This window comes from Nocardia sp. NPDC051911, from assembly GCF_040681035.1.
Taxonomy (GTDB): Bacteria; Actinomycetota; Actinomycetes; order Mycobacteriales; family Mycobacteriaceae; genus Nocardia; species Nocardia sichangensis.
Window position 1 is genome coordinate 363,311 of record NZ_JBFAXY010000001.1, and the last position, 229,727, is coordinate 593,037.

210 protein-coding genes and 1 tRNA gene (1 of these 211 cut by a window edge) are annotated in these 229,727 nt (G+C 68.4%); 102 read left to right on the plus strand and 109 right to left on the minus strand.

What is annotated here, in order from left to right:
- Nucleotides 1-3,385: IniB N-terminal domain-containing protein (locus AB0L97_RS01940; protein WP_364424700.1), on the minus strand; the 3,385-nt coding region annotated here is incomplete at its 3' end.
- Nucleotides 3,386-3,683: 298 nt separating this feature from the next.
- Between AB0L97_RS01940 and AB0L97_RS01945 the strand changes: the two genes are divergently transcribed.
- From AB0L97_RS01945 to AB0L97_RS01970, 6 genes are all read left to right on the plus strand, one after another.
- Nucleotides 3,684-5,471: an Hsp70 family protein gene (locus tag AB0L97_RS01945; RefSeq protein ID WP_364424702.1), complete on the plus strand. Its 1,788-nt coding sequence runs from the start codon at nt 3,684-3,686 to the stop codon at nt 5,469-5,471.
- On the plus strand, nt 5,464-8,037 hold the full coding sequence (locus tag AB0L97_RS01950) for a LuxR C-terminal-related transcriptional regulator (RefSeq protein WP_364424704.1): 2,574 nt from the start codon (nt 5,464-5,466) through the stop codon (nt 8,035-8,037). The genes AB0L97_RS01945 and AB0L97_RS01950 overlap by 8 nt, the downstream gene beginning before the upstream one ends.
- A 47-nt stretch (nt 8,038-8,084) precedes the next feature.
- Nucleotides 8,085-9,194 carry a hypothetical protein gene (locus AB0L97_RS01955; RefSeq protein WP_364424706.1) on the plus strand — a complete coding sequence of 370 codons (1,110 nt, stop codon included), beginning with the start codon at nt 8,085-8,087 and terminating at the stop codon, nt 9,192-9,194.
- A gap of 163 nt (nt 9,195-9,357) precedes the next feature.
- On the plus strand, nt 9,358-10,716 hold the full coding sequence (locus tag AB0L97_RS01960) for a S1 family peptidase (protein ID WP_355071471.1): 1,359 nt from the start codon (nt 9,358-9,360) through the stop codon (nt 10,714-10,716).
- 175 nt (nt 10,717-10,891) lie between these two features.
- A complete protein-coding gene (locus tag AB0L97_RS01965) occupies nt 10,892-12,154 on the plus strand; it encodes a S1 family peptidase (RefSeq protein WP_355071469.1) in 1,263 nt (420 codons plus the stop codon).
- Nucleotides 12,155-12,290: 136 nt separating this feature from the next.
- Nucleotides 12,291-13,178 (plus strand): NRDE family protein, encoded by an 888-nt coding sequence (locus tag AB0L97_RS01970; RefSeq protein WP_364424709.1) that lies wholly within the window; start codon nt 12,291-12,293, stop codon nt 13,176-13,178.
- Between the two features lie 70 nt (nt 13,179-13,248).
- Here AB0L97_RS01970 and AB0L97_RS01975 read toward each other — a convergent pair whose 3' ends face one another.
- Nucleotides 13,249-13,965 (minus strand): hypothetical protein, encoded by a 717-nt coding sequence (locus tag AB0L97_RS01975; protein WP_355071465.1) that lies wholly within the window; start codon nt 13,963-13,965, stop codon nt 13,249-13,251.
- A 460-nt stretch (nt 13,966-14,425) separates the two neighbouring features.
- On the opposite strand from AB0L97_RS01975, the gene AB0L97_RS01980 reads away from it, so the two are divergent.
- Nucleotides 14,426-17,548, plus strand: a complete 3,123-nt coding sequence (locus tag AB0L97_RS01980; protein WP_364424868.1) for a (Fe-S)-binding protein — start codon at nt 14,426-14,428, stop codon at nt 17,546-17,548.
- 162 nt (nt 17,549-17,710) lie between these two features.
- Here the strand turns inward: AB0L97_RS01980 and AB0L97_RS01985 are convergent, their stop codons facing one another.
- The 3 genes from AB0L97_RS01985 to AB0L97_RS01995 form a co-directional block, all read right to left on the minus strand.
- Complete coding sequence (locus AB0L97_RS01985; protein ID WP_364424712.1) at nt 17,711-18,859, minus strand: acyl-CoA dehydrogenase family protein; 1,149 nt, start codon at nt 18,857-18,859, stop codon at nt 17,711-17,713.
- Complete coding sequence (locus AB0L97_RS01990) at nt 18,859-20,088, minus strand: acyl-CoA dehydrogenase family protein (protein ID WP_355071459.1); 1,230 nt, start codon at nt 20,086-20,088, stop codon at nt 18,859-18,861. Before AB0L97_RS01990 ends, AB0L97_RS01985 begins: the two co-directional genes overlap by 1 nt.
- A 149-nt stretch (nt 20,089-20,237) precedes the next feature.
- Nucleotides 20,238-20,774: a YdcF family protein gene (locus AB0L97_RS01995; protein WP_364424715.1), complete on the minus strand. Its 537-nt coding sequence runs from the start codon at nt 20,772-20,774 to the stop codon at nt 20,238-20,240.
- Nucleotides 20,775-20,919: 145 nt separating this feature from the next.
- Here AB0L97_RS01995 and AB0L97_RS02000 point away from each other — a divergent pair, with 145 nt between their 5' ends.
- Together AB0L97_RS02000 and AB0L97_RS02005 are read left to right on the plus strand one after the other, a co-directional pair.
- Nucleotides 20,920-22,242, plus strand: a complete 1,323-nt coding sequence (locus AB0L97_RS02000) for a UDP-glucose/GDP-mannose dehydrogenase family protein (RefSeq protein ID WP_364424717.1) — start codon at nt 20,920-20,922, stop codon at nt 22,240-22,242.
- 151 nt (nt 22,243-22,393) lie between these two features.
- Nucleotides 22,394-23,701, plus strand: coding sequence for an Hsp70 family protein (locus AB0L97_RS02005; RefSeq protein ID WP_364424719.1), 1,308 nt, complete (start codon nt 22,394-22,396; stop codon nt 23,699-23,701).
- Between the two features lie 51 nt (nt 23,702-23,752).
- Here AB0L97_RS02005 and AB0L97_RS02010 read toward each other — a convergent pair whose 3' ends face one another.
- From AB0L97_RS02010 to AB0L97_RS02020, 3 genes are all read right to left on the minus strand, one after another.
- Nucleotides 23,753-25,030 (minus strand): YibE/F family protein, encoded by a 1,278-nt coding sequence (locus tag AB0L97_RS02010; RefSeq protein ID WP_364424721.1) that lies wholly within the window; start codon nt 25,028-25,030, stop codon nt 23,753-23,755.
- Between the two features lie 392 nt (nt 25,031-25,422).
- A complete protein-coding gene (locus AB0L97_RS02015) occupies nt 25,423-26,676 on the minus strand; it encodes a pyridoxal phosphate-dependent aminotransferase (protein WP_355071449.1) in 1,254 nt (417 codons plus the stop codon).
- A gap of 100 nt (nt 26,677-26,776) precedes the next feature.
- The gene (locus AB0L97_RS02020) at nt 26,777-27,784 is read right to left on the minus strand and encodes an XRE family transcriptional regulator (protein WP_355071447.1); all 1,008 of its coding nucleotides are present in this window, start codon (nt 27,782-27,784) and stop codon (nt 26,777-26,779) included.
- Nucleotides 27,785-28,344: 560 nt separating this feature from the next.
- On the opposite strand from AB0L97_RS02020, the gene AB0L97_RS02025 reads away from it, so the two are divergent.
- Complete coding sequence (locus AB0L97_RS02025; RefSeq protein WP_063016495.1) at nt 28,345-28,794, plus strand: hypothetical protein; 450 nt, start codon at nt 28,345-28,347, stop codon at nt 28,792-28,794.
- An 80-nt stretch (nt 28,795-28,874) separates the two neighbouring features.
- On the opposite strand, the gene dcd is transcribed toward AB0L97_RS02025, so the two are convergent.
- The gene (gene dcd / locus AB0L97_RS02030) at nt 28,875-29,474 is read right to left on the minus strand and encodes a dCTP deaminase (RefSeq protein ID WP_355071445.1); all 600 of its coding nucleotides are present in this window, start codon (nt 29,472-29,474) and stop codon (nt 28,875-28,877) included.
- A 112-nt stretch (nt 29,475-29,586) separates the two neighbouring features.
- On the opposite strand from dcd, the gene AB0L97_RS02035 reads away from it, so the two are divergent.
- The 3 genes from AB0L97_RS02035 to AB0L97_RS02045 all read left to right on the plus strand — a co-directional run bounded on the left by AB0L97_RS02035 (nt 29,587) and on the right by AB0L97_RS02045 (nt 31,383).
- Nucleotides 29,587-30,360 (plus strand): SDR family oxidoreductase, encoded by a 774-nt coding sequence (locus AB0L97_RS02035; RefSeq protein WP_364424725.1) that lies wholly within the window; start codon nt 29,587-29,589, stop codon nt 30,358-30,360.
- A 113-nt stretch (nt 30,361-30,473) separates the two neighbouring features.
- Nucleotides 30,474-31,193, plus strand: coding sequence for a phosphatase PAP2 family protein (locus tag AB0L97_RS02040; protein ID WP_364424727.1), 720 nt, complete (start codon nt 30,474-30,476; stop codon nt 31,191-31,193).
- Between the two features lie 116 nt (nt 31,194-31,309).
- Nucleotides 31,310-31,383 (plus strand) — tRNA-Gly (locus tag AB0L97_RS02045).
- A 476-nt stretch (nt 31,384-31,859) separates the two neighbouring features.
- Here the strand turns inward: AB0L97_RS02045 and AB0L97_RS02050 are convergent.
- From AB0L97_RS02050 to AB0L97_RS02090, 9 genes are all read right to left on the minus strand, one after another.
- Nucleotides 31,860-32,672 carry a class I SAM-dependent methyltransferase gene (locus AB0L97_RS02050; protein ID WP_364424729.1) on the minus strand — a complete coding sequence of 271 codons (813 nt, stop codon included), beginning with the start codon at nt 32,670-32,672 and terminating at the stop codon, nt 31,860-31,862.
- A 10-nt stretch (nt 32,673-32,682) separates the two neighbouring features.
- A complete protein-coding gene (locus tag AB0L97_RS02055; protein WP_355071433.1) occupies nt 32,683-33,144 on the minus strand; it encodes a hypothetical protein in 462 nt (153 codons plus the stop codon).
- Between the two features lie 31 nt (nt 33,145-33,175).
- Nucleotides 33,176-34,117, minus strand: coding sequence for an alpha/beta fold hydrolase (locus AB0L97_RS02060; protein WP_364424732.1), 942 nt, complete (start codon nt 34,115-34,117; stop codon nt 33,176-33,178).
- 146 nt (nt 34,118-34,263) lie between these two features.
- Nucleotides 34,264-35,373 (minus strand): class I SAM-dependent methyltransferase, encoded by a 1,110-nt coding sequence (locus AB0L97_RS02065; protein WP_364424734.1) that lies wholly within the window; start codon nt 35,371-35,373, stop codon nt 34,264-34,266.
- Nucleotides 35,374-35,733: 360 nt separating this feature from the next.
- Nucleotides 35,734-36,249, minus strand: a complete 516-nt coding sequence (locus tag AB0L97_RS02070; RefSeq protein WP_355071427.1) for a flavin reductase family protein — start codon at nt 36,247-36,249, stop codon at nt 35,734-35,736.
- Nucleotides 36,242-36,757, minus strand: coding sequence for an NAD(P)H-dependent oxidoreductase (locus AB0L97_RS02075; RefSeq protein ID WP_355071426.1), 516 nt, complete (start codon nt 36,755-36,757; stop codon nt 36,242-36,244). Before AB0L97_RS02075 ends, AB0L97_RS02070 begins: the two co-directional genes overlap by 8 nt.
- Before the next feature lie 11 nt (nt 36,758-36,768).
- Nucleotides 36,769-37,986, minus strand: a complete 1,218-nt coding sequence (locus tag AB0L97_RS02080) for an SfnB family sulfur acquisition oxidoreductase (protein WP_364424737.1) — start codon at nt 37,984-37,986, stop codon at nt 36,769-36,771.
- On the minus strand, nt 37,986-39,101 hold the full coding sequence (sfnG, locus tag AB0L97_RS02085; RefSeq protein ID WP_355071422.1) for a dimethylsulfone monooxygenase SfnG: 1,116 nt from the start codon (nt 39,099-39,101) through the stop codon (nt 37,986-37,988). Before sfnG ends, AB0L97_RS02080 begins: the two co-directional genes overlap by 1 nt.
- 127 nt (nt 39,102-39,228) lie before the next feature.
- On the minus strand, nt 39,229-40,620 hold the full coding sequence (locus AB0L97_RS02090; protein WP_364424738.1) for a styrene monooxygenase/indole monooxygenase family protein: 1,392 nt from the start codon (nt 40,618-40,620) through the stop codon (nt 39,229-39,231).
- A 98-nt stretch (nt 40,621-40,718) separates the two neighbouring features.
- Between AB0L97_RS02090 and AB0L97_RS02095 the strand changes: the two genes are divergently transcribed.
- Nucleotides 40,719-41,201, plus strand: coding sequence for a GAF domain-containing protein (locus AB0L97_RS02095; RefSeq protein ID WP_364424869.1), 483 nt, complete (start codon nt 40,719-40,721; stop codon nt 41,199-41,201).
- Nucleotides 41,202-41,547: 346 nt separating this feature from the next.
- Here AB0L97_RS02095 and AB0L97_RS02100 read toward each other — a convergent pair whose 3' ends face one another.
- Nucleotides 41,548-42,981: an LLM class flavin-dependent oxidoreductase gene (locus AB0L97_RS02100; RefSeq protein ID WP_364424739.1), complete on the minus strand. Its 1,434-nt coding sequence runs from the start codon at nt 42,979-42,981 to the stop codon at nt 41,548-41,550.
- A complete protein-coding gene (locus tag AB0L97_RS02105; RefSeq protein WP_364424740.1) occupies nt 42,978-44,201 on the minus strand; it encodes an acyl-CoA dehydrogenase family protein in 1,224 nt (407 codons plus the stop codon). Before AB0L97_RS02105 ends, AB0L97_RS02100 begins: the two co-directional genes overlap by 4 nt.
- A 223-nt stretch (nt 44,202-44,424) precedes the next feature.
- Between AB0L97_RS02105 and AB0L97_RS02110 the strand changes: the two genes are divergently transcribed.
- Nucleotides 44,425-44,727: a DUF1905 domain-containing protein gene (locus AB0L97_RS02110; protein ID WP_364424742.1), complete on the plus strand. Its 303-nt coding sequence runs from the start codon at nt 44,425-44,427 to the stop codon at nt 44,725-44,727.
- 22 nt (nt 44,728-44,749) lie between these two features.
- On the opposite strand, the gene AB0L97_RS02115 is transcribed toward AB0L97_RS02110, so the two are convergent.
- From AB0L97_RS02115 to AB0L97_RS02140, 6 genes are all read right to left on the minus strand, one after another.
- Nucleotides 44,750-45,349, minus strand: a complete 600-nt coding sequence (locus tag AB0L97_RS02115; RefSeq protein ID WP_364424744.1) for a hypothetical protein — start codon at nt 45,347-45,349, stop codon at nt 44,750-44,752.
- Between the two features lie 144 nt (nt 45,350-45,493).
- Nucleotides 45,494-45,823 carry a hypothetical protein gene (locus AB0L97_RS02120; protein WP_245562771.1) on the minus strand — a complete coding sequence of 110 codons (330 nt, stop codon included), beginning with the start codon at nt 45,821-45,823 and terminating at the stop codon, nt 45,494-45,496.
- A 111-nt stretch (nt 45,824-45,934) separates the two neighbouring features.
- The gene (locus AB0L97_RS02125; protein ID WP_355071396.1) at nt 45,935-46,231 is read right to left on the minus strand and encodes a hypothetical protein; all 297 of its coding nucleotides are present in this window, start codon (nt 46,229-46,231) and stop codon (nt 45,935-45,937) included.
- Nucleotides 46,218-46,442 (minus strand): hypothetical protein, encoded by a 225-nt coding sequence (locus AB0L97_RS02130; protein ID WP_063016531.1) that lies wholly within the window; start codon nt 46,440-46,442, stop codon nt 46,218-46,220. The genes AB0L97_RS02125 and AB0L97_RS02130 overlap by 14 nt, the downstream gene beginning before the upstream one ends.
- A 153-nt stretch (nt 46,443-46,595) precedes the next feature.
- Nucleotides 46,596-47,480, minus strand: coding sequence for an RNA polymerase sigma-70 factor (locus tag AB0L97_RS02135; protein ID WP_364424747.1), 885 nt, complete (start codon nt 47,478-47,480; stop codon nt 46,596-46,598).
- A gap of 47 nt (nt 47,481-47,527) precedes the next feature.
- On the minus strand, nt 47,528-47,911 hold the full coding sequence (locus AB0L97_RS02140) for a DoxX family protein (protein WP_364424749.1): 384 nt from the start codon (nt 47,909-47,911) through the stop codon (nt 47,528-47,530).
- Nucleotides 47,912-48,114: 203 nt separating this feature from the next.
- Between AB0L97_RS02140 and AB0L97_RS02145 the strand changes: the two genes are divergently transcribed.
- Entirely contained in the window at nt 48,115-48,906 is a 792-nt protein-coding gene (locus tag AB0L97_RS02145) for an alpha/beta hydrolase (protein WP_356962942.1), read from the plus strand.
- A 12-nt stretch (nt 48,907-48,918) separates the two neighbouring features.
- Here AB0L97_RS02145 and AB0L97_RS02150 read toward each other — a convergent pair whose 3' ends face one another.
- Genes AB0L97_RS02150 through AB0L97_RS02160 form a run of 3 tightly spaced genes read right to left on the minus strand, consistent with a single transcriptional unit; the run spans nt 48,919 to nt 51,856 of the window.
- Nucleotides 48,919-49,515 (minus strand): TetR/AcrR family transcriptional regulator, encoded by a 597-nt coding sequence (locus AB0L97_RS02150; RefSeq protein ID WP_364424751.1) that lies wholly within the window; start codon nt 49,513-49,515, stop codon nt 48,919-48,921.
- 50 nt (nt 49,516-49,565) lie between these two features.
- On the minus strand, nt 49,566-50,330 hold the full coding sequence (locus tag AB0L97_RS02155; RefSeq protein ID WP_355071387.1) for a crotonase/enoyl-CoA hydratase family protein: 765 nt from the start codon (nt 50,328-50,330) through the stop codon (nt 49,566-49,568).
- The gene (locus AB0L97_RS02160) at nt 50,327-51,856 is read right to left on the minus strand and encodes an acetyl-CoA acetyltransferase (RefSeq protein WP_364424753.1); all 1,530 of its coding nucleotides are present in this window, start codon (nt 51,854-51,856) and stop codon (nt 50,327-50,329) included. Before AB0L97_RS02160 ends, AB0L97_RS02155 begins: the two co-directional genes overlap by 4 nt.
- 117 nt (nt 51,857-51,973) lie before the next feature.
- Here AB0L97_RS02160 and AB0L97_RS02165 point away from each other — a divergent pair, with 117 nt between their 5' ends.
- From AB0L97_RS02165 to AB0L97_RS02180, 4 genes are all read left to right on the plus strand, one after another.
- A complete protein-coding gene (locus AB0L97_RS02165) occupies nt 51,974-52,729 on the plus strand; it encodes a crotonase/enoyl-CoA hydratase family protein (RefSeq protein ID WP_356962948.1) in 756 nt (251 codons plus the stop codon).
- Between the two features lie 176 nt (nt 52,730-52,905).
- Nucleotides 52,906-54,012 carry a DUF4185 domain-containing protein gene (locus AB0L97_RS02170; protein ID WP_364424755.1) on the plus strand — a complete coding sequence of 369 codons (1,107 nt, stop codon included), beginning with the start codon at nt 52,906-52,908 and terminating at the stop codon, nt 54,010-54,012.
- 96 nt (nt 54,013-54,108) lie between these two features.
- Nucleotides 54,109-55,317, plus strand: a complete 1,209-nt coding sequence (locus tag AB0L97_RS02175) for an erythromycin esterase family protein (protein WP_364424757.1) — start codon at nt 54,109-54,111, stop codon at nt 55,315-55,317.
- 49 nt (nt 55,318-55,366) lie between these two features.
- A complete protein-coding gene (locus AB0L97_RS02180; RefSeq protein WP_355071379.1) occupies nt 55,367-56,041 on the plus strand; it encodes a class I SAM-dependent methyltransferase in 675 nt (224 codons plus the stop codon).
- A gap of 3 nt (nt 56,042-56,044) precedes the next feature.
- Here AB0L97_RS02180 and AB0L97_RS02185 read toward each other — a convergent pair whose 3' ends face one another.
- A complete protein-coding gene (locus tag AB0L97_RS02185; protein ID WP_355071377.1) occupies nt 56,045-56,635 on the minus strand; it encodes an alpha/beta family hydrolase in 591 nt (196 codons plus the stop codon).
- A gap of 350 nt (nt 56,636-56,985) precedes the next feature.
- Between AB0L97_RS02185 and AB0L97_RS02190 the strand changes: the two genes are divergently transcribed.
- From AB0L97_RS02190 to AB0L97_RS02200, 3 genes are all read left to right on the plus strand, one after another.
- A complete protein-coding gene (locus AB0L97_RS02190) occupies nt 56,986-58,821 on the plus strand; it encodes an acyl-CoA dehydrogenase (RefSeq protein ID WP_355071375.1) in 1,836 nt (611 codons plus the stop codon).
- Nucleotides 58,822-59,014: 193 nt separating this feature from the next.
- A complete protein-coding gene (locus tag AB0L97_RS02195) occupies nt 59,015-59,749 on the plus strand; it encodes a helix-turn-helix domain-containing protein (RefSeq protein ID WP_355071374.1) in 735 nt (244 codons plus the stop codon).
- An 86-nt stretch (nt 59,750-59,835) separates the two neighbouring features.
- Nucleotides 59,836-60,921 (plus strand): DUF4185 domain-containing protein, encoded by a 1,086-nt coding sequence (locus AB0L97_RS02200; RefSeq protein WP_356962956.1) that lies wholly within the window; start codon nt 59,836-59,838, stop codon nt 60,919-60,921.
- Between the two features lie 69 nt (nt 60,922-60,990).
- Here AB0L97_RS02200 and AB0L97_RS02205 read toward each other — a convergent pair whose 3' ends face one another.
- On the minus strand, nt 60,991-62,646 hold the full coding sequence (locus AB0L97_RS02205) for a VanW family protein (protein ID WP_364424760.1): 1,656 nt from the start codon (nt 62,644-62,646) through the stop codon (nt 60,991-60,993).
- Between the two features lie 554 nt (nt 62,647-63,200).
- Here AB0L97_RS02205 and gnd point away from each other — a divergent pair.
- Nucleotides 63,201-64,229, plus strand: a complete 1,029-nt coding sequence (gene gnd, locus AB0L97_RS02210; protein WP_355071369.1) for a phosphogluconate dehydrogenase (NAD(+)-dependent, decarboxylating) — start codon at nt 63,201-63,203, stop codon at nt 64,227-64,229.
- A 55-nt stretch (nt 64,230-64,284) separates the two neighbouring features.
- Here the strand turns inward: gnd and AB0L97_RS02215 are convergent, their stop codons facing one another.
- Complete coding sequence (locus AB0L97_RS02215; RefSeq protein WP_355071367.1) at nt 64,285-65,607, minus strand: acetyl-CoA C-acetyltransferase; 1,323 nt, start codon at nt 65,605-65,607, stop codon at nt 64,285-64,287.
- Nucleotides 65,608-65,819: 212 nt separating this feature from the next.
- On the opposite strand from AB0L97_RS02215, the gene AB0L97_RS02220 reads away from it, so the two are divergent.
- Together AB0L97_RS02220 and AB0L97_RS02225 are read left to right on the plus strand one after the other, a co-directional pair.
- A complete protein-coding gene (locus AB0L97_RS02220; protein WP_355071365.1) occupies nt 65,820-67,178 on the plus strand; it encodes a 3-oxoacyl-ACP reductase in 1,359 nt (452 codons plus the stop codon).
- Entirely contained in the window at nt 67,175-68,065 is an 891-nt protein-coding gene (locus AB0L97_RS02225; protein ID WP_355071364.1) for a MaoC/PaaZ C-terminal domain-containing protein, read from the plus strand. The genes AB0L97_RS02220 and AB0L97_RS02225 overlap by 4 nt, the downstream gene beginning before the upstream one ends.
- Before the next feature lie 115 nt (nt 68,066-68,180).
- Here the strand turns inward: AB0L97_RS02225 and AB0L97_RS02230 are convergent, their stop codons facing one another.
- From AB0L97_RS02230 to AB0L97_RS02240, 3 genes are all read right to left on the minus strand, one after another.
- Nucleotides 68,181-69,422 carry a DUF5685 family protein gene (locus AB0L97_RS02230; protein ID WP_364424763.1) on the minus strand — a complete coding sequence of 414 codons (1,242 nt, stop codon included), beginning with the start codon at nt 69,420-69,422 and terminating at the stop codon, nt 68,181-68,183.
- Nucleotides 69,423-69,532: 110 nt separating this feature from the next.
- Nucleotides 69,533-70,132 carry a TetR/AcrR family transcriptional regulator gene (locus AB0L97_RS02235; protein ID WP_040870930.1) on the minus strand — a complete coding sequence of 200 codons (600 nt, stop codon included), beginning with the start codon at nt 70,130-70,132 and terminating at the stop codon, nt 69,533-69,535.
- Between the two features lie 99 nt (nt 70,133-70,231).
- A complete protein-coding gene (locus AB0L97_RS02240; RefSeq protein ID WP_355071361.1) occupies nt 70,232-71,395 on the minus strand; it encodes a glycoside hydrolase family 3 N-terminal domain-containing protein in 1,164 nt (387 codons plus the stop codon).
- A 174-nt stretch (nt 71,396-71,569) separates the two neighbouring features.
- On the opposite strand from AB0L97_RS02240, the gene AB0L97_RS02245 reads away from it, so the two are divergent.
- From AB0L97_RS02245 to AB0L97_RS02265, 5 genes are all read left to right on the plus strand, one after another.
- Nucleotides 71,570-72,043 carry a universal stress protein gene (locus AB0L97_RS02245; RefSeq protein WP_364424870.1) on the plus strand — a complete coding sequence of 158 codons (474 nt, stop codon included), beginning with the start codon at nt 71,570-71,572 and terminating at the stop codon, nt 72,041-72,043.
- Nucleotides 72,044-72,110: 67 nt separating this feature from the next.
- On the plus strand, nt 72,111-73,205 hold the full coding sequence (locus AB0L97_RS02250; protein ID WP_364424764.1) for an isochorismate synthase: 1,095 nt from the start codon (nt 72,111-72,113) through the stop codon (nt 73,203-73,205).
- Nucleotides 73,206-73,354: 149 nt separating this feature from the next.
- Nucleotides 73,355-73,525 (plus strand): DUF2613 domain-containing protein, encoded by a 171-nt coding sequence (locus AB0L97_RS02255; protein ID WP_083880942.1) that lies wholly within the window; start codon nt 73,355-73,357, stop codon nt 73,523-73,525.
- Between the two features lie 73 nt (nt 73,526-73,598).
- On the plus strand, nt 73,599-77,888 hold the full coding sequence (locus AB0L97_RS02260; RefSeq protein WP_364424871.1) for an alpha-(1->3)-arabinofuranosyltransferase: 4,290 nt from the start codon (nt 73,599-73,601) through the stop codon (nt 77,886-77,888).
- Between the two features lie 171 nt (nt 77,889-78,059).
- A complete protein-coding gene (locus tag AB0L97_RS02265) occupies nt 78,060-78,506 on the plus strand; it encodes a DinB family protein (protein WP_364424872.1) in 447 nt (148 codons plus the stop codon).
- A gap of 37 nt (nt 78,507-78,543) precedes the next feature.
- Here AB0L97_RS02265 and AB0L97_RS02270 read toward each other — a convergent pair whose 3' ends face one another.
- On the minus strand, nt 78,544-79,728 hold the full coding sequence (locus AB0L97_RS02270) for an acyltransferase (protein ID WP_355071358.1): 1,185 nt from the start codon (nt 79,726-79,728) through the stop codon (nt 78,544-78,546).
- Between the two features lie 204 nt (nt 79,729-79,932).
- Here AB0L97_RS02270 and AB0L97_RS02275 point away from each other — a divergent pair, with 204 nt between their 5' ends.
- On the plus strand, nt 79,933-81,093 hold the full coding sequence (locus AB0L97_RS02275) for a DUF3068 domain-containing protein (RefSeq protein WP_355071356.1): 1,161 nt from the start codon (nt 79,933-79,935) through the stop codon (nt 81,091-81,093).
- Between the two features lie 63 nt (nt 81,094-81,156).
- Here the strand turns inward: AB0L97_RS02275 and AB0L97_RS02280 are convergent, their stop codons facing one another.
- The gene (locus AB0L97_RS02280) at nt 81,157-82,392 is read right to left on the minus strand and encodes a polysaccharide biosynthesis protein (protein ID WP_355071355.1); all 1,236 of its coding nucleotides are present in this window, start codon (nt 82,390-82,392) and stop codon (nt 81,157-81,159) included.
- Between the two features lie 316 nt (nt 82,393-82,708).
- Between AB0L97_RS02280 and AB0L97_RS02285 the strand changes: the two genes are divergently transcribed.
- Nucleotides 82,709-84,946: a hypothetical protein gene (locus AB0L97_RS02285; protein ID WP_364424765.1), complete on the plus strand. Its 2,238-nt coding sequence runs from the start codon at nt 82,709-82,711 to the stop codon at nt 84,944-84,946.
- A gap of 9 nt (nt 84,947-84,955) precedes the next feature.
- Here the strand turns inward: AB0L97_RS02285 and AB0L97_RS02290 are convergent, their stop codons facing one another.
- Entirely contained in the window at nt 84,956-86,128 is a 1,173-nt protein-coding gene (locus AB0L97_RS02290; RefSeq protein WP_364424766.1) for a glycosyltransferase family 4 protein, read from the minus strand.
- Nucleotides 86,129-86,243: 115 nt separating this feature from the next.
- On the opposite strand from AB0L97_RS02290, the gene AB0L97_RS02295 reads away from it, so the two are divergent.
- Nucleotides 86,244-87,029 (plus strand): class I SAM-dependent methyltransferase, encoded by a 786-nt coding sequence (locus AB0L97_RS02295; protein ID WP_355071349.1) that lies wholly within the window; start codon nt 86,244-86,246, stop codon nt 87,027-87,029.
- Here AB0L97_RS02295 and AB0L97_RS02300 read toward each other — a convergent pair.
- Nucleotides 87,026-87,337, minus strand: coding sequence for a hypothetical protein (locus tag AB0L97_RS02300; RefSeq protein ID WP_355071348.1), 312 nt, complete (start codon nt 87,335-87,337; stop codon nt 87,026-87,028). The genes AB0L97_RS02295 and AB0L97_RS02300 overlap by 4 nt on opposite strands.
- Before the next feature lie 209 nt (nt 87,338-87,546).
- Between AB0L97_RS02300 and AB0L97_RS02305 the strand changes: the two genes are divergently transcribed.
- Nucleotides 87,547-88,992 (plus strand): aldehyde dehydrogenase, encoded by a 1,446-nt coding sequence (locus tag AB0L97_RS02305; protein WP_355071346.1) that lies wholly within the window; start codon nt 87,547-87,549, stop codon nt 88,990-88,992.
- On the opposite strand, the gene AB0L97_RS02310 is transcribed toward AB0L97_RS02305, so the two are convergent.
- Both AB0L97_RS02310 and AB0L97_RS02315 read right to left on the minus strand, forming a co-directional pair.
- Nucleotides 88,993-89,196, minus strand: a complete 204-nt coding sequence (locus AB0L97_RS02310; protein ID WP_356962979.1) for a hypothetical protein — start codon at nt 89,194-89,196, stop codon at nt 88,993-88,995.
- Between the two features lie 344 nt (nt 89,197-89,540).
- Entirely contained in the window at nt 89,541-90,497 is a 957-nt protein-coding gene (locus AB0L97_RS02315) for a helix-turn-helix domain-containing protein (RefSeq protein WP_364424873.1), read from the minus strand.
- A gap of 103 nt (nt 90,498-90,600) precedes the next feature.
- Between AB0L97_RS02315 and AB0L97_RS02320 the strand changes: the two genes are divergently transcribed.
- Nucleotides 90,601-91,353: a phosphohydrolase gene (locus tag AB0L97_RS02320; RefSeq protein ID WP_356962981.1), complete on the plus strand. Its 753-nt coding sequence runs from the start codon at nt 90,601-90,603 to the stop codon at nt 91,351-91,353.
- A 39-nt stretch (nt 91,354-91,392) separates the two neighbouring features.
- A complete protein-coding gene (locus AB0L97_RS02325; RefSeq protein WP_355071340.1) occupies nt 91,393-92,157 on the plus strand; it encodes a hypothetical protein in 765 nt (254 codons plus the stop codon).
- A gap of 252 nt (nt 92,158-92,409) precedes the next feature.
- On the opposite strand, the gene AB0L97_RS02330 is transcribed toward AB0L97_RS02325, so the two are convergent.
- From AB0L97_RS02330 to AB0L97_RS02345, 4 genes are all read right to left on the minus strand, one after another.
- Nucleotides 92,410-94,242 carry a phosphoenolpyruvate carboxykinase (GTP) gene (locus AB0L97_RS02330; protein WP_355071338.1) on the minus strand — a complete coding sequence of 611 codons (1,833 nt, stop codon included), beginning with the start codon at nt 94,240-94,242 and terminating at the stop codon, nt 92,410-92,412.
- 218 nt (nt 94,243-94,460) lie between these two features.
- On the minus strand, nt 94,461-95,990 hold the full coding sequence (locus AB0L97_RS02335; RefSeq protein WP_364424767.1) for a hypothetical protein: 1,530 nt from the start codon (nt 95,988-95,990) through the stop codon (nt 94,461-94,463).
- 37 nt (nt 95,991-96,027) lie between these two features.
- A complete protein-coding gene (locus AB0L97_RS02340) occupies nt 96,028-97,161 on the minus strand; it encodes a hypothetical protein (protein ID WP_355071335.1) in 1,134 nt (377 codons plus the stop codon).
- Between the two features lie 69 nt (nt 97,162-97,230).
- Entirely contained in the window at nt 97,231-98,013 is a 783-nt protein-coding gene (locus tag AB0L97_RS02345) for an SDR family oxidoreductase (protein WP_355071333.1), read from the minus strand.
- A 151-nt stretch (nt 98,014-98,164) separates the two neighbouring features.
- Here AB0L97_RS02345 and AB0L97_RS02350 point away from each other — a divergent pair, with 151 nt between their 5' ends.
- Genes AB0L97_RS02350 through AB0L97_RS02365 form a run of 4 tightly spaced genes read left to right on the plus strand, consistent with a single transcriptional unit; the run spans nt 98,165 to nt 104,122 of the window.
- Nucleotides 98,165-99,511 carry a lipase family protein gene (locus AB0L97_RS02350; RefSeq protein WP_364424768.1) on the plus strand — a complete coding sequence of 449 codons (1,347 nt, stop codon included), beginning with the start codon at nt 98,165-98,167 and terminating at the stop codon, nt 99,509-99,511.
- Between the two features lie 59 nt (nt 99,512-99,570).
- A complete protein-coding gene (gene trmB / locus AB0L97_RS02355) occupies nt 99,571-100,383 on the plus strand; it encodes a tRNA (guanosine(46)-N7)-methyltransferase TrmB (protein WP_364424769.1) in 813 nt (270 codons plus the stop codon).
- Nucleotides 100,380-101,108 (plus strand): NYN domain-containing protein, encoded by a 729-nt coding sequence (locus AB0L97_RS02360; protein ID WP_195044044.1) that lies wholly within the window; start codon nt 100,380-100,382, stop codon nt 101,106-101,108. Before trmB ends, AB0L97_RS02360 begins: the two co-directional genes overlap by 4 nt.
- Nucleotides 101,108-104,122 (plus strand): MMPL family transporter, encoded by a 3,015-nt coding sequence (locus tag AB0L97_RS02365; protein WP_364424770.1) that lies wholly within the window; start codon nt 101,108-101,110, stop codon nt 104,120-104,122. Before AB0L97_RS02360 ends, AB0L97_RS02365 begins: the two co-directional genes overlap by 1 nt.
- A 632-nt stretch (nt 104,123-104,754) precedes the next feature.
- On the opposite strand, the gene AB0L97_RS02370 is transcribed toward AB0L97_RS02365, so the two are convergent.
- Nucleotides 104,755-106,308, minus strand: coding sequence for a DUF2339 domain-containing protein (locus tag AB0L97_RS02370; protein ID WP_364424771.1), 1,554 nt, complete (start codon nt 106,306-106,308; stop codon nt 104,755-104,757).
- Nucleotides 106,309-107,144: 836 nt separating this feature from the next.
- Complete coding sequence (locus tag AB0L97_RS02375; protein WP_355071326.1) at nt 107,145-107,612, minus strand: hypothetical protein; 468 nt, start codon at nt 107,610-107,612, stop codon at nt 107,145-107,147.
- Nucleotides 107,613-107,969: 357 nt separating this feature from the next.
- On the opposite strand from AB0L97_RS02375, the gene AB0L97_RS02380 reads away from it, so the two are divergent.
- Nucleotides 107,970-109,160 carry a helix-turn-helix transcriptional regulator gene (locus tag AB0L97_RS02380; RefSeq protein ID WP_355071325.1) on the plus strand — a complete coding sequence of 397 codons (1,191 nt, stop codon included), beginning with the start codon at nt 107,970-107,972 and terminating at the stop codon, nt 109,158-109,160.
- Here AB0L97_RS02380 and AB0L97_RS02385 read toward each other — a convergent pair.
- Nucleotides 109,157-109,525 (minus strand): MerR family transcriptional regulator, encoded by a 369-nt coding sequence (locus tag AB0L97_RS02385; RefSeq protein ID WP_355072089.1) that lies wholly within the window; start codon nt 109,523-109,525, stop codon nt 109,157-109,159. The genes AB0L97_RS02380 and AB0L97_RS02385 overlap by 4 nt on opposite strands.
- A gap of 64 nt (nt 109,526-109,589) precedes the next feature.
- On the opposite strand from AB0L97_RS02385, the gene AB0L97_RS02390 reads away from it, so the two are divergent.
- Entirely contained in the window at nt 109,590-110,702 is a 1,113-nt protein-coding gene (locus tag AB0L97_RS02390; protein WP_364424772.1) for an alkene reductase, read from the plus strand.
- Nucleotides 110,703-110,710: 8 nt separating this feature from the next.
- Here AB0L97_RS02390 and AB0L97_RS02395 read toward each other — a convergent pair whose 3' ends face one another.
- From AB0L97_RS02395 to AB0L97_RS02410, 4 genes are all read right to left on the minus strand, one after another.
- Nucleotides 110,711-111,346, minus strand: coding sequence for a DUF1707 domain-containing protein (locus AB0L97_RS02395; RefSeq protein WP_356963483.1), 636 nt, complete (start codon nt 111,344-111,346; stop codon nt 110,711-110,713).
- 119 nt (nt 111,347-111,465) lie between these two features.
- Nucleotides 111,466-112,131, minus strand: a complete 666-nt coding sequence (locus tag AB0L97_RS02400; protein WP_355071323.1) for a response regulator transcription factor — start codon at nt 112,129-112,131, stop codon at nt 111,466-111,468.
- Nucleotides 112,132-112,176: 45 nt separating this feature from the next.
- Nucleotides 112,177-113,370, minus strand: coding sequence for a DUF5931 domain-containing protein (locus tag AB0L97_RS02405; protein WP_356962996.1), 1,194 nt, complete (start codon nt 113,368-113,370; stop codon nt 112,177-112,179).
- Nucleotides 113,330-114,556 carry an AI-2E family transporter gene (locus AB0L97_RS02410; protein WP_364424874.1) on the minus strand — a complete coding sequence of 409 codons (1,227 nt, stop codon included), beginning with the start codon at nt 114,554-114,556 and terminating at the stop codon, nt 113,330-113,332. Before AB0L97_RS02410 ends, AB0L97_RS02405 begins: the two co-directional genes overlap by 41 nt.
- A 398-nt stretch (nt 114,557-114,954) precedes the next feature.
- On the opposite strand from AB0L97_RS02410, the gene AB0L97_RS02415 reads away from it, so the two are divergent.
- From AB0L97_RS02415 to AB0L97_RS02425, 3 genes are read left to right on the plus strand one after another with little or no spacing between them, the layout of a single operon-like run.
- On the plus strand, nt 114,955-116,475 hold the full coding sequence (locus AB0L97_RS02415; protein WP_355072083.1) for an adenylate/guanylate cyclase domain-containing protein: 1,521 nt from the start codon (nt 114,955-114,957) through the stop codon (nt 116,473-116,475).
- 4 nt (nt 116,476-116,479) lie between these two features.
- A complete protein-coding gene (locus AB0L97_RS02420; protein WP_355071319.1) occupies nt 116,480-117,568 on the plus strand; it encodes a YbhN family protein in 1,089 nt (362 codons plus the stop codon).
- Nucleotides 117,569-117,605: 37 nt separating this feature from the next.
- Nucleotides 117,606-117,974: a DUF3054 domain-containing protein gene (locus AB0L97_RS02425; RefSeq protein WP_356963000.1), complete on the plus strand. Its 369-nt coding sequence runs from the start codon at nt 117,606-117,608 to the stop codon at nt 117,972-117,974.
- On the opposite strand, the gene AB0L97_RS02430 is transcribed toward AB0L97_RS02425, so the two are convergent.
- Nucleotides 117,975-119,654 carry an NTF2-like N-terminal transpeptidase domain-containing protein gene (locus tag AB0L97_RS02430; protein ID WP_355071315.1) on the minus strand — a complete coding sequence of 560 codons (1,680 nt, stop codon included), beginning with the start codon at nt 119,652-119,654 and terminating at the stop codon, nt 117,975-117,977. It abuts the gene before it with no gap.
- Nucleotides 119,655-120,030: 376 nt separating this feature from the next.
- Here AB0L97_RS02430 and AB0L97_RS02435 point away from each other — a divergent pair, with 376 nt between their 5' ends.
- Nucleotides 120,031-120,630 (plus strand): hypothetical protein, encoded by a 600-nt coding sequence (locus AB0L97_RS02435; protein WP_355071314.1) that lies wholly within the window; start codon nt 120,031-120,033, stop codon nt 120,628-120,630.
- Nucleotides 120,631-120,680: 50 nt separating this feature from the next.
- Entirely contained in the window at nt 120,681-121,136 is a 456-nt protein-coding gene (gene aroQ / locus AB0L97_RS02440; RefSeq protein ID WP_355071312.1) for a type II 3-dehydroquinate dehydratase, read from the plus strand.
- Nucleotides 121,137-121,138: 2 nt separating this feature from the next.
- Here aroQ and AB0L97_RS02445 read toward each other — a convergent pair whose 3' ends face one another.
- From AB0L97_RS02445 to AB0L97_RS02455, 3 genes are all read right to left on the minus strand, one after another.
- A complete protein-coding gene (locus AB0L97_RS02445; protein WP_355071310.1) occupies nt 121,139-121,585 on the minus strand; it encodes a nitroreductase family deazaflavin-dependent oxidoreductase in 447 nt (148 codons plus the stop codon).
- A 99-nt stretch (nt 121,586-121,684) separates the two neighbouring features.
- The gene (locus AB0L97_RS02450; protein WP_355072081.1) at nt 121,685-122,473 is read right to left on the minus strand and encodes a metalloregulator ArsR/SmtB family transcription factor; all 789 of its coding nucleotides are present in this window, start codon (nt 122,471-122,473) and stop codon (nt 121,685-121,687) included.
- A 142-nt stretch (nt 122,474-122,615) separates the two neighbouring features.
- Nucleotides 122,616-123,494: an NAD(P)-binding domain-containing protein gene (locus AB0L97_RS02455; RefSeq protein ID WP_364424773.1), complete on the minus strand. Its 879-nt coding sequence runs from the start codon at nt 123,492-123,494 to the stop codon at nt 122,616-122,618.
- A gap of 138 nt (nt 123,495-123,632) precedes the next feature.
- Between AB0L97_RS02455 and AB0L97_RS02460 the strand changes: the two genes are divergently transcribed.
- Nucleotides 123,633-123,989 (plus strand): helix-turn-helix domain-containing protein, encoded by a 357-nt coding sequence (locus AB0L97_RS02460; RefSeq protein WP_355071306.1) that lies wholly within the window; start codon nt 123,633-123,635, stop codon nt 123,987-123,989.
- On the opposite strand, the gene AB0L97_RS02465 is transcribed toward AB0L97_RS02460, so the two are convergent.
- A complete protein-coding gene (locus AB0L97_RS02465) occupies nt 123,986-125,104 on the minus strand; it encodes a glycerate kinase (RefSeq protein WP_364424774.1) in 1,119 nt (372 codons plus the stop codon). The genes AB0L97_RS02460 and AB0L97_RS02465 overlap by 4 nt on opposite strands.
- A 347-nt stretch (nt 125,105-125,451) precedes the next feature.
- On the minus strand, nt 125,452-127,041 hold the full coding sequence (locus AB0L97_RS02470) for an alpha/beta hydrolase (protein WP_364424775.1): 1,590 nt from the start codon (nt 127,039-127,041) through the stop codon (nt 125,452-125,454).
- Nucleotides 127,042-127,200: 159 nt separating this feature from the next.
- Between AB0L97_RS02470 and AB0L97_RS02475 the strand changes: the two genes are divergently transcribed.
- Entirely contained in the window at nt 127,201-127,512 is a 312-nt protein-coding gene (locus AB0L97_RS02475) for a GNAT family N-acetyltransferase (RefSeq protein WP_355071301.1), read from the plus strand.
- Here AB0L97_RS02475 and AB0L97_RS02480 read toward each other — a convergent pair.
- Complete coding sequence (locus tag AB0L97_RS02480; RefSeq protein WP_364424776.1) at nt 127,506-128,267, minus strand: 1-acyl-sn-glycerol-3-phosphate acyltransferase; 762 nt, start codon at nt 128,265-128,267, stop codon at nt 127,506-127,508. The two genes, AB0L97_RS02475 and AB0L97_RS02480, sit on opposite strands and share 7 nt — an antisense overlap.
- A 137-nt stretch (nt 128,268-128,404) precedes the next feature.
- Here AB0L97_RS02480 and AB0L97_RS02485 point away from each other — a divergent pair, with 137 nt between their 5' ends.
- The 3 genes from AB0L97_RS02485 to AB0L97_RS02495 all read left to right on the plus strand — a co-directional run bounded on the left by AB0L97_RS02485 (nt 128,405) and on the right by AB0L97_RS02495 (nt 130,449).
- Nucleotides 128,405-129,049, plus strand: a complete 645-nt coding sequence (locus AB0L97_RS02485) for a YqgE/AlgH family protein (RefSeq protein ID WP_039803016.1) — start codon at nt 128,405-128,407, stop codon at nt 129,047-129,049.
- 132 nt (nt 129,050-129,181) lie between these two features.
- On the plus strand, nt 129,182-129,718 hold the full coding sequence (locus AB0L97_RS02490; RefSeq protein WP_355071297.1) for a sigma-70 family RNA polymerase sigma factor: 537 nt from the start codon (nt 129,182-129,184) through the stop codon (nt 129,716-129,718).
- The gene (locus tag AB0L97_RS02495) at nt 129,715-130,449 is read left to right on the plus strand and encodes a zf-HC2 domain-containing protein (RefSeq protein ID WP_364424777.1); all 735 of its coding nucleotides are present in this window, start codon (nt 129,715-129,717) and stop codon (nt 130,447-130,449) included. The genes AB0L97_RS02490 and AB0L97_RS02495 overlap by 4 nt, the downstream gene beginning before the upstream one ends.
- 59 nt (nt 130,450-130,508) lie before the next feature.
- On the opposite strand, the gene AB0L97_RS02500 is transcribed toward AB0L97_RS02495, so the two are convergent.
- The 3 genes from AB0L97_RS02500 to AB0L97_RS02510 all read right to left on the minus strand — a co-directional run bounded on the left by AB0L97_RS02500 (nt 130,509) and on the right by AB0L97_RS02510 (nt 132,878).
- Nucleotides 130,509-131,276 carry an ABC transporter permease gene (locus AB0L97_RS02500; RefSeq protein ID WP_364424778.1) on the minus strand — a complete coding sequence of 256 codons (768 nt, stop codon included), beginning with the start codon at nt 131,274-131,276 and terminating at the stop codon, nt 130,509-130,511.
- On the minus strand, nt 131,273-132,244 hold the full coding sequence (locus tag AB0L97_RS02505) for an ATP-binding cassette domain-containing protein (RefSeq protein ID WP_364424779.1): 972 nt from the start codon (nt 132,242-132,244) through the stop codon (nt 131,273-131,275). The genes AB0L97_RS02500 and AB0L97_RS02505 overlap by 4 nt, the downstream gene beginning before the upstream one ends.
- Nucleotides 132,245-132,347: 103 nt before the next feature.
- On the minus strand, nt 132,348-132,878 hold the full coding sequence (locus AB0L97_RS02510; protein ID WP_355071290.1) for an EXLDI protein: 531 nt from the start codon (nt 132,876-132,878) through the stop codon (nt 132,348-132,350).
- Nucleotides 132,879-133,015: 137 nt separating this feature from the next.
- Here AB0L97_RS02510 and AB0L97_RS02515 point away from each other — a divergent pair, with 137 nt between their 5' ends.
- The 5 genes from AB0L97_RS02515 to AB0L97_RS02535 all read left to right on the plus strand — a co-directional run bounded on the left by AB0L97_RS02515 (nt 133,016) and on the right by AB0L97_RS02535 (nt 138,075).
- The gene (locus tag AB0L97_RS02515; protein WP_364424780.1) at nt 133,016-134,704 is read left to right on the plus strand and encodes a thiamine pyrophosphate-binding protein; all 1,689 of its coding nucleotides are present in this window, start codon (nt 133,016-133,018) and stop codon (nt 134,702-134,704) included.
- A gap of 47 nt (nt 134,705-134,751) precedes the next feature.
- Complete coding sequence (locus AB0L97_RS02520; RefSeq protein WP_355071286.1) at nt 134,752-135,411, plus strand: SRPBCC family protein; 660 nt, start codon at nt 134,752-134,754, stop codon at nt 135,409-135,411.
- Between the two features lie 7 nt (nt 135,412-135,418).
- On the plus strand, nt 135,419-136,453 hold the full coding sequence (locus tag AB0L97_RS02525; RefSeq protein WP_356963014.1) for a 3-oxoacyl-[acyl-carrier-protein] synthase III C-terminal domain-containing protein: 1,035 nt from the start codon (nt 135,419-135,421) through the stop codon (nt 136,451-136,453).
- Nucleotides 136,450-137,499: an aminotransferase class I/II-fold pyridoxal phosphate-dependent enzyme gene (locus AB0L97_RS02530; RefSeq protein WP_364424781.1), complete on the plus strand. Its 1,050-nt coding sequence runs from the start codon at nt 136,450-136,452 to the stop codon at nt 137,497-137,499. The genes AB0L97_RS02525 and AB0L97_RS02530 overlap by 4 nt, the downstream gene beginning before the upstream one ends.
- A gap of 195 nt (nt 137,500-137,694) precedes the next feature.
- Entirely contained in the window at nt 137,695-138,075 is a 381-nt protein-coding gene (locus tag AB0L97_RS02535) for a hypothetical protein (RefSeq protein WP_355071280.1), read from the plus strand.
- A gap of 112 nt (nt 138,076-138,187) precedes the next feature.
- On the opposite strand, the gene AB0L97_RS02540 is transcribed toward AB0L97_RS02535, so the two are convergent.
- Nucleotides 138,188-138,595: an SdpI family protein gene (locus tag AB0L97_RS02540; RefSeq protein ID WP_356963019.1), complete on the minus strand. Its 408-nt coding sequence runs from the start codon at nt 138,593-138,595 to the stop codon at nt 138,188-138,190.
- A gap of 164 nt (nt 138,596-138,759) precedes the next feature.
- Between AB0L97_RS02540 and leuS the strand changes: the two genes are divergently transcribed.
- Nucleotides 138,760-141,606, plus strand: a complete 2,847-nt coding sequence (gene leuS / locus AB0L97_RS02545; protein ID WP_364424782.1) for a leucine--tRNA ligase — start codon at nt 138,760-138,762, stop codon at nt 141,604-141,606.
- A gap of 7 nt (nt 141,607-141,613) precedes the next feature.
- Here the strand turns inward: leuS and AB0L97_RS02550 are convergent, their stop codons facing one another.
- Nucleotides 141,614-142,387 (minus strand): polysaccharide deacetylase family protein, encoded by a 774-nt coding sequence (locus AB0L97_RS02550; protein WP_355072079.1) that lies wholly within the window; start codon nt 142,385-142,387, stop codon nt 141,614-141,616.
- Between the two features lie 394 nt (nt 142,388-142,781).
- Nucleotides 142,782-143,471 carry an SDR family oxidoreductase gene (locus AB0L97_RS02555; protein WP_355071275.1) on the minus strand — a complete coding sequence of 230 codons (690 nt, stop codon included), beginning with the start codon at nt 143,469-143,471 and terminating at the stop codon, nt 142,782-142,784.
- A gap of 228 nt (nt 143,472-143,699) precedes the next feature.
- Between AB0L97_RS02555 and AB0L97_RS02560 the strand changes: the two genes are divergently transcribed.
- Both AB0L97_RS02560 and AB0L97_RS02565 read left to right on the plus strand, forming a co-directional pair.
- Nucleotides 143,700-145,037 carry a glycogen debranching protein gene (locus AB0L97_RS02560; RefSeq protein ID WP_355071273.1) on the plus strand — a complete coding sequence of 446 codons (1,338 nt, stop codon included), beginning with the start codon at nt 143,700-143,702 and terminating at the stop codon, nt 145,035-145,037.
- Nucleotides 145,038-145,110: 73 nt separating this feature from the next.
- The gene (locus AB0L97_RS02565) at nt 145,111-145,848 is read left to right on the plus strand and encodes a glycoside hydrolase family 25 protein (RefSeq protein ID WP_364424783.1); all 738 of its coding nucleotides are present in this window, start codon (nt 145,111-145,113) and stop codon (nt 145,846-145,848) included.
- Nucleotides 145,849-145,886: 38 nt separating this feature from the next.
- Here AB0L97_RS02565 and AB0L97_RS02570 read toward each other — a convergent pair whose 3' ends face one another.
- A complete protein-coding gene (locus tag AB0L97_RS02570) occupies nt 145,887-146,480 on the minus strand; it encodes a TetR/AcrR family transcriptional regulator (protein ID WP_364424784.1) in 594 nt (197 codons plus the stop codon).
- An 83-nt stretch (nt 146,481-146,563) separates the two neighbouring features.
- Between AB0L97_RS02570 and AB0L97_RS02575 the strand changes: the two genes are divergently transcribed.
- The gene (locus tag AB0L97_RS02575; protein ID WP_355071267.1) at nt 146,564-147,151 is read left to right on the plus strand and encodes an alpha/beta fold hydrolase; all 588 of its coding nucleotides are present in this window, start codon (nt 146,564-146,566) and stop codon (nt 147,149-147,151) included.
- Nucleotides 147,148-147,375: a hypothetical protein gene (locus AB0L97_RS02580; protein WP_051021448.1), complete on the plus strand. Its 228-nt coding sequence runs from the start codon at nt 147,148-147,150 to the stop codon at nt 147,373-147,375. The genes AB0L97_RS02575 and AB0L97_RS02580 overlap by 4 nt, the downstream gene beginning before the upstream one ends.
- A 132-nt stretch (nt 147,376-147,507) precedes the next feature.
- Here the strand turns inward: AB0L97_RS02580 and AB0L97_RS02585 are convergent, their stop codons facing one another.
- From AB0L97_RS02585 to AB0L97_RS02595, 3 genes are all read right to left on the minus strand, one after another.
- Nucleotides 147,508-149,574 (minus strand): PhoX family phosphatase, encoded by a 2,067-nt coding sequence (locus AB0L97_RS02585; RefSeq protein WP_364424785.1) that lies wholly within the window; start codon nt 149,572-149,574, stop codon nt 147,508-147,510.
- A 202-nt stretch (nt 149,575-149,776) separates the two neighbouring features.
- Nucleotides 149,777-150,577, minus strand: a complete 801-nt coding sequence (locus AB0L97_RS02590) for a hypothetical protein (protein ID WP_364424786.1) — start codon at nt 150,575-150,577, stop codon at nt 149,777-149,779.
- A 93-nt stretch (nt 150,578-150,670) separates the two neighbouring features.
- Nucleotides 150,671-151,195 carry a lipoprotein LpqH gene (locus tag AB0L97_RS02595; RefSeq protein ID WP_364424787.1) on the minus strand — a complete coding sequence of 175 codons (525 nt, stop codon included), beginning with the start codon at nt 151,193-151,195 and terminating at the stop codon, nt 150,671-150,673.
- Between the two features lie 330 nt (nt 151,196-151,525).
- On the opposite strand from AB0L97_RS02595, the gene AB0L97_RS02600 reads away from it, so the two are divergent.
- Nucleotides 151,526-152,572 (plus strand): fused (3R)-hydroxyacyl-ACP dehydratase subunits HadA/HadB, encoded by a 1,047-nt coding sequence (locus AB0L97_RS02600; RefSeq protein ID WP_364424788.1) that lies wholly within the window; start codon nt 151,526-151,528, stop codon nt 152,570-152,572.
- Nucleotides 152,573-152,753: 181 nt separating this feature from the next.
- Here AB0L97_RS02600 and AB0L97_RS02605 read toward each other — a convergent pair whose 3' ends face one another.
- Nucleotides 152,754-152,957, minus strand: a complete 204-nt coding sequence (locus AB0L97_RS02605; RefSeq protein WP_364424789.1) for a DUF397 domain-containing protein — start codon at nt 152,955-152,957, stop codon at nt 152,754-152,756.
- Nucleotides 152,954-153,838, minus strand: a complete 885-nt coding sequence (locus AB0L97_RS02610) for a helix-turn-helix transcriptional regulator (RefSeq protein WP_364424790.1) — start codon at nt 153,836-153,838, stop codon at nt 152,954-152,956. Before AB0L97_RS02610 ends, AB0L97_RS02605 begins: the two co-directional genes overlap by 4 nt.
- 802 nt (nt 153,839-154,640) lie before the next feature.
- Here AB0L97_RS02610 and AB0L97_RS02615 point away from each other — a divergent pair.
- Complete coding sequence (locus AB0L97_RS02615) at nt 154,641-154,805, plus strand: hypothetical protein (RefSeq protein ID WP_364424791.1); 165 nt, start codon at nt 154,641-154,643, stop codon at nt 154,803-154,805.
- Between the two features lie 99 nt (nt 154,806-154,904).
- Complete coding sequence (locus AB0L97_RS02620; protein ID WP_364424792.1) at nt 154,905-155,453, plus strand: hypothetical protein; 549 nt, start codon at nt 154,905-154,907, stop codon at nt 155,451-155,453.
- 126 nt (nt 155,454-155,579) lie between these two features.
- Here the strand turns inward: AB0L97_RS02620 and AB0L97_RS02625 are convergent, their stop codons facing one another.
- Entirely contained in the window at nt 155,580-156,038 is a 459-nt protein-coding gene (locus tag AB0L97_RS02625; protein ID WP_364424793.1) for a hypothetical protein, read from the minus strand.
- 15 nt (nt 156,039-156,053) lie between these two features.
- The gene (locus AB0L97_RS02630; protein WP_364424794.1) at nt 156,054-156,374 is read right to left on the minus strand and encodes a helix-turn-helix domain-containing protein; all 321 of its coding nucleotides are present in this window, start codon (nt 156,372-156,374) and stop codon (nt 156,054-156,056) included.
- 342 nt (nt 156,375-156,716) lie between these two features.
- Here AB0L97_RS02630 and AB0L97_RS02635 point away from each other — a divergent pair, with 342 nt between their 5' ends.
- Nucleotides 156,717-157,376: a GAP family protein gene (locus AB0L97_RS02635; RefSeq protein ID WP_364424795.1), complete on the plus strand. Its 660-nt coding sequence runs from the start codon at nt 156,717-156,719 to the stop codon at nt 157,374-157,376.
- A gap of 18 nt (nt 157,377-157,394) precedes the next feature.
- Here AB0L97_RS02635 and AB0L97_RS02640 read toward each other — a convergent pair whose 3' ends face one another.
- From AB0L97_RS02640 to AB0L97_RS02685, 10 genes are all read right to left on the minus strand, one after another.
- Nucleotides 157,395-157,886: a hypothetical protein gene (locus AB0L97_RS02640; protein ID WP_364424796.1), complete on the minus strand. Its 492-nt coding sequence runs from the start codon at nt 157,884-157,886 to the stop codon at nt 157,395-157,397.
- A 117-nt stretch (nt 157,887-158,003) separates the two neighbouring features.
- On the minus strand, nt 158,004-158,705 hold the full coding sequence (locus AB0L97_RS02645) for a hypothetical protein (RefSeq protein WP_364424797.1): 702 nt from the start codon (nt 158,703-158,705) through the stop codon (nt 158,004-158,006).
- Nucleotides 158,706-159,075: 370 nt separating this feature from the next.
- Nucleotides 159,076-160,143, minus strand: a complete 1,068-nt coding sequence (locus tag AB0L97_RS02650) for an IS110 family transposase (RefSeq protein WP_364424798.1) — start codon at nt 160,141-160,143, stop codon at nt 159,076-159,078.
- 445 nt (nt 160,144-160,588) lie between these two features.
- The gene (locus AB0L97_RS02655) at nt 160,589-161,392 is read right to left on the minus strand and encodes a MerR family transcriptional regulator (protein ID WP_364424799.1); all 804 of its coding nucleotides are present in this window, start codon (nt 161,390-161,392) and stop codon (nt 160,589-160,591) included.
- Nucleotides 161,385-161,921 carry a VOC family protein gene (locus AB0L97_RS02660; protein ID WP_364424800.1) on the minus strand — a complete coding sequence of 179 codons (537 nt, stop codon included), beginning with the start codon at nt 161,919-161,921 and terminating at the stop codon, nt 161,385-161,387. The genes AB0L97_RS02655 and AB0L97_RS02660 overlap by 8 nt, the downstream gene beginning before the upstream one ends.
- A 242-nt stretch (nt 161,922-162,163) precedes the next feature.
- Nucleotides 162,164-162,562: a PPOX class F420-dependent oxidoreductase gene (locus AB0L97_RS02665; RefSeq protein ID WP_364424801.1), complete on the minus strand. Its 399-nt coding sequence runs from the start codon at nt 162,560-162,562 to the stop codon at nt 162,164-162,166.
- Nucleotides 162,563-162,667: 105 nt separating this feature from the next.
- Nucleotides 162,668-163,144, minus strand: coding sequence for a DUF1772 domain-containing protein (locus AB0L97_RS02670; protein ID WP_355071238.1), 477 nt, complete (start codon nt 163,142-163,144; stop codon nt 162,668-162,670).
- Between the two features lie 696 nt (nt 163,145-163,840).
- On the minus strand, nt 163,841-164,413 hold the full coding sequence (locus AB0L97_RS02675) for a TetR/AcrR family transcriptional regulator (protein WP_355071236.1): 573 nt from the start codon (nt 164,411-164,413) through the stop codon (nt 163,841-163,843).
- Between the two features lie 181 nt (nt 164,414-164,594).
- Nucleotides 164,595-165,200, minus strand: coding sequence for a hypothetical protein (locus tag AB0L97_RS02680; RefSeq protein ID WP_364424802.1), 606 nt, complete (start codon nt 165,198-165,200; stop codon nt 164,595-164,597).
- Between the two features lie 121 nt (nt 165,201-165,321).
- Nucleotides 165,322-165,684, minus strand: a complete 363-nt coding sequence (locus AB0L97_RS02685; RefSeq protein WP_355071230.1) for a hypothetical protein — start codon at nt 165,682-165,684, stop codon at nt 165,322-165,324.
- Nucleotides 165,685-165,984: 300 nt separating this feature from the next.
- Between AB0L97_RS02685 and AB0L97_RS02690 the strand changes: the two genes are divergently transcribed.
- The 5 genes from AB0L97_RS02690 (at nt 165,985) to AB0L97_RS02710 (ending at nt 171,584) form a co-directional block, all read left to right on the plus strand.
- Nucleotides 165,985-167,334, plus strand: a complete 1,350-nt coding sequence (locus AB0L97_RS02690; RefSeq protein ID WP_364424875.1) for a hypothetical protein — start codon at nt 165,985-165,987, stop codon at nt 167,332-167,334.
- Nucleotides 167,334-168,353: a hypothetical protein gene (locus tag AB0L97_RS02695; RefSeq protein ID WP_364424803.1), complete on the plus strand. Its 1,020-nt coding sequence runs from the start codon at nt 167,334-167,336 to the stop codon at nt 168,351-168,353. Before AB0L97_RS02690 ends, AB0L97_RS02695 begins: the two co-directional genes overlap by 1 nt.
- 1 nt (nt 168,354) lies before the next feature.
- Nucleotides 168,355-169,881, plus strand: coding sequence for a tetratricopeptide repeat protein (locus AB0L97_RS02700; protein WP_364424804.1), 1,527 nt, complete (start codon nt 168,355-168,357; stop codon nt 169,879-169,881).
- Nucleotides 169,878-171,134 (plus strand): CHAT domain-containing protein, encoded by a 1,257-nt coding sequence (locus AB0L97_RS02705; RefSeq protein ID WP_364424805.1) that lies wholly within the window; start codon nt 169,878-169,880, stop codon nt 171,132-171,134. The genes AB0L97_RS02700 and AB0L97_RS02705 overlap by 4 nt, the downstream gene beginning before the upstream one ends.
- Before the next feature lie 219 nt (nt 171,135-171,353).
- The gene (locus tag AB0L97_RS02710; RefSeq protein ID WP_355071223.1) at nt 171,354-171,584 is read left to right on the plus strand and encodes a hypothetical protein; all 231 of its coding nucleotides are present in this window, start codon (nt 171,354-171,356) and stop codon (nt 171,582-171,584) included.
- An 11-nt stretch (nt 171,585-171,595) separates the two neighbouring features.
- Here AB0L97_RS02710 and AB0L97_RS02715 read toward each other — a convergent pair whose 3' ends face one another.
- The 6 genes from AB0L97_RS02715 to AB0L97_RS02740 form a co-directional block, all read right to left on the minus strand.
- Nucleotides 171,596-172,000, minus strand: coding sequence for a nitroreductase family deazaflavin-dependent oxidoreductase (locus AB0L97_RS02715; protein WP_356963070.1), 405 nt, complete (start codon nt 171,998-172,000; stop codon nt 171,596-171,598).
- A 99-nt stretch (nt 172,001-172,099) separates the two neighbouring features.
- On the minus strand, nt 172,100-172,939 hold the full coding sequence (locus tag AB0L97_RS02720) for an alpha/beta hydrolase (RefSeq protein WP_364424806.1): 840 nt from the start codon (nt 172,937-172,939) through the stop codon (nt 172,100-172,102).
- A 33-nt stretch (nt 172,940-172,972) separates the two neighbouring features.
- Nucleotides 172,973-173,269 (minus strand): hypothetical protein, encoded by a 297-nt coding sequence (locus AB0L97_RS02725; RefSeq protein WP_355071217.1) that lies wholly within the window; start codon nt 173,267-173,269, stop codon nt 172,973-172,975.
- A 98-nt stretch (nt 173,270-173,367) separates the two neighbouring features.
- Nucleotides 173,368-174,093, minus strand: a complete 726-nt coding sequence (locus AB0L97_RS02730; RefSeq protein ID WP_355071216.1) for an amino acid ABC transporter ATP-binding protein — start codon at nt 174,091-174,093, stop codon at nt 173,368-173,370.
- Nucleotides 174,094-175,890: an ABC transporter substrate-binding protein/permease gene (locus AB0L97_RS02735; protein ID WP_355071214.1), complete on the minus strand. Its 1,797-nt coding sequence runs from the start codon at nt 175,888-175,890 to the stop codon at nt 174,094-174,096. It abuts the gene before it with no gap.
- A gap of 152 nt (nt 175,891-176,042) precedes the next feature.
- Nucleotides 176,043-176,837 (minus strand): LLM class F420-dependent oxidoreductase, encoded by a 795-nt coding sequence (locus tag AB0L97_RS02740; protein WP_364424807.1) that lies wholly within the window; start codon nt 176,835-176,837, stop codon nt 176,043-176,045.
- Between the two features lie 148 nt (nt 176,838-176,985).
- Here AB0L97_RS02740 and AB0L97_RS02745 point away from each other — a divergent pair, with 148 nt between their 5' ends.
- The 3 genes from AB0L97_RS02745 to ugpC all read left to right on the plus strand — a co-directional run bounded on the left by AB0L97_RS02745 (nt 176,986) and on the right by ugpC (nt 180,532).
- A complete protein-coding gene (locus tag AB0L97_RS02745) occupies nt 176,986-178,245 on the plus strand; it encodes a helix-turn-helix domain-containing protein (protein ID WP_364424808.1) in 1,260 nt (419 codons plus the stop codon).
- Nucleotides 178,246-178,371: 126 nt separating this feature from the next.
- Nucleotides 178,372-179,358 carry a phosphotriesterase-related protein gene (locus AB0L97_RS02750; protein ID WP_356963081.1) on the plus strand — a complete coding sequence of 329 codons (987 nt, stop codon included), beginning with the start codon at nt 178,372-178,374 and terminating at the stop codon, nt 179,356-179,358.
- 91 nt (nt 179,359-179,449) lie between these two features.
- The gene (gene ugpC / locus AB0L97_RS02755) at nt 179,450-180,532 is read left to right on the plus strand and encodes a sn-glycerol-3-phosphate ABC transporter ATP-binding protein UgpC (protein ID WP_364424809.1); all 1,083 of its coding nucleotides are present in this window, start codon (nt 179,450-179,452) and stop codon (nt 180,530-180,532) included.
- 141 nt (nt 180,533-180,673) lie between these two features.
- On the opposite strand, the gene AB0L97_RS02760 is transcribed toward ugpC, so the two are convergent.
- Nucleotides 180,674-181,192, minus strand: coding sequence for a helix-turn-helix domain-containing protein (locus AB0L97_RS02760; protein ID WP_364424810.1), 519 nt, complete (start codon nt 181,190-181,192; stop codon nt 180,674-180,676).
- A gap of 111 nt (nt 181,193-181,303) precedes the next feature.
- Here AB0L97_RS02760 and AB0L97_RS02765 point away from each other — a divergent pair, with 111 nt between their 5' ends.
- Nucleotides 181,304-182,476 (plus strand): thiolase family protein, encoded by a 1,173-nt coding sequence (locus AB0L97_RS02765; protein ID WP_364424811.1) that lies wholly within the window; start codon nt 181,304-181,306, stop codon nt 182,474-182,476.
- Between the two features lie 114 nt (nt 182,477-182,590).
- Here the strand turns inward: AB0L97_RS02765 and AB0L97_RS02770 are convergent, their stop codons facing one another.
- Together AB0L97_RS02770 and AB0L97_RS02775 are read right to left on the minus strand one after the other, a co-directional pair.
- On the minus strand, nt 182,591-182,929 hold the full coding sequence (locus tag AB0L97_RS02770) for a hypothetical protein (RefSeq protein WP_355071203.1): 339 nt from the start codon (nt 182,927-182,929) through the stop codon (nt 182,591-182,593).
- A gap of 36 nt (nt 182,930-182,965) precedes the next feature.
- Nucleotides 182,966-183,355 (minus strand): hypothetical protein, encoded by a 390-nt coding sequence (locus AB0L97_RS02775; RefSeq protein WP_355071201.1) that lies wholly within the window; start codon nt 183,353-183,355, stop codon nt 182,966-182,968.
- Nucleotides 183,356-183,461: 106 nt separating this feature from the next.
- Here AB0L97_RS02775 and AB0L97_RS02780 point away from each other — a divergent pair, with 106 nt between their 5' ends.
- Nucleotides 183,462-184,448 carry an o-succinylbenzoate synthase gene (locus tag AB0L97_RS02780; protein ID WP_355071200.1) on the plus strand — a complete coding sequence of 329 codons (987 nt, stop codon included), beginning with the start codon at nt 183,462-183,464 and terminating at the stop codon, nt 184,446-184,448.
- Nucleotides 184,449-184,831: 383 nt separating this feature from the next.
- Here the strand turns inward: AB0L97_RS02780 and AB0L97_RS02785 are convergent, their stop codons facing one another.
- On the minus strand, nt 184,832-185,344 hold the full coding sequence (locus tag AB0L97_RS02785) for a TIGR04338 family metallohydrolase (RefSeq protein WP_364424812.1): 513 nt from the start codon (nt 185,342-185,344) through the stop codon (nt 184,832-184,834).
- 103 nt (nt 185,345-185,447) lie between these two features.
- On the minus strand, nt 185,448-186,293 hold the full coding sequence (locus tag AB0L97_RS02790; RefSeq protein WP_355071196.1) for a DUF2786 domain-containing protein: 846 nt from the start codon (nt 186,291-186,293) through the stop codon (nt 185,448-185,450).
- Between the two features lie 122 nt (nt 186,294-186,415).
- On the opposite strand from AB0L97_RS02790, the gene AB0L97_RS02795 reads away from it, so the two are divergent.
- The 6 genes from AB0L97_RS02795 to AB0L97_RS02820 all read left to right on the plus strand — a co-directional run bounded on the left by AB0L97_RS02795 (nt 186,416) and on the right by AB0L97_RS02820 (nt 193,349).
- A complete protein-coding gene (locus AB0L97_RS02795; protein ID WP_356963088.1) occupies nt 186,416-187,717 on the plus strand; it encodes an ABC transporter substrate-binding protein in 1,302 nt (433 codons plus the stop codon).
- Nucleotides 187,718-187,839: 122 nt separating this feature from the next.
- Nucleotides 187,840-188,787 (plus strand): sugar ABC transporter permease, encoded by a 948-nt coding sequence (locus AB0L97_RS02800; protein WP_355072075.1) that lies wholly within the window; start codon nt 187,840-187,842, stop codon nt 188,785-188,787.
- Nucleotides 188,787-189,680: a carbohydrate ABC transporter permease gene (locus AB0L97_RS02805; protein ID WP_355071192.1), complete on the plus strand. Its 894-nt coding sequence runs from the start codon at nt 188,787-188,789 to the stop codon at nt 189,678-189,680. The genes AB0L97_RS02800 and AB0L97_RS02805 overlap by 1 nt, the downstream gene beginning before the upstream one ends.
- A 235-nt stretch (nt 189,681-189,915) precedes the next feature.
- Nucleotides 189,916-192,204 carry a transglycosylase domain-containing protein gene (locus AB0L97_RS02810; protein WP_364424813.1) on the plus strand — a complete coding sequence of 763 codons (2,289 nt, stop codon included), beginning with the start codon at nt 189,916-189,918 and terminating at the stop codon, nt 192,202-192,204.
- Nucleotides 192,205-192,455: 251 nt separating this feature from the next.
- Complete coding sequence (locus AB0L97_RS02815; RefSeq protein WP_364424814.1) at nt 192,456-192,914, plus strand: GyrI-like domain-containing protein; 459 nt, start codon at nt 192,456-192,458, stop codon at nt 192,912-192,914.
- 9 nt (nt 192,915-192,923) lie between these two features.
- The gene (locus tag AB0L97_RS02820) at nt 192,924-193,349 is read left to right on the plus strand and encodes a GyrI-like domain-containing protein (RefSeq protein WP_355071187.1); all 426 of its coding nucleotides are present in this window, start codon (nt 192,924-192,926) and stop codon (nt 193,347-193,349) included.
- Nucleotides 193,350-193,418: 69 nt separating this feature from the next.
- Here the strand turns inward: AB0L97_RS02820 and AB0L97_RS02825 are convergent, their stop codons facing one another.
- The 4 genes from AB0L97_RS02825 to AB0L97_RS02840 form a co-directional block, all read right to left on the minus strand.
- Nucleotides 193,419-194,519, minus strand: coding sequence for an inositol-3-phosphate synthase (locus AB0L97_RS02825; protein WP_355071185.1), 1,101 nt, complete (start codon nt 194,517-194,519; stop codon nt 193,419-193,421).
- A complete protein-coding gene (locus AB0L97_RS02830; RefSeq protein WP_039803160.1) occupies nt 194,512-195,069 on the minus strand; it encodes a PadR family transcriptional regulator in 558 nt (185 codons plus the stop codon). Before AB0L97_RS02830 ends, AB0L97_RS02825 begins: the two co-directional genes overlap by 8 nt.
- A gap of 113 nt (nt 195,070-195,182) precedes the next feature.
- Nucleotides 195,183-195,980 (minus strand): DUF1707 domain-containing protein, encoded by a 798-nt coding sequence (locus tag AB0L97_RS02835; protein ID WP_364424815.1) that lies wholly within the window; start codon nt 195,978-195,980, stop codon nt 195,183-195,185.
- Nucleotides 195,981-195,983: 3 nt separating this feature from the next.
- Nucleotides 195,984-197,087: a DUF1707 domain-containing protein gene (locus tag AB0L97_RS02840; RefSeq protein WP_364424816.1), complete on the minus strand. Its 1,104-nt coding sequence runs from the start codon at nt 197,085-197,087 to the stop codon at nt 195,984-195,986.
- Nucleotides 197,088-197,199: 112 nt separating this feature from the next.
- Between AB0L97_RS02840 and AB0L97_RS02845 the strand changes: the two genes are divergently transcribed.
- The 3 genes from AB0L97_RS02845 to AB0L97_RS02855 all read left to right on the plus strand — a co-directional run bounded on the left by AB0L97_RS02845 (nt 197,200) and on the right by AB0L97_RS02855 (nt 202,891).
- Nucleotides 197,200-197,619 carry a DUF5318 domain-containing protein gene (locus AB0L97_RS02845; protein WP_355071181.1) on the plus strand — a complete coding sequence of 140 codons (420 nt, stop codon included), beginning with the start codon at nt 197,200-197,202 and terminating at the stop codon, nt 197,617-197,619.
- Nucleotides 197,620-198,306: 687 nt separating this feature from the next.
- Entirely contained in the window at nt 198,307-200,499 is a 2,193-nt protein-coding gene (locus AB0L97_RS02850; protein WP_364424876.1) for a transglycosylase domain-containing protein, read from the plus strand.
- A 661-nt stretch (nt 200,500-201,160) separates the two neighbouring features.
- Nucleotides 201,161-202,891 carry a glycosyltransferase 87 family protein gene (locus tag AB0L97_RS02855; RefSeq protein WP_364424817.1) on the plus strand — a complete coding sequence of 577 codons (1,731 nt, stop codon included), beginning with the start codon at nt 201,161-201,163 and terminating at the stop codon, nt 202,889-202,891.
- Nucleotides 202,892-202,912: 21 nt separating this feature from the next.
- Here AB0L97_RS02855 and AB0L97_RS02860 read toward each other — a convergent pair whose 3' ends face one another.
- Both AB0L97_RS02860 and AB0L97_RS02865 read right to left on the minus strand, forming a co-directional pair.
- Nucleotides 202,913-204,484, minus strand: coding sequence for a TerD family protein (locus tag AB0L97_RS02860; protein ID WP_364424818.1), 1,572 nt, complete (start codon nt 204,482-204,484; stop codon nt 202,913-202,915).
- Nucleotides 204,485-204,512: 28 nt separating this feature from the next.
- A complete protein-coding gene (locus AB0L97_RS02865) occupies nt 204,513-205,934 on the minus strand; it encodes a TerD family protein (protein ID WP_364424819.1) in 1,422 nt (473 codons plus the stop codon).
- A 181-nt stretch (nt 205,935-206,115) separates the two neighbouring features.
- On the opposite strand from AB0L97_RS02865, the gene AB0L97_RS02870 reads away from it, so the two are divergent.
- The 5 genes from AB0L97_RS02870 (at nt 206,116) to AB0L97_RS02890 (ending at nt 210,797) form a co-directional block, all read left to right on the plus strand.
- Entirely contained in the window at nt 206,116-206,739 is a 624-nt protein-coding gene (locus AB0L97_RS02870; protein ID WP_364424877.1) for an AIM24 family protein, read from the plus strand.
- A 6-nt stretch (nt 206,740-206,745) separates the two neighbouring features.
- On the plus strand, nt 206,746-207,441 hold the full coding sequence (locus AB0L97_RS02875; protein WP_356963104.1) for an AIM24 family protein: 696 nt from the start codon (nt 206,746-206,748) through the stop codon (nt 207,439-207,441).
- A gap of 2 nt (nt 207,442-207,443) precedes the next feature.
- Complete coding sequence (locus AB0L97_RS02880) at nt 207,444-208,208, plus strand: AIM24 family protein (protein ID WP_355072070.1); 765 nt, start codon at nt 207,444-207,446, stop codon at nt 208,206-208,208.
- A gap of 103 nt (nt 208,209-208,311) precedes the next feature.
- Nucleotides 208,312-209,814: a hypothetical protein gene (locus AB0L97_RS02885; RefSeq protein WP_364424820.1), complete on the plus strand. Its 1,503-nt coding sequence runs from the start codon at nt 208,312-208,314 to the stop codon at nt 209,812-209,814.
- A gap of 137 nt (nt 209,815-209,951) precedes the next feature.
- On the plus strand, nt 209,952-210,797 hold the full coding sequence (locus tag AB0L97_RS02890; protein ID WP_364424821.1) for a hypothetical protein: 846 nt from the start codon (nt 209,952-209,954) through the stop codon (nt 210,795-210,797).
- A 3-nt stretch (nt 210,798-210,800) separates the two neighbouring features.
- Here AB0L97_RS02890 and AB0L97_RS02895 read toward each other — a convergent pair whose 3' ends face one another.
- Nucleotides 210,801-211,598: an MBL fold metallo-hydrolase gene (locus tag AB0L97_RS02895; RefSeq protein ID WP_364424822.1), complete on the minus strand. Its 798-nt coding sequence runs from the start codon at nt 211,596-211,598 to the stop codon at nt 210,801-210,803.
- Between the two features lie 47 nt (nt 211,599-211,645).
- Between AB0L97_RS02895 and AB0L97_RS02900 the strand changes: the two genes are divergently transcribed.
- Nucleotides 211,646-212,044, plus strand: coding sequence for a MerR family transcriptional regulator (locus AB0L97_RS02900; protein ID WP_364424823.1), 399 nt, complete (start codon nt 211,646-211,648; stop codon nt 212,042-212,044).
- A gap of 296 nt (nt 212,045-212,340) precedes the next feature.
- Nucleotides 212,341-212,910, plus strand: a complete 570-nt coding sequence (locus AB0L97_RS02905) for a class IV adenylate cyclase (protein WP_364424824.1) — start codon at nt 212,341-212,343, stop codon at nt 212,908-212,910.
- Here AB0L97_RS02905 and AB0L97_RS02910 read toward each other — a convergent pair.
- From AB0L97_RS02910 to AB0L97_RS02930, 5 genes are read right to left on the minus strand one after another with little or no spacing between them, the layout of a single operon-like run.
- Nucleotides 212,882-213,670 (minus strand): HAD family hydrolase, encoded by a 789-nt coding sequence (locus AB0L97_RS02910; protein WP_364424878.1) that lies wholly within the window; start codon nt 213,668-213,670, stop codon nt 212,882-212,884. The two genes, AB0L97_RS02905 and AB0L97_RS02910, sit on opposite strands and share 29 nt — an antisense overlap.
- A gap of 59 nt (nt 213,671-213,729) precedes the next feature.
- Nucleotides 213,730-214,869 (minus strand): cysteine protease StiP family protein, encoded by a 1,140-nt coding sequence (locus tag AB0L97_RS02915; protein ID WP_355071157.1) that lies wholly within the window; start codon nt 214,867-214,869, stop codon nt 213,730-213,732.
- On the minus strand, nt 214,866-216,326 hold the full coding sequence (locus tag AB0L97_RS02920; protein ID WP_364424825.1) for a phosphoribosyltransferase family protein: 1,461 nt from the start codon (nt 216,324-216,326) through the stop codon (nt 214,866-214,868). Before AB0L97_RS02920 ends, AB0L97_RS02915 begins: the two co-directional genes overlap by 4 nt.
- Nucleotides 216,323-217,537, minus strand: coding sequence for an HpcH/HpaI aldolase/citrate lyase family protein (locus tag AB0L97_RS02925; protein ID WP_355071153.1), 1,215 nt, complete (start codon nt 217,535-217,537; stop codon nt 216,323-216,325). Before AB0L97_RS02925 ends, AB0L97_RS02920 begins: the two co-directional genes overlap by 4 nt.
- A gap of 13 nt (nt 217,538-217,550) precedes the next feature.
- Nucleotides 217,551-218,768 (minus strand): hypothetical protein, encoded by a 1,218-nt coding sequence (locus tag AB0L97_RS02930; RefSeq protein WP_364424826.1) that lies wholly within the window; start codon nt 218,766-218,768, stop codon nt 217,551-217,553.
- A 144-nt stretch (nt 218,769-218,912) separates the two neighbouring features.
- Here AB0L97_RS02930 and AB0L97_RS02935 point away from each other — a divergent pair, with 144 nt between their 5' ends.
- The 3 genes from AB0L97_RS02935 (at nt 218,913) to AB0L97_RS02945 (ending at nt 221,464) form a co-directional block, all read left to right on the plus strand.
- The gene (locus AB0L97_RS02935) at nt 218,913-219,488 is read left to right on the plus strand and encodes a TerD family protein (RefSeq protein WP_355071149.1); all 576 of its coding nucleotides are present in this window, start codon (nt 218,913-218,915) and stop codon (nt 219,486-219,488) included.
- 159 nt (nt 219,489-219,647) lie between these two features.
- Nucleotides 219,648-220,745, plus strand: a complete 1,098-nt coding sequence (locus tag AB0L97_RS02940) for a DUF475 domain-containing protein (RefSeq protein WP_355071148.1) — start codon at nt 219,648-219,650, stop codon at nt 220,743-220,745.
- A gap of 95 nt (nt 220,746-220,840) precedes the next feature.
- Nucleotides 220,841-221,464, plus strand: coding sequence for a Tellurium resistance (locus AB0L97_RS02945; RefSeq protein WP_364424827.1), 624 nt, complete (start codon nt 220,841-220,843; stop codon nt 221,462-221,464).
- Between the two features lies 1 nt (nt 221,465).
- Here AB0L97_RS02945 and AB0L97_RS02950 read toward each other — a convergent pair whose 3' ends face one another.
- Entirely contained in the window at nt 221,466-222,362 is an 897-nt protein-coding gene (locus tag AB0L97_RS02950; protein ID WP_364424828.1) for a DMT family transporter, read from the minus strand.
- An 83-nt stretch (nt 222,363-222,445) separates the two neighbouring features.
- Here AB0L97_RS02950 and AB0L97_RS02955 point away from each other — a divergent pair, with 83 nt between their 5' ends.
- Entirely contained in the window at nt 222,446-222,979 is a 534-nt protein-coding gene (locus tag AB0L97_RS02955; protein WP_364424829.1) for a CGNR zinc finger domain-containing protein, read from the plus strand.
- On the opposite strand, the gene AB0L97_RS02960 is transcribed toward AB0L97_RS02955, so the two are convergent.
- Nucleotides 222,976-224,367, minus strand: a complete 1,392-nt coding sequence (locus AB0L97_RS02960) for a hypothetical protein (RefSeq protein WP_364424830.1) — start codon at nt 224,365-224,367, stop codon at nt 222,976-222,978. The genes AB0L97_RS02955 and AB0L97_RS02960 overlap by 4 nt on opposite strands.
- 214 nt (nt 224,368-224,581) lie before the next feature.
- On the opposite strand from AB0L97_RS02960, the gene rpsF reads away from it, so the two are divergent.
- The 5 genes from rpsF (at nt 224,582) to dnaB (ending at nt 229,498) form a co-directional block, all read left to right on the plus strand.
- Complete coding sequence (rpsF, locus tag AB0L97_RS02965; protein WP_364424831.1) at nt 224,582-224,869, plus strand: 30S ribosomal protein S6; 288 nt, start codon at nt 224,582-224,584, stop codon at nt 224,867-224,869.
- An 88-nt stretch (nt 224,870-224,957) separates the two neighbouring features.
- Complete coding sequence (locus AB0L97_RS02970; RefSeq protein WP_039803206.1) at nt 224,958-225,494, plus strand: single-stranded DNA-binding protein; 537 nt, start codon at nt 224,958-224,960, stop codon at nt 225,492-225,494.
- Nucleotides 225,495-225,552: 58 nt separating this feature from the next.
- Nucleotides 225,553-225,804 carry a 30S ribosomal protein S18 gene (rpsR, locus tag AB0L97_RS02975; protein WP_043700357.1) on the plus strand — a complete coding sequence of 84 codons (252 nt, stop codon included), beginning with the start codon at nt 225,553-225,555 and terminating at the stop codon, nt 225,802-225,804.
- A gap of 17 nt (nt 225,805-225,821) precedes the next feature.
- A complete protein-coding gene (gene rplI / locus AB0L97_RS02980; protein ID WP_364424832.1) occupies nt 225,822-226,274 on the plus strand; it encodes a 50S ribosomal protein L9 in 453 nt (150 codons plus the stop codon).
- A gap of 629 nt (nt 226,275-226,903) precedes the next feature.
- Complete coding sequence (gene dnaB / locus AB0L97_RS02985; protein WP_364424833.1) at nt 226,904-229,498, plus strand: replicative DNA helicase; 2,595 nt, start codon at nt 226,904-226,906, stop codon at nt 229,496-229,498.
- Nucleotides 229,499-229,516: 18 nt separating this feature from the next.
- Here the strand turns inward: dnaB and AB0L97_RS02990 are convergent, their stop codons facing one another.
- Nucleotides 229,517-229,727 carry the 3' portion of a MerR family transcriptional regulator gene (locus AB0L97_RS02990; protein WP_355071136.1) on the minus strand. The gene runs 203 nt beyond the window's last position, so only the last 211 of its 414 coding nucleotides appear in the window; its start codon lies beyond the right edge, outside the window; the stop codon is at nt 229,517-229,519.

The window sequence follows — 229,727 nt, forward strand, 5'->3', positions numbered from 1 at the left end:
GACCACTCGACAGACCCGCACCCGCGCTGCCCGCAGCGCCGAGACCGGTCGACAAGCCGGTCTCCAAGCCCGAACCAGCCGCACCCTCGAACCCGGTGGAAAGTCCGGAGCCGAGTCCCGCACCGGCTTCAGCGGCCGTGCCCAGTCCGGCCGACAAACCCGAAGCGAGTCCGGCACCAGCGTGAGTTCCCGCATCGAGCCCAGCCGAAAGCCCCGAAGCGAGTCCGGCACCAGCGTGAGTTCCCGCATCGAGCCCAGCCGAAAGCCCCGAACCCAGCCCCGCACCTGCCTGCGCACCGCCGTCGATGGCACCGGTCAGCCCGGCTCCAAGGCCGGTACCGGCGTGTGCCCCACCGCCCACGCCGGTGGACAGGGCCCCATCGAGGCCGGTGGACAAGCCCGTCTCCAGGCCGCTCGCCCCGTGGACTCCGGCGTCGAGCGCCCCGCCCAGACCGGTCCCGAGGCCCGCACCGGCCTGCCCGCCGGTGTGCAGGGAGCTGTCCAGTCCGCCGCCGAGCTCCGCTCCGGTGTTCACGGCCGCGCCGAGACCCGTCGCGAGTCCGGTCTCCAGGCCCGCCGTCGCCTGCGTTCCGAGGCTTCCGGCACCACCGATGGCGGAGGAGAAGTTGCTTCCGAGTCCGGCGGCCAGGTTGCCGGAACCCTGCGCGGCGGTGTCGATTCCGCCGGTGAGCCCGGTCGTCGCCTGCCCGGTGGCATCGAGCGCGCCTCCAAGCCCGGTCTCCAGACCCGACCCGATCTGCGCACCCGCGTCGGCCGCCCCGTGCAACCCGGTGGACACCCCGGCGCCGAGACCGGCACCCGCCTGCGCACCGCTGCCGAGAGCCGCGTCCAAACCGGTGGTCACCCCACCGGCTCCGTTCACCGCGCCCTCCAGACCCGCACCCGCGGCGCCCCCGAGATTCGCACCAAGACCGTTCGACGCATCGACAGCACCGTTCAGACCCGCACCAAGACCCGTCGCGGCGCCAGCGGAACCATCCACAGCGCCTCCAAGATTCGCGCCCAAGCCGGTCGTCGCATCAACAGCACCGCCGAGACCCGCACCAAGCCCCGTGGCGGCACCCGCAGCACCCTCCAGACCCGCACCGACACCAGCGGTCAAATCCGTAGCAGCGCCGGCGGAACCACCCACAGCACCGCCGAGACCCGCACCAAGCCCCGTGGCGGCACCCGCAGCACCCTCCAGACCCGCACCGACACCAGCGGTCAAATCCGTAGCAGCGCTGGCGGAACCATCCACAGCACCTCCCAGGCTCCCACCCAAGCCGGTCGTCGCATCGACAGCGCCGCCGAGACCCGCACCGACGCCCGCGGTCAAGTCCGTAGCAGCGCCGGCGGAACCATCCACAGCACCTCCGAGGTTCGCGCCGAAGCCGGTTGTCGCGTCGAGAACGCCCTCGAGACCCGCATCGAGATCCGTGGCGGCACCCGCAGCGCCCTCCAGACCCGCACCGAGCCCCGTCGTGGCATCGACCGCACCCCCAATGCCCGCACTGAGACCAGTCGTCGTATCAACGGCCCCTTCGAGGCCTGTACCCACGCCGGTACCGAGATCCGCCACCCCGCCGATCGCGCACTCGAGGCCTGCGGTCAGATCGGTCGCCGCACCCGCAGCTCCGCCGATGCCCGCCCCCAGACCCGTGCTGACATCAGCCACACCACCCAAGCCCGCGCCGAGGCCGGTCGTCGCATCGACAGCACCGTTCAGCCCAGCGCCCAGGCCTGCACCCGCCTCTGCGCCGGCACCCAGCGCCGCATCCACACCCGTAGCCAAGCCACCCGCCGCATCGACAGCTCCCCCCACACCCGCACCGAGACCGGTCGTCGCATCAACGGCACCCTCCAGGCCCGCGCCGACACCGGCACCGAGCCCCGTGGTCAGATCAGTTGCTGCACCCGCAGCTCCCTCGAGACCTGCGGCGACATCAGCCGCACCACCGACGGCGCCACCCAAGCCCGCGCCGAGACCGGTCGTCGCATCGACAGCTCCCCCGACACCCGCACCGAGCCCCGCGGTTACGTCGGTCGCCGCGCCCGGACCACCCTCCAGGCCCGCGCCCACACCGGTGGTGAGGTCCACCGCACCACCGACCGCGCTGTCCAGACCCGCGCCGAGGGCGGTCGTCGCGTCGACAGCCCCCCCAAGACCGGCACCCAGGCCCGAGGTCACATCGGTCGCCGCGCCCAGACCACCCTCCAGGCCCGCGTTCAATCCCGCGGAGATGTCCGTGGCACCCTGCACAGCGCCTTCCAGACCGGCGCCGACACCCGTCGTGATGTCCGCCGCGCCACCGATGGCGGTTTCCAGGCCCCCGGCGAGCCCGGTCGTCGCGTCGACAGCACCCCCGATACCCGCACCGAGATCAGCTCCCGTCTGCACACTGCCGCCGATACCCCCGGTCACGCCGGTTGCCGCGTCCACCGCGCCTCCCAGGCCCGCGCCGAGCCCGGTCGTCAAACCGGTCGTCGCGTCGATCACACCGCCGAGGCCCGCGCCCGCCTGCGCACCCGTGCCCAAAGCGGCGTCCAGGCCTGTGGTCAGACCGGCTGCGGCGTCCACCGCGCCTTGCAGCCCCGCGCCTAGTCCGGCACCCAGGTCCGCTGCCCCGTTCACCGCGCCTTCCAGCCCGGCGCCCAAGCCCGCTGCCCCGTTCACCGCGCCTTCCAGCCCGGCGCCCAAGCCCACCGCCGCGTCCGCCGCGCCTTCCAGGCCCGCGCCGAGGCCGGCGCCCGCGTCTATGCCGGTGGAGAGGCCGGTCTCCAGTCCGGCGGCGATGTCGCCCAGCCCTTGGGCGTCGGCGTTCAGGTCGAGGCCCGCGCCGATACCGCTGATCACCTGAGCGCCCGCGCCGAGCAGGCCGCCCACGGCGGCGGACAGGTCGGCGCCCGCGTTCACCACGGTCTCGAGGCCCGCCGCCAGCCCCGCGCCCAGACCTGCGCCGAGCTCCAGGCCGGTTTCGATCGCGGTGTTCAGTCCGGCACCCACGTCCACGCCCGTACCGACACCGAGGTCGACGTCGAGCCCGCCACCCGCACCGGCACCGGCACCCAGATCCACGCCGAGATCGGTGCCGAGGTCGACTCCGGCATCCGCCACCGCCGCCGCGCCCACGGTGCTCGCCGCACCGATCGCGGCGGCCGTGCCGGTCTGCGCGCCCGCGGCCACGATGGACTGCAACTGGGAACCGCCGGTGACCAGAGCCGACTCGGCGACCATCGGGGCGCAGAGGGCGATGTCCTCCGGCGTCACCGCGCTCAGGCCTGCGGCGGCCAGCGCCTGGGTCGGGTTGGCGCAGTAGGCGACCGCGGCCTCTTGGTTCCGCAGCAGACCGAGGATGAACTCCAGAATCGCGTTGGGTGTCATGAGAATCTTCTCCTGAGTCCCGGCGGACCTCGCTGATCCGCAGTCGTTGGAATGCAAATCACGCTAGGAGCGCATCGCGTTACGCCGAAACGGGGCGGACCCCTACGACCGGCCGGGGCCGCCGGATAGGGGTGGGAGCGGAATTAGGGGAATTTCCCTAAACGTCCCCCTAACGAAGTAACGGCGGATGGCCAGCAACCGACAGAACGGTTGCGTCGGCAACCACAACGCCCAGCGCACGATCTCGGACATGCAGCAGCGACACCGGAACAGACAGCTTCTCGAACGGGGTTCTCGAATGACACAGCGCCTGGCGCTCGGCATCACTGTCGGAGCGTCGAATTCGGTCGCCGTGGCGGCAACGGAGGATGGCGACGACGGCCTCGGCCGGTCCGGCGGCGGCTACCTACGCTCGCATCCGAGCGTGCTGCGGCTGTCGCCGGACATGGCGCCCATGCTCGGCGCGGGCGCCGGCTCCACCGGCCGCCATTCCAGCGACGTTCTGCTGGAGGGTTTCCTCGCCAGGGTCGGCGACCCGGTCGGCATCCTCGCCGAGGACGGCTCATCTTATTCCGCCCCCGACCTGGTGGCGACCTCGATCGGCTGCCTGGTCGACGAGATCGCCGCCGAGAGCGGCCCGAGCGGCGTTCAGGCGACGGTCGCCTGCCACCCGGCCTGGTGGTCGCGGCACACCGTCGACGTCCAGCGCGACGCCCTCGAGCGGGCCGGACTCGGCGAGGTGACGCTGGTGCCGGAGCCCACCGCCGCGATCCGCTGGCTCGACGCCGCGCACGGCAGGGCCGACGACGGGGCGGTGATCGTCTTCGATCTCGGCGCGACCGGCTCGACCGTCTCGGTGGTCCGTACCGGCGAGCACGCCAGCCTGCTCGGCACACCGTTGCGCAGCACCGACGTCGCCGGCGCGGAATTCGATCTGCTGACCATGCGCTATGTCCTGGCTAATGCGGTGCTCGCCGCGGATTTCGATCCGTTCGATCCAATGGTGGAACGCGGATTATCGGCATTGCGCGAGCACTGCAGGAAAGCGAAAGAAGAGCTTTCCATAAATACCGCGACCGTTGTTCCGGTGCGTGTGGACCCCGCGGATCCGCAGGGCAGCACCGTGCGTCTGGTGCGCGGTGAACTGGAAGACCTGCTGCGCGGACCGCTGCTGAGTGCGATGGACCTGATACGCGACGCCGTGCACCGCGCCGGGCTCGATATCGGCGACGTCGGCCGCGTCCTGCTCACCGGAGGAGGAGGCGCCATACCGTTGGTCGCCGAACTCGTCTCCTCCGAGTTCGGATTGCCGGTCGTGGCGGCCCCGGATCCCGAGCACACCACGGCACGCGGCGCGGCGCTGCTGGCCGCCGACCTGCTCGCCGCCGAGACCGACCAACTCCCCATGGTCGATCCGGTGGTCGAGGACGAGACCGTGCCGCAGCCCCGAGCGCTGCCCTCGGCGGGACTGGCGGCGCTGCCGGAGGAGCCGCCTGCGCGCAGGCGCGCACTGATCAGCAGGCAGCGCATCGCGGTGGTAGCCGGTATCGCGGCCGCCATCGGCCTGCTGGCGACCGGCACGCTCGCGATCGGCACCAGCATCCAGTCCGGCCAGGACAACCCCGCCTCGACCGAGCAGTCCGGCACCGGCGCCGTCCAGGTCGCCGCGACGACGGGCGCGCAGACGGGCACGGAATCCGCATCTTCCGGTGTCGCCGCCACGGACTCGGCGAGCGCCACCGGCCGACCGCGGGCAAGGAACGAAGCGCCGCAGGCCGGTTCGCCTTCGTCCGCAGCTCAGGGCACGACCGCGGCCGTGGTGAAGAGCGAACAGAATCCCGATCAACCTGCCCCCGCGCCCGCCGTGGACTCCCCGGCGCAGCAACCCGCGCCGCAGCCGCAATCCCAACAGCCGTCTCCTGCTCCCGCGCCCGCACCGGCGCCGACCATCCCACCCGCGCCGACCCAGCAACAGCCCCGGCCTACACCGCCGACCGCCCCGAGCCTGCCGACCGGCGGGCTGGGCGACACCCTCGGCACGGTGCTGCGCGCTCCCGGAGAGATCCTGGGAGGCTCCGGTGGCTGATACCGCCTTCGACACCCTCCCCTGCGCCCGCGACATCTTCCGCGATCTGGATTCCGCCGACGACCAACCGGTGATCTACCTGATCCGCGGCCGGTCCCAGACCGGCAAGTCGACGCTCCTCGCGGAGATCCGGGCTCGTCTGCGCGCCCGCGGCGTCCCGTTGCAGGACGACATCGCCGCGCTCCAGCACGCGCATGCGCGCAACGGCGCGCACCCCGTGCACCACACGACGAGCACCGCGGGCGTGACGACCGACATAGCCCGCCCCGCGCTGATCATCGACAATGCCCACACGCTTGGCCGACTCGATCTCGAATACCTCTGCGCCGCAGTGGAATCCGGGCATCGAACGATGGTGATCGCCGCGCAGCCGCGCCCGCACGACCCGCGGCTGCGGATGCTCGCCGACGCCGTCGCCCGGCGTGGTCGCGTGGTCGACCTGCGCCCACTGGGCGTCGCGGACATGGCGCCGTTCGCCCGAGAACTGGGCATGATGGTGCCGCGTCAGGTCGCGCAGCACATTCATGTGCAGACCGCGGGTATCCGCGGCGGCGTGGTGGCCGCGCTGACAGCCGCCTGCTCGGCGCGTCTGGACGCGAGCATCACCGCCGTCGACACGGCCGTCGCCGCGTGGGCGCGCGGGTTGCTGGACAACCTCGCGCCCGACCTGCTGGAGACCCTGGTTGTCGCCACGACGGGCACCGGCCTGGATTCCAGCGAGCTCACCGAGGTGCTCGACGTGGAGCAGGCCGTCGCGCAGGATCTCATCGACCGAGCCAGGGCCAGCGCCCTGGTGACCGACGCCGACCTGCTGTTGGAACCCGCCGTTGCCCCACTGCGCACGCTGCTCGGCGACCGCAGGTTCGTCGCGGTCGAGCGCCGGTTGCTCGGCGCCCGGCTGGAGGCGGGCCTGCTGCGCGACCGCACCGCCTTGCAATTGGCCGAGTCCGGCGTCCGCGATCCGCGGCTCGCCTCTTTCCTCGTCGACGCCGCCGAGCAAGCCGGTCGCGACGCGGTTCGCTATTACGCCGCGGCGGCGGCCGCGGGTGCGGAACTGGATCTGATCGCGCTGCGCTGGGCCGAGGCGGCCGCCAGGACCGGCGACGGTGAGACCGCCATGCGCCTGGCCGAGCCGATGCTGGCGCGGTCGGGCAGCACGGGCGCGGACCTCGCCACGGCGGTGCGGATCTGCGCGGCGGTGCTCACCCGCCGCGGCCTGGTCGGTCGCGCGGCGCAGCTGTACACCTGGCTCGGGGGGCACCGGGTCGGCCCGGACTGGGCCGTCGGCGCCACGGTGTTGTGCCTGGCGGGCGACGTGACAGGCGCGCGGGAGATGTCCTCCTCGGCGACGAAGTGGCCGCCTACCGAAGCGGGCGCGCACGCGCGGCTGATCGCGACCGCGCTCGCGGACACCATCGAACCGGGCAACAACACCGCCGCCGCGGTATCGGCGCTGGTCCAGGCCGCCCATGCGGACGCGGGCGTGGACCGCTTCCTGCCTTGCACGGCGGCCTCCATCGCCACGCTGCTCTCGCTCGGCACCGGCGAGCCCCGCCGCGCCCAGGACGCGTTGCGGCGAGCCACGGCGAGCGGCCTGCGCTGCCATCAACTCGACGTGCTCGCGGCTTGGACGGCGATGCTCGGCGGCGACGAGCGCGCCGCCGCGGCCACCGTGGCCGCGCTCGACCACGATCGGCTCGACGTCCGCGACCGCCTGCTCGCGCACGGCGTCGCGGTCGGTCTCGCCCGGCGCAGCGGCGACCACACCGCGCTGGCCCGTGCGTGGCAGGCGGCGTATCCGTTGTTCGACGACGTGCAGACCGACCTGCTGGCGCTGCTGCCGATCGGCGAACTATGGCTGGCCGCCATCCGGATGCGCGACGAACGACGGATCGCGCCCCTGGTGGACGCCGCGCTGGCGCTGCTGCGTCGCTTGGACGATCCGCCCGCGTGGTCCAACGCCTTCCACTGGTACGGCGTGCAGGCCGCGATCGCCCACGAGAGCCCCGAGGAGCTGCTGCCGCACGCGCGCGCGTTGAAAGCCGCGGCCGAGGCGGGTGACCGGCACGCCGCCGTACTCGCCGACGCGGGCCGTACCTGGGTGCTGGTGCTGCGCGGCCAGGTGGTCAGCGCGCCGGTCCACGCGGCGGTCGCCGCCCTCACCGAAATCGGCATGACCTGGGACGGCGCCCGGCTGGCCAGCGAGGCGGCGCTCGCGGCGCCCGACTCGGCGACGGCCACCGCGCTGCTCAAACTGGCCCGCACGGTTCGCGCCGACGCCCGTCCGCAGGAGCCGCAGGCTCGGCAGGCGACCCCGGCCGCGCACAACGGCGACACCCCGCCGCCCGTGCCGCCGCAGGCCGCGATTCTCAGCGAACGGGAACGCGAAGTGGCCGAGCTGGTTCTGCTCGGGCTCACCTATCGGGAGATCGGTGCGCGCCTGTACATTTCGGCGAAGACGGTCGAGCACCACGTCGCGCGCATCCGACGCCGGGTCGGTGCCCGTTCCCGTTCGGAGTTATTGTCGATGCTCCGCGCCATGGGACACGGTTCGCTTCTGGTGTGACCGGGTGCGGTTCCGTCAGCGGGAACGCCGAAGCGAGGTAGGTGAGGATGGCCACTGGGGTTGGCCTGCGCGTCGCCGACGACGAGTGCACGGCGGTCATCGTCACCGACGGTGACGAGCAGCCGGAGTACATCGTCCGGGAGTCGGTACTGCACATGTCCGAGGACGGAGACGCCGAATTGGGCGGTCCCCCGCCCACGGAGGAGTCCCACTCGATCAGCGGCTTCGTGGCCGCCGTCGGCGACCCGGCGGGTATCCCCGTCGACGACGGTGAGGCGTACCGCGCCGAAGACCTCGTCGCGACCGCCCTGTTCTGCCTGATCAACCTGGCCGCCGAACATCTCAGCGGAGCGGCCGAGTTCTACGCGACGCATCCGGCGGACTGGCCCGCCGAGCAGGTGCGTTCGCTGCGTGACGCGCTGGACTACCTCGGTCTGCGCTCGGTGCTGCTGGTCAGCGAGGGTGAATTGCCCAGCGCCCAAACCGGAGCCGACGGAAGATCGTTCGCCCACGACGCGGCCAGAGGGGCGCTGGCGGCGGTGCTCGCCACTCCGGCAGGGGCCACCCCGCCGGACCCGTCCACCGCGGAGAACTCGACGGTGGACACCATCGTCATCCCGGCCGTGCCCGCCGCCGACGCGCAGCCGCAGGCGTACTCGGCGGCCATGCCGATCGCCGAGCCGATCGCGGCCACCGAAACGAAGCAGGTCGAGCAACAACCACAGCCGGCGGTTCCAGCGCGGCAACCGAAACGCACGCCGCTGGTGATCGCGGGCGCCGCGGCGATCGGCCTGGTGCTCGGCGGCATCGTGGTGGCCATGCTGCTGCGCGACGGCAGCGAGACGCCGGTGCCGCCGCTGCCCGACGCCAAGTCCGAGCCGACGTCGGTGCTCCCGGCCCCGCCGCCGGTCGTGACCACCACGGCGACCACCACCACCGAGACGTCCGAGCCACCGGTGGTGACCGAGACCACGACGCCGGAACCGACCACGCCGACGCCGGAACCGACCACCACGACGCCGCCCACCACCACGCCGACCACCACCCCCACTCGGACTTCGACGACGCGGACCATCACGCCCACGACCAATCCGTTCGGTCAGCAGCTGCCGCAGATCCCGACCATCCCCGGAATGGGAATACCGGGTAGTCGGTGATTAGTAGCGTCCTTCTCGGGTTTGTGGCTTAGAGTGTTGCGCTGACCGGGTTGTCGGATGATTTTCCACACACCGGTCGATTGCTGGACGAAGACTGTGTGCCAACGGATTCTGCCCGTGGCCACGGATTTAGCTGGCACGTGCGTGCCGACGAAGGGACTTCATGCGCAAGTTGGTGGCGCGTCGCGCCGCGGTCAAAGCTGTCGCCATCGCATCGACCGTTCTCCTGACTCCCTTGTTCGGCACGACCACCGCCTCGGCGGTACCCGAAGCACCGGCGCAGCTGGCCGCGGACAATCTCCCTCCGGAACTCGTGCAGGCCATCGCGCGGGATCTGAAGATGACCCCGACGGAATACCTGGACCGCGCCGCGCGCGCCCAGCAGCTGCGTGACTACGCGCGCGGATTCCGTTCGGAGCGGCCGGATTCCTACGCGGGCGCCTGGATCGGCGCCGACGGCAAGCCCGTCATGGCGGTCACCTCGCTGGACGCCGCCAAGATCGCCGCGGCCGACGGATACCAGACCCGGCTGGCCCCCGTGTCGGCGGACAGCCTGGAAGGCTCGCTGGTGCAGCTCAACCAGTGGATCACCGGCCTGCCGCGCGAGATCTCGCAGGCGATCAACTCCGTGGCCATCGACTTCCTGAACAGTCAGCTGGTGCTCAGCGTCGCCAACACGCCCGCGGGTCACATGCTCAACCTGCCGACGCTCCTGGCCAACATCAAGGTCATCCTGTCGCCGAACAGCGGCGGACCGGTCGAGCGCAGGCCGATGGGCGGCGACACCTACATCAGTGCACCCGGTTCGCTCCAGGACTCATCGCTGCGCGCCGTCGACGTGTGCTCGTTCGGGTTCAACAGCGTCGACGCCTCCGGCAACGCGCTGAACATCAGTGCGGGCCACTGTGATCCGAACCTGGGCAAGGGCAACCAGGAGGCGGGCGTCTACCTGCCGAACGTCCGGGACATTCCGGCCAGCCCCGAACTGGGCACCTTCGTGCGCGCCTCGCTGGGCGGACAGTCCGCGCTGGACTACTCGGTGATCAAGCTGAACGAGCGCGCGGTGCGGGCGGGCATGGACCAGCCCTCGGTGCGCGGCGCCAACGGCACGACGCTGGCGATCACCGGCACCGCCGACCCGATCACCGGCGCCCCGGTCTGCAAGTCCGGTCAGTCGTCCACGTTCACCTGCGGCTTCGTCGTCGCCGACCGGGTGGAGACCCAGCTCTACACCGCCGAGGGAGAGAGCAAGACCGTGCGCGGCTTCGCCAGCTCGGCCTGCACGCTCGGCGGCGACAGCGGCGGCGCGATCGTGTCCGGCACGCTGGCGCTCGGCATCACCAGTGGCTCCAACGCCGCGGACGCGCCGAACTGCAACGAGGCCAACGTCGCGCTCGCGCAGTACGGCGGCACCGCGTCCCTCGGCATCCCGATCCGGGCGATCCTGGCCGACATCGACGCCTCCTCCGGCGGCGGAATCGGCAGCGGAATCAGCGTGCGCACCCGGCCGAACGCGAGCTGAGCGCGCACCCGCGTGGTGTGGCGATCGGCATACTCCCGGTCGGAGGGCTATGAGCGAGTCGGGAACCACAAGATGAGTAGGCATCCCGCGTCAAACCCCATATAGTCTGCTCATGCTCCTGCCACGTATAGGACCTCCCCGATCGACTGCGCGACAGACCGTAATCCGAAAGACAGTGATCGCCGCCTCGGCGGCGATACTGCTGTTCGGGCCCACGGCGGCAGTAGCGACGGCTCAACCCGACCATGCTCCCGGTCTGCCCGCCGAGCTGGTCGCCGCGGTGACCCGCGATTTGAAGATCTCGCCCGACGAGTACCTGCACCGCGCGGAGCTGGCGCAGCAGGTCGCCGCGTTCGCCACCACCGCCCAGCGGCAGTACCCGGCCGTGTTCGGCGGCTCCTGGCTGGATGACGCGGGCAAGGCGGTCGTGGCGCTGGCGCAGGGCCCCGGCGCCGACGAGGCGAAGAAGGCCGCGGAGTCGGCCGGTTTCGAGGTCCGTAACGTCGCCAAGAGCGAAGCGGCCCTGCGTGGCGAGAAGAGCGCGTTCGAGCGCTGGCTGGAGGGCCAGCCGGAGTCGGTGCGGTCGCTGGTGCGCGGCGCGGTGGTGGACACCGTGAACAACGCGATCGCGGTCCGCGTGGACCAGGTGGGTCTGCCGATGCCGAACTTCATCGACCCGGCGCGCGTCATCGTGATGGCCCCGCCGGTGGCGGGCGAGCAGGGCACTCTCCAGGCCGGTGACATCGCGGGCGACGCGCGCGGCGCGCTCGCGGGCGGCGACGGCTACGCCTCGGTCGCCGGACGCAGCTCGCTGCGCTGCTCGCTCGGCTTCAACGGCACCGACCGCAACGGCAACACGGTGAACATCACCGCGGGCCACTGCAATCCGGACATCCCGTCCGCGGGCAGCGGCAACGCCGCGGGCGTCTACGAGATGAACGGCGACCGCCTCGGCGCGCAGCTCGGCGTCTTCCAGAAGTCGGTGCTCGGCGAGCAGGACTACTCGATCATCCGGATCAACGACCAGGCCAAGGACCGCTTCGCCAACAACGGCGTTCGTGCGCCCGGCGCGGCTCCGATTCCGGTCGACGGCGTGGCGACCCCGGTGGTCGGCGCTCCGGTGTGCAAGTCCGGTGCGCGCACCGGCTTCAGCTGCGGCGTGGTCAACGCCGTCGACCAGACCGTGCAGGTCGGCGACCGGGAGCTCACCCAGAGCTTCTCGGCCAACATCTGCGCGCTGCCCGGCGACAGCGGCGGCCCGATCGTGACCGGCCGGTTGGCGCTCGGCATCTCCAGCGCGTCGTCGGTGGCCGACTACCCGATCTGCGAGATCCCGAACCTGATCGGCGCGCTCACCGGTAACGTGCCGCAGCTGTTCGCGCAGCCGGTGCACGTGGTGCTCTCCGACAACCCGGGACTGCGCGTACGCACCAACTGACCGCGGGAACGCGCGAAAGGCCGGCAGCGTCGAGCTGTCGGCCTTTCGCCGTCTCCGGGGCTTTCCACTGCCCTTACGCGGCCCGCAGGGGGAAACGCCGCATGGCATGCGGTAGCGGTCCGGCATCCTGGACCGCATGTGTTTGGTGTTGATCGGCTGGCGCGCGCACCCGGAATACCGGTTGATCGTGGCCGCCAACCGGGACGAGTTCTATACCCGGCCGACCGAGTCCATGCGTTGGTGGCCGGAAGCGCCCGGTCTGCTCGCCGGACGCGACACCGGGGCGATCGGCCGGGCGGAGGGCGAACCGCCCGGCACCTGGCTCGGCCTGAGCACCCATCCGCACGCCGACAATCGCTTCGCGGCCGTCACGAACGTGCGAAATCCCGCCGATCAACGTCTCGATGCCCGTTCCCGTGGCGCGCTGCTGATGGATTTTCTGCGCGGCGCGTCCGACCGCGGTCCGGCGGGCGAGTTCCCCGGGCCGGAGAAGTACGTGCTCGACGTCGCCGCGGGACCCGACGACTACAACGGCTACAACTTGGTGGTCTCCGACCTGCGCACGCTGTGGTGGCACTCCAATCGCAGCGCCGCGGAACCGCGCGAACTCGCCGCGGGCTTCCACGGGCTCTCCAACGGCACATTCGTCACGTCGGCTGGTCCGAGCCTGGCGGAAACCGATCTGATCGCTCCACAGCCCATCTGGCCCAAGATCCGGGCGGGTGTGCGCGGACTGCGCGAGGTCGTGCGCACCGAGCCCGGTGCGGTGGACCGCTACTTCGAAGTGCTGGCCGACCGCACCGAAGCCGCCGACGACGAACTTCCGCGCACCGGCGTCCCGTATGAGATGGAGCGGGCGCTGTCGGCCAGGTTCGTCGCGCACACCGTGCACGGGACAAGGGCGAGCACGGTGCTGGTCGTCCGCGAGGACGGGACGTTCGAAATGGTGGAGCGCTCGTTCGGCACGCTGGGCGAGGAACTGGGCGAGAACGTCGTCCGCGGCCTGCTGGATCTGACCGGGTAAACGACCGGCGGCCCGCCCCCCGAAGGAGAGCGGGCCGCCGAGAATCTGACGAGCGGGTGAGACCGAGGGCTTACTTCGGCTCGCTCGGCTTGTCCGCCCACTTGGTGGTGCCTTCCGGCGCCTGCAGCGTGTTGATCAGATCGATACCCGCGACAGCGAGCATCGGTCCGCCGACCGCAACGGTGCCGAGGATGCCGCCGATGCCCGCGCCCGCGATCGCGGCCGGGATGCAGCCGACGCCGAGGAACGGCAGGCCGAGGATGCAGCCGATCACCGCACCGCCGATGACGCCGACGGCGGTGCCGAGGAAGCCACCGACGGCGGTCGCGATGCCGAACTGGCTGGCGAACTCGTTCTGCGCGCGCTGGTTCTCGATCGGCGAGGCGATCGGCTGCGCCACGACGTTGACCGCGTTGGCCGGCTTGTCCTTGGGAACGGTGACACCCTGCTCAGGCGTCAGCTCGAGCACCGTGTTGTCTTCCTTCACGATCGGCTTCACCGGGACGACGGTGTCGGCGACCTTGAAGGCGATCGGCAGTGTGAGGACTGCGTTGCCCTGCGAATCCTTGATCCGGTAGACGTCGTCTTCCTTGACGTCCTCGGACGACTTGGCCAGCTCGAATGTTCCCCCCTTGAGCGTCGTCACGACGGTCTTCTCCACCAGCTTGACCGAGTACCGGATCGGGTCGGGCGTAGCAGCGGCCGGCTCGGCATGGGCGGTCCCCAGTCCGATGGTCATCGCACCGATGACCATCGCGGCCGCCGCGGTGGTTCTGCGGAGTTTCAATTCAGTTTCCAATCCATCATCAGGTCGTGCGTTACCGCTGGTCTTCAGCACGCGAGAGCTCTGTACAGCAAATCCGGGTGGTCGGCTCCGGATCCTCCCCGAGCGGTGTGAAGACGGTCGTGGCAATCAGAACGTCGTGAGCCTAATAGAACGCCGCGTTTTAAGCGAGATCCCTTATCAGGCATGGGGACTAAGCCAATCCTTACCGACTGGACGGAATGCTTCGCCGTTTACGGTGGTGGTCGACCACTCGCCAGCGTGATCTGGGCAATTTACTGTGACATTCATCACAGGTAAATAGAGGGTCAAGCCCCAGCATATGGGGCTATAGCCCAAAAGCCCGATCGTACGATGGACATGGTTGTTACTGGCGGGTAACTTGCTGCCGGTTAGGATACGAGCCAACCGAGGCGGTAGCAGAACCAGCCGCGCTCGTTGTGCCTCTAAAGAAAGGTCGCACATGAATGCCCTGACAGTGACGCTGGGCACGATTGGGGCGGCGCTCAGCCTCCTGTGTTGGGCGTCGTTCATCGGCGGCGTCCGCAATATCGCGCGCGCCATCATGATCGGACAGCCCGCGCCGGACCGTTGGCGGCCCTTCTTTCCGCGCTTCAAGCAGATGCTCGTGGAGTTCATCGCGCACACGCGGATGAACAAATTCCGCACCGTCGGCTGGGCGCACTGGCTGGTGATGATCGGCTTCATCGGTGGAGCCATGCTGTGGTTCGAGGCCTACGGGCAGACGTTCGACCCCGCGTTCCACTGGCCGATCATCGGCAACCTGGCGATCTACCACCTGTGGGACGAGATCCTGGGTATCGGCACCGTGGTCGGCATCCTCACGCTGATCATCCTGCGGCAGCTCAACCACCCGCGTCTGCCGGAGCGCCTTTCCCGGTTCAGCGGTTCCAAGTTCGGCCCGGCCTACGTCATCGAGGCGATCGTGCTGCTCGAGGGCCTCGGCATGATCTTCGTGAAGGCGGGCAAGATCGCCGCCTACGGCCACTCCGACCCGGCCACCGACTTCTTCACCATGCAGGTGGCGAAGCTGCTGCCCGCGAACACCACGATGGTGGCGCTGTTCGCTTTCGTGAAGCTGATGTCCGGCATGGCGTTCCTGTACTACGTCGGCCGCAACGTCACCTGGGGCGTGGCCTGGCACCGGTTCTCCGCGTTCTTCAACATCTACTTCAAGCGTGAGGACGACGGCGGCGTCGCGCTGGGCGCGGCCAAGCCGATGATGTCGAAGGGCAAGCCGGTCGACATGGAGACCGCCGACCCCGACACCGACACCTTCGGCGCGGGCCGGATCGAGGACTTCTCCTGGAAGGGCTGGCTGGACTTCACCACCTGCACCGAGTGCGGTCGCTGCCAGTCGCAGTGCCCCGCCTGGAACACCGGCAAGCCGCTGTCGCCGAAGCTGCTGATCATGTCGCTGCGCGACCACGGGTACGCCAAGGCCCCGTACCTGCTGGCCGGTGGCCGCAAGGACATGGGTGGCGACGAGGTCGGGCTGGTCGACGCCGAGGGCAACCCGAACGAAGCGAAGCTCGCCAAGATCTCGGAGGCCGCCAAGGCCGAGGCCGAGCGGCCGCTGGTCGGCGGCGAGGACGTGGGCGGCATCATCGATCCCGAGGTGCTGTGGAGCTGCACCACCTGCGGCGCGTGCGTCGAGCAGTGCCCGGTGGACATCGAGCACGTCGACCACATCATCGACATGCGCCGCTATCAGGTGCTGATCGAGTCCGAGTTCCCGTCCGAGCTCGCGGGCCTGTTCAAGAACCTGGAGAACAAGGGCAACCCCTGGGGCCAGAACGCCAAGGACCGGCTCAACTGGATCAACGAGCTCGATTTCCAGATCCCGGTCTTCGGCCAGGACGCCGACAGCTTCGACGGCTACGAGTACCTGTTCTGGGTCGGCTGCGCGGGCGCCTACGAGGACCGCGCCAAGAAGACCACCAAGGCGGTCGCCGAACTGCTGGCCACCGCGGGCGTGAAATTCATGGTGCTCGGCGCGGAGGAGACCTGCACCGGCGACTCCGCTCGCCGCGCGGGTAACGAGTTCCTGTTCCAGCAGCTGGCCCAGCAGAATATCGAGCTGCTGAACTCGGTGTTCGAGGGCGTCGAGGATCGCAAGAAGAAGATCGTCGTCACCTGTGCGCACTGCTTCAACGCGCTGAACAACGAGTACCCGCAGGTCGGCGGCAACTACGAGGTCGTGCACCACACGCAGCTGCTCAACCGCCTGGTGCGGCAGAAGCAGCTGGTCCCAGTGGCCTCGGTGTCGCAGAACGTCACCTACCACGACCCTTGCTACCTGGGTCGGCACAACAAGATCTACAACGCGCCGCGTGAGTTGATGGCCGCGTCCGGCTCCAACCTGGTCGAGATGCCCCGGCACGGCGAGCGATCCATGTGCTGTGGCGCCGGTGGCGCCCGGATGTGGATGGAGGAGCAGCTCGGCAAGCGCGTCAACATCGACCGCGTGGACGAGGCGCTGACCACCTCGCCCGCGAAGATCGCGACCGGCTGCCCGTTCTGCCGCGTGATGCTGACCGACGGCGTCACCGCGCGCCAGGAGAGGGGTGAGGGCGAAGGCGTCGAGGTGGTGGACGTCGCCCAGCTGATGCTGGACGCCATCGAGCGCGTCGAGCCCGCGGTGCTGACCGAGAACCTGACCGTCATCCAGGAGCCGAAGGCGCCCGAGGTGGAGCCCGAACCGGAGCCGGAGCCCGAACCCGCCCCCGCCGCCGAAGCTCCCGCCAAGGCCGCGCCGACCGGCGGCGGTCTGGCCATGAAGGGCCCGGCGAAAGCGCCCGGTGGCGGCGGTCTCGCCATGAAGGGCCCGGCCAAGGCACCCGGTGGCGGACTCGGCATGAAGGGTGCGGCCAAGGCGCCCGGCGCCAAGGCCCCCGCCGCGGAAACGGCGGAGGCCGAGGCCACGTTGGCGCCTGCCGCTCCGGTCAAGGGTCTTGCCATGAAGGGCCCCGCGAAGGCGCCCGGTGGTCTGGGGATGAAGGGCGGAGCCAAGGCACCCGGTGCCAAGGCCGCTGGGGCGCCCGCCGCCGAAGGCCCGGCCGAGGCCTCCGCGACCGAAGCCCCCGCGGCCAAGCCGGCCAAGGGATTGGGCATGAAGGGCGGCGCGAAGGCGCCCGGTGGTGGTCTCACCATGAAGGGCGCGGCCAAGGCTCCCGGCGCGAAGGCCCCGGCAGCCGAGGCAACGGCCGTCGAGACGGCTACGGAACCGGCCGAAGCCACGACCGCAGCCGCGCCGACCGAGACCAAGCCCACGGTGCCCGCCAAGGGTCTGGCCATGAAGTCGGGCTTCAAGCGGCCCGGCCCCAAGGCCCCGGGCAAGGCAACCCCGGCACCGGCCCCGAAGGATGCGGCTCCCACCGAGCCGGCTCCGGTGGAGCAGGCCCCCGCCGCGGAAGCCCCTGCGGCAAAGCCCGAACCCGCCGCCGAACCGGAGCAGACCAACGGTGCGAGCGGCAACGGCACACCCGAAGTCGCGCCGCCAAGCGCCAAGCCCGGCGGTCTCGGCTTCAAGGCCGGTGCGAAAGCGCCGGGCCGCAAGAGCTGAGCCCACAACAACTCCATACCGACATCGGCCGGGTCCGGGAACGGACCCGGCCGAGTCATATCAGGAGCAGGTAGGCGCTAGGAGCAAGCCACAGCGGTGAAACGGCCCAGAACCCGCCCGACCGGTCCGGCCGGGGTTGCGGGTCCCGGCCGGAGACTCGAACTACGGCCTGGTCAGTGCCGCGTAGCGAGCGAGATGTTCGTCGGTAGAGCCGAATTCGTGCTCGATCACGGTGAGGCGCTTGAAGTAGTGGCCGATGGCCAGCTCTTCGGTCATGCCCATCGCGCCGTGCAGTTGCACGGCGTTCTGCCCGATGAACCGCGCCGCCCTGGCGACGGTGACCTTCGCCGCCGAGACGGCGCGGGCCCGGTCGCCTGCGGAGGCGCGCAGGGAATGGACGACCAGGTGGACCGCCGCGATGGCCTGCTCGAGTTCGATGTACATGTCGACCATGCGATGTTGCAGCACCTGGAAGCTGCCGATCGGCTGGCCGAACTGCTCGCGCTGCTTGGCGTAGTCGATGGTGTCGGCGAGCACTTTGCGCATGCAGCCGACCGCCTCGGCGCAGATCGCCGCGGTCGCTTCCGCGATGGTCGGCTCGATGACCGTCCAGCCGTCGGACTCCGTGCCGAGCAGCGCGTCGGAGGGCAGACGCAAGCCGGTGAACACGAGATCGGCGGCGGTCCGGTCGTCGATGGTGCGGTAGGCGTGCACCTCGACTCCGGCGGGCGGAGCGCTCGCGTCGAATTCGAGCCGGAACAGCGAGATACCGGCCTCGTCGCGCCGTTCGCCGGATGTGCGCGCGGTGATCACCAGGTCGGTGGCCAGCGGTGCGCTGGTCACCACGGTCTTCGCGCCGTCGAGCACCCAGGTGTCGCCGTCGCGGCGGGCGGTGGTCGACACGTCGTGCAAAGCGTGTCCCGATGACGGTTCCAGCGCGGCGAACGCGATGCGCGCGTCACCGGACACGATCCGGCGCAGCACGGCGTCGGCCTGCTCGCCACCGGAACGCTCGAGCAGACCGGCGCCGAGCACGACCGTGTCCACGAACGGCTCGACCACCAGTGCACGGCCGAGTTCCTCGGCGATCACCATGAGTTCGACGGGGCCGCCGCCGGTGCCGTCCACCCGCTCGGGCAGGGTCGCGCCGAGGATGCCGAGTTCGTCGGCGAATCCGCGCCAGATCGCGGGCTGCCAGCCCGTCTCCGATTTCGCCGCCGCGCGGCTCTTCTCCAGGTCGTAGCGGGCGCCGAGATATCCGGCGATCGCGGAGCGGAGCATTTCCTGCTCGTCGGTAAGCGTGAAGTCCATCAGAGTCCCAATGCTGCTTTGGCGAGGATGTTTCGCTGAATCTCGTTGCTGCCCGCGTAGATCGAGCCCGCTCGGTCGTTGAAGTACTTCAGCGGCGCGACGGCCTGCCAGTCCGCGCCGCTGCGGTAGCCGTCGGCGGGTGGCGTGAACTGGGCGATCGGGCCACCCGGCTTGGTGGCGTGCGGCTGGTAGACGCGACCGCGCGGGCCCGCGGCCTCCAGCGCCAGCTCGGTGAGCTTCTGGCTGAGTTCGGTGCCGAGGATCTTCAGGATGGAGGACGCCGGGCCCGGGTTCTTCCCCTGGGCCATCGCGGAAATCGTGCGGTATTCCAGGATTTCGAGCACCTCGGTGCGGATCCGCAAATCCGCCAGCTTCGCCGCGAACGCGCGGTCGTCGATCAGCGGGTTGCCGTCCGGGCCGGGCTGCCGCGCCGCTTCGGCGGCGATGTCCTGGGCCATGACCTGCAGCCACGGCGCGGCCGCTCCGCCCCGCTCGTGCACCAGCAGGTACTTCGCGACGGTCCACCCGTCATCGATCCGGCCGAGCACATTGGTCTTCGGCACTCGCACGTTGTCGAAGAAGACCTGGTTCTGCACCTGCTCGCCCGAGGTCATCACCAGCGGCCGGATCTCGATGCCCGGCGCGGTCATGTCGATCAGCAGGAACGTGATGCCCTGTTGTTTCTTACCCGTGCGCGAGGTGCGCACGAGGCAGAAGATCCAGTTCGCCTCGGTGGCGTGGGTGGTCCAGATCTTGCTGCCGGTGCATACGAAGTCCTCGCCGTCGTCGACGGCGGCCATGGCCAGCGCGGCCAGGTCCGATCCGGCCTCGGGCTCGGAGTAGCCCTGGCAGAAGAAGACCTCGCCGGTGAGGATGCGCGGCAGATAGAACGCCTTCTGTTCCGGGGTGCCGAACGCGATGATGGCCGGGGCCACCATCCTGATGCCCATCGGCGACAGCGCGGGTGCGCCGGCCAGCGCCGATTCCCGCTGGAAGATGTAGTGCTGGGTCAGGCTCCAGTCGCATCCGCCGTGTTCCACCGGCCAGGCGGGCGCCGCCCAGCCGCGCTCGTGCAGGATGCGCTGCCATTCCGTGCTCGCCTCGTGGTCGGGATACACGCTCGTCGCCAAGCGCCCGGCCCGCCGCAACTCCGGCGTCAGCTTCGCGTCGAGGAATCCGCGCACCTCGTCCCGAAACGCCAGATCCTCCGCTGACCAGTCGTAATCCATCTGCCCTCCCGGAGGGTGTGCACCGTTGCTTCCCTGGCGACCATCCCGCCACCACGCGACAGAATGTACGGCTGCCTGTTTCACCGAGTCAAACTGAAGTCATATGCCAGCACATCCTTCACCTGGTGCGACCGGCACTCCCGAGTGCTTCAGCAGTCCTCGAAGAAGGCCTTTAGGTAGCCCACCGATTGGTAGACGTAGTCGTAGGCCCAGCGGGGGATGGAGAGGGCGGGTTCGGGGTCGATGAAGACGAGTTCTCCGTCCCAGCACCCTTGCAAGACGTAGCGGGCTCGAGAGACATGGGGGGTGAAGGTGACGACGATGACCCGGTGCCAATTGTGGGCGCGGGCGAGGCGGGCGAGTTCGCGGCCCTCGCCGCGGGTGGTGCGGGGAGACGGGTCGAAGCACTGCACCTCGAAGCTGTAGCCGCCGTGACAGATGCGGTTCAGCATGGCGCTGTTCTCATAGGGATTGGAGAACACCACCCGTGGCGCGAATCCCTCACGCGCCAAGCGCAGGCCCAGCTGTTCGCGTCCGTCGTGCGCACCGCCGAGCACGAGAACGGCGTCCGCCCGCGCGGGCGGGTCGATCCGCGGACGCACGTAGACCGGCCACAGCGCCACCGCGGCGACCACTACCACCAGACCGGCACAGAGCCCGGTCCAGGCCAACCGACGACGTCGCACAGGCCGATGCTAGCCGGGTGCCGCGCGAGCATCACGCCAGGTCACGGCGTCCGGATCAGCGATGTCGCCGCATGTACACCTGCTGTTGCCCGGACCCTTGCCTCGCTGACGTGGCGTGGCCATCGGCGGGGCTTACCAATCGATCATGCGATGCACAGTCTTCGGAACCGGGTATCTCGGGGCCACGCACGCGGCGTGCATGGCCGAACTCGGGCACGACGTCATCGGAGTGGACGTGGACCCGGGCAAGGTCGCGAAGCTGTCCGACGGAGTGGTGCCGTTCTACGAACCGGGCCTGGAGGATGTGCTTCGTCGCAACCTCGATGCGGGCCGACTGCGGTTCACCACCTCCTACGCCGAGGCGGCCGCACACGCCGATGTGCATTTCCTCGGTGTGGGCACGCCGCAGAAGAAGGGTGAGTACGCCGCCGACTTGAAATACGTGCACGCGGTGGTGGATACCCTCGCCCCGCTACTGGAACGTCCCTCGGTGATCATCGGCAAGTCGACGGTTCCGGTCGGCACGGCGGACGCGCTGGGAGCCCGCGCTCGCGCGCTGACTTCCACCGACGTCGAGGTGGCGTGGAATCCGGAATTCCTCCGAGAAGGCTTCGCGGTCAAGGACACCCTGCGGCCGGACCGATTGGTCCTCGGAGTCGACCGGGAGCGCGCCGCCGCCGGGTGGGTCGAGGATCTGGTGCGCGAGATCTACGCCGACCTCATCGCCGCCGAGGTCCCGTTCCTGCTCACCGACCTGGCCACAGCGGAATTGGTGAAGGTCTCGGCGAACGCCTTTCTGGCGACGAAGATCTCGTTCATCAACGCGGTGTCGGAGGTCTGCGAAGCGACCGGCGCCGACGTGACCATGCTGGCCGACGCCCTCGGCTACGACGCGCGCATCGGCCGTCGGTTCCTCAACGCCGGACTGGGTTTCGGCGGCGGATGTCTGCCGAAGGACATCCGGGCGTTCATGGCCCGCTCCGGCGAACTCGGCGCCGCCCACGCCGTCGCCTTCCTGCGCGAGGTGGACAACATCAATATGCGCCGACGGACCAAGGTGGTCGACATGGCCGCCCGCGCCTGCGGCGGCTCACTGCTCGGGGCCAACGTGGCGGTACTCGGCGCGGCTTTCAAACCGGAATCCGACGACGTCCGCGACTCGCCCGCGTTGAACGTGGCGGGCATGATCCAGCTGCACGGCGCCGTGGTGACCGTCTACGATCCCAAGGCGCTGGAGAATTCGCGCCGGGTGTTCCCCACCCTGAACTACGCGACCTCGGTCACCGAGGCGTGCGAACGCGCCGACGTGGTGCTCGTGCTCACCGAGTGGGACGAATTCACCGCGCTGCGCCCGCAAGACCTGGACCGGGTGGTGCGTGCCCGCTCGATCATCGACGGCCGGAACTGTCTCAATCGTGCCACCTGGAGAGCAGCCGGATGGGTGTACGCGGGACTCGGTACACCGTAGAGTTGCGGAGCGAGGCGGGCTACTGCCAGACAGACGACCAGTCCTGCCTTAAGCACAGCTGATCGCCGACGGTAGGGTCCGTCCAGCGGGTCTCCGCCGACGGACGGCGCAGGCTCGCATGTCGTGAAGTGTGAAACGAGATGGGCAGCTGATGAGTTCGGTACTGGGAGTTTCGGTGGGGGCCGGCGCTGTCCGTATGGCGCGACCACACGCCGGAAACCCCCACGGGCATGTCTCCCCGCATTCCTTCGATCTGCAGACCATTCCGGTCGTCGACCAAAGCATGGAAGAGTTGGCGGCAGAGGCCATCGGAGTCACCCTGGAGGCCACGCCGGGTATCGGCGCCACCGCCATCGCCTACCGCAGTGAGCAGCACGCCCGCGCCATTCGCGCCGCCATGGCGCGTCAGCAGCTGACCAATTACGAACTCGTGCCCGAGATCGCGGCCGCACTCGAGTTCGCCCAGGCCACCGGCGATATCCGGGGCATCTCCTCGCTGGTCGTCTACGACCTGGGCAGTTCGGGCCTGACGGTAAGCGTGGTCGACACGCAGACCCGTGAGGTCCGGCACAGCGAGCGCACCAGCGACATCAGCGGCGACTATCTCGACTCGTTGATCCGGGAGCAGCAGATCGCCTCGGGGCGGATCGCGCACCCGCCGAACGCCGCGGGCCTGGCCGCGCTGGACGCGCTGTGCCGCGAGGCCAAAGAGCAGCTCACCACCAACACCGCGGTGGCGCTGCCGAGCGAGCAGGGTTTGGTGCTGCTCGCGCAGGAGAACTTCGAATCGCTGATCATGCTGGCCATCGAGTCGTCGGCGCGCATGGCACGCGACGTGATCGTGCGCTCGGACCGCCCGGTGCACGGCGTGCTCGCCATCGGCGGTTGCGCCCGGATCCCGTTGGTGGCCAAGGTGCTCGAACGCTGGATGGGCGTGCCCGTCATCGTGCCGGACAGCCCGGAGACCGTGATGGCTCGCGGCGCCGCGCTGCTGGCCAGACCGGTCCGTAAGGAAACGCCGACGGCGGGCGCCACGCTGGACGACGAGCTGTCACCCGCATGGTTGTCGGCTCCGACCCAGCGCGGCAAACGTGAGATCAGCGGTGCGGTGCTGACCGTCAGCGCGCTGGCCGTGGTCGCCGCGATCGGGCTCGGCCTCGGTTACGGACCGCAGGTGCTGGAACGGGATTCACACACCAGCGAAGGATCACCGTCGCTGTCGCCCACCACCACACCGCGCACGACCAGCTTGGACCCGCAGATCGCGGTCGCGCCGGGCACCACGGAATCGCCCGCGCACGAGTCGCTCGCCGCGCCGCCGCCGAACCGGAGGCAGACCACCAGCGAGGCGCCGCCGACACCCGGCCCGAACACCATCGTCGTGCCGGGCCTTCCGCCGATCGTGGTTCCCACGATCCCGCCGGAGGTCTTCCCCTTCCCTCCGCCGCCGCAGCGCTGAGCCGGGCGGCCGCGCCGCACAACTCCTGACGAGACGGGAAACGGGGGGAGTTCAGACCCTCGCGTGCCGTGCGCGACGCGGGCGCGGCGCGGGGGTTGGTTCCTTGGTCGTGAACGGGCGGGCCAGCAGCACAGCGATGCCGGTGGTCAACGGCACCGAGAGCGCCAGCGCGATACCGCCGACCGCCGAGCGCGCGATCTCGATGGCAACGGCGTCACCGGTCAGCACGTCGCGGATGGACCGCCCCGCCACGCTGAACAGCAGCAACAGCGGCAGCGCCCCACCGGCGTAGGCGAGCACCAGCGTGTAGACGGTACTGGCGATGTGGTCGCGCCCCACGCGCATGGTGGCGGCGAAAACCTCGCGCCGGGAGGCCGACCGGTCGATGGCGGCCAGCTCGAACGCGGCGGACGCCTGGGTGATGGTGACGTCGTTGAGCACACCGAGCGAACCGATGATGAATCCGGCCAGCAGCAATCCGGTGATACTGACGTGCTCGATGTAGGTCGCGACGTTCGTGTTCTGCTCTTCGGAAAGGCCGGTGAGATGGGTCATCTCGATGGTGAGCCAGGACAACGCGGCGGCGAGCAGCATCGAGGTCAGCGTGCCGAGCAGCGCCGAACTGGTGCGCAGGTTCACCCCGTGCGCCAGATACAGCACCGCGTACAGGATCAGGGCGCCCGCGACCAAGGCGACCGGGATCGCCGGTTTGCCGTCCAGCAGGGCGGGCAGCAGGAACAGCACCAGGACGGCGAAGGCGAACACCAGGCCCAGCAGCGCGCGGACGCCACGCCAGCGCGCCACCGCGATGATCACCACGACGAAAGCCACCACGATCAGCGTGAGCGGCAGCCCGCGCGAGTAGTCCTCGAACGAGTACAGCGGCGTCCCGCTGGGATCGGTCTGGCGGACCAGCCGCAGTTCGTCACCGGCGTGCAGGTCGGGTTGCCCTGGGCCCGGTGCGATTTCCAGCAGCGTGCGGTTGCCCTTGTGCGGTCCGGATTCGATCGAGATCAGGCTGCGCTGGCAGGTGTAGGCGTTGTTGCGCGGCGGTTCGGGCTTGTCGACGAAGACCTTGCCCAGTGAAGAGCTGCCGCACGGCCCGATGTCCTGCAGCACTACGGTGCCCGCCTCGGTCTGTACCGCGCCGCCGCCCGCGTTCTGCATCGGCAGCGGGATATCGATGTGCTGCTTGCTCGGCCACAGCGCGATCGCGCCGATGACCACGACGATCCCGATGGCGGTGAGCAGCCCGATGACCACGCGCGCCGCGGTCGCGCCGATCGCGATCGGTCCCGAATGATCGTGGTGATGGTGGTGGTCGCTCACCGCGCTCCTCTGTCCGATGTGTTTGCGCCCGGAGCGAGCCTAAAGGATTTCATTTTCAAGACCGTCGCGGCGGTTACCTAACACAGCGGAGACGCGGTTGATGTGAACCGATAACGGGAAAAAAAGGAGTTAGAGGGGGGCGGCGGAGAGCAGGGGGATGTCTCCGCCGCCCGCAGGGCAGGCGGCCCAGGGGGGTAGGCGGCCTAACCCGAGGTCGGATATGCCCAGGGGGGGTAGGCAATCCGACCGGGCACTCTGAGTGCCGAGGACCACTGTACACAAAAGTACTTCTTTTGCGCTAGCTAGTCGCCAAATCCGACGGGTATCCGTACATCGAGTTTGTTTCCAGGCCAGAAGCGGGGCGATTATATTGTCCAGCTCCGGGCTTCCCGCTACTGGCGATAGCTGGACAGGAAGTTGCCGAAGCGTTCGATCGCGACCGCGAGATCGCGGGCCCAGGGCAGTGTGACGATCCGCAGGTGGTCGTGGCGCGGCCAGTTGAAGCCGGTGCCCTGCACCATCAGGATCTTCTCCTGCAGCAGCAGATCCAGGATCAGCTTGGAGTCGTCGTGGATCTCGTACACATTCGGATCCAGCTTCGGGAACGCGTAGAGCGCGCCCTTCGGCTTCACGCACGACACGCCGGGGATCATGTTCAACCGCTCCCAGGCGACGTCGCGCTGTTCGAGCAGCCGCCCGCCGGGCAGGATCAGGTCCTCGATGCTCTGATGACCGCCGAGCGCGACCTGAATCGCGTGCTGCGCGGGCACGTTCGGACACAACCGCGAGGAGGCGAGCAGGTCGATGCCCTCCAGGAACCCGGCCGCGTGCTCCTTCGGGCCCGTGATCGCCAACCAACCCGACCGGTAACCCGCGACCCGGTAGGCCTTGGACAGCCCGTTGAAGGTCAGGCACAGCAGGTCGGGCGCCACGGTGGCCAGCGAGATGTGCTTGGCGTCGTCGTAGAGGATCTTGTCGTAGATCTCGTCGGCGAGCAGCAACAGCTGATGCTTGCGAGCCAGGTCGGCGATCTGCTGGAGCACTTCGGCGGAGTACACCGCGCCGGTGGGGTTGTTCGGGTTGATCACCAGCAGCGCTTTGGTCTTGTCGGTGATCTTCGATTCGATGTCGGCGATATCGGGCTGCCAGCCGTTGGCCTCGTCACACAGGTAGTGCACCGGCGTGCCGCCCGCCAGGCTGGTCATGGCGGTCCACAGCGGGTAGTCCGGCGCCGGGATCAGCACCTCGTCGCCGTTGTCCAGCAGGGCCTGCATGGTGATGGTGATCAGCTCGGATACGCCGTTGCCGAGGTAGACGCCGTCCACGTCCAGCTCGGGGAAGCCGGGCACGAGTTCGTAGCGGGTCACGATCGCGCGCCGCGCGGAGAGGATGCCTTTGGATTCGGAGTAGCCCTGGGCATACGGCAGCGCCGCGATGATGTCGCGCATGATCACGTCGGGCGCCTCGAACCCGAACGGGGCGGGGTTGCCGATATTCAGTTTGAGGATGCGGTGGCCCTCGGCCTCCAGCCGTGCCGCGTGCGCGTGTACCGGTCCACGGATCTCGTAGACGACGTTCTGCAGCTTCGTGGACTGCTCCAGAACACGCGGGGGATGGTGCGGATGCTGAGGACTCACCCGTCCCATGGTGCCATCCGTCGCAACTGGATAAACCGCCTGTCCGAGCTCTCCACGGGCCGCCACGCCCACGACGGCGGCCGCGGCCCCGCCGGGTGTGACGCGTCACTCAATGGGCCGCGCCGGGCGGGATCCCCTTGGCCGCCGTCGACCCGCAGAATTCCTCGATCCGCTCGTCCAGCCTGCGCGCCTCGACCGAGTCGCGGAAAGCCGGAGCCGCGATCCGCCTGCGCACACCGGTCAACCGCTCCTCGAGCTGCGCGATGCGCTTGGCCTCGTCGAGGCCGAGCACCGGCTGCAGCGCCTCGGCCGCGCCGTCCAGGCTGCCGTTGATCAGGTGGGCAGCCGCGCAGTCGACCCTGGCAAGCGCCTCCGCGCCGTAGGAACGCTGTTCGGACGGGCCGTTCGAATAGAGTTCGATGGCCCGCTGGGTGGCGCCGAGCGCGGGCTCCGCCTGACCGAGGTGGATGTAGGTGGCGCCAGCGTAGTAGTTGGCCTTGGCCTCGTTGAACCCGAAGACGCCGCCCACCTCGTCGTGCAGCGTGTCGGTCGCGGCGATCTCGCGCGCGTCGTCGGCTGCCCGCACGCAGCGATCGGTGTCGGCGGCGCTGCCAAGCGCCGACCAGATGCGCGCCTCGATATTGAGCAGTCGCACCTGCGCGGTCGCGGATTCCGCGAACTCCTGCCCGCTCTGGGCGAGCTGGACCGCCCGGCGCGGCCGCTGCGACCAGTACTCGATCAGCGCGTGCATGCCGCGGGTCCAGGCCCGAAGCCCGTTGTGCCCGCACAACTCCGCGTAGGCCCACGCGGCCCGGACCTGCTCGCCCGCCGCGTCGTAGTAGCCGAGATCGGTGCTGGCGTTGGCGAGCAGGCCCGAGAGGGTGCCCGCCAAAAGATACAGATGACCGGTATCGGCGGGCCGCTGATGGCCTTCCAGCAACCGATACACCCGGCGCCGCACCCGCACCATTTCCACCATCATCGGCACCGGCGGAATGCGCACGTAGTCGTTCGCGATGCGCACGACATCCGCGTCGAGCTGGTCCAAAGTGCTCGCACCGACATTGGTGCTCTCGGCCTTGCCGGCGTGCTCGCTGGCCTCGTGGGCAGCCGCCATGATCAGATCCCTCTCCGAAATCGCTGCCAACGCAGCACCTCTCATCGCACCGGCGTCTATGAGAGCCAAAAGGTCCGCGTCGCTCGAATAATGAACGCGCGCCGAGGCGTCGGCACGCGCATCGAATCCCGGCGGGACGGTTCGATCGATCGCGGGCTTATCGATCAATGCCGCGAACCGCGCCCGCACCACATCGTCGGACCTGGCCAGTGAGGTATCCAGAGCGGCTTGGTTGATCGGTCGTGGATGAACCCGGACGCCCCCGGCTTCCCACTTCGACACCAAGCGTTCGTGCACACCCAAATGGGCGGCGAATTCCCTGATGCTCATCCGCTTGGCATCGCGAAGGGCACGGGCCTCTTTGCCTGACCAATGCGTGACCACGGTGTCATCCCTTCCGAACGAACTCCTTCCAGAGTACGAGCGGTTTGTGAGCGCGGCCACAGGTGAAATACGGCCCGTATCAAAGGCAGCGGAAGGGCAGCGCAAGGCGGGTGAGCGGGCGATGCCGAATCGCGCGGCGGGCCGGGACCATTGAGTCGGAAGGCAAGGAGTTCGCCGTGAATGTCGAGAAACTCAGGACCGTGGACGATTGGGTGGCGTTCTATCGGCACGAGTTCGGACTGCCGGTCACCGAGCGGGGCGGTTTCGCCATGCTGCCGATCACCGGACGCGTTTGCGTCGTCCACCTGCCGACCGCGCGTGCCGAGAAGGTGCGCGCCGCACTGGAACAGCAGGGAACGAGGGGTCCCATGTTGGCCAGGCAGATCCGATGGAGTTTCCTCGCCGAGCCCGACAGCCGACCGGGACCGCAGGTGCTCGAGGTGCTCAATCGGCTGGATATCGGCCTGCCCGCCGTCGGCAGCGCCGTGATGTTGCCGACCGGCCTCGGCCGCTGGACCCGGGAAGGGTGCTTCTGGGTCAGCCCGCCGAGCCGCGGTGACACGCTCCCACCGCTGTCCGTCATCCTCACAACGGCGCTCGCGGTGGGAGCGGGCGGCGGGGACTGATCACCTCCGCGGTCGGTTCCCCGCCGCCGTCCGCCGGGTCCGCTTCTCCCCCACAGTCGACGAAGCGGACTCGGCCCCGGTCAGCGAGCTTCGGCGGCGTCGATCGCGGCGGCCGGAATCGGGAAGTTCAGATAGGACCGCGACGGAGTCGGTCCGCGCTGGCCCTGGTACTTCGAGCCCGCCACGGCACTGCCGTACGGGTGCTCGGCCGGGCTGGTCAGCCTGAGCAGGCACAGCTGACCGATCTTCATGCCGGGCCACAGCGTGATCGGCAGATTCGCCACGTTGGACAGCTCCAGCGTGATGTGCCCGCTGAACCCGGGATCGATGAAGCCGGCGGTCGAGTGGGTCAGCAGACCCAATCGGCCCAGACTGGACTTGCCCTCCAAGCGTCCGGCCAGATCATCCGGCAGCGTGCACACCTCGAGGGTGGAGCCGAGCACGAATTCGCCGGGATGCAGCACGAACGGCTCGCCCTCGCCCGGCTCGACCAGGCTGGTGAGTTCGTCCTGCCGCTGCGCCGGATCGATGTGGGTGTAGCGGGTGTTGTTGAACACCCGGAACATCCGGTCCAGGCGCACGTCGATGCTCGACGGCTGGATCAGGTTCTCCAGCAGCGGCTCGACGCCGAGACGCCCAGCGGCGATCTCCGCGCGGATGTCACGATCGGAAAGCAGCACGCGACGAGCGTAGCGCCTGCTCGACGGGGCTCCTCAGCCGCACAGTGATATGGAGAGAACGATATCCTCGCATTCATTCGGGCGGCGTCGCCCGCGATCGAAGGGATGAACCATGTCCGAGGGCTCGCTGTTCGACCTGACCGGCCACGTCGCCGTCGTCACCGGAGGCAACTCCGGCATCGGTCTCGGATTCGCCCGGGGTCTCGCACGGGCCGGGGCCGATGTCTGCGTCGTCGGCCGCAACGCCGAACGCAACGAGGCTGCCGCCGCCGAATTGCGCGCGTTCGGCGGGCGCGTGCTCGCGCTGAGCTGCGACGTCGGCGAGGAGCAGCAGGTGATCGACACCATCGGCCACGCGGCCGCCGAACTCGGCCGCATCGACTCCTGCTTCGTGAACGCCGGTGTGAGCCAGGGGTTCATCCCGTTCGTGGAGACCGATCTCGCGGAATTCCGCCGGGTCACCTCGCTCAATCTCGACGCCGCGTTCGTGACGCTGCGTGAAGCGGCGAAGGCGATGCTCGCCCAGGGCGAAGGCGGCAGTCTGGTCGCCACCGCCAGCCTCGCCGCCCACCAGGGAGTTCCGCGCGGGCAGTCCTACGCGGCCAGCAAGGCGGGGTTGATCGCCATGGTCAACTCGATCGCGGTGGAGCTGGCCAAGCACGACATCCGTGCGAACTCCGTGCTGCCCGGCTGGGTCGAGACGCCGATGACCGAAGAGGCCTTCGCGTGGGACCGTTTCCGCGAACGCGTCCACCCGCGGATCCCGGTCCGCCGCTGGGGCCTGCCGAGCGATTTCGAATCCGTCGCCGTCTACCTCGCCAGCCCCACCAGCGCGTACCACACCGGCGACACTCTGCTGATCGACGGCGGCTACAGCAAGTTCTGAGTCGGCGGCCGTTCACCACCCTGCCAGCGGTGTCCGAGACGACGTTTGTGACGTCGTCCCAGCTGGGAACCGCCTGAGCTACCTTCCAGCGCCGGAAATGGCACCGTGGAATGGTGACCTCCCCTCGCATTCGCAACACCATCTGGGTGCTCACCGGGTTGCTGGTGGTGTGCGCCGCGTCCCTCACGGCAGGTGTGGTCGGCAATCGCGGCCCCGGCGGGTTCGATCGCGGCATCACCGACTGGGCCGTCGCGCACCGCAACGGCACGCTGACCCCGATAGCGGTGGCGATCAGCCTGCTGGGCGGCACGCTCGCCATGACCGCCCTGGCCACCGCCACCTGCCTGGTCCTGTCCTGGCGGCGGCGCTGGACGGCGGCAGCGCTCGTCGCGATCACCGGGCTCGGCGGCGGCCTACTGGTCCGAGGCGGCAAGAAACTCACCGACCGAGACCGCCCACCCCTCGAAGAACACCTGATCAGTGTGTCCAACCAGGCGTACCCCTCCGGGCACAGCATGGGCTCGTTCGTCGTGGTCGGCATCGTCCTCGCGGTCGCGCTCCCCGGCATACACGGCCCCGCCCTGCGCGCCTGGACCGCGATCGCCGCCGCGCTCTTCGTCATCGCGGTCGGCCTGTCGCGGATCTACCTCGGCGTCCACTGGGCGACGGACGTCCTCGGCGGTTGGTGCTTCGGGGCGCTGTGGCTCATCCTCTGCCTGAGCTTGTACCGGTACTTGGTACGCGCCGACCGGGGTACATCGGCCAATCGACGGGAACTCGACACCAGACGGCCGGACGAGGCGAGTGCTTCCTCGAACTACCGGCGGGCATAGCGAACAGTGCGATAAGGCCGACGACCAATGCCCTGACTTCTGCCACCGGTACAAGCTGCGCTTTTCCCACCCTGAGCGCGGCTTCTGCTACAGTCTCGATTGGCACTTTTGCCTCTGCCGATGTAGTTCAATGGTAGAACTTCTGCTTCCCAAGCAGACAGCGCGGGTTCGATTCCCGTCATCGGCTCCACCGAAGGCCCTGCATCCGCACCCCGCCGATCCAGGGCCTTTCTGCTACCCGACCAACCGCCCCGCAGCGCACGTCATCGAGTGGCACATGGTCGAGGCGAATCGCGAGTAGCCCCTCCGTCATGTGCCACTCAACGAAGTGCCGGGCGGTTACCGCCGCTGGGGGTGGTGTGGGTTACAGGCAGTAGTGGGCGCCGCTGGACAGGGCGTGCACGAGGCAGGCCAGAGACTGGGCGTCGCTCGAGCCCGAGGAGACGCCGACAGGAGTCGCCTGAGTGCCGACGGGAGCCGGTTGCGGGCTCGGGATGGGCTTCAGGGGTAATCCGCTGGATGTAACCGTGGCGTTCGCCCAACCTGCACCTGCCGCAAGAGAGATTGCAACGGCGGCGATGACTTTCAACGTCGTGCGGACCACCACATCACCGGCCTCTACGGTGGTGGTTGAGGATGGGGGTGACGGCGCGATGCCTCGAGACACTAGAAGGCGTATCGGAGTATTCGGTTGGCTTGCCGAGACAGTCCTGAGCTGAGGGCTATGGCGCGGGTTACCGCGCGTAACGGTTGTGGGAAGAGGTCGACTTCGCCGGCGCGGGTGAGAAGTTGTTCTTCGATCAGTGTCAGGCGGGCGCCCCAGGTTTCGGGTTCGTGGGCGTCGTCGAATCCTTGGGCGGCGCTGATGCCGAGGGCTTTGATCGACGGGTGGTATTTCATGGCCCAGGCGGCGAAACGGGTGTAGCCGTTGAGGGCGAGCTCACCGGTCGGGAAGTGTGTGGTCGCCTCGCGGATCAGGGTGTGGAACGTGTCGCCGGGCAGGAAAGGCAGCAGGCCCTCGGCGACGATCATGGCTGGTCGATCGGCGGGCAGCTGCTGAGTCCAGCCCGGCTGGGTGAGATCGACGCCCAGCGGATGGGGGCTGTGCGGAAGCAACTGTCGGCGCAGTTCGATGACTTCAGGGTAATCGACGTCGTACCAGTCGACATCGGCGGGTGGATCGCATCGGAGCATGCGGGTGTCCAGGCCGCAGCCGAGATCGAGTACCACCGCATTTCGGTGCATGGCGATGAACGCGCGTACCGCGTCGTCGAGTTTTTTCGCGCGTAGCGCCGTTCCGCAGATGAGGCTGGGTTTCAGCTCGAGTTCGGTGAAGTCGTAGTCGATCCGGTCGGCCAGCTCGGCCTGGTGGGTGTCGCCCAGGATCGGGGTGCGGGTGGTCGCGTCCAGTGCTCGGGCTTGCAGGGTGAGGAGCAGGGTTTCCTGAATCGGGTCGAGGTCGGGTCGGATTCGGAGCACGATCGGTCCTTCAGGTGGTGGTGTCCGTGTGTCGGGCGGCGATGTCGCGCAGCCAGGTCAATGCCTGCTGAGCGGCCCGGATGCGTTCGGTGAGAGCGGGATCGGTGCCGCCGACCAAGGAGAGTCCGTCCTCGGCGATGTCGCCGAAGGCGCCCAGGCCGGCGATTTTGCGATGGATGACCTTCTCCCAGGCGTCGTCCTCGATGCGGTAGTAGGCGGTGCGGTCACCGGGGATCCGCACCTTGCGGACGAGGCCGATGGTGGTCAGCAGGCGCATGTTGGAGGTCAGCGAGGCGCGGCTGGCGTGGATCGCCTCGGCGATCTGGCCGGCGGATTGCTCCGGCGGATCGCAGATCATCAGCAGGCCGAGGATTCGCCCGGTGATGGGGGGCAGTGCCCATTCCTCGACGCAGAAGGTAGCGACTCGCTCCACCCACTCCAGCGTGGCGTGCTGTCGATCCGGTTCCGGCATGCTGTGTCCTCCTGCGCTGTACTCGGCTCGATTACTGTGGCATAGCGGTCACCGACTCCCGGGTCGGCTCCGGGGTGGGAGCGACGAGGCGGGTCCGGCGCAGGTGCCGGTCGAACCACTCGACGGCCAGAGCCATGGCCTCCTCCAGCCCGGGACCGGTGTAGAGACCGAGCACGTCGTAAGGCAGGATCTCGAGTCGTTTCGGCTCGCCGGCCTTGGCGAAGGCGCTCTGTGCCTCCTCGAGCATGTGGTACGGGTCCCAGCCGCCGTTGGCGATCATCAGCAGCGGGGTCGGCGCCAGGCGATGAATGAGGTCCTCCGGCGCAAAGGTCAGCAGATGTTCGGCGGAGTCGAGGGTCTTCTCGTTCCGGTAGTTCGGGAACATCTCGGCGGCGAGATCCGGTGCGCTCTCGACGTTTTCCCCCCGCAGCGTCAGGTGCGGCACCCGAGCACTGTCGTGGCCGACATATCGGCGCTGCCAGTCCTCGTCCAACCGGTCCCGCAGCGCGGCTAGGCCCTCCCTACCGAGCAGCCGCTCCAGATACCGCCATCCGTTCCACACGCTCGGGCTCTGCACCACAACACATTTCACGCGCCGGTCCAATACCGCGGCCTGCGTCGCCACCGAGCCCCCGATGCTGACACCCCAGAGTCCGATCCGATTCGGGTCCGCCTCCGGGCGGGTTTGCAGATACGACACCGCGCTACGAAAATCTTCCGTCTGTCGCTGCGGGTAGTCCTGGCCGCGAGGTTGCCCCGCGCTGGCCCCGACCGTGCGATAGTCGATCGCCAGTACCGCGAACCCCGCCCGCACGAAATACGGTGCGAACACTCGCAACGCCTCTTTCACCATCACCCCTGAGTGCCCCAGCACCAGACCGGGGACCGGACCGTCCGCCGCGGGCAAATACAGATCACCAGCACACGCGGTGCCAAGGCTGTTGAACGTCACTTGCTCGATATGGAGATCCATCAAAGCTCCCGTCGTTGCTAGTCATTTCAGTCTTCACTGAAACGACTAGCAATGTCAACTTCGCCCCCGAAACCCGTTGCCGATGCGATCAATACGCCGTGGACTCGGTCCCGGATGACGGGGGTAACCACTCCGTGATGTGCCACTCAACGAGGTCCCAGGCGGTAGAGGGAAGTCGTTTCGCGGGTGCGGGCGTGGTGGAGTGGAGAGGTGGGGTGGTGGGCTCGGTGGTGGGTGGGGCGGGTCGTCAGTTGGGCGGTGATGTGGAGGCCTGCGGTTGTGATGCGGTCGAGGAGTTCGTCGTGGGGGCGCAGGCCTAAGTGTTCGGGGAGGTCGGAGAGGATCAGCCAGCCTTCGCCGCCGGGGCGCAAGTGGGCACGGAGGCCGGAGAGGAAGGTGTACAGCATGGACGAGTTCTCGTCGTATACGCCGCTTTCCAGGGTCGAGGTAGGTGCGCCGGGGAGCCATGGGGGATTGCACACCACCAGGTCGGCCTCGCCGTCCGGGAAGAGAGCCGGGCCTTGCACGGCGACGGATGAGAGGCCCAGTCGGTCGAGGTTGGCTCGGGCGCAGGTCAGCGCACGGGAACTCTTGTCGGTGGCTGTGATTCGAGTGCAACCGCGGCGGGCCAGAACGGCGGCGAGCACGCCGGTGCCCGTGCCGAGATCGAAGGCTGTCTCGGTCCGCGCGGGTAGCGGCGCGGCTGCGACGAGGTCGATGTACTCGCCCCGGACCGGGGAGAACACACCGTAGTGCGGATGAATGCGGTCGCCGAGCGCGGGCACGTACACACCCTTCTCTCGCCACTGCGCCGCCCCCAGCACGCCGAGCAACTCGGTGAGCGCGACCACCGTACGCCCCCGCGCCGCGCCGTACGCTTCGGTGCAGGCGCGCCGCACATCGGGAGCGCGACGCAACGCCAGCGAATAGTCGTCTTCCAGCAGCACGAGCAACTTGCCGAGCACTTCCGCGCGCCGCCGACGAGACGCGCGATACCGGCGGAACGCCTCGGCCGGATCGTCGCCCAGCGAAACCTTCCGCTCGACCCGCCGACCCATCGCCCGCAGCAACTGCCGCGCATTGTGGAAATCACCGCGCCACAGCAGGCCGGTCCCCGCTCGCGCCATTCGGCAAGCCGCTTCGGCAGTCGTCCAGTCGTTCACCACCACGAGGGAATCGGGTGGTGGCGCGCCATTCTCGGAATGCCAACGGGCGCTCGGGCAGGTGTTGTCCTCGGTCCAGGAAGCGGTGGACACCGCGTACTCCTCGTGTACGAACGTGCAAAGGGCACGAAGAGCACCTCGACGCGGAGACGCGAAATTGCCTGTGCTGCTATCGCACAGGGGCCATCAGGTCGCCTGTTTACGCCCGCGCCGAAGTGCGCGGGAAATCACCGAGAACCATCCCGAGCGACATAGCCGGACCTTTCCGTAGGAGACGCCTGAGTCTCCCACAGCGCCGCCGGTACAGCCCAACCGTGGGCCGTGAGAGGTCGTCCGGTCGCTTCGACCGGCAACTTGCGTCACGCAGTTTGATGTCAGGTCTTGCAAGGACGCCGTCGCGTCCCCTGCACGACCGGACGGACCCCGCCGCGTTCTGGCGAGTGAACCAGCCCCTCAGGCCGCCCCGTTCGCCGATTCCGCGTGCAGTCGGCGGAACTTGCTGCCGTGGAAAACGAGCGGGTCCACGTCGGTGCGGGTGGCGATGCGGTGGATGCGGAGGATGACCACCGCGTGGTCGCCTGCCGGGACGTGCGCTTCCTGGACGCCCTCGATCCAGGCGGACGCGCCATCGATGAACACGGCGTCGCCGGAACCGCGGTGCAGCTGGATATCGCGGAAGCGGTCGCCGTCGCGGGTGCCGAGCGAGCGGGCGGCGGCCTGCTGGTCGGTGCCGAGCAGGCTGAGGCCGAGGTGGCTCGCGGCGGCGAGCTTGGGCCAGGTGGCCGACGAGTTCTGCACGCAGAACGAGACCAGGGGCGGATCGAGCGAGACGGGCACGAACGTGCTCACCGCCAGACCGTGCGGGGTTCCGTCGATTTCGGCGCACACGGCGACGACGCCGCTGGGGAAGTTGGCGAACGCGCGACGCAGACCGGCTCCGTCGGCGGGGAATTCGAACAGGTCATGCATGATTCGCAGCTTTCGAGCTGTGGGCCAGTGCCTGGGCGACCGAACGCCACCGACCACTGTACCGGTCGATGACGCCGTCCTCGGCGAATGTGCGATCGGACAGGTAGAGCCCGGGCAACGCGGCGGTGGCCCCGATTTCGACGAGCACGGGCTTGAGCAGCAGGTCGGGCGCGAGAGCGTGGGCGGGTCCCGCGCCGAGCATCACCGGGACCGCGAGCACGCCTTCCAGGCCGGTCCCGCCCTCGAACTGTTCGAGGAACAGCTTGAGCAGACCGGTGTAGGTCGCCTTGAAGGTGGGGCTGGCGAAGACGACGAGCTCCGAGCCCGCCACGGTGCGCACCGCCTCGGCTACGGCCGGGTCACCCCAGCTGAGCAGCGCGGGACCGAACTCGACCAGGTCGATCACGGTGGGCTCCACCTCAGGTCGCAGCCCCCTCGCGACCAGGGTGGCCGCGGTGAGCGTGCGTGAGGCGGGTTTCGGATTTCCGACGACGACAGTGACTGCCATTTCGTCTCCTTTCAGATCACACCGTGGAGCGGTGGCGCGGCGTCGTGCAGCAGGGCCCTGCCGATGTGCTGGTATTTCCAGCGCACCGGATCGTGCAGGGTGTGCGTGCGCGCGTTGCGCCAGAAGTGGTGCAGATTGAGATCCGCCGCCGCGCTGCGCGTTCCGCCGACCTCGAACAGTGCGGCGGACACGTCGTTGGCGGCGCGGTCGGCGAGTATCTTGGCGGTCGCTACGGCCAGCGACGACTGGGCGATGTTCGCGGCGCTCGGATCGATCCGGATAGCCGCGTCCAATGCCCATCCGGCCGACGAGAGCGTCGCCTCGGCGGCGGTCACCGCGACGGACAATTCACCGAAGCGCTGGATCAACAGCGGGTCGTCCACCGCGTTCGCCACCCCCGCCTCGAACCACGGACGACTCTTCGTGCGCACGAATTCCGTTGCCGCGGTGAGGGCGCCTCGGGCGATGCCGGTGTCGATGGCGGCGTGCAGCAACTGGGCGAACGCGCCATAGCCGGTGGGTGCCCGCACCGCGCCGGCGCGGGGAATCACCTGGTCGCGATCGACAAGCACTTCGTCGAAGGACACCGTTCCACTGCCGGTGGTGCGCTGCCCTATCCCGTTCCAGTCGTCCACGACGCGTACACCGGGAGTGTTCGCGGGCAGGTAGACGATGTACTCACCGGCCTCGAGACCGCTGCGGCCTTCCGGATCGTCCAGCCGGGTCAGCACCGCGAACAGGTCGGCGAACAGCGATCCGGTGCAGTAGTACTTCACGCCGTCCACCCGGAATCGGTCACCGGCCGGCCGCAGCGTGGTGGCGATGTCGGCGACGGTCGTACCGCCGCGCTCGGACTGCGCGTTGGCGATGCGCCCGCCGTCGAGCACCCGCCCGAAGTACCGCTCCTGCTGCTGGACCGTACCCGCGAGCCGGAGCAGGTTCACATACACGAAGTGGCTGTGCGGGATCTGCGCGATGTTGGGGTCGGCCGTGGCGAGAATCCGCGTCACTTCCGCGACCGCGCTGGGCGGCAGATCCGCGCCGCCGTGCGCGGCGGGCACGGTGATCGCGAGCAGACCGCTGGCCGCCAGCCGATCGACCTCCGCGTACGGCAGCGCGCGCTCCCGGTCGCGTTCGGCGGCTCCCGGCGCGAAGTCCGCCGCGAGCCGCTGTGCGACCGCGAACGCTTGTGCCGCCGACAGGATGCGATCGGCGGCGACCGCGGTCATCAGTTCACCGCCGCGACGGGCCGCTGCGCGGCTTCCAGCTCACGCACCAGCGGGAGCACCTTCGCGCCGAAGTACTCGATCTCCTCCTGGAAGTGCAGGAAGCCGCCGAGAATCAGGTCGACGCCGAGCTGCTTGTAGGCGACGATCCGCTCGGCCACCTGCTCCGGCGTGCCGATCAGCTGGGTGCGGAAACCGTCGTTGTACTGCACCAGGTCCTCGAACGTGGAATCGGCCCACATGCCCTTGCGGTCCTTGGTGGACGCGCCCGCCTGCTGCACCGCGTCGCGGAAGCCTTCCACCGCGGGCTTGTTCGCCTTCTCGACGATCTCGCGCAGGGTGTCGCGAGCTTCCCGCTCGGTATCACGGGCGATGATGAAGCCGTTGAGCCCGAATCTCACCTCGCGGTCGTGGGCGCGGGCGACGGCGCGCAGGTCGTCGAGTTGTTCGGTGACGCCGTCGAAGTCCTTGCCGTTGGAGAAGTACCAGTCGGCGTAGCGGCCGCCGTTGCGCCGTGCGGCGGTCGAGTTGCCGCCCTGGAAGAGTTCGGGGTTCGGCCGCTCCGGGGTGTTCAGCGGCTTCGGCTTCAGGGTGAAGTCCCGGATGCGGTAGAAGTCGCCGCCGTAGTTCACGTTGTCCTCGGTCCAGATCTTGCGGATCACCTCGAGGAATTCGGCGCTGCGCCGGTAGCGCTCGTCGTGCTCGAGCCACGGCTCGCCGAGCGCGGTGAATTCACCGGCGAACCAGCCGGACACGACGTTGATGGCGAACCGGCCATTCGACAGGTGGTCGGCGGTGGCGCCGAACTTGGCCAGTACCGCCGGATGCCACAGCCCGGGATGCACGGCCGCGATGACCTTCAGCCGCTCGGTCGCGCCGAGCAGCGCGAGACTGAACGAGGTCGATTCGTGCTGGTACTCCGCGCCGTAGGAGGCGGTGTAGCGCACCTGGGACAGCGCGTAATCGAAGCCGTTGTTCTCGGCGGTCTGCGCCAGCTTCTTGTTGTACTCGAAATCCCAGCTGGTGCGCTGTTCGATATCGCTGGTGACCAGTCCCCCGCTGACGTTGGGCACCCAGTAGGCGAACCGGATCTGCTCGGCGATCTGCTCCGTGGTCATAGCTGCTCCATGGTTATCGGGGGTAGCCGTCGGATCGGAGGCCGGACGCCACGCATGCGTCCGGCGCTCCTTCCACTCCAGCACCGGCCCCCGGTCGGGACGAGGTTTTGAATCTGCGCGATTCGGATCAGGCGTCGGCGAGCGCGGGCGAGTAGCTCGACCTGGCGAACTTGCCCGCGGGCGCGAACCGGCCCAGTAGTGCGGCGGCGTCCTCGCCGGTGACCCGCGTGATGAACTCGTTGACCGCTTCCGGCGAGTCGACCGGCAGGAACGGCTGCGGCCGGTGCAGCAGGCCGACCAGCGCCGAAGCGAACGCCGGGTCGACGGCCGCCGCGGCGAAGAACGCGTTGCCGACCTCGGCCAGTTCGGGATCGCTGAGGAACAGCCTGGTCACCTTGTTCGCCGCATCTGCGCGCGCGGCGAGGAACGCGGCGTACTGCCGCGCGATCCACGCCTCGTCGAACGGTCCTTCGTGCACGGCGGCCGCCGCGACCAGACGCTGCGCCTGGATCAGGCCGCTCTGCGCGCCCTGCCCGGCGATCGGATCGTAGGCGATGGCGGTGTCACCCAGCGCGGCGACCACGTGGCCCCCCGCGGTGCGCCCGACCCCCGACCGCACGACCGGGCGCACCGCGCCCTTCAGCCACGAGTGCGGATCCTCGGGAATGGTCCTGGTGGCCAGCACCTCCGGCAGGTCCCACTCGATGTAGTCGCGGTAGAGGTCCTGCACGATCCGGTGCGCCGACTCGGCGGAGTCGGCCCCGGCGAATCGCTTCTCCCAGTCACTGCCGGGCCGCGCCCAGCCGAGGAAGGCCCAGCTCGGCCCCGCGTCCTTGTGCAGGTACGGGCCCCACCAGCCCTCGCCTTGGTCGGCGAGGATGGAGAAGCCGCTGTGCGCGCCGCCCGCCACGCTGCGATGCGCGAAAACATCTTCGTCGTGGCCGATCCCGGTGACGACGACGGTGAGCAAGGACCGCTGCGGCGCGTCGTAGGGCGTGCGCTGCGCGTCGACGGGGAACAGGTCCGACAGCCCGCCGCGGCCGGTCGCGACCAGGGTGAGGTCGTTGGCGGCGGCGATACCGTCGAGCGTCTCCGGCGTCACTTGCTCGACCGCGAACCGGCCGCCGCGCTCCAGGAACGCGGTGAGCCGCTCGTCGGCCTTGAGCCGGGTGTCCACCGCCACGCCGACGTATCCGTCGAAATGGCCGTCGAATTGGATCAATTCGGGACGATCGGGGCCCGGTCCGGCGATGCGTACGCTCAAGCCGGTGTGCCGGGGCGCCCGCCCGGTGTAGCTATCCAATCCGAGCGCGGCCTCGGCCTGCTGGGTCTCACCGAATTCCAGCGCGGTGCCGGTGGCGGGCACGTCGTCGCGTAAGGCGCGCTGATCGCGCTCACTGTAAAGGGTGACGTCGAAACCGGCGTCGAGAAGTCCTAGCGCCGCAGTGACGCCGGTCTGTCCGGCACCGATTACCGCGGCCGAACGAGTGGAACGGGATACGGGTTGCTGCGAAGTCATGCAGGGATGATGCGATGGACGCGCGATGCTCGCCGAGTGTTGCGATCACCGAGAATCAATGGGCAGACAGCGAATTCCCAGCGCGTACCATTCGGCCCATGTCGTTTGTCGTCGCCGACCTGACCGGAGACCGCACCGAGCAGTACCGCCAACTCATCGCCCAAGCCGAAGCGCTGGTCGCGGGCGAGACCGACCGCATCGCCAACGCCGCCAATCTCGCCGCGCTGGTATTCCACGCGCTACCCGATGTGAATTGGGTGGGTTTCTATTTCTACGACGGTCGGGAACTGGTGGTCGGCCCGTTCCAGGGCAAACCCGCGTGTGTGCGCATCGCGCTGGGAAAAGGCGTCTGTGGCACGGCGGCGCAAACCAGAACCACTCAGCTCGTGCCCGACGTGCACGCATTCGAGGGGCACATCGCGTGCGACGCCGATACGCGTTCGGAAATTGTCGTACCGCTGGTCCGCGACGATGCGCTGATCGGGGTATTCGACCTCGACAGTCCGCGGCCTGGGCGGTTCGACGAAGTCGACCGCGCAGGGTTGGAATCCATAGCCGAAATCTTCTTTACCGCAAACTGATTGCCTTCAATCGCAACGTATGCGACTCGTCGTCGACAGGCGGGTGCCTCGGTCCTACTTTCGGTCGAATCTGGGATACACCCAGACCAATTGCGGCAGCAACTGCCCCTCCGCCGCACTCACTGCGACGAAACAGCCGTCGGCCGGCTGCGCAGCGCGCATTGTGCAGCCGTGGGCAGAAGCGCCGGGCCATTCGACATTTGCATGCGCTTCTCGGTCCGGAAGTGATATGTCCGAGCAGCCGCCGGACCGCCTGGCGTTGGCGGACGACGGCACCACGTAGATCCACAGTAGGCCCAGTCGACCGCCGCCATCGGAACTGTGTGGCGTGACGCCGTCCCGGAAATCAGGTGCTCGCCTCGACCGTCGCCCCAGGACGCGAGACCGTATCCGGCAGAGCCGTCGATCCCGCACCGCCCACGCGGTAGCTCGCGCCGCGATGTTCCGTGGGCAATCGATCACCCGCGCCGAACAGTGCGTTGCGTAGCGTGCCCGGCGTGTATTCCGGTGTGTACGCGCCTCTGGCGGTCAGTACCGGGACGACGTGCCGGACGATGTCTTCGAACGTTCCCGGTGTGATCGCGTAGGCCAGGTTGAAGCCGTCCAGGTCGGTTTCGGCGGCCCATTCCTGGAGCAGGTCGGCGACCGTCTCCCCGGAACCGACGAAGACCGGGCCCATGCCGCCGATGCCGGCCCACTTGCCGATGTCGCGGACGGTCCATTCCCGCCCGTCGTCGTCGAATTCCTGGAACGCCGCCACCGCCGACTGGATCGCGTTGCTTTCGACTTGGCCGATCGGGTCGTCGAGGTCGTAGCGGGACAGATCGATGCCCATCCAGCCGGACATGAACACCAAGCCGCCCTCGACACTGGCGTAGGACAGGTACTCCTCGTGCTTGCGCCGCGCCGCCTCGTCGGTCGCGTCGGTGATGATCGTCGCGAGCGCGTAGATGCGCGCGGCGTCACGGGCGCGGCCTGCCGCCGCCAGCGCGTCCCTGATCCGGGAAACCGTCTGCGCGAGCACTCGTTTCGACGGACCGGCGATGAAGATGGCCTCGGCGTTCTCGGCCGCGAAACGCACCCCGCGCGGAGACGCGCCCGCCTGGTAGATCACCGGCGTGCGTTGCGGCGACGGCTCCGACAGGTGGATGCCCGGCACGGTGTAGTGCGTGCCGCGATGACCGATGTGGTGCACCTTGGCCGGGTCCACGTAGACGCCCGCGGTCGCGTCGCGGACCACCGCGTCGTCCTCCCACGAGCCTTCCCACAGCTTGTACAGCACCTCGAGGTATTCATCGGCCTGGTTGTAGCGCTCGTCGTGGTCGAGCTGGTCGGCCGCGCCGAAATTGCGTGCGGCCGAAGGCAGGTAGCCGGTCACCACATTCCAGCCCAGCCTGCCGTTGGTGAGATGGTCGAGCGTGGACAGCCGCCGCGCGAACGGGTACGGGTGCTCGAATCCGGTGCCGGTGGTGATGCCGAACCCGAGATGCTCGGTCACCGCCGCCATGGCGGAGACCAGCAGCAGCGGGTCGGCAACCGGGATCTGCGCGCCTTGGCGCAGCGCGGCGATGTCGTTGCCGCCGTAGACGTCGTAGGTACCCAGGACGTCGGCGATGAAGATGCCGTCGAAGCGGCCGCGTTCGAGCAGCTTCGCCAGCTCCGTCCAGTAGCCCAGCTCCTTGTAGCGGTGCGACTGGTCGTCGGGATGCCGCCACAGCCCCGGGGACTGGTGGGCGACGCAGTTCATGTCGAATGCGTTGAACCGGATCCGGCGGGTCACTGCGCGGCTCCTCCGGCCGGTGTACGCTCGCCCGCGCTCCAGGCGAACGGCAGATCGGCGCCGTTGAGCAGGTGATCGCCGATCGCCCGCGCCTTCTGGATCGCCGGGTTGTGCACCGAGATGGTGCGGGCGTTACGCCAGTGCCGATCCAGCCGCAGCTGTTCGGAAACGACCGATGCGCCACCCACTTCGAACAGCAGCGATGTGGCGGGCAGCACCAGATCGATGACGGCGAGCTGGGCCCGGGCCGCCGCGAGTTCGGCGGCCACCACCGCGCTCTCGTCCTTCGCGCCGCCCGCCAGCACGTGGTCGAGCACGTCGGCGACGGCGAGCACACTGGCCTCGGCGGCGAACGCGGCCGCCGACAGCCGCCCGATCACCTGTTGCACCAGCGGATCGTGCCGCGGCAGGTCGGCGGCGGAGTGTGTGTAGCCGCGGGTACGCGCCGCGACCCAGTCTCGGATATCGCGCTCGGCGCGCTTGGCGATGCCCGCCAGCACCGCGAGCTGGACCAGTTGCAGGTAGGAGGTCGCGTAGGTCGGTCCGGGCGCGCCGTAGCCGGGGCCGAGGATCCGGTCTTCGCTTACCGCCACATCGGTGAATTCCGTTGTTCCACTGGCCGTCAGCCGCTGGCCGAAGCCGTCCCAGTCGTCGTGCTGACGCACTCCCTCGGCGTTCGCGTCCACCAGCACCCCGACGCGCTCACCGTTCCGGTCGGCGGCGGCCAGAATGTAGTCCGCGTACAGCGATCCCGTGCTGTAGTACTTGACACCATTGAGCAGCCAGCGCCCGCCGTCCTCGGTCAGCGTGGTGCGGTAGCGGTCCACCGCGCCGACACCTGGTTCGGTGATCGCGTTGCCCACCAGCGTGCCTTCGGCCACCGCGCGCAGCCACCGCTCCCGCTCGGGCCCTTGCTCCGCAAGGAGTTGATCCTCGACGAACGAGAAGTGCACCCGCAGCGCTTGCGGCAGATTCGATTCCGCGGCGGCGAGTTCGATGAGCAAGCGGAACAGCTGCCGGACGGTGACGCCGTAGCCGCCGAACTCGACCGGAACGCGCAGCGCGCCGAATTTCGCCGCGCGCAGCAGTCCTACCTCGTGATGAGGAAGCGTGCGATCGATTTCTCGCGTCACGGCGCCCTGGGCGATCCGGTCGAAGATCGGGCCGAAGATCGCATCCAGTTCGGAATCGGTAGTGGATTTCGCCTCGGTGGTCGTCATCAGCCCACCATCGCGCACCCCGCGCGGTCGCTCACGGGTTGCGCGCAGCGCGATCGAAATGCTCGCCGAAGCGGGGAGATCGACCGCTCAGGTGCGCGAGGTCCCAGCCAGGTCGGCTTGTCCGCGTGCGTTGGTCAGCGCGGTGACGACGCAGGTGCCGAGTCACATGCGCTGTCGCGGGCGACGCGGTGCCGCTGTCGGTGCCCGCCGCTACAGTCGCGACGTGGCTGGTTCGCGGTACTCGTTCACGGCGGAAGTGTGGGAACACCAGGGGAATGCCGCTTGGCATTTCGTGTCGCTGCCCGAAGACTTGGCCGATGAGATCGAGGAGCGGTACGCCCATCGTTCCGGCGGATTCGGCGCCGTGCGGGTGCATGTGGTCGTCGGCGGCTCCCGGTGGTCCACTTCGCTGTTTCCGGACAAGTCGCGTGCGACCTACGTCTTGCCGATGAAGAAAGCGGTGCGGGTCGCCGAGGGGCTCGAAGCCGGATCGGCCGCGCGAATCGAGCTCACTGTCGCGCTGTGATCAGCGAAGCTCCGACGGCCGCTCAGTATTCGGCCGGACGCCCCGCGAACCATCCCGCGGCGACCTTGCGCCTGCTCGCACTTCGCTTGACCGCCACCACCACGATCACGAGCACACCGAGCACCACGCCACCGAAACCGAGGGCGAGCGCACCGAACAGTGTGCCGACGAACGACGAGCCGAGACCCTGTCCGATGGCGACCGTCACCTCGGAACTACCCGCCGTGGTCACGCGATAGGCGCCCGGCTTCGCGGCCTCGAACGAGAACCCGGCCCGTCCCTCGTGGCTGCCGAAGGAATACGTGATGATCGCGTCGTACTTCTGCAACTCCAGGTGCTTGCCGTCCGGATCGAGCACCCGAAGGTTGACCGTGCCGGAGGGGCCCCGGGACGATGCCCCGGCGTACTCGAAGTACACGGTGTAGCCGCCGGACTCCGCCAAGTTCACCATGCCGGAGCCGGGCACCTTGACCCGCTGGAAGTCGTCGATCCGGCCCGAGGTCTGCAGGAAGCCGAGAGCGCCGAGGACGATCCCGCCGATGACGCCGAGGCCGATCAGCGCGCCACCCAGCGCGAACCAGCGACCGGATGGGCTGATCGGTTGCGCGGTAGGCGATCCCACCGGACTCGGCGATGTCGGAAAAGGCGGCTGTGACACGGTCGAACCCTCGGCTTCTGGTCGACACCCGCGTCGACGTAGCGACAGCGTACGGTCTGCTTCACCGCCTCGCTACGCGAATCGTCGACCGCCCCGGCTGGCCGGAACTCAGCGCGTCTGAGCCGCCGACATGCACTCGCTCGCGATACGACCGCTGGCGGCGCGCGCCTTGTCCGCGTCCTCTTTGCTCATCCCCAGCGTTTCCTGGTTGGGAGACTTGGTGTCGTACTCGTCGCTGATCATGATCCGCAGTCCGGCCTGGGAAATGCCCTGGTCGACGAACACTTTCGCCGCGCATTCGGCCAGTTGCTTGTTCTTGAGGCCCTTGTCCTGCAACGACTTGGCGAGATCGGCCTGCGTCACCGTGGGCGCCGCCGTGTCCTTGTCGCTGCCGCATGCCGCGAGCACCGGCAGCGCGATCAGCGCCGCGGCGATCATGCAGATCCGCACCTGACTCCTCTTCCTCGACTGACCACTGTCGGTGGCGTGGCCACCATAATGCCGTCCGGCCTTCAGCGGTAGTCGTGCGCGGTCTTTGCCCAGGAGGCCTCAGAGGTCCATGGCCGCGCGCAACGCGGTGTCGAGCCGTTCCAGCGTGTCGGTGTCCACCACGTCCACCCGCTCGGCCAGCCAACCGCGGAAGATGCGCCCGATGTTCCCGGCATGCACCCAGCCGTGTTCCTCCACCGGAACCGCGAGGATGTCCTGCGGATCGTCCTCGAGCACCTCGGCCGCGATCAACCAGGGGCGCGGCGATTCGTTGATGCCGTCACTGCTGATGAGCACGACCGTTCGGCGGCGCGGCGAACCATGCGGGTTGTAGATCCACAGTTCACCCCGACGCACGCATCGCCTCCTCGGCGGCCGCCAGTTCGGCCGCGTCCGCGGCGGCCTCGGCGGTCACATCCGACACCGGACCGACCCCGGTGCGCACGGCCTCCCGTCGCGCGGCCTTCGAAATCCAAGCCGACGGCGACATTCCCGCGCGGGCGGCCGCCTGCTCGGCATACGACCAAGCGGCTTCGTCCAGCGAAAGGGTGACCTTACGCGTTGCCATACCAATTATCCTACCGATATTGCCGGGTCCGGCACCAGCCCTCGGCGACGACCGCGTCAGCGCGATCTGGGCGATTCCCAGCGCGCCACCGGAAGCGACCCGCACTGCTCGCTGCCGGTGAGCGCGTGGCGGCCGCCACGGCGCTGCCGATATTCAGCGCAACGCGAGCGGCGTCTCGGACTCGACGCGGGTCAGCTTTTCCGGGTTGCCGACGAAGTAGAGGCCGGTGATGTGGTCGTCCTCGATGTGGAAGGCCATGATGCCGTCGAGCACGCCGTCCAGGCGCAGCGCCAGTGCCGGGTGTCCGTTGATCAGAATGGTTTCGCAGCTGAGCTCGGCCTGGACCTTGCCGGTGCCGCCGGTGATGTAGCGGGCGACCTTCTCCGCACCGATGACGGGGTGCAGCGCGGCTCGCTTGATACCGCCGCCGTCGCTCATGAGGACGACATGCGGCGCGACGACGTCGAGCACGCCTTGTGGATCCCCTGATTCGAGCGCGCGCCCGAACGCCTCCACCGACGCGCGGGTCTGGCTGGGCGATACCACCGAACGCGGGCGGCGGGCCTCGACGTGGCGGCGGGCGCGGTGCGCGATCTGGCGGACGGTCGGCGGGTTCTTGCCGACCGCGGCCGCGATCTCCTCGTAGCCGAGGTCGAAGACCTCGCGCAACACGAAGACAGCACGTTCGGTGGGCGAGAGCGTCTCGAGGACGAGCATCATCGCCATCGAGATGTTCTCGGCGAGTTCGACATGCTCGGCGACGTCGGGTGCGGTGAGCATCGGCTCGGGCAGCCAGGGGCCGACGTATGCCTCTCTGCGGCGCTTCATCGTGCGTAGCCGGTTGAGCGACTGCCGGGTAGTGATCCGGACCAAATAGGCACGTTCGTCGTCCACCTGTTCGGTGTCGGCTTTCACCCAGCGCAGCCAGGTCTCCTGCAGCACGTCCTCGGCGTCGGCGGACGAGCCGAGCATCTCGTAGGCGACGGTGAACAACAGGTCGCGGTGGGCGACGAAAGCCTCGGTCGCGTGGTCGCTCATCTTCTCGACCCTTCTCCTCGGTGGTTGGCTGCGTTCGATCCGGGCCGTCAGCTCGTGAAAGGTTCGAGGGCGAACCGGCCCCACGCGATGAACACCGCGACCGCGAGATATACCGAGTTCAGCACGACGAACTTGGACTGCCCGAGCCGGCCGTGGGTGATCATCGCGCCGACCATGAGCCCGACCCAGCAGACCGCCGTGACCGGCACCAGCACCGGCGCGATGTCGAGCACGGCGGGCAGGATCAGACCGGCCGCCGCCAGGATCTGCAGGAGGCCCAGACCTTTGACGAAGCCGTCGCCGGCCGTCGCGGTCCATTCCCCGCCGGGTGACGCGGCGAGCTTCTCTCGCGGAACGTACGCCTTGGTGATGCCGCCGAAGAGGGCGAGCGCGGCCAACAGTGCCGTCGCGATCCACAGTGCGATGTTCATCGGGAACTCCTTCGTATCCAGCGTGTCGGCATCCAGACACCGCGCGAGCAAGCACTGTGACAGCCAGTGAGCTAGATCACTCCCCGGACGGGGACGGGCCGCGTCGATTCCGCACTGTCGGAAATAGCTGCGCCCCGCCACTCCAGTCGGCGGCTGCTGCGCGATACCAACTGATGACAGGTGACTGCTGTTAGGGTTGGCGCATGACGACGTTGCACCATCACCGCGTCGGCGCGGGCGAGCCGCTCGTGCTGGTACACGGGGTCGGGAGCCGGTGGCAGGTGTGGGAGCCGATCATCGACACACTGGCCGCGTCGTACGAAGTGATCGCCGTCGACCTGCCCGGCTTCGGCGGTTCGACGCACCCGCTCGCGCACAACACGGTGCCCAACCTCACCGACGCGCTCGCCGAATTCCTCGCCGCGCAGGGGATCGAACAACCGCATCTCGCGGGGAACTCGATGGGCGGGCTGATCACGCTGGAATTGGGCGCTCGCGGGCTGGCTCGCTCGGTGACCGCCTACTCCCCGATCGGCTTCTGGGACACCGCCGGTCGCGTGTGGTGTCAGCAGTCGCTGGGCAAGTCACGGGCGTTGGCGCGCAAGCTGCGGCCCGCCCTGCCGTCCGTCCTCGGCACCGCCGCGGGCCGGACCGTGTTCCTCTCCCTGGTCTTCGGCAAACCCTGGGCGCTGGATGCGAAGGTGGCGCTGGACACGGCCATCGGCGCTGCGGACGCGGCCGGATTCGACGAGGCGATCGCCTCGTTCACCGATGTCCGGCTGCCCGAAATCGACTCCCTCGCCGACATTCCGGTGACCATCGCATGGGGCAGCCGCGACATCCTGCTCACCTACGCGACCCAGAGCCGCAAGGCGCGCAGCGTGCTACCGGACGCCGAGCACGTCACGCTGCACGGCAGCGGGCACACGCCGTTCTTCGACGACCCGGCCGGATGCGCCCAGGTGCTGCTCGAGACGGTCACCCGCCAGCGCTAGACGCCCGTCCGTTCAGCCCGCGGGCGGGTCGAGCAACGTGTCAGCGGATGCCGTGCCGAGCAAGACGCGCACAGCATTACCCCACCGGTGCTGAAGAATCCGCTTGCGGGACACGTCCCCGGTGAGCAGCACCCGCAGGGCCGAGCCGGTCATGATCTCGATGGTGAACTCGGTGATCGTAGGCACCCGGGGATCGTCGGGGAACTCGCGCCGGAAGCTGTCGCGAATGCTGGTGTGCATCAGTTCGAACAAGCGGACCTCGAGCGGCAGGAAGGCCGCCCGCAGTTCCGGGTCGGTTCGCGCGCCCACCCACATCTCCAGCGCCGCCCAGAACGACGGGCCGCTGAACATCCGCATGGTCAGCTCGACGGCCGTCTCCAGCCGGTCCGCGTCGTCCGGGATCGCTTCGAACTCGCTTGTCAGCTGGTCGAAACGGCGTCGCGCCACATGCTCGACGGCGCCGGCGAGCAGATCGGCCCTGGTGGGGAAATAATGCTGCAACGTTCCCCGCGGCACACCCGCCCGCTTCTGCACCTCGAGCGTGGTCGTGCCCGCGTAACCGACCTCGACCAGGCTCTCCACCGCCGCGTCCAGCAGCCGCGTGCGCATGCGCTCCCTGCGCTGCGCCTGCGGCTGCCGGACGTGTCCGGGCCCGCCCGTCAGCGACCCTGCCACTGGGGCTCGCGCTTCTGCGCGAACGCCAGCGCGCCTTCGGCGGCGTCCTTGGAAATCAATGCGGGCAGCGCGATTTCGCCCTGCTTCGCGAATCCCTCCGCGACCGGCCAATCCGGCGACTCGTCGATGATGCGCTTGCTCGCGGCCACCGCGAGTGGTGCGGCGGCGACGATCTCGGCCGCGAATTCGAGCGCCACCGACAGCGCCGCACCCGGCTCGGTGACCCGGTTGACCAGGCCGAGCTGGTAGAGCCGCTCGGCGCCGATCCGGCCTCCGGTGAGCGCGAGTTCGGCGGCGGTGCTGCGCGGCAGCCGCTGGGTCAGGCGCAGCACGCCACCGCCCGCCGCCACCAGACCGCGCTTGACCTCGGGAATGCCGAACTGCGCGTCGCGCGCGGCGACGATGAGGTCGCCCGCGAGCGCCAGCTCGAAACCACCGGCCAGCGCGAAACCCTCGACGGCGGAGATCATCGGTTTCGCCGGGGGTTTCGCCGTGATGCCGAGCGGGCCACGGCGCTGCGTCATCGGCATCTCGCCTTTCGACGCGGCCACGAGATCCATTCCGGCGCTGAAGGTTCCGCCCGCACCGGTGAGCACGAGCACGCGCGCGGCGGAATCGGCTTCGAACTCGTCGACAGCGGCCTCGATGGCCTGCGCGGTGGCCAGGTTGATCGCGTTGCGCGCCTCGGGACGGTTGACCGTGAGCACGGTGATCGCGTCGCGCCGCTCGATCAGGACCGAGTCGTTCATCGGGCGCTCCTCTCGGTGAGCAGGGTGAACGTGTCCGCGGCGATCTCGGCGTCCGCGCCGAGCGGGTCGCCCGCGGTGAACGCCGCGAGGGTGTCGGCATCCGACGCCCGGACCAGTATGCGGGTCCCCGCCGGTGTCAGTGCGCTCACCACAACGGCTTCCGGCTCGTCGGCACGGTCCGGCGCGGGACCCTTGCGGTAGGCGACGGTGTACGCCTCGACCGTAGCCGGACCGGTGTACCCGGGCGCGGGTTCCCGCCGCGCCGCCGGCACCTCAGCCTCGATGGCACGGAACAGCCGCTCGGGCGGCTTCGCCGAGTACACCCCGACGCCGTGCTTGGTGCTGTACCAACCGAGCGCCGTCGCCAAGCCGTATGCGCCGGGGTCCGCGCGGAGAATGCCGGACAGCGTCGCGATCGAATGCGTCGTGTAGTTGTTGCCCGGGCCGCCCGCGAAGGTGAGACCACCGGTGACCGACAGTGGCCGGGCCGGATCGTCGATCGGCAGGCCGAGTTCCTCGGCCGCGATCTGCACCGCCACCGGGAAGCAGGAGTACAGGTCGACGTGGGCGACATCGTCTATCGCGATTCCCGCGGCGCCGAGCGCCGCCTTCCCCGCCGCGGCGATCGCGGGCGATCGAGACATGTCCGCTCGTTCGGAGACGAACCATTCGTCGGTCGCGGTGGCGCCGGCATGCGGGAACACCCATCGGTCCCGCGGCACACCGGCGGCCTCGGCCGCCGCCGCGCTGCACAGGATGAGCCCGGCGCCCAGGTCCACGGTCAGGTTGGCGATCAGCAGCTTCGGATACGGCGTCGACACCATCCGGTTGGCGGGCGCCGGCGTCGCCAGGTCGGCGGCAGCCTGCGCGGCGGGCTGCCACGCGTACGGATTGCGTGCCGCGATCTCCGACAGCCGCGACCACAGTCCGCCGATCCGCTCGCGGTGCGCGGCTTCGCTCGACCCCAGCCTGCGGCGCAGGGCCGTCTCCATGAGCGCGTAGAAGTACACCGGGCCCCACAGCCCCGCGGCGGTTTCCATGTCCGAGTTCGGTCCACGATCGGAGCCGACGATCTCGTCCGGTGTTACGCCGTCCGGCTGTTCCGGCCAGTCCACCGCCGCGCCGGAGCGGGCGGCCGTGTTCCCGGAGTACACCGCTTCGGCTCCGGTGAGCAGGGCGACCTCCGAGCGGCCGTCGGCGATGACCTGCGCGACGGCGTTGAGCAGCCGCTGCGGCGCGTCACCGCCGAAACGCACCGACTGCACGGTCCTCCTCGGGCTGACGCCCAGTTCAGCCGCGACGAGCGCGCCCAGGTCACCGTAGGGGCGGCTGACCGGGGCGACGGCGGCGATCACATCGGCCGCACGCAGCAATCGGTCGCCGACGCCGCTATCGGCGCCCGCGCGGCGCAAGGATTCGGCGGCGAGTTCGACCGGGCCGGGCAGGCCCGGCTCACCCGGTCGGTGTACGACCTGCCCGGCGCCGACGAGCACCGGCGTCCTCGGGTCCATTCCGGCTGGCAGCATGCGACCTCCGCTCCATAACCGTCAACGTTGACGGTAACTCGAGTCCGATTAGAACAGAGCCCTGGCACCACGGCAACAGTGCGCGCCAGACAACTGACTCACAAGTAAGATCCGAGCATGGGCACCAACATCGCAGTGCGGTTCGACGACCACCGGGCGTACGTAACGCTGGACCGGCCGGACAAGCACAACGGCCTGACCATCGACATGCTCCGCGAGCTGGTTGCCAGCGCGAAGCTGGTGGCCCACCGCAGCGATGTGCGTGCGGTCATTCTGTCCGGAAACGGACCCAGCTTCAGCAGCGGGCTGGATATCTCCGCGGCAATCAGCGATCCATTGGCAATCGTTCGGAATTTCGTGCCGCTACCCTGGCGCGGCACCAATGCCTTCCAGGAGGCGTGCTGGGCTTGGCGCCGCCTGCCGGTGCCGGTGATAGCCGCCGTGCACGGGCGCTGCTACGGCGGCGGGCTCCAGCTCGCGCTCGCCGCCGACGTCCGTTTCGCCACCCCCGACGCGGAGTTCTCCGTCATGGAAGCCAAACACGGGCTGATCCCGGATATGACCGGCGCTGCAACACTATCCAGGCTGATCGGCATCGACAAAGCCCTCTTGCTCACGATGACCGCGGACGTAGTGGACGCGGACTACGCCGCGCGGATCGGCTTGGTCACCGAGCTGACGCCGGACCCCGTGGTGGAGGCGGAGAAACTCGCCGACCGCCTTGCGACGCGGTCGCCGCACGCGGTCGCCGCCGCCAAACGACTCTTCGAGAAGTCGTGGCAAGCATCCACCCGGCGAACCCTGGCCGTCGAGCGCGCGACCCAACTTCCTTTGATTCTCCGCAAGGCGCGCAGCCGCCCTACCAAGAATTAGCTACAAATTCGCTAGTCTGCTGGAGAACCCTCCCCGCGACTGGTTCCGCTGCTACCATTTGCACGATTTGCCAGCCAGTCGACTAGTGGTGCGCGGCACACTGCGAAGGGTCTGTGTATCGCGGGACGTCCGTGTTTCGCACCGCTCTCGGGAAGAAACCGGAGGGCTCACAGATCGTGATCAAGACCGCATCCTTCCTGCTCTCGGCGCTGGCGGGCGCCTCGGCCCTGTTCTTCACGGCGACCACCCCCGCCATCGCGAACCCGAACGCCATCAATCCGATCCCGGTGCTCAACGGCACGACCGGATTGCCGAATCTGCTCGGCCGCACCAAGGCGGTCTTCCAGGTGACCGGTATGGCCAGCCCGAACAACACTCAGACCTACAACGTCCTCGGCACCGATCTCGGCATCATGTGGGACAACGGGCGCGGCGAAATGCTCACGGCGTTCGGCGACACCGCAGGCGTCGGTTTCCCGAATCTGCTCGCGGGCAGCATGTGGGCCTGGCGCAGCAATATCCTGCTGCGCAGCCACACCACCGATCCGGCCGAGGGCGTCTATTTCGACAGCGTGGTGCGCGACGTGTTCGGGCAGGCGCGCGATCTGATCGCCAGCCCGAAGATCCCGTTCCTGGAGATCAGCCGCATCCCGACCGCGGGCATCGCCGTCGACGGCGTGCAGTACATGAGCCTGATGTCCGTGCGGACCTGGGACGACGTCGGCCAGTGGAGCACCAACTTCTCCGGTCTCGCCGTCTCCGGGGACAACGGCGAGACATGGGCCGAACTGCCGGAAACACGGCGGAACAACGAGGGCGGAGACGCCAACTTCCAGATGAACGCCTTCCTCGCCGACGGCGGGTACATCTACGAATACGGCACGCGGTCCGGACGCAATCACACCGCGCACGTCGCCCGCGTGCGCGCGCACGACATCGGAAATCTCGCCGAATACGAATACTGGGACGGCCACGCCTGGCGGAAGAACGACGTGAACGCCGCCGCGCCCATCATGTTCGGCGTCGGCGAACTGTCGGTGATGTACAACGCCTATCTGGGGCAATACATTTCGTTGACCACCGATCGATTCAATTCCGTGGTGATGCGGCGCGCTCCCGATCCGGTCGGACCGTGGAGCGATCCCGAAGTACTGATCGACACCCGCGAATTGCCCACCGCCTACGCGCCTTCCATCTTTCCGTACCAGACCGGGCGCGATCTGTACTTCCTCACGACCGTGCACAGCCAGTACAACGTCCTGCTGATGCGCACGACGTTGTAACCGGGAACCCGGCGATCCGACGCGGCGCTTGACCTCAACGAAGGTTCATGTACGAGGCTGCACCGCGTTGGATCGTTCACGTTTCCGGGAGGCACCATGCTCAGCACCACCGTCGACATCCGCGCCTGGTTGCGCGACAACGCCATCGCGATCGACAGCACCGATCCGGACTCGCCCGGTACGGAACTCGACGGCCTGATCGCGCGGCTCGCCACCGCCACGGTGGTCGGGCTCGGCGAGTCGACGCGGTTCTCCCGCCAGACCTTCGGTGTGCGCGAGCGGCTGCTGCGCGGGCTCGTCGAACGGCACGGCTTCCGCGCACTGGCCATCCAGGACAGCGCGCGTTCCGGCGAACGGTGGGACCGGTTCGTCACCGCGGGCGCGGGCGACCCCGAATCGGTGCTCGCCGGCGCCTGGCGTCCGTGGCGTACCGAGGAATCGGTGGCCACGCTGCGCTGGATCCGCGCGTACAACCTGGCGCATCCGGACGACCCGGTGCGGATCTTCGGCGTCGAACCGCCCCGTGCCGAACCGAGCGACTACGACGCGGTACTCGACTACGTGCGCCGCGCGGCTCCCGACCGGCTCGCCGCGATCGAGGCGCATCTCGCGCCGATCCGCACCGCGCATCAAGTCGACGAACATGTCCAGCGCCATCAAGGCACCCACCCCGGCCGCCCGTTCGCCGAGCACGCCGAAGACGCCCTCGAGCTGCTCACGACATTGCCGGATACCGGCGAGCGCGCCTCGGCGCTCACCCACGCCCGCATGATCCGCGACTTCCACCGGCAGAGCGTCGCGAGCCAAGGGTTCGCCAGGGACGAACGGCCGTCGGCCGAGACGGTGCTGGAATGGCAGCGCTCGACTGGCGCGAAGATCGTCTACTGGGACGGCCTCGCGCACACCACCAGCCTTCCGATCGTCTTCGGTACGGCCGAATTCCGCGGCACCGGAAGTCATTTGCGCACTGAGCTGGGCGAACGATACGTGTCCGTCGGCATCGGCTTCCATCACGGCGACCTCGGCGCGGCCGTGGCGCCCAATCCGCAACCGGACCTGGTGGACGCCGCGCTGGGCGAAGTCGAGCTGCCCGCCTACTACGTCGACCTGCACGCCGCCGCGCCGGAACCGGTCCATGATTGGCTGATCGGCCCGGCGAAACTGCGCACCATCAGCGGCGTCTACGACCCGGCCGCCGACGCCACGGCCAATATCCGGCTTTCGTCGCTCGCCGATGCGTTCGACGTGCTGATCCACGTACGCGAGACCACGCCGGTGCACTGGCTCTCGCAGGTATCGGACTGACTCGGGCAACCCCACGAAGCGCGGGTGGCCCGATCAATAGACTCGAAATATGGATGCGGCCGACTGGGACGAGCGCTACGCGCAAACGGAATTGGTCTGGGGCGCACCGCCGAACAACACCGTGGTGGAGCACGTCTACGGGTTGGAACGCCGTGCGCCCCTCCAAGCCGCCACACCCGAGGGCGATGCGCCGGAGTTCCCGCGCGCTCTCGATCTGGCGTGCGGCGAGGGCCGCAACGCCCTGTGGCTCGCCACGCACGGCTGGCAGGTGCACGCCGTCGACTACTCACAAGTCGGCATCGACAAAGGCCGCACGGTGGCGTCGCGGCTGTCCCGCTCGGTCCGCAATCGCATCACCTGGCAGTGCGCCGATGTCACCGATCTGGACGAAGCGGGGATCACCGGACCGTTCGAGCTGGTCTTGATGGTCTTCCTGCACCTGCCCGCCGAGCAGCGCCGCGCGTTGGTGCGCACGGCGGCCGGGCTGCTGGCTCCGGAAGGCACCCTGCTCGTACTCGGCCACGACACCACCAACATCACCGACGGCTGCGGCGGGCCGCAGGACCCGGCCATCCTGTTCACCCCTGACGACATCGTCGCCGACCTCGGCCCGCTCGCGGCGGCGAGCGAGGTGCGCGTACGCATCGCCGACCGCGTCTACCGGCCCACCGAAACGGGCGACGCCATCGACGCGCTGGTCATCGCCACCCGACCGGCCGAATAGGACTCAGGACCAGCGCTCCAGCCACGGAGTCACGGTCTCGGCGATCAGGTCGAAGCCCGCACGGAAGGCGTGCGGCTGTCCCGGGATGACGCGCACTTCGGCGGCGTCGGCGGGGTCGGGAATGCCGAACGGGTCGTTCGCCCCGTTGACGACGACCACCTCGATGTCTCCCGGCGCGAGCAGTTCATCCCGGCGCGAGTTCTCCGGCTTGCCCGGCGGATGCAGCGGGAACGAGAGCGCGAGAACGCCACGGACCCGTGCCGCGACGGCGGTACGACAAGCCACCCGCGCCCCGTTGCTGCGCCCACCCTGGATCACCGGGATGCGCTTGCGCCCGCGCAGCCGCGCGACGATCTCCAGCCAGGCCTCGTCCTGCTTGACCGCCGAACCCGGCGCCCGCCGCCCAGCCACCCGATACGGCTGCACCACCCGCGCGACCCCACCCCCAAGCCGCAACGCGACGTCACGCACCGCGAGCAGGTCCTTCGCCTCCACCCCTCCCCCCGCACCATGCGTGAGCAGCAGCAGAAACGCGGGCCTGCGCGGCTGTTCGAGCTCGACCTCAGCCGGCCCCGCACTCGTCTCGATCAGCATTGTGCTCATTCTGCCGCGGCGGGCCCCCGAAGCCGCACCGTCGCTCCCCGCGTGATCGACCTGCGACTATCGGAGCAAGCGGCGGCCGTCGCCCACCCCGACCACGTCTTTCGAGCGAAGCGAGACCGAGCATCCGCCGTTCGCGCGAAGGCGCGGCAAATCAAACACTGTAAAACGCGTCACATTGCCTGCTCAGCTCTTTGCGCAATCATTACCGGCCGGTAATATGTCTCATAAGTTACCCGCGAGTAGCATGCGGAAAACCGGCACGACTACCCGGTGGAGCGAACAACGGGCGGGAACGGCAACCATACCGACCGCACCAACTCAACGGAGAGTGAGTACTGACAATGGGTCACTACAAGAGCAACGTCCGCGACCTGGAGTTCAACCTCTTCGAGGTTCTCGGCCTCGGGTCGATCCTGGACAGTGGCGCCTACGGCGATCTCGACACCGACACGGTGAAGGAGATGCTCAACGAGGTGCGCCGCCTGGCCGAGGGTCCGCTCGGTGAGTCGTTCGCCGACGCCGACCGTAACCCCCCGGTCTTCGACCCCGAGAACCACACGGTCACGCTGCCGGAGTCGTTCAAGAAGAGCTACCGCACCCTGCAGGACGGCGGCTGGGACAAGCTCGGCATCGCCGAGGAGCTCGGCGGCCTGCCGATCCCGCGCGCCGCGTACTGGGCGATCGCCGAACTGATCCTGGGCGCGCAGCCCGCCGCCTTCATGTACGCCGCGGGCCCCGGCTTCGCGAACATCTTCTACAACAACGCCACCGACGAGCAGAAGAAGTGGGCGGAGATCGCCGCCGAGCAGGGTTGGGGCGCCACGATGGTGCTGACCGAGCCCGACGCCGGTTCCGACGTCGGCGCCGGTCGCACCAAGGCGATCAAGCAGGAAGACGGCACCTGGCACATCGAGGGCGTGAAGCGGTTCATCACCTCCGCCGACTCCGACGACCTGTTCCCGAACATCATGCACCTGGTGCTGGCCCGCCCCGAGGGCGCGGGACCGGGCACCAAGGGCCTGTCGCTGTTCTTCGTACCGAAGTTCCACTTCGACCACGAGACCGGTGAGCTGGGCGAGCGCAACGGTGTGTTCGTCACCAACGTCGAGCACAAGATGGGCCTGAAGGTCTCGGCCACCTGTGAGGTCACCTTCGGCGGTCACGGCATCCCGGCCAAGGGCTGGCTGGTCGGCGAGGTGCACAACGGCATCGCGCAGATGTTCGACGTCATCGAGCACGCTCGCATGATGGTGGGCACCAAGGCCATCGCGACCCTGTCGACCGGTTACCTGAACGCGCGGGACTACGCCAAGGAGCGGGTCCAGGGCGCCGACCTGACCAAGATGACCGACAAGGCCGCGCCGCGCGTGACCATCACCCACCACCCGGATGTCCGTCGCTCGCTGGCCACCCAGAAGGCGTACGCCGAGGGCCTGCGCGCGGTGTACCTGTACACCGCCGCTCACCAGAACGCCGATGTCGCCCAGCACGTTTCCGGTGCGGATGCCGACCTGGCCGCGCGGGTCAACGACCTGCTGCTGCCGATCGTCAAGGGCGTCGGCTCGGAGCGGGCCTACCAGTACCTGACCGAGTCGCTGCAGACCCTGGGCGGTTCGGGCTTCCTGCAGGACTACCCGATCGAGCAGTACATCCGCGACGCGAAGATCGACTCGCTGTACGAGGGCACCACCGCGATCCAGGCGCAGGACTTCTTCTTCCGCAAGATCGCTCGTGACCGCGGCGTCGCGCTGGCCCACGTGGCCGGTCAGGTGCAGAAGTTCATCGACGCCGAGGCGGGCAACGGCCGCCTGAAGGGCGAGCGCAAGCTGCTGGCCACCGCGCTGGAGGACGTGCAGGCCATGGCCGCCACGCTCACCGGCCACCTGATGGGCGCCCAGGAGCAGCCGAGCGAGCTGTACAAGGTCGGCCTCGGTTCGGTGCGCTTCCTGCTCTCGGTCGGTGACCTGCTCATCGGCTGGCAGCTGCTGCGTCAGGCCGAGGTCGCCATCGCGGCCCTCGACAACGGCGCGACCGGCGCCGACGCGGCGTTCTACAACGGCAAGATCGCGGTCGCGCAGTTCTTCGCCCGCAACGTCCTGCCGGAGCTGACCGCCACCCGCGCGGTGCTGTCCAACCTGGACAACGACATCATGGAGCTGGACGAAGCCGCGTTCTGACCTTCGTTCCACCGCAACGGCACAACGGCCCGGAGATCCTCTCCGGGCCGTTGTCGTCTACATTTGTCGATTCGTGACGTTCGATCACCGCTCGACGCCGATTCTCTCCGGTAGATTGCGTGCTCCCGGGGAGCGACAAGAGCCTCCCGCTTCCCACAGTTCGGCACGAGAATTGTCGGCAGAGGTGCCCGAGGTGACGCGCAACGCAACTGGCATCGGCGCCTATCTGCGCGAACGACGCCTCGCCGCGGGGCTGACGCCCGCCCATCTCGCCGAGCGGGCCGAGCTCACCGAAGCGGTGCTCGACCAGATCGAGACAGGCGCGGTGGCGCCGAATCAGCCACTGCTGCAACAGCTGTTCGACGCGCTGGAGGTGCCGATCTGGTACCGCAAACATATCGTCGTGCTGTCCCTGCCGAATTTCTTCACGGACGCCTACGGACCCGGCCCCGACGTGCCCACTCCGGACGACCAGGCCGACCTGCACAGCTTCCCCGACCCGGCCTGCTACCAGCGGATGCCGACGCAGGACCTGGTGGCAGCCAATTCCGCCTACGAACGCGCCTTTCCAGGTGCCCTCCCCCGAGGAAACGTGCTGGAGTGGATGTTCCTCGACGCGGCGGCCCGCCGGGTGATGGTGGACTGGGCCGTGGAAGCGCACCTGCTCGTCGACGCCTTCCGTATCCTGTCTCCGCTCGCGCCGCGCGAGCGCGTCGAGGAGATCGCCGAACGTTGCCGCCGCTCCCCTGATTGGGATCGCATGTGGACCACCGAAGTGCGTCCCGCCGACCTCCCCCGCCGCCGATTGCAGGTGCGCGATCCAGCCTCGAGACGGGTCCGATCGATGAGCATGCGGGTCTACAGCCCAGAACTACCCGAGCGCCCGTGGTGGCTTTACCGGCTGGTGACGATCGGCCGAACGCGCTGAGTCCACCCACCGATGTAGGCGACATCGCGGCGGCGAACGGGCAGAATGACCGAGCAGACTGCGTCCCAGAGGAAGGGAATTGCCGGATGACTCGATCGCTGTCCGCACTCACCGGGGCCGGCGCGCTAGCCGCGGTCTTGGCGCTGGTCGCCGCCACGCCCGCCGGAGCCGACCCGAACAACGTCATTCCGATTCCGGCGATCAACGGCATTCACGGCCTGCCGGACCTGCCCGGGCCTGCCAGAGCGGTGTTCCAGGTGACCGGCATGGACAGCCCGAATCGGACCCAGAACGTCAACGTGCTCGGCACGGATCTCGGCATCATGTGGGACGACGGCAACGGCCGCATGATCACCGCCTTCGGCGACAGCGCGGGCATCGGGATCCCGAATCTCCTCGCGGGCAGCATCTGGGCCTGGACCAGCAATGTGCTGTTCCGCAGCTCCAGGCACGATCCGGCCGACGGCATCATCTTCGACGACGTGGTGCCGAATCCCATACCCAGCCCCAAGATTCCCGGCATCGAGATCAGCCTGATTCCCACCGCGGGCATCTCGGTGGGCGGCGTGCAGTACATGAGCTTGATGTCGGTGCGCGAATGGGGTGACCACGGGAAGTGGAACACCAACTTCTCCACCCTGGCCGCCTCCGGTGACGGCGGCACCACGTGGGCCCAGCTCACCCACACGCGTCGCGCGAACGTCGACGGCCACGAGAACTTCCAGCAGAACGCCTTCTTGAAGGCGAATGGCTACGTCTACCGCTACGGCACCCCAGCAGGGCGCAACAATCCCGGATTCGTCTCTCGCGCGAAGGAATCCGATATCGCGAATATCGACGCCTACGAATACTGGGACGGCAGAGAGTGGAAACCCACCGACGCCAAGACGGCGGCTCCGATCGTCGGCGGCGTCGCGGAACTCTCGGTGATGTGGAACGACTATCTGGGCCAGTACGTCATGTTGACCACCGATCCGGCCAACAGCGTCGTCCTGCGCACCGCACCGGCTCCGGAAGGGCCGTGGAGCGAACCGCGCGTGCTCATCGACGCCCGCGCGCTTCCCACCGCGTACGCGCCGATGATCTATCCGTATCAAACCGGCCGCGACCTCTACTTCGTGGTCACCCAGCACACCCAGTACAACGTGTTGCTGATGCGAACTCCGTTGTGAAGACGACGAATCCGCCCCTCCGGTGCGTGGCGGGGCGGATTCGGGAACCGCGTGCTCGGGGCTATTCCCTCACTCGCACTTGACGATCGGGATCGGGTCGTACTTCACCGTGCGGGTCTTTCGAGACACTTCGCGGCCGGTTTTGTGGTCGGTGATGACGCGGGTGTCGGAGATGGTGAAGCCGGGGCCACCTTCGGAGGCGATGCAGTCCTTGCCCTTGGGCAAGGTGACCGTGTTGGGTTCGGTCGGTTTGGTCTTCTCGCCGGTGATGGACTCGACGTCGACCGTCTTCGTGCCCCACAGTCGCACGGTGATCTCGGTGGCGGTCGCCGAGGTTTCGATGTAGATGCCGGTCTGGGTGTTGTTGCGGAATTTCAGGTCGATCACGCCGTCGAAGACGGTGGCCTCGCGGGCGGCGGGGTAGCGGGAGATGTAGTAGCTGTGCTCGGTGTGACCCGCGTCCTCGAGACCCGCGAAATACGCCGCGTTGTAGAGCGTGGTGGCGAACTGGCTGATGCCGCCGCCGACGGCGGTGCTGGGACGACCGTGGTCGATGATGCCGGACTCGACGTATCCCTCCGCCGTGCCGCGCGGACCGGTGAAGTCGTTGAGCGAGAACGTGTCTCCCGGCTTCACGATCGCGCCGTCGACCTTCTTTGCCACGGTGCGGATGTTGACCCCGGAGGGGCCGCTGAAACCGCCGGTAGTGAACGATCCGACGGGTTCGACCACGCCGAGCCCCTGTGCGGCCTCGGTGGTCAGCTTCGGTTCGACCCGTTCGTAGACCACCTGCGCGGTCCGCTCGCCCGGCGCGGTCAGCAACGCGGTGAGCTGTTCGAAGGTCTTGGGCCAGTTGATCTTGTCGCCGATCACGGCGGGGACGACGGACGCCTTGCCACCCGCCACCGCGAACGTCGCGTCTTTCGGTTCGATCTCCGTGGTGGCCAGTTGCGGCCCGAGTAGACCGGTCGCGGCGTCCTGATTCACCGACGCGGCGAGACCGCCTTGCCCGTCCGGCGCGAAGGCCAGCACGGACGCGATCTGCTCCGGATCGAGCCTGCCCGAGGCGCCCTTGCCCGCGAACGCGATCGGCGAGCGCACCGCGGGCTGGGCGATCTCGCGCAGGGCCTTGTCCACGGCCTCCGGACGCACCTGCAGCGGCGCGGGGACGACGAGAAGGTCCACTGTGGCGCCGGCGACCCACTGCTCGGCCAATTCCGTACGCGCGGCGGCGACATCGAGCACCCGGCCCGGAACCGGAGGCACCGCGACGGGTTCGGCATTGCGGAAGGTGATGGTGCCCTCCACCGACGGCCGGTCGTGCACCCGCAGTTCGGTGAGTTGGCGATCCAGGGCCGGTTCGTCGACGGCACTGACGATCGACACTTCGCGGGTGGTGAGGAAGGAGGCGAGCCGGGTGAACGGGTTGAGCGGCTGGGAGCCGATCCGCGACCAGGTGGCGTCCCAGTCGACGGCCAGTCCGGCGGCGCTCGGCACGATGCGGGTCTGCACGTCGCCGATGCGCAGCGGCAGTTCGCGGCCCGCCCTGGGATCCAGTTCGGCGCGCAGCTTCGCATCGGCCGCGGCTTTGTCCATGCCGCCGATGTCGACACCGGCGACGACGGTGCCACGCGCGACCTCGCCCGAGGACATCACCCAGTCCACCACGTAGCCGAGACCGGCGACCGCCAGCACCGCGCCCACCGCGATACCCACCCGGCGCACGACGGCGCTGTCCAGGCGTTTCGACGGCGGGGGCGAGATCGGGCGACGCGCGGGCGCACGGCGGGGTGCGGGTGGCGGGGGCCGCCTCCGGGTAGTTTGCAGAGGCTGGGTGAGCTGTTCGTCGCCGGTCCAAGCGACCGACCGGTCCGCCGCCTGGGGCCGCTCCGCCCCGAGAAGCTGGCGCCATCCGACTTCGCCACCAGCCTGTGGGCCGCGTCCTCCGGTGCTCGGCTGGCTCGTCACGAACCGTCCTCCCCGTTCGATTGAATTGTGGACCCGCACCGCTGCGCGTCCCTGCCAACGATAGTGGTCCACACCGACAGTGCTCGCCACAGCTCGGGCATAGCGCACATTCCGCGCGAAGAACCGGGTACACCACACAAAGAGGCCCGCGCAGTTGCCGGGTCGGGGGTCAGGCAACTGCGCGGTGCCGATCTGTTTATCGGGCTGTAGCGGGCGGCGTTACACCCGCGAACCGAACCGTGATCGATCCCACGCGGAAGAATCGAGACGACCCCGCCGCAAGACTTGGCTACACGAGGGAGATGGATGGCATGCAGCTGGGAATGATCGGCCTCGGCCGGATGGGCGCAAACATCGTGCGCCGCATCGTCGGGGACGGACACACCGCCGTCGGATACGAACGTCGCTCCGCGCACATCGACGAACTGCGCGCCGAGCTCGGGGACGGCTTCCGGGGCAGCACCGACCTCACCGAGTTCGTCGGCATGCTGGAGACGCCGCGCGTGGTGTGGGTGATGATCCCCGCCGGGGCCACCGGTGCGGTGATCGAGCAGGTCGCCGAGCTGCTCGAACCGGGCGACATCGTCATCGACGGCGGCAACAGCCGCTACCACGAGGACCTCGTGCGCGCCGAGCGCTTGCGGCCCAAGGGCATCCACTACGTGGACATCGGCACTTCGGGCGGGGTTTTCGGGCGGACTCGCGGCTTCTGCCTGATGATCGGCGGCGAATCCGAGCCGGTGAAGCACCTGGACCCACTGCTGAAATCCATCGCGCCGGGCCTCGGGGCGGCGGAGCGGACGCCGGGACGCGGCGGCGAGCCGTCCACGGCCGAGCTGGGTTATCTGCACTGCGGACCGGTAGGGGCGGGCCACTTCGTGAAAATGGTGCACAACGGCATCGAGTACGGGGCGATGGCCGCCTACGCGGAAGGGCTGAACGTCCTGCGCCGGGCCAACTACGGCGCCGAGCACACGGGCGAGTTCTCCGCGGAGGAGACGCCCCTGGAACATCCCGAGTACTACCGGTACGACCTGGACATCCCCGAGATCACCGAGGTGTGGCGGCGGGGGTCGGTGGTCGCGTCCTGGCTGCTGGACCTCACCGCGGCCGCGCTGCACGCGGACCCGAGCCTGGATTCCTACAGCGGCCGGGTATCCGATTCCGGCGAGGGTCGCTGGACGGTCGATGCCGCCATCGACACCGGCGTGCCCGTCCCTGTGCTGGCTTCGGCTTTGTTCGCGCGATTCTCCTCGCGGGGCGAAGCGGTGTACGCGGACAAAGTGCTCTCGGCGATGCGTAAAGCGTTCGGCGGGCACCTCGAGCTGCCCGGCGAGTAGGGCGCAGGTGGTCCGACCGGAATTCCGGTCGGACCACCTCGCGGTGTGCGATCGGTCAGCGCTCGAGGATCGCCACGACGCCCTGGCCACCCGCGGCGCAGATGGAGATCAGCGCGCGGCCGGAGCCCTTCTCGGCCAGCTGCTTCGCGGTGGCGGCGACGATACGGCCGCCGGTCGCGGCGAACGGGTGACCCGCGGCCAGCGACGATCCGTTGACGTTCAGCTTGCTGCGATCGATCGAGCCCAGCGCGCCGTCGAGGCCGAGGCGCTCCTTGCAGTAGGCGTCGGACTCCCACGCGGTCAGGGTGGCCAGCACCACCGAGGCGAACGCCTCGTGGATCTCGTAGTAGTCGAAGTCCTGCAGGGTCAGGCCGTTGCGGGCGAGCAGGCGCGGCACCGCGTAGGTCGGGGCCATCAGCAGGCCGTCGGGACCGTGGATGTAGTCGACCGCGGCGACCTCGCTGTCCACCAGGTGCGCCAGTACGGGCAGCTTGCGCTCGGCGGCCCACTCCTCGCTGGACAGCAGCACCGCGGAGGCGCCGTCGGTGAGCGGGGTGGAGTTGCCCGCGGTCATGGTCGCGTCACCGGCTTTGACGCCGAAGACCGGCTTCAGCGTCGCCAGCTTCTCGATCGAGGAATTCGGCCGCAGGTTGTCGTCGCGGGTCAGGCCGAGGAACGGCGTGATCAGGTCATCGAAGAAACCGCGGTCGTAGGCGGCCGCCATGTTCTTGTGCGACAGATAGGCCAGCTCGTCCTGCGCCTCGCGCGGGATGCCGAATTCCTTGGCGGTGATGGCGGCGTGCTCGCCCATGGACAGCCCGGTGCGCGGCTCGGCGTTGCGCGGGATCTCGATGCCGAGCATGCTCGGGCGCAGCTGGCCGACCAGCTTGAGGCGGTCTTTGTTGGTCTTGGCGCGGTTGGCGTCGAGCATCCACTCGCGCATGCCCTCGCTGACGCCGATCGGGGCGTCGGAGGTGGTATCGGTACCGCCGCCGACGCCTGCTTCGATCCGGCCCGCGGCGATCGCGTCGCCGACGGTGACGATCGCCTGCAGGCCGGTGCCGCAGGCCAGCTGCAGGTCGTGCGCCGGGGTGTAGGGGCTGAGCTTGCTGCCGAGCACGCTCTCCCGGATCAGGCCGTGCTCGCCGACCCGCTTGAGCACGGCGCCGCCGACGACCATGCCGAGTCGCTCGCCCTGCAGGCCGAAACGGCTGACCAGCCCGTCCAGCGCGGCGGTGAACATGTCCTGGTTGGAGGCGTGCGCGTACGCCTTGTCGGAGCGAGCGAACGGAATCCGGTTGCCACCGACGATCGCGACCGGGCGGGTGGTCCTACCGGTCTTGGCGGCACTCTTCGCCGAACGGGCTTTGCTAGTCACTCGAGTCTCCAAGGTCTCGTGGATGGGTGTCCCGGCGGCCCGGTGGAGCACGGATATCTCCGCGCTGCTCGGCGCCCCGTCGCGGTTGTTTACATTAAACTTACTCTGGAGTAAGTTTAATGTCGACACATACCCCCGCAAAAGTGCGCCAGCAGACCACGCCGGGGCGATACCCCAGACCCGAGAGCCAGAACTCAGAAAAGGTAGGAATAGTGGCAGCCAGCAAGAGCAAGGGTGCTCCCAACCTCTATGGATCGTTCGTACACTCCGCGCCTGGCGCGTTCCTGGCCGGCAAGCTCGGCCTTCCGAAGCCGGAGAAGCTGCGCCGCTACGTCAAAGGCGAGCCGCCGCTGTCCGGGCCGGTGCTGATCGGCGGCAAGGGCCGCGTCGCCGAGCCGGTGCGCGCCCTGCTGTCGGACTACACCTTCGCCGACGCGCTGAGCCAGGGCACCAAGTACGGCGCCCTGGTATTCGACGCCACCGGCGTCGGCACCATCGAGGACCTCTCGCAACTGTTCGAGTTCTTCCAGCCCGCCCTGCGCAGCCTCACCTCCTCCGGACGCATCGTGGTCATCGGCACCACTCCCGAGCTGGCTTCCGGCATCGACGAGCAGATCGCGCAGCGCGCACTGGAGGGCTTCACCCGCTCGGTGGCCAAGGAACTGCTGCGCGGCTCGACCGCCCAGCTGGTCTATTTGCACCCGGAGGCGTCCGCGGCGGCGACCGGCCTGGAGTCGACCCTGCGCTTCCTGCTCTCGGCCAAGTCGGCGTTCGTCGACGGCCAGGTCATCCGGGTCGGCAAGGACGACGCGAGCGCGCCCGCCGACTGGGACCGCCCGCTGGACGGCAAGGTCGCGGTGGTGACCGGCGCCGCGCGCGGCATCGGCGCCACCATCGCCGAGGTGTTCGCCCGCGACGGGGCCCAGGTGATCGTGGCCGACATCCCGGCGGCGGGCGAGGCGCTGTCGCAGACCGCGAACAAGGTGGGCGGCACCGCGCTCGCGCTCGACGTCACCGCGCCCGACGCGGCGGAGAAGCTGGCCGAGTTCGCCACCGAACGTTTCGGCGGCATCGATATCGTCGTGCACAACGCGGGCATCACCCGGGACAAGCTGCTGGCGAACATGGACGAGGGCCGCTGGAACGCGGTCATCAACGTCAACCTGGCCGCTCCGCACCGGATCACCGAGGGGCTGGTGGCCAAGGGCGCGCTGAAGGAGGGCGGTCGCGTGATCGACGTGTCCTCGATCGCGGGCATCGCGGGTAACCGCGGGCAGACCAACTACGGCGCGTCCAAGGCGGGCGTCATCGGCATGGTGAACGCGGAGGCGCCGAAGCTGGCGGAGAAGAACATCACCATCAACGCCGTCGCGCCGGGTTTCATCGAGACCGCGATGACCGCCGCCATCCCGCTGGCCACCAGGGAAGCGGGCCGGCTGATGAGTTCGCTGCTGCAGGGCGGCCAGACCGTCGACGTCGCCGAGACCATCGCCTACTTCGCGAGCCCGGCGTCGAGCGCGGTGACCGGCAACGTCGTGCGGGTCTGCGGACAGAGCCTGATCGGAGCATGATGGCCCAGGCTCCGGCAGGCAAGGAGAAGACCCAGGTGATCGCCCTCACCGAACCGCCGAAGAACAACCGCCTGTTCGTCAAGGCGGCGCTCGGCGCGGTGCCGCTGCTGTCGGCGCGCAAGCCGACGCTGCCGGACCGGGCCGTCCGGCTCGACGGGCTGCGGGTGGACCCGGATCATCTGGCCGCCTACTGCCGCGCGACCGGGCTGCGGTTCGGCGACGCGCTGCCGCTGACCTACCCGTTCATCCTCACCTTCCCGCTGGCGATGCAACTGGTGGTGGCGCGGGACTTCCCGTTCGTGGCGGTGGGCGCGGTGCACGCGCAGAACGTCATCGAGCGCACCCGCGAGATCTCGGTGAGCGAGCCGCTGGACATCCGCACCCACATCGAGAACCTGCGCGAGCACCCGAAGGGCCTGCTCGTGGACGCGATCAGCGATGTGAAGGTGGGCCGGGAGCAGGTGTGGCACCAGGTCACCACGTTCCTGCACCAGCAGCGCACCTCGCTGTCGGGCGGGCCGAAACCGGAGCCCAAACCGGAGGAGGTTCCGCCGCCGCCGCTGCGCACCCTGCGGGTGGATCAGAAGACGATCACCCGGTACGCGGCCGCGTCCGGTGACCACAATCCGATCCACACTTCGGCATTGGGCGCCAAGGCGTTCGGCTTCTCGCGATCGATCGCCCACGGCATGTGGTCGGCGGCGACGATTCTCGGGGCGGTCGAGGGACGCATTCCGGAGCAGACCACGTACTCGGTCAAGTTCGGCAAGCCGATCCTGCTGCCCTCCGCCGTCAACCTGTATGCCGATCAGGTCGAAGGCGGTTGGGATCTGGCGCTGCTCCACCCGAAGAAGGGGTACCCGCACCTGACGGCGACCCTGCGCTGAACGTTCCGCGAAGCCGCATCCCGATTCCCACGAATCAGGATGCGGCTTCGCGCTTTTCAGCGAGGTCGGCCGTGCCTCTCGCACGGGAGCGGCCGGCTCGCCGCTCCAGCACGGATCAGCAGTCGCAACCGCAGTCGCAGCAATTGCAATCCCCGCAATCGCAACAACTGCAATCACACCCGCCGCAATCTCCGCAATCTCCGCAGTCGCAGTTCTTGATCCACGCGTCCTTGCGTTCGCCCGTACACGGTTGCGTGTGGTCGGCGCAGCACGCGTAGCCGGTGCAGTAAGCGCCCAGGATGAGCGCGAGAGATTCACCGATGCCAGGGCGGCGGGTCGGCGGGCGGTGGCGGGTTCCGTGCGCGTGGGCGCGGATGTCGGCCCGTTCGGGCGACACCGAGCAAGTGTGGGCGGCGAACGCGCCGAGCCCGCCGCCGAGCCGCCGCAGCACCGCGGTCAGCGGGTCGAGCAGCATCCAGCGTACGGTGGGAACCCGGCTGAGTTCGGCCGCCGCGACGGCCGCGCGCAGGCGCGAATTCGACTGCCGCATCAGGTCGTAGGCCTCGGACAGGCTGGTTCCAGTAGCCGCGAGAGGGTTGAAGCGGTCGTGGGCGGCGTCATCGTCATAGTCGGTTACGGCGTCGGCTAGATGCGCGATCCGGCCGAACTGCCATCCCGCCTCCCGCAGCGCGTCGACGTTGTCCGTGCGGTCGGCCAAGACAGCTGTGTGGGCGAAGAACTCCGACGCGCACAGCTGAGTGGGTGCGGTCAACCGGTCGATCGGGTCGGCCGACGGCGACATCGCGGAACGCCAATGCGAGGAATGGGCAAGGGATTCCGGCGCGAAACCAGCCCCGCCCACGGCGACCAGCTCCTTCGCCTCCTGCTCCAAACGCGCCTGCGCGGCGAGCGCCGCGACGAGCGGTTCGACGTCCAGACCGATCCGGTCCGCGCCCGCGCGAGCCTCGCGGTGCCATCGCGTCGCGGCTTTCGCCAGCGGCCCGCGCGCGAGCGCGACCACCTCACCGTCGTCCACGTGATCGCGAATCTTGGCCGCAGCCAACAACAACGACGCGGTGGTGGCGAGCTGGACGCCGGGCGCGCCCGCGGCGACCACCGACGCGCGGCGCATTCCGCGCAGCGGGCACGGCGCCGCGGTGGTGCGTGCCGCCGGTCCGGACTGGGCCTCGGTGAGCATGCTCAGCACCAGCGCGTCCTTGTTGGTGGTGGCGCGGGCGAGCTGACCGTGCCCGTCGCGCAAGCCGAGACACAAACCGCACAGATGCGCCCGCCATTCGGCCGCATCGATTCCATACTTCTGAGCGCCGTGCGCACACGGCCTGAGCAACCCGAACAATTCCGCCCCGTTTCTCCCCGGCTCTTCGGACGAGCCGGTCCGCGCTGTGCGAACTCACGCACTTTGGCAGGGGGGCGGCGCGGAAGCAACCGATCCGGGCGATGGGCGGGCTACTCGGTTTTCTTCCGGCCGGCGAGACCGCGCCAGGCCAGATCGTCGAGCAGGTCGACGGCCTCGGCGACCTCGATCCGGCCGCTGGCCAGCCGGTCGGCGATGGCCTCGCCCGCGCCGATCACGGCGACCGCGACGACGTCGAAGTTCGTCCCCGGCTCGGCGTGCTTGGCGCTGGACTCCAGCAGTTTTGCAGTCAGCTCGATGACGCGTTCGCGCGCGTTCTCGATCTCCGAGGCGAACGCCTGCTGGCCGATGGCCTGCCGGTAGAGCACTTGCCAGGAGCGCCGGTTGCGGTCGACGAAGCCGAGGAAGCCCTCCAGCGCGGTGCGCACCTGCTCGTGCGGCGTGAGCAGCGGGTTGCCCGCGGGCGCGACGGATTCGATGAACCGCAGCCCCTCGCGCTGGATGCAGGCGCGGAACAGTTCGTCCTTGGAGCCGTAGTACAGATACAGCATCGGCTTCGAGATCTTCGCCTCGGCGGCGATCGCGTCCATCGACGTGTCGTGGAAGCCTTTACGCGAGAAGACCTCCACGGCGGCGTCGAGCATCTGCTGCTCGCGTACCGCCCGCGGAAGCCGCTTCGTACCGCCCGCCATCCACACTCCTACCACAGGTGAATCTCATATATTACTCCAAGGTAAGTTCCGGCGGTCCGATTTGCTCACCAGTCGCCCGACCCGACCGTGCGGCGCGCCTCAGCAGCGCGGCAACGCACCTTTGTACGCGGCCAACCGCAACACCGAAGCATCCACCTGGGCCATCGGCAGTCGCCCACTCGAAACCGCCTGCTCCAGCCGGTCGAGCACCTGGGGCACCGCGTCGGTGGTGATCCACAAGGCGCTGTCCGCGCCGGCGACCAATGCGGCCTCGACGGCGTCCTCGATCGACATCCGGCTGGTGATCGCGGCCATGCCACCGAGATCGTCGGTGAAGATCGGTCCCTGGAACGGCGCGGCTCCGTAGCCGGTGCCCTCGCGCAGCAAACGCATCGCTTCCGGGCTGATGCTGGCCGGGACGTTGGGTGTGGTCAATCCGGGCACGTCGAGGTGACCGACCATGACGGCCGCGCCCGAGCCGATCAGGTTGCGGAACGGCACCAGGTCCGTGTTCTGCATCTGGTCCAGCGGCGGGGTGCGCACCGCGCCTGTGTGCGAGTCGCCCGAACCGGATCCATGACCGGGGAAGTGCTTCATCACCGTGCCGACGCCGACCTCGCGCATGGCGCGGATGTAGGCGTCCGCGTAGCGGGTGACCACGTCCGGGTCGTCGGAGAAGGAGCGGTCGCCGATGACGGAGTCGTCCGGCTGGGAACTGACGTCGACGTCGGGAGCGAAATCCACCGTCACACCGAGATTCTTCAGCGCGCGACCCCTGGTCAGCGTCGCACTATAAAACTCATCGGGGCTCATGGTCTGCGCCGTCTGCCGCGCCGAGGGCGCCGCGCCGATCAGGTCGCGCACCCGCGAGACCCGGCCGCCCTCCTCATCGATGGTCACTATCAGCGGCACCTTGGCAGCCTGCTTCACCTGCTCGATCTGGCCGGAGGCGAGCAGCGCCTGGTCGGTCCAGCCGCCCACGAAGATGCCGCCGATCTGCTCGTTTCGCACCACGTTCGTGGCGTCGGCCGCACCGGTGACGCCGACCGTCAGCAACTGGGCGAGCTTCTGGCGGGTGGTGAACTGCGCGAGGTATCCCGCGTTGCAGTCCGGCGGCGCCGAGCTGGTGACGGGGACCGCGGCGGTGGTCGCGTCGGTGGTGGTGGTTGTGCTCGATGGGGCCGACTCGGTGGAGCCACCGTTCGAGCAGGCGGTCGCGACCGCGGCGAGTACGGCGAGGACGAGCAGAGGCGTCTTCCGCATAGAGGTCAACCGTACTCGCCGCGACGTGCGCGACCGCAGTCGCTACGTCCCTACCGAGCAGGCAACTCGGGTGCGGCCGCGAACCCGCAGGTAGACCCCCGAAAACAAGCGCTCGACGCGGGCCTCCAGGGGTAATCTCGAGGTGTCGCCGTGCGTCCTTTCCAGGAGGTCATCGTGCCCTGCGATCTGATGCTCATCGCCTACGACGGCTCCGAGAACGCCAAGCGCGCTGTCGAATACGCCGGGCGATTCCTCACCGCCGACCGGGCCATCGTGCTCACCGCCTGGGAGCCCATGGTGCGGCAAGCGGCTCGCCTGTCCGGGCTGTCGGGAGTGATGCAACCGGAATGGGTGCCGGACGACGAGATCGAGGACATCGCCTACGTCGACGCGCGCGCCATCAACGCCGAGGGCGTGCGGCTGGCCGAACTGGTGGGTCTCAACGCCGAGGCGCGCACCGCCGAATGCGCCACCACCATCTGGAACGCCATCGTCGACTGCGCCGACGAACTGGACGTCGACATCATCGTGGCAGGCACCCGTGGCGCCACCGGCATCCGCGCGCTGCTGCACAGCAGCGTCGCGGACGCCGTCCTCAAGCATTGTCACCGCCCGGTCCTGCTCGTCCCGCCCGGCAAGAACTCGTGATCGCACTCGCGTGAGATATGGATCGCTCCACCGCTGTGGGGCGCGGCGACGGGGTTACGTTGGGGGCATGGATGGGTTCCTGCTTGCCCGGGCCGACGGGGTTGTTCGTGGTCACGGGACCCGGGTCTGCTTCGACGACGCGCGACGAGCGCGGGCGGCGCTGCTGGACGGCAGTGCGCGGCTGGTCGTCGGCGCGCTGCCCTTCGATCCACGGGAGCCTGCCGCGCTGAGCGTGCCGGAGCGCGCCGTGCACACCGCTGGTCCATGGCGGCCCGCCGCGTTGCCCGAGCTGCCGCCGGTGCGCGTGGTGACCGAGGTCCCGAGCCCGGCCGAACATGTGGCGCGGGTGACCAAGTTGGTCGAGCAGCTCAACGATCCCGCACAACCGCTGCGCAAGGTGGTCGCGGCGCGGTCGGTGCTGGCCGAGGCGCAGTCCGCGCTCGACCCGGAAGTCGTCGCGGGACACCTGCTGACCCGGCATCCGCACGCGAACGTCTTCGCGGTCGATCTCACCCCCGCCGGACGCCCCGGTGCGACGCTGGTCGGCGCGACGCCCGAAGTGCTGATCGCCCGGCAGGGCGACACGGTGACGCTGCGCCCACTGGCGGGCACCGCGCCACGGCGAGCCGATCCGGAAGCCGACGCCGCTCAGGCCGGGGAACTGCTGGCGAGCACCAAGAATCGGGACGAGCACGCCTTCGTGATCGACTGGATCCGCGAGCGGCTCGCGCCGGTCTGCGCCGAGCTGTCGATTCCGGAGAACCCGGAACTGATCAGCACCCATGAGGTGTGGCATCTGGCGACACCCGTCACCGGGCGGCTGCGCGACAGCACGATCACGGCATTGGACCTGGCGCTGCTGCTGCACCCAACACCCGCGGTCTGCGGCACCCCCACCGACCTGGCGCTGGACACCATCACGCACCTCGAGGACGACCGCGGCTTCTACGGCGGCGCCGTCGGCTGGTGCGACGCCGACGGCGACGGCGTCTGGGTGGTCGCGATCCGCTGCGCGGAACTCTCGGCCGACGGTCGCGCGGTGCGGGCGTACGCGGGCGGCGGCATCGTCGCGGCCTCCGACCCGCAGGCGGAACTCGACGAGACCACCGCGAAACTGCGCACCCTGCTCGGCGCGCTGCACTGCGCTCTCCCCGCCCGCTGACGCGGCCGCTTTCCGGGCAGTCCGTCGGGCGCTCCAGCGTCGGCCGGGGCGCGTTCAGCGGAGATTCGGCGGCCTGAACGCATACAAATACCGGACGCCCTGCTAGGTTGGCCGGGAACGTGCCTGCATCGACGTATTGGAGTACCGCGATGAAGTTTGCTGTCCCGGGTGTTGCGAGTGCCGTCGCGGGCGCCGTGCTGGGCGTGCTCAGCGTCTTCCTCATCACCATGGCGGTCCAGCAGAACTCGCGGCCGGAGATCGATCGCAGCGGCGACAAGGACTCCTCGCTGCTGAACAACGTTGAGTACGGCAGCCGCTGACCCGCTGACCTCCGCTTCACCCGCCGACTCGCTCGGATCGTCCGCGGCGCCGGGGCAGCACAGCACCGCGCCGCTGGGCAGACGTTGGTTCGCCGCGACCGTCGTCGTGGCGTTCCTGCTGACCTTCGTGCAGGCGCCCGGACTAACGGTCGCCGACACGAAATACGACCTGGCGCAGAATCCGCTCGGCTTCCTGGAACGCGCGAGCCATCTGTGGAGCAGCCAGGCGCCGATGGGTCAGGTGCAGAACCAGGCCTATGGCTACTTCTTCCCGCACGGCGCGTTCTTCTCGCTCGGCCATCTGCTGGGCGTGCCCGCCTGGGTGACGCAGCGGATCTGGTGGGCGCTGCTGCTGCTCGCCGGATTCTGGGGGATCGTGCGCCTGTGCGAGGCGCTCGGCATCGGCACGCGCGGCTCACGCGTCGTCGCCGCGCTCGCCTTCGCGTTGTCGCCGCGAGTGCTGACCACCGTCGGGTCGATCTCCTCGGAGACGCTGCCGATGATGCTGGCGCCGTGGGTGCTGCTCGCGCCCGCCGCGCTCGGCGTCGCCGGGCGCGAGCGGCGGCGGGGCGGGGCCGAGTCCGCCGCGGGCAGTGCGCTGGCGCTGGCTCTGATGGGCTCGGTCAACGCGGTCGCGACCGTGGCCGCCTTTTTGCCTGCGCTGCTGTGGTGGGCGGCTGCTTCGCCTGTGACCGGCCGTGGACGGACTGCGTCCGACGGCGCCCGAGCGGGCTTCTCTCGCTACAACCAGCGTTGGTGGCGCTTCACCGCCGCCTGGATCCCGCTGCTGGTGCTGGCCACCTTCTGGTGGGCGGTGCCGTTGCTGCTGCTCGGCAAGGTGAGTCCGCCGTTCCTGGACTACATCGAGTCCTCGGGCGTGACCACGCAGTGGGCCTCGCTCGGCGAGGTGCTGCGCGGCACCGACAGCTGGACGCCGTTCGTCTCGCCGGAACGCATCGCGGGCGCGGTGCTGGTCACCCAGCCCGCGGCGGTGCTGGCCACCGGGCTGGTCGCGGCGGCGGGCATGGCGGGGCTGGCCCTGCGGTCCATGCCGTATCGCGGCAGGCTCGTCCTGATCCTGTGTGTCGGGCTGGTCGGCATCACCGCCGGGTTCGTCGGTGAACTGAGCGGACCGTTCGCGGAGTCGGTGCGCGTCTTCCTGGACTCCGGCGGCGCCCCGCTGCGCAACGTGCACAAGCTGGAGCCGTTGATCCGCATCCCGCTCGTGCTGGGGCTGGCGCAGCTGCTCGCCCGGGTTCCGCTGCCCGCCTCGGTACCGCTGAAGTCTTGGCGGAGCGCTTTCGCGCACCCGGAGCGGGACCGCGCGGTCGCGATCGCGGCGCTGATCCTCACCGCGCTGGCCCTGTCCACCTCGCTGGCCTGGACCGGCAAACTCGCCCCGCGCGGCGCCTACGACCGGGTACCCGCGTACTGGCAGCAGACCGCGGACTGGCTCGAGCACAACGCCGCCGATACGCGCGCCCTGGTGGTGCCCGGCGCGCCCTTCGGCAGTCAGGTCTGGGGACTCACGCGCGACGAACCACTGCAAGCGCTGGCCCGAACGCCGTGGGCGATCCGCGACGCGGTGCCGCTGAACCCGCCCGGCACCATCCGCGCGATGGATTCGGTGCAGCGGCTCATCGCCGACGGCAGGCCATCGGCCGGACTGGCCGCGACGCTGAGCGCCCAAGGGATCGGCGTCGTCGTCCTGCGCAACGACCTCGATCCGGAGACCTCCCGCTCGACCCGGCCGATGCTGGCCCATCAGGCGCTCGACGGGTCGCCCGGGCTGCACAAGGTGGCCGAGTTCGGCAACCCCATCGAATCGGTGGTGATCGCCGACGACCTGGTGGCCGACGGTGACCTGCGCCCGCCGTACCCGGCGATCGAGATCTACCGGGTGGACGCGCCGGGCCACGGGACACCCGCGGAAGTGCGTAGCGGCACCGGCGCGCCCGAGGCTTTCCCCGGCGCGTACACCGTCCCGCTCGGAGATGTCCCGGTCATCCAGGGCGGCCCCGAAGTGCTCGAGCGGATGCGCCGCGATCCCGGCCTCGCCCGGACACCCGCCTTGCTCGCCGCCGACGCGACCGAGGCCGGGTTGCCGCTCGGCCCGGTGACGGTCACGGATACGCCGATGGATCGCGAAGCCGATTTCGGCCGGGTGGACAACCACAACTCCGCGTTGCGCGCACCCGACGACGCGCGCCGCACCTTCAACCTGGTCCCCGACTATCCGGTGCCAGGCACCGAATTGGTGCGCGGCGAGTGGTCGGGCGCCACTGTCACCGCGTCGAGCTCGGCCGCCGACGCCACCCAGCTCGGCGGCGCGGCCCCGGGAAGTTCCACCGCGGCCGTCGTCGACGGCGATCCGTCCACCGCATGGATCAGCAACGGCACCGAGCACGCCCTCGGCCAATGGCTCCGGCTCGATCTCGACCACCCGATCAAGGCCGGGCAACTGAACCTGACCACCAGTTCGGCCGCCATCGGCGACCCGGTCAAATGGATCGAGGTGCGCACCGCGAACGGCACCGTTTCGGTGCGGGTGCCCGAACCCGGTGCGCCGGTCTCGGTTTCGCTCCCCGCAGGCCGCACCGAGTGGCTGAAGATCACCGCGATTCGCACCGAGAACGGTTCCTCGGGAGGGCAATTCGGGATCAGCGAACTCACGCTGGACGATTACTCGACGCGCAACGCGCCCGTCCGCGTCGACATCAGGCATCGCACCGTGGTGCCGTCGGCTCCCGCGGGCGCACCGGTGCGGGGATGGGATCTCGGTCAGGAATTCCCCGGCCGCAGTGCCTGTTTCGACGCGCCCGACCGGGTGCGTTGCAGTAAAGGTCTCGCCTTGGCCCCGGAGGAACCGGGGGCGTTTCAGCGCACGCTGACCGTCCCGGAACCGATGTCGGTCGCCCCGGAACTGACCGTCCGAACCCGGCAAGGTCCGGCACTGGAGGCGCTGCTCACCGACCACGCCAGGCCGGTGGCCCGGGGCAAGGCCGACGTCGGCGACCTGCGCGGGGCCGCATTCGCCGCGACCGACGGCGATCCGCGCACGAGCTGGACCGCACCGGAGGACTCGGTCCGCGAGCCGACCGCAGGCAGGCCGACGCTCACCCTCGAGTTGCCCGAGCCCACGCTGGTGACCGGCCTCGAACTGACTCCCTCGCTCGGCGGTCTGCCCGCCGCGCCCACCTCGGTGACGGTCAACCTCGGCGACGGCCCGCAGGTGCGCGAGCTGGACGACGACGGCCGGGGCGCGCCGACGCGGATCTCCCTGCATCCCACGGTGACCGACCGCATCGAGTTGAGCATGCGGACCTGGCAGCCGGTGCTGGACAAGACCGCGCTGGGTTTCGTCCAGACCCAGCCGCCCGGACTGGCCGAGGTGACGGTCATCGGACCGGACTACCCGGAGGCCGCCGCGCTGGACCGCGAGATCACCGTGCCGTGCGCACTCGGCCCGACGATCGACGCGGGCGGCCGGACGCTGCGCACCACGGTCACCGCCACCGTCGGCGAATTGCGGTCCGGTGCGCCGGTTCCAGCCCGGGTGTGTACGGACGAAGCGGACACACCGGAGCTCGCGTTGCCGCAAGGCCGGGCCGACGTGGCAGTCGGTCCGACCGACCTCTTCTTCGTGGATCGCCTGCGCCTGAACCGAACCGGGGCGGAAGCCGCCGCCGCACCGCCGACGAACGCGGGTGACCGCCTGCTCGTGCTGCCGCTGAGCACCAATGTCGGATGGCGCGCGACCAGCGCGGACGGGCGCGTGCTCGAACCCGTGGTGGTCGATGGCTGGCAGCAAGCCTGGCTGCTGCCTGCCGATGCCACCGGCCCGGTGACGCTCACCTTCCCGGTCGACCGGTGGTATCGCCTCGCCATCTTCGGCGGATTGCTGCTGCTCCTTCCGCTCGCGGTGCTGGCCGTTCCCCGCCGCGCGCGGCCTGCCGCGGGTATGCCTACCGACCAGGCGAATTCGAGCACCGAAGTGCCCGGCACCTGGGGCCGTCGCTGGATGGGCGCGATCGGGCTCACCGGCGCGGCCACCGTGATCGCAGGTCCGGTGGGTGGTGCCGCCACGGTGATCGCCTTGGCCGCAACGCGTTTCACGCGATTTGTCACACCGCGCGCGCTCGTCGTCGTCGCGGGCATGGGCACCATGCTGTCCGCTGCCGCGCTGTCCACGGGCCCGTGGCGTTCGCCCGACCGTTATATGGGCGGCTCCGTGCTGGTGCAGCTGCCCGCGGTGCTCGCGATCATCGCGGTGGGCATCGCGGCGCTGCCTCGGCCGAAACACGCCGATCGGCCCGGCGCGATCCGGCCGGACGAAACCGATCCGCCGACCGGAGAGCACTGACCCGCGGCCCGCGCGCCGGCCGGCGACCTCGGCCCGCGCGAACGCGCGGCGGCGCCGCTGGACAAGACGCCCATTCGCCGTGCGCCGCAACGGCACCCGTTGCTAACGTGACCACGCGTGAACACCTGTGCCGAATGCGGTTTCGTCTACGACTTGGCTTCGGCGGCCGACGTGCCGTCGCTGGCGCGGGAGCACGCCGTGGAATACGCCGACCTGCTCGGCGCCGACAGCGTCAAGTTGCGCGATCGCGGCAAGCCCGATGTGTGGTCGCCGCTGGAGTACGCCTGTCACGTCCGGGATGTGCTGCTGGCCCAGCGCGAACGCGTGCTGGCCGCTCGCCGTTCGGACAACCCGCCCATCACCGCGATGGGCCGGGACGAACGAGTCGAGCACGACGGCTACGCCCAGCAGAACCCCGCCGACGTGGCCCGCCAGATCCGTGACGCCGCCCTGCTGTTCGCCAACGTGCTGGAGCGACTCGGCGACGACGATTGGGAACGCACCCTCGGCTTCCCCTACCCCGAACCCGCGGATCGCTCCCTGCGCTGGCTGGCGGTGCACACCCTGCACGAGCTGCGCCACCACCTGATGGACATCCACCGGCAACTCGACGGCTGACTTCGAGCGGGACCCGCCGATCAGCGGGACCCGCCGATCAGGGCGCGGGCTCGGGTTCGGAGCTCCGTCGCACCCGGTCCCGGCGGCGAGCCCAGCGCCGCACCGGCTCCTCCACCAGCGCATAGCTGGCCGCGGCGACCGGAAGGGTGATGGCGACCGTGAGAACAAGGACGTAACCGAAGTCGCCCTGGAAGGGCAGGATGCCGAACACCGGGAAGACGATCGACAGCACCGCGAGGTGCCAGATGAAGATGCCGTAGGACCAGCGTCCGAGCGTCGCGGCCACCGGCGACTCCAGCCAGCGATGCCCGCGCGCGTCCGGGTCCCGCAGCACCAGCGGCGCGAGCAGCGCGAAGCCGATGATCGCGCCCAGCCCCATCTTCACCGCGTACTGCCATGGTTCGGCCCGGGTCAGACCCGCCGGACCGGCCAGATCGGTAGCCGCGAGCAGGAAGGCCACCGCCGCGACGGCCCACATCAGGGGCTGATTCCCGCCGAATTTCCACCAGCGTGATAGCCGAACGCTATGTTCGGCGAGCTCCGCGAGGAGCATGCCCGCGGCGAACCAGGGCAGATATCCGGGCAGCCAGTTGTCCGCGTGGATCGCGTCGGGTGTCGGGACCGGAATGAAATTCCAGCCGAGACTGATGAGGGCGACGGCGACCAGCACCGGCACCCGCCACCGCGCCGCCGGTCCGCGCAGGCGCACCAGCGCGAACGCCAGCAACGGCAGCACCAGATAGAAGGCCACCTCCACCGAGAGGCTCCACATCTGCGTGAGGCCGTCGGTGAGCGTCAGCGGCACGAATACCTGCAACAGCGCCAGGTTCGACACCCAGACCCGAAGGCCCGCGGTTCCGGCGGCGCTTGGCAGCAGCACCAGGACCGCGCACACCACCACCCAGTACGCGGGCAGGATGCGGGCGGCACGATGCCGCAGGTAGTAGCCCACGGGCGGAGCGGTGTCGAGTCCGCGCGCCGCCGCCGCGTGCGGACGCCAGAGCAGGAAGCCGGACAGTGCGAAGAACACCGCCACCGCCATGTCGAACCGGCCCCACACCCGTCCGACGACCGGCGTGCCCGCTGCGCCGGTCTGGAAGGCGACATGGGTCAGCAGCACACCGAGCGCGGCCATACCGCGCATGCCTTCCAAGGCAGGCACGAACGCGCGGGGGCGCACCCGTTCGGTCGCGGGCGCGGTGCTGGGCAGGGTTGCGGTCATCGGGCTCCAGTCTGCCTCGGCAGGTCCACAGTTGATAACCCGACGTTTCAGATTTCGCGCTAGACTCGGGCGATTTCTCGGCCGTTTCCGGCCTCGACGCCGCATGGTACGACATCGGACTGTTAGTGTCGGGGCTCACGAGTGCCGCGGCGTGCCCGCAGTACTCGCCGGAGCGACCTGTGTTCTACGACGAGGAGAGTTTGCATGGCACTGAGTGCCGGTACCAGAAGGACGGTGGCCTGCCTGCTCGTGGGTCTCGGCGCGTTGCTGATCGTCGCCGCAATCATGATCCCGACCTACACCGTCGACAAACTGGCGAAAACTCCCCTCGACTTGGAGATCACCACTATCGCGACGAACCAGCAGAATGAGGACAGCCTGGTACTCGACTCCAAGTCGCTGACCGCTCCGGAAGGCTCGGCGAAGGTCGACACCAACGTCCCGCTGGTCTCGCAGCGCTTCCTCACCGTCGAGGACCCGGCCGACGCCCACCAGATGACGGTGCAGGCGGGCCAGACGCTGCGGCGCATCGACAAGCAGGGCGACACCGGCCTGCTCACCGCGACCGTCGACCGGGTGACCATCGACCGGGTGACCGGTGAGCCCGTCAGCACCCAGCCGAACGGTTCGATCGCGGTGACCGCGAACCTGGAGGGCCAGAGCATCGCGGAGCCGGTGCAGCACACCGGTCTGCAGTACCGATTCCCGATCGGCACCGAGAAGAAGACCTACCCGTACTTCGATCTCAACGTTCGCAAGACCTTCGACGCGAACTTCATCGAAGAGACCGAGATCAACAACACGAAGGTCTACCACTTCCAGATGTCGGTGCCCGCCACCAGCCTCTGGGACGTCGTGCAGGCGCCGACCAACCGGCTGAGCCTGCCCGCCGCCAAGTGGGGCGTCGAGGGCGGCGATGCCCCGGTGACCATGACCCGCTACTACACCAACACCCGTGACCTGTGGGTGGAGCCGCAGACCGGCACGGTCGTCAAGGGCGGCGAGGCGCTGCACCTCTACTACTCGCGCACCGCGGACAAGCCGGAGGTCACCGCGCTGAAGTCGCACCTGGTGTTCGACGAGAACACGATCGAGTCGCAGCTCTCGGTGGCCAAGGAGAACATCGACAAGCTGTCGCTGTACGGCCGGATCCTGCCGATCATCCTGGGCGTCCTCGGTGTGATCGCGCTGATCGTCGGTGTGGTTCTCGGCATTCGCGGCGGCTCGGCTCCGACGCCCGCGCGGGCGGGCGGGGCCCCGTTCCAGCGTCCGGGCGGTTCGGCTCCGACCAGCCCGGCCCCGCGCGTCAACCGCGGCGCCGACGACGCGCCGACCGAACAGATTCGGATCGATAAGCAGCCCTGACCGGCTGAGCGTTCCTGAATTCGGCTCCCCCGCCCTCCGGCGGGGGAGCCGAATTCGTTTCGGTCAGCCGACCGGGCGCAGCGGTTCGGGGCGCGCCGTGTGGTCGGCCGCGCGCAGGACCATGACGGCGACCACGACGGTGGTGGTGGCCGCGACCGATACCGCCGTGGTGATCAGCGCCGGAATCGAGCGGGCCAGCGACAGCATCAGGGTGACTTCGACAACCAGGCCCAGCCAGGTGACCAGTGCGAGGGAAGTGCGGTCGACGGCGATGGCCGAGAGCACCGCGCCTTGCAGCACGGCCAGCAGCGCGCCGTGCAACGCGAACAACCACAGCAGGCCCTGGATCGGGGCGTAGTCCTCACCCGCGAGCAGCGGGGCGAGCGGCGCGGCCAGCGCGGCCCCGAGCACGGCGACGAGACCGATGCCGCTGAGCACCGCCAGCGCGGCCCGGATCGCGCTCGCCGAGTGCGTCGGCTGCGCCATTCGCGGATAGAGCACGACACCGACCGCCTGCGGCAGCCAGAAGGCGATCTTCGTGGCGATGGTGCCGAGGGCGTAACGGCTGGCGTCCACATCGTCGAGCACGATCCGGACCACGATCAGGTCCGCCGACGAGAGAGCCATCATCGCCGCCTGCACTTGGGCGGCCCGCAGGACCGGCAGCACTCCGGGCGCGGAGACCTCGCCGGGTTCGTTTCGGGCGCGCTCGGACGGCGCACCTGCGACGATCCTGGCCAGCACTGCCGCCGTCGCGATGCCGCATGCGGCGGCCCACAGCGCGATCGTCGCGCCGCCGCCCAGCGCGAGGATTATCAGCGCGGGCGCGACCCGGGCGACCCCGGCGGCGCCGAGCACGACTCCCAGCGCTCGAAACCGCTTGCTGCCCTGCAGCACGCCCTGCTCGCCGGACAACAGCACCAGCGCGGGCGCCGCGCCAAGTGCCGCCGCGGTGGCGGCCACTCCGGCATGCAACGTGACGGCGACCAGCGGCACCAGCACCGCGGCCACCAGGGCGACGATCACCGCGCAGCGCCACTGCAGCCCGCGCAGCGCCGCCGTTCCCGCGCCGCGAACGAGTTCCCTGGCCACCACGTTCTGCAACGCCAGCGCGGGCACCGCGCACAGCAGCTGGACGGCGAGCAGACTCGCGAACTCGCTGTACCCGGTGACGCCCAGCCACCGCCCGGCCAGCAGTTGCAGCAGATACCCGGCGACGTTCGCGGTCATCGCACCGGCCGTCACCCACGTCAGATCCGCCACCACAGGAAACCGACGGACAGCAGACACGCCGCCCATCGTCCCACTCGCACGGACCACCGCCCGTCGCGCCCCGCCGGACCATGGGACAGGCAATGCGCTCGCCGGCGTCCCGACAGTTTTCGGCCTCGACAGACTCGCGACCACACAGCACCCACCCTGGTCCTCGTCATCCTCGCGGCAGCACATCACCCCAGATCAGACGGTGCGCCCGCCAGCTGATACCGGAGTACGGCCGGCTGCGACGGCGCTGGTACACAGCACCCCCGCGGTCCCCCCGGATTCAGCCGTGACATTTCCGCGCCGACGCCGCTGGATCGGCGGCGGTGGTGGCCGGGACGTACAGTGCTCAGGCGTGAGCGGGAGCAGTCGGACTCGAGCGGTGGTCGCGGCATACAGCGCGGCCGGTGCGCTGCTCGTCGCGGGGCCGTTGCTCGCGCCGGGGTATCTGTTGTTGCGGGACGCGGTGAGCACGCCGCGCAACTATCCGACCGACGCGGCGCTCGGCCTCGGCGACGCCGCGCCACGGGCGGTGCCACAGGACGCTCTGCTCGCGGCGCTGACGTCGTTCGCGGACGGCGGGCTGGTGGTCAAGGCGATTCTGCTCGTCGCACTGTGGGCCGCGGCGTACGGAGCGGCGACGCTCGCGCGTGAATTGCTGCGCGCGTCGCTCGGCCCGCAACTGGTCGCCGCGACGGTCGCGTTGTGGAATCCGTACGTGGCCGAGCGGCTGCTCCAGGGACACTGGAGCCTGCTCGCGGGCTATGCGGCGTTGCCGTGGACAGCGCTGGCCGCTTACCGCCTTCGAGGTACGGCCACTGCGAAGCGACGCCGACGGATCCCTTCGAACACACCCGCCTCGGCCGACACCACCGAGTCCACCCCGCACGGCGATCCGCTGGGCACCCCGGACACAATCGATCACCCCAGCGAAGCGCCTGCTGACATCACCGGTAACGGCCCGCGTTCCGAAACAGCTGTCCCAGGGGAAGCGCCGGCGACTACGCACCACGTGTCCGATCGTGCGAGCGGAGTCGCACCGACCGAGGGCCGTGAGCACACCGGGTCGACCGGCCGAGCCGAACCACCACTGGCTACGCGTCACCCACCCGGACACCCCAGCGGGGTAGCGGCAGCCGAGCCCCACTGGCAACCAGCCGCGCCCGGCTCCTCCCATCGTTCCGACGACACCGCTCCGGCCGATTCAGCCGAACATCCGCGCAACTCCGTACCAACCGGCACGGCGGGCGAAGGCGGGCCGAATCGGCTCAGCGTCACAGCGGCGCCGCGCGCGACCGTCCGAACGGCATCCACCTGGGCGGCCCTGGCCGGATCGCTCGCAGCGGCCGGACTCACTCCGACCGGAGCGCTGCTGGCGGGCGTGACCGCTTTCGCCCTGGTCCATCGACGTCAACTCGCCGCGACGTTCGTCCTCTGGCTGGCCGCCTCCGCGCCATGGCTGGCCGCGACCGCGCTGTCCGGCGCGGGCGCGGAGCCATCCGATCCCGCGGGTATCGCGGCCTTCGCCGCGCGGGCCGAACCCGGTCTGGGCACGCTCGGGAGCCTGGCCGGTCTCGGCGGGATCTGGAACGCCGAGGCGGTACCGGACTCGCGCACCACACCGCTGGCGGCGATCGGCACGCTGGTACTGCTGGCGATAGTCGTGCTGGGCGTGCGCTCCGTCGCCACCGGCGGCCCCGATCCCGACAACCGCCACGTCCGCCGGGCATTGCTGCTGCTCGCCGTGATCGCGATCCTATTCCCCGCGCTCGGCGCGACCACGTGGGGCATGCACGCACTGGAATGGCTGGTCGCCCACGTTCCCGGCGCGGGTCTGCTGCGCGACACCCAGAAGTACGCGGCCTTGGCCATGCCCGCTTTCGCGTTGTGCGCGGCGGCGGGGTGCGTGGTGACGGCTCGGCGTCTTTCCCGCGCGGACGCGACGACCGCCCGGCCCGCGACGGCGTCTCCGGCCACGACGGCAACGGTCACAGCGGTATTCGTGGCGCTTATGGTGTTGCCGCTCTACGACCTCGCCTGGGGCGTCGGTGGAGCCGTCCGGCCCGTGCACTATCCCGCCGGCTGGCAGCAGGTCGCCGCAAGGATGGACGGTCCGGGCGACGTCGCGGTGCTGCCGGGCGGAATGTTCCGCAAGTTCCGCTACAGCGGCGCGGCTCCCGTGCTCGACCCCGCCCCGCGCATGCTGCCCAACGACGTCTTGCAGACGGGCGAACTCCCGGTGCGCGGACGCACCGTCTCCGGTGAAGGCGCCCGCGCACGAGAAGTGGAGAACCTGCTGCTCCACGGCGGCGCGCCCGCGGACCTCGCCCGCCTCGGCGTTGGCTGGATCCTCGTCGAACGGACCACCCCTGGACCGGTCGGCGCATCGGCGTCGACTCTCGCCCAGGTCGAACAGGTCTACGAGGACGCGGACCTGGCGCTGTATCGCGTGCCCGGTGTCGTCGAGCGCGGTACCTCGACGACCACACAACGCTCCGTCGCCGCCACGGCCCACCTGCTCTGGGTCGCGGTGCTCGTCGCAGGCACACTGACCGCTCTCGGCGCACGATTCCGCTCGCGATCACGGAACTGACGCACGATTTCAGTCCGCTGTCCGCGGCGCGATCAACCCGCTCGTGTGCTCGCCGCGGGCGGCCGCCGCCAATACTTCGTAGACTCCGTTTCCGGTTTGCTCCCAAGAGAATTCGCGCGCGCGGGCGCGGGCCTTCTCCCCCATGACCGTGCGCGCGCCGGGATCGTCCAGCAGGTCGCCGACGGCGTCGGCCAACTGGGCGACGTCGTCGACCAGGATTCCGGTGGCGCCGTCCACGATGGAATCGGTGAGCCCGCGCGAGCTGCGATAGCCGACCGTCGGAACACCGTGCTGTGCCGCCTCGATCACCGCGAGCCCCCACCCCTCCTTCCGGGAAGGCAGCACATGCACCCAGGCGCGCGCGAGGAGTTCGTGCTTGCGGCGCTCGTCCACGTGCCCATGGAAGGTGACGGCGTCGGCGATACCGAGTTCGCGGGCGTTGTCCCGCAAGTTGTCCGCCCACCAGCCGCCGCCGATCACGTCGAGGCGCAGACCTGGGATGCGGTCGCGCAGCCGGGCCACGGCCGCGAGCGCGTCCTCGATCTGCTTGTGCGGCACCAGCCGGGACAGCACCACGACAGTTGGTGTGGGAGTGCGGGTTTCCGCGGCGCCGGTGGGTGCGTCCACTGGAACAGGTTCGGCCCCGTTGCGAACCACCGCGATTCGGGAGCGGTCCACACCGAGGGTGGCCAGTTCTTCCGCCGACGGCAGGGAAACGGTCAGATATTGATTGCGGCGGTGTACGCGGGGCGACAGCCACGACTCGATCCACCAGCCGACGCGGCCGACCAGCCGGCCCGCGACCGGCCACTGCTCCCGGTGACCGTGGTGCACCAGCACCACCGACGGGGCCGCGGTGACGGCGGTGGCGAAGAACGGTATGCCGTTCTGGGTGTCGATCACCGCGTCCGGCCGCACGCCGCGCAACGGGCCGAGACCGATCCTGCCCAGCAGGAGCGCGGCCAGCGCTCGCGGGTACACCGTGTAGCGTCCGCCCGCCCTGCTGATGGTGATGCCGTCGACGTGTTCGCGCCGCGGCGCCCCCGGATAGCGGGCGGTACGGAGGGTGACTCGAACCCCGCGTGCCGCGAGCTGCGCGCCGACCTGCTCGAGGTACCGCTCGCTGCCGCCGCCCTGTGGGTGCCCGGTGTCGCGCCAGCAGAGCAGGAGGACTTCGCGCACGGTGGAGCTTCTCTCGGTCAGTAGGTCCCGGTGGGAATGTCGGACGTCGCGCTACACCCTATCCCGAGCACCCGCCCGAGCAGGCCGGCATCCGGGTTGTGCGAGACTCGGCGCCGTGCTCAAAGCCGCGAAGACGCCGACACGCAGGAGTTCGCCTCGGTTCGCCCGCCGGGCGACCCTGCGCCGGTCGCTGCGACTGCTCGGCAGTTTCCGGTTCGAGCAGACCGACCCGGCCCTGTTCTACGGAGGTCTGGCCGCCGACAGCGCGGCGCTGATCGCCGACTTCTACGCCGATCTCACCGGCCGGTCGCTGGACGGGGCGACGATACTCGACGTCGGCGGCGGTCCGGGCTACTTCGCGGACGAGTTCGCCCGTACGGGGGCTCGCTACATTCCGGTGGAGCCCGATCCGACGGAGATGCACGCCGCGGGCCTTTCCGTGGCGGGCGCGGTCCGCGGGTCCGGGATGGCGCTGCCGTTCCGCGACGACGCGATCGACATCTGTTTCTCGTCGAACGTCGCCGAACATGTCTCGAAGCCGTGGGTGATGGCCGACGAGATGGTGCGGGTGACCAGGCCGGGCGGGCTGATGGTGCTCTCCTACACGGTGTGGCACGGCCCGTTCGGCGGCCACGAGACCGGGCCGTGGCACTACCTCGGTGGCGAGTACGCCGCCCGGCGGTATCGGCGCAAGCACGGGCGCGAACCCAAGAACAGGTTCGGCACGTCGCTGTTCGCGGTGCGGGCCGCTGACGGATTGCGCTGGGCGGCACGTACTCCGGCGGAGGTGCACACGGTCTTCCCGCGCTACCACCCCCGCTGGGCGTGGTGGTTGATCCGGGTGCCGATGGTGCGTGAGTTACTTGTGAGCAATCTGGTCGTGGTGGCAACCAAAAGTTAGCCGAAGTACGGCTCCAGCCATCCGCGGCGCCAGTGCCGCTTCCCACAGGGAGCGTGCACGGGCTCGCTCCACGGCGATTCGCGCATCGCCAACCCGACGGTCTCGAGCGTGGTGAGCCCGACCAGGTCGGCCAGCATCCCTACGGCGGCGACCGCCTCCGCGGCCTGCATAGCCGCCGTCGCCTGCTCGATTGTCAGGGTGCGTCCGGGTAGGAACGAGACCACCCACCCGCCGCTGCCGACACTCTTAGCCTGATGCTCGGTTTGATCACTGGTCATCAGCGACCGGCCGATCACTTGCACCGCCATGACTCGGACTCCCCAGTTTGCGGTAACGATTCGGTAATGGAGCGAGCTGATATGTCGATACAGCATCCCCCTTCCAGCAACAGAACGCAATAGTGCGTTCTGCGAAAAGCGAACCGAGAGGTCGGGATTCAGACTGGCCAGGGCGCCGCCGGGCCGTAAAACTGGAACAGGTTACAGACAATGCGGAGGCAAAACTGTAACGTGTTCTCATGCACTACGACAGCTTGTTCATCGGCGGCCGCTGGACCGCGCCAGCCACCGCCGAGCGCATCCAGGTCATCTCGCCGGCCACGGTCGAGCCGGTGGGCAGCGTCCCCGCGGTGAGCCGGGCGGATGTCGACGCCGCGGTCGCCGCGGCCAGGCACGCCTTCGATCACGGACCGTGGCCCGCCACGCCCCCGAAGGAGCGAGCCGAGGTACTCACCCGCGCCGCCCGGCTGATCGAACAGCGTTCCGCCGATCTGCTCGCCGCGCTGACCGCCGAGGTCGGCGCGCCGCAAATGATCGCGATGACGCTGAACCAGCTGCCCGCGGTCGCCGCACTGGACGCCTACGCGGCCCTGGCGGAGTCCTTCCCGTGGTCGGAGACCCGGGTGGGCGGGTTCGGCACCACTCGGGTCACCCGCGAGCCGCGCGGTGTCGTCGCGGCGGTGACCGCGTGGAACGTCCCTCTGTTCCTCGCGGTCAACAAGCTCGCGCCCGCCCTGCTGGCCGGTTGCACCATCGTGCTCAAGCCCGCCCCGCTGACTCCGCTCACGGCGAACCTGGTCGCCGACATCTTCACCGAGGCGGGCCTGCCCGAAGGCGTGCTCTCGGTGCTGCCCGCCGAGCCCGACGCGGCCGAGTACCTCGTCTCACACCCCGGCGTGGACAAGGTGACCTTCACCGGAAGCACCGCGGTCGGCCGCAAGATCGGCGCCATCGCCACCGGTCAGCTCAAGAGCGTCTCGCTCGAACTCGGCGGCAAGTCGGCGGCGATCCTGCTGCCCGACATGGACGTCGCGGCCAATATCCCGGTGCTCGCGTTCTCCGGCCTGATGAACAGCGGGCAGGGCTGTGTCGCGCAGACCCGCATCCTCGCCCCGCGCAGCCGGTACGACGAGATTCTCGACGCGCTGGTCGAACACGTGAAGACGATGAAGGTGGGCGACCCGAACGACCCGAGCGTGCAGCTGGGTCCGCTGATCTCCGAACGCCAGCGCGATCGGGTCGAGGGCTACATCGCCAAGGGCAAGGCCGAGGGAGCGCGACTCGTGCTCGGCGGCGGTCGCCCGGAGGGGCTGGACCGGGGCTGGTTCGTCGAGCCGACGATCTTCGCCGACGTGGACAACAAGTCGACCATCGCCCAAGAGGAGATCTTCGGACCGGTGCTTTCGGTCATCCCGTACGAGACCGAGGACGAGGCCGTGGCCATCGCCAACGACTCGGTCTACGGTCTCGCGGGCTCGGTGTGGACGACCGATATCGAACACGGCGCCGAGATCGCGGCGCGGGTGCGCACCGGCACCTACGCGATCAATTGGTACGCGTTCGATCCGAGTTCGCCGTTCGGCGGTTACAAAGCCTCCGGACTCGGCCGCGAGAACGGCCCGGAGGGTCTCGATTCGTTCTGCGAGCAGAAGTCGCTGCTCATGCCGCTCGGCTGGACCGGCTGATCACTCCGGTGGCATGACCACACGCAGCAGCGGAGCACGGTTGCCGTAACGCCGGGGTGGTGCGTCGACGATCTCGACGCGCCACCCGGGCGGCAGCACCGCGCGCAGCCGTCCCGCGGCCCGGCGCAGCGGGGTACTCACGGTCTCGAACTCGAATTCGGCCACCATCGGGGCAACCGACATCGTCATCTCCGGATCGGCCATGCTCCATCCACCTCTCGCGTCGATCTCGCCGTGCGCCGCGGCATCGCGGGTCCGATATCGGTAGGGAAGTCGTTCAGTCGATCAGTTAACCGCCAGTAATCCGACTGGGTGATGCGGAAGGAAGAACACGCCAAGCATAGGTTACGAATACACGAAATCTCTCGACAAGATCATTACCCCCTTTCCCATCCGGCTAAACCGATCGGTCCGTGGGAATTTCGCGAACTAGAGTGTGACGCGGGACACCGATCCGACCGCCCGACTCCAGAGCGCCGAGGTCGGCACAACCGAATCATCTCCCCCGCAAGGTCATTCGCCGTACCAGGCACTTCACCCCGGTGCGTTCACCGGCCCAGCGACCGGCGATACGCGGCCGGTGTCGCGCCCGTCGCCGCACGCAGGTGCGCCCGGAGCGCGGTGACGCTGCCGAACCCGGCCTTTACCGCGACGACTTCCACTGGCAAACGCGTGGTTTCCAGAAGCTCGCGCGCCCGTGCGGTGCGCTGGGCATCCAGCCACCGCCGCGGCGTGGTGCCGACTTGCGCCTTGAAACGACGGATGAAGGTCCGCTCGCTCATCAGCGCGTGCGCGGCCAGCGCCGAAACGTCCACCGCCGCAGCTGGTTCCGCCACCGCCCAGGCCATCGTCGCGGCGAGACCGCCATCGGTACGCGCGGCGGGTGCGTCCGGAATGTATTGCGCCTGACCGCCTTCCCGGTGCGGCGCGGTGACGTTCCACCTGGCCAGCTCCGCCGCCGCGTGCGCGCCCAGCTCGCGGCGGACGATGTGCAGGCACAGATCGAGACCCGCCGACAGCCCGGCCGACGTCAGCACGTCGCCGTCATCGACGTAGAGGGCCGTCGGGTCCAAACGCACCGCCGGATACAGTTCGGCGAACTCGTCGCAATAGGCCCAGTGCGTAGTCACGCGTCGTCCGTCCAGCACCCCGGCCTCGGCCAGGACGAACGCGCCGACGCAGATGCTCACCATGGTCGCGCCCCGCGCGGCCGCGCCGCGTAATGCGACGAGCGCCTCCCGTGGGGTGGGCAGGGTCGGGATACCGATGCCGGGCACGACGACGACATCGGCTTCCGCCAACGCCTCCAGCCCGTGCTCCACGCGCAATTCGAAGCCGTTGGGTGTCCACACCGGACCGGGACGCACCCCACAGGTCCGCATCTCGAACCCGGACGGCTCGCCGGTCTTGCCCGGCCCGTGCCGGAACGCCTGAACAGCACAGGCCAGGTCGAAGGCCATCACCCCGTCCAGCGCGAGCGCCACGACTTGCTTCATCGTCCCCAGTTTGGCACGAATCCGAGCAATACTGTCATTTCCGCCACTCGCCGCGGATCCGGACACACGCTTGACTTCAGTGCACACCGAGTTCCGACCAGAAGGAGGAATCGTGGCCGCACCGACGGGCCTCGACTGGGCATGGGCCACCCGCACCGGGGGCGCTCTGTCGAAAGAGCAACGCCGCGCGTTGGCCGTCGCGACCGCACGCACGCTGCCCGCCATGGCGCCCAACCGGCTCCGGCTGGCACTGGGCAGGCGGGGACGCGGGCGGCTGGAGTTCGCCGGCCTGCGGTTACCCGACTCCCAGCTCGCCGTCGCGGCGGAGACCGAGGCGCGGGAGTCGCTGTCGCCGCACGTGCTGAACCATTCGCTGCGGACCTACTACTTCGGACGGGTCCTGGCGGATCTCGACGGCGCCGCCTACGACGACGAGCTCGTCTACGTCTCCTGTCTACTGCACGACCTGCAACTCGAACATCCCACGCCCGGACGGTGTTTCGCCGTGGTCGGCGGCGAACGGGCGGCCGCCGTCGCACTGGGCGCGGGCGCGCCGCCGGAACGGGCCGAAGCGATCGGCGCGGCCATCGCCGCCCACATCACGCCCGGGGTCGCCGACGATCTCGGCGACCCCGGCGGCTTCGTCTCCGCAGGAGCCTCGGTGGACGTACTCGGGACGCGACTGGCGGAACTGGACCGCGAGTGGGTCGCCGAACTGCTGCGGCGGCACCCGCGACTGGAGTTCGCACGGCATGTCGTCGCCGCCTTCCGAGCGGAAGCGAAGGCGATGCCGAAAGGCCGGATTCATTGGCTCAACAGGGCGGGTTTCCTGGCCATGATCCGGATGTCACCGTTCGCCGAATAACCAAGCCGCCCCGTCAGACCGATCGGTATGCTCAACGTTATGAACGGTGTCACCGGCATCGCAAGCGCACGGCACAAGCTTGCTCGCGCGGGACACCACATCAATGACCTCGAACGCATGATCTCGGAATACCAGAACGCGAACCAGGTCGAAGTCCGAGTCGACCTTTCCCCGAGCCTGGAATACGAGAACGAGATCGATTGCCAGGTGGCCGCGGTGAGCGTATCCGAGGTGCCCGACGAGTGGGGACTGATCACCGGTGACGCGCTCACCAACTCGAGGGCCGCCCTCGACCACGCCGTCTACCCGCACGCGGAGCATTTCCCGATCTTGCTGAGCAGCACGGACAGCAGGGGTGAGGAGATATGCGTTCAGGAGATATTCGACGCCACGACCACAGCCATAATTCTCCGCCATCAGCCATATAACGATCCGCAGCCGACACATCACCCACTCGGGCTTCTCCGCGAACTCGTCGACCGTGACGCGCACCGCCGAGTGCTCGTCACCAACTCCTTCAGGACCGAGCTTATTTTCGCACCATCGGATGACTACGAAGTCGTGGATATTCCAGGACTGGCAGTCCACGAACTCGTGCCGGGAGCTGTTTTCAAACATTTCCGTTTGAAGCTTCGCCCTGGGTTCACACAATCTCAGCTCACATACAACAACCGACTCGTGGCGACTGTCGTAGTCAATGTTCCGGATACCGATGACGATGTGCCGCTCGTCGCCTGCATGAGATCGATTCACACACGAGTGTCGGAAATTTTGGATCAGCTCGAAGCCCTCGGGATTCTATAACCGACACGGTGTCGCCGTTTCCGGCAGCCATGATCCGCGATCTCCGCGCGGTAGAGCGACGACCACGCTGGACGACAAGCCATGGTTCGTGGAGGGCGGACCGCGCGGAGTGGTCCGGCGAGCTCCACGGCCGACCGCGATGCTCGAAGGGTGCTTCCGGACCGCGCTGAGCACGGAAACGTTTGTCTCGCAGAACAAATCGCCCGCACCATCTGCCGGATGGTGCGGGCGAATGCTACTTTGGGTGGAGTGTCAGCCCAGACGCTGCTTGAGCGCCTCGAACTCGTCACGCACGCCGGAAGGCAGCTTGTCGCCGACGAACTCGAACCACTCTTCGATCAGCGGGATCTCCTTGCGCCACTCGTCGGCGTTCACGACGAGCGCCTCGTCGACGTCCTTGGGGTCGACATCCAGCCCCTCCAGGTCGAGCTGCGCGGCGGTCGGCACGTTGCCGATCGCGGTCGCCTCGGCGTGGGCGGAACCCTCGATACGGCCGATGATCCACTCCAGCACGCGGGAGTTCTCACCGAAGCCCGGCCACAGGAAGCGGCCGTCGCCGCCGCGGCGGAACCAGTTCACGTAGAAGATCTTCGGCAGCTTGCCCGCGTCGGCGTTCTTGCCGACGTTGATCCAATGGCCCAGGTAGTCCCCGACGTGGTAGCCGAGGAACGGCAACATGGCCATCGGGTCGCGGCGGACGGTGCCGACCTTGCCCTCGGCGGCCGCGGTCTGCTCGGAGGACAGCGTCGCGCCCATGAACACACCGTGCTGCCAGTCGAAGGACTCGGTGACCAGCGGGACGGTGGTCTTGCGGCGGCCGCCGAACAGGATCGCCGAGATCGGCACGCCCTGCGGGTCGTCCCACTCGGGCGCCAGGATCGGGCACTGCGCCATCGGCGTGCAGTAGCGGGAGTTCGGGTGCGCGGCCAGCGTCTCGGTCTCGCGCTGGTACCAGTCGTTGCCCTTCCAGTCGATCAGGTGATCGGGCTCGCCTTCCAGGCCCTCCCACCACACATCGCCGTCATCGGTCAGGGCGACGTTGGTGTAGACGGTGTTGCCCGCCTCCACGGTCGCCATGGCGTTCGGGTTGGAGCTGCGGTTGGTGCCCGGCGCGACGCCGAAGAAGCCGAACTCGGGGTTCACCGCGTAGAGACGGCCGTCCTTGCCGAAGCGCATCCAGGCGATGTCGTCGCCCAAGGTCTCCGCGCGCCAGCCCGGCACCGTCGGCTGGATCATCGCGAGGTTGGTCTTGCCACAGGCGCTGGGGAACGCGGCGGCGATGTAGTAGGCCTTGTTCTCTGGGGAGATCAGCTTCAGGATCAGCATGTGCTCGGCCAGCCAGCCCTCGTCGTGGGCCATCGCCGAGGCGATCCGCAGCGAGTAGCACTTCTTGCCGAGCAGCGCGTTGCCGCCGTAGCCGGAGCCGTAGCTCCAGATCTCCCGATCCTCGGGGAAGTGGGTGATGTACTTGGTGTCGTTGCACGGCCACGGCACGTCGGCCTGGCCGTCGGCCAGCGGCGCGCCCACGGAGTGCAGCGCCTTCACGAACGGGCGGTCGGCGCCCAGCTTCTCCAGGGCGGCGGCGCCCATGCGGGTCATCACGCGCATCGACACGACGACGTACTCGGAGTCGGTGATCTCGACGCCCAGCTTCGGGTCCTCGGCGCCCAGCGGGCCCATGCAGAACGGCACCACGTACATGGTGCGGCCCTTCATCGACCCGCGGTACAGCTCGGTCATCGTGGCGCGCATCTCGGTCGGGTCGACCCAGTTGTTGGTCGGGCCCGCGTCGGCCTCGGTCTTCGAACAGATGTAGGTGCGCGACTCCACCCGGGCCACGTCGGAGGGATCGGAGAGGGCGAGGAAGGAGTTCGGCTTCTTCTTCTCGTCCAGCCGCTTGAACGTCCCCGCCGCGACGAGCTGCTCGGTGAGCCGCTCCCATTCCTCGTCGGAGCCGTCTGCCCACACCACTCGATCCGGCTGGGTGAGTTCGGCGACTTCTTGTACCCAGGCGAGTAGTTCGCTGTGCTCGGTCGGCGCCTTGCCGTCGGATCCACGAAGACCAGGAATGGTCGCTGACGTCATGAAAACTCTCCTGAGATGGGCGGCTGTTCGATGCTCCGCCGCCTGGCCCTAGGCCCATGACCAGCGCGGATGCACCGAGCGCCACCGTTGGCGGGAAGGCGCCCGCTCCGACCGGTCGAACGCGCACCCCAGGAGGGCGGCAGATCAGGACTTAGCGGACGCCCAAGTTCCTGAATAGAGGTTAACGCGATGTGACGGCCGGTACGGTATCGGGTTCCTCACTGTGTACCCAATTGGTCGTTCGTTTCAACAGGCGCGATCCAGCGATCGAGGATCCGGACGTCGCGCTCGCATGCGGCGAGCTGCCCCGGCTGCTCGGCCGCCATCCGGCGCAATTCGGCCTCCAGCCGGGCCACCCTGCGATCCGTCTCGACCATTCGCGCGGTGCTTGCCTGGACCACGTGATCGGCCAAAGTGGTCTCCGCTTCCACGAGTGCGGTCACCACGCGCTGCTCGAGCTGCGCTTTTACGTTGACCAACGCGTCGGCGACCCATTGCCGGATGTGCGCTCGATCGGCCAGCTGGCGCCGTGCTCGGACCACCCACGCCGCCGCACCGCCGCCGAGCAGCAACGTTACCGGCACGCTCGCGACGTCGAGGGCCGATACCAGGGAGAACGGAGCAACCAGCAAGCGACCCAGACCGACACCGGCCGACGCGCCGAGCGCGATCATAAGGTGATCTTCGACACCCCGATGGCGTGGCTCGGGATCCGGGCCGACCCGAGGGGCCTGGTCGCGCCGCCGCGTAGGCGAACCCCGATCCGTGCTCTCGATCCGGGCGCTCAGTTCGGCGATGCGCTGGTCGATGACGTGGTCGAGGGCGCCGGTCAGTTCGGTGACGGACTGCTGCAGCCGAGTGGGGTAGCCGCCGAGCTCGGCGGGCCGCAGCCGGTCCAGCTCGGCGCGCACGGCGGTGTGCAGCGCCCGGATGCTCGCGCCGATCTCGGTCATCAGGTCCACCCGGGCCAGGTGCAGCTGCCCGCGCAGGGTGGACATCGCGGTGGCGCGCCCCCCGTCGCGACCGGCCAACAGAAGGGCGCGCTCCTCGCGCAGCCGGGCCGCTTCGGCGCCGGAGCGCAGCACCGCCACCTGTTCGGCCACCCGTCGACGCGTGTCGGCGAGGACCCGGCCGGTCACCGCACCCGGCCGGTCACCGCCTGCGGCGGCTGCCGCGGTGAGCCGCGCGTGCAATGCGCCGACACCGGAGCGATCGAGCAGTCCGGCGTCGCCCGCGGCGCGTGCGGCGGCCGCGAGCCGCGCCGAGACCGGCACGATGTCCAGATCGCCCGCGCCCGACGCGGCGAGCAACTCCAGGTCGCGCTCCCGCACGGCGTGCCAGTCCCGGTGGGCGTGGACGCCGTTCATGGCGAGCAGCAGGCGGGCGCCGTCCGCGCGCAACCGATCGACCACCCCGAGCGTGTCCGCGCCGATGATGGTGCCCGCGTCGAGCAGGATCAACGCCACCGCGGGCGGGGCGGACTCCGATACGGCGTCGGCGCGGGGTTCCGACAGCGTGAGGCGCGGTTCGAACCGGGCCAACTCGGTGCGCAACAAGGTCGTGTTGACGTCGGCGGGGCCGATCACCGTGACCGCACGAGCGCCACCGGAGTCGTGCACCGCGCGCAGCAGCGCCATACCTTGCGGATTCCATCGCTCCACCACGGCCGCGAGCTCGGGGACGAGCGCGGCGGGGCGCTCGGCTTCGCCGTCGGCGGAGTCGCCCGCCGTGTGAGAAGGCGGATCCACCGCGGCAGCCGCACCAGGCGACGCCGATTCCGGCGGCTCAGAGACCGGCACTGCTCATCCGTTCCCATAGTCGGACGTACCCGTTGTGCACCCGCAACGCGGCGCGGCGGGCGGCCGGGGGCATATCGCTGGTGACGACCGCGTGCCAGCGCGTGGCGCGGGCAAGCGCATCGTCGGCGTCGGAAGGAGCGGGCGCGGAATACCCTGCGGCGAGATGGGCCACTTCGGGCCCCGCCAAGCCCGCGCAGAGCCCGAGCCAGACGGCGTCGTCGCTGTACAGATAGGACTCCAGGAGGTCGCGCGCCCGGCCGCCCTCCTCCGGGACCGCGCGGGCGGCGAGCCGGGCCAGCTCGTCGAGCAGCTCGCCGCCGCGCAGCGCGGACACTTGTTCGTAGCGGCGGTGCAGCAACTGGTGGAGCGCGTCGATGCCGCTGGCCGCGTGCAAGATCTGCAGCAGCGCCTGCGGAGCGAGATCCGGATCGTGCCGTAGGGCCGTGCACGCGCAGGCCACGCCGTACAGATCCCAGCGGCGCAGCAGTTCCTCGCGCTCGGCGGCATCCGGCCCCGGTGCGACGAACAGGTCCGGCGCGAGGAGCAACGCGGGGTCGGCTTCGGTGGCGAGTTTGCGCAGCAGGTCCAGCTCCGCGCCGGTCAGCGCGCCCGCCCTGGTGCGCATCGCGAGCGAGGCGACCACCGGAACCACCGGAAGCCGCAGCTGACTGCCGTACTGCTGGGCCGAGGCCACGGCATCGCCCCAGCGAGAGCCGATCGCGTCGGCTTTGTTCAGCACCGCGATCGTGCGCTGCGGCGGCAGCGTGGCCAGCACCCTCCGATCGGCCGGCGTCGGCGCGGCCGACAGCACGTAGACGACGATGTCGGCGTCGAGGTCGGGGTCGGGCGCATCCGGCCGGTCCACCGGATCGGTCTCCACCGCAGACATGAGCGCGAGCGCGTGCAGCACCGTTGTCCGCCCCGCGTGCGCGCGCCCGGTCACCTGGATGCGCGGCGGCTTGCGCCACGCGCTGACGGCCGCCGCCGCGGCGTACCCGATCTGCGGATCCCGCCCGGTGCCGAAGCGCAGCTCGGCGAGCAGCTTGTCGAGCTGATCGTGCGCGGACGTCGGCACGCCACGCTCCCGCAGCGGCCCATCGGAATCAGTGGCTGTCGGCATGCTGCACCCACCCCCTTTTACGGTGCGCAATTGTGTCAGAAGTCGGCTCGCCGGGCAGGTTCGACGGGCTCAGCTGCCACTGAAGTATTTGTTGGCGGTGCGCACCATCCAGTTCGGCGCGTATTTCCCTACCGTCGCGAGCACCTTCGCCTGCGCGCCGATCTCGTAGTGCACCTTCGGCAGCCGGGCGCGCTTGCGGGTGGCCTCCCAGATCCCGGCCGCGACGTCGTCGGCGGTCAGTCGTACGCCCAGCGATTTCGTCGTCCCGGTCGTCACGCCGTCCACCATGGCCGTGGCCACGAACAGCGGCCAGATCGCGAGCACGCGGATGTCGTGGCGCTCCCATTCCAGGTCGAGCGCCTCGGTGAAGCTCTTGACGGCGGACTTGGTCGCACCGTAGCTCGCGAGTTCGGCCTGGCCGTAGATCGCCGAAGCCGAGCACAGGTTGACCACCTGCGCGCCCGGCGTGTCGCGCAGGTAGCGGAACGCACTGTGTGTCCCGGTGAGCACGCCCACCACGTTGACCTCCACGATCGCCCGATGGGCGGCGATGTCGATCTCTTCGAACGGCCCCGCGCGCAGGATCCCGGCGTTGTTGACCAGGATGTCCAGTCGTCCCGTCGCGGCGTGGAACTCCGCGAGCCGCTCCGCCCACTGCGTGGCGTTCGTCACATCGAGCACTCCTGTGTTAACTACGCCACCCTTGGCTGTGATATCACCGGAAAGCCTGGTCAGCCCGACTTCATCGATGTCGTAAGCCCCGACTTGGTATCCCTGCGCAGCGAAAAGCAAGGCCGTGGCCCGCCCGATGCCCGCCGCCGCGCCGGTGATGAATACTGTCGGTCTGCTCATGCCGGGGAGTCTAGTGCCGGGAATGACGTGTATCGCGGGGTTCCCACACGCCCGGTCGGTCACTTACCCTGCAGAAGTGGTCGGCACCATAACCGGTGCGCAGCTTGAACTTTCGCATGCGGCAACCGACCTCGAAGATGAGGAGGTTGCGATGACCGCGAATGTCATCGGCGCTGTCGACCGGGAGCCCGCCTGTCCCGCGGACCGCAAGCCCTTGCTGCCCAGCACGGACCCGTTCCATCGACCGCCGAAAGGGTTCGCGGCCAAGGCGCCGGGCACCATTCTGCGCAGCAGGAAGATCGAAGTGGCGCTGTTCGGAATTGTCCCGCAACAGGTCTCGGCCTGGCAGTTACTCTACCGCAGCTGTGATCTGCACGGGGCGCCGGAAGCGGCGATCACCACCGTCCTGCTTCCGATCGGCGCGGAACCGGACCAGGATCGCCCGCTGCTGGCCTTCCAGACCGCGATGGACGCGGTGACCGAGAAATGCTCGCCGTCCTACGCGCTGCGTCACGGCTCGCGGGCGCTCGGTTCGATCACCCAGTTCGAATGGCTCCTGGTCGCGAACGCGCTGCGGCGCGGCTGGGCCGTGAGCATCGCCGACCACGAGGGACCGCACGGTAACTTCGGCGCGCCGCGCGAGCCCGGCTACCGCGCGCTCGACGGCATCCGCGCCGCCCTGCGCTTCGACCCCCTCGGGCTCGGCCCGGAAACCCGCGTCGCGGTGTGGGGCTACTCCGGCGGCGGCATGGCCAGCTCGTGGACGGTCGAGATGGCGCCGACCTACGCCCCCGAACTGGACATCGTCGGCGCGGTGCTCGGCGCCCCGGTCGGCGACCCGCGCCAGGTCTTCGACCGGCTCAACGGCACGCCCTTCGCGGGTCTGCCCGCCATCGTCATCGCCGCCCTGCGCAGGCTGTATCCCGCGTTGAGCTCGCTGATCGACAACGAGCTCAGCCCGGACGGCCACCGGTTCGTCGTCCGCGCCGAGAACGCGACGCCGGTCGGCGCGATCCTCGGGCTGGCGGGCAAGAAGGTGGACGACTTCCTCGACCGCCCGCTCGCCGAGGTGCTCGACACCCCGGAGCTGCGGGCGATGTTCGACGATCTTCGGCTCGGCAATACGACGCCGGCCTGCCCGCTGCTGGTGGTGCAACCCATCCACGACCAGGTCATCCACATCGAGGGCATCGACGGCCAGGTGGCCCGCTACCGTCGCGGCGGCGCCGCGGTGACCTACGTTCGCGACCGGCTCAGCGAGCACTTCTCGCTGCTGCCGCTGTCCACGCCGATCAGCCTGGACTGGCTGGCAGACCGGTTCGCCGGGCAACCGGTGAGCGACGCGGGCGACAGGACTGTCTGGTCGGTCGCCGCCTCACCCTCGGGCGTGCGCGGACTGCTGGAGATGGCGGTGACCGCGGCCAAGGTCGCGCTCGGAAGACCGCTGCGTCAGCAACGGCCGACCGAGCCGAGGATCGCGCCCGCGCGCGCCGCCTGACCTCCTGCTCAGCGGCCCGTGCACAACCGCTTGCCGCACTGATCGCCGGATGCTGGACAATGGACGCCGTGAACGACGCCGCGAACCATACTGCCGAGTCAGTTCCGGGCCCGCCGTCCACAGCTTCGGCTCCGGCCGAGGGCGGGCCCAGGCACAAGACCGGCTCCCGCCTGTACCCACGAGTCACCAGCTTCCGGTCGCGCAGGGGCGCGCTGACCGCCACCCAGCAGCAATCCTGGGACCGGATGTGGCCCTCGATCGGCCGCGAGGTCGCCGACGAGCCGCTGGACGCCGCCGCCTGGTTCGGTCGCGACGCTCCGCTGGTCATCGAGATCGGCTGTGGCACGGGCACCGCGACGGCCGTCATGGCGCAGGCCGAACCGCACCTGAACCTGGTCGGCATCGAGGTGTATCAGCCTGGCCTGGCGCAGTTGGTGCAGCGCATCGAGCGCGAAGGGATCGAGAACATCCGCCTGCTGCGCGGCGACGCGGTCGACGTACTGGAAAACATGATTGCCGAGGAGTCGCTGACCGGCGTCCGGGTGTTCTTCCCCGACCCGTGGCCGAAGGCGCGCCATCACAAGCGGCGGCTGCTGCAACCCGCGACGGTCGCGCTGATCGCCAACCGCCTGAAGCCGGGCGGTGTGCTGCACGTCGCCACCGACCACGCGGGCTATGCCGAGCACATCCACGCGGTCGGCATGGCGGAGCCCCTGCTCTCGGGTCTCAACGAGGCGACGGGCGGTGTCAGCGCGGAGCATCGCGCCACCGCGCCGATCGGTTTCGAGCGGCCCGTCACGAAATTCGAGGGCAAGGCACATCGCGCCGGTAGCGCCATCACGGAGCTCATATGGGGGAAGATCGACCGATGAGCGTCAGTGAAATGGCCCACGAAGTGGTCGATGTTGCCGGGGAGGTGCACGGCGGCGGAGCGGAAGGTCTGGGCAGCTCGGGGCCGGACGTGCGCCGCGTCCTGTTGGTGTGGGACGCCCCGAACCTCGACATGGGCCTCGGCGCCATTCTGGGCGGTCGTCCGACCGCCGCCTACCGCCCGCGGTTCGACGCGCTCGGCCGCTGGCTGCTGGCCCGGACCGCGGAACTGTCGGTGGGCGCGGTGCATCGGGTGGAACCCGAGGCCACCGTTTTCACCAACATCGCGCCCGGCACCGCCGACGTCGTGCGGCCCTGGGTGGAGGCGCTGCGCAACGTCGGCTACGCGGTCTTCGCCAAACCGAAGATCGACGAGGACTCCGACGTCGACGCCGACATGCTGGCGCACATCGCCTTACGCAGCCGCGGCGCGGGCTTGGCGGGCATCATGGTCGCCTCCGCCGACGGCCAGGCGTTCCGCGAACCGCTGGAGGCGCTCGCCGCCAAAGGAGTGCCGGTTCAGGTGCTCGGCTTCCGCGAGCACGCGAGTTGGGCCGTCACATCCGATACTCTCGAATTCATCGACCTCGAGGACATTCCGGGCGTGTTCCGTGAACCGCTGCCCCGGGTGAGCCTCGACTCGCTGCCCGACGAGGGTGCCTGGCTGCAGCCGTTCCGGCCGCTGTCGGCACTGCTCACCTCTCGCCCCGCCCAAGGAGTCGCTTAGTGTTCACACGCTGGGGCGATCTGGTATACCGGCTGCGATTCGCCGTCATCGGCGTGGTCGTGGCCGGTCTTCTGGCTCTCGGTGGCTACGGCCTCGGGTTGGAGGACCACCTCAGCTCCAGCGGGTGGGATGATCCGACCTCGGAGTCGGCGCGCGCGGCGCGAATCAAAGACGGTGCCTTCGAACGGGATCACAAATCCGACGTCATCGTGTTGTACACGGCGCCGGAGGGCAAGACTATCGATGACCCGGAATTCAGCGGCAAGATCCTCGACAATCTAGGGAGTCTGCCCCGCGATCATCCCGACGAGATCACCAAGATCAACGGTGTCTACTGGCGGAACAGCGCGAACATTCCAGTCCAGGCCTCCGTTTTCGGCTCCAAGGACAAGAAGTACGCCTTCGCCTCCATCGCCATCAAGGGCGACAACGACACCGAGATGGTGCGCAACTACCGGAAGGTGAAGAACGTTTTCTTCATCCCCGGAGTGGATGTGCAGGTGACGGGTCTGCAGGCCGTGGCGGGCACGCTGAACGACACCATGGCCGACGACCAGAAGCGCATGGAGATCCTCGCCATCCCGGCGGTGGCCGTCCTGCTGTTCTTCGTCTTCGGCGGCATCGTCGCCGCCGGATTGCCGCTGATCGTCGGTGGTCTCACCGTGATCGGCGCATGGGGCATCGTGCGGTTCATCACCGAGTTCACCGAGGTGAATTCGTTCGTCTCGCCGGTCGTCTCGATGATCGGCTTGGGCCTGGCCATCGACTACGGCTTGTTCATAGTGAGTCGTTTCCGCGAGGAACTCGCCGAGGGATACGACACCAGGACCGCCGTCCGCCGAACGGTGATGACCTCGGGCCGCACCGTGGTGTTCTCCGCCACGATGATCGTCGCCAGCCTCGGCGGCATGCTGCTGTTTCCGCAGGGCTTCCTGAAATCGGTGGCCTACGGCGCCATCGCGACGGTCACACTCGCGGCGCTGACCTCGATCACCGTGTTGCCCGCCATGCTGTCGGTGCTGGGCAAGCGGGTCGACCTGCTCGGCCTCAAGCGGTTCCGCCAGACCAAGACCGCCGATGAGGTGGAGAACGGTATCTGGGGGCGCTCCACCCGCTGGGTGATGAAGCACCCGCTCAAGATCGCGATCCCGCTCTGCATCCTCTTGCTGCTGCTGATCATCCCGGTCAAGAATCTGAGCTTCGGCGGTATCAACGAGCGGTATCTGCCGCCGGACAATCCGACCCGCTTGGCGCAGAAAGAGTTCGACACGATCTTTCCGCTGCGCAAATCGGATCCGATCGAACTGGTTTTCGTAGTCGACGATCCCAGCCTCGCTCCCCAGGTAGCCAAGGTGGTGAAGGAGGCGAGCAAAGCGCCCGGGCTGGCCGGCGAATTCGCTTATCCGCCCAGCACGGCTCCCAACGACAAGACCATCTACAACACGTCCGTCACGCTGACCAATTCGCAGGACGCCGACCCGACCATCGATTACCTCCGCTCGCTGCCATTGCCCGACGGCGTCACCATGCTCGTGGGCGGTCAGCCGACGATCCAGAAGGACAGCATCAACGCGCTGCTGGGCCGGATGCCTTTGATGATCGCGCTCGTCTTGTTCGTGACGACGCTGCTGATGTTCCTGACCTTCGGCTCGCTGGTGCTGCCGATCAAGGCCGCGCTGATGAGCGCCCTCGGTCTCGGATCCACGCTCGGCATCCTCACCTGGATCTTCATCGACGGCCACGGCGCGGGACTGTTGAATTTCACTCCGCAGCCGATCATGTCGCCCGTGCTGGTGCTCATCATCGCGATCATCTACGGCCTGTCGACCGACTACGAAGTCTTCCTGATGTCGCGCATGGTCGAGGCGCGCGCCCAAGGCGCGAGCACCACCGAGGCGGTGCGGATCGGTACCGCGCAGACCGGCCGGATCATCACCGCGGCCGCGCTGATCCTGCTCGTCGTCACCGGTGCGTTCGCCTTCTCCGACCTGGTGATGATGCAGTACATCGCCTACGGCATGATCGCCGCGCTGTTCATCGACGCGACCGTGCTGCGCATGCTGCTGGTCCCGGCCACCATGAAGCTCCTTGGCGACGACTGCTGGTGGGCGCCTGCCTGGATGAAGAAGGTGCAGGAGAAGGTCGGGCTCGGTGAGCCGATCCTCGATGACGAGCGCGTCGGCGGTAGCGATGTCGTCGACCTGGTGAAGACCACGCCGATCACCGATCCGGTGACCATGCAGATCCCCGCCGTCACCGCCGCCAACAAGGTGCCGCGCAGGCGCAAGCCGCGCACGGTCGCCGAGATCGAGGCCGAGGCGCCGACCAGGCGGCTGGACCGGGTACCGCCGTCGCCCGCACCGCAGCCGACCCCCGCGCCGCCGCCGCTCGATCCGGCCAGGCCACGCACGGAACCACCACGGAATCCCACACCCCCGCAGGGTGAACCGATTCGCCCGCGGCGGATTTCGCAGGTTCCGAACGATCCTCGCTCGCCCAGCCAAGCGGAGCAACGGCCGCCGGCACCGCCCGTGCACCCGCCGCGACCGGCGCCGCCCACCGGCCTGCCGCAGGACCCGAACGCATCGCACGCCGGTGTGCCGTCGGTGACCCTGCCCGAGCACAGCCCGCGACCCGCCGTCTCACCGATCACGCCACCCGCCCCGCGCCCGACCCACGCACCGGAACCACGCCCGCTGTCGGGCATCTCGCAGGAACACACCGTCGATCTCGCACAACAGCGCCCCGACGCGCCCGGTCCGGCGCACCACCTGCCGCCCGATGCTCCGGCCGCTTCCGACGTCCCCGCGCACCGCGCACCCGAACCCGAGGCCCCCGCGGAGCCGTACAACGGACCGGACACCACCAACCGCAGCAGCATCGAGAGCTGGATGGCCGAACTGCGCTCCTCCCGCCGCCACATCGGCCGGGCCCCCGAGGAGGGCAGGCACCACGGCGGCGACGGCCGCACGGTGAGCGTGAACGAACTACTGCGCCGCCGCGACCGCGAGTGAGCGTGGAAGACTCGAGTCATCCCAAACAGTAAGGTGTCCGCGCTTTTTCATACCTGAGAACCGGCGGTCTGCGGTGAGCCGCGGACCGCCGGCCGCATAGCGTCTTGCTATCCGGTCAGGAGAATCACATAGACCTTGCCATCCGGACCTCGGCAATCGTATTCCGAATTCGGGTTCCCGTGGTTAGTTATCCACACCGTACATTCATATGTGTCAACGAGAGGACCTTTAACGGGAATTCCCGGCCGTTCCGCAGATGCCACACCAGCGGCTCCTCCCAGTAATGATGCAGCGACTGCGACTAGAAGAGAAAACTTCGCGAACAATTGAATCCCTCCGCACTATATGTGTAGAGCTGCGACCAGCGACCTCTTAGACACCACGCCGCACCCACGATTGACCAGGCGATGTTCCGACCCGACGGATGCCGAGTGCATGGCCTTACGCATCCTCCTGGGCTAGCGATCTACACTCCCCCTTTCGAGTCCTTCTCCGTCGCTATGTAGGACGCGACACATCGACGATCGGTTCCATCAATTTTTGAAAAAATTCAAAACAACAGGTTCACCAGGTCGGAACCCGAACCGGGTCGGACGGATACCGCCGCTGAGTCGCCGACCGCGCCTCAGCTGTCACCGCTCCATCCCCGCGTCGGCGAAGGCGCGCGCATAGCGGGTACCTGCCAAGAGCAGCAGAATGCCGACTACGAGGAAGGCGACGACGCGGACCAAGCCGTCCAAGGTGGCCAGGTCGAAGAGGAACAGTTTGGCCAGTGCGGCTGCCGTGACCAGTAAACCGGAACCCAAGGCGAGTTTGGCGACCGCGGGTGCTTCGGCGAGTGCGCGAAGTCCGAACAGGAGGGCGCTGGTCGCGGCTGCCATCCAGAGGATGGTCGCGGCGCTGTGGCCGAGGAGGAACCCGTTCGGCGTTCCGGTCGCGACGCCGAGGGAGACCGTCGTCGTGGTCACCGCGTAGAGTCCGGCGACGCTCGCGGCGATCCATGGCCACGCGCTGCCCGCGGCAGGTCCGGGCAATCGCCGCGCGCACCACATCGCCACCGCGATCACCGCGAGGGCCAGCGTCGCGCCGAGCACGGTCGCCACGCCGAGGTTCGCCTCCGAAAGATGTCGCGAGGCAAGCACTTCCGGGCTCGCGACACTCAGCAGCGCCAAGCCGCCGAGCACCGCGAACGCCGCGCCGAGGCCCGCCGTCGGGCGGGACGTCCGCTGGCCAGCGACGCCGAGGAAGACCAACGCCACCAGCAGCAGAGCCGTGGGCAAGGTCCGCGTCTCGGTAACGCCGACACATGCCTCGAGCGCAGCGATCGAGCCCGCGACGGCGGCCACGAGGGCCGTGTGCCCCGGGATCCGTACCAACTCGTTCACTTTCGGCGCCATGCTCACCGCGGCGACGAGCAGGAGCACCGCGGCGGCGATCGACGCTACCGACACCGCGATGTGCCGTTCGGAATACATCCCCGGGGCGAGCAGCAGCGGCACGAGCGCTGCCGCCATCGTCAGCGAGGCGGTGAGATCGGCGGGCCGGTGCCGGACGACGACGATCGTCCCGGTGATTCCGACCAACGCGACCGCCACCGCGGCCACGAGCACCCAGGTGCGCTCTCCAGCGGCGGGAGTTCCGAGAACCGCACCCGCGACGAACCCAAACGTCGCCAGTACGGCAGGCAATGTGCGCGCCACGTGCAGATATGGCCAGTTCCGCGTCAATTGCACCGGCACGCAGACCAATTGCAACACGATCAGGAACGCGAGCAGTACCACCCGCGTGGTCACCACCGGAGACAGCGCCGCCGCGGCGAGCACCACCAGGACCGCGAGTGGCTGCGAGCGCCACCGCATCGCCAAACCGACGCCCGCGGTGGCGACACCGAAAGCGACGGCGAGCCCGAGTACCGGATGCAGCCAGTGGTAGATGGCGGTCACCGCGACGACATCGAGATAGGCGCCCGCGATGCCGGTGGCCGCCAGTGCGATACCGCCGACCCGCCCTCCGGTCCGCTGGAAGACTCGTATTCCCGCAGCCCACAGCACAGCCGAGAAACCCGCTCCCGCAATCACTCTCGGCACGGGCCCGAAGAATCCCGCCTGGGCAGCCAGAACTAGGAGCATCGCGACGCCGATCAACGTCACGGCGACACCCGCCAGCGCCAAGAGCCGGCTGATCACCCCGTCACGTTGCCACCACGGCGTATGCGGCACCGCTGGCCCCGCGCGCGGTGGGACAGGCGGGCGAGGCGGCACCGCCCCTGGCATCGGTCCCCGCGCGTTGGGCGGCCACTGAGCGCCACCCCACGCACCGCCGGGCGGTGGGGCGAAACGCGGAACGTATGTGGGCTGCGGAGGGGGAACCGGCACACCGGCCACCGACGATTGTCCCGGCCAGGGCGGCGTAATCGGTGGTATCGCGCCGGACGCCGCGTACCCCGCTCCCGCGAACCCGCCGCTGGCAAGGGGATCGGCCGCACGCGACGACGACCCAGCGAACCCACCGCTGGCGTGGGCATCCGTCGCACGCGACGACGACCCAGCGAACCCACCGCTGACAGACCCTCCGATTCCACTCGACGACCCCGCGACCGGGCGTGCGGGCGCACCGGGTTCCGAGGCATCGCCGAACGCCTGTCCGCCGGTCTCGCCGTATACCGACGGTTGCGCAATCGAATCGCGCGCCTCGCCGGACGCTGCCCCGCGCGGTACCTCGTTCCCGGGCACACCCGGCGTGTCGGATGAGGCCGGACGCACCGGGACACCCGCATCCGCGACGACCTGCTCATGTAGCACACGCAGATCCCGGCCGAGCACGCCCAACTGCGTCCCCAGCGTCGTGAACTCGCCGGAGAGACGCGCGAGCAACGCCGGATCGATGGAGGTAGTCATGACTTCATGCTGGTCACCGCGACGCGCGCGAGCATGAGTAGTTACCCCTGGTAGACAGGCGGGTTCTACCCGCCCGACCGGCCCTCACCCAGGGCAGTCGGATGAGGACCGGTCGCGCCAAGTGGTCAGTAGGTGCGCAACCCGACGACCTCGTGCACGGCCTCGATCACCGCGGTGCGCGGCGGCATGCGCAGGACGCCCGGCGCCGGTTCGCCCGCCCAGTGCCAGCCCAGTGCCGAGTCGGAGCTGGGGAGCAGGATGATGCGACCGCCGGGGACCACGGTGACCCCGTGACCGGCGAGACAGCGCCGGACCGCGACCTCGACCGGCCGAGCGGGGCTCGGGGGCGTGACGAGAAAGGTCCATGTGCGCTCGCCCGGATCGGCGATGACGGGTGCGGTGTGGTTGCGGTCCAATTGGACGAGCACCTTGCGACCCAGTTCCGGCGGCATGACGATCGCGCCCATGATGGAGCCGGTGGTTATCGTCGGGCGTCCGGCCAGCAACTGAACCGGAAGCCCGTAGGTATGCCGCAGCAGATGCGCGACTTCCTGGGGGTCGTGACAGCCCTCGAACATCGCTTTACTCCGCATCGCAGTAGCCGAATTCGGTCGAAACGAGAGGCTTTCGGGGTAGCAACCCGCGCTGGTCGCGCATCCGTGTTCCGGCGTTCGCGGGCAGAGCGCTGACCTGGCGTAGCGGTCGAATCGCGCGGTGGCGCGCCGGTCGCGTGGTCTGTGCACCAGGCCGCCACGCGCGATCGGCGCGCCCGGCCTGCAAGGTGTTCTTCGGCATGGTTTTCATTGCCGCCGCCCTTTGCATTCAAAGTTGCAGAAAGGCAACGGTATTCCAACCAGCAGCGAACGAGTCGTACGCAATGTCCCACTTCGGTAGTCCCAGATAACATAGCGTCGTACTCTGAAACCCAGATTTAACAAAAGGACTTGGGTATGGACGAATCGTCGATCGGAGTTCGGATCCGCCAGTTCCGCGGGAAGGCGCTCACGCAGCGCCAGCTCGCCGATCAGGCGGGTGTCAGCGTGGATCTGGTGCGCAAACTCGAGCAGGGTGGCCGCCAAACCGCCTCCATCGCCAGCTTGCAGAAGATCGCGCGCGCCTTGGACGTGGATATCGCCGATCTGATCGGCAAGCGCCAAGGCGTGCCGTCCACCAATCCGGACGCGGGCATCGTGGCCATCCGCCGCGCGCTGACGCCGGTAGACGACCTGCTCGGCGAGACAAGGGAAGAGGAGGCGGTCAGCCTCGACGACGGCCGGCGCTCGGTCGAATACGCTTGGGGCGCTTACTGGTCGGGCCGCTACGAGCTGCTGACCTCGATCCTTCCGCCGGGATTGACCCAGCTGCGCGCCACCGTGCACGCCGCGCGCAACGGTTCGGTCGCACCCGCCAACGAGTTGCTGGCCCGGATGTACTGGGTAACCGGATGCACGCTGGTGCATCTCGGCCAGACCGATCCGGCGTTCCTGGCCATCCGGCAGGCGCTCGCCGCCGCCGAGCTGGGCAACGATCCCCTACTGCTGGCCACCATCCGCGGTTCGGTGGCCTGGCAGTTGCTGGTGCAGGGCCGCTACGACGAGTCGCGCGGCGTGGCGCTGAACGCGGCCGCGACCCTGGAGCCCTCCGGCGACGTCACGCCAACGCATCTGTCCGCCTACGGCTCGCTGGTGTTGCAGGGCGCGACCGCGGCGGGCCGGGCCCAGGACGTGCACGACGCCTTGTCCCTGGTGGAAGCGGCGAGCGAGGTGGCCCTGCGGATCGGCACGGACCGGCAGGACTACGAGACCTATTTCGGCCCTTCCCAGGTCGTCATGCAGACGGTCGATGTAAACATCTCCTCCGAGCGCTACCCGGAGGCGCTGGCCGCGGCCAAGGACATGCCGGTCAACGGCAGTCTCCCGCAGGCATCCCGGGCGCGGCACCTCGCCGACACGGCGGTCGCGCTGACCCGCACCGGCCGGCACCAGCGCGCGCTGGACGCCTTGCTGACCGCGGAACGGGTGGGCGGCGCGGACTGGCTGAAATACCAGTCGCTGCCGCGCCACATCGTGTCCGAACTGCTCGACCACGACCGCAAGGTGCCGCTGCGCGCGTTCGCCCGCCGGATCGGGGTCAACACCTAGCCCGCCGGTCGTTCCCCGGCTCGTTCGATCACCTCGTCCAGCACCTCGCGCGAGCGCAGGAGATCATTGATGGTGCGGGTGATCCGTTCGCGCTCGGTGTGCAGCTCGTCGACCAGCGCGGGCGTGGCGTACTCGTTGGGACCGCCGTCCGCATCGCGCATGCAGGGCAGGATTCGCGCGATCTTCTTGCTGGTGAGTCCCGCCGCGAGCAACTCTTGGATGTGGATGACCCGGTCCACCGCGCGCTCCGGATAGTCGCGGTGACCGCCGCTCGTGCGGTCGGAGGCCAGCATGCCCTGCTCCTCGTAATAGCGCAGCGACCGTTCGCTCACGCCGGTGCGCTCGGCGAGTTCCCCGATTCGCATCCTCACCTGGCCTTTCGCCTTCGGGCTTGAATCTCACATTGATGTCAAGTTTTACCGTACCAACATGACGAACGCAGCGGCTTCCGATCTCTTCCAGCCCACGACCCTCGGCTCCCTCGCGCTGCCGCACCGCCTGGTGATGGCGCCGATGACCCGTAACCGCGCCGCGGCCGACGGCACGCCGTCCCAGATCATGGCGACCTACTACGCACAGCGCGCGAGCGCCGGCCTGATCATCGCCGAGGAGACCACGCCGAACCGGGTGGGTCAGACCTACGCCGACATTCCCGGCATCTACACCGACGCGCATGTGGCAGGCTGGCGAGCGGTGACCGGCGCCGTCGCGGCGGCGGGCGGGCGAATGTTCCTGCAACTCCAGCACGGCGGCCGGGTCGGCCATCCGGACAACAGCGGGCTGCACCCGGTCGCGCCCTCGCCGGTTCCGTTGCCCGAGCCCATCCACACTCCTAGCGGCGCGCAGGATGCCGTCGTCCCGCTGGAGATGACCACCGCCGATATCGAGGCCACCGTCGCCGATTTCGCGTCCGCGGCGGAAAACGCGATCGCGGCGGGATTCGCCGGAGTCGAGGTGCACAGCGCGAACGGCTACCTGCTGCACCAATTCCTGGCGCAGAACACCAACCAGCGCACCGACTCCTACGGCGGGTCGGTGGCCAACCGCATCCGATTCACCGTGGCGGTGGTCGAGGCGGTCGCCGACGCGATCGGCGCCGAGCGCGTCGGCGTGCGGATCTCCCCCGGAGTGTCCGTCAACGGCATCTATGAGGGCGACACCGAGGACATCTACCCCGCACTCGTCTCGGCGCTGGCCGGCAAGGGCCTCGCCTACCTGCACTACGTCTTCGCCGACTCCGATCAGCCGCTTTTCCAACGGGTTCGGGCGCTGTGGCCGGGGGCCCTCATCGCCAACCCGAATCTGGGCTGGGGCGTCCCGCTGCCCGAGGACGGCGGCCGGGAAGCCGCGCAGCGCCTGCTCGCAGGCGGTGCGGACGCGATCTCGCTGGGCCGTTCCTTCCTGGCCAACCCCGATCTGGTCGAGCGGCTGCGCACCGGCGCACCACTCAACCCGGTGCGCGACGCGCATCTGATGTACGTGGGCGGCGCGGAAGGCTACACCGACTACCCCACGCTCGACCTGACTCCCACGGCGGGCTGACCAGCCGCTCAGCGCCCCATCAACCGGCGCCACTGCGCCATGAACGGATGCTTCGCGGTGACCGAGCCGAATCGGATCTTGCCGTGCACCACCAGGTGCAGGGCGCCCAGCGGCGGCCCGGTGCGGACCTTGTTGTTCACGCTGGAACCGATCAGTTCCAGCCCGTTCAGGTCGACGGTGGCCTCCGCGGGCACGATCAGATTGATCGAACCGGCGAAGTCGTCGACCCGCAGCTCGACCACCTGGGTCGACATGATCGCCTCGGTGAAGTCCAAGGTGACCCCGGACAGCCAGTTGTTCAGATACAGGGTGGGCGGCACCTGCCACGGGCCGCGGCGGCTCACCCCGGACAACCGCGAACGGATCACGTTGCTCGCGCCGTTCGAGCCGGACGCCTGCCTGGTGAAGGCGGGCGAGGAGTTCACGAACGTCGACGGCGGCGCGGCTGGCTGCCCCACCAGGCGGACGCCGGGCAGATCGATGAGGACGGCGTTCAATTCGCCGCGGGTCTTGGCGGCCAGCGCGGTGTCCATCCGCTCGGTGAACTCACCGAGCGAGAGCATGCCGAGGCCGACCGCGCGCTGTAGCAGCTGACCGACGTGTTCCCGCTCGGCGTCCGACACGCGCAGTTCCCGGTCGCCCACCGCGCCGCCGGAGCCGACCGCATTCGATACCGATTCGGGCCCACCCATGCGATCGAGGTTACCCAGCGGACGGCCACGACCGCATCAGGGCGATCCCTGATTCGAGAGCACCTTCCGGACTACTCGAGCCCCTGTTCGATGGCGTACCGAGTCAATTCGACCCGGTTCGCCAGCTGGAGTTTGCGTAACGTCGCCTGCACATGGTTCTCCACGGTGCGGTGACTCAATCCCAGCCGCGTCGCGATCTGCTTGGCGGACAGCCCTTTCGCCACCATCCGCAGCACCTCGGTCTCGCGCTCGGTCAGCGCGGGCCGGTGCGGCTCGTCGGGACGCACGGGCGTGGTCGCCATCCGCCGGTACTCGCCGAGCACGAGTCCGGCCAGCCCCGGTGTGAACACCGCTTGGCCGGCCGCGGTGGCGCGCACCGCGTCGATGAGCTCGGCCGCCGACGCGCTCTTGACCAGGTAACCCGAGGCGCCCGCCTTGATGGCGTCGAGCACGTCGTCACGCTCGGCTGATGCCGAGAGCACCAGCACCCGGCTCTGCGGCGACACCCGCAGCACCTCGGCCGTCGCCTGTGCCCCGTTGCCGTCGGCCAGCTGCATGTCCATCAGCACCACGTCCGGCCGCACCGCCCCGGCGCGCCTGCTCGCCGCGGCGACACCGTCGGCCGTGGCCGTCACCCGGAATCCGGCTTCGGAGAGATCGCGGGAGACACCGTCCCGCCACATCGGGTGGTCGTCCACCACCATCACCGAAATGGACCCGGCCGTCTGGTCCGCCATCAGCGCCTCCGCTTTCGCTCATGCCCGCGCCTCGCCGACGCTCGCTCATCTGGGCACCCGGAATTCCCATTCGGTGCCGAATCCGACCCCGCCATCGATCTCGGTGAGCAGGTCCGCACTGCCGCCGAGTGCCGCGATCCGCCCCACGATGGACCGGGAAACTCCCATGCGCCCTTCGGCTTCCGCCTCGGCCAGCCTTCCTGGCGGGATGCCTACGCCGTCGTCGCGCACGCTGATCACCACTTCGTCGCCGGTGTCCTCCAGCAACACATATGCTCTCGCATCCGGCCCGGCGTGCAGCTCCACATTGGACAACGCCGTGGCCACGGCAGAGGTGATCTCGTTCGCCATCCAGCGGCCGACCCGCACCGGATCGCCGGGCGTGGACACCGACACCGTCGGCGTGGACTGCGCGGTCAGCAGTGGCCGCAGGTCGACCTCGGCTCCGCCCGCGTCCCGGTGATCGGCCTGCTCGGTGATCAGCACGCGCAGCGCCACCTCCTGTTCACCGGCGCGCAGGGCCAATTCCTCCGTGGGTCCGCCGATTTCGCTGCCCCGGCGCTTGATGTAGCTGAGCACCTGCAACACGCCGTCGTGCACCTCGCGCGACAGCCGTTCGCGCTCCTCGGCCGCCGCGGTCAGGCGCACGGCCTGCTCCAGCTGGTCCTGGGCGCGGCGCGCGGTGTTGGCGGCCAAGCCGAGTGCGAGACCCACCGAGACGAGCACCGGCACCGTCGCGTCCGCCCACACGTCCTCACCCCACTGATCGCGCACCGTCAGCGACACCGCGGCGATCAAGGCTCCGGACAGCACGCCCGCGAACGGTCCGCGCAGGATCGCCGCGCCGATCACGGCGTTGGTGGCCCACAGCGTGGTGGGCAGCGTCTGGTGCCCGTGATACCAGTCGTAGTCGGCGACCAGGCGGGTCGCGGCCATCAGCCCGATCACGACCACGTGATCGCCGATCACCACCCAAGTGCGCAGCCGCGCCACCTCGGGGAAATGCCACTGCGACAGCATGATCGCCGAAGCGCCCGACCACACCGCCATCAACGCGATGAGCACCCAGCTCAACCGCTGGTTCGTGTAGTACGGCACCGAAGCGATCTGCTGGCCGACCGCGTACAGCAGCGTGACCAGCCGCAACGCCTGCGCGGCCCGCCACAGCGGTGTGGTCGCCACGTCGGCCGAGCGCAGCTCAGCCCTTCGTCGTGCCGTCGCCGGCTTGCGCGCCGTCATCGGACTCCGCCTTCCGCTGCGCCGACTCCGTGGCCTGCTTCTTGGTCGCCTCGATCAGCGTCGCGGCCACGTCGAACCGGCCGGGCTCGGGCCGATCCGGTTCGGCCGAATACAGCCCGTGATGGTCCTCGCCGGTCTGCAGCTCCCCGTACAGTTCCTCGGGGCCTTCCAGCAACGACCGGATCGCCGTGTTCATCACGGCCACGAACGGCACCGCCAGCAGACCGCCCGCGATCCCGCCGATCACCACGCCCGCCGTGATCGCCAGCACCACGGCCAGCGGGTGGATACTGACCGCCCGCCCCAGCAGCAGCGGTTGCAGCACATGGCCCTCGAGCTGCATCACGGCGATGATGATGCCGAGCACGATCAGGGCGGTGACCAGCCCTTTGGTCACCAGCGCGATGAACACCGCGATGAATCCGGCCAGGAACGCGCCGATGATCGGGATGAACGCGCCGATGAACACCAGCGAGGCCAGCGGCAACGCCAAAGGCACACCGAGAATGGCCAGACCGGCGCCGATGCCGATGGCGTCCACCGCTGCGACCACGACCGTCGCGCGGACGAACCCGACCAGCGTGCCGAACCCGAGCCGCCCGGCGGTGCGGACCCGCTCGCGATGGTCGGTGGGCACGATCCTGGTGACGAACTCCCAGATCTGATCGCCGCCGTAGAGGAAGAAGATCAGGATGAACAGCGTCAGGAAGGTGCCGGTCAGCAATTCGCCGATCACAGTGGCGGTGGTGAGCGCCCCGCTGGTCAGACTGTCCTGATTGGACTGGATCGCCTTGACGATGGCGTCGCCCACGTTGCGGATCTGCTCGTTGCTCAGATGCAGCCTGCCGTTGATCAGCCAGTCCTGGATCTGGTGGATGCTGTCGGTGAACTTGTTCGACAGCTGCGGCACACCGGCGACGAACTGTTCCACGACGAAGGTCATGATGCCCGCGACCACGCCGATCGACCCGACCAGCGCGACGAAGACACCCACCGAGCGCGGCACGCCCAATCGCTGCATCCAGTCCACCAGCGGCGCGAGCAACGCCGCCGCGAGCAGCGCGATGGCCAGCGGGATGACCACGGTCGCCAATTTCTGCACGATCGCCGTGACCGCGAGCCCCAGCGCGAACAGCACCAGCAGCCGCCAGCCCCACTCCGCCGATACCCGGACGATCGGGTGCACCGTCTCCGCCGCGGGCCGCGACAGCGTGATTTTCCGCTCTGGACTTGGCTTCGGGTCGGTCACCTCCGTGAGCCTAACGGGTGCTGTCGGACGTAGTCCGTCTTCAGCTCGCGCATGGCCGGAGCGAAGGCGGAGGTACGCCTAACGGGTGCTGTCGGACGTAGTCCGTCTTCAGCTCGCGCATGGCCGGAGCGAAGGCGGAGGTACGCCTAATGGGTGCTGTCGGACGTAGTCCGTCCTCAGCTCGCGCATGGCCGGAGCGAAGGCGGAGGTACGCCTGATCGGCCCGGCCGTAGCCTGTCGGCCTTCACCGGCGGTCAGCGCCGCGGACAGGCCGACGGGACCGGAACGCTAGATTGGACCCCGTGTCGGCGCCTCTGGAAGCGGTCAAACAGACCATGCGAACGCGCTGGCCGCTGTACCTGACATCGATGCTGCTGGCGAACGCTTTCGGCGCGGTTCTGGTGTGGGCCTTCATCCAGTACGGACTACCCGTCCCCGAGGGCGAGCCAACCGGTGCCAGGAGCACCGGCCTGCTGATTCCGGCCGTCGTCTTCGTGGCGGGCGGCCTGCTCAGCATGGCCGCGTCCGCGCTGATGCTGCGCCCGGTGATGCGCTGGCAGATGCGCGGCGGACCGCCGAGCCGCCAGGAGCAGATGGCCGCGCTGCACGCACCGCTGCGCCAGGCGATCCTGCACCTCGCGCTGTGGCTGATCGGCGGAGCCGTGCTGGCCGCGCTGATCATCAGGGACACTCCCGCGCTGGCGGGCGCGGTCATCGTCACCGAGTGCATGGCCGCGACCATCGTGTTCGGCTTCACCTACATGCTGGGTGAGCGCATCCTGCGCCCGGTGGCGGCCCAAGCTCTGACCGAGGGCACCTTCGACCACACCCTCACCCCCGGCGTCGGCACCAGGATGGGGATGACCTGGGGTATGGGCACCTTCGCCCCCACCATCGCCATCGTGCTGTTGTGCGTGACCCAGATCTCCTCGGACGTGAAGTTCTCCGCCCAGTCGCTGGCCATCTCCATCCTGCTGCTGTGCGGCGTGGTGATCATGCAGGCGCTCGCGCTGTCCATGCTCACCGGTTCGAGCATCTCCGACCCGGTGCGTCAGCTCAGCCAGGCCATCGACCGGGTCCAGGCTGGGGCGCGGGACGTGCAGGTCGAGGTCTTCGACGGCAGTGAGATCGGCCTGTTGCAGGTCGGCTTCAACCGGATGATGGAGGAGGCGGCCAAGCGCCGTCAGCTGCAGGAACTGTTCGGTCAGCACGTCGGCGAAGAGGTGGCGCAGCGGGCGCTGGACTACGGCACCGAACTCGGCGGCGAGACCCGGTTCGTCGCGGTGCTGTTCGTCGACATGGTCGGGTCCACCGCCACCGCGGCAGAGCGGCCGCCCACCGAGGTGGTGAGCCTGCTCAACGAGTTCTTCCGCATCGTGGTCGATGTGATCGACCGCCACCACGGCTTCGTCAACAAATTCGTCGGCGACGCGGCGCTGGCCATCTTCGGCGCGCCGCTGGACCGCCCGGACGCGCCGACCGCCGCGCTCGCCGCCGCGCGCGAATTGCGCGAGACCCTGCGGGAAGTTCCCGGCCTGGACATCGGCATCGGTGTTTCGGCGGGACTGGCCGTCGCGGGGAACATCGGCGCGGCCAACCGCTTCGAATACACGGTGATCGGGGATCCGGTCAACGAGGCGTCCCGGCTCACCGAGCTGGCCAAAGAACGTCCCGGCCGGACGCTGGCCTCGGGCAGCGCGCTGTATTTCGCCGAGGAGAGCGAGCAGGACCAGTGGGAAACCGGCGACGAGGTACAGCTGCGCGGCAGACGCAGGAAAACGCTTTTGGCCTGGCCACGAGAACGGGCCGACGCGCCCGACGATACCGATGTCGAAACGGCGCGTTCGTTAGGCTGACCGCGTGACGGCCGACGGGGAACGAGCAGACGATCCTGCGCCGCCGCCCACGGCGGGTTCCCGCCGTGGCAGATTCCGCTGGTTGAAATGGGTGCTCGGCGCCGCTCTGCTGGCCCTGCTGATCGCCGAGGGCGTGTACCTCTGGCCGCGGCTACACGAGTCCTGGCGCAAGCTCACCGAGATCCACTGGGGTTGGCTGGCGGCCGCTATCTGGCTGCAGGCGCTGTCGATGAGTGGATTCGGCCGGGTGCAGAAGCAGTTGCTCAACGCGGGTGGCGTCGCGGTGAGTCAGCGGAAGTCCGTCGCCGTGGTCTACGGTGCGACGGCGATGTCGGTGACCCTGCCGGCGGGCCAGGTGTTCTCCACCACGTTCACCTACCGGCAGACCAGACGCTGGGGCGCCAGTCCGGTCGTCGCCTCCTGGCAGCTGGTGTTCTCGGGCGTGGTGGCCGCGGTGGGGCTAGCGCTGCTCGGCGTCGGCGGCACGCTGCTGGCGGGCGGGCAGATCGGCCCGCTGAAGCTGATCCTCTCGCTGGCCGCCGTCGTCGCGCTGGTGTGGGCGGGCAATCATGTCTCACGCAATCCCGGTTCGCTCGACGCGTTGCTGCGCAACCTGCTGGCGCTGGTCAACCGGCTGCGCAAACGCCCGCCCGAGCACGGCGCCGCCAAGATCGAGGACATGCTCGGTCAGCTGGAGTCGGTCGAGCTCGGCAAGCGCGACGGCGTCTTGGTCACGCTCTGGGCGCTGGTGCATCGTTTCGCCGACGTCGCCTGCCTGGGCGCGGCCTGTTACGCGGTCGGCGCCGATCCGCGCATCGCCGGTCTGCTGCTCGCGTTCGCCGTGGGCAAGGCTGTCGGGTCCATTCCGTTCGCGCCGGGCGGCATCGTCTACGTCGACGCGACGCTGATCTACGGCCTCACCGCCGCCGCGGGTCTGTCCGCCGCGCAGGCGGTAGCCGCGGCGTTCGTCTATCGGATGGTGAGCTTCATCCTGGTGGCTATCGCAGGGTGGATCGTGTTCCTGTTCCTGTTCCGTAGGCCGCAGGCCGACGACGCGGAGTTCGAGAAGGAGTTCGAGCAGCGGCGGCTGTGACGGAAGCCGCGTCCTGGCTGCCGTTACGCTGGCCCGCGTGAGGAAACTGGTGCCCTTCGTGGTCGATGCGCTGCTCGTCGTCGTCTTCTGCGCGATCGGCAGGCGCAGCCACGACGAAGCGGTGCTCGCCGGGCTGCTGCGCACCGTGTGGCCGTTCGCGACGGGATTGGTCGTCGGCTGGCTGGTCGTGGCGCTCCGGTGGCGCGCCGCCGCGGGCGACGCGCGCTTCGACATCACCCCGCTGTGGCCCGCCGGAGTCGTGATCTGGGCGTGCACCTTGGTCGGGGGCATGCTGCTGCGCGTGGTCAGCGGTCAGGGCACAGCGGTCAGCTTCGTGCTGGTCGCCGGTGTGGTGCTCGCGGTGTTCCTGCTCGGCTGGCGCGCGGTGTACAAAGCCGTGCGGTGATCACGGCTCCGGAGTCGCCAGCGCCTGCAACATTCTGGCCGCCATCCGCGCGGTCGCGTCCTTGCTGTCCACGTCGTTGATGTGGATCGCGAAGACCAGATCGCCCATCGACCCGATCAGCCACCCGTCCGGACCCGCGGTCGCGGCGAACGCGGCGACGTCGCGGTAGCGGCGCACGCTCGCCAGTTCCGGGGCGTTCGTGGCGTCGCGCAGCATGCCGCGCAGCCGGTCGGCGGTCTGCGGCGGCAGCGGGTCGAGCCGGGCGTCGGTGGCGCTCGGGCGTCCGGCCTCGATCATCGGCGGCGGCACGGCCCCGCGCGCGATCGCGGCCGCGGCGATGGCCATGCCGTACGGGCTGGCCAGGACAGCGTCCGAACCACCGCCTTGGAGCACCTGCTCGGCGCTGCGCCCCGCGATGGCCAGACGACCGGTCACCTCGTCGAGGCCGGGCACCTTGAAGTCGATGCCGACGCCGAGCGCGGTCGCCGCCTCGGCCGCGTCCTGCACCGAGACATCTTGCGGCGCCTTGTTCTTCGCCGACGCCGCGACGGCGCGGAACAGGTCCATGTTGCCGCCCACCGGATACAGTCCGGTGAACGCCACCGAGCCGTGCTCACTGGCCTGGCTGTTCTGCGCGACCGCCACCACCGCCCCCGTGGACGGCTGGATCGCCACGATCGAGGCCTGCGTGGGCACGCTGACCACCGCGTCCTCGGCGGCACGTTGCAAGCGCTGGTCCATCGTGCCCGCGATGTCCGGTCCCGGCGGACCCTGCTGACCGGCGAGTTGCGTGATGAACCGCCCATCCTGCTCGAACAGCTGCACGCCCCAACCGGAATGCGCTTCCTGACTCTCCTGCTGCACCTTGCGCAGCGCGTCCAGCATCGGCGACCAGACCCGGCGGTCGGCGGAGATCAGCCGTGGCTGCTTCTCCATCACCACGCCGGGTATCGGCGCCATCCGCGGCTCCAGGATCGCGAAGTCCCCCTCGCGCAAGTTCACCGCGATGATCGGCTTGCCCTGCGAGGTGGCCAGCTGCTGCATCAGCGCAGGCCCGGTGATCAGCGGCGCGACCGGCTCGATGGCCTTGGCCAGCGCGTCGGTCGACGCGACCGGGTCGGGCATCTTGGCGGGATCGAGCTTGACGACGTTGATGGTCTGCTCGGTCATCAGCGGTTCACCGGCGATGTCGTTGACCCGTGGCGCCGGCGTCGGATAGGTGCGCACCAGCCGCACCGTCCGGTTGTGCGCCAGCTGCGGCATCACGACCGCGGGCTCCCAGGAGATCCGCCAGCCGATGGCGAGCTTGCGCACGTTGCCCTCGAGACTGTAATTCCAGGTCTTGCGCTCGCCGAAGCTCCACTCGACGTCCATGCTGAAGATCGCCGACTGCGCGTCCAGGCCGATGAACTGGGTCTTGCGGTAGTCGACCTTGGCGCCGTGCAACCCCTCGAACATTTGCTTCAGAGTTGCTGTGGCCGCGATGGGGTACGACGTCAGGTCTGCCGCCTTGGTGTAGTCCTGATCGTCGAGCAGGTCCGTGAAGCGCTCTACGACCGCTTCCGCTTCATTCTGCTTCTCGTGTATCCCGCACGACCCGATCCCGAGCGCGAGCGCCGCCACCCCCATGAGTGCCATTGCGCCGCGAACACGAAAGCGGCGGGATCCCCACACGTCCATGTCGCCCACTCTTCACTCTTGTCACTCCAGTAACAAGACCACCGTACCCGAAAAAGACCAGACCGCGATGCCTCCGTAGCGCGGACGTTACCCATGCTCAGCATCCCAATTCTGCCCCGGGATGACGCATCTCGGGGGGCCTTTCATGATCATCGTCCAGCCGGTTGGCGGCAACCGGCGCCGCTACCGTACCGGCCTTCTCGAAAAGTCGCGCGGTTACTACCCGACTCGACGTTTCGTATCAATAAATACCCCGACGGGTCCGGAGCGAAGCAACCGGACCCTTGTTCGCACTGAGCGCAACTCCCCCGCGTGGTTTGCGACGTAATCTTGTAATCACTGAAAGCAACGCACCACAGTAAGTAGGTGACCCGCCATGAGAAACGCACACCGCGGCCGGGGTTTCGGTCGAACGGGCGGTTGGCAGCAAGCCGACCTGCCGGACCCGTCGGACGTACCGGATTGGTTCGCCGGAAGATTGCCAAATGACTGGTTCACCGGTCCGCCGGTGATCGAGATCGACCGGGACGAGATCGTCGTCATCGGTGAGCTGCCGATTCCGCAGCCGGAGAAGAAGCCGGACGCCGACGATTCCGAAGCCTCGACCGAAGACGTTCCCCGCGCGACCAAGGAGGGAGCGGTCGCCCGGTTCCGCGAGTCCACCCGGCCCGCCCGGATGCAGATCGCGAACGAAGCGCAGCACCGCTACCGGCGCAATGTGGCCTGGGGCGTCTCGGTGGACGGGGAACGGATTCTGTTCACCCACCTGGCCGTGCCCGTGATGACCCGGTTGCGTCAGCCGGAACGCAAGGTGCTCGACACCTTGGTCGACGCCGGCGTCGCCCGTTCCCGCGCCGACGCGCTCGCCTGGACGGTGAAACTGGCGGGCAAGCACGCGGAGACGTGGCTAGAGGAATTGCGCGAAGCCATGCGCAAGGTCGACGACCTGCGTTCGGAAGGCCCGCAGGGGCTGTAGCCGGTCGGGCCCGGCCGGGCGGCGCGGTGTGACGCGGTATCTTGCCGTGCATGGCTGTGACCGCGGACGCGACACCGGGCCCGATCCTGGTTCTCAACGGCCCGAACCTCAACATGCTCGGCACCAGGCAGCCGGAGGTGTACGGGTCGGCGACGCTGGAGGACGTCGTGGAGTTGTGCGAACGGACCGCGGCGAAGTTCGACCGGAAGATCGTCGCCTTCCAGTCCAACTCCGAAGGCGCGCTGATCGATCGCATCCACCAGGCGCGCGGCGCCGAGTCGGGCATCGTGATCAACCCCGGCGGCCTCACCCACACCTCGGTGGCGCTCCGCGACGCGCTGGTGATCCCGGAACTCCCGATCGTCGAGGTGCATATCAGCAATGTGCACGCACGCGAGGAGTTCCGGCACCACTCCTACATCTCTCCGATCGCGACCGCCGTGGTCGCGGGAATGGGCATCCAGGGTTACGCCGCCGCCATCGAATTCCTGGCCCGCTCGCGCTGAACTCACTTCAGCTGGAAGACCGGGAACCCCGGCGCGATGGCGGCGAGTTCCTCATCGGTGGCGTCCTTGGTCACGCCCTCGAAGAACTTGCCGACCTCCCAGCCCCACTTCCGCAGGTAGAGGCGCAGCAGGGGCACCTTGTCGGCATCGGGCACCTCGGTGGCGGTGAACACCTCGACCTTGCGGCCGAGCCGCAACTCGCCCCCGCCCGCCACGCGCAGGTTGCGCACCCACTGCGTGTGCCCGCGCGGCGCGACGAGGAAGCGCTCGCCGTCCTCGCGCACCATCAGGTTCACCATCGTCGTGCGCCATTCCCCGCTCTTGCGCCCGCGCACCGCGAGCAGCCGCGACCCCATCACGCTGATGCCCAGCTTGGGCAGCAGGTTGGCGATCCGGTTGAAGACCGCGTCGAATCCGGCGGGGCCGACGTAGCGGGTGTTGAGGTCCATGACTACTCCCTGTTGTGAGCACTGCTCTCTATAGAGAGAAGTGTTCCACGAAGGGCACGACAAGTCAAGAGCACTGCTCTCTTCGTGCTTCCGAAGGGCCTATGGGGCCGGGAGGGGTTCGCCGGTTTCCAGGAGGGTTTTGAGGTTGGAGAGGATGCTGGGCCAGCCGGTGGTGATTCCTTCGAGGACTCGGCTGTTCGGTTCGAAGCCGTCGTGGATGACGGTCAGCTTGACGGTCTCGCCCCGAGGCTCTAGTTCGAACGTCACTTTCGAGCGGGGCTCACGGGACCAGGCAGCGACGTCGTCGGGGTTCATGTCGAACGTCTCGGCGAAGGCCGGGTCGAAGGTGTGCCAGGTGTAGGACAAGCGGCGGTACGGTTCGGCCTCCAGCACCACTTGTTCGGGATCCTTGCTGCTCCAGTTCTGTTGGTGCCAAGTCATTTCCGATCCGGGACGCCAGTCCGTGTCGAAGCTCGCGCCCCAGTAGCGGTTGGTGAACGCCGGATCGGTCAGCGCTTGCCAGAGCTTTTCGGCGGTGGTCTTGATGTAGGTCGTGTAGACGAATGCGTTGTCGCCCATGGGTTGTTCCTCCAGTGCTCTCTTCAGGTCGGCGAGGGCGTTCACGCGCTCGCGGTCGTACCGGTCGATCCAGCGTTCGGCGATGGCGTTGATGGGCTCGGCATTGAGGTAGTGCAGTTTTTCCCGGCCACTGCGCCGGGTCGTGATGAGGTTGGCCGCCTCCAGCACCGCGAGATGCTTGCTCACCGACTGGCGGGCCATCGCCAGCCCCGCGCACAACTCCCGCAGTGTCTGACCGTTGCGGGCATTCAGGCTGTCCAGCAGCCGCCGCCTGCTCGGGTCGGCCAGCGCCCGAAACACCTCGTCCATCGCCCACCTTTCCAACATGCAGCCTTGCGGCTGCCTATTTACACCATAGGCAACCACAAGGCTGCATATCAACCCCTGGGAAGCAGAAGACCCCGTCGGGTCCTCGCGTCGACAGTGCGAGGACCCGGCCGACTCCGCGACGTCAGGCGGGGTCGCGCAGCAGGGCGTAGGTGGAAATGGGGGTTCCGGCCCGCTCGCTGGCGGCGATGGCCTTGCGCCACAGCCCCTGGGCGGTGTGCGAGAGGACGGCGTCGACGCCGATTTCCTCGCTCGCGTCGATAACGTGCTGCGCGCCCGCGTCCATCATCTTCAGACTGGCCAATGACGCCCAGCCGCCGTTCTTGTTGGCGACCGAGTGCTCCTCCATGAAGTAGGGGAAGGCGGCGGCCGAGCGGATCGCGAACGGGACGAACGCGGCGACATCGTGACCGGACCGATCGATCATCGCCGTGGCCTGGTCGAAGGCGAGCAACCAGGGATGGAAGATGGTCAGCAGCCCCTGGTAGAAGATCTGGGCCAGGCCGTCGTCCGCGCCGAGGTACTCCTGCGGGCTCAAGGGGCGCAGCAGCTCGGCGTGGGCGTCGAACACCGCACGCGGGCCGCTGTAGAAGATGTAGGACGCCGGATGCGCGATGTTGTCCCCCGCCGACATGACGCCGCCGGAGAGGAACTGCGCGCCGTGCGAGCGGACCCACGCCGCACCCTTTCGCGCCTGCTCCGGCGAGTCGGAGGACAGGTTCGCGATCACCTTGCCGTCGAGGTGGCCGGTCGCCGGACCGAGCACGTCGTACATCGCCGCGTAGTGGGTCAGGCTGAGCACGGTGACCTCGTTGGCATCGAGGGCGGCGGCGACGGTCGCGGCGCGCTTCGCGCCGATTTCGACCATGGCGTCGACTTTCTCGGGGCTGCGGTTCCACACCGTCACCTCGACGCCCGCGGCCAGGAAGGCCCGGACCATCGCCTGCCCCATCGGCCCGAGGCCGACGACGGAGACAGCGCGGGCGGTGGTCTGTTCGGACATGATGTGTCCCTTCGGTTCTCGTCGGTTACTTGCGTCGGCGCCGGAATTCATCGTCGTTCCCGCAGGTAGAGTCGGGAAGACCGAACGTGGAGGTGCGGTTGCTTACCTCGAGGTTCGAAACGAGGTCAGAGGAGCGCGGTGGGCATGAGCAGTGACGCGGATCACGAAGTGTGCGGCATGACGGTCGCGATCGATGTCGTGGGCGGCAAGTGGAAGATGCACCTGATGTGGGTCCTCGGCATCGGCCCCCAGCGCTTCGGCCAGATCCGCAAGCTGCTCGACGGAGTCAGTGAGAAGGTGCTCGCCGAGAACCTGCGTCAGCTCGAGGCCAGCGGTGTGGTGCACCGCGAGGTCTATCCCGAGGTCCCGCCCCGGGTGGAGTACTCGCTCACGCCGCTCGGCGAGGAGTTGGCCGCGGCACTGCGCCCGCTCGAGGAATGGGGCGAACGGCACAAGCACCAACTGGCCGCGAGCACGCTGGCGTCGGCGAGCTAATTTAGCCGGTCGGCGGCGATCCGCGCGCCGACGCGTCGGAGCAGCGACGCCGCCTCGGCCATCGACCGTTCCGGGTCGGGCTCCAGAGCGGCGAGCGCGTAGCAGTCCGCGAAGCCCGCCGCCCGGATCTCGTCGGGCGTGAGCAGCGTGCGGCCCGCCACGGCTATCACCGGGACGTCGGCCTTACGCGCGGCCGCGCACACGCCGACCGGCGCTTTGCCGTGCAAGCTCTGCCGATCGAGCGATCCCTCACCGGTCACCACGAGGGTGGCGGTAGCGAGCAGGGCGGGGAAATCGAGCAGTTCGAGCACGACCTCGATGCCGCTGCGGACCCGCGCGCCCAGCACGGCGAGCGCGCCGAAACCGGTACCGCCCGCCGCGCCCGCGCCGGGCAGCCGCGCGAACTCCGGGCCGACGAGTCGCGCCCAAGTGCCGAGAGCGGATTCGAGGACATCGACCTCGGCGGGCCCTGCGCCCTTCTGCGGCCCGTACACCGCCGCCGCGCCGGTGGGCCCGAGTAGCGGATTGTCGACGTCGCAAGCCAGCGTGAACGTCGTTTCCGCGGCGGCGGGGTGCAAGCCGGAACGGTCGAGACGCGCGGCACGGGTGAGGACCGCTCCGCCGCGCGGCAATTCCCGTGCGTCGGCATCGAGCACGCGGACGCCGAGCGCCTGCACCATGCCCGCGCCGCCGTCGGTGGAGGCGCTGCCACCGAGACCGAGCACGATATCGGTCGCGCCGTGCTCCATGGCATGCGCCAGCACGACGCCGAGCCCGTATGTGCTCGCGCCCAACGGGTCCAGTCGACGCTCGGGCAAAATCGACAGTCCGACCACGGATGCCAGTTCGACGACCGCGGTCGCACCGTGCCGGGCATAGGATGTGCGACGCGGAACCCCCGTCGGCCCCGGAGCGGTCACCTCCACCCGCGCCCAACCAGCCGCGACGAACGCCTCGACCGTGCCGTCACCGCCGTCTGCGACCGGCAGCTGCCGGATCTCGGTCTCCGGCGCGCTGCTCCGCAAACCGTCAGCCAGCGCCGCCGCCACCTCGGGCGCGGCGAGCGACCCCTTGAACTTGTCCGGAGCGAGGATGACTCGCGCAGCGGGTGTCATCCCCACATTCTCGGACGCGACCGGGCCGGTCGCACCACGACACATCCGCCACAGCCGTCGTCTTCGCCGACCTCGGACAAGCGTGGACTCCGCACACGAAAGCGGTGAACAGTGTCCTGACCGGCGGATATCGCTGAACTGCGCGACGTGAAATCGCACCGGCGTCGACGGGCAAGGAACATCCGGACCTGCACGCCGGTCGCCGCACTCCGACCGACCCCGCGGGCCGGATCGACAGCGGGCGAGGACAACGTCGGCCCGATCGAGATGACGAGTTGCTTTTGCGCCGCAGTCCCAGCTCGCGATGTCGGACAGCGGTCACGAACCACTTTCGTGGGGTCGGACTTTCAGCGTGTGGGCAGCGGAGCCTCGTCGGCCCGTGTGATGCCGACCTTTCCGGTGCGCAAGTAGGTGAGCACGGCCTCGTCCACCGCCGGATTGCCGCGACCGAACGTGCCGTGGTCGCCGCCGTCCACGACGACCAGCGCGCCGCCCAGCGCCGTGGCCATGGCCGGGCCGCCTTCGTACTTGGTCAGCGCGTCGTGGCGGCTCTGCAGTACCAGGGGCGGGGCGCGCAGCCCGGCGCCCGTGATCGGCACCGGTTTCGTCACGGGTTTCCAGGAACCACAGGCCATCCCCGAGCGCACCAGGTCGGCGCGCGCGTCCATGGCGTTGCCGCCGGAGGCGATGGTGCCTGCCGCCGCGCCGAGCAGTTCCGGCCTGCCTGCCACGGCGTTCTCGTTGCAGGTGATCGCACTGAACACGAACCGCCCGGTGGGGTCGGTCGAAGTCGCGCCCTCGATGGCCCGCAACCGCTGCACGTTCGCCGGGTCGGCAGCGGCGTCGGCCATCGCGCGGGCGAAGGTGGGCCAGAAGGTGCGGGTATAGGTGGCCACGGTGGTGGCGCCGAGCAACGGAACCTGCGCGGATACGCCGCCGCTCACCAAGGTGCGCAACAGATTCTGCAGTTTGCCGAGTTGCTCTACGCCGCCGGTGTAGCCGTCCCGGGCGATCTCCGCCAACGGCTCCGGCAGCACGCCGGGCAGGTCGGCGATGCTCGCTGGCGGCGGTGTCAGGTTGGCGTACCAACCGCCGCCCTGGCCTGCCGCCAACCGGACCCAGGTGCGGTAGACCTGCAACGCCGTGTCGCCGAGGTGGTATTCGCCGTCGTGGTCGGCGATCCAGGCGAACAGATCGTCCAGGCGCTGTTTGCCCGCGACCTGCTGCTGGGCGAACTCCTCGGTCCACACCCAGTCCGGATTGACGTTGGAGTCCAGGATCATCCGGTCCACGTGGTCGCCGAACAGTGCCGCGTACACCGCGCCGAGGTAGGTGCCGTAGGACGTGCCGAGGTAGTCGATCCGTTCGAAGCCGAGCGCGGAACGCACGGCGTCGAGGTCGCGCGCGGTGCTCTCGGTGGTAATGGTGTCCAGGTAGCCGGGCTGCGCCGCGTCACAGGCTTTCTTGATCTCGTCGCGGTTGCCGCCGCCGAGCGAGACCTGCTGCCCCTCCCCGTTCTTCGCGCTCGTGCCGCATTGCAGCGGTGTCGCCCAACGCAGTCCGCGCGGCTGGACGGCGATCCGGTCGTAATGCTCGGCCAGCGCGGCGGGGAACACGTCCAACCGGCGCGCCCAATAGTCCAGCGCATCCGCGCCCGGCCCACCGGGATTGGCGAACAGCACACCTTCCCGCTCGCCGGTAGCCGCGATGCGGCTGACCGTCAGCTCGATCTTCGCGCCATCCGGGTCGGCGTAGTTCATCGGCACGCTCACGACGGCGCACTGCACGCCCCGATCGGCGGGCACGGAACCCTCGGGGCACTTGCCGAACGCGACACCCGGCGCGGCGTCCGCCACGCCCGCGACGATCGATCCACCGAGCAGGCCCACGGCGACGACGGCGGCCGCGACCCGCGAAACGCGCGGTGTCCTCAACATATTCCGGTACCTCCCCGAGCCTGCCCGCTCGCGCGCGACGACGGACCCGACCAAGAGCATTCTGCGCAGGCCCGCCCGGACAGACAAGTCGGTGGCGGGATTCCGCCCCGCCGCGTGCGTGATTTACCGGGACACCGGCGCACAGAGTAGCGTCGAGCCATGTCGACCGAGGTCAGCAACAACACCGCACTGGAACGTTTCGAGATCTACGTCGACGGTGCGATCGCCGGCTACGCCGAATACCAGGACACGGCCTCCGAGCGCGCGTTCGTGCACACCGAGATCTATCCGCGCTACGAGGGGCAGGGCTATGCGCGGCTGTTGATCGAGACCGCGCTCGACAGCACCCGCGACGACAAGCTCGGCGCGCTGCCCATGTGCCGGGCGGTCCACCATTTCATCGAGACCCGCCCCGAATACCTGGTGATGGTGCCGCACTGGGCGCGCGACCGGCTGAACCTGCCTCAGTAGGCCGCGACAGCGCCGTCGAGCGCCTGTTGCAGATCGGTGCGCACCAGCCGGGCGATGTCGCCGGGCCGGGGCGGCAAATCGAGCACCGGGACATTGAAGTAGAAGCTGGCTCCCTTGGCCTCCTCTTTCGTCGGCTGCACCGCCGGGTCCGTGCGCGGACCGTAGCTCAGCGCCATCGACACCAGCACGGGCTCGGCGCCGAGTTTCATCGCCCGGAAGGCGATGTGCCCGATGCCGCTGCCCACCGCCTGCACGCGGGAGGGGTCCACGTCGTTGCAGGTGCCCTCGGGGAACACCGCGATGCCGTCGCCACGGGCCATCCGCTCCGCGCAGACGTCCATCATGAGTTGTCCCGCGGCGTTCACCGCGCGAATGCCGTGGTCCTTGCCGCGGAACACCGGGATGCCGCCCATCATGTCGATCTTGCGCCGCTGATCGGGGTCGGCGAACAGTTCGTCCTTGGCCAGCACGCGCACCCGGCCGATCACCCGGCGTAGTCCGCTGCGCCACGCGGCCGCCGCCACGGTGTACGGATCGCTCTCGGAAAGGTGGTTGATCGCGATCAGCAGCGGCCTGTTCTGCCTGATCACCGTGCGGAGCGCTTCGCGCGCGCCCTCGGCGTAGGTGACGCGCGGATGGTAGCGGCGGGCGAGAATGGCGTACGCACCCCATGCCTTCAGACGGTTCTGACGGTGCTCGCGATAGAAGTCGTACACGGCGTCGTTGTTCTCGAGGCGCACCTCGGGCAGTTCCATGACGTGGACTCTACGATGTGGCGGCGGTGGCGCAACGTGACGTCCGGCGCCCGGTCCGCGACCCGTTCGGCAAATCCGGAACACACAAGTGGGCCGCAGAAGGCGCATTGTGGGCGAACAGCTGCGATGATGTCGGAGTGGCACGCGCAGAAGACCCGGACGATCGGAAGACTCGCGGCGGGCACGGCGACCGCAGGCGACGCGATTTCCGGCACGGTGAGCAGGTGGTTCGTGCCGGGACGCTGCTGGTGTCGGCCACCGAACTGGTCGAGCCGACCTTCCGGCGCACCGTCGTCTACATCATCGAGCACAACGAGGCGGGCAGTCTCGGTGTCGTGCTGAACCGCCCGAGCGACACGGCCGTGCACGAGGTGCTGCCGCGCTGGACCGACGCGGTCGCGGCCCCACGCACGCTGTTCATCGGCGGCCCGGTGAAACGGGACGCCGCGCTGTGCCTGGGCACGGTCCGGGTGGGCGCCCGGATCGATGGTGTCCCCGGGCTGCGCCGCATCGACGGACGCGTCGTGCTGGTCGACCTGGACGCCGACCCCGAGCGGGTCGGCCCACTGGTCGAGGGCATCCGGATCTTCGCGGGTTACGCCGGCTGGACCTTCGGGCAGCTGGAGGGCGAGTTGGAGAACGACGACTGGATCGTGGTATCGGCCCTGCCGTCCGATCCGATCAGCACCGGCCGCCCCGACCTGTGGGCGCACGTGCTGCGCCGCCAGCCGCTCCCGCTGTCCCTGCTCGCGACACACCCGATTGAACTCGAACGCAACTGAGCACGTGTACTCCTCGAAAGGATCGAAGGAGACACGGCATGAGACACGACAACTGAACCGGCGAAAGCATGGGTGACGCATCGGGTGCGCCCACCGACCGGCCCCGCAACTCGAGCGGAGAGGTATCCAGTTGTGCGCAAGAAACGTGGCGAGACGGGACAGCCCGACGATCAATCCGAATTGATGCGGGCTCTCTATCGCGAACACGCCACCCCGTTGTGGCGGTACACGCTCGGCCTGGTTCGGGACCCGGGACGGGCAGAGGACATCGTGCAGGAAACGTTGCTGCGAGCATGGCAACGCCCGAACGTCTTGGATCAGTCCACCACGTCGGCGCGGGCGTGGTTGTTCACCGTGGCGCGCAATCTCGCCGTGGATGAGCACCGCAGCGCCCGCAGCAGGCGCGAATTCCGCACCGACAACCCGCCCGAGCGGGCGACCCCGGACCAGTCCGACCGCGCGCTGGACGGCTGGCTGGTCGCCGACGCGCTCGGCAGGCTCAGCGCCGATCATCGCGAGGTGATCGTGCGGGCCTACTACCGGGGACTGTCGACCCACCAGATCGCCGAGGAACTCGACGTCCCCGCGGGCACGGTGAAGTCCCGGATGCACTACGGCATGCGCGCATTGCGCCTGGCATTACAGGAGATGGGGGTGACAAACCAGTGACAGATATCACCGACGATTTCAGCACGTGGGACGCCCCGTACGTGCTCGGGTCCCTGACCCGCCACGAGCGTTTGCAGTACGAGAGCCATCTCTCGAGCTGCCCCGACTGTCGGGCGTCCGTGGCCGAGCTGGCGGGCTTGCCCGGCATGCTCGCCCTCGTGGATGCCGACATCGCGACGACGATGATCGAGCCGCCCGCGCACGCCGCGCCGGAACCACCGCCGCCGCCGATGCCCGAGTTCCCGCCGCCATCGCGGTTGGCCGACGCGGCCGAGCGGCGGCGCCGCCGCAGCGGGTGGGCATCGGTCGGCATCGCGCTGGCCTCGGCCGCGGCCGCGGTGGCGATCGCGGTTCCGATCGCGGTCACGGTGTCCGGAACGCACAACGCGCCGGGGCCGGGCACCAGCGAGCAGGCGTTCGCCGAACGTCAGATGACGCCGGTCGAGCCGACTCCGGTCTCGGCGAGCTTCAAGCTCATCCCGGCGGGTGACCAGACGCGACTCGTGATGACCTGCAGCTATCCCCCCGGCGAGCCATTGCCCTACAACCCGAATCTCGTGCTGTACGCCACCCGGATCAACGGTCTGCAGCAGCAGCTCGGCCAGTGGCCCGCGAGCCCCGGCACCGAGCTGACCATCGATCAGACCATCGAGGGCCCGCCCGACCAGATCCGCTCGGTCGACATCCGCGCGGCGAATACCGGAAAGGTTCTGCTCACCGGCACGGTCTGAGCGACGAGCGATCCCCCGCCAGGCGCTGCCCGCGGGGGATCTCTGCGTCGGCGACCGGTTCAGCGCGTCTGCCGCCGGAAGATCGAGGACGACCACAGGTACCCGGCCGCCGCGAGCCCGACGCACCAGGCGAGCGAGATGATCCCGTTGGCGCCGATCTCGGTACCCATCAGCAGGCCGCGGATGGTCTCGGTGAACGGCGTGAAGGGCTGGTATTCGGCGAACTGACGCAACCCGGCGGGCATGGTGTCGGTGGCGACCAGGCCGCTGCCGAGGAACGGCAGCATCACCAGCGGAAAGGGCGAGTTGCTGGCGCTCTCAGGGGTCGGCGCGAGCAGGCCGAGCGCCACCGACAGCCAGGTGAGCGCGAACATCACCGACGCGAGCAGCGCGAACACGGCGAGCCACTCGACCGGGTTCGCGTTCGGGCGGAAGCCGATGAGCAGTGCGACGCCCGCCATCGCGGCGATGCCGATCAACGCCTGGATCAGCGCGCCGACCACGTGACCGGTCAGCATGGCCGACTGCGCGATGTCCATGGTGCGGAACCGGTTCACGATGCCCTTGGTCGTGTCGGTGGCGACCGCCACCGCGACCGAGACCGTCATGTACGCCGGAATCATCAGCAGCATGCCCGGCGCGAGATAGTCGATGTAGTTTCCGCCGGACGACTTCTCCAGCGCGCCACCGAAGACGAAGTTGAACACCAGCAACAGCACCGTCGGCATCACGATGACGCCGAAGGTCATGCTCGGATAGCGCTTGGCACGCACGAGATTGCGCCGCAGCATGGTCGCCGAGTCGGCGAGGGCGTAGGACATGCTCATCGCACGGGTTCCTTTTCGGTCGTGGGGTGGCCGGTGAGGGTGAGGAAGACGTCGTCGAGGTTGGGGGTGTGCACGGCGAGGCCCTCGACCTCGATTCGCTCGTCGTCGAGCCGGTCCAGCACGGCGCGCAGGGACTTCACGCCGCCGTCGCTGGGCACCGCGAGGGTGAGGTCCTCGTCGTCGTCCGGCGGCGGGGCCACGGCGCCGAGCGCGTCGGCCGCCGCGGTCAAGGCGGCTCGATCGGCGAATTCCAGACGGATGTGGCCGCCCGGCACCAGCCGCTTCAACTCCGCCGCGGTGCCTTCGGCGACGAGCTTGCCCCGGTCGAGCACCGCGATGCGGTCGGCGAGCTGGTCGGCCTCCTCCAGATACTGGGTGGTGAGGAAGACCGTGACGCGGTAATCGTCGACCAGCCCGCGGATGATGTCCCAGATCGCGCGCCTGCTGCGTGGATCGAGCCCGGTGGTCGGCTCGTCGAGGAAGATGATGCGCGGATCGCCGACCAGCGTCATGGCCAGATCGAGGCGCCTGGTCATGCCGCCGGAATAGGTGGACGCCGTCTTGTCCGCCGCGTCGACCAAGTCGAAGCGCTCCAGCAGATCCGCCGCCAGCCTGCGGTTGTCCCGCCGGGACAGATGATGCAGATCGCCCATCAGCAGCAGGTTCTCCCGGCCGGTGAGCAGTTCGTCGACCGCCGAGAACTGCCCGGTCACGCCGATCTGCGCGCGCACCTGCTTGCGCTCGGCGGTGAGATCATGGCCGCCCACCCGGATTTCGCCCGCGTCGGGAGGGATCAGTGTGGTCAGGATCCGCACGGTGGTGGTCTTGCCCGCGCCGTTCGGCCCGAGCAGCGAGAAGACCGTTCCCTCCGGGACGGTGAGGTCTATCCCGTCGAGCACGACTTGCTCGCCGAACGATTTCCGCAGGCCGCGCACCGAGACGGCGGGCACGCGATGGCCGTTGACCATGGTCTTTCCTTTCTGACATACATTTCACTATGCGCATATGGGCATGTGTTATCCACGCCGCTCCCCTTTTGGGGCGCGGCGTCAGTCGATTCGGTTGCGGCGGTTAGATATCCAGGTCCTCGATCTTCGGCCCTTCGGCCACGTCGACCACCCGCCGGTAGAGCTTGTCGGGCAGTCGGTCCTTCAACTCGTCGAGGGAATCCACCACGACGAAGATGAAGTCACCCCAGTCCTGCTGCCCGACGCCGAGCAAACGCCGCCAGCTTTTCGGGTCTCGCCAGTCCTTGAGCCAATTCGTGCCCGCCTCGGCGGGATACTCGTCCCAGTTCGAATACTGGGCGTGCATCACGAATTTGCCCTTGCGGCTGCGATACACCTGGACGTGCTCGATGCGCGTATCGTTCACCTCGTGCCACTCCCCTAGCAGGGTCCCGGAGAAGCGGACCTGTCGCACACCATCGCGACCGACCTTGAGCACGATCTCGTCATAGCCCTCCAGCCGCCCCTCCTCGAGTTCGATGAACCGGCGCAGCGCCGTGACCACCGCCCCCGAGAGGTTGCCGCCGACCAACTCCTGCGCGCGCTGGAAGAGCGGGAGGTCGTCATCGGCCACGTAGATCGTCTTGTTGGGCATGTCCCAACTATACGTAGATGTATACGTACACGCAAGGTTGGTCGGCACATCTTCTGCTCCGCCGTTGAACCGTTCGGCGACCAGGTCCGTATCACTCGTGTACGCAGTCGAAATTTCGTCAGCGGAAGGGAGTGCGGATGCGGACTCGAGTCGTGGACCATCTGGTGCAAGCGGTTTCGGCGTTGGGCGTGCGCCACATCTTCGGAGTGGACGGCGCCAATATCGAGGACCTGTACGACGCGATCTTCGATGCGCCGGACCACGTCACCGGCGTGGTCGCGAAACACGAGTTCTCCGCGGCGACCATGGCCGACGGATATGCCCGTGGCACAGGCGGATTGGGCGTGGTCGCGGCGACCTCCGGCGGCGGCGCGATGAATCTCGTCGCCGGGCTCGCCGAATCGTTCGCGTCGCGGGTACCGGTACTCGCCCTGGTCGGGCAGCCCCCGACCGCGCTGGAGGGCAACGGCGCCTTCCAGGACACCAGCGGACGCGCGGGCGCCATCGATGCGGTCCGTCTGTTCGGCGCGGTCAGCACGTATTGCGCACGGGTGGAAACCGCTGCCGACCTGGCGGATCGGCTGGATAGAGCGGTGCAGGCCGCCCGCCGGGGCGGCCCGGCGGTGCTGCTGCTGCCCAAAGACGTGCAGCAGGCCGACGCGGGCCCTATCGCGCCGCTCTGTCCCGCCGCCAGGACACATCGGTCCGACCGGGCCGGACTCGCTCGTGTTCGCGCCGCGCTCGCCACGGCCCGGCACACCGGGAAGATCGTGATCATCGCGGGCGATCAGGTCGCGCGCGACGACGCGCGCGACGAGCTTGCCCGCCTCGCCACCGCCTTGGATGCCGCGGTGGGCGTCGCGCCGGACGCGAAGGACGTCTACGACAACGCCGATCCCGCCTTCTGCGGCGTCGCGGGCACCATGGGTCACCCGGAACTGGCGGCGGCCATCCGGTCCTCGGCCCTGTGCTTGCTGGTCGGCACCCGATTGCCGGTCACCACCCGCGCCGGCTCGGAGGCCGCGCTCGCCGAGCGAACGGTCGCGAGCATCGGCGTGGCGCCACCGTATCTGCCCGCCATCCATGCGACCAGTACCGATCTGTCGCGAACACTCGCCGAGCTCGCCGACGAATTGGACGACGGCAGTACCGGATCCGAACGCGTGCACGCGACGCAACCGCTGACTTCGCTGCGGGTGCCCGACTCCTCGGGCCCCGGTCTGCGGTACCGGGATGTGGTCGAGGCGATCGATGCCGCATTGCCGGAGGGCACCGACGTGTTCGCCGACGCGGGCAACACCGGCGCGTCGGTCGTGCACCACCTCAGGGTGCCGCGGGACGGGCGGTTCGTGGTCGCCCTCGGGATGGGCGGAATGGGTTACGCCTTCGGCGCGGGCATCGGGTCCGCGTTCGCGCGGCATGCGCGGACCGACGGTGTCCGGCGGACGGTGGTCATCGCGGGTGACGGCTCGTTCTACATGCACGGCATGGAGTTGCACACCGCGATCGAGCACGCCCTTCCGGTCACCTTCGTCGTGTTGAACAACAACGCGCACGCCATGTGCGTGACCAGGGAGCAGCTGTATTACCAGGACCGGTACAGCTTCAACCGATTCCGCCCGGCCGACCTCGGCGCGGGCATCGCCGCGATGTTCCCCGGTCTGCCCGCGTTCTCGGTGCGCACCGTCGGCGAGCTCGCCGCCACACTGCGTCGCTGCCTGGAAACCGAAGGACCGTCGTTCCTTTCGATCGAATGCGATCCCGACGAGATTCCTCCGTTCCTGCCCTTCATTAACGCCGTGGAGCAATCCCGCGATCTTCGATGAACCCCACGCGGCGGCGCCCGCCGACGCCTACCCGAAGGAGTATCACCGTGACCACCAGTTCCCTCCCCGCCCTCAGCGATATCCCGGAACAGGCCGTGCCCGGCGTGCTCCGCATCGAGAACTCCGACAAAGACGCGACCACGCCGATCATCATGGACATGCTGCGGTCGGTGTATCCGCACGAGCAGATCTTCGGCGAATACTGTCCGGTGCAGGCGTACATCGACGCGCCGCCGCGCGAGGTCTACGAATACCTCGCCGACACCAGGTCGCTGGAGGAGTGGACCTACAGCCTGCGCGGGTTCGTGGAGACCGACGAACCCGGACTCTGGCTGGCCTATGACCGGCTGGGCTCGGAGACCGAGATCTTCACCCGCACCGTCGCCAACCCCGACGCCATGACCGTCGACTACCACTGCGCCTGGGACCAGGGACAACACCTGTGGATGATCTACCTGCTGCGCGTGGTCGACGCGCAATTGGTGTTCCACAAGCCGGGTTCGGTGGTGTTGTGGGTCAACTGCAAGCACCCCTTCTACGACGACAACCCGTACCCGGAGTCCGCTCCCCCGAACCGGCCGGTGTGGGTCGGCGACTTCTGGGAGATGTTCTCGGCGGGGCATCAGCTGGAGATGGACAACCTCAAAGCCATCTGCGAGTACCGGGCCGCGCACGGCCTGCCGATCAAGCCCGACTGGATGAAGTGAGGCTCGAGTGACCACCACGCAACAACATCTCCCTGAGGTCAGTCTCGTCGACGTGGCCTCGTACCTACCGGGCGAGCCGGTCGGCACCGAGTACTTCACCCAGTTCTCGCGCTCGGACCGGATGGCGAAGAACGTCATGTTCCGCTCGCCCAAGGGCCGCCACCACGTCGCGCGCGACGAGACCGCGGTGGACATGGTCGAGCGCGCCGTCGCACCGCTGATCGAACGCAACGGCGCCGACGCGATCGCCGAGGTCGACGTCTTGATCACGCACACCCAACTGCCGGACAATCCGGTGCTCGGCTGCGGGCCCGAGGTGGCGCGACGGCTCGGCATCCGTCCCTCGTACGTCTACGACGTGCACAACGGCGGGTGTGCGGCGTTCGTGCACATGATGGCGATGGCCCGGATGATCCTGCAGACCACGCCCGCCCGCACCGCGCTGATCGCGGCGACCCAGAACTGCGCGGGACCGGTGTTCACCCAGACCGATATCCGCAAGCTGGCGCAGGCTCCGGTGCCCGGTGACGGCTGCGGTGTCGGACTGCTCCGCAAGGACGACAGCGCGCCGATTCTCGACATCGAATGCCGGACCTATCCCGAATTCGCCGGCGACATGGACTTCTCCACCAACGGCGAGCGCAAGTACTGGGAGCCGGGCGAGGGCCAGGGCTGCGTCAGCTTCACCGAGTCCAAGATCACCAAGGTGTTCGCCAGGGGCAATCGGCTCGTTCCGGAAGTCGCCCTGGCGGTGTGCGACCGGATCGGCGTGCGGGGACGCGACGTCGACACGTTCGTCACCAACCAGCCGAACCGGCTGTTCCTGCGCAACTGGCACGACGCGCTGGAGCTCCCGCCGCACCGTCACCCCGACACCTTCGATTCCTGCGGAAACCTGTTCGCCGCTGGCATCCCGGTGACCCTGGACGTGGAGAACCGGGCGGGACGGCTGCGCAACGGATCGCTGGTCCTGATGTCGGCGTTCGCGCACGCGGGCGACTTCGCGGGCGCGGCCGCCGTCCGCTGGGGAGCCGCGCGATGAGCGTGCGCGTCGTCGACGGCACCCGGCCGTCGCACCGGTACCGGACGCACCGGGTGCCACCCCGCTTCGACCTCGCTCTGAGCGAGAATCCGTTCCCGCCGCTGCCTTCGGTGTTGCGAGCCGTGCACATGACGCTGGCTCAGGCCAATCGATACCCGGAGTTCCTGCCGCGCCGCCTGCCGACGCTGATCGCCCAGCACCTCGGTGTAGGGGCGGACCAAGTGGTGGTCGGGTCGGGGGCGACCGGCGTGGCACTGCAGATCTTGCAGACCCTGACCACGCCGGGAGACGAGATCGTCTACAGCGCACCGACGTTCGACGGGTATCCGATCATGGCCGAGATGGCCGGCGTCACCGCAGTGCCGGTGCCGCTGGATTCGGCGGGGAACCAGGATCTGCGGGCGATGCGGCGGGCAGTCGACCGTCGCACCGCGCTGATCGTGGTGTGCCGTCCGCACAATCCCACCGGAACGGTCATCCCGGCCGACGAGCTGAAGGCATTCCTGTCCGACGTTCCCAGCCGGGTCCCGGTCGTTCTGGACGAGGCGTACGTCGAATTCCTCGGCGCCACCGCATACGTCGACCCACGGGCGCTGATCGCGAAGCACCCCAACCTTGTTGTGCTACGTACCTTTTCGAAAGCGTACGGCTTGGCCGGGCTGCGTATCGGCTACGCCTTCGGCCGGGCCGAGTTGATCGCGCGAATCGGCACACTGCAATTGCCCTTCGGGATGGGCGCGGCGGCGGTTGCCGCGGTCGCCGCCTCGTACGCCGCCGCACCCGAACTCGCCGCGCGCACCCTGCGCATCGCCGAAAGGCGCGACGCACTCCGCAGCGCACTACTGGCTCATGGATTCGCGATACCGGAAAGCCACGCGAACTTCCTGTACGTACCCGGTCCTGGTGCGAACACGGCGCTGCGGCGCGCGGGCATAGCCGCGAAGTCCTACGCCGACGGCAGCGCACGCATCGCCGTCGGCGACCCGGCGTCCGACGACGCGGTACTCCAGGCCCTCACCGCCGATCCACCGCGCGTGACGACCTGATCGGAGTTGCTACCCAGAGCGGGCGTGCTGCGCACGCCCGCCATGCGGGAAGCGTGTGCGTTCGCGTCCCGCTTGCGGTTCGCAGTCCGGAGACCGGTCGTTGCTGATGTCGCCCCGCATCGGATCGCCGAGCGCGGCGCACGTGTCTCGGCCGGATCGAGTGGACCCCGGCGCGGAGAGTGGTTCGATCGAAGCGTGTGGTCCGATTTCGAGGTGAACGCGGCGCCCGCTCATGGGACGGCCAGTAGGGTCCTGTTCCGGTTCGCTCTGGGACGGTGGGCGGTCGTGCTGCGCCAGACGCTCATCGAGCCGGGTGGCAGCAGCGGGTGGCACTACCACGACGGGACATTGTTCGTGCTGGTCGCGCGGGGGACGCTGGATCATCCCGGTGCGGACTGCGCGCCGGTCACCTACCGGCGCCCGCGGATCTTCCGGGAACCGAGCGGGCCGCGCTACCCGCACGTGGCGCGCAATCTCGGAACGGTGCCGGTATTGCTGTGTGTGCTCTACTTCACGCCGGTTGACAGTCCGTTGTCGCGCAGCGTCCCGCCGCCGGAGTGCGCCGACGCGGGGTGATGGGCCTCAGCTCGCGGATCGGCAGGCGTCGCGGAGTGGGCGGACGCGGGCCATCGGCCTCGACTCATGGCCGACAGACATCGCGCAGTGCGCGGACGCGGGGTGATGGGCCTCAGCTCGCGGGCTGGCAGGCGTCGCGGAGCGAGCAGGCGCCACAGGAGTTGCCGCAACCACCGGTCTGCGGCGGCGGGGCGATGGCTTCGGCCGCCTGCGCGGCGGCGTTCGCACCGGCGCCGAGGGTGAACAGGGCGACGACGGCAGCGCAGGCCGCGACGGCCAGCGCGACGAAGCCGCCCGCGGCCAGCCCGACGAGACCACCGGCGAACAGCAGCGCCCCGGCCGCGATCGAGGTGGGAGCGGCGACCCGGTTGGCGACGCGGAACGTCTCGTCCGTGGACAGCGCGGCCTCGGTGTGGACACCGAAGAAACGATTCCGGGGCAACCGGCCGGTCAGCCCGAGTGCTCCGGTTGTGACGGCCACGACAGCCAGCACGAACAGGACGAGAGCGACGACGAACACCCATGCAGGCTAGCGCATCGTTGCCCCGCGCCCGCCGACGGGCGCCTCGTGCGGCGAACCCGGCCGCAACCGCAGGCCAGCCCGATTTTCGGTCCTGCCGATGCGACGTTCTACCCTGATAGACGAAGTTTGTCGGGGATCGGCGACCACAAGAAGGCAGGACCGTGCAAGACACACGCGCAACCGAAAGCGATGTACCTGAGCACCGGTACAACGCGGAGCTTGCCGGCCGCATCGAGAGCCGGTGGCAGCGGACGTGGGACGAACGCGGAACCTTCCACGCGCCGAACCCGGTGGGACCGCTGGCCGGTCCGACACCGGCCGACAAGCTGTTCATCCAGGACATGTTCCCGTACCCGTCGGGCGCGGGCCTGCACGTCGGGCATCCGCTCGGCTACATCGCCACGGACGTCTTCGCCCGCTACCACCGCATGCACGGGCGCAACGTGCTGCACGCCCTCGGCTACGACGCGTTCGGCCTGCCCGCCGAGCAGTACGCGGTACAGACCGGCGCGCACCCGCGCGACACCACCGAGTCGAACATCGCCACCATGCAGCGTCAGCTGGACCGCCTCGGGCTCGGCCACGACCGGCGTCGCTCGTTCGCGACCACCGATCCGGAGTACTACCGCTGGACACAGTGGATCTTCCTGCGGATCTACAACGCTTGGTACGACACGGAGCTGAACCGGGCCCGCCCGATCGCCGAGCTGGCGGCCGAGTTCGCGTCCGGCGCACGGGCCGTGCCGGAGGGCAAGTCCTGGGACACGATGCCGCCCGCCGAGCGCGGCGCGCTGCTGGATTCGTATCGCCTGGTGTACCAGACCGATTCGATGGTCAACTGGTGCCCTGGCCTGGGTACCGTGCTGGCGAACGAGGAGGTCACCGCCGACGGTCGCAGCGAGCGCGGCAACTTCCCGGTGTTCCGTAAGCACTTGCGGCAGTGGATGATGCGCATCACCGCCTATTCCGATCGCCTGGTCGACGACCTGGACCGGCTGGACTGGCCGGAGAACGTCAAGGCCATGCAGCGCAACTGGATCGGACGATCCCGGGGCGCGCAGGTGAAGTTCGACGCCGACGGCGAGCAGATCGAGGTCTTCACCACCCGCCCCGACACCTTGTTCGGCGCCACCTATGTGGTGCTCGCGCCGGAACACGAGCTGGTCGACAAGCTGACCGCCGCCGCGTGGCCTGCGGGCACCGACCCCAGGTGGACCAACGAGGGCGCCGCCACACCGGCCGAAGCCGTGGCGGCCTACCGCAAGTCGATCGCGGCCAAGTCGGATTTGGAGCGTCAGGAGAACAAGGAGAAGACCGGCGTCTTCCTTGGCAATCACGCGATCAACCCGGCCAACGGCGCGGCCGTGCCGATCTTCATCGCCGACTACGTGCTCAGCGGCTACGGCACCGGCGCCATCATGGCCGTTCCCGGGCACGACCACCGCGACTGGGAATTCGCGTCCGTCCTCGGGCTGCCGATCATCGAGGTGATCAGCGGCGGCGACCTGGAGCAGGGCGCCCACGCGGGCGAAGGCGCGCTGGTGAACTCTGATTACCTCGACGGCCTGTCCGTCGAGGAGGCCAAAGCGGCGATGATCGCCCGGCTCGAGGCCGACGGACACGGCAAGGGCACCATCCAATACAAGCTGCGCGACTGGTTGTTCGCGCGCCAGCGCTATTGGGGCGAGCCGTTCCCGATCGTGTACGACGAGCAGGGCGCACCCCACGCGCTGCCGGAATCCATGCTGCCGGTGGTGCTGCCGGAGCTGGACGATTTCGCCCCGGTGACCTTCGATCCGGACGACGCGAACTCCGAACCCTCCCCGCCGCTGGCCAAGGCCACCGACTGGGTGGAAGTCGAACTGGATCTCGGCGACGGGCTGAAGCGCTACCGCCGCGACACCAATGTCATGCCGCAGTGGGCGGGCAGTTCCTGGTACGAGATCCGCTACGCCGACCCGACGAACACCGAGACGTTCTGCGCCAAGGAGAACGAGGCGTACTGGCTGGGCCCGCGCGCCGACGTCGGCGGGCCGAACGACCCGGGCGGCGTCGACCTGTACGTCGGCGGCGTCGAGCACGCGGTTCTGCACCTGCTGTACGCCCGCTTCTGGCAGAAGGTGCTGTTCGATCTGGGTGACGTGTCCGCGAGCGAGCCGTACCGGCGGCTGTTCAACCAGGGCTACATCCAGGCGCACGCCTACACCGACGAGCGCGGCGCGTACGTGCCCGCCGCCGAGGTGGTCGAGCGCGACGGCAAGTTCTTCTGGACCGACCCCACCGGCGCCGAGATCGAGGTGCGCCAGGAGTACGGCAAGATCGGCAAGTCACTGAAGAACGCCATCTCCCCGGACGAGATGTGCGATCTGTACGGCGCGGACACCTTCCGCTTCTACGAGATGGCGATGGGTCCGCTGGACACCTCGCGCCCGTGGGCGACCAAGGACGTCGTCGGCGCGCACCGGTTCCTGCAGCGCGCCTGGCGTCTGGTGGTGAACGAGGAGACCGGCGCGGTGCGGGTCACCGACGCCGCCGCGAGCGAGGAGACGTTGCGCCTGCTGCACAAGACGATCGCGGGCGTGGACGAGGATTTCGCCGCGCTGCGCGACAACACGGCGGGCGCCAAGCTGATCGAGCTGACCAACCACCTGACCAAGAGCTACCCGGACGGCGCGCCGCGCTCGGTGGTGGAGCCGCTGGTGCTGATGCTGGCGCCGCTGGCCCCGCACATCGCCGAGGAGCTGTGGGACCGCCTGGGTCACACCGCCTCGCTGGCGCACGGCCCGTTCCCGGTCGCCGATCCGGCGCTGCTGGTCGAGGAGTCGGTGGAGTACCCGATCCAGGTGAACGGCAAGGTGCGCAGCCGGATTCAGGTGGCGGCCGACGCGGACAACGCGGCGATCGAGGCGGCGGCGCTGGCCGACGAGAAGATCGACGCGCTGCTCAACGGGAAGGCGCCGCGCAAGCTGATCGTGGTGCCGGGGCGCCTGGTGAACATCGTCGCCTGACGGCGGGTCAGCGCGGCGGGAGCAGCACGTCGTCGAGCGTGACCATGGACAGGTTGCGCTCCTTGATGATGTCGACCAGCTGTCCGTAGCAGTGGGTGACGGCGGGTGCGTTGGCGTGCCCGATGACGATCGTCTGCGGCTGGAAATACCGCCGCGCGCATTCGATCAGATACTCCTCGGTGATCACACCGGAATCGGACAGTGAGCCGTACCACATGGTGGGCACGGTGTAGCCGAGGTCGGCGGCCACCCGGTCGACCGTGGCGTTGTGCCTGCCGAACGGCGGGCGGAAGTACGGGGTGCCGTCCACCCCGAAGTTCTGGCGCAGGTAGGTCTTCGCCCGCTCCAGCTGCCCGGCAACGGCCGACGCGGACAGCTTGGTCAGATCCGGGTGATCCCAGGTGTGGTTGCCGAGCTGGATCTGCCCGGATTCGACCAAGGGCCGCAAGGCGTCCCGGTGGATCGCCCACGAGTCGTAGTAGGCGGTCACGAAGAAGGTGAACCGCGCGCCGGTGTCCTTGGCGAATCGGATGTAGGCGCCGACGACCTCGGGACTGGCTCCGTCGTCCACGGTGAGCGCCATGCTGCTGCCCGGCCCCGGCAGCGCGGTGATCGTGCCCGCCGGGATCGGCGTCTTCGGTCCGCCGGGCGGAGGCGGCAACAACGGCGGTGCGGGCGGCCGGGGCACGCCGCCCGCGGAACCGCTGTCGATCGGGTCGCCCTCGGCCACCGCGCATCCGGTCAGCGCGACCGCCGCGCCCGCTGTCAGCAACGCCAGCATGCGACGTCTGTCCACAACCTGATCCCTCTTGCTCGCTCGAACCTCCCCGCGACGAACCCTCGGGGATGGGGCCGGACGCTAACGAGCGAACTTGACGGGAACCTGAACCCGCGTGGTCTGTTGAGCAAATCACAGGGACGAGAGCACGGCGGTGAGCTACAGCGCGTCATCAGGTCGGTGGCCACCCGTCTCCCCGTCGATCAGCAGGTCGATCGCACGGGCGACAAGCCGATCGGCGACGTGCGTGCGACAGTCGCGAGGGGAACGCGTGGGCCGAGACAGCGCCGTCGGACCCGTACGGGATCAGTACCGACGGAACACGCCATCGGCGATGTGCGCGCCGACAGCCGAGCGAGCGCTTCGGCCGAAAGAGCGCCGCCGGGTGACTCCGGGATCAGTACGGCCGGAGCACGACCTCGGTGGGGTGCGCGTCGCGCGGGGTGTCGATGGCGGAACGCACCGTGTACGCCACGGTCTCGGGGGCGAGGAAGTCCTCGGCCCGGTACTCGCGCCCCTCGCCCGCGATGATCGCCCGCTGCATATCGGTGTCGATTCGGCCCGGATGGATCGAGGTCACCCGCAGCTCCGGCTCCTCCTGGCGCAGCGCGTCGCCGAAGGCGCGCAGGCCGAACTTGCTCGCCGCGTAGGAGGCCCAGCCCGCATTGGCGCGCAGCCCCGCGCCCGAGTTGATCAGCACCACGTGACCCTGGCCCGCCCGCAGCGCGGGTAGCAGCAGCCGGGTGAGTTCGGCGACCGCGATAACGTTGGCTTCCAACGTGTTTCGCCACTGTTCGACGGTGGATTCCGCGATCGTGCCGAGATCGGCGATGCCCGCGTTGTGCACCAGCACGTTCAGGCTCCGGATCGGCTCGACCGCCGCGGCGACGGCGGCGTAGTCGGTCAACTCGACCGGCCAGCCCCGCGCGTCGGGCAACTCCGTCAGGATGCCGCGCAGCGATTCCGCCGACCGGGCGCCGAGCAGCAGGTCGTGGGTCGGCGCGAGCTCCCTGGCGATCGCGGCGCCGAGGCCGCGACTGGCGCCGGTGATCAACGCGGTCGGTTTCGTGGTCGCGGCGGAAGTCATGGGCCCCACCGTAACCGGCTGGGTGAAGAAGGCGTAAAAACCCGTAGCACTGGACGAACGACTAGCGATGCAGGCTGGTTCGGGGCGAGAATCTCGAGCAGCGAATCACGGACGGGGCATGCGAAAGTGAGAACCGCCGAACACGAAGCGGCCACAGGCCGATCTGATGGAGACGAAACGAACACCGCTGAGCGGGCATATCTGCGGGTGACATCGCAGAATAGGGGGATGGCACATCCGGGCTTCACCCCCACTCAGCTCGCGGCCCGCGCTGCCTACCTGCTGCGCGGCAACGACCTGGGCACGATGACCAGCGCGGCGCCCCGGTTGTACCCGCACATGTGGAGCTGGGACGCGGCATTTGTCGCGGTCGGGCTCGCGCCGCTGAGCGTGGAGCGGGCCGTGGTCGAGCTGGACACCCTGCTGTCCGCGCAGTGGAAGAACGGCATGATCCCGCACATCGTCTTCGCAAACGGCGTGGACGGTTACTTCCCCGGCCCGGCCCGCTGGGAGTGCCGCAAGCTGGCGGCCAACGCGCCCGACGGCCCGGACACCTCGGGGATCACCCAGCCGCCCGTGCACGCCATCGCGGTGCAGCGGATCCTGGATCATTCCCGCAGGCACGGCCGCAGCACCAGGTCCGTGGCCGAGGAGTTCCTCAACCGGCGCTGGCCGGATCTGGTGCGCTGGCACCGCTGGCTGGCGCATGCCCGCGACCCCAAGGAGACCGGCCGCATCACGCTGTATCACGGCTGGGAGTCCGGGATGGACAACTCGCCGCGCTGGGATCGCGCCTACGAGCACGTGGTTCCCGGCGATCTGCCGCCCTATCGCCGTGAGGACGTGCTGGTGGTCTCCGATCCGACCCAGCGCCCCACCGACCGCGAGTACGACCGCTATCTGTGGCTGGTCGAGCAGATGCGCCGAGCGGGTTATGACGACTATCAGCTCGCCTCGACCATGAGCTTCGCCGTCGAGGACGTGTTCGTCACCGGAATCTTCGCGCTGGCCTGCGAGGTGCTGGCCAATATCGGCGAGGAGTACAAGCAACCCCACGCCGACGTGCGCGATCTCTACGCGTGGGCCGACCGGTTCCGCGCGGGCGTCGTCGCGACGGCCGACGCCCGCACCGGCGCGGCCCGCGATTTCGACGTGCGGTTGCAGCGGTGGATCAACACCGAGACGCTCTCGATGTTCGCGCCGCTGCTGTGCGGCGGCCTCCCCCGCGACACCGAGCGTGCTCTGCTGCGCCTGTTCGAGGGCCCGCGCTTCTGCGGCCATCCGGATCTGCGTTACGCGCTGCCGCCATCGACCTCGCCGGTGTCCAAGGACTTCCGTTCCCGCGAGTATTGGCGCGGGCCGGTGTGGCCGGTGATGAGCTGGCTGTTCTCCTGGGTCTTCGCTCGGCGCGGCTGGGCCGAGCGGTCGTTCATGCTGCGCGCCGAGGGCTTGCGCCAGGCCAGCGACGGCAGCTTCGCCGAGTACTACGAGCCGTTCACCGGCGAACCGCTCGGCAGCATGCAGCAGTCGTGGACGGCGGCGTCTGTACTGGATTGGATGGGGTGAAAGTTCAGAACAGTTCTGACACCCCAGTGGTCACACTGGTAACGGCCAGAGCGAATGGCTATCGTCCTGCGGCATGGACATCTGGAGGTCGACCACTCGCCGCGGCGCGGCGCTGTCACTGATCACGCTGTCCGGCATTCTCGTCGCCACGCTACCCGCGACCGCCGCGCCGACCGGTCCGGACGTCTCCTCGTGGCAGCACACCGACGCGACCGTGATCGACTGGTTCGCGGTCAAACGCTCCGGCCATGACTTCGCCATGGTCAAGGCCACCGAGGGGCTCAGCTACGTCAACCCGTACTTCGTGCCCGACAGCCTGCTGATGCGCGCGGCCGGAATGGCTCGGGGCACCTACCACTACGCCCGGCCCAACCTGCCCCCCGAACCGCAGGCCGCGCTCTACGCGGCGGTGGCGCTGGGACAGAACGGGCCGCTCGATCTGCCGCCGGTGCTGGATCTGGAGAACACCGGCGGTCTCGGCCCCGCGGCGTTGATCGACTGGACCCGCCGCTATCTGAACACCGTGGAAATGCTCACCGGCCGCGCCCCGATCGTCTACACCTACCCCAACTTCTGGCGTACCGCGATGGCCGACACCGACGAGTTCGCCGAGTACCCGCTGTGGATCGCCGACTACCGGGGCAACCCCCAACCCGAGGTCCCCGGCGGCTGGTCCACCTGGACGTTCTGGCAGACCACCGACAGCGGCACCATTCCGGGCATCGCGGGCCGCGTCGACCTCAACGTCTACAGCGGCGCCCAGGGCAGTTTCGCCGGTTACGCCAACATGAGCGGCACCGGCAGCGGGTAGGCCTTCATCGACCGACCGCCACACCTTCCCTCCGGGTTTCAGCCGATAGAGGGGCGGCGAAGGCCGGCGAGGAGGCGGGTGATGTGCGCGGGGGCGTCGGCGGGGTCGAGCGGGGCATGGGCGACGAGCAGGCGGTACCAGAAGGGGCCGAAGATCAGGTCGGTGGCGTGGTCGAGGTCGAGGTCGGCGGCGAGTTCGCCACGGGCCACGCCGCGAGAGAGGATGTCGGACATCACTTTTCGGCGTGATTGCACCCATTCGCGGAAATGACCGGCGAAATCCGAGTCGAGCTGGGCTTCGGCCATCATGCCGCGCAGCGCCTCGACGCGGAGCGGGAACTCGACGACGCGATACAGTGCGGCGGCGAAGGCGATCAGGTCGGCCTCGACGGATCCGGTATCGGGTTCCGGCATGCGCTGCGCGACCGCCTCGGCCTGGGCCTCCATCACCAGCGCAGGCTTGGATTTCCACCAGCGATAGATCGTGCTCTTGGCCACGCCGGAGCGCGCGGCGACACCTTCGATGGTGATCTTGCCGTAGCCCTGTTCGTCCAGGAGTTCGGCTGTCGCGCACAGGACGGCCTGTCGCGCGGAACTGCTGCGCTGCCGTCCGCCGGTCCGACCGATTGTCATGGCGCCGAGTGTATCGGTCTGCTACCTTTTTATCGAAACGCTACGGAGCGTTTCGATTGAATCGAGTCAGAGGTGACAATCCGATGAGCACGATCATCGTCTCGCACGGCTACAACGCGGCCGGCGACAGCGTGTGGTTCCCCTACTTGTCCGCGGAGCTGACAGCGCTCGGCCACACAGTGGTCGTCCCGAACCTCCCCGACCCCAGCGCACCCCGCCTCGACCCGTGGCGAAAGACTCTGGCGGCGGCAGCTTCCGAGGCCGGCCCAGCCCGCGACACGGTCGTGATCGGCCACAGCATCGGCGGCGTCAACGTACTCCGCATGCTCGAACAGCACGATCCCGACGCACATGGCCGCTTCGCGGGGGCGGTCCTGGTATCCACCGCCGCCCACGAAGTCGGATACGCCGAATTGGCGGAATTCTTCGAGCAACCCTTCGATTGGGAACGAATTCGCAATGCCGCCGGCGAGTTCCGCGTCCTCTCCGCAATCGACGACCCGGTCAATATCCCCGACCCCGTCGAACACGTCGGCCTGCTGGTCCGCAACCTCGGCGCCGCCGCTGTCGTCCTTCCCGGCGGACGGCATCTGGGCGACTACCCCGAGGACCACATCGAACTCCCGGAGGCGGTCCGCCTCGTCACCGACATCCTGGCGGCCGGCTCGTGACCGCCGAAACCGGTACCGGCCCGACCAAATGGAAGATCTGGCTGCTGACCGTCGTCGGCCTGTATCCCCTGCTCGTCCTCCTGGTGACTGCCACCGCCCCGCAGCTCGAGCAGCTGCCGCCCGCGCTCCGGCTGGCCGTCATCGTTCCCATCGCCGTGGCCGCCATGGTCTGGGTTGTGATGCCGTTCCTCACCCGCCGGTTCGCCGGTTGGCTGGGCGGATGAAGCGGCGTCGGGAGGAAACGCCGAGTCAAGAGCGGAGCCGCTACCCGCCCAGTCGAGTAGCGGCTCCACTCGCGGGAAAGCCGCGGAGGGTGGCCGTGGTTGCAGGGGGCCGGGGGTGCCGCGGCTGTGGTATCAGACCCCGATGCGGCCGCCGGCCTTTTTCCAGACCGCCACCACCGAGGGGCGGGGCTGGGCCGTACCACCGTCGGGCCAGTGCGACAACGGGTTCTCCGGAGTGGCGTCGTCGGCCTCGCCGGGATGCTGCACACACACCATGACCCGCGCCTCGCTGACCACCGGACCGCAGGTCTCCGCACCGCGCGGGACGGTGAGGAATTGCTTGGTCCGGCCGCGATTCGGGCCGTCGAGCACCACGGAGAACAATCCGTCGTTCGACTTCAACGCGTTGCCGTCGGTGGCGATCCACAAGTTGCCGTACGGGTCGAAGGCCAGGTTGTCCGGGCAGGAGATCGGGCTGACCTTGGACTTGTCGTACCCGGCGAAGTAGGTATCGGCCGCCGCGGGATCGCCGCAGACCAGCAGCAGCGACCAGGTGAACGTCGTGCCGGTGTGGTTGTCGTCGATCTCCAGGATCTGGCCGTTCTTGTTCAGCTTGCGCGGGTTCGCCTCGTCCGGACCCTGCTTGCCGTCCGCGCCGCGGTTGTCGTTGTTGGTCAGCGCCACATACACCTTGCCGGTGTAGGGGTTGGCCTCGAAGTCCTCCGGGCGGTCCATCTTGGTCGCGCCCACCTTGTCGGCGGCCAGGCGGGTGAAGACCGCCACCTCTTCCGCGCTCATGCCCTCGACCAGCGACTTGCCCTTGCCGTCCGCGCCGGTCTCCAGCAGCGGGATCCACTGGCCGGTGCCGGTGAAGCCCTTGTCGGACGGCTTGGCGCCGGTGCCGTCGATCTTGTCCGCGTGATCGCCCGCGAGCTTGGCGACATACAGCGTGCCCGCGTCCAGGATGGTCAGATTCTGCCGCATGCTCGCCGCGCCGGTGCCCGGCTGGATCTTGCGCGAGGACACGAACTTGTACATGTAGTCGAACTTCTCGTCGTCACCGGTGTAGGAGACGACGTCGCCGTTCTTGGTGACGTAGATGGTGGCGGCCTCGTGCTTCACCCGGCCCATCGCGGTGTGCTTGATCGGCGTCGAGTTCGGATCCCACGGGTCCACCTCGATGACGTACCCGAATCGGTTGGCCTCGTTGGGTTCCTGCGCCAGATCGAAACGCTTGTCCGTGCGCTCCCACAGGTTGGTGGTCTTGCCCGCGGCGAAACCGTAGCGCTTCAGCCGCGCAGCGGCGGCCGACTCGGTCACCTTGTCCGCGTTGGCGAAGTAGCCGTGGAAGTTCTCCTCGCCGGACAGCACGGTGCCCCACGGCGTCAGGCCGCCCGAACAGTTGGCGAAGGTGCCGAGCACCTTGGTGCCGGTCGGATCGGCCGAAGTCTTCACGAAGTCGCTGCCCGCGGCCGGACCGGTGAGCTTGAACTCGGTGCTCGCGGTGATCCTGCGGTTGTACTTGCCGAAAGCGGGAACGAGCTTGCCGGAACCGGCTTCGCCTTTCACCTCGACTACGGTCAAGCCGTGCGCGGCCATGGTGACCGCGATCTGCTCGTCGGTCGGCGCGTCCTTGTTGTAGCCGCGGAACATGTGCGGGCTGGTGGTGTACTCGTGATTGACCACCAGTAGGTAGCTGTTGGCTTGGCCCTCGATCGGCAGCAGGGCGGCGAAGTCGTTGTTGTAGCCGAACTGCTTGGCCTGCGCGGCGGCGGTCTGCTTGTCGAAGTCGAAGGCGGGCGCGTCCGGGAACAGCGGGTCGCCCCAGCGGATCACGACGGACTGCTCGTAGCCGTCCGGGATCACCACGGCGTCTTCCTTGTTCGGCGCGACGGCGGCGAAGTCGGTGCCGGTTCCGGGCGGGCCCGCGGGCGAGGTGGAGCCCACTGTGGTCGGCTCGCTGTCGTCGCCGCAGGCCGCGAGGACGCTGCCCGCACCCACCGCGAGCACGGCGGCCGCACCGCCCTTGATCAGTCCGCGCCGGTTCATGGAGCTGACGATGTCACCGAAGTAGGCGCCCGAGGAGGTGTTCGGCGCCTCGTGGAAGCACGCGTTCGCGCACTTGTACTCACATGTCACGGCAGCGCGCGACGACTGTCCGTCGTGCTTCACGAAAAGGGCGAGTGGCTGAAGACTCACGGTGACTCCTGGGTTTGGCCGATGGCCGCACGGTAAACCATCCGGACAATCCGGAAGGGACGGCAAAGTGAACAACCGCCCAATTAGGTAACCCTCAAATTGCCGGGCCGCCAGAGCTGGGAACAAACGAGTGCCGCGCCGATTCGATGATTCGAATCGACGCGGCATCGGTGTCGAAAGGCGGCTTCGCCCGGCTCACCCATCAGGCGTTCACCGGAAGGGCGATGACGACCTCGCTTTCGTTCTCGGGAAGGTAGTGCGCCCGCAGTACCCGGCCCACCTGCACGTGGCCGACGCTGGCCGGTGCGAGGAACTTCGTCACCCGGGTCGCGAAGCTCGAGCCATCGGGCCGGGTGACGACCAGTCCGAGTTCGACCTCGGAGTGACCATCGCGGATATTGCCGGTGACCGACAGCGACTGCACCACCGCCTGGGTGGCGATGCCGCGCTCGGCGATGTCGAGCTTGTGCCGCGTGGTTATGCCCTTGCGGATCAGGGACTCGTTCATCGCGTGCTGCGCGGCGGCCGCGTCGCCGGACAGGTCGACCTCGACCTTGTCGGTCCGGCCGGGCAGGTAACGCACGGGCAGCACCACCCCGGCGCGCAGCAGGGCCAGTTCGGTGAGCGGCACGATCATCTTCGCGGAGGAATGGAAGATCTTGCCGTCCGAGCCTTCCACGCTGAACTCGACGTGGACCTGCGGCTGGTCGTTGACGGTCACGCCGGTCTGCCGCACCGATCGGACGGCGCCGAGGCCGGTGAGCCCGTCGCGGAACTCCGCGCTGTTGCGTCCGGTCAGCGCGCTCAGGATGCCTTCGCCGGTGAACGCGAACACGATGGGGATCAGGGTGAGCGCGATGATCGGCAGCGCCATTTCGACGCCGAGCCAACCCATTCCGGCGGGCTCCCATTCGCTGGTGGGGACGTAGGTGACGGCGTGGTAGACGTAGTAGCCGATCGCGGCGGCGCCAAGGGCGAGGGTGGTCGAACGGATCTTCTTCATGGCGCTTCCTTTGTGAGAGTCGAGATTTCACCGCGCCCCGTCATCCCGGTAGGTCGCCAGGATGACGGGGGCGGATCGGAGGGCATGCGGCGATCAGGCGCCGACGATGGACGAGCAGGCGAAGGTGATGTCGAACTTCGACGTCTTCGGCCCGGCCAGTGGGTTGGTCAAGTCGGGGGCGCCCACGCCCTCGCCGGTGACCTTGAAGGTGTTGCCGTCCTTGACGACCTTGGCGGAGCCGCCCGGCATGCCGTTGCCGAAGCCGACCGCGTAGGGCAGGCCGTTGTCGCCGCCCTTGCTGCCCGCGATCGCGACCGCCTGCACGGTGTTCGCGTCGGTGATGGTCGCGCTCACCGAGAGGTTGCCGTAGGCGGAGTTCGCGGTGTCGGTCAGCGCGAGCGCCAGGGTGCCGCCCTGCTTGGCGCAGGTGGTGTCGAACTTCGCGTCGAGGGCCTTGCCGTCGACCGAAGCGACCGACTTGCCCGCCGGGGCCGCAGGCTGCGCCGAGGAGGGCGCGGCGGGCGAGCTGCCCTTGCTGTCACCGCATCCGGTGAGCACGCCGACTGCGGCGGCAGCGGCGATGGCGGCGGCGGCGATGCGGAGCGAAGTGGTGTTCATGGTCTGTGTCCTTGTCGTTCGAGGGGCGGCGCCCCTGGTTCGGTTCCTCCGGCCTCCTGTCGGGCCGTTGAGAAAAAGGTAGGAACGATTCGCGCCCTACCGATCCCAGGTTTTCGGCGTTTACGCAGGTAGAGGACGTGCGACTACCCGCTGCCGATCACGAAGCGACGTGGAGTCACGCACGAAACACTTGGGAGTACTGACGGTCGGCATCCTCGACTTGTTCTGTCGGACCTAGCCGTGCGTCGTGAAAGAGTGGTGTCCATTCGTGAAGTCGGGTTCTGCGATTACCCGATCGGGCGGCGGTAGGAATCTGAAGCGAGGAGCGGCTTGGTGGAAGCGACATTCGATGTGGCCGGGCAGGTGGGGCATCACTATCGCGTCGATGACTATTACGAGGTGGGTCGGGAGAAGATCCGCGAGTACGCGCGAGCCGTGCAGGACTTCCATCCCGCGCACTGGAGCGAGGACGCTGCCGACGAGCTCGGGTACGCGGGCCTGGTCGCGCCGACCACATTCATCTCGATCGCCGCGATGCTCGCCAACCGCAAGCTTTTCGAGAGTGTCATCACCGGCTACGACGTGTTCGTGCAAACCGATCAGGTCTTCGAGATGCACCACCCGGTGGTGGCCGGTGACCGGCTGATCAGCGATGTCGAGCTCGCTTCGGTGCGCCGCATAGCGGGCAAGGATCTGCTCACCGTCAAGAACACCTTCACCGACCAGACAGGCCGGGTTGTGCAGGTCATGCACACGACCGTCGTCGGCATCACCGGCGAGGACGTCGACGCGGGCATCAGCGGCGCGATCGAGCGCGTGGTCATGCACGGTATCGATGTGCCCTCCCGAACCGCCACCGCAGGCCACGCAGTGGCGGACAGGCAGACGGTGACACATCCGGCTTCGGAGCCCCGCGCACACCAGTCCACGACCGCCCGGACGCGAGTCCCGCGCACCGGCATCCGTTTCGAGGACATCTCGGTCGGTGACGAGCTTCCCGCACGGATCGCGCGGCTGACGCGGGGCGACCTGGTGAACTACGCCGGCGTCGCTGGAGACGCCAACCCGATCCACTGGCACGATGACATCGCGGCGCTAGCGGGCCTTCCGGACGTGATTGCGCACGGCATGCTCACGATGGGTCTGGGGGCAGGCTTCGTTACCGACTGGCTCGGTGACCCAGGCGCGATGACCAGGTACGCGGTCCGGCTCTCGAACTACACGATCGTGGAAGCCGCCTCTGCCGGAAGTGTCGAGTTCACCGGGCGCGTGAAGTCGCTAGACCCCGACACCAGGACCGCCGTCATCGTCATCGTCGCCAAATCCGCAGGGCGCAAGATCTTCGGCCTCGCCACTGCGGATGTCCGCCTCGCATAGTCGCCAGCACGCAAACTTCGGCCGCCTGGTCCACACGGCTGAACCGTCCGCATGCCCTGCCCGATCCGCGGGCACCTAACAGCGCGAAACACCGCCACATAGCGCCGCGAATATCAACGAAAGCGGCCCGGCTCCTGTCCATTCCAGGACAGCGGGCCGGGCCGGGCCGCAGTTGTTGCTGCTATGGGCGCTCGAACTCGCCGTCGTTCACGCCAGCGGTGAACGCGTCCCACTCGCCGGGTGCGAACACCAGTGCGGGGCCGGTCGGATTCTTCGAGTCACGGACGCCGACCATGCCGCTTTCGAGATGCGCGACCTCGACACAGTCTTTTGACCCGCTACGGGTGCTCTTGAACCACACCGCGCCGGACAGATCAACGTTCACCGGTCATACTCCTTTGCAACCTGAAGGACGAGATTTCGGCTAGTAGCCTCGTCCAGTGCCAGGCGGTCCAGCTCGGCCGAGGCTTGACGGTACTGCCGCACCTCGTCTGATTTCTCAAGGTACAGGTCGCCGAGGAAGCCTTGGATATAGACCACCGGCGGCACGGTCAGGTCTGCGGTGGAGTGACGCGGGAACTCCAGCAAAACGAATGGGCCCACCAGGAGCGCGCGGTGGATGCCAGCCGATGCCGGCACGACACGTATCGAGATGTTCGGCAGCTGGCCGACCTCGGCGAGGTGCTGAAGCTGGGTATTCATGACCGAGGCGCTTCCGGCCGTGCGTCGGAGAGCGGACTCGTCAACGAACATATCGGCAGCGAGTGGGTTCTTGTCGGCGGTGAGACGCGATCGGCGTTTCATGCCGACCTGCAACATCCGTTCGATATCCTCGGCGGGCTTGTTAGGGAACTCCGCCCAGATCAGCGCTCGCCGGTAGTCCTCGGTTTGAAGCAGGCCAGGCAAGAACGTCGTCTGGTAGGACGTGATCCGGTTGGCGGCGTCTTCGAGCCCGACGAACAGGTTGAAGTCTTTGGGGATCGTGTCATCGGTGAATGCCTGCCACCAACCTTTCGCGCCTTTGGTTTCCTTGACCAGTTCCAGGACGACCTGGGTTTCCTTATCGGTGGCCTTGTAGAGCTGACACAGTCGCTCGATCAGGACCGGATTGAATCGGACGGGTTGTCCGGTCTCCATCTTCCAGATCGTCGACCGAGCCGAGGCGATCGCGGTTGCTGCGGCCTCTCTGGTGATGTCGGCGCGCTCGCGCAGCGTCTCCAGCTGCATGCCCAGCATCCGCCGGGCGATCGTGGAATCTGTTGCCATCTCTACCTCCCGGAGTGCGTTGCAACTCGAACAAGGATGCAGCAACAACTAAAACAGCGCCAGATTTTTGGAAACGTTTGCGATGAAACAGTCGCGACGACACGGGTTTTGGTTGTCTCCTTGTAGTGCGCCCGGCGGCGTGAGCAGGCGGCGGCGATCTTCCGCTCACGTTCCCGACACCGGTTCACCGCCCAGCATGGGTGTCCGGGCCGGGCGCACTAACCCGCCAGTCGATGTGAGCTGAGGCCTACCGATGGACGAAGGAGAGTTCGGGGACACACCGCGTTCCCGCTGCATGTTCTACCGAAGGAGTTGCGGTTTCAACGCCGTGATCGACCCACCGGAACTCGGCCGGATCGTGATGCGCGCCGGATCGGTGTGGGCGATGACGATGCCCAGCAGCTTGGGGCGAGCGGTGAAAGCACATATGCAGAGCAGCGGCGTCGCGCTCGGGCCTATTGTCGGACACCCGCGTTCGGGTCGCTGGACGTTCCTCATCAGTCCCGACATCGAAGACGACGACGTGAAACTGTTCGCTGAGATGTTCCGCAGGGACGTGAGCATCGCGCGAGAGGGAGCCGTTATCGCACTCCCCTCCCCTAGCCCGAACGGCTCCATCCGGCAATGGATTGTCCCGGCTCGGAACGCCTTCCTACCGTCCGGCCTTGCTGTCGTCGATGCCGTGCGGGCATGGTCCGACGTGGGGTCGCAGACTGCTACGGCTCCGCGCTATGGCCGGTAACGCGATGATGCCCGCGCTCATCGCCTCGGCGTCGTCTCGTGGCTCGCGATCTGCTTCTTCGTGAGCACGGCGATCCTCGAGTACCGCGTCACCTGCGCCGAAAAGCTTTATCTGGAACTGGCCGCGAGCCGACCGCTCCCATCCGACGCCGATATCCAGCACATGTGTGACCTCACCGAGCCGCGCCGCGATCCGTGGGTGCGCGCGGAGCTGATTCCGGCGTAACGGCTGGCCCTCCATCTGAAGCGTGGCGGCCATACGCACATAACTCCGAAATTCCGTCGCGGCTCCGTGCCGCCGTTTCGCGGGAGGTGTTCGAACAGAATGGCAGCCAACGGCGATGCCGAGGCCGACCCGAGCGGACCGTGCTACGACACCAACGTCCTCGCCCGGACGCTTTCGTGGTTGGACCACAACAACCCGCACTGGCCGATGCAAAGCTACGAGGCCGCGCGCACGGCCTACCACCATCACCAAGACTGCCCACCCATGACCTGCGCCACCTACATAGCGGCGCTGTACAAACTGAGGAAATCGGAGGGTCCAGGGGGCGCGCTCCTCGGTACTTTCGAAGATCATCGTCGGCGAGTGATCATGCAAGCCGCCCACGCGGACTCTTCCGTGCGGCGCAAGCACCAACCGGCCCTCGACCACACCCGAGAGCAAGTGTCGCCGCACCCGGAGCAGCCGGACGTGCGCCTGGCGGTGGTGATCGACGGTCACCGCCTGGACTTCGCCGCCTGCCTCACATCCGCACTATGGTTCCTCCAGGAGCAGCACCGACGACAGTTCGTCGACTCCGTCGAAGTGCTTCCCGGCGACACGACCGGCCTACGGCGGTTACCGAACGAGCGCCTCTACGACGGACCATGAACGCTCAACGCCAACAGGAAGAGGTCCCGCGAGTGGCGCACGGTGGAGGGGCTTCTCGGGCTTTGCCGCGACCATGTGCCACTCGTGATCTTCCCGCCATGCGAACCACATACGTCCGAGGCGGAATCAGCGAGGGGTGACGATGACCTGGTAGGGATCGTCGTAGAGAACATGGCCTGGGTCATCCGATTCCAGACGAGTCCATGCGACGCCGTGGGCGTCCAGTATCGCGAGGTAGCCGCCCACACGGGCGATGAACCGAGTGGCTGAGGACTTGAACCATGCTTCTGCCCGAGGGTGGTGGGTTCGGTCGTAGGGCGAGAGATCGAGTTGCCCGGGATCGATGAGATGTTCCTGATACCAACTATTTTCACGTCGCCGGAACGCCTCCTGCTCGACGGTGAGGAATCCTGACCACGCCAAACCGTTGACCAGGGCGAAAACGCCCGGATAGCGGCCGTGCCGGTTCGGCGACGCCGCTTGGTATCGAACGAATGATGCCTCGGCATCGCCGGTGTCGGAAGCGCACTGCACGAGTTCAGACCAGAACGGGTACTCGACAGAAGCTGGCCGTAAGGTCACCACCGGACAAGGCCGCAGTTATTGCAAAGCCAAAGTGTCGCCGTTACCGAATTCAGCTACCACACGCAGCTTTCCCCCGAGCGCACGAACATAGGCTGCCAGTGTGCCGAGCTCGGTATGTGACATGTCGCCCCGCTCGATATTGGACACCCGCGCCTGCGTAACACCCATCGCCTCGGCGATCTCACTCTGTGTGCGCGCCTGAGCCTTACGGACCTGCGCCAGCCGATAAGCTCGCTGCGCCCCTTCGATCTCTAGCTTTGCCTCGGCGACATGCGCCGGATCGATGAGTCCCTGCGCATGCACGTCATTTTTCACGTCCTTCCAACTACGTGCCATCGTCCTCACTGTCCTTCGTGTCGAGCCATCGTTGATAACGCTTTTCGGCTAGCGGAATGTTGTCGATATACCATTGTTTCCACACGATTATATCCCCAGCGTTATACAACTTCTACGTTATTTCCTACTGCGGCCCGACCTTGGAACTACCGGGCCGACTGCGTGGCGGGAGCACCGGCACCGACCTTCTGGCGGTCGAAATAGGCGGGTCATCTGTCCTCCTCCCTCCGGGGTGATATCGCCACAGCGGAGCCTGGCCCAGGGGCACAGGGTGGTTACGAAGGCCGCCGACAAAGGTCCGCATCCCCTGAACGGCGCGGTGGCTGCTCTAGGGTTCGGAAGATGGGCGCTGTCCTGGGTGATCTGTTGCCGCTCGCGGTAGGGGTCGCGATCTCACCGATTCCGATCATCGCGGCGATCTTGATGATTCTGTCGGCCCACGCGGGCGGAGCCGGTCGCGGGTTCGCGCTCGGCTGGGTCGTGGGCATCCTCGCGGCGACAACGCTTGTGGCGCTGCTGTCCGGGTCGCTGGGTGGTTCGGCTGATCGGCAACCCTCGACGGCGGGCGCATGGGTCAAGATCGTGCTCGGGATACTGCTCCTGGCGCTGGCCGTGGCACAGTGGCGGTCGCGCACCGACACCGAGGTACCCGGGTGGATGCGCGCGGTCGACCGACTCACCGTCGCCAGGGCCACCGGGCTGGGGATCTTGTTGTCGGCCGTGAACCCGAAGAATCTGCTGCTGTGCCTGTCGGCAGGCGTGATCATCGGCTCCAGCAACACCAGCGTCGGCGGCCAGATCGTCGCCGTCGCCGTCTTCACTCTGCTCGCCGCCTCCAGCGTGCTAGCCGTGATTCTCGGCTACATCCTCGCCGCCGACCGGCTACGCAACCCGCTCGAACGCCTGCGCAATCGGCTCCAGGCCAACAGCCACCTGGTGTTGGCCATCGTGCTGCTCATCATGGGCACCGTCGTCTTCGGCAAAGGTCTGCGCGGCCTCTGACAACCTCGTGTTTCGCGATCAGGTCCCGGTGTTTGCCCAGGCCAGGCGAATGGTGTGAATTTGTTCAGGGGTGGGGTCGCCAGGTAGGTCGGCACAATATTGGGCAGCGATCAGCGTGCGGCGCAGCTTGGCGAGCATGTCGGGATAGCTGGGATGGTGTTTGGTGGTGTACCAGCGCGCCCGGCCGCGGTGCTCGGCGACGACGCCCGGTGAATGCCCGGCGAGGTGATACCAGAGGATCACCAGGGTCTGCGTGAGCATCCCGAAAGGGACGGTGCGCTCCACCGCGAGCCGGGTGCGGTTGCGGGCCTCGTCGGCGCCGGTGACATGCTTCGCGTCGAAGAATGCGACCTCCACGGACCACCTCATCGAGTACCGCTCGATGAGTTCGGCTGCCGCGGTGGTGGTGTCGGTGGTCAGCAGCGCCAGACCGGATCGGCGAGGTTCGCGCACGACCAGCACCCGCACCGGCTGGGATCGGAACGCGCCGACAAGGTCACCGGCTGTCACACGTCAGCTGCCATTCCGGTCGCTCAGACCTACCTGACTATCCTGAACCATAGTGCTCGGTAATGCCGAGCACGGTTACACCGCAGCCGTGGAAGTGAACGTTCGGCGTGTAATTGGTTATTGCATCATCTGGATGTGTGGGTGCTCATGTGACACCGGGCAGATTCGGATGATCTGGTCGTTGACGTCGGAGACACAGATCTGGGTCGGCGTGCTCGGCCCGCCTTGGTAAGCGCCCCATGAGATGTTGGCGGCTTGGTCCTCATACGGAATCCAGTGGTGGATGTCGGATCGCCACTCGCGGCTGGCGATCGTCAGTAGCGGCTCGGTCGGGGTGCCGCAGGTGGGGCAAGGATTCGGATAGGGATCTTGCATGCCCCATCTGATAAAGCCGCCGATCTTCCATCCGGGTGCGATACACAAGAAGTTGTAAGGGTGATCGTCGTCTTCGAGACCGCCGAACTCGACTCCGGGAATCTGGGCCATGGTCCACTGGTCCACTCGTTGCCGAAGCTCCCCCTCGAGCTCCCCTGAGTGCGGGTATTCGATCACTTGTTCCGGATCGATCATGCACGAATCGGGCACCAGGTCTTCCTCGTACTCCGCGGGTTCCGGAGGATCCATCAGAACGTCGGTGATCGCCGCTGCCAACCGCCAGAACAGTGCGGTCTTGGGCATACCATCGTCGTCGTGCTCGAAGGGGCACCACAACACTTGCAGCAGGTCCGCCCCCTCGGGCGGAGACAAACCGGGCACGTCACGGACGTACAACTGCGCGACCGGCACCATCGCAATCGAACCGTCGGAATCCGGTTCCAAATCGTGGTCCTCAGCGTGGCAGTACGGCCATGGCTCGCTCGCCGGCCACAACAGTGGCCCCCCGATCGAACTGTCGTGCGCCGATGGTGTTCCCGGACGGGGGTGCAACCGAGTCGCGGTGCGGGCCAGTGGCGCCAGCTCAGGAAAGACGGCCACGAGATCGACCGGACGTGGCGGCGTAGTGCGAGTCATACAACAACCTCTGGAGGAACGCGGAAACGTTCGATTTCGATGATGGATGGGACCGGCGCGGTCTCGTCCCGAGGCTAGGGGTCCGGGCCTCGATCAACTTCCCATCATTGGGTATCCGCCAGTGCATGGCCTCGGGGGCATGACATCTCGACATGAACTGACATGGCTCCCCTTTATGTCAAGAGGCAGTTGGGAGTTCGCCGTTAGACTGTATGGCGGTAGGTCCGGGCCGCCGCTGATCGGCGAGCATCCGCTGGTAGACGACGTTGGACAGACGCCGTTTGAGTGCCCGCATCGCCTCCATGGAGGTCTTCCCGGCGGCCTTCTTGCTGTCGTAATAGCCCCTGCCTGCCGTCGGGTGACGCAGTTGGACCACGGCCATGGTGTGCAGGACGTGGTTGATCTTGCGGTTGCCGGCTCGGGAGAGCCGGTGTCGCTGCTGCTGGCCGGAGGAGGCATCCAAGGGTGCGGTGCCGTTCCAGGAAGCGAACCGGTCCCGGGACACGAAACGGTGGACGTTGTCGGTGTCGGCGAGAAGCCGTGCCGCACCGCAGGGTCCGATGCCGTTCAGATCCATCAGAGTCGACCCGCGTGCGAGAACCAGTTGCTTGAGTTCTTTGTCCGCGGCTTTTGTTTTCCGGTCGACGACCTCGAGATCGTCGATCAGCTCGTTCACCAGCCGTAAACGAACCCGGGCCGCGGCATCGCCGGGTTCAACGGTCTCGGCCAGGGCGCGGGCCTGCATGGCCGACAGAAACCTCTTGGCACCTCCGGGCACCAGTTCCAGCAGCAGCCGGTGAATACGGTTCAACAGTTCGGTGCGGGCACGGCCGAGCTCGTCACGACGATCGACCAGCAGACCCAACGCGACCAGCTCCGGATCCGCCTCTACCCGGCGCAGATTCGGCGACCGCAACGCCGCCAACGCGACCGAATGCGCGTCGACCGGGTCGGTTTTACGGCCGTTGCCGGTGGCGAACACCCGCACCTGCGCCGACAGTTTCGCGGGCACGTCGATGACGGTTTCCCCGTCGGCCACGAGCCGGTGCGCCACATGCCGTCCGACACCGTTGCAACCCTCGATCGCCCATACCCGTTGCGGGAATCGTTGTGCGGCGACGAGCATTTCACTGTATCCGGCGGTGTCGGTGCCGTAACGCGCGGTCGCGAGGATCTTCGCGTCGGAGTCGATGATTTCGATGGTGGCCGAGCGTTTGTGCGGGTCAATGCCGATGATGACCGACATCGGTATCCTTCCAGATCGACGGATCGGTATCCGTGCAGGAAGGCACCGCTACTTCGAGCCTGGGCAGACCCCTTTCCAGCCAAGCCCGCACGGTAACCCGATGGGACGCAAGCCATTAGCGAGCCACACCGACGACGCTGGTGGTCAGCCGCTTAGAGAGCCTCCCACCGGGTACCTGGGACTGATCCTGGCCGGGATCGAGCCCTACCACCAGTCTTAAGTAGCCGCTTACAGATCGGGTTCTCCTGGTCGTGGCGGGGTGGTCAGCGCTGGAGTGCGGGACTGTAAAGACTCTTTACACGCTGTCCGGCGGGGTTGGCCGCGCGCCCGTAGTCGGTAGCCGAGACATCGCCGTACGCGTCGAACACTCGTTTGCCCAAAACTGCGAAAGTGAAGTGACAACCCGTGCGATCGTTCATCCGTTTCGGATGACTCCGCCCCCGCTCTACTCCCAGTTCGCGGTGTCCGGGTCGATGTCGTGGGCGCGCGCGCTGGCGTCGATGATTCGACGGAACCACGTGGCAAGGCCTGCGCGGATGCCGTCGTAGTGGGCGGCGAATCCCGGGTCAGCCTCGTACCTGCGGCCGAGACAGACCTGCATCTGCCTGGTGAGTGGAAAGTACGAAGCGAAGACTTCGCGGTGCCGCTCGACGAGCTGATTCGCTTCTGGGCTCCCCGGTGTGACCCCGGCTTCCATCGCATCCCCGAGGGCACGGTCGAGGTCGGCCATGGCGTCGGCGATGGCCTGCCATTCCTCCGGACCGCGAGAGGCTGCGCGTTCGGCGTACTGCTGCCATTGCGTCGTGTCTCCGTAGCGCTGACGGGCTTGGGCGGGCCAGTCCGGCTGCCACTGGGGGCCGAAGATCGCGGCCTGCTGCTCCACGGTCAGCAGCAGGCCGCGCTCGTGGGCGTCGATCATCCGATCCAGTCCGGCGCCGAGTTGCTGGAGCCGGTCGATCCGTTCGGCGATCTGGGTGCGCTGCGCGCGCAATGCGCCGGGCACGTCTGCGGCCGAATCATCCAAGATTGCTCGGATCCTGTCCAGGCCGAGACCGAGCTCACGGTAGACGACGATGCGGTGCAGGCGTTCCAGATCACCTGCGGTGTAGAGCCGATATCCGGCAACCGTCCGCAGCGACGGGCGCGCCAGACCGATCTCATCCCAGTGGTGCAGCGCGCGGACTGTCACGCCCAGACGCGTCGAGACCTGACCGACGGTCAGGCCATCGGCGTCAGTGGCATCAGGCATGCTCAACATTGTCGCCGCGACCGACACCCGGTGGGGTGATCCCGACAGCCTCGAGATTCCGCGCCTCCTGACTGGCCGGATCGAAGGGCTTCGCCGCAGTGAAAACGATCCGCGCGTTCTCAGGGGTGATCACCTCCACATCACGGGTGTTCCAAGGGGTATCCCGTGGACCATCGACCGAGTTCGGGCGCAACGCACGACAGTTCTCAACAAGGGAGTCCACCTGGCTGAGCACGCACGCGAAACTGAAGCTCACCGCCGGCGCCTGCTCCGGAACGCTCCCCGCCGGGACGAGGAGTACGTCCTGAAAGGCCCACCGGCGCAGATGCACAACCCGACCGGGGATGCTGAACAGCTCGAAGAACCCGAGCCCACGAATCCAGAAATCCACCGACGCCGCCAAATCGCTCGTGGGGATAGTCACGAACGCGGGCATTCCATAAATGCCACGAAACGGCTCCGGCGGGACCGCGTCCGGGCCGGGATCGGGCACGGGACTGATCTCGAACGCGTTGTAGTAATCACTCATGCACCCCACCTTCCGGCCTCACGCTGCGTGAGGGTCAAGCCGTCAGGCGGTGCCGCCACCGCGATTGCCTCGGACACACTCGGTTGGTGCGCCGCCGACGGCAAGGGCGCGCCCGACCAGTGGGGAACGAGGCTCTACGGCCCGGATATGGCGTGTTCACGCGATCGTCGCAACACTCCCGATTCGGGAGGTTGCGACGATCGCCCCACTCGCACACCCGCTATGCCGATCGGCACTCCTGGCTACTCGGCGCGGCGACTGGTGAAGTCGAAGGGTCCGCCGTCGATGCCCCAGGAGATGATTTGTTCGGGGTGAATTCGGATGATCGCGCGTTCCTGGGGAGGGAACGGTGGCTCCTCGTCATCGAGCGCCTCGGCGGTGCCGCGTACCTCGATGCCGCGAATCACGTATGGCTCCAAGGAAACCTGTTGGTCGATGACGAACGAGACCCGGCTGCCTGCCTCGACATTGCGGTACTTTCGACTGGCGCGCATCCGCATGCCCCCGATGTCGATCGTGCCGTCGGCGTTCACCCGATAGCTGGTCGGGTTGTTCTGCACGACGCCGTCGGGCGACACCGTGGCCAGCCGACCGATCCCGGCCTCGGCGAGGAATTGCTGTTCGTTGATGGTGAAGGTCATGTCGGTTACTCCTTGGTGGATTCGATATCAGATGTGTGCCCGGCGATCAGCTGTGAGTTGTCGGGCGCGGGAAGCGCAAGCTGTTGCCTGCCGCGTGCTCTGAGGTCAGAACAGGATCAGCGCTGCGCACAGTCCGGCGATGGCGACGAACTGCAGGGTGACCCGGTATTTCAGAATGCTGTCCCACTTGTCTTGCAGGGCACGGGCATTGGCCGGGATGATGCCGCTTCGCGCGGCGGCGGTCTGCTGGGAATTGATCGGCTTGGCGATGCGGACGTAGAAGGCCAGCCAGGTGAGCAGTGCCGCCACCGTGATCCCCGCCGCGACAGCGGCGCCGATCTGCCCGGCCCACAACGCGATCAGCAGCGTGAGTACCGCGCTGACCACACCGACCACGCCGACGACCGGCATGCGTCTGTCGCCGTAGTAGTGACCCCATCCCGCACTCATGGTCACGGTCGCGTCGTCGAGCTTGCGGTAGACCGATCGGGTGATCATGGCCACGGAGACATCGGTGCCATAGACGATGGCGTTCGAGACAACGGCGGCGGCGGCGATGATCTGGCCGGTGACGATGAGCATTCTCGGCTCGCTTTCCAAATTCTAGCGTCGTTAGGAACTGGAGCAACGGTAACATTCGCTCGCTATCTTGTCTAGCTTTGCTAGATTTCCGATCGCTACCGCAGGATCTCGCTCGGATCAGCAAGCCGCACATGCGTTTCCGACCGAGCGGACACCGTCGCCCGGCAAGCCCGTCACCTGACGCTGACAGGTCTTCGGTCCGCCGGATCCGCCGGTGGGACTGGGGCTCATTACCCTCCGGCACTCGTCGACCGGGTTGCGGGCAGCCCGACCGCGCCGGTCCCGGCCCTCGTCGACCGAGTTGCGGGCAGCCCGACCGCTTCGGGTTCGGCGATCGACGGCACCCGACAACCCCACCTCGACGCGGGCGATCCGACCAGCTGCCCGGTGACGCCGCCGCAGCTCGAGCGGCGGCATCACGGCCGCACACCGAGGCCACCCGTACAGACGCACCCCTCTGCCGCGTACCGCGCGATGCGATGGGGCGAAAAATGGCCGTTTCCGGCCTGACCTGGATTCGGCGCACCGGAAACAGGAAACCGCGGCTCGCCGAAACCGCGAATCGGTCACAAACCGCGTACGGAACTACGCGACGAAATCAGGGATGTAAGAGTCTCTGGCAGACAAGAGTTCTAGGAGCGCCCGAGCCAGGGCAGAAATGACGACCCAGATCGGTGCGCTCACTACGGCAGAGGTCTACCGGGTCCACTGGTCGATCAACACCGCCACACGGGCGTCCCGCTGAGCCGGTCGCAGACGTCCGCCGCGGTCCAGGGTCGCCAGGCCGTGCAGGGCGCTCCAACCGACCTCGGTGAAAGTCTCCGGATCGTGCTCGCCCGCGAACGGTGAGAAAGCGGCGAACATGACGGCGAACGCGTCCCGCAGCGGCTGCGAGGCATTCTCGCCGAACGCGAGGTTCACCTTCATCAGGAACATCGCGTCGTAGAGCGCGGGCCGCGCGGTCGCGAACTCGAGGTAGGACCGCGCCACCGCCGCCAACGCCGCGCGCGGCTCACCGCCCGCGGACTCCAACGCCGCGCGGCTCCACGCGGCCATCTCCGCGATACCCTCCTCGGCGACCGCCGTGACGATCTCATCCTTGCCCGCGAAATGCGAATACAGCACAGGCTGGCTGTATTCGATCCGTTCCGCCAACCTGCGCACAGTCACCGCGTCCCAGCCCTGCGACTCGGCCAACTCCCGAGCGGTGTCGATGATCAGCCGGTGCCGCTCGGCGCGCTCACGCTCTCGTCGCGTCTGGATCCCCATAGACCGACTGTAGCATTGCTTGACAATCTAGTGTCACTAGATTTGGTGTCAGCGGCACAACATGGGCGTCGCAGACTGCGAACCTTCCAGTGATGTCCTCGTCGCGGTCGTGCACAGCGGGAGGGCTCGTACAGTGCGGCCGGGTCCGCGGGCGACCGGCTGTGTCGAGTCGGCCGCTCTCTCACCTGCCCTGGTTGGCGACAAACCCCTGTACGGCATCGAGGAACTCCGGGCCGCCCATGGCGTATCCGCCGATGGTTCCACCGATCAGCGCACCGATGGGGATGCTGACTCCCCAGACCAGGATCACGCACGCCCCGAGGAGACCGCCCACGATGGCACCGGCGACGACGCCGGGCAGGTTCTTGTTGATCTGCTCCTTGAGCCGGTCGTAGGAGCTGATGTCCTTCAGCTGCGCGGTATCTTCTGCGGTCGGTGTCGAGGTCAGGGTGCGGCCGTCCGCGCCGATGTGCTGCGCGATCGCGATCGAATGCCCGTCGACGTCGTACTGTTGCGGCACTTCGGTCACTGCCGCTCCGTCGCCGGACTCGAGCACCACCGCACCGTTCTGTGCGATCTCGAACCTGCCGTTCTCGACGGTAATGGTAACGACGCCGTCGACTGGCGAAACAGTGATCTCGTAGGGGATTCCGTGATCCACACCGGAAGTCGTGTACCCCGCAGTCGGCTGCTCCGTTATGGCCGGTTCCGCATGGGCGGTCGCCGCGGTGATACCCACGGCCGAGACGGCCAGGAAAACGGCAGCGGTGATCTTCTCGAACTTCATTCTTCGAATCCCTCCACTCAGCTGCCCCCGATGGGCGGACCGAGTCAGACCTTAGGCCCCGGATTCAATGGTGTGTGGTAAGCCACACCCAGTTCGAAGTCACACCACTTCGAGACAGAACCTAACCGCGATAAATCTCGACGTAAGCGTTGGTCGCCACCGCCACCACACCGGGACCCATTCCCGTGCATCCCGTGGTGACGCGCTGGCCGCTCGGCGTGAAGGGGTAGCTGAGCGCTTGATAGGAGCCGACACCATACTGCGGGAACGGCCCGCTGGCGTAGAGGCCGAAGCAGTCGACGTGCAAGACGTAGTTGCTTCCTCCGTCGGGTTGGCAAGTCGTCGACGCACCGAAAAGGTCTCGCTCGACGACGCAATCCTGCGGCGCCGCTTGGGCGGTCCCGGAACCGACAATTGCGACGAATGCCAAACCCGAAACACCGGCCGCCGCGACGCGTACAGCGGTAGTCAACACTTTCTTCATAGAATCTCCTCCTGTTCAGGGTTCTCTTCGGCCGTCAGCGGCTGGATGTTACGACTGGCAGATCTGAAACCGACAGTGAGTGTGGACAATTCGGTGTCCGATACGAAACGTCCGTTCCTGGTGGTGACGGCTTACCTCGGAGCCCTTGAAGAGATAAGTGCTCCGCACAGGTAGCAGCGCGACTGCTTGCGGCGCCGGTTCGTGTACGACCGACGCCGAGGAATCCGTCGTGAGGTTGCCGCGAACCCGCCGGGACGAGAGTCGCGGCAATACACTGCACGCATGCGACGACCGCGCGCCATGGTGCTCGATGAGGTGTGGCGCAGGCTCGAGGGTGTCGAACCGCTCAGCGGCCCGCACGGGGGTCCGCTGCGCCGGACGGTGAAGCTCGTGCTCGACCCGTTGGTGATCCGGCCCGTGCAGCATCCGTTGTGCGCGGGGCCGATCCTGACGGCGGATGGCGCGGTGTTGTTGGAGGCGCGCATTCAGGCGGCGGCCGATGTACTGCGTGCGACGGCGGCCTGGTTCACGGTGCTCAAGCAGGTGCGGCGGACGCTGCGGATCACCGAGGGGCACCCGCAGGATCTGTATTTCCAGCGCTGTTTCGAGCTGGCGACCACCTCGGGTATGCCGGATCCGGCGCGGGCGCGCGGAGTCGCGGAGGACGCACTGCGCGAGATCCACGAGTACACCGCCGGACGCACCACGCAAGCGCTGAAGGAATACCTCACCGACCGCGAGCGGGAACGGGAGCTGGCCGGTCTGCTCGAGCTGGCCTGGCGGCGGCGTCCGCTCACCGGCCCGCCGGGCGGTGACCACGACGCGGAGGTGGACGAGCTGCTGGAAGCCTGTGCGGCCGCACGACTCGGTGAGGACGCCGACGGACAGGAGACCCTGGACCGGCTGATCGCCGCCCATGCGGGTACGCACGCGGGGATCCGGCTGTGGCAGGACGCGTCCGCTCAGGAACTCGGGTTGACCACGCATCCGGTGCCGCCTCGCCCCGCGATCGGTTCTTCGGCCTCGAAATCGACCCTCGGGCTCCCGTTCGATCGCACCGTGTACGAGCGGGTGTTCACCGTGCTCCAGGCATCCACCGAGCGCGCGGAGCTGCCGCCGATCCCCGAGCTGGTCGACGCCGAGATCGCGCGGAGTTGTGCACCGTGGGCGCTGCTGGACGAGTCGCTGCGCGTAACAGCGACGGCGGGGACCGCGCTGGCGACCGGTTTGGCGCCCATCGAGCACCGTCGTGAACAGTCGACGGGCCGACCGCGGCTACGTCTAGCCGAAACAGCGACGGAAACAACGCAATCCACGGCGCATCAGGTGGTGAACAGCCGCTGGCAGCGGGAAGCATACGTGTTGCAGGCGCGGCGGCTGGTGGTGTCCGCCGAGCGGCCCACCGGTCCGCTGGCCGCCATCGCCGCCGAGCTGATCACGCCGTGGCAGCCGTACCTGCGGCGCTTGTGGGTCCGCTTGCACGGCAGAGATGTCCGAGAGTTCGCCGTTTACGATCCGGACGAGCTGTGGGATCTGCTCGACGGTGTGGCGCGTTCGGTGATCCTGGACCATCGCACGCGGGTCAAGCGGGCGCTGAGCGTGCGGGCGAGCGTGGGTGAGCCGGACGCGGCGGAAACGAAGGCGAGCTGATGACGACCGTACGCATCCGCCGCCGCGACGGCCTGTGGATCATCGCGCCGGACGACGCTCCGACCGTCGTGGACGGCGCGGCCGGGGTGGACGTGCTCGTGCTCGAGGTGGCGGGCGGGCATCTGACGTGGAGCCTGCTCAGCGGGCAGACGACCCCGGCGGCGGTGCTCGACGACATCGACCTCGCACAGGAGTGGATCTGGGCGGTGTACGGCCCAGAGGTGGCCATCGCTCTCGACGAAACGAGCGGCAGTGAAGGGGAATACACGGCCGAGCCCGCACTGCCCGACCTCGCCGCGCATGCCTGGCGGCTCGGCTACGCCCGCTGGGCGGCACGCTGGTGGCCCGCGTCGACTCTGGACGGCATCGCCCCGCTGGACGAAGACCTGCTGGAAGACGAGATAGCCACGCTGAGCGAGGAATGCGATCTGATCGTCGACGGCGCCGACGCGACTCCCGAAGAACGCACGGCCGCGCGGGCACTCGGCCGCGCGGAGGATTACGCGCTCGCCGCCGGACCGGCCACCATCGTCGCGCCCGGCGCTCTCGTCCTGGCCAGGGGCAGCGCGGGCTGGGACTGGCATCGCTGCCCGCCGGGCCTGCTCGACGCCTCGGAGCGCGCCGTGTCCTGGGAAGTGGTGCGCGCGGCGGGGACCACGATAGTGCGGGTGAGCGCGGTCGCCGCCCCACTTTCGCCAACGGACCTACCGGCACACCTGCATCCCAGGGCCGGAATTCGCACTCCGGCGGACGCCGCCGACGTGCCGCTGATCCGCGACGGCGAGCTCTGGCGGGCCGAGAGCACGGCTCCGGCCGGAGCGGAAGCGGGCGTGACCGTGCACATCTACGTCCCGGGCGTCGGCGTGGACGAACAGGAGCCGGACGCGGCGACGCGCCGAGCGCGGATTCGCGACCTGGTCACGACGCGGCTGCACCGCGCGGACGAAGCATCCGGCAACTCCGCCGACTCGCTCCTGCTGGCGGAAATCGCCGCTGCCGCATCGGATTCGGACTTCTGATATGACCGAGGCGACTCCGGACGACGGCCGGGAACTGCTCGCCGCTGGCGCCGCCGCATACACCCGCGGCGACCCCGCCGAGGCGAAACGCCTGTTCGAGGACGCCGCTGAACGAACAACCGGCGATATCCGGCTCGGCGCGATCATCAACGCCGCGAGCATGGCCGACGAACTCGGCGACCACGCCGCCTCGCTCGCCCTCTACCGCTCGGCGTTGGCCGAGATGCCCGAACACGCACCGCGATTGCGCCCGAATGCCCTGGTCAACATGTCGCAAGCGCTCCAGCATCTGGGCGATCTCGACGCGGCGCAAGCGGCGCTGGAGCAAGCACGCGCCTTGCTCGCCGACAACACCGACACCGATCTCGGCGTGCTGCGCGTGGCCTGCCTGCTCTCCCTGACCGCCGTCGCACTGCACCGGCAGAACTGGGCCTACGCCGCCGAGATCGCCACCGAATCACTCGACGCGGCACAGCGTTTCGCGCCGCAACTGGCGGGTCACCCGCTGATGAATCTCGCCGCCACCTACTTCGAGACCGGACGCCGCGACCTGGCCGTCGATTTCACGCGGCAAGCGCTCGCCGCGTTCGAGTCCGCGGGCGACCGCAACGCGGTCGCCGAGACCGAACAGAATCTCGCCACCATGCTCGTCCGCCTCGAGCGGTACGACGAGGCCGAGGCGCCGCTGCGATCCAGTCAGGCCTATTTCGAGCAGGCCGGGCTGGGGTATCGGGCCGGGGTCGGACTCAAGACCATGGGATTTCTCGCCGAGGGCCGCGGCGATCTGGCGGACGCCCAGGATCTCTACGGGCGGAGCCTCTCGTATTTCGTCACGTCTAGCGCCGTACTGGATGCCGCCGACCTGCGCATTCGTTCCGCCACCGTGGCGTTCAAGTCCGGGCGGGTCGCAGAGTGCGAGGAATTGCTCGCCGCCGCGTTCGCGGTCTATGCCGAGCGTGGCCTAGGCCTGCACTGCGCCCAGCTCGATTTCTGGCACGCGACGCTCCTGGAAGGCGCGATCGACGCGTCCGAGTCGCCGCCCGCGGAGTTGCTCTGGCGCGCTGTGGGGATCGCCGTTCCCGCCGCCCTGGCCATCGACGCCGTGCGCCACACCTTGCCGAACGGTACGCAGCGCGAGCAGTGGAACCGGCAGATCGCCGACCCCGCGATGCGGCTTGCGTTCCGCTTCGCCTACCTTTCCGGCAACGGTGTCCTCGTCACCGATTTGGTCGAAACACAGTGCGCTGGGACAGCTTTGGCGCTCGATCGCACCGAACGGGCGACTCGCACACGGCTTCCGCTCGATCTGCTCGACCCGCCGGAGGACTTCACCGATCATCCCGGCAACGCCGCCCTGCAACTGGGCGCCGCCTTGGCAGAGGTCGCGGCCGGAGCGGGTCTGCCGGTCGCTCCGCCACCGCGCCTGGCACTTGCCGCGGAAGGCCGAATCGCGCTCGCGCCGTTCATCGCCGCCGCCGAACAGCGCTACGGCCGGGTGATCCGCGACGATCGGGTGCTGACGGTATGACGCGACCGACGGTGCTGGTCCGCATGGCGGACGCGGGAGACATCTACGTGTCGTGGCGATGGGTCGACGACAGCGCGCCTCGCGGCGCGGGAGTGCTCCCGGAGGACGCGGCGATGCGGGCGGTCGGACTGCTCGCCGACGCGCTGCCGCGTCCCGCCGAGCCCGGCGGTCTCGAGCAGGCGCTCACCACCGGCGCGTTCGCCGACTACGAACGGGAATATGCCGTCGCACAGGCGCTTTCGCGAGCACTTTTGCCTTATGGCCTGGCCGCACAGCTCTACGAGCTGTGGCAGCGCGGCGTGCGCCCGCATATCCGGCTGCAACCGTCACCGCGTGTCGCCCAGGTGCCGTGGGAACTCGTCGCGCCGGATCGCGACGTCCGGCTGATCGACATCGCCGACGTCAGCCTGCTCGCGCCTGCCGGCGTCGCGCAAGCGCCCGGACGGATCGCCCGCACTTGGACCGAGACCGCCGCGCGGCCGGTCGTCGCGGTGCTGGATCCGCGCGTTCCCGGCTTCCGCGCCGATTCGACGCTCGGCTCGGTGCTGGGCCGGATGACCGCTGAAGCCCCGCTCGCACAACGAATGGCGATGTACACCGCGAACGACCGCTTGCGCCCCGCGGTAGCGAACCCGGTCGAGACCTTCCGGCGCACGGATGTCGATCGCGACTGGCTCGGCTCCGTCCTGCGCGCGGGCGCGAGCCGCTTGCTCTACGTCGGACACGTCACCGCCGCCGCGCCCGGATCGGGCCGCAGTGAGGACGCCGAACTGCATCTCGCCTGCACCGCCGATGCCGTCGGCTTCGCGGAACCGTCCCGCACCCACCGGCCGCTCTCGGCCAAAGACCTCCTGCTCGGAACGCATACCATCGAATCGGAACCTGTTGCCGGACAACGACTGTGGCCGATCCCGAGCCGGGTCGCGCTGATCGCCTGTGAGAGCGGCGGCGACCTGCGGTTCAGCGAAGCGCTCGGCTTGACCGCCGCGATGATCACCGGCGGCGCGGAACTGGTCACCGCCAGCCGGTGGCCGCTGCCCACGGATTTCGCCTTTCAGCGCGTCGCGGGCGCACCGGCGCAGGTCCACCCGCTCCAGGAGACGATCTGCGCCATCGACGAGGCGCACGAGCGACCCGACCCCGTGACCGCCATCGCCGAATGGCAGCGCGACCGTCTCAGCGCATGGCGCGACATCGGCCGGATCGAGCATTCCCCGGTGCTCTGGGCGGCCTTCGCCACCGTGTGCGCCTAACTCGGGCAAACCATCCCGCGCGGTCTCCATATACCGGTCTACGTGCAGCGATGCCGCGGGAAACGCGCGAGAATGGGTAACGCAACTAGTGCGCAAACCGACACTCAGCTTCGAACGTGTGGATAAGCTCGAACGCCGTCACCCATCACGATTCGCAACCAGGAGAACCAGCAACACCAGTTGGATGACCGCCTCGACCGGCCTCTGAGGAGCCCACCAATGCGCTACTACGCCGTCTACGACAACGACGGAAACCTCGCCACCATCCTCGGGCAACCCGACGACGCGCCGCCGCTGCGCCCCGCCGCCTTCCACCGGGGCCAACGGCTCACGGAGCTGGCTCTACCGGAAGGGGCCGTTGACCCCACCGACCCCGACAATCTGACCGCCCTGCTCGACCTGGTCGCCGACCGGCGAGTCGACGCGGCCGACACGCGCGCCCGCCGCTAGTCCGGTGCTCGTCACGCCCGCGTGAGGGCGACCACCGGGATGACCCGGGACGTCTGCATCTCGTGTTCGGCGAAGAACGGATAGGCGTTCTTCAGCATCGCCCAGGTGCGGGCACGGTCGTCGCCGGTCAACGGGGCGGCCAGCGCCGGATAGCTCTCCTCGCCCACTTCGACGGTGACGCGCGGGTTCTCCCGCAGGTTCACGTACCAGTCGGGATGTTTCGGCGCACCGATGTTGGAAGCGACGACGAGCAGGCGGTCGCCGTCGTGGTGGAACATCAGCGGGGTGGTGTACGGGGCGCCGGTTCTGCGGCCGATCGTGGTCAGCAAGATCAGACGGTCGCGTTGCATGCCCTCGATCTCGCCGCCCGCTCGGAACTGGGCGATGGTTCGCCGATTGACTTCCTTGACGTCCACGGTTCACCTCCCTTGCTTGTCGGTGGACGAGACTCAGCTTTCCCTCCGTCCGCACACCGTGTGCGGGGAACGGCGGGATGAACAGCGCCGCCGAGGCATTCACCCGCGATGGGCGAGCAGGTGCTGGATCAGCAGGCGGGTCAGCGCCTCGGGCGCCTCTTCCGGAACCCAGTGCGAGACGTCCTCGAGCATCTCGAATCGGTACGGGCCGGAGACGTACTTTCCGGTCGCCAGCGCCGCGGTGGAGCCGAAGGTCGCGTCCTCGGTGCCCCATACGTACAAGGTGGGAACGCACACCGGGCCGGTCGGACCGGCGAGGTCCATGGCGCGATACCAGTTCAACGCGGCGGTGAGCGCGCCGGGCCGCGACAACCGGCCCACGTAATCCTCGACGCGTTCCTCCGGGATCTTCCACTCGAAGATCCGGCGCAGCGCGGCGGCGTCGTCGGCGAGCAGAGCCCGCTCCGCGGTGCGCGGCTGCCGAAGGGCGATCACATGGTGGGACCGCAACGCTTGATCCTCGTCCTCGGCTATCGCCTGCTGGAGCGCGGAAGGATGCGGATGCGACACCGCGCTGAACGTGCGGACGCGCTCCGGCAGCTCCGCCGCCACTGCCCATCCGACCCGCGCGCCGCAGCCGTGGCCGATCAGGTCGAAGCGCTCCCACCCCAGCGCGTCGGCTATCGCGACCACGTCGCCGACCAGTTCCTCGAGCCGATAGTCGGCGGCTCGCTCCGGCCGCACTCCCGGCGAGTACCCGCGCTGGTCGGGCGCGACGACGCGGCACCCGCCGCCGCCGAGCACGCGGAGCTGGAACTCCCACTCCCGTGCGCATTGGGGGAACTCGTGCAGCAACAGCACTTCCCGTCCGCCGGGAGCGCCGGCGGCCAGTACGTCGAAGGTTCCCGCCCCGGTACGAATCTCGAGTTCTTCGATCACCCGCCCGACTCTAGAACCGGAGACCGACGCGAATCAGTGCTCGTCGAAGTGACCGTCGTGGGCGGCGTGACGATGGCCGTCGTGCAGGTAGTCGACGTGGTCGCCGTGCTGGACGGCCTCGTGGCCGCAGTTCGGACCGTGCCGGTGCGGGTGATCGCGGCATTCGCAGTGCTCGGACCGCTCGCATTCGTCGTAGTGACCCGCGTGTTCGCGATGCAGATGACCATCGTGGGCGTAGTCGATGTGATCGCCGTGCTGGAACGCCGTGTGCCCGCAGTCCGGGCCGTGCACATGGTCGTGGCCGGTGTGCTGGGCGTGTGCTGTGGTCATCGAATTTCCCTCTTTCCTCGCGCGGATAGCTGGAATCGTGATGACAAATACATTAGCAGATGCGCATCAATGAAAGTTGCCCCGAATGTGCTACCGACTCAGAGCACCTGGGCGAGGAACCTCTGCAAACGCGGAGTCCGCGCGTCGTCGAACAAAGCGTCGGGCGTGCCGGTCTCCACGACCTGCCCCTGATCCATGAACACCACGCTGTCGGACACCGTGCGGGCGAAGCCCATCTCGTGGGTGACCACGACCATCGACATGCCGCCGGAGGCGAGGTCGGTCATCAAACCGAGCACGCCCTTCACCAGCTCGGGATCCAGCGCCGAGGTGGCCTCGTCGAAGAACATGAGTTCCGGCTGCATCGCCAGCGCCCGTGCGATGGCCACGCGCTGCTGCTGCCCGCCGGACAGGTTCCCGGGACGGGAATCGGCCTTGTCGGCCAGACCGACGATCTCCAATTGCTCGACGGCCAGCGCCCGTGCTCGGTCCTTGGACAGGCCGCGCAGCTTGCGCGGGCCCAGCGCGACGTTCTCCGCGACGGTCTTGTGCGGGAACAGATTGAAATGCTGGAACACCATGCCGATACGCTGCCGCAGCCGGTCCGGATTCTCGGTGAGCACGGACTTGCCGTCCAGCAGCACGTCGCCCTGATCGGGCTCGTACAACCGGTTCAGCACCCGCAGCAGGGTCGACTTGCCCGACCCGGACGGCCCGATGACGGTGACGGTCTTGCCCGCGTCGACGTGGATGTCGATCCCGCGCAGCACGTGGTTGTGTCCGAGCGTCAGATGCAGTCCGGTACCGGTGAGGGAGGCACTCATCTATCCGCGCCCTTCCGTGATCGTGGCCGCCTCCACCTGGTCGATCGGCCGGTCGGGTCGGCCGGTCCGCATCCGGCGGTCGATGTAGTTCACCAGGTGGGTGAGCGGGATGGTGAGCAGCAGATAGGCCAGACCGGCGGCGACCAGCGGCGAGAGATTGCCGGTCTGCGCGTTGAGATCGCGGCCGACGGCGAACAGCTCGCGCTGGGTGGCGAGCAGGCCGAGGAAGTAGATCAGCGAGGAATCCTTGATGAGGGCGATGAACTGGTTCATCAGAGCCGGGAGCACCCGGCGCACGCCCTGCGGGATCACCACCAGCGTCATCGCCTGGCGGTAACCGAAACCGATGGCGCGCGCCGCCTCCAACTGCCCGGCCTCGACCGATTGGATGCCGGAGCGGAAGATCTCGCCGATGTAGGCCGAGGCGAGCAACGCCAGCGCGACCGCACCGAGCCAGTACGGGTTGTTGCCGGTGAGGTTGCGCACCACCGGCCCGACGCCGAGACCGATCAGCAGGATGATCACCACGGCGGGCAAACCGCGGAAGATGTCGGTGTAAACCCGCGCGGGCCAGCGCAACCAGCGAGTCCGCGAAATACCGGCGACCGCGAGCAGCATGCCGATCACGGTGCCGAGCGCACCCGAGACCACCGCGAGGATCAAGGTATTGGGCAGGCCGGTCTTCAACAGATCGGGAAATGCCTTGCGGTACAGCGACCAGTCGAAGAACGTCTCCCGCAACTGCTGCACCGTGGATTTCGGCGCGTTCTGCTCCGTCTCGTCCTTTTTCTTGCCCGCCGCGAGCGCCGCGAAGTCCGGCAGCTGCGGCGCGGGCGCGGCCCGCGAGCCCGGCTTCCAGCCCGGCGGCAGCTCCCGTGGCACCCAGTCGGTGTAGAGCTTGGCGTAGGTGCCGTCCGCGATCACCGCGTCCAGGCCGCTGTTGAGCGCGTCGATCAGCGGCTGGTTGTTCTTGGCGACCGCGTAGCCGACGAAGTTGTCCAGGCTGAAGGTGTTCTGCGACACCGATGTTCCGTCGCCCGGCTTGATCGCGCCTTCCGCTTGGGCGGACGGGGCCACCCAGGCGTCCACCTGGCCGGACTTCAAGTTGGCGTAGGCGGTGTTGTAGTCGGGGAACTTCACCGGGTCCAGATGCAGCTGGTTCACGACGAACTCGTCCTGCACGGTGCCCTGCACCACCGCGATCCGTGTGCTCCGGTTCAGGTCGGCGAACCCCTTGATGCCGCTGCCGCTCGGCACCACCAGGGAGAAGTAGCCGAAGTCGTAGCCGTTGGTGAAGCCGACCAGCTGGCGGCGCGCGTCGGTGGTGGTGATGTTGGACGAGCCCACGTCGAAGCGACCGCCGGACACCTGGGCGAGCAGCCCGGCGAACTCGGTGCCGGAGAACTCCACCTGGAGGCCGAGCTTCGCGCCGATCGCCTTCAGCAGCTCGTTGTCGAAGCCGGTGAACGTGCCCTGCCGGTCGACGCAGATGCTCGGCGGCGCGTCCGAGAGCGTGCCGACGCTGAGCTTGCCGGGCGTGATCAAGCCGAGCTTCGAGACGTCGATCGAGGTCAGCGGCGCGGTGGTCGCGGTGGTGTAGCGGTCGCTGCCCGCGGCGGCCGACGAGGCCAGGTTGGTCGGCGCGGCGGAGGCGGCGGCCGGGCCGGGCGGTGCGCAGAGGTTGCGCTCGGTGCTCGCGTCGTCGGAGCCGGAACCGCACGCCGTCGCGCTGAGACCGACGGCAAGCAATATCACGGCGATCAACGCACGAGACCGAACAGCGGGCAGAACAGCCATGACGGACAACCCTAGCGGCGGAATTCTGCTAACCCACGGCTACCCCAGGGCCGGAATTGCCGGAATCCATGCCGCTGCGGCGGTCCAGAGTTGCGATCACGGTGATTCGAACTCCACACCGCCCTCGCGCAACAGTCGCCGGGCAATCCGGATCAGGCCAGCCCGCTCACCGGTTCCGGGTTGACCTCGTCACGCCACCGCACGGCCTTCGCGACCTCGCTCAGGTCGTAATCCGGTCCGCTGGCCCCGATGGTGAAGGTGGTGACTCCCGCCTCGACGAAAGCGGGCGCCTTCTCCAGTCCCGGCCACTGCACCGAGCGCTCGATGCGCGCCTGGTCGGTGCCGACGGCGGCGCAGTGCTCGGCGAGCACCTTGTTCTTGTGCGCGAGCACGTCCAGGTCGGCGAAGGTGTGCCATATGTCGGCGTACTGCGCGACCAGCCGCAAGGTCTTCTTCTCGCCACCGCCGCCGATCAGGATCGGCAGGTCGCGAGTCGGGCGCGGATTGAGCTTCGGCAGCCGGGCGCTGATCCGGGCGAGGGTCTCCTTCAGCAACTCGAGCCTGCTGCCCGGGGTGCCGAATTCGTAGCCGTACTCGTCGTAGTCCTTCTCGAACCAGCCCGCGCCGATGCCGAGGATGAGCCGCCCGCCGCTGATGTGGTCGACGGTGCGCGCCATATCGGCCAGCAGATCCGGATTGCGGTAGCCGCCGCCGGTGACCAGCGCGCCGATCTCCACCCGTTCGGTCTGCTCGGCGAACGCGCCCAGCATCGTCCAGCACTCGAAGTGCGCGCCGTCGGGATCGCCGGTGAGCGGGTAGAAGTGGTCCCAATTGAACACGATGTCGACGCCCGCGTCCTCGCACCGCAACACCGCGTCACGGATGAGCCGGTACTCCGGCGCGTGCTGCGGTTGTAGCTGAACTCCGATACGAACTGGACGACTCATGGCATTACTCCTCGTCGCTCGGCCCGCCCCCGCCCCGAGGCTACCGGCGCGGTGGGGTTCCCGCAGGTCGCCGCACGATGCTTCCGGCGCGTCCGGCGGGGGCTAGGTTGAGACCCGATGCCGAGCCCGGCGAAGGGAGGTGTCGCCAGTGGCCGACGGCGAGAACGAAGTGGTTCGCGCGGTCGTCTCGACGATGCTGCGCGGTCGCGATCAGCTGATCGCCGAGCTGTCGGCGGTGATGCGCGCGCAAGTCGCGGCGCTCGACCTGGATACCCGGCTGCGGGGCCTGTTCGAGGCGGGCACCACCGACAATCTGATGTCCGTCCTCGACTTCGTGCAGAACGACGCCGCCGAGCACGACGTGCACGCCCCGGCGCGGGCGCTGGTGTACGCGCGCACGCTCGCGCAGCGCGACGTCCCGCTGTCGGCGCTGATGCGGGCGTACCGGGTGGGGCATGCCGGGTTCCTCGACATCGCGATGCGCTACGCGGCGGAACTGGGTGGCTCCGACAGCGCGGCGGCGATCATCCGGATCGTCCATCGCTCCGCGGTGTACATCGACCGGGTGTGCGAGCACGTCGGCATCGCCTACGAGCAGGAGCGCGACCGGTGGGTGGGCAGTCGCGGCGGCCTGCGTCAGGAATGGGTGGCGCGGGTGCTCGACGGCTCGGCCGACGACATCGGCCAGGCCGAGCAAGTGCTCGGCTATCCCTTGTCCGGCCGGCACGTCGCGGTGAACGCCTGGACCGAGCCGCAGCTGTCCGCACGGGCCGCGGTGGATGTCCTGGACGCCGTGCGCGCGGCGCTGGTTCCGCTGCTCGGCCACCCCCGCCGGGCGCTGCTGGTGCCGACCGACGAACGCGAAGTGCGGCTGTGGTTCTCGATCGCTCGGGACACGACCATCGATGCCGAGGCCATCGAGCGTGCCCTGTCGGCACTGGCGTTGCCGGTGCGTGTGGCGGTGGGCGGGCGCGGTTCCGGCGTCGCGGGATTCCGCCGCAGCCTGCGGCAAGCCGATCGGGTGCGCGAACTCGTGCTGCTGGCCGGTCCCGACGCGCCCCGCGCGGTGTCGCACGACCAGGTGGCGGCCGTCGCGCTGCTGGGCGGCGACATCGAGGAACTGCGCCAGTACGTGGCCGACTGCCTGGGTGAACTCGCGACCGGCAACCAGCGCAATCTCTGGCTGCGCGAAACCCTGCGCGTCTTCCTGGCCAACAACCGCAGCTACGCCGCGGCCGCGCAGGAGTTGGCCGTGCACCGCAACACCGTCCAGTACCGGGTGCGGCAGGCACTCGACCTGACCCGCCACGACTTCGACGATCACGATCGCACGCTGCACCTGCATCTGGCGTTGCAAGCCGCCCGCTGGTTCGGACCGGCGGTGCTGCAACCGTGCCCGGTGGCCTGAGCCGCGTCCTTCTGTGCGATGCGCACGAAAGTTGTACGAAGATTCAGCACCGGCGAATATGGCCCACCTCACATACCGGTTCGTACGATTCCTGCGAATGCGCAGCTCAGATGAGGAGAAATCGCTGTGTCGACGCTGGAAACCGTGCGCGGGCCGATCGATTCCGCCGAGCTCGGAGTGACACTTATGCACGAGCACGTCTTCGTGCTCACCGGGGACGTCCAGCAGAACTACCCGGCCGAATGGGGCTCCGAGGACGAACGCATCGCCGATGCCGTGCGACGGTTGCGGGTCGCCTACGACGCCGGGGTGCGGACGATCGTCGATCCGACGGTGGTCGGGCTGGGCCGCTACATCCCACGGATCCAGCGGATCGCCGAGCAGGTGCCGCTGAACCTGGTGGTCGCCACCGGCATCTACACCTACGGGGATGTCCCGTTCTTCTTCCACTACCGCGGCCCTGCGTTGAACGAGATCGTCGGCGCGCAGGTCCCCGACCCGATGGTCGACATGTTCGTCGGCGACATCCGCGACGGCATCGCGGGCACCGGGGTCAAGGCGGGCATGCTCAAGTGCGCGATCGACAAGCAAGGGCTGACCGCGGGCGTCGAACGGGTCATGCGCGCGGTCGCCAGGGCCCATCTCGAGACCGGCGTGCCGATCACGGTGCACACCCATCCGGAGTCGCGCGCCGGGCTCGACGTGAAGCGCGTGATGTGCGACGAGGAAGGCGTCGACCCGGGTCGCATCGTGCTCGGGCACAGCGGCGACACCACCGACTGCGATCACCTCGCCGAACTCGCCGACGCCGGCTTCGTGCTCGGCATGGACCGCTTCGGCATCAACCTCGACACCACCTTCGAAGCCCGCGCCGACACCCTGATCGAGATGGTCCGCCGCGGCTACACCGACCGGATGGTGCTGTCCCAGGACGCGAGCTGCTATATCGACTGGATCGAGCCCGCCGCCATGGCCGCCCTGCCGCAGTGGCACTACACCCACCTGTTCGACGATGTGTTCCCCTACGTGCTCGAACGCGATGTCACGGAGGAGCAGATCGACACCATGCTGGTCGACGTCCCGCGCGCGTTCTTCGAGGCGCGCACCCGCTGACGTGGCTCGTCGCCGGCCCGCCCGATAGGATCGCCGCACCCTTACTCGGATCGTCCGGCACGTTCCTGCCGGGATGGGATGTGAATTCGTCATGGCCACTGTGACCTTCGACAACGCGACGCGGCTCTACCCCGGATCCGCCAAACCCGCCGTGGATCGGCTGAACCTGGAGATCGAGGACGGCGAATTCCTCGTCCTGGTCGGCCCCTCCGGCTGCGGGAAATCGACCTCGTTGCGCATGCTCGCCGGGCTGGAGGAGGTCAACGGCGGACGCATCCTGATCGGCGAGAACGACGTCACGCACGCCGAGCCGAAGGAACGCGATATCGCCATGGTGTTCCAGAACTACGCGCTCTATCCGCACATGACCGTCGCGGAGAACATGGGCTTCGCGCTGAAGCTGGCCAAGGTGGCCAAGGCGGAGAAGGAGAAGCGGGTTTTGGAGGCGGCCAAGCTGCTGGACCTGGAGCCCTTCCTGGATCGCAAGCCGAAGGCGCTGTCCGGCGGCCAGCGTCAGCGGGTGGCGATGGGCCGCGCGATCGTGCGGCAGCCGCAGGTGTTCCTGATGGACGAGCCGCTGTCCAACCTGGACGCCAAGCTGCGCGTGCAGACCCGCACCCAGATCGCGCAGTTGCAGCGCAGGCTCGGCACCACCACGGTGTACGTCACCCACGACCAGGTCGAGGCGATGACCATGGGCGATCGGGTCGCGGTGCTGAAGGACGGCCTGTTGCAGCAGTGCGCCACTCCGCGCGACCTCTACCGCGATCCGGCCAACGTGTTCGTCGCGGGGTTCATGGGTTCGCCTGCCATGAACCTGTTCACGCTTCCGGTCACCGATAGCCGGGTGGAGCTGGGCGGGCACGCGATCGCGCTGCCGCGCACGGTCGCGGACGAGGCGGGGAACACCGTGACGGTCGGTATCCGCCCGGAGCATTTCGAACTGGGTAACGGCTCCGGCATCGAGATGGAAGTCGACGTGGTGGAGGAACTCGGTTCCGACGCCTACATCTACGGCCGCACCGTCGCCGAAGGCGGGACCGACGGCGCCGGGGAAACCATCGTCTCGCGCGCGGATTGGCGCAATCCGCCTGCGAAGGGCGCCCGGCTGCAGCTGGCCACCGCGCCGGAGCACGTCTACTTCTTCGACACCGAAGGACGCAGGCTCAACTGAGCACGCCGCCGGGTGGGCCGCACGGCTTCGGCTCTCGGCTCGATCCAGCGCGAGGCGGTCACCGCCGGCGGCTCGGCAGCTCAGGTGTGGTCGCGGCATCGCAGGTTGACGGCCCGCTCGGCACAGCGCCGCGAGCGGGCATCAGTCTGTCGCGTCCACTCGACGGCGCTCGCGCCGCTGCTGGGCGTACTCCTCGTTGAGCCGTACGCCCAGTTCCTCGAGTTCGATCTCGCGGCCGGACTCGCTGCGCACCTGCACCCGCACCGGGGCGCCGGTCGACTCCTCGACCAAGAGCAGTGGGGCAGGCCCCGGCTGCAAGTAGGCGTCGCCCCACTGCATGAGCGCCAGCACGGCGGGCAGTAGATCTCGTCCCATCCGGGTGAGCACGTATTCGTGCCTGGTGCGCTTGCCTTCCTCTCGGTAGGGCCGTTTCGCCAGCAAGCCCGCCTCGGTGAGCTTGCGCAACTGGGCCGCGGCCGCCGCGTCGGTGATGCCGACGCGGCTGGCGAACCCGTCGAACCGCCGGGTCCCGTAGTACGCCTCGCGCAGGATGAGCACCGCCGAGCGCGTACCGACGATGTCCATCGCCTTGGCGATCGAGCATTCCTCGGCCTTCCACGCGCTGAGATCGGCCAACGGTCCTTCCATCACTGCTGCCATGACGAACATCATACCGGAGCTGACTTGTGTCAACTATTGCCAGGTGTAATCTGACTATGTGTTGATAGAGCCAGGCATGGCGGCCCGGCTCTCGGTCCGGAAGGAAGCACCATGAGAGACGCGGTGATCGTCGAAGCGGTACGCACGCCGATCGGCAAAGGCAAGCCGAACGGAGCACTGCACGACGTCAATGCGGTTGATCTGCTGGCCCACAGCCTGCGCGAGGTGGTGAACCGCAGCGGCATCGATCCCGCCCTCATCGATGACGTGATCGGCGGCGTCGTCACGCAGTTCGGCGAGCAGGGGGCGAATATGACACGGCGGGCCGCATTGGCCGCCGGATATCCCGAATCGGTCCCGGCCACCACCGTCGACCGGCAGTGCGGCAGCAGCCAGCAGGCGATCCACTTCGCCGCGCAAGGCGTGATCGCGGGCGCCTACGACATCGTGGTCGCCGCAGGCGTGGAGTCGATGGGCCGGATTCCCATGGGCGCCAATCTGGTCGGATCGGACGACATCTCCGGCGTCGGCTTCGCCGAGCGCTACCCGGAAGGCCTGGTGTCGCAGGGCATCAGCGCGGAGCTGATCGCGGCGAAATGGGAACTCACCCGCACCCAGCTGGACGAGTTCGCGCTCGCCAGCCACGAGAAGGCCGCGCTCGCCACCAAGAACGGCCTGTTCGCGCGGGAACTAGCGCCGATCAACGGACTCGCCACCGATGAGGGCATCCGGGTCGGTAGCACGCTGGAGACGCTGGGCGCACTCCGTCCCGCCTACTACGACCCGGCCATGGCCGCCCGCTTCCCGCAGATCGGCTGGGCGATCACGGCCGCGAGCGCGAGCCAGGTCAGCGACGGCAGCGCGGCGGTGCTCATCATGACCGGCGAGCGCGCGAAGGAACTCGGGCTGAAGCCGCTCGCCCGGCTGCACAGCTTCGCGGTGGCCGGCGACGACCCGCTGCTGATGCTCACCGCGGTGATCCCGGCGACCAGAAAGGTCTTGCAGCGGGCCGGTTTGCAGCTGTCGGACATCGACCTGATCGAGATCAACGAAGCGTTCTCGCCGGTGGTCCTGGCCTGGGCGCACGACACCGGTGCGGACCTGGCGAAGGTCAACGTCAACGGCGGCGCGATCGCGATCGGGCACCCGCTCGGCGCGTCCGGCGCACGCCTGATGACCACGCTGGTCCACGCCATGCAGGACCGCGGCGCCCGCTACGGCCTGCAAACCATGTGCGAGGCAGGTGGTCTGGCGAACGCCACCATCGTGGAGCGGCTGGGCTGATCCGCTTCTTTCCCAACCGAGTCCATGGGCGGATCTGTGGGCAGTTTTCGACCGGCACCCTCCGCTCGAAAACTAGCCCACACCTGGGCAGATCGAACTCGGAGCAGCGGCAGATCAATAGGAGACCAGCACGACCGCGATCAAGAAGCCGACCAGCCAGGATTCGAGGATCAGCGGCACCGCGATCAGCGGAGTCCAAGCGATCGGCCTCCGGTCGCGCACCTTCTCCAGGGCCGAGACGACCGCTGCGAGCACCGACGCCACGATGCCCGCCCAGGCGATGACCTGTGCCCACGGCAGGTACCCGACGCCTCGGCCCTCGTGTCCGTCGCGCAGGAGCACTTCGTAGAGCGGGACGAAAGCGGCCATCACCCAGCCGAATCCGAGGACGATCACCGACCCCAGCGCCACGCGCAAGGCATCGGCCGTTCGTCGCCGGATGTGCCACGCCATTGCTTCAGCATGACCGGTCAACGGCCGCAGGGCATCTCAAGCGCCTGTGTAGACCTGGGAAGCCAGCGCGACGCCGCCGGCGAACGACAGGACGATGAGCGCCATCGCCAGCACCGGCCAGTACCACATGTACCAACGCTTGATCGCGGCCAGAACAAGGATCGCGGTAACCCCGACGATCGCGGTCGCCGTCCCGCCCCACGACACCGCGAACGCCCAGCCGAGGTATTCGGTGCGGCAGTTGTCCTGACCGCACGGATCTGAGGCGAAGGCGAAGAAGACGGTGAAATAGGCGGCGGCCGCACCCAGAACTACGGCGACGGAGTACAGCACGACTGCGAGTACGACGTCCCAGGTCCGCACCGGCCGCTGCCCTACGGGCGGCGTGCCGTACGGCCAAGGCTGCGGAGTACCGGTGTGGATCATGACGCCAACGATCCCGTCTCGCGCGCCGGGCCGACTCGGGGAAACTACTCGAGTCCGCATGCGCAATCCCGCGATCGGCCGCCGCAGCCGCATAAGCTGGTCGGCGATGAGCGACTCCGCAGCGCAGAACGTCGTCTACGCCATTCCGATGCGCACCCGCTTCCGTGGCATCACGGTGCGCGAGGGCATGCTGATCCACGGGCCGCTCGGCTGGGGCGAATTCTGTCCGTTTCCCGAATACGACGACCGGGAGGCCGCCGGCTGGCTGGCCACCGCCGTGGAGCAGGTAACCACCGGCTGGCCCGAACCGGTGCGGGATCGCATTCCGATCAATTGCACCGTGCCCGCCGTCGACCCGCGGCAGGCGCACGCGATCGTGGCCCGATCCGGCTGCCGCACCGCCAAGGTGAAAGTCGCCGACCACCCGGAATCGCTCGCCGAGGATCTGGCCAGGGTGGAGGCGGTCCGCGACGCGCTCGGCCCCAACGGCGCGATCCGAGTCGACGCCAACGCGGTCTGGGATATCGACACCGCGGTGCGCCACATCGAACTGATCGACAAGGCCGCGGGCGGGCTGGAGTACGTGGAACAGCCGTGCCGCACCATCGAGGAGCTCGCCGCGGTGCGCCGCCGCGTGGACGTGCGCATCGCCGCCGACGAATCCATCCGCCGCGCCGAGGACCCGATGCGGGTCGCGGTCGCCGGGGCCGCCGACATCGCCGTCCTCAAATGCACGCCGCTCGGCGGAGTCCGCCGCGCCTTGCAGGTGGCCGAGGCAGCCGGGCTGCCCTGCGTGGTCTCCTCCGCCTTGGAGACCAGCGTCGGCCTAGCCGCACAGCTGGCGCTGGCCGGGGCGCTGCCCGAACTCGACTTCGCCTGCGGGTTGGGCACGCTGAGCCTGCTCACCGGGGACGTGACGCGCGGATCCCTGCGTGCGGTCGACGGTTACCTCCCGGTTCTGCGCACCCCACCCGAGCCGGAACCGGAATTGCTCGAAAGCCATCGGCAGCCCGATGCCGATCGCGCCGCCTGGTGGCAGGACCGCTTGGCTCGCGTCAGTGCCCTCGCCGCACAGAAGAACCCGGCCACATAACGCGCGTGGTTGCAACGGGTCCACCTCGCACCCCCAAGCGACACCTGTGTTCGGGGTCAGGCAGGTGTGGCAGCGTGCACCGAACCCCTCAGGATCTGCTATATCCTGCTACTCCCGAGACCGAGACGAGCACGCGTACCAGCGGCGCAGGTAACGCACCAACTCCACGGCCAAGATCAACGCCGACCCGTTACTCGAGCCTTCTCCTACTCCAGCAGCGCACCTCGATCCCACCAGACCCTACACAGGACCGCTAGGCTCAACATCGCCTCATATTCGCAGGCAGGGCGGCCTAGCGGCCACGATGACAGCCGCCTGGATCGCCATTCCCGGTCACCAGGTGAATGCCTGATCGCGAAACCTGGTAAAGAATCGCCGGCCGCTCACCCGATCCGGACGCCGCATCCCAGCATCGTCGTGCGCAAGAGCAACGCTGCCTCAGGACCGACGACGCCGTCTACGAGGTCCACGTAGCGGTCGCAGAATTCCGGGCCGTGCGGGGCTGCCGACTCGGGGGCGGATTCGAGGTGATGCGCCAGTTCGTGCAGGATGACCAATTCCCGCAGCGCCCACGCGGTGCCGCCGGTGTGCAGCGGAACCGCCAGAACGTTCCCGGCCGCCTCGTAGTGCGCGGCCGTTGTTCCGGCGCGAGAACGGACGCGCACCGCCACGGCGGCCCGCTCCCAGCGCGCCCGCACCCAATTGAGCGCCAGCACCTTGTCCGTATAACTCTGTACGGATTCCACCGAGGCGAAGCGGCGCTCGATCGGCAACGTGAGCTGCGAACCATAGAGTTCGACGGTGCGCACACCGTGCTCGTCCGCGCGATCGAACACCCCGCGTACCAACTGCTCGGCGTCGTAGACCTTGGCACGCTGGCCGTCGCGCACGGTCATCGCCGCGCCGCCGATCCCACGGGCGGCATCGGCCTGTCGCCGAGTTGCGCCGACCGGACCCCGGCAGCCGCTCGCCCGGTTCGGCCCGTGACGTTCATGCCGGTCAACCGCCCTCGGAAGAGTTCAACTTCTTACGCGCGGCGGGCAGTTCGGGCGAATTACCGATCCGTGCGGCCCGCCCCGCCCGGTCCCCCGCCGCCCGCGCCGCCGCCGAGTGTCCCGCCGACTCCTGCGGCCCGCGCCAGGTGCCGCGCGCCTCCGACGTCTTCGCGTAGAAGTCTGTGAGCTCGATCTCCTTGTTCCGCAGGGCCAGCGCCGTCCCGGACACCTCGGCGTCGCGTGGCAACACTTCGGCTTCCACCTCGGCCTTGACCTCCGACAGCCGCCGCCCGATCCGCGCGGCGAACGCCATCTGGAAATTCAGCCGCGCCGTCACACCGGCGACCGGCGCCTGCACCCGGCGCCGCACCTGGCGACCCCACCGCTTCTCCACCACGATCTTCTCGACGGTGGCCGATCGGTAGGCCCCCGACTTGATGTACTGGTCGGACGCGCGCACCATCTGCACGAGCAGGCTGGCGTAGAGCGCCTCGCAGGTGTCGATGTCGGAGTCGAACCCGTAGGCGTAGACCTGTGTCGAAGTCCGGGCGACGTCACAGCGCACGTCGTTCGCGGCCGCGATCGCGACGAACAGCTGGACATAGGTGCGCAACCCGCGTTTGCCGGGCTCGCCGATCGGAATGATCCGCTGCACCGGTGTGGGCCTGCGCTCGCGTCCCGCGATGTGCGCCCGCGCCACGGCGAGGTCGATGGACGACTTAGTGGCCAGCCGCTGAGCAGCGGCGAGAAACGCCTCGGCCTCGTGTTCGTTGTCCGTGCACTCGGCCTTGCGCAGCAGCCCACCGATGCGCGTGAGCATCCGATCGGGAACCGCGTTCGGCGAAGACATCGCGCCCCAGCCTAGTGGGCGAGTTCCAGCCACTGTCCCGCACGCCGGATCGGCACCATGTATCTTGCCTTGTGCACCGGCAGGGTGTGCTGCCGCTCACGAACGATCCTGGAGTGTTTGCGATGGCTGTGAAGAAGGTGACGTCCCTACGTTCGTCGCTCGTACCGCGGGCCGCGGTGGCCCTCGCGTCGGTCGGGCTGCTGACCGCGACGTTCACCAGCGCCTGCTCCAGCGACAGCAGCGGGAGCCCGATCAGCCAGAATCTCACCGGTCGCGGCCCGATCACCTACGTCGAGGGCAAGGACACCACCGAGACCGGCGCGGTGAAGCAGCTGATCGAGCGCTGGAACGCCGCGCACCCGGACGAGCAGGTGACGTTCAAGGAGCAGTCGAACGACGCCTCGCAGCAGTACGACGACCTGGTCGAGCACATGCGTTCCAAGCAGTCCAACTACGACGTGGTCGCCTTGGACGTGCCGTGGACCGCGGAGTTCGCCGCCAAGGGCTGGATCCAGCCGTTGAAGGATTCATTCGCCATCGACACCAGCGCGCTGCTGTCCCCGCCGGTCGCCAGCGCCACCTACAACAACACGTTGTACGCCGCGCCGCGCAACACCAACGGCGGCCTGCTGTTCTACCGCAAGGATTTGGTGCCGAACCCGCCCAAGACCTGGAACGAGCTGCTGGCCCAGTGCCCCATCGCGCGCCAGCAGAACATCGGTTGCTACGCGGGTCAGTTCGCGCCCTACGAGGGTCTGACCGTGAACGCGGCCGAGGTGATCAACGCCTACGGCGGCAGCTTCGTCGGCGCCGACGGCAAGACCCCCACGGTGAACAGCCCGCAGTCCCGCGCCGGACTGAAGGTCCTGGTCGACGCCTACAACAACGGCGACATTCCCAAAGAGGCCATCACCTTCAAGGAGCCCGAGTCCAGCAACGCCTTCGCGACGGGCAAGCTGATGTTCCTGCGCTCGTGGCCGTCCACCTTCGGTGACGTCGGCGGCGAGGCCTCCGCCGTGAAGGACAAGTTCGCGGTCGCCCCGCTGCCGGGGGAGAACGGCGTCGGCGCCTCCACCCTCGGCGGCTACAACGCGGCGATCAGCGCGTACTCCAAGAACAAGGCAACCGCGCTGGACTTCCTGCGCTTCCTGATCAGCGAGGACGCGCAGCACATCGTCGCCGCGGGCGCGCTGCCCTCGGTGCGCGCGTCCATGTACGACGACCCGGCGCTGATCGCGAAGATGCCGTACCTGCCCGCGCTCAAGGACTCCATCGCCAGCGCCGTGCCGCGCCCGGTGACGCCGTTCTACCCCGCCGTGAGCAAGGCCATCCAGGACAACGCCTATGCTGCGTTGAACGGAACCAAGTCCGTCGACGACGCGATCACCGGTATGCAAAAGGGCATCGAAACCGCTGGATCGTGAGCGGTTGAACGCAACGGACCCGACGAACCCGCAGGAGAGAAACGGTGTCGGATCCTTCGGGAACGGCGACTAGCGTGCCGAAAGACGAATTCGTTCCGGCCAGGCGCGGCTTCGCCGCCAGGCTGGCCTCGGAGCTGCGTCGCTCCGGGAAAGCCTGGCTGTTCGTCACCCCCGTCCTGATCGCGCTCGCGGTCGTCATCGGTTATCCCGTGTTCCGGGCGCTGTGGATGTCCTTCCAGAAGGACTCGGGACTCGACCCGGCGACCGGCATGTTCGTCGAAGGCGGCAACGCCGGGTTCGACAATTACACGCACTGGCTGCTGCAACAGTGCCAGATCGCGACCGGCGAGACGGTGCCGTGCCCGACCGGCAATCTCGGCTCGCAATTCTGGCTGGCCATCGGGGTCACGCTGTTCTTCACGGTCGTCACCGTCGCGCTGGAGGCCACGATCGGCCTCGGCATGGCCATGGTGATGGGTAAGACCTTCCGTGGCCGGGCGCTGCTGCGCGCGGCCGTGCTGATCCCGTGGGCGATCCCGACCGCCGTCACCGCGCGGTTGTGGGAATTCATGTTCCAGTACGACGGCGTGGTGAACCGCGTGCTCGGCACGCACATCCTGTGGACTTCGGACCCGTGGCCCGCCCGGATCGCGGTGATCGCGGCCGACGTCTGGAAGACCACGCCGTTCATGGCGCTGCTGCTGCTGGCAGGCCTGCAAGTCATCCCGGCCGACGTGTACGAGGCGGCTCGCGTCGACGGCGCGTCGGCCTGGCAGCGGTTCACCCAGATCACGCTGCCGCTGCTGAAGCCGGCCCTGCTGGTCGCGGTGCTGTTCCGGACCATGGACGCGCTGCGGATGTACGACCTGCCCGCGATCATGACGCTGGGCAACCCCGCCACCCGCACGGTATCCATCCTGGTGGTCGATCAGGTCCGGCAAGGCCCCAACAGCGCGGCCGCGTTGTCCACGATCACCTTCCTTTTGATCTTCGCCGTGGCGTTCGTGCTGGTGAAGATCCTGGGCGCCAACGCGGTTCGTACCCAGGAAGAACAGCGGGAGGCGCACTGATGTCCGTGCAGACAGCGGAGCAGGCCGTGACGAGCGAATCCGCCGCGGCGCCGGTGCCGTGGACCAAACGCATCGGCTCGGTACGGCTGTACCTGGGCGCGCTGATCGTGCTGGTGTGGGGGCTCGCGCCGTTCTACTGGATGGCGGTCACCGCGTTCCGCGATCCCGACTACACCTTCGACAACACTCCGTGGCCGACCCACGTGACGCTGGAGAACTTCCGCAACGCGTTCGACACCAGCCGCGGCAACGACTTCGGCAAGGCGCTGGTCAACAGCCTCGTCATCGGCTCCATCACGACGGTGATCGCGCTGGGGATCGGCGTGCTGGCCGCGTACGCGCTGGCCCGGCTCACCTTCCACGGCAAGTACGTGGTGTCCGGACTGATTCTCAGCGCCTCGATGTTCCCGGTGGTCGTCCTGGTGACCCCGCTGTTCCAGCTCTTCACCAACCTCGGCTGGATCGGCGAATACCAGGCGATGATCATTCCGAACATCTCGTTCGTGCTGCCGATGACGGTCTACATCCTCGCGTCCTTCTTCGCCGAACTGCCGTGGGAACTCGAAGAAGCCGCGCGGATCGACGGCGCCACCAAACTGCAGGCCTTCCGCTTGGTGATGCTGCCCCTGGCCGCTCCCGCCGTGTTCACCACCGCGATCCTCGCGTTCATCGCGGCGGTCAACGAATACCTGCTCGCCCGTTTGCTTTCCAGCGACAAGACCGAGCCGGTCACCGTCGCCATCGCCCGCTTCTCCGGCAACAACCCGCTGGTGCAGCCGTACGCGGCGATCATGGCGGCAGGCACGATCGTCACCATCCCCCTGGTCGTCATGGTCCTGATCTTCCAGCGCCGGATCATCTCCGGCCTCACCGCGGGCGGCGTGAAGAGCTGAGTCTTTTGCCGCTTCGCTCGAAACCCGTGGTTGAGCTGGTGTGGTGGCGTTGGCGGGATCGCTAGGAACAGATAGGTTCGCCGCTTCGCGCAGCACGCATATGGTCTGCGTGCACCGCTGTGTCAACGGCCCGAGAAGTGGAAGCCCGGTTGTGAACGTACGCGGTAAACTCGGCCTTTCGATGCTCTTTTCCGTCCGTTCGTGCAGGTGAGTTCGTCCGACGCTCCGGGAGGAGATGATCGTGAGCTCGTTCCGCAAACCGCGTGAACGCAGGCGTGGCGCCAAGGGGGGTCCGCCGACCGCACCGTATGCCTCGATCGCGGGCTGGACGCAGCGGCCGGATACGGCGAACCGGAACGCGCGGGAGCGGCGCGAGCGCGCGGCGGCTCGCCGGAAATCGCGACCGACCGCGCCACGCCCCGCGGAGCCGGATCGTCCGCCGCGCAGCCGGGCCGAACGCATCCGTCGCCTGCTGCTGGCCTTGTTCATCATCTTCGGCGTGGTGCCCGCGTTGCTGTCGGTCCTGGCGTACTGGAGCGCCGAGATCCCGGATCCGAATGCGGTGCAGACCAATCAGATCGCGACCGTCTTCGCCGCCGACGGCAGCACCGTGCTCGCGAAAATCGTCCCGCCGGACGGGAATCGGACGCCGGTCCCGTTGTCCGATGTGCCGCGCCCGGTGCGCGACGCGGTGCTGTCGGCGGAGGACCGCAATTTCTACACCAATCCAGGTTATTCGACTTCCGGCTTCCTGCGCGCCGCGCGAGACAATCTGCTCGGCAAGGACAACGCGGGCGGCGGCTCCACCATCACCCAGCAGTACGTGAAGAACGCCTTTCTCGGCTCCGAGCGCACGGTCACCCGCAAGATGCGCGAGCTGATCATCGCGGCGAAGATGGCACGGCAGTGGAGCAAAGACGACATCCTCGCCGCCTACCTCAACACCATCTACTACGGCCGCGGGTCGTACGGCATCGGCGCGGCGGCCAAGGTCTACTTCGACAAGCAGGTCGACCAGCTGACCCTCGCGGAGGGCGCGGTGCTCGCGGCGCTGATCCGCACGCCCTCGATCCTGGATCCGGAAACCCACCTCGCGGACCTGAAGGCCCGCTGGCGGTACGTGATCGACGGAATGGTCGAGATGGGCGCGCTCGCGCCGGGCGATCGGGACGCGACCACCTTTCCGCCGATCATCCCGCTCAGCCAGATCCCGGACGAGAACGTGGCTCGCGGCCCCGAGGGCCTGATCCGCAACCAGGTCGTGCGCGAGCTGCGCGACTCCGGCATCAGCGAGCGCGACTTGAACAAGGGCGCGCTGCAGATCACCACCACCATCGACGCCAGAGCGCAGCACGCGGTACTGGGCGCGGTGCGCGACCGGCTCGGTGCGCAGCCACCGGAACTGCGCGCAGCGGTGGTGTCGATCGATCCGCGTTCCGGCGCGGTACGCGCGTACTTCGGCGGCTACGACGGCATCGGCTTCGACTTCGCCCAGGCGCCGTTGCAGACCGGCTCGGCGTTCAAGGTCTTCGCGGCGATCGCCGCGCAGCAGCAGAGCATTCCGCTCTCCCGCGTGCTGGACAGCTCCCCCGTGACCGACCGCGGTACCCGGATCACCAACGTGGACGGCGAATCGTGCGGCAAGTGCACCATGGCCGAGGCGCTCAAACGCTCGCTGAACACCAGCTTCTACCGGCTGACCATGACGATGTTCGACGGTCCTCAGTCCATCGCGGACGCGGCGCACGCGGCGGGGATTCCGGAGGAGCTGCCCGGCGTCGCGGGCAAGACCCTTACCGAGGACGGCGGGAAACCGCTGAACGGAATCGTCCTCGGGCAGTATTCGGTCCGGCCGATCGATATGGCCTCGGCGTATGCCACGATCGGCGCGTCGGGCGTCTACCACCGGCCGTACTTCGTGCAGCGAGTGGTGACCGGTGACGGGCGGGTGCTGCTGGATCGCGGCGAGCAAAAGGTCGGCGACCAGCCGCCCGCGGGTCAACAGCGCATCTCCAAGACGATCGCGGAGAACACCGTCGAGGCGATGCTCCCGATCGCGGCCTACTCCAACGGGCACGCGCTGAAGAACAACCGCCCATCGGCAGCCAAGACAGGTACCACGCAGTTCGGCGCGAGCGAGTCGAACAAGGACGCGTGGATGATCGGCTTCACCCCGTCGCTGTCCACGGCGGTGTGGGTCGGAACCGATCAGCCACAACCGATCCGCACCGCACGCGGAGCCGACATCTACGGCTCCGGCCTGCCCGCCGACATCTGGAAACAGGTCATGGACGACGCGCTCGACGGCGCTCCGATCGAACAGTTCCCTGGTGCGCAGGCCCCGGGCGCGCAAGCCCCGGCCCGGCCGAATCCGAGCAAGCCGCCCTCCGGCGGTCCCTACGACATCCTGAACCCACCGCAGCCGTCACCGCAGCGCGAGCCCGTCGTCATCATCCCGCCCAGCCCGCAACCGCCCAGCGAGGTCGAGATTTTCCCCGGACTGAGCATTCCGGTTCCTGGATAGCGATGATGCTGTGACCTTCCGTGGCCCGGCGGAACGCATGACATGGCAGCATCGTTTGCCAGAGTGAGAGCGAACAGCGAGTGCGTCGGAACGGGCCGACGCCGAAACCGCGAAAACAATGCGGAAGGATATGCGCCCGAGCGACGACAGCGCGGCGCGAGCGACGGGCCCGGAGGCGGTAGCCTGCGTCACCACGGAGGGCACCGGGACCGACGCCAATTGAGGACAGACGAGACATAGGGGCTACGCCGGTGGATTTCAATGTCGTTGACCAACCCGAGACGCTGGTGGCGGGAACAGTGCTTCGCAGCCCCGCGCTCGCGGTCGAGGGGCCGCGCCGCGCGAAAGTCGAAGAGGCGTGGAAGCGCAACCTGGCCCGCAAGCTGCCCGGACCGCCGACCACCGCGTACGTCGACCACGCGCCGGAGATCAATTCGTACCTGACCCATATCGTCGGCTACCGCTGTCACGGCTTGGCCGACCTGCAGCCCGGAGACGTGCTCGCCCGGGTGCCCGCCGGGCGCTTCGCCCGGTTCGTCGCCAGTGGAGACAATCTCGGCGACACCATCGTGAGCATCTGGCGAGCAGTGTGGGACGCGGAGGCCGCGGGGCGGCTCATTCGCGCTTATACCGGCGACTGGGAACACTATCCGGACGCACGGACGGTGGACGTTTTCGTGGCAGTGGCAGACGATCAGGGCAACGGGTAGGAACAGACAGTGGACTTCGAGATCGTCACATTGCCGCAGAGCATGGTCGCGGGCCTGACCGTGCCGCTGGCCGGCCGGGAGGTGACCGCGCGTGACCTCGACCTGGTGAACTTCACCTGGGATCGCTATCTGGCGCGGGAGAAGAACGTGCCGCGGGTGGCGGCCTACATCGGTCAGAACGACCACGCCGTCGCCGTACTCGGCTACGAGATCGGCGCGATGGACGAGCTGGACTCCGGCGATGTGCTCACCATCATCCCGCAGGGCCGCTACGCCAAGTTCGTCGTCTCCGACAAGCCCTACGACCTGCTGCGCACCGCCTGGGCACAGGTGGCGAAGGCGGAGAACGCGGGAACCATCACCCGCTCCCACACCGCGGAGGTGGAGCGCTACACCGGCCCGGCGTCGGTGGAGGTCTACGTCTCGCTGGACTAGCGCGGACGCCGCACAACGCAGCCGGCCGGAGGCTTCTGCCTCCGGCCGGCTTGCGTCGGTGTCACCGAATCACTCGGCGCCGATGATGAAGGCTTCCAGCTGGGCGCGCGCGATGTCGTCGGCGAGCTGCTGCGGCGGGGACTTCATCAGGTAGGCCGAGGCGGGGATGACCGGTCCGCCGATGCCGCGGTCCTTGGCGATCTTCGCCGCGCGTACCGCGTCGATGATGATGCCCGCGGAGTTCGGCGAGTCCCACACCTCGAGCTTGTACTCCAGGTTCAGCGGCACGTCACCGAAGGCGCGGCCTTCCAGGCGGACGTAGGCCCACTTGCGGTCGTCGAGCCAGCCCACGTGGTCGGACGGGCCGATGTGCACGTCGTTGGCGCCGAGTTCCTTCTTGAGGTTGCTGGTGACGGCTTGGGTCTTGGAGATCTTCTTCGACTCCAGGCGCTCGCGCTCGAGCATGTTCTTGAAGTCCATGTTGCCGCCGACGTTCAGCTGCATGGTGCGGTCGAGCTGCACACCGCGATCCTCGAACAGCTTGGCCATCACGCGGTGGGTGATGGTCGCGCCGACCTGGCTCTTGATGTCGTCACCGACGATGGGGACACCGGCTTCGGTGAACTTCGCCGCCCAGACCGGGTCGGAGGCGATGAACACCGGCAACGCGTTGACGAACGCGACACCCGCGTCGATCGCGCACTGCGCGTAGAACTTGTCGGCCTCCTCCGAGCCCACCGGCAGGTAGGACACCAGCACGTCGACGTTGTTGTCCTTCAGCACCCGCACCACGTCGACCGGCTCGGCCTCGGACAGCTCGATGGTCTGCGCGTAGTACTTGCCGATGCCGTCGAGGGTCGGCCCGCGCTGCACGACGACGTCGCTCGGCGGCACGTCGGAGATCTTGATCGTGTTGTTCTCGCTGGCGAAGATCGCCTCGGCCAGGTCGAAGCCGACCTTCTTGGCGTCCACGTCGAACGCGGCGACGAACTTGACGTCGCGGACGTGGTACGGCCCGAACCGCACGTGCATCAGGCCGGGGACGGTCGCGGATTCGTCCGCGTCCTTGTAGTACTGCACGCCCTGGACCAGCGAGGAGGCGCAGTTGCCCACACCCACGATGGCGACGCGAACCTCTGTGGCGTTGTCAGCCTTCTTGACGTCACTCATGGCCGATATTTCCCTCTTTCTGTGGTGCCGCCTTCGTCGATTGCTCCGCCGCAATCAACTCGTTGAGCCAGCGCACTTCGCGCTCGCTTGATTCGAGTCCGAGTTGATGGAGCTGCCGGGTGTAGCGATCCAGCGACCCGCTGGCCTTCTTGATCGCCTCCCGGAGCCCCTCTCGGCGCTCCTCGACCTGACGCCGCCTGCCCTCCAGAATCCGCATCCGCGCTTCCGCGGGAGTGCGGCTGAAGAAAGCCAGATGAACGCCGAAGCCGTCGTCGGTGTAGTTCTGCGGCCCGGTGTCGGCGAGCAACTCGCTGAACCGTTCCCGCCCGGCCGGGGTCAATTGATAGACCCGTCGCGCGCGGCGTGTCGTCGCGCCCGCGGGGATCTCCTCGGCGATCAACCCGTCCGCCTGCATGCGGCGCAGTGTCGGGTAGAGCGATCCGTAGGAGAAGGCACGGAAGGCCCCGAGCAGGCCCGTCAACCGCTTGCGCAGCTCGTACCCGTGCATGGGCGCTTCCAGGAGCAGCCCGAGGATTGCCAGTTCGAGCACCGGGCTTCACCCCCTGACTGTGTACAGAACCTAACCGATGGATGCGACTTTCCACTATATCGGAGCGATACATCTGTGCACAGCCGTAGGCCCGGTGCGGCCGAACTCGCGGTTCAGCGAGTGGGTGGGAAGACCGCTAGCGGCTCGCCCGCGAAAGTGGTCGTCAGGTAGCCGGACGAGCCGTCCTTGCCCGTGACGTGGATCTCCACGACGGCGCCGCGATCGTATGGACCGTGCGTATCGAACTGCACGATGACCAGGGTGATCACGCCGTCCGGGCACCTCACCGTCCGCGGCGCACCGGCCAGCAGGCCTGCGATGGCGGGCACGTCGATGGCGGCCAGGTCGAAGCTGCGGGCCCCGCGTTCCCGCTGGGAGGTCCCGGAGGTGCGGAAGTCGCCGTTGTAGTGGTAGTCGCCGGTCTCGGAGGCGCTGCCGGGCTTCTGCCGGTCCACAACCGCATACTTCGGATAGAACGTGACCTCGTCGGCGTTCATATCGCCGAATTCGGCCCGGTACTCCGCGAGGAAATAGGCCAGCCCCGCGCCGGTGGTCAAGTCGGGAACGTCCTCCCCGAAGCCGGGCAGATCGACACCGCAACGGCTGATCCCCCCGACCATCGCGCCTGCCACCAGGGCCGCGACGACCACCGACACCGGCGCCAGCCAGCGGCGCGGACGCCGCCGGTCGACCCGGACCACCGGGGCATTCGCCAGCCCGTCGGGGATCTGCAGATCATCGATCAACGCCTCGAGCTCGCCGAAGGACTTCGCGCGCATGGCTCGAGCGGTACGCGCGGCGTGCTCGTCGGCGGTGAGCTGGCCGTCAGCGAGCGCGGCGTCCAGCAGCCCGCACACGTCGGCGCGGTCGGTGTCGCGGGCCCGGACGTCGCTGTATCGGGTGGTCGCCATCGCTCATCCTCCGAACGGCCATACGCGGCGCACCTCGCCCGTCGGGGTCAGCACGAAGTGGCCGCTTTCTTTCACCGCGTTGCTCACGTAGACCTCGATGACGGGTTGCCCGGCAGCAACGCCGTACCCGGGAGACAGACCGTTCACGCCCACCTTGAAATGCGTGACGACGCCGCCGGGCACTCGGGTCATGGTGGCCGCGTCGGCGAGAGCCCTGCCGATCGCCTCCACGTTCAGTCCGGCCAGATCCACCGACGGCGTGTCCGCCTTGCGTGTCTCGATCTGCATGGACTGGGCGAAACCACCGCGGTAGTCGTACTGGACCTTCCGGTTCGGCTGGCCGGGCACAGCCCGGGTGAGCGAGGCGTGATCACCGTGCATATACAGCTCGTCCACCTGGAGGTCGCCGAATTTCCGCTGGTAGTTGCGCAGGAAGGTGGCGATCCCCTCGGTGGTGACCAGACTCGGCGTCGGAACCACCACGGGCTGCACCGCCCCCACGTCCACGACCGGCGGGGCTTGCGCCGTGGATCGCGGTTCCGCCTCCTTGGTGACCGCGAGAAAACCGGCGCAGGCGGCCAGCGCCGCTGCCACAGCGACCGCGGCCCGATACCACTGGGGTCGATGCGACCGCGGCGGTCGCGGCGCGGGGGCGACGTCGCGTGGCCGCTGGAGATCCGCGACCAGATCGTCCAGATCTCCCAGGGTGCGCGCTTCCGCGGCGAGTTCGATGAGGGCGTCGTGCTCGTCTTCGGACAGCTGGCCATCGGCACGGGCGCGGTCGAGCAGTTCGCGCGTAGTGGCGCGATCGGCATCGCGCGCCCTGGTGTGACCGGGATAACTGCCGCCGGAACCGGAGCGGCGCAATACTTTTCGCGCGCCCGACGGGCGCCGCGCGGCGAACCCGCGCGCAGCGGCCGGGGTTTGCAGGTCGGCGGTGAGCGCGGCCAATTCGCCGAGCGTCTTCGCCGCCGCGGCCTGCGCGATCCGGTCGTGGTACTCGTCGGCGCCGAGCTGCCCCTCGGCGTAGGCGGCATCCAGAAGACCGGATGCGTCGGCGCGGTCGAGATCACGCGCTCGCATGCGCCCGGATGCTGCGGTGGACACAGACGGATCGTAGTCCGGGTAGCGGCGCGACGCGCTGGATCGGCCCGGTCGGGAACGGTCAATCCGCAGCAGCCCGGGGCGGCCCGATTCCATCCCCGCTACTCTGGTTCTCGTGCGAATTCAGCGGCAAGTTGTCGACTACGCCCTGCGGCGCCGGTCGCTGCTGGCTGACGTCTATGCGGGCCGGGTCGATGTCGCCGAGGTGTGTGATGCGAATCCTTATCTCTTGCGTGCGGCGAAGTTCCATGGCCGCGGGAGCGAGGTCACATGCCCCATCTGCCGGAAGGAACAGCTGACCCTCGTATCCTGGGTCTTCGGCGACGGCCTGGGGCCGGTCGCCGGATCGGCTCGCACACCCGAGGAGCTTGCGCGACTCGCCGAGACGCGCGAAGAATTCTCGGTTCATGTCGTCGAGGTATGCCGGACCTGCAGCTGGAATCATCTGGTGCAGTCCTATGTACTCGGTTCCGCGCCGGCACCGCCGCGACGCCGCTCCGGGACACGCGCGAACCGGCGCACCGCCGCCGAATGAAGTGCCTGGGTCGTCCCCGGCGGGTGACTCGCGGAGCCGGCATGCGTCCGCCGCGGTGACGACTACCGCTGATTGCCACCTGGACCGCTACGAGTTATGGAGATCTTGTCAGTGAATTCGCCCTACGAGCCCTACGGCGATGAGCCACATGGCGGTCGTCCTCCGCAGAGTTCACGTCCAAGTCCCAACCCGTATCAGAATCCCCGTCCCGGACCACCTCCCGGCGCCCGTCCGGTCCCGCCGCCCGGTGCGCGTCCTCTCCCCGGTGAGCCGCGCGGCCCCCAGCCGCCGCGCCGTCCCGGCCCTCCGCCGAACGGTCGTCCTCCGCAGGGCGGCCGTCCGCCCCAGCCGGGCCGACCGCCACAGCCCAACCGCGGCGCGCCCAATGGTGGCGCTCCCGGCCCCCAGCCTGCCCAGCGGACGCAGCGGCCGGCTTCCCTGACCGAGGCGGTGAACGAACGCGACAGGCGCGGCCCCGCCACCGGACCGCGTCCGGCCACCGGCGCACGTCCGGCGGTGGACCGTGACGGACGTCGCGTCACCGGTAGCGGCCCCACGACCGGCGAACGCAGGCAGGCCGCGGGCGGTCCGCCGTCGGGCCCGCCGCCGCGCCGCGGCGGCAGCGGCGGCTCCGACGGGCCGGGAAGGCGGCAGCCCGGGCAGCAGAAGAAATTCCCATGGCGGATCGTGCGCCGCACCCTCTACGTGCTGATCGCGCTGGCCATTCTGCTGCCCAGCGGCATCTTCCTGGCCGCGTACACCACGGTGTCGGTGCCGCAGCCGGGGGACCTGAAGTCGAACCAGGTGGCGACCATCTTCGCCTCCGACGGCACCTCGGTGATCAGCAAAGTGGTTCCGCCGGAAGGCAACCGGACCGACGTCACCATCGACCAGATCCCGCCGCACGTACGCAACGCGGTGATGGCCGCCGAGGACCGCGACTTCTACACCAACCCCGGCTTCTCGATCTCCGGCTTCGCGCGCGCGGCCAGGGACAACGTTCTCGGCCGGGAGAGTGCGGGCGGTGGCTCGACCATCACCCAGCAGTACGTGAAGAACGCGCTGGTCGGTGACGAGCACTCGCTGACCCGCAAGATGCACGAGCTGGTCATCTCGGCCAAGATGGCGCGGCAGTGGAGCAAGGACGAGATCCTCGCCGCGTATCTGAACACCATCTATTTCGGTCGCGGCGCGTATGGCATCGACGCAGCGGCCAAGGCGTACTTCGGCAAGCCGGTGTCGGAACTCACCGTCGCCGAGGGCGCGGTGCTCGCCGCCACCATCCAGCTGCCGTCCAGCCTGGACCCGGAGAAGAATCCCGAGGGCGCGAAGACCCGCTGGAACTACGTGCTCGACGGCATGGTCTCCGGCGGCAACCTGAGCGCGACCGAGCGACAGGGCCTGCAGTACCCGCAGGTCGTCCCGCTCTCCTCGACTCGGGACAAGGCGCAGGACTCCGGCCCCGAGGGCCTGATCAAGACCCAGGTGCTCAAGGAACTCGGCGCGGCGGGCATCAGCGAGCAGCAACTGAACACCGCGGGCTTGCAGATCACCACCACGATCGACCCGAAGGCCCAGCAGGCCGCGGTCGACGCGGCCACCTCGAAGATGAAGGGTGAGCCGGAGCAGTTGCGTACCGCCGTGGTCTCGATCGATCCGCACACCGGTGCCGTGCGCGCCTACTACGGCGGCGACAACGGCCAAGGTTACGACTACGCCAACGCCGGTTTGCAGACCGGTTCGTCGTTCAAGGTCATCGGCCTCGCGGCCAACCTGGAGCTGGGCATCCCGCTGTCGCAGATGTACGACAGCTCGCCGCTGACCGTGAACGGCATCAAGATCTCCAACGTCGAAGGCGAGGGTTGCGGCACGTGCACCATCGCCGAGGCGCTGAAACGGTCACTGAACACCAGCTTCTACCGGATGGAGCTGGACATGCAGAACGGCCCGCGCAAGATCGCCGACATGGCGTACAAGCTCGGCATGCCGGACACCATCGCGGGAGTCGGCAAGACGCTCACCGAGTCGGACGGCTCCGGGCCCAACAACGGCATCGTGCTCGGCCAGTACCAGGCGCGGCCGCTCGACATGGCCTCCATGTATGCGACGCTGGCCGCCTCCGGCGTCTACCACGCGCCGCATTTCGTATCGAAGGTCGTGACCGCCGACGGTCAGGTCCTGCTCGACCGTGGTGAGGTAGCCGGTGAGCAGCGCGTTTCGGCCGCTGTCGCCGACAACGTCACCGCCGCGATGAAGCCGATCGCGGCCTACTCCCGTAACCACGGGCTGGCCAACGGGCGCGAATCGGCGACCAAGACCGGTACCGCGCAGCTGCTGGATACCGGCGAGAACAAGGACGCCTGGATGGTGGGCTACACCCCGTCGCTGTCGACGGCGGTGTGGGTCGGCAGCGTCGACAACTCGCCGCTGCGCAACTACAGCGGCGGCATGATCTACGGCTCCGGTCTGCCCTCCGACATCTGGAAGGCGACCATGGACGGCGCGCTCTCGGGGACTCGCAACGAGACGTTCCCGAAGCCCGCCCCCATCAAGGGCCAGGCCGGTGTCCCCGAATGGTCGGCGCCCTACACCCCGCCGTCCACTGTCGACTCTCCGCTTCTGCCACCCGTGGTGGTCGCGCCGACCCAGGTGGAGATTCTGCCCGGCATCACGATCCCGGTCCCCGGCGTCCAGCCCGCACCTCAGCAGCAGCGCCCGCAGCAGCAGCGTGAACCGGACTCCGGACCGCTGCCCGGCCAACCGGTCGCACCGTCCGACGGTGCCGCACCGACGGCCACCGGCTCACCGAGACCCGGCAACAACGGCAACTCGGGTAACAACGAAGGCACGAACGGAACCGCTCCGACACGGGGCCGATAGTTCGCCGGCGCACAGGCCGGGTCCGACCGCATCAGGTCCGGTCCCGGCCTTCGTCGTATTTGCGCCGGATTGCCGAGAGACGGCTTGCTCCCTGGGCTGGTAATTCCGGGAAGCCGTGATCGATCGGTCCGGTCGGCGAATTCCATTCCCGGCGCCCTCGGATGCAAGTACATATCCGAACTTCGGTGGACAGGATCACCGTGAAAAACGCCCCTCTGGGCAGACATTATTGGTCAGCAGGCGGATCACCGAACTCGCCAAGGATGTCCAGACCAGAATGCGTTGATCATGCGGGCCATCCCCGCCCGGCGTCATTCATACCCAACGCATGAGAAAATACGGAAAGGCTCGACCGCCCAACAGCGGTCGAAAGACCGAATCCTTTCAGCCCTGGCCAACGTATCCGATCGCAGCCAGGGCCGACACGAAGGAAGAGATCAGATCGGAGTCTTGTACCAGAAACCATTCGGATCCTGGTAGCACCTCTCCCTGGCACCCGCCCAGCTCGAGCATTCTGCGTACTTGAAGTATCCCTGCGGGACGACATACGTTCCGGATTACGCTCGCGATGCCCGGAGGCCGTGCGCGGATGGCAACGCGCGGAAGACCGAAGCCGACTCGGTCCGGACCGTGGGCCGTACTCCGGGTAGCCTCGGTTTCCGTGACCGATCAGCAGCTGGTGGAGCCACGGAGGAATGGGAGGGCACCGCTGTCGGACCAGAAGGCGCCCGGTGGGGCGTACTACGCCGCCCCTGCTCCGCTCGCCTCTGATCTGCGATCGGCGGACGCGCGGGACCGGCCGAGTCGCAACGATTCGCTCGCCGCGCAATTGTCGACGGTGATCGGTGGGCCGGTCGGTGATCATGCGCTGATCGGGCGGGTGCGGTTCTGGACGCCCATGCGGGTGCTGATGGCGTTCGCCCTGATGTTCCTGGCGCTCGGCTGGTTCGGCAAAGCGGGATGCATCCAGCAGACCACCGGCGCGGACGGTCCCACGCTCGACTGGAACAACGGCCGCCAGTACGTGGCGATGTGCTATTCGGACACCGTGCCGCTCTACGGGGCCGAGCGCCTGAACGAAGGCGCCTTCCCGTACAAGAAGCAGTGGACCGAACAGACTCCCGACGGTGGACGGGAGACGCGGTACATGGAATATCCCGTGCTCTCGGGCCTGTACCAGTACCTTTCGATGCGGATCGCGAAGAGCTGGGACGCTTCGCCGCTGCCCGGCGCGCTCCAAGTGGTGATCTACTTCAACGTCGTCGCGGTCGGTCTCGCCATGGCCTGGCTGATCACCGTCTGGGCATCGGCGTTGCTGTCCGGCCGCCGGATCTGGGACGCGGCGCTGATCGCCTGTTCGCCGTTGGTGATCGTGCACGCCTTCACCAATTTCGACGCGCTCGCGACGGCCTTCGCCGCGACCGGCCTGCTCGCCTGGGCCCGGCGCAAACCCGTGCTGGCGGGCGTGCTGCTCGGTCTGGGCGGCGCCGCAAAACTGTATCCGCTGTTGCTGCTCGGGCCGATCCTCGTGCTGTGCCTGCGTACCGAGACGAGGCAACGCACGCTGCGCACGCACCTCGGCCTGCGGATACGCGACATCGACGGCTGGCCGACCTTCCTGGCGTGGGTGCGGGAGACGCCCTACCGCATCCAATTCCTCAGCGCCCGACCGATCGGCGCCGCGTCCGTCGCGATGTGCGCCGCGCTGGCGACCTGGCTGGTGGTGAACCTTCCGATCGCCGCGTTGTTCCCGAACGGCTGGCAGGAATTCTTCCGGCTCAACACCACCCGGCACGCCGACCCGGACTCGATCTACAACGTGATCTCCTCGTTCACCGGCTGGCGCGGCTTCGACGGCGCGCTGACCTACGGGGAGCAGCCCGCGATCCTGAACGCCGTCTCACTGCTGGCGTTCATCGCGGCCTGCGCGGTGATCGCCTACATCGGTTTCACCGCGCCTCGACGGCCGCGGCTGGCGCAACTGTGCTTCCTCGTGGTCGCGGCGTTCCTGCTGACGAACAAGGTGTGGAGTCCGCAGTACTCGTTGTGGCTGGTGCCGCTGGCCGTCCTGGCGCTGCCGCACCGGCGCATCCTGCTGACTTGGATGACCGTCGACGCGCTGGTCTGGGTGCCGCGAATGTTCTACTACCTCGGTTTGGACCGCAAAGGTTTGCCAGAGCAGTGGTTCACCGGCACCGTCGCCCTGCGCGACTTGGCGGTGGCGGGGCTGTGCGCCCTGATCGTGCGCCAGATCTACCGCCCGGAGGAGGACCTGGTGCGGCGCGACTTCGTCGACGACCCGGTCGGCGGTGTCGTCGACCGCATGCCGGATCCGCCGCTGCCCTGGCTGCCTGAGCCGCTGCGGCCGCGTACGGCGGTCGCGGGCGGCTGACCCGGTCGCCGGTTCAGGCGCTCACCTCGTACGCAGGAAGCGCGCCTGCCGTTCCGGCTCGTGCGGCAACAGGTCCAGATCGAGTTGCCACGCGCTGCCGGTCCATGGATCGAACAGCGGCGTGCCGCCGATCGTCGGCAGGTGGCGACACGACTGCGACAGCATCGCCACGGTGGTGTCGGCCGAATCGGATTCGTTCGCGCCCACGATCACGATGGACAGTCCGATCAGCTCGCCGCGCGTGATCAACGCGCCGATGCGCTGCGCGTCCGAACTCTGGTAGCCGTGCGGGAAGTCCGCGGCCAGCAGGACCCGGTGCTCGCTGGGCGGCGTGAAAGCGCCGCTCGTATAAGCCAATTCGGCCAGTTCGGCCGCGTCCACCAGCGCTTGCAGCCGCGCCGAGATGTCGGCGTGGTCGGTGATCGGCGGTCCGTTCAGCACGGGAGCGAGCAGGCCGGTGAAGCCGCCGAACGCATCGGTGAGGTCGATGATGTCGACCAGCGTTCGCCGTTGCGGCGCCGTGGCGAGCAACCGCGCCAGCAGTGCGCCCACGACCGGCGCGACCGCACGGGTCGACTCGGCATCGATCCACAGCGGCCGATTCAGCGGCACCGGAACACAGTACGGAATACGCAGCGATCCCCGGTCGAGCGCGTACAACTCACCGAGCCGGATACCGTCGCTCGGCGCGGACGGCTTGTCCCAAGCGGGTGAGTCCCAGGACGCGAGGGCGCGCGGCAGCACCCGGTCGGCCGCGGCGAGTTCGCCCATCAGCTGTTCGGCATCCCGCTGGTGGTTGCGCTCGGCGGTGTCGACTAGTTCGTCGTGCCGTTGCTGCGCGGCGCTGCGCGCCTGCTCGGCCGTCGGAGTGTTCCTGGTCGCGGGATCGGAGACGGCGAGCGACAGCTCGTGATCCAACCGCTTGGCCGCGTACTCTCGCGCCGATACCAGCGCGGCGGCCGACCGCGCCGCGTCCTCGAACACCATCCACAGCCGTTCCAGGCCGTGACCGACTTCCAGCGGCGCACCGGCGGCGGCGATCTGCGCGTCACCCGCCAGTGGACCGGACATGGTGTGCGTACCGGGTTGGTCGGCCTGCTCCGGGGCCGCACCGTCGACCTCGACGCCGTGCGCGGTGAGCAGCACGGCGAGGCCGCCCGCGTAACCCTGGCCCACCGCCCGCAGTTTCCAGGCCGGACCGCGCCGGTACACCTCCAGGCAGATCAGCGCCGTCTCACCGGATGACGGGGTGATCGCGAATTCGGCGGTCGCGCTGTCGTTCTCGGACAGGGTGGCGGTGACCGGCCCGAGCCCGCCCGCCCGCGCGGGGGCGGCCGGATCGACGCTGACCACGAGTAGTACGGCCTTCGCGTCCGCGCGCACCTCGGTGAGCGTGATCGTGACCCCGTCGGCCGCCAAGGCGACCCCTGCCGTGGCGGGCTGGTTGTAGAAGACGAAATCGTCGCTGGAGAACACCTTCAGGTTCTCCGCCACCACCAGCGCGGAAACATCGAGGGCAGCCTCGGCTTTCGCACTGAAACGAACGACCTCACCGGTCAACGGGATGTTCTGACCGGCCTGCAGTTGAATCACCTTGTCCGCCCTGCTGTCCCGCCGCCGATCAACCGTTGACGAGGAAGCGGCCGAGCTGCGGCACCGCCTCACCCGGATGCTTGGCCTGGAAGCCTTCGCCGAGCGCCTGCAGTTTCCAGTCGTTGCCCACCCGGTACAGCTTGGCCATCGCCATCGCGGTGAACGGCATGCCGCCCGCGAGGGTGTATCTGGCCAGCTCGCCGTTGTTCGTCCCGTCGACCAAGCGGCAGAACGCGTTCTGCACCTGCTCGAAGGTGTGGCCCTTGTAGGAGGTCACGATGAACAGCAGCGTGTTGACGTGCGCGGGGACGCGGGTCAGGTCGACCAGGATCACCTCGTCGTCGCCCTCGCCCTCACCGGTGAGGTTGTCGCCCTGGTGGCGGATGGAGCCGTCTTTGGAAGTCAACTGTCCGTAGTACGCGACGTCCACCGGGTTCATGTCGGCGAACATGATGACCGACGCGTCGAGGTCGATGTCGACCGTGCGGTTGCCGAACATGCCGCGGCTGCGCACCGGATCCCAGCCGAGACCCATCTTCACGAAGGTCAGCGCGGCGCCTTCCTTGCGCAGCGTGACGCGCTGCCCCTTGACCAGGCTGACCGGGCGGTCCTTGCTGAGGCTGACCTCGGCGGGCTGCTGCGGCTGCGGCGGCTGGCCGGGCGGCGGGTAGCCGGGCCCGGGGCCGGGCGGCGGCGGGTAACCCGGACCGGGCGGCGGATAACCAGGGGCACCCTGCGGTGGCTGGCCGGGGCCGGGCGGCGGGTAGCCAGGTCCGGGCGGCGGATAACCACCGGTCGGCGCGTACTGCGTCGCCTGCTGCTGGGTGGGGTACGCCGGGGTGGTCGGCGGCGGGTAGTTCGGCTGCTGCTGGACGGGCGGCTGCTGAACCGGCTGCTGCGGAGGCGGCGGCGGGGCCTGGGGAGCCTGAGCGGGCTGGGCGGGAGCATCGTCGACCGTCACACCGTGATCGGTGACCAGCGCGGCGAAACCGCCCGCGTAGCCCTGTCCGACCGCACGCACCTTCCACGCACCCTGGCGGCGGTACAGCTCGAGCGCGATCACGATCGACTCGGTGTTCAGCCCGTCGATCCGATAGGCGTACAACTGATTTCCGGCCGCATCCGACACGATCGCGGTCGGGGCGGGGAACCTACCGAAATTGCTGTTCGCGTCGTCGAGCGTGATCACAGCGCGAATCTGATCGATGTCGGCGGGCACCGCGTTCAGCGACACAGCCAGCGACGCGGGCTGGCCCGCGGGCGCAGGCTGCAGATTGACCCCGGGGCCGCTCGGCTGGTTGAAGAAGACGAAATCCGCATCGGAACGGACCTTGCCCCGCTCGGTGACCAGTAGCGCCGACAAATCCGCCGGCGCCGTGAGCTGGACGGATATCACCACGTCGTTGGTGGCCAGCGGACCGTTCTGGCCCTTGGCGAGAGTTGCGGACAAGTTCGACCCTTCGCTTGTCGGTGCGTTCGCCTGACACTCTACGAGAAACGCGCTGCGCGGCGCTGGAATCGAACGGCCGTGCTGCCCCGACACCCACGGAACCATCGGTTAGGGTGACGGCACGTAGATGGAATACGGCGATCCCACCGTGTTCCCGATCGAGACAGCAGGCAAACATTCCATGGCGCAACTGTTCGAGCAGTCGAAGAAGGTGATCGAGGCCCGTCTGGCCGGCACCAGCCTCCGCGCGATCTCCGGTTCGATGATCGCCTACGAGGGAAACGTGCAGTTCAAGGCGGCCGGCTTCGGCGGTGGCGACGGCGTGCTCGCCGGGCTGAAGCGCCGAGCCACCGGTGAGAAGCTCTCGCTGATGGAGTGCGCCGGTCACGGACGAGTGTTCTTCGCGGTCAACGGCCAGCACGTCACCGTCGTCGACTTGAACAACGAGACGCTGCAAGTGGAGTCGCAACAACTGCTCGCGTTCGCCGGGAACCTCCGCACCGACGTGCGTTTCGCCGGTTTGCGCGGTGCGTCGACCGGACAGGGCCTGTTCACCACGACCGTCTCCGGCCAGGGCCAGGTCGCGCTGCTCTCGGCCGGCGGTCCGCTCATCCACCTGGAGGTCTCGCCGCAGTACCCGCTGATCGTCGATCCGGACGCGTTCGTCGCGGCGCGCGGAAACCTCAACCAGTCCTTCGTCACCGACGTGTCCTGGCGCAGTTTCGTCGGTCAGGACGCGGGCGAGGCGTTCTCGCTGCGCTGGGACGGCCACGGCGTGGTGTTGATCCAACCGGCGGAACGGTAGAGACGGATGTTCGAGAAGATCAACGGCAAAGTCGTCAAGGTCAACGTCGGAATGGCGGGCGGCGTGGTCGCTCGCAACGGCGCGATGCTGTTCTACACCGGCGATGTTTCCTTTGCCCCCCACCAGGTTCCGGGGGCGCAAGGGATGGGCGGCATGGGCGGGCTGATGGGGCTCGCGGGCCGCGCGATGGCGGGTGAGCACGAGCGCACCATGCTCGCGCAGGGCAATGGCGAGGTCCATTACGGATTCGCCGGCCTGGAGGTGCACGTCGTGCACATGCAGCCGGGTGCGACGTTGCGCGTCGAGGCTTCGCGACTGCTCGCCAACACCGCCGGATTGCAGAGTTCGGTGGTCTCCGTGATGAGTTCGGGTGGCGGAGGCGGTGGCGGCCTGATGGGCGCGCTGCGTGGCGCCGCCTCGGGGGCGTTGACCGGACAGGGCCTGTTCACCACCCAGTTGTCCGGGCAGGGCGCCGCGGTGCTGCTCGCGCACGGCGGATTCCTGGAATTGCAAGTAGGCGGCCCGAATCCGGTCGTGGTCGATCCGCAAGCCTTCGTCGCCGCCTACGGCAATGTGCAGACCGAGCTCAAAGCGGCGCTGAGCTGGCGGGACGCCGTCGGGCGCGGTTCCGGCGAGGCGATGCAGTTGCATTGCGTCGGGCAGGGCGTCGTCTACGTGCAGGCCTCCGAAGAGAAGTTGTGAGCATGTCCCAGATCCTCAACCCCATGAACCTCGGTGAGAGCGACAACATCCCGGGAAACAGCTACGCCTACTGCATCGACCTGAACAAGCCGTGGTTCATGCGCAAGGGCGCGATGATCGCCTACTACGGCGACATCCGGTTCCAGGCGCTCAGCCACGGGTTGCAGGGCGGACTGCTGCACATGGTGTCTCAGCAGTTCTCGGCGCCGCTGTTCACCGGCGACTACGTCGTCGCGGAGGGGCACGGCAAGCTGATCATCGGCGACCGTGGCTACGACATCAACTCCTACGATCTCGAGGACAACGGCAACCTGACCATCCGGGCGGCGAACCTGCTGGCCTTCGAGCCGGGCCTGTCGCTCAACCAGTCCATCGTGCCCGGGTTCCTCACGTTGATCGGCACCGGCAAGTTCCTCGCCTCGTCCAACGGGCCGGTGATGTTCGCCGAGCCACCGCTGCGCGTCGACCCCGAGTCGCTGGTCGGCTGGGCGGATTGCCCCTCCCCGAGCCACCACTACGACGAACGCTGGATCTCGGGTTTCCTGGCCGCCGGTGCGGCACGATTCGGCGTGAACTCCGGTGAGGAGCGCCAGTTCGATTTCACCGGCGCGGGGACCGTGCTGATCCAGTCCAGCGAGAAGGTGCTCAGCGACTCCGTGCTGGTGCGCACCATCGAGGGACAGATCCAGAGCGGCATCACCGTCGGCGGCCTGCAACGACTGCAAGGACTCATCGCCCAGCAACTGGCCGGGCACCAGCAGTACTGAAACGCGGCGGCGACGCGAATCGGGTACCGACGGTCGCGGCCGTGCCCGCGTAATCACTCGCGTGGGGGATTCGCGGCCCGCCGGACCCGGATACCGTTCATTCGTGTTTCACATCCTCCCCTCCCAGGTTCTGCGCGCGACGCTGCCTGCGGCAATCCTTGCCGCGGTAGTCGCGGTGCCCGCCGCCGCGACGCCGATTCCTTCGGTGCCCGCCGTGCCGGAACCGGCGCGATTCGTCGGTGCCGCCGCGAGCGGCGAACCGGTCACCGGCATCCCACCGGTCCCGCAGAACCCACATCTCGCGCCGAACGGAAACTCGGGAGTCCACAACGACGGGTGGATGAGCGATACCTACCGCCGCCCCGGTCCGCTCGGCCGGTCACCGCGGACCGATTCCCTGCTGCTCGGCAGCGAGTGCGGTTCGGTGGCGTTCGACCGCGCCGGACGCATCGTCAGCACCTGCCTGGGGCTGCAACCGGGCCTTTACCTCATCGACCCGACGACGATGAGCGTCCTCGGCAAACATCCACTGCCGGGCAAGAATCCCCTCGATACGCTGCGGCCCGGCGCTTTCAACAATTTCGGCGGCGGCGGGTACTTCTACCTCGATGACGAAGACCGCGCCGTGGTGGGCACCAGCACCGGACACATTCAAGTGTTCGCCGAGAACCCCGCCGCCGACGGGTTCTCGCTGGTACGCGACTACGACCTGACCGGCGTGCTGCACCCGGAGGAGACGCTGAACTCCGCACTGCCGGACTCGAACGGCCTGATCTGGTTCGTGGCCAAGACGAACGGCGTGGTCGGCACACTGGATCCGGATACCGGAGCAGCGCAGGTGGTTCGGCTCGGAGACGGTGCGGAGAATCAGATCGAGAACTCGTTCGCGGTCGGTGCGGCCGGTGAGGTCTACATCGCCACCAACCGGCGGCTCCTGCGTTTCGACGCCGGTCCCGACGGCGCGCCCGGGATCACCTGGCAAACCACCTACGCCAACAGCAACCAGCGCAAGCCGGGCCAAGTGGACGACGGAACCGGCACCACGCCCACCGTCCTGCCCGACGGCTATGTCGCCATCACCGACAATGCCGATCCGATGAACGTCGTCGTCTACCGCACCGCGCCCTCGGTCGCCGAACGGCAGGTGTGCGCGGTGCCGGTGTTCGAGCCGGGCCACAGCGCCACCGAGAACTCGCTGATCGGCGCGGGACGCTCACTCATCGTCGAGAACAACTACGGCTACGGACACCCCGACGCGGTCGCCTCCGGTAAGACCACCGCCGCGGGCTTCGCCCGTGTCGACATCGACGCCGACGGCAACGGCTGCCATCTGACCTGGACCAACGCGGTCGAAGCCGCGCCGTCGGTGGTACCGAAGCTGTCCCTGGCCACCGGGTTGATCTACACCTACACGAAGGGCACCGATCCGAGCGATCCCTGGTACTGGACGGCCCTCGACTACCGCACCGGCGCGACCGTGTGGAAACAGCTGTCCGGCACCGGCCTCGGCTTCAACAACAATTACGCCGGAATCGCCCTCGGCCCCGACGGAGCGGCCTACCTCGGCACACTCGGCGGACTGGTGTCGATGCGCGACAGCGGGTGAGCCGGGGCGCGCGAACCGCGTCGGAGCAGAACAGGCTTCTGGGCGTATCACCTACGGAGAGCGAAGGATTCGCGACAGGTCGGTGAACTCGTCTCGATGTTCCCCAGGGCCGGTGACGGTCGGCGGAGAATCGAAAGATGGCTGACTTGGCGCTTTCGCCGCAGCGCCGCACGGCGCTGACGAACCTCGTCCAAGACGAATCCACCTTCGCGACAGCGTATCCGCGGGTCGCGGACTACTGGTCCACCGCGGGCCGGTTGCCCGGCACCGGTCACGACATCACCGACGCCACGTTCGACCTACACCTACTGCACTACATGACCGGCGGTGCCAGCACGAATCCGTACTGGGACATCGTCGCCGCCGCGGTATCGCCCGGACCGAGGGAGCGCGCGAACCGCGCCGAGGTGAACGGCGGCAACCCGAAAGGCAGTGCGCGGCTGGCGTATGCGCAGATCGTGCTGCAAGCCGCGTACGCGTACGCGATCCCCGCACCTGCCACACTGCGCTGGGTAGCGGACGTCGCGCAGGGCAGGCCGGTGCTGGAAGTCGGCTCCGGGCGCGGTTACTGGGCGCATCAGCTCACCCGAATCGGCGTGCCCATCAGCGCTTTCGACTCCCACCCGCCGGACCGGGCGACCAACACGGCCTTCCCCGCCGCGCCGGGGCAAGCCGCGACCTGGCATCCCACCGCCACGCCGCCGTCTTCCACGGCCGATCTGGTCGCCGGGCACGCCGACCACGCGCTGTTCCTCTGCTGGCCGCCCGGCTGGGAGAACCCGATGGCCTCCAGCACCCTCGCCGCCTACCAGGAGGCGGGCGGCTCGTCGCTGATCTACATCGGCGAAGCACGCGGCGGGCGGACGGCCGACAGCGCGTTCTTCGACCTGCTCGAAGCCGGATGGACCTTGCTCGACCAGGACCCGGGCTATATCTCGTGGTGGAATCTCGGCGACCGGGCACAGTGCTGGCAGCGCCGGTAGGGGTCAGCTCGCGCGCTGGAACTCCCACGGGTCGTGCGCGCTGATCAGGGTGACCTCGTCGCCGTGATCGCGGTGTAGCTCGCGCAGCCGAGCCTGGGTGCCCAGCCGCAAGTCGTGGTGGACCTCGGAACCGGTCTGCACGACGTCGAGCACCGGGTGCGGCTGCGGAGCCGGATCGAGTTCGCGGTGGTAGTAGTACGCGTCGCCGCAGTGCAGCAACCAACTGCCGCCGTGGCGAACGGCGACCCCGGTGTGGCCCGCGGTGTGCCCGCCCAGCGGGATCAGCTGGAAGTCGTCGGGCAGGTCCTTCGGTTGGATCGCGTTGAAACCGAACCATTGTCCGGTCGGTTCCGACGGGTAGGCCACCCAGTTCGGATCGTGCGCCCAGTGCGCGGAGCGATAGCGGAAGCTCGGCGCTTCGGCCTGCGCCGCTGCCAGTTCGGCGGCGAGGACGTGGACCTGTGCGTGCGGGAAGTCGGGCAATCCCCCGCAGTGGTCCACGTCGAGGTGGGTGAGGATGATGTGCCGGACGTCGGCGGGCTCGTAGCCGAGCCGTTCGACCTGCCGGATCGCGGTTTCGTCTTCGGAAAGGATGGGCTGGGCCATCGCCACCCAGTCCGCGCCGAGGGTGCCCGCCGGGTCGCGCACGTCGTCCAGTCCGATGCCCGTCTCGATCAGGACCAGGCCGTCGGACGCGGTCTCGACCAGCAGGCAGTGGTTCACGGCATGCGCGGGCGCGGGTCCGTCGTAGGTGGCTTCGATCTGCCGAACCGATCCGCAATTGAGGTGATGGATTGTCATGTGAGCTAGTCTGTGACTTGAAGCGCGGTTCAAGTCAAGGAGACGAGATGGCCGACCTGCTCGATATCGCCGAGGTCGGCGAACAAACCGGCCTCGCCCCCTCCGCCCTGCGTTTCTACGAGAAACGCGGACTCATCGCCCCGACCGGCCGCAACGGCCTGCGCCGCACCTACCACCCCGACGTCCTGAACCGCCTGGCCCTCATCCTCTGCGCACGCGGCGCCGGTTTCACCCTCACCGAAATCGCCCGCTTCCTCCGCGCCTCCCCCTCCGACGCCGAACTACGCGCCCGCATGGCCGAAAAAGCCCGGCAACTCGACGACGACATAACCCGCCTCATCCGCATGCGCGACAGCCTCCGCCACGCCGCCACCTGCACCCACGACCCCCTGGTCGAATGCCCCGACTTCAAGTCGACCTTCGACCCCGCCGCCGACATGGTGTGAGTCGACGAATGCATCCCGACCGGCGGCCCGGTATCCGCGCAGCGGAAATCGGTGAATCGAGGCAGTCCTTCACTGCGGGCATCACGCTCGCCCTGGCATGAGTATCCGAGTTTCACGAGCATCCCTTCGTCGAACTGCAAGCCGCTGTCTACGACACGCTGCCGACCTGGCGGATGCTGGTTCTCGACCGGACTCTGTATCTGTCTGCTTTCGGCGCATCCGCCGAGGGGCATCGCTGAGGGATGTACAGGCTCACGGCGGCGACCAACGGAGTCCTGCGAGAGAGGATCGGTCCCATGATCGAGGCGGAACTCAAAGCTCGAGTCCGTGACGTCGAGTCCGTGCGGGCTGCACTGGCGGCGCGTAGCACAGGCCAGCGCTCGAAATATCTGGACACTTACTATGACCTAGCGGACGAGCGATTGTCTTCGGAGGGCCGTGAACTGCGGGTGCGGACGATCACTACGGACGATGGTCGGCGATCCCTGCTGACCTACAAGGAACCCGCGATCGACACGGCCAGTGGATCGAAGCCAGAATACGAAACCGAGGTAGCCGATCCTTCGGTAATCGACTCCGTGCTACGGGGTCTCGGCATGAAGGATTTGGTCGGCTTCGAAAAGCATTGCATCAACTATCGATTCGCATCCGAAGGACGCGAGCTGTTGGCCACGCTGGTGACGGTCCCCGCGTTGGACGGCACGTTCATCGAGCTGGAAACCATTGTGCCCGAAGCGGAACTGGCGGAAGCGCTGGAGATCGTTCGGACCACGCTTCATCAACTCGGAGTCGCGGACGGCGATCTCACCACCGAGCAGTACACCGATGCCGTCCTGGCTACTCGGAAGGCGTCGGAGCTGCCTTGATGAACCAGTTGATGATCTCCTCGCCAGCGAGGATGCCGGTGGCTCGGGTGATGGTGAGGTTGGGGTGGGTCCAGTTGAGTTGTTCGAGTTCGCCGTGGCGGGGGCGGATGGCGGAGTCGGCGGCGCGCAGCATTTCGGCGTCGAGGGCGCCGTCGCCCGCGGCGAGGGTGCGCGCCTCGTCGGCGAGTTCCCGGTTTTCCCAGAGGCGATTGCGCACCTCGGCGACCGCGCGGCTCTTGCAGACCGCGACCGGCATGGTGTAGATCTTGCGGCCCTGCTGGGAGGCCGACCAGCCGCGCGGACGGCACCAGTCGTCCCACTCGGCGAGGAATCCCTCGGGGACGGCTTTGGGCTTGACCACCAGATAGCAGAACAGGTGGTCGGCCACGCGGAACTTGGTGACCCAGGAGTCGTCGATGCGGGTGTGCAATTCCTTGCTCACCTCGGACAGGGTGGCCCCACCCGCACGGACCTTGGCGTCGATGTCGATGCGCCAGCTCAGATCGGGCACGCCATCCACCAGGATGTTCCCGCCGTTGCTCGTGATCGCGTAGCGCCACGGCGCTCCGGGCAGCCGGATGCGGTCGAACTGTTTGATGGTGCGGGTGGTGGTGGGAACGACGGCGGCGGGTTCGGTCAGGGTCTGCATCCGCAGCGCCGCGGTGGTGGTCATGAACGAAAGCGGCGCCCCTTCCAGATGCTCCACGCAGACCGTCGGCACGTCGGCGGTGGTGCTGAAGGCGTTACGCGAGTAGATCATCGTCCGGTCCAGGTCGGTCGCGATCAGCGCCCGTCTTCGATGGGTTGCCGGGGATAGGTTCACTGCTGCACGTCCTTGATCAATCCCATACACGAATATGCCAGGTCGGCGACGATTTCGACCGGGACACCCCGGGCCGAGGCGAGCATCCGGATGTGCGCGTGCTCCGGCGCGTCCGCCTCGCGCACCAGCACCCGCCACGGCACCCGCCGCAGCAGCACCCGCGTGGTCTCGCCGACACCGGGCTTCACGAAATTCACGCTGGTGATGCCGTACCGCTCCCGCACCTGCTCCACCGATGCCCAGCCGGTCCAGGTGGGCGTCCGGTCGCTCGCGCGGATCGCGGCCACCTCGGCGGGCACCCGATCGCGGATCGCGTCGAAGGCGCCGCTCACGGTGTCCAGCAGGCGCCCGGACACGTCGTCACCGGCCAGTTCGCGGTAGAACTTGGCGCCGTGGAAATCGCCGGGTCCGATCAGCGTGTCGTTCAGAACCGTGCGCGAAACCAGGCCGGAGACAGTCGAATTCAGGCAGGCCGAGGCGATCAGGAAGTCGTCGCGGGTGCCGTAGGTGCGCACGCAGTGCCCTGGATCGGCCAGCACCGCCAATTCGTCGTCGAACCGCGGGCCACCGGCGGCGTGGTAGGCGTCCAGCGCTTCGGTCAGTTCGCGGGTGATCGCGCCTTTGCCGGTCCATCCGTCCACGAACACGACCGAGGACGGATCGTGCTGCTCGGCCAGATAGTCCAGCGCCACCGCGTCGATGCCGCGATCCCGCACGATCGACACCGCGTAGTGCGGCACCTCCAGGCTCGGACGCCGCGAACGCAGCCACCGGCGCATGAGAATGCCGACCGGCGTGCCCGCGCGGGCCAGCGACACCAGGACGACGTCCTCGCCACGTTCGGCGACGACCAGCTCCGACACGGTCGCCACGGCCAGCGCGAGCCGTTCGGCGCTGGCCGCGAGCACCTCGTCGAACAGCGCCCGGTACGACGCGTCGGGCTGATATTCGATCGGCAGCGACTCCGCGTAGTGCGCCTTCCCGGCCTGGATCCGCCGTTCCCGCTCGGCGATGTCGGCCTCCAGGTCGACTTCCGACAGATCCTTCAGCAGCCAGGAAACTTCCTCGGCCGCGTAGGAGCCGAATTCCGGTCCGTGCAACGGGATGGGTAGCGCGCCCACCCTGGTACCGGTCATATCCGGCTCCCGTTCGACTCCACGCGTTCGGCGTACAGCCGCCGCGGATCCGCCTCCGGCAGCACCGCGAGCAGCACGTCGGCCCCGGAAGCGGTCAGTACATCGATCAGCCCGTGTTCGGCCGTCAGCTCCGCGGTGTCGGCAGGCGAGTCGACCACGACGACGAGCACCGGATCGGCGGCCGGGCCGTCGCCCTCCGCGCCGCTGTCCACACCGTCGTCGGTGATCGTCACGGCGGCATCGCGCTCCGACGGGGCGGCGACCAGCCCCGCCAAGTCGGCCTCGAACAGGTCGAGCGAGGTCGCGGGCCACTGCGCGTTGTAGAGATAGCGCGGCGCGGCATCGCCCGGCTCGGGCGCGGTGAAGCGAAACCCTCGCCGCAACGGATATCCCGGCTCATCCAGCACGTACGCGGGCGATCGCGTGGTGGTCTGGAAGCGGGTGGGCGTGCCCGACTCGGCGAGGAGCGCCGCCAATCGCAGGGGCAGGTACATCAGCTCCTCGTGTCCGAGCACGATGACGGGCCTGCCCGCGAAGTCCGCGTCGAGCCGGGCGGTCAAAGCCTGGCCTGCTTCCAGCAGCGCCGCCTCGAACGCGCCGATGTCGGAAGCGAGTACGCCGTGCCTGCCACCCTCTGGAACCGCGGTCGGCCAGGGGAGTTCGACGCGCCCGAACGAACCGAGATGCGCGGCGGTCGGGTTGAGCCGCGGTTCGGGAAGGGCGCCGACCGCCTCGACCAGCCCGTCGGGCAGCGACGCGCGACCGATGGCGAGACAGACCGTGTCGATCCGGGCACCGAGTTCGGCCGCGGCCGCGTCGAATCGGGCGCGATCGGCCTCGGTGCGCAGATCGACCAGTGACGCGAGCACGTAGTGCGCACGGGGCGCGAAGGCGTGCAGCGCGCGCACCGCATCGATCGCCGTCGCGCCGGTGGAAATCTCGTCATCGACGAGTACCAGCGGCAGATCGTTGACGAAGATGTCGGCAGGCGCCGGTTGCAGCAGGTGGGAAGTGGCGTGCGAGTGCCCTTCCTCGAAACCGGCGAGCGTCGACGCGTGCGGCACCGCGCGCCGGGTCGAATGCAGATAGCAGCTCGCGCCGATTCGCGCGGCCACACAATGACCGAGACCCGTTGCGGTCTCGGCGAATCCGAGCACGACGGCATCGCGCTCACCGAGCACCGCGCGGACCAGATCGCCCAGCTGATCGCCCGCACCGAGCACCACCCGCGGATCGGTCGGCAGATGCTTGCCCAGCACGGTGGAAACCAGCAGGTGCGCCCGGCGCCGATTGTTGTGGCGCACACCCGGCTGCACCAGGGCCGTGATCGGCAAACGCGCCGTGCGCAGCCGGTCCGAGCCGAGTTCGCGCACCGGATCGTGATGCAGGTCTATACCGAGAACCTTTGTCGCCCAGAATGTTTCGTTGTCGCCGAAATCGGTCGCGGTTCGGCTCATACGGTGACCAACGCCGTCAGCAGATCCACGAACGACACTCCCTTGTTCGCCACGCCGAACACCCGCGCGCGCAACAGGGTCTGTCGCGCCCAACTGCGATGCGGCCGCATCTCGTTCATCTTGTTCCGGTAGCCGGAGGCCGCCACGCCGCCGACGTCGTCGCGCAGGATGTCCAGCGCGTCCGAGTACTCCTCGTGTGTCACCACCGACAACGCGTGCACGGCCGCCACGTGGGACGGGTGGATCACCGTCTTGCCCTGGATGCCGTTGGCCCGGTCCAACGTGATCTCCCGCAGCAAACCGTCCAGATCCCGGCTGACCAGGTACTGCCGGAACGGCACCGCGTCGGACTCCTCGAACGGCGCCGTCCGCAGCAGCGGCCGGAACATCCGTTCGTGATCGGCGAAGTACTCCCACACCGGCCCCGTGATGACGAATCCGGTTCCGTCCGCGCGCCCCAGGTAGTTCACGATGTCGGCGATGACGTCGGCGACCACGCGCACGTCGTAGATGGTCAGGTCGCGGTCGCGCCGGATGCCGAAGGTCGAGCACATGTCGGTCGCGCCGACCCGCACCGCGAGCACCCGGTCCCGGTGCGCGGCCAGCAGCGCCGCGATCTGGGTGAGTTCGTAATCGCGGGTCTCCCGATGCACCAGCCCCGCCGACTCCAGCACCGGCATCCCGTACAGCGGCCGGCCCAGCCGCTGGGCCGCCACGTTCAGCGCGTTGAGGTACTTCGGCCCGGTGACGCTGTCGAACTTCGGGAACACGAACCCGGTCAGCACCTTGGCGCCCGGTCCGAGTTGCTCGATGAGCTCGGTGATCGTGTCCGCGTCGCGCACCCGAACGAACAACAGCGGGTTGGCGTCGTGGCTGCCCGCGAGCAGATCCAGCGCGTCGACGGTCTGCCGCTTGGCGTACTCCACCTCGTGATCGGCCACCGCGTCCTCGAGGTCGATCACCATCGAACACACGCCGTGCCCGGCCCGCCTGCCGATCGTCAGCGCGAGATCGGGCCTGGTCGCGGGCGCGTACAGCGTCGCACCGAGACCGATCGCGAGCAGCTCGCGGTCGGTGTTGTCGTCGCCGAACGGTTCGGGCTGCCGGTGGAAAAGACGCCTCGCCTCCGGTCCGGGCAACTGCCGGAAGTGGCGCAGCGGCATTCGCTTCCGCAGGGAAACCTCCTGCTGGACGGCGATGCCTGCGGTCATCGTTGCCCCATTCTCATTCTCGTCGTGGTCCTGCTTGTCTTCTCATTCGATCCACTACCCCGGCTATGAATTCGGTGACGGCATCCAGTTCCGCCACATAGGCCCAGTAGTCGGGGTGACGCCCCGACAGTGTTTCGCTGATTCGGTCGATTCGTGCCGCTTGCGCGTCGAGGACCGAGCCCCATTCGGCGACCAGCCCGCGGCTCACCGCGAGCATCTGCGCGTCCCGCAGCCGGAATCGTACGGCCTTGGCCTGTTCGTGCGGGTCGGACCGAATCGCACGCAGCAGGCTGAGCCGCTTGGTGACGGCGTCGACTCGCTGCTCGGCCTCGGCGAGGAACCCGCGCGCGGATGTGGTCAGATCAAGTGCAAACTCCGGATTGTTCTCTACCGCCGCCGCACGCGCCCTGCCGAGGGCCGCGTCCGCGGCCTCGATGGCTCGCTGACTTTCCCGCTCATTGTTAGCCAGATCGGCCGAACTCGCAGCATTGAACTCGCGCAGCAGCGCCGAGAACGCCTGCGGAACGCCTTCGGCCCTGGTCCGGACCGCGGCAAGCCGGGTTGTCACGGACGATATCGCGTTGTTCGCGGCCGCCGCCCGAGATGGTGCTTGCGCCAACGCATCCGCCAGCTCGTTGGTGACCGCCTGCAGATGGTTCGCGGCCTCCCGCACGGTGCCCGCGGACCCGCCGGAACCCGCCGCCTCCAGTGTGACCAGCGCCTCATCGACCGCGGCGGCGTGCCTGCGCACCGACGGATAGTCCGCGAACTCCGATTCGGCGGCCCGCCCGCGCACACCGGCCGCGGCGACCTTCACCTGCTGGGCCAACTGCGGCACCGCGCCGAGCACCGCCACCGCCTCCTCCAGCTTGCCCTGGTCGCCGCGATAGAACTCGTCGACCGCGCGCGCCGCGTCGGCCAGTTGCCGTACCGCCGCGTCGACGCGCTGCCGGCCCTGCGGCACCGGCGGGCCGCCCTGCTGCGCGGCCTCCAGCTCGGCGCTCAGCGTCAGATACACCTCCGCGGCGCCATAGCATCTGTGCCGCAACGGTTCCCAGCGCGCGCCGGTACGCCGCTCGGGGAAGATCTGATCGGCGGCGTGCACCGCCGCCTCGGCCGCGCTCTGGCGCCGATCCATGTCGAGGAAAGCCGTCGCCAGCGTCGTGCGGGCATGCTCGATCCACTCGTCGTTCTCCGACGAACGAAACCATCCACGCCTCCGGCCTGCCACGCCCCGATGGTAGGAGATCTTCCTGTTCGCCGGGGGTTACGCGGGTTCCTACGAAAGTTCGCGGAAACCTACTACTGTCGATGGCGTCCCCGGCGATCCGGACATGCTGGGAACCAATGACGGACTATTGAAAGGGAATCCCGCATGGGTGTCAGTTTGTCCAAGGGCGGCAATGTCTCGCTGACCAAGGCGGCGCCTAACCTCACTGCTGTCTCGGTCGGCCTGGGGTGGGATGTGCGGACCACCACCGGCACCGACTTCGACCTCGACGCCAGCGCCATCGCGACCGGCGGGGACAAGAAGGTCCTGTCCGACCAGCACTTCGTCTTCTTCAACAACCTGCGTTCTCCCGAGGGCTCGATCGAGCACGCGGGCGACAACCGGACCGGCGAAGGCGAGGGCGACGACGAGGTCATCAACGTCGACCTGGCGAACACCCCGCCCACGATCGAGAGCATCTTCTTCCCGGTCTCGATCTACGACGCCGACTCCCGGTCGCAGTCCTTCGGCCAGGTCCGCAACGCCTACATCCGTGTCGTGGACCGCAGCAACGGCGAGGAGCTCGCCCGCTACGACCTCACCGAGGACGCCTCGACCGAGACCGCCATGGTCTTCGGCGAGCTGTACCGCAACGGCGCGGAGTGGAAGTTCCGCGCGATCGGTCAGGGCTACGCCTCCGGTCTGGCGGGCATCGCCCGTGATTACGGCGTGAACGTCTAAGCCCCACTTAGCTGTTCACAGGGGGCCCGGCGACGGGCCCCCTCGTCGTGCCACCCAGGCATGCCGGCGCCCTGGGAGCAACGTTGGACAACCGGCGATCCAGCAGCCACGCTGGTAGCAAACGTCGCCGCCTCGTTTTCACTCACGAAAGGTCCCAGCGTGGTCCTGCGCATATTCGGCATGTCCCTCGTCGTCACGGTGCTCTCGCTCGTCGTCGCGGTCGTGTACGGCGGACCGACCGCCCTCGCGCTCGCCGCGATCCTCGGCATCCTCGAGGTGTCGCTCTCGTTCGACAACGCCGTGATCAACGCCACCGTCCTGGAACGGATGAGCGCGTTCTGGCAGCGGATCTTCCTCACCGTCGGCGTGCTGATCGCCGTGTTCGGCATGCGGCTGGTCTTCCCGCTGGCGATCGTGTGGATCACCGCGGGGCTGGATCCGGTGCGGGCCTTCGACCTGGCCCTCAACCCGCCCCCGGACGGCGCCCTGACCTTCCCGGACGGCAGCCCGAGCTACGAGAAACTGCTCACCGACGCGCATCCGCAGATCGCGGCGTTCGGCGGTATGTTCCTGGCCCTGCTGTTCCTCAACTTCATCTTCGAGGAACGCGAGATCACCTGGCTGAGCTGGCTGGAGCGGCCGCTTGCCAAGGCGGGCAAGCTGGACATGCTCTCCGTGGTGGTCGCGGGTGCGGGCCTGATCCTCACCGCGGAGTTCATCGCCGACGAGGCGCACCGCTCGACCGTGCTGGTCGCGGGCCTGCTCGGCATGATCACCTACATCGCGGTGGACGGGCTCGGCTCCATGTTCCACACCGAGGAGCAGAGCGGAGGGCCGTCGGAGCTGGTCAAGGCCACCGGTAAGGCGGGCTTCTTCCTGTTCCTCTACCTGGAGGTGCTCGACGCGTCGTTCTCCTTCGACGGCGTGATCGGCGCGTTCGCCATCACCTCCGACCCGATCATCATCGCGCTCGGCCTCGGCCTGATCGGCGCCATGTTCGTCCGGTCGATCACGGTGTACCTGGTTCGCAAGGGCACGCTGTCGGAGTACGTCTACCTGGAGCACGGCGCGCACTGGGCGATCGGCGCGCTCGCGGCGATCCTGCTGGTCTCGATCGGCGTGCACATCAACGAGGTCGTCACCGGCCTGGTCGGCGTCGCGTTCATCGGTGCGGCGTTCATCACCAGCATCGTCCGCAACGGCCGAGCGGACGAAGAGGAACTGGACAGCGAACGGGAACCGACGCCGGTAGGCTGATTCCCGGCAAGCAGCCCGAAGACCCGTTGCGGCAGCGGCCCCATCCCGAGGGATGGCCGCTGCCGCTCTCGTTTCCACAGAGGGGGGATCGCGCCATGGCGATCGACGACAACCCCGGCGGCGTCAACCTGTCCAAGGTGACCCTGTCGAAGGCGACACCGAGCATCAACCTGACCAAGCCGGGTGAGCAGCAGGGCACCATGCGGGTCAACCTGAACTGGTCGAGCGGACCGAGGGGATTCTTCCGCCGCGCCAAGCCGATCGATCTCGACCTCGGCTGTCTCTACGAACTGTCCAACGGCGCCAAGGGCGTCGTCCAGGCGATCGGCGGCAATTTCGGCACGCTGGAGGCCGAGCCCTACATCCGGCTCGACGGCGACGATCGCAGCGGCGCGGCCGCGTCGGGCGAGAACCTGCACATCGACCTCGCGCGGCCCGAGCTGTTCCGGCGCATCCTGATCTTCGCCTTCATCTACGAGGGTGTGCCGAACTGGGCCGCCGCCGACGGCGTGGTGACGCTCTACCCCACATCCGGTCCGCAGGTCGAGGTCCGCCTCGATTCTCCGGTGGACGGCGCTCGCTCGTGCGCCATCGCCCTGCTGCAGAACCAGGGGGCCGGGGTCACCGTGCACCGGGAAGTGCACTACGTCAACGGCGCCCAGCGCGAACTCGACCAGGCATACCAGTGGGGCATGCAGTGGCAGGCCGGGCGCAAGTAGGTCACCGCGGCACCGGCACCGGCTGCCGCGCGACGACCGCCGTCGCCGGCTTGCGAGCCGCGAACACCAAACCCACCAGGCCGATGGCGAGTCCGGCGACGGTCAACGGTCGCAGCGGCTGATCGATCAGCAACCAGGCCAGGATCGCGGTCACGGCGGGCGTCGCGAAGAACAGCTTGCCCACCCTGGTCGCGTCCCACCGGCGCAACATGGCGTTGAGCAGCAGGAACGCGGCCATGGAGTTGACCAGCACCATCCAGATGAGCGACCCGGCGAACCGGCCCACGTCCGACACGTGCACTTGGCCGGACAGCCAGGTCAGCACCCCGGCGATCGGCGCGCTGATCGCCACGTGCAGCGCCGTGGCCGCCCTGGGATCGACGGTGGGCGTGAATCGCTTCTGGTACACGGTGCCGATGCTCAACCCGAGCAGCCCTGCCACGCACAGCAGCAGTCCGGCCAGGGAGAAGTGGGACTGGTCGAACACGGCGAGTGCGACTCCGATGCCGCCGATGCCGAAGCCGAACCACTGCCGCATCGTGACGACTTCGCCGATCAGTCCGGCGCACAGAGCGATGACCACCGGATTCAAGCCCTGCACCAGCGCGATCACCGCCGCCGAAACATGCTCGGCCATCGCCGTGTAGAACGCGCCGAACTGGACCATCTGCATCAGCAGCCCGGCGACGAGCACGTGACGCAATTGGCCTCCCTGCGGCCACGTGACCCGCGCGAGGAGGGCGTAGGCCGTGAGCAGCACTCCCGCGACGGCGAAGCGCACGAACAGCACCAGTAGCGGCGGCGCCGCGCCGACCCCGATCACCCCCGCGATGAACGCACTGCTCCACAACAAGACGAACAGCGGCTGCGCGGCCACCATCGCGAATCGGCTCTGCACGGACCCTCCTCGAGTAACCACCTTGGGTGGTTATCACAGTGGCATCCGGTTCAATAACCTGTCAAGGCGGTTACTATGAGGAGGTGTTCACCTTCGTGAGCGGCAACCTCGCCCTGGACTTCGCCGGTACCGTCATGGGGCGCTCGACCAGGTTCGAGGACGTCCTCTCCACACCCGCGGCGCTGGCCGACTGGATCGTCGCCGCGGGCCTGCTCGACAGCCCGCCAACCGCCGACGCGGACACCCTCGCGCGGGCGGTGCGCTTGCGTGAGGCGGCCTATCGCATGGCGCTGGCCGCTGCCCGCGAAACCGCCTTCGACGACGGCGATCGCCGGACCGTCAACGAATTCGCCGAGGGCGTCCCGCCCTCGATCAGCCTGCGCGCCGACGGCACGGTCGTCCGTTCCGGCGACGCGGACGCGGCCTTGGCCGCCGTCGCACGTTCCGCGATCGAGTTACTGGGCAGCCGGGCGCTCGTCAAGGAGTGCGGTCGCCCCGTGTGCACGCGGCTGTATGTGGACACTTCCCGTGGCGGCTCGCGCCGGTGGTGCGACATGACCCTGTGCGGCAACCGCGCCAAAAGCGCGGCCTTTCGGGCCCGGCACGGTGGGCCTTAGACCACCGGAACCAGATCGCGGGGGTCGGACCGCGCGGCCCGGGGCGTCATCGACCGATTTCCACGCGGCGCCGCCCACAGGAAGACGAAGAAGAACACGATCAGCAGGCTCGCGCGCCCCCACACACCGAATTGGACGATGTGCTCCATCAACTCGACCGACTTGCCCGTACCCATCGAGTAGAAGTAGCGGAACACCCCGATCCCGATGGCCGCGTCGGCGACGAGATAGCTGCCGACCAACCACCAGGGGATCTCGAGCAGCACCAGGAACGGCACCAGCCAGAGGGTGTACTGCGGGGAATGCACCTTGTGGAACAACAGGAATCCACACAGCATCGCGCCGCTCACACCGACCCACGGGAACACGCCGGTCGCCAGGTAGCGCCGCCAGCCGAGCCACATGGCCAGCGCGAACGCCGCGAGCACCAGCAACGGGGAAGCGACCGAGACCAGTTGCTGGAACGCCGCCTCGCTGCGCGGATCGGGACCGAACATCGGCCGAAGTCCCCAGTACCAGATGGAATTCGTGGTGATATCGGCCTGACGCAACTGCTGGAAGGTGATGGACGCGCGCCAGCCTTCGTAACCCACCAGCGCGAACGGCAGATTCACCACTACCACGGTGCCGATCGCCGCGCCCGCGGTGAGCAGAGCGCCACGGACGTCCGGTCCGCGATCGCCCGCTCCCGCGTCGCGCTCGCCACCGCCGGTGAGCACGTACGCCAGCAAGGGCAACACGAAGATCCCCGGGTACAGCTTGAGGCAGAACCCGAGCCCGAGCAGCACCGCGGCCACGACGCCCCTGGTACGCACCGAGTAGCGGGTCAACGCGGTCATCACGTAGACGGCCGCCACCGCCGTGCACACCACCGGAAGCTCCCAGTTGTGGAAGGCATAGAGCACCAGCGGCGGTCCGGCCGCCCACAGCAGGGCCGCGCCGCCGGCCAGGCGAGCCAGCATCCACGCGGTCAGCAACGCGAAGGGCGCCAGCAGCAGCGCCGAGTACCGCAGGAAATCGGCGTCATTGTGCGCGCCCACCGCGCCGAACCACATCAGCACGCCGCTGAGCACCGGATATTCCACCGCGCCGCCGACCAACGCCCCGTCGTCGGTGATGCCGCCGGTCACATAGGGAAAGACGTGCTCGTTGATGTCTCGGCCGAGCCAGAGGAATTGGATATCGGAATAGCAGACGTCCGAATCCTTGATCACATCGAAAACCGTGCTGCGCCCGTCCCGGTCGAACGGCGCACCCGCGCAACGCGCCTTGTTCGCGTACGCCAGCGCGAGGACGAGACCGCAGAGCAGCACCACCACCACGGCGAACGCCGCGCGGCGTCGCACGCCACCCGCGGGCAGGTCGCTGGCGGCGAGTCCGGTCGGCATGGATCCACCCTAAGCGGACGGTCGGGGCCGTGCCGCCATTCCCCTTCCTAGCGACGCGAACGCGCGAGCCGAACACGTGCGAGCCGGGGCGGCTCGCGGGGCGATTTCACTGCTCAGGTGCCGCTCATGTAGCCTGTTCGGGTTGCTGACGCAACGACCCTCCTGCCACGGACCGTCCGTGGCCGTTTCCTAGTCCACAGGAGGTGATTGGTCCGTGCGTCATTACGAAGTGATGGTCATCCTCGATCCGAGCCTGGACGAGCGCACTGTTGGTCCGTCGCTGGACAACCTGCTCAGTGTCGTTCGCACCGAGGGCGGCAAGATCGACAAGGTCGACATCTGGGGCCGCCGCAGGCTCGCCTACGAGATCGCCAAGAACGCCGAGGGCATCTACGCCGTGGTCGACCTGACCGCCGAGCCCGCCACCGTGAGCGAGCTCGACCGCCAGCTCGGTCTCAACGAGTCGGTGCTGCGCACCAAGGTTCTGCGCCACGACAAGTAGTCCGGCAACCCTCGTTTGCGTCGGAGCCTGTGCCTAGGCTCTAGCGCAACAGCGAGACGCGGACTGCACACCGAGCAGGAGGAACCACATGGCAGGCGACACGGTCATCACCGTCATCGGAAATCTGACGGCCGACCCGGAGCTTCGATTCACACCGGCGGGACAGGCGGTGGCGAATTTCACCGTCGCGTCGACTCCCCGTGTGTTCGACCGTAATTCGAACGAATGGAAAGACGGCGAAGCGCTGTTCCTGCGCTGCAATATCTGGCGCGAGGCCGCAGAGAATGTCGCCGAAAGCCTGACCAGGGGTTCCCGTGTCATCGTGAGCGGACGGCTCAAGCAGCGCTCCTACGAAACCCGCGAGGGTGAGAAGCGCACGGTCGTCGAGCTCGAGGTCGACGAGGTCGGTCCCTCGCTGCGCTACGCCACCGCGAAGGTCAACAAGACCAGCCGCGGCAGTGGTGGCGGCGGCTTCGGGTCCGGGTCCGGCGGCGGTGGCGGCTACGCCTCCTCCGGTGGTGGCGGTGGGCGTTCCGGCGGTGCCGAGGACGACCCTTGGGGCAGTGCGCCCGCGGCAGGCTCCTTCGGGGGCAACAGCCGCATGGATGACGAACCGCCGTTCTGAGAACGGCCACAACGGCCCGCACGAATTCGGGCCATCACTGATTACGGAGTACAAGACCATGCCTAAAGCGCCCGCGCGCGAAAAGGTGCTGAAGAAGAAGGCTTGCTCGTTCTGCAAGGAGAGCAAGACCGGAACCGTCACGATCGATTACAAGGACACGGCGTTGCTGCGCAAGTACGTCAGCGACCGCGGCAAGATCCGCGCCCGCCGCGTCACCGGCAACTGCGTCCAGCACCAGCGTGATGTCGCGGTTGCGGTCAAGAACTCGCGTGAGGTCGCGCTGCTGCCTTACGTGTCGACGGCTCGCTGAGAAAGGGAGGCACGCCAATGAAGTTGATTCTTACCGCTGATGTGGACAACCTCGGTGCCCCCGGCGACACCGTTGAGGTCAAGGACGGCTACGGCCGCAACTACCTGCTGCCGCGCGGCCTGGCGATCGCGGCCAGCCGTGGCGCGCAGAAGCAGGTCGAGGGCATTCGCCGGGCGCAGGAAGCCCGCCGGGTCCGCGACCTGGACCACGCCAACGAGCTGAAGCAGGCCATCGAGAACCTGGAGTCGGTCTCGCTGGCGGTGAAGACCGCGGGCACCGGCAAGCTGTTCGGCTCGGTGACCCAGTCGGACGTCGCCGCGGCCGTCAAGGCGGCGGGTGGCCCCGTCATCGACAAGCGCAGCATCGAGCTGCCGAAGGCGCACATCAAGTCGACCGGCAAGCACGCCATCCTGGTGCACCTGCACCCGGACGTGGCGGCGAAGTTCGACCTCACGGTCACCGCCGCCTGATTCCAGGCATCGCGTCGAGGACCACTCCCGTCCGTTCACGGGAGTGGTCCTCGGTCGTGCTCTGCTGCCGCGAGCCGCTTTGTAGCTAATTATTTGCCGGATGACCGAGCGCGTCATCAGGGACAATCTGGGCCGCACCGCACACCGCAACGACGCCTGGTCTACCCAGCCTGTGGATTACTGGTCGAACCGACCGTCCGCAATGTGATTCAGGCCATATGCAGCTCACGTGCTGTTAACCCAACACGCCCGGCTGTTCAACTTGGCCGACACGCCGGTACTTCATTAATCCACACCTGGAAGAACGCGGAAGTCCATATCTATCTGCGTATTTGACCCCGCCGACCTGGGTTTTCCCCAAGTTGTACACAGGGGGTGCACACGGTTGGGTGAACTCTCCCCAAGTTATCCACAGCTGTGTGCACAGCGCGGTTTGGTGCACAGCCAGCGGGTCGCCTAGGTTCGTCGCATCGCTGCGCGCGGGCCGCTCCCGAGCGCGCGCACGGACCGGTGCCGCGGCGGTAGCTGGAGCCCTGGTCAAAGGCTTTTTCGAACGTGTCGGTGCCCGGGAGTAAAACGAGTCGACAGGGTGCATCCCGGTCGTGGGGTAGAGAGGACGGTCGAGTCTGGTGACAACCACCGATGACCGCGGGCACACGGACTTCCCGCCCGAACCTCCCGGCGAGGACTTCGGCCGCCAGCCTCCGCACGACATGGCGGCCGAGCAGTCGGTGCTCGGCGGCATGCTGTTGAGCAAGGACGCCATCGCCGACGTCGTCGAGGCGATTCGGCCCGGCGATTTCTACCGTCCCGCCCATCAGGCCATCTATGACACGATCCTGGATCTCTACGGGCGCGGCGAACCCGCCGACCCGGTGACCGTCGCCGCGGGCCTGGACCGCCGTGGCGAGCTCAAGCGCATCGGCGGCGCGCCGTATCTGGTCACGCTCACCCAGACCGTGCCGACCGCGGCCAACGCGGGCTACTACGCCGAAATCGTGGCCGAGAAGGCTATTTTGCGCCGCCTGGTCGAGGCGGGCACCCGCATCGTCCAGTACGGCTACGCGGGCGCCGACGGCCAGGACGTCGCCGAGGTCGTCGACCGCGCCCAAGCCGAGGTCTACGAGGTCACCGAACGCCGCACCAGCGAAGACTTCCTCCCCCTGGAAGAACTGCTCCAGCCGACGATGGACGAAATCGACTCCATCGCCAGCCGCGGCGGCATCTCCCTCGGCGTCCCCACCGGTTTCACCGAACTCGACGAAATCACCAATGGCCTGCACCCCGGTCAGATGATCATCGTCGCGGCCAGGCCTGGTGTGGGCAAGGCGCTGGCCCTGGATACCCCCCTTCCGACACCCACCGGATGGACCACCATGGGTGAGGTCCACGTCGGCGACGAATTGTTGGACGCGAAGGGTCGTCCCACCCGCGTCGTAGCGGCGACCGACGTTTTGTCCGGGCGTCCCTGCTACGAGGTGGAGTTCTCCGACGGCTCCGTGCTCGTCGCGGATGAACAACATCAATGGCTCACGGAGACCAGGGCATCCAGACGGTCGAAACGGGCAGCTGCCGAGGTGCGTACGACCGCCGAGATCGCGAGAACGCTGCGGTGCGACACCGCGGATCGCAGACTGAACCACTCGGTCAGCAATTCCGGCCCGCTACAACTGCCTGCGCGCGCCCTGACGGTGCCGCCCTACACGCTGGGCGCCTGGCTCGGCGACGGAACGTCCGCCGCCGCACAGCTCACCTGCGCCGATCCAGAGATCATCGCGCGAATCGAGGCCGAGGGGATCGTCGCGGTGCCCTCGCGGTCGGCTCGGCTGCGTTATCAGCTGACATTGCCTGCCGACGAGCCGATCCCCGCACGCGAGTGCCTGGTCTGCGGCAAGGAATTCGTTCCTTTCACCACCGAGGTCCGCACCTGTGGGCGGTCCTGCGGCGGAAAGGCTCGGTTCCTTTCGGCTCCGGTGCCTGCACCGCGCTGCCCGAATTGCGGCGAACGGTCGATCGGTCTGCGCCTGTGCCAGAAGTGCCGGAACACCGTCGGGAGCGTGCGGGCGCGCCTGCGGACGCTCGGTGTCCTCGGTGACAAGCACATTCCCATCGACTACCTGCGAGCGTCCGAGCAACAGCGACGGTCCCTACTGGCCGGTTTGCTGGACACCGACGGCACCGTGACCAACGGCGGCTCCGTACAGTTCAGTGTCACGAACGCCCGGCTCGTCGCAGACGTGCACGAGCTGATCGTCGGCCTCGGTTACCGCTGTCATCTCTCCACCAAGCGAGTCCGAGGGCGTTCCGAGGAATCCTCTACCGCTTACACCCTCACCTTCGCCACCGACGACGAGGTGTTCGGTCTGTATCGGAAGGCCTTGCTGCACAAGGAACGGCGCGCCAGCCGCAGCACGGTGCGATCGAACTCGCGATTCGTCGTCGATGTACGCCGGATCGACAGCGTGCCGGTGCGCTGCGTCGAAGTGGACAACGCCGATCATCTGTATCTGGCCGGACGCTCGATGATTCCCACGCACAACTCGACTTTGGGAATGGATTTCATGCGCAGTTGCTCGATCAAGCATGGCTTGGCGAGCGTTATCTTTTCCTTGGAGATGAGTCGTACCGAGATCGTCATGCGGTTGTTGTCGGCGGAGGCGAAGATCAAGCTCGGGGATATGCGGTCCGGGCGGATGAGCGACGACGACTGGACCAAGTTGGCGCGGCGGATGAGTGAGATCAGCGAGGCGCCGCTGTTCGTGGACGATTCGCCGAACCTGACGATGATGGAGATCCGCGCCAAAGCGCGGCGGCTCAAGCAGCGCCATGATTTGAAACTCGTGGTCGTGGATTACCTCCAGCTGATGACGTCCGGCAAAAAGGTCGAATCCCGTCAGCAGGAAGTCTCGGACTTCTCCCGTAATCTGAAACTGCTGGCCAAGGAACTCGAAGTGCCGGTGGTCGCGATCAGCCAGCTCAACCGCGGTCCCGAACAACGAACCGACAAGCGCCCCATGGTGTCCGATCTCCGCGAGTCGGGATCTTTGGAACAAGACGCGGATATGGTCATCCTGCTGCACCGTCCCGACGCTTTCGAGCGCGACGACCCGCGCGGCGGTGAGGCCGACCTGATTCTCGGTAAACACCGTAACGGCCCCACCGCGACGATCACCGTCGCCCATCAGCTGCATTTGTCGCGGTTCGTGGATATGGCGCGCGGCTGAGTTCGGGGGAGGCTGGGCTCAAGTACCGCACGGCTGTTGGTCTTCGCCAGTCGGCTCGCTCGGGCTGTCCTGTGCCAGCCACGGCATCCGGTCGATCAGGCGATCACGTAGTTCGATCAGATTCGCGATGCGCCGATTGAGCTCGGCGAACCGTGGTGGGCCGACGGATGCGTACCCGTTGGGGCACCGCGGCTCGAACGGGAAAGTTTGGGGCAGGTCGCGGTCGAGG

What these genes read in the sequence shown, in the direction of transcription:
- AB0L97_RS01945 (WP_364424702.1), top strand. Translation starts at nt 3,684, where the DNA reads ATGACACAGCGCCTGGCGCTCGGCATCACTGTCGGAGCGTCGAATTCG.
- AB0L97_RS01955 (WP_364424706.1), top strand. Translation starts at nt 8,085, where the DNA reads ATGGCCACTGGGGTTGGCCTGCGCGTCGCCGACGACGAGTGCACGGCG.
- AB0L97_RS01960 (WP_355071471.1), top strand. Translation starts at nt 9,358, where the DNA reads ATGCGCAAGTTGGTGGCGCGTCGCGCCGCGGTCAAAGCTGTCGCCATC.
- AB0L97_RS01970 (WP_364424709.1), top strand. Translation starts at nt 12,291, where the DNA reads ATGTGTTTGGTGTTGATCGGCTGGCGCGCGCACCCGGAATACCGGTTG.
- AB0L97_RS01980 (WP_364424868.1), top strand. Translation starts at nt 14,426, where the DNA reads ATGAATGCCCTGACAGTGACGCTGGGCACGATTGGGGCGGCGCTCAGC.
- AB0L97_RS01985 (WP_364424712.1), bottom strand. Translation starts at nt 18,859, where the DNA reads ATGGACTTCACGCTTACCGACGAGCAGGAAATGCTCCGCTCCGCGATC.
- AB0L97_RS01990 (WP_355071459.1), bottom strand. Translation starts at nt 20,088, where the DNA reads ATGGATTACGACTGGTCAGCGGAGGATCTGGCGTTTCGGGACGAGGTG.
- AB0L97_RS02000 (WP_364424717.1), top strand. Translation starts at nt 20,920, where the DNA reads ATGCGATGCACAGTCTTCGGAACCGGGTATCTCGGGGCCACGCACGCG.
- AB0L97_RS02005 (WP_364424719.1), top strand. Translation starts at nt 22,394, where the DNA reads ATGAGTTCGGTACTGGGAGTTTCGGTGGGGGCCGGCGCTGTCCGTATG.
- AB0L97_RS02015 (WP_355071449.1), bottom strand. Translation starts at nt 26,676, where the DNA reads ATGGGACGGGTGAGTCCTCAGCATCCGCACCATCCCCCGCGTGTTCTG.
- AB0L97_RS02020 (WP_355071447.1), bottom strand. Translation starts at nt 27,784, where the DNA reads ATGGCGGCTGCCCACGAGGCCAGCGAGCACGCCGGCAAGGCCGAGAGC.
- AB0L97_RS02035 (WP_364424725.1), top strand. Translation starts at nt 29,587, where the DNA reads ATGTCCGAGGGCTCGCTGTTCGACCTGACCGGCCACGTCGCCGTCGTC.
- AB0L97_RS02055 (WP_355071433.1), bottom strand. Translation starts at nt 33,144, where the DNA reads ATGCCGGAACCGGATCGACAGCACGCCACGCTGGAGTGGGTGGAGCGA.
- AB0L97_RS02060 (WP_364424732.1), bottom strand. Translation starts at nt 34,117, where the DNA reads ATGGATCTCCATATCGAGCAAGTGACGTTCAACAGCCTTGGCACCGCG.
- AB0L97_RS02070 (WP_355071427.1), bottom strand. Translation starts at nt 36,249, where the DNA reads ATGCATGACCTGTTCGAATTCCCCGCCGACGGAGCCGGTCTGCGTCGC.
- AB0L97_RS02075 (WP_355071426.1), bottom strand. Translation starts at nt 36,757, where the DNA reads ATGGCAGTCACTGTCGTCGTCGGAAATCCGAAACCCGCCTCACGCACG.
- AB0L97_RS02080 (WP_364424737.1), bottom strand. Translation starts at nt 37,986, where the DNA reads ATGACCGCGGTCGCCGCCGATCGCATCCTGTCGGCGGCACAAGCGTTC.
- sfnG (WP_355071422.1), bottom strand. Translation starts at nt 39,101, where the DNA reads ATGACCACGGAGCAGATCGCCGAGCAGATCCGGTTCGCCTACTGGGTG.
- AB0L97_RS02090 (WP_364424738.1), bottom strand. Translation starts at nt 40,620, where the DNA reads ATGACTTCGCAGCAACCCGTATCCCGTTCCACTCGTTCGGCCGCGGTA.
- AB0L97_RS02095 (WP_364424869.1), top strand. Translation starts at nt 40,719, where the DNA reads ATGTCGTTTGTCGTCGCCGACCTGACCGGAGACCGCACCGAGCAGTAC.
- AB0L97_RS02105 (WP_364424740.1), bottom strand. Translation starts at nt 44,201, where the DNA reads ATGACGACCACCGAGGCGAAATCCACTACCGATTCCGAACTGGATGCG.
- AB0L97_RS02120 (WP_245562771.1), bottom strand. Translation starts at nt 45,823, where the DNA reads ATGATCGCCGCGGCGCTGATCGCGCTGCCGGTGCTCGCGGCATGCGGC.
- AB0L97_RS02130 (WP_063016531.1), bottom strand. Translation starts at nt 46,442, where the DNA reads ATGGCAACGCGTAAGGTCACCCTTTCGCTGGACGAAGCCGCTTGGTCG.
- AB0L97_RS02135 (WP_364424747.1), bottom strand. Translation starts at nt 47,480, where the DNA reads ATGAGCGACCACGCGACCGAGGCTTTCGTCGCCCACCGCGACCTGTTG.
- AB0L97_RS02140 (WP_364424749.1), bottom strand. Translation starts at nt 47,911, where the DNA reads ATGAACATCGCACTGTGGATCGCGACGGCACTGTTGGCCGCGCTCGCC.
- AB0L97_RS02145 (WP_356962942.1), top strand. Translation starts at nt 48,115, where the DNA reads ATGACGACGTTGCACCATCACCGCGTCGGCGCGGGCGAGCCGCTCGTG.
- AB0L97_RS02150 (WP_364424751.1), bottom strand. Translation starts at nt 49,515, where the DNA reads ATGCGCACGCGGCTGCTGGACGCGGCGGTGGAGAGCCTGGTCGAGGTC.
- AB0L97_RS02155 (WP_355071387.1), bottom strand. Translation starts at nt 50,330, where the DNA reads ATGAACGACTCGGTCCTGATCGAGCGGCGCGACGCGATCACCGTGCTC.
- AB0L97_RS02160 (WP_364424753.1), bottom strand. Translation starts at nt 51,856, where the DNA reads ATGCTGCCAGCCGGAATGGACCCGAGGACGCCGGTGCTCGTCGGCGCC.
- AB0L97_RS02165 (WP_356962948.1), top strand. Translation starts at nt 51,974, where the DNA reads ATGGGCACCAACATCGCAGTGCGGTTCGACGACCACCGGGCGTACGTA.
- AB0L97_RS02175 (WP_364424757.1), top strand. Translation starts at nt 54,109, where the DNA reads ATGCTCAGCACCACCGTCGACATCCGCGCCTGGTTGCGCGACAACGCC.
- AB0L97_RS02180 (WP_355071379.1), top strand. Translation starts at nt 55,367, where the DNA reads ATGGATGCGGCCGACTGGGACGAGCGCTACGCGCAAACGGAATTGGTC.
- AB0L97_RS02185 (WP_355071377.1), bottom strand. Translation starts at nt 56,635, where the DNA reads ATGCTGATCGAGACGAGTGCGGGGCCGGCTGAGGTCGAGCTCGAACAG.
- AB0L97_RS02190 (WP_355071375.1), top strand. Translation starts at nt 56,986, where the DNA reads ATGGGTCACTACAAGAGCAACGTCCGCGACCTGGAGTTCAACCTCTTC.
- AB0L97_RS02200 (WP_356962956.1), top strand. Translation starts at nt 59,836, where the DNA reads ATGACTCGATCGCTGTCCGCACTCACCGGGGCCGGCGCGCTAGCCGCG.
- gnd (WP_355071369.1), top strand. Translation starts at nt 63,201, where the DNA reads ATGCAGCTGGGAATGATCGGCCTCGGCCGGATGGGCGCAAACATCGTG.
- AB0L97_RS02225 (WP_355071364.1), top strand. Translation starts at nt 67,175, where the DNA reads ATGATGGCCCAGGCTCCGGCAGGCAAGGAGAAGACCCAGGTGATCGCC.
- AB0L97_RS02235 (WP_040870930.1), bottom strand. Translation starts at nt 70,132, where the DNA reads ATGGCGGGCGGTACGAAGCGGCTTCCGCGGGCGGTACGCGAGCAGCAG.
- AB0L97_RS02240 (WP_355071361.1), bottom strand. Translation starts at nt 71,395, where the DNA reads ATGCGGAAGACGCCTCTGCTCGTCCTCGCCGTACTCGCCGCGGTCGCG.
- AB0L97_RS02250 (WP_364424764.1), top strand. Translation starts at nt 72,111, where the DNA reads ATGGATGGGTTCCTGCTTGCCCGGGCCGACGGGGTTGTTCGTGGTCAC.
- AB0L97_RS02255 (WP_083880942.1), top strand. Translation starts at nt 73,355, where the DNA reads ATGAAGTTTGCTGTCCCGGGTGTTGCGAGTGCCGTCGCGGGCGCCGTG.
- AB0L97_RS02270 (WP_355071358.1), bottom strand. Translation starts at nt 79,728, where the DNA reads ATGACCGCAACCCTGCCCAGCACCGCGCCCGCGACCGAACGGGTGCGC.
- AB0L97_RS02275 (WP_355071356.1), top strand. Translation starts at nt 79,933, where the DNA reads ATGGCACTGAGTGCCGGTACCAGAAGGACGGTGGCCTGCCTGCTCGTG.
- AB0L97_RS02280 (WP_355071355.1), bottom strand. Translation starts at nt 82,392, where the DNA reads ATGGGCGGCGTGTCTGCTGTCCGTCGGTTTCCTGTGGTGGCGGATCTG.
- AB0L97_RS02300 (WP_355071348.1), bottom strand. Translation starts at nt 87,337, where the DNA reads ATGGCGGTGCAAGTGATCGGCCGGTCGCTGATGACCAGTGATCAAACC.
- AB0L97_RS02305 (WP_355071346.1), top strand. Translation starts at nt 87,547, where the DNA reads ATGCACTACGACAGCTTGTTCATCGGCGGCCGCTGGACCGCGCCAGCC.
- AB0L97_RS02310 (WP_356962979.1), bottom strand. Translation starts at nt 89,196, where the DNA reads ATGGCCGATCCGGAGATGACGATGTCGGTTGCCCCGATGGTGGCCGAA.
- AB0L97_RS02325 (WP_355071340.1), top strand. Translation starts at nt 91,393, where the DNA reads ATGAACGGTGTCACCGGCATCGCAAGCGCACGGCACAAGCTTGCTCGC.
- AB0L97_RS02330 (WP_355071338.1), bottom strand. Translation starts at nt 94,242, where the DNA reads ATGACGTCAGCGACCATTCCTGGTCTTCGTGGATCCGACGGCAAGGCG.
- AB0L97_RS02340 (WP_355071335.1), bottom strand. Translation starts at nt 97,161, where the DNA reads ATGCCGACAGCCACTGATTCCGATGGGCCGCTGCGGGAGCGTGGCGTG.
- AB0L97_RS02345 (WP_355071333.1), bottom strand. Translation starts at nt 98,013, where the DNA reads ATGAGCAGACCGACAGTATTCATCACCGGCGCGGCGGCGGGCATCGGG.
- AB0L97_RS02350 (WP_364424768.1), top strand. Translation starts at nt 98,165, where the DNA reads ATGACCGCGAATGTCATCGGCGCTGTCGACCGGGAGCCCGCCTGTCCC.
- trmB (WP_364424769.1), top strand. Translation starts at nt 99,571, where the DNA reads ATGGACGCCGTGAACGACGCCGCGAACCATACTGCCGAGTCAGTTCCG.
- AB0L97_RS02360 (WP_195044044.1), top strand. Translation starts at nt 100,380, where the DNA reads ATGAGCGTCAGTGAAATGGCCCACGAAGTGGTCGATGTTGCCGGGGAG.
- AB0L97_RS02375 (WP_355071326.1), bottom strand. Translation starts at nt 107,612, where the DNA reads ATGCGGAGTAAAGCGATGTTCGAGGGCTGTCACGACCCCCAGGAAGTC.
- AB0L97_RS02380 (WP_355071325.1), top strand. Translation starts at nt 107,970, where the DNA reads ATGGACGAATCGTCGATCGGAGTTCGGATCCGCCAGTTCCGCGGGAAG.
- AB0L97_RS02385 (WP_355072089.1), bottom strand. Translation starts at nt 109,525, where the DNA reads ATGCGAATCGGGGAACTCGCCGAGCGCACCGGCGTGAGCGAACGGTCG.
- AB0L97_RS02390 (WP_364424772.1), top strand. Translation starts at nt 109,590, where the DNA reads ATGACGAACGCAGCGGCTTCCGATCTCTTCCAGCCCACGACCCTCGGC.
- AB0L97_RS02400 (WP_355071323.1), bottom strand. Translation starts at nt 112,131, where the DNA reads ATGGCGGACCAGACGGCCGGGTCCATTTCGGTGATGGTGGTGGACGAC.
- AB0L97_RS02405 (WP_356962996.1), bottom strand. Translation starts at nt 113,370, where the DNA reads ATGACGGCGCGCAAGCCGGCGACGGCACGACGAAGGGCTGAGCTGCGC.
- AB0L97_RS02415 (WP_355072083.1), top strand. Translation starts at nt 114,955, where the DNA reads ATGCGAACGCGCTGGCCGCTGTACCTGACATCGATGCTGCTGGCGAAC.
- AB0L97_RS02430 (WP_355071315.1), bottom strand. Translation starts at nt 119,654, where the DNA reads ATGGACGTGTGGGGATCCCGCCGCTTTCGTGTTCGCGGCGCAATGGCA.
- AB0L97_RS02435 (WP_355071314.1), top strand. Translation starts at nt 120,031, where the DNA reads ATGAGAAACGCACACCGCGGCCGGGGTTTCGGTCGAACGGGCGGTTGG.
- aroQ (WP_355071312.1), top strand. Translation starts at nt 120,681, where the DNA reads ATGGCTGTGACCGCGGACGCGACACCGGGCCCGATCCTGGTTCTCAAC.
- AB0L97_RS02445 (WP_355071310.1), bottom strand. Translation starts at nt 121,585, where the DNA reads ATGGACCTCAACACCCGCTACGTCGGCCCCGCCGGATTCGACGCGGTC.
- AB0L97_RS02450 (WP_355072081.1), bottom strand. Translation starts at nt 122,473, where the DNA reads ATGGACGAGGTGTTTCGGGCGCTGGCCGACCCGAGCAGGCGGCGGCTG.
- AB0L97_RS02455 (WP_364424773.1), bottom strand. Translation starts at nt 123,494, where the DNA reads ATGTCCGAACAGACCACCGCCCGCGCTGTCTCCGTCGTCGGCCTCGGG.
- AB0L97_RS02465 (WP_364424774.1), bottom strand. Translation starts at nt 125,104, where the DNA reads ATGACACCCGCTGCGCGAGTCATCCTCGCTCCGGACAAGTTCAAGGGG.
- AB0L97_RS02470 (WP_364424775.1), bottom strand. Translation starts at nt 127,041, where the DNA reads ATGTTGAGGACACCGCGCGTTTCGCGGGTCGCGGCCGCCGTCGTCGCC.
- AB0L97_RS02475 (WP_355071301.1), top strand. Translation starts at nt 127,201, where the DNA reads ATGTCGACCGAGGTCAGCAACAACACCGCACTGGAACGTTTCGAGATC.
- AB0L97_RS02480 (WP_364424776.1), bottom strand. Translation starts at nt 128,267, where the DNA reads ATGGAACTGCCCGAGGTGCGCCTCGAGAACAACGACGCCGTGTACGAC.
- AB0L97_RS02500 (WP_364424778.1), bottom strand. Translation starts at nt 131,276, where the DNA reads ATGAGCATGTCCTACGCCCTCGCCGACTCGGCGACCATGCTGCGGCGC.
- AB0L97_RS02505 (WP_364424779.1), bottom strand. Translation starts at nt 132,244, where the DNA reads ATGGTCAACGGCCATCGCGTGCCCGCCGTCTCGGTGCGCGGCCTGCGG.
- AB0L97_RS02510 (WP_355071290.1), bottom strand. Translation starts at nt 132,878, where the DNA reads ATGCCCAACAAGACGATCTACGTGGCCGATGACGACCTCCCGCTCTTC.
- AB0L97_RS02515 (WP_364424780.1), top strand. Translation starts at nt 133,016, where the DNA reads ATGCGGACTCGAGTCGTGGACCATCTGGTGCAAGCGGTTTCGGCGTTG.
- AB0L97_RS02530 (WP_364424781.1), top strand. Translation starts at nt 136,450, where the DNA reads ATGAGCGTGCGCGTCGTCGACGGCACCCGGCCGTCGCACCGGTACCGG.
- AB0L97_RS02550 (WP_355072079.1), bottom strand. Translation starts at nt 142,387, where the DNA reads ATGCTGGCGTTGCTGACAGCGGGCGCGGCGGTCGCGCTGACCGGATGC.
- AB0L97_RS02555 (WP_355071275.1), bottom strand. Translation starts at nt 143,471, where the DNA reads ATGACTTCCGCCGCGACCACGAAACCGACCGCGTTGATCACCGGCGCC.
- AB0L97_RS02560 (WP_355071273.1), top strand. Translation starts at nt 143,700, where the DNA reads ATGGCACATCCGGGCTTCACCCCCACTCAGCTCGCGGCCCGCGCTGCC.
- AB0L97_RS02565 (WP_364424783.1), top strand. Translation starts at nt 145,111, where the DNA reads ATGGACATCTGGAGGTCGACCACTCGCCGCGGCGCGGCGCTGTCACTG.
- AB0L97_RS02570 (WP_364424784.1), bottom strand. Translation starts at nt 146,480, where the DNA reads ATGACAATCGGTCGGACCGGCGGACGGCAGCGCAGCAGTTCCGCGCGA.
- AB0L97_RS02575 (WP_355071267.1), top strand. Translation starts at nt 146,564, where the DNA reads ATGAGCACGATCATCGTCTCGCACGGCTACAACGCGGCCGGCGACAGC.
- AB0L97_RS02590 (WP_364424786.1), bottom strand. Translation starts at nt 150,577, where the DNA reads ATGAAGAAGATCCGTTCGACCACCCTCGCCCTTGGCGCCGCCGCGATC.
- AB0L97_RS02595 (WP_364424787.1), bottom strand. Translation starts at nt 151,195, where the DNA reads ATGAACACCACTTCGCTCCGCATCGCCGCCGCCGCCATCGCCGCTGCC.
- AB0L97_RS02610 (WP_364424790.1), bottom strand. Translation starts at nt 153,838, where the DNA reads ATGGCAACAGATTCCACGATCGCCCGGCGGATGCTGGGCATGCAGCTG.
- AB0L97_RS02620 (WP_364424792.1), top strand. Translation starts at nt 154,905, where the DNA reads ATGGCAGCCAACGGCGATGCCGAGGCCGACCCGAGCGGACCGTGCTAC.
- AB0L97_RS02630 (WP_364424794.1), bottom strand. Translation starts at nt 156,374, where the DNA reads ATGGCACGTAGTTGGAAGGACGTGAAAAATGACGTGCATGCGCAGGGA.
- AB0L97_RS02635 (WP_364424795.1), top strand. Translation starts at nt 156,717, where the DNA reads ATGGGCGCTGTCCTGGGTGATCTGTTGCCGCTCGCGGTAGGGGTCGCG.
- AB0L97_RS02650 (WP_364424798.1), bottom strand. Translation starts at nt 160,143, where the DNA reads ATGTCGGTCATCATCGGCATTGACCCGCACAAACGCTCGGCCACCATC.
- AB0L97_RS02655 (WP_364424799.1), bottom strand. Translation starts at nt 161,392, where the DNA reads ATGCCTGATGCCACTGACGCCGATGGCCTGACCGTCGGTCAGGTCTCG.
- AB0L97_RS02660 (WP_364424800.1), bottom strand. Translation starts at nt 161,921, where the DNA reads ATGAGTGATTACTACAACGCGTTCGAGATCAGTCCCGTGCCCGATCCC.
- AB0L97_RS02665 (WP_364424801.1), bottom strand. Translation starts at nt 162,562, where the DNA reads ATGACCTTCACCATCAACGAACAGCAATTCCTCGCCGAGGCCGGGATC.
- AB0L97_RS02670 (WP_355071238.1), bottom strand. Translation starts at nt 163,144, where the DNA reads ATGCTCATCGTCACCGGCCAGATCATCGCCGCCGCCGCCGTTGTCTCG.
- AB0L97_RS02675 (WP_355071236.1), bottom strand. Translation starts at nt 164,413, where the DNA reads ATGGGGATCCAGACGCGACGAGAGCGTGAGCGCGCCGAGCGGCACCGG.
- AB0L97_RS02680 (WP_364424802.1), bottom strand. Translation starts at nt 165,200, where the DNA reads ATGAAGTTCGAGAAGATCACCGCTGCCGTTTTCCTGGCCGTCTCGGCC.
- AB0L97_RS02685 (WP_355071230.1), bottom strand. Translation starts at nt 165,684, where the DNA reads ATGAAGAAAGTGTTGACTACCGCTGTACGCGTCGCGGCGGCCGGTGTT.
- AB0L97_RS02690 (WP_364424875.1), top strand. Translation starts at nt 165,985, where the DNA reads ATGGTGCTCGATGAGGTGTGGCGCAGGCTCGAGGGTGTCGAACCGCTC.
- AB0L97_RS02695 (WP_364424803.1), top strand. Translation starts at nt 167,334, where the DNA reads ATGACGACCGTACGCATCCGCCGCCGCGACGGCCTGTGGATCATCGCG.
- AB0L97_RS02700 (WP_364424804.1), top strand. Translation starts at nt 168,355, where the DNA reads ATGACCGAGGCGACTCCGGACGACGGCCGGGAACTGCTCGCCGCTGGC.
- AB0L97_RS02705 (WP_364424805.1), top strand. Translation starts at nt 169,878, where the DNA reads ATGACGCGACCGACGGTGCTGGTCCGCATGGCGGACGCGGGAGACATC.
- AB0L97_RS02710 (WP_355071223.1), top strand. Translation starts at nt 171,354, where the DNA reads ATGCGCTACTACGCCGTCTACGACAACGACGGAAACCTCGCCACCATC.
- AB0L97_RS02725 (WP_355071217.1), bottom strand. Translation starts at nt 173,269, where the DNA reads ATGACCACAGCACACGCCCAGCACACCGGCCACGACCATGTGCACGGC.
- AB0L97_RS02730 (WP_355071216.1), bottom strand. Translation starts at nt 174,093, where the DNA reads ATGAGTGCCTCCCTCACCGGTACCGGACTGCATCTGACGCTCGGACAC.
- AB0L97_RS02735 (WP_355071214.1), bottom strand. Translation starts at nt 175,890, where the DNA reads ATGGCTGTTCTGCCCGCTGTTCGGTCTCGTGCGTTGATCGCCGTGATA.
- AB0L97_RS02740 (WP_364424807.1), bottom strand. Translation starts at nt 176,837, where the DNA reads ATGAGTCGTCCAGTTCGTATCGGAGTTCAGCTACAACCGCAGCACGCG.
- ugpC (WP_364424809.1), top strand. Translation starts at nt 179,450, where the DNA reads ATGGCCACTGTGACCTTCGACAACGCGACGCGGCTCTACCCCGGATCC.
- AB0L97_RS02760 (WP_364424810.1), bottom strand. Translation starts at nt 181,192, where the DNA reads ATGGCAGCAGTGATGGAAGGACCGTTGGCCGATCTCAGCGCGTGGAAG.
- AB0L97_RS02765 (WP_364424811.1), top strand. Translation starts at nt 181,304, where the DNA reads ATGAGAGACGCGGTGATCGTCGAAGCGGTACGCACGCCGATCGGCAAA.
- AB0L97_RS02770 (WP_355071203.1), bottom strand. Translation starts at nt 182,929, where the DNA reads ATGGCGTGGCACATCCGGCGACGAACGGCCGATGCCTTGCGCGTGGCG.
- AB0L97_RS02775 (WP_355071201.1), bottom strand. Translation starts at nt 183,355, where the DNA reads ATGATCCACACCGGTACTCCGCAGCCTTGGCCGTACGGCACGCCGCCC.
- AB0L97_RS02780 (WP_355071200.1), top strand. Translation starts at nt 183,462, where the DNA reads ATGAGCGACTCCGCAGCGCAGAACGTCGTCTACGCCATTCCGATGCGC.
- AB0L97_RS02785 (WP_364424812.1), bottom strand. Translation starts at nt 185,344, where the DNA reads ATGACCGTGCGCGACGGCCAGCGTGCCAAGGTCTACGACGCCGAGCAG.
- AB0L97_RS02790 (WP_355071196.1), bottom strand. Translation starts at nt 186,293, where the DNA reads ATGTCTTCGCCGAACGCGGTTCCCGATCGGATGCTCACGCGCATCGGT.
- AB0L97_RS02795 (WP_356963088.1), top strand. Translation starts at nt 186,416, where the DNA reads ATGGCTGTGAAGAAGGTGACGTCCCTACGTTCGTCGCTCGTACCGCGG.
- AB0L97_RS02805 (WP_355071192.1), top strand. Translation starts at nt 188,787, where the DNA reads ATGTCCGTGCAGACAGCGGAGCAGGCCGTGACGAGCGAATCCGCCGCG.
- AB0L97_RS02810 (WP_364424813.1), top strand. Translation starts at nt 189,916, where the DNA reads ATGATCGTGAGCTCGTTCCGCAAACCGCGTGAACGCAGGCGTGGCGCC.
- AB0L97_RS02825 (WP_355071185.1), bottom strand. Translation starts at nt 194,519, where the DNA reads ATGAGTGACGTCAAGAAGGCTGACAACGCCACAGAGGTTCGCGTCGCC.
- AB0L97_RS02835 (WP_364424815.1), bottom strand. Translation starts at nt 195,980, where the DNA reads ATGGCGACCACCCGATACAGCGACGTCCGGGCCCGCGACACCGACCGC.
- AB0L97_RS02870 (WP_364424877.1), top strand. Translation starts at nt 206,116, where the DNA reads ATGGCGCAACTGTTCGAGCAGTCGAAGAAGGTGATCGAGGCCCGTCTG.
- AB0L97_RS02875 (WP_356963104.1), top strand. Translation starts at nt 206,746, where the DNA reads ATGTTCGAGAAGATCAACGGCAAAGTCGTCAAGGTCAACGTCGGAATG.
- AB0L97_RS02880 (WP_355072070.1), top strand. Translation starts at nt 207,444, where the DNA reads ATGTCCCAGATCCTCAACCCCATGAACCTCGGTGAGAGCGACAACATC.
- AB0L97_RS02890 (WP_364424821.1), top strand. Translation starts at nt 209,952, where the DNA reads ATGGCTGACTTGGCGCTTTCGCCGCAGCGCCGCACGGCGCTGACGAAC.
- AB0L97_RS02895 (WP_364424822.1), bottom strand. Translation starts at nt 211,598, where the DNA reads ATGACAATCCATCACCTCAATTGCGGATCGGTTCGGCAGATCGAAGCC.
- AB0L97_RS02900 (WP_364424823.1), top strand. Translation starts at nt 211,646, where the DNA reads ATGGCCGACCTGCTCGATATCGCCGAGGTCGGCGAACAAACCGGCCTC.
- AB0L97_RS02905 (WP_364424824.1), top strand. Translation starts at nt 212,341, where the DNA reads ATGATCGAGGCGGAACTCAAAGCTCGAGTCCGTGACGTCGAGTCCGTG.
- AB0L97_RS02910 (WP_364424878.1), bottom strand. Translation starts at nt 213,670, where the DNA reads ATGATCTACTCGCGTAACGCCTTCAGCACCACCGCCGACGTGCCGACG.
- AB0L97_RS02915 (WP_355071157.1), bottom strand. Translation starts at nt 214,869, where the DNA reads ATGACCGGTACCAGGGTGGGCGCGCTACCCATCCCGTTGCACGGACCG.
- AB0L97_RS02920 (WP_364424825.1), bottom strand. Translation starts at nt 216,326, where the DNA reads ATGAGCCGAACCGCGACCGATTTCGGCGACAACGAAACATTCTGGGCG.
- AB0L97_RS02925 (WP_355071153.1), bottom strand. Translation starts at nt 217,537, where the DNA reads ATGACCGCAGGCATCGCCGTCCAGCAGGAGGTTTCCCTGCGGAAGCGA.
- AB0L97_RS02935 (WP_355071149.1), top strand. Translation starts at nt 218,913, where the DNA reads ATGGGTGTCAGTTTGTCCAAGGGCGGCAATGTCTCGCTGACCAAGGCG.
- AB0L97_RS02945 (WP_364424827.1), top strand. Translation starts at nt 220,841, where the DNA reads ATGGCGATCGACGACAACCCCGGCGGCGTCAACCTGTCCAAGGTGACC.
- AB0L97_RS02960 (WP_364424830.1), bottom strand. Translation starts at nt 224,367, where the DNA reads ATGCCGACCGGACTCGCCGCCAGCGACCTGCCCGCGGGTGGCGTGCGA.
- AB0L97_RS02970 (WP_039803206.1), top strand. Translation starts at nt 224,958, where the DNA reads ATGGCAGGCGACACGGTCATCACCGTCATCGGAAATCTGACGGCCGAC.
- rpsR (WP_043700357.1), top strand. Translation starts at nt 225,553, where the DNA reads ATGCCTAAAGCGCCCGCGCGCGAAAAGGTGCTGAAGAAGAAGGCTTGC.
- rplI (WP_364424832.1), top strand. Translation starts at nt 225,822, where the DNA reads ATGAAGTTGATTCTTACCGCTGATGTGGACAACCTCGGTGCCCCCGGC.